Origin of the sequence: Chitinophaga rupis (genome assembly GCF_900109685.1) — a bacterium.
Classification (GTDB): Bacteria; Bacteroidota; Bacteroidia; order Chitinophagales; family Chitinophagaceae; genus Chitinophaga; species Chitinophaga rupis.
The window spans coordinates 654,442-885,127 of sequence record NZ_FOBB01000002.1 but is presented as its reverse complement, the minus strand read 5'-3'; the positions used below and the strand labels follow the sequence as shown (position 1 = coordinate 885,127).

Here is a 230,686-nt window from a genome sequence, read left to right as displayed (position 1 = left end):
ACAAGTATGGTTCATAACCGGCGCCTCCAAAGGCCTGGGACTGAGCTTCGTAAAACAGCTCCTAAAGGCAGGTCATATGGTAGCCGCTACCTCCCGCAATACGCAGGACCTCAGCACCTCCGTTGGTACAAACTCTTCTCAGTTCTTACCCCTGCAGGTGAATCTGGCAGATGAGAACAGCGTGGCGCAGGCGCTGGAACAAACCGTAAAAACCTTTGGCAGGCTGGATGTGGTGGTGAACAACGCCGGCTATGGCATTGGCGGCAGCGTGGAAGAAGTAACGGACGCAGAAGTACGCCAGGCTTTTGATGTAAATGTGTTCGGTACCATTAACGTGATCCGCAAGGCCCTGCCCTATCTGCGCAAACAACGTTCCGGTCATATCATTAATATCTCCTCCATTGCCGGCATTACAGGCGGCACAGGATGGTCTATATATACCGCAGCCAAACACGCCATAGTAGGTTTATCCGAAGTGCTGGCTGCCGATGTGCAGGAGCTGGGCATTAAGGTGACCGTGGTAGCGCCCGGCGCTTTCCGCACCAGCTTCCTCACACCGGAATCACTGGCCATTACGGATAACTACATTGAAGACTACAGCGCTGTTCACGCCACCCACGATAAGTTCCGCAAAATGGACGGGCAGCAGGCCGGCGATCCCGAAAAGGCTGTGGCAGAAATGATCCGCATCACTACCGTTACCAACCCGCCCCTGTACTTCCTCTTAGGCACCGATGCCTATAACCGCGCAGTAAACAAGCTTGAACTATTAGGCAAAGAATACAAGGCCTGGGAGAGTGTCACAAAATCGACGGACTTCTAGGGGAATTACGAATTATTCAATTACGACCCCGCCTAAAGCGGTGCACAGCCTGCCCCGCCCAGCGGGGAATGCCATTGAAAGTAATTATGATATGAGTAATTACGAATTGTGTACTACATAAAAAAAGTCCTGCGCACAAACGCAGGACTTTTCTATGTAGTTTTTTATTTAGCCAATGTACCCCATCCCCACCAATCATCCGCTGCATTTTAATTCGTAATTCGTAATTGATTAATTCGTAATTATAACAACAAAACATCAATCCTATGCGCCTGCACCATCCCCGCATGATCCGACCAGGAGAACACCGTAAAATATCCGTCCTGCGAAGCTACCAGGGCGAGGGAATCCCGCTGGTCATGCACAAACTGCGCAGCAGATAAATGCCGGGTACCACCCAAACTGGATGGATGTATGAGCCGGGGACTGCCATCCATTACCGGCTCCATTAAAAGCACCTGCTCTACCCGGGTGGAGTTATGCGCGCGGGTGATCTTGGCGCCAAAGGTCAGCAGCTGATGCCGGTCGTTGATCACGGTGGCGCCGTCAACGGCGGTAAGGCCGGTCACGTTCTCCACTTCGCGGCGCAAAGCATTCTGCAGAAATATATCACTACTTCCATTCCTGTTGTTGCAGTTGGATGATACCAGGTCGGCCACACCGGAGAATGCCGGCGCTACCGGGTATTGCAAAGGATGGATCAGCGAGCCTTTCCACTCCTCATGCCGGGAGGATACTACCAGCAAAATGCCGCCACGCCCATGCGCGCGCATGGATACGGCAATTTGTATCAGTACATTTACAGGATCGTTCCAAACGGCCGATGAGCTGAGCCCCAGCAGGGAGGTCAGTATGGGCGGGCTATCCGGCAGCAGGCCGCTGTTCTCGTCCACCACTTTTACCTGGTCGCCACGCAGCACAGCTACGTTCATGAACTTGCCCAGGCCAATAATGCGGCGCTGCTTCACTACCAGCAATGCCGGTTCTGATACATCCAGCACAAAACAATAGTCCGGCAGTTTAATAGTAGTACCCCAGATGTACAGTTCCTCCCCCTTATACCAGATGCCCACATGCACGCCGGCCCGTTCTACGCCGGGCGCCAGCTTGCTGAGCGTTTTGGAGTTCAGCGGCAGGGGCTGTGCAAACAGCAGCGGTTTGCCGGCCTGGGAAGGCGGCAAAAAGGCCAGTGATATTTTGGTGGCGTTGCCTTCTTCTTTACGGAGGCTGGCCCAGAAGGCCGTGTCAATCATCTTCTCCACGACCCATGCCTCCGGCACAGACGCCAGGTTCCTTTCCCCGTTCTCCAGGGCCGCAGTCTGATGTTTTAATAAGATCGATGCTATTGTGTCGGCAACCTTACCAGCAGCCTGGTAGGCGGTTTCATACGTCAGTTCCATACTAAAAATATTAAGGCCATGTTTCCCTCTAAGGTTTTTCTCGCTTTTCGACACAAATTTAACCTTTTTTAGGGCACAGAATTGTCAGGAAATGGTATCCCGGAGGTAAGATGCCCCTAAAACTCAAAAGGCCCTCCATGAACGGAAAAGCCTTTGTAAGTATTTATTGATATTGGATGATGCCTGTCTTTCAAATCGGCACAAAAGTAAATAAAGCGTGTAGCCGTGCAATAACATCTAAGTACCATATATTTTGCTTATTTCCGGTTACGTACACGAAAAAGGCCATCATTCCCGCTCTATTGTCCGTTTCCGGACACTTTCCGTTCGCATCTGAACAATGGCCCCTCTCTCCTGCCCCTCCAGCCCGCACTGGTAGCAGCTCCCAGAATATGGCAGCCTAATTGCACATCTTCACCCGGACAATAATTATTTAAACACCCGCCTATGTTTAAAAATTACATCAAGGTAGCCTTCCGCAACCTGCTTAAGCACAAAAGCTTTTCCTTCATTAATATTTTTGGCCTGTCCATGGGCATGGCTGTAACCATGATGATCGGGTTATGGGTATGGGATGAGTTATCCTTTGACCAGTATCATACAAACTACCCGCGCATTGCAGAAGTATGGCAGCATGTTACGGATGGTAAGGAAGGCGGCGCTTTTCCCTCTATGCCTGTTCCCCTGGGAGCAGAGCTGCGTATGGCATACCCCGGTGATCTTAAATACGTGGTAAGGACCGGCGGCGGAAAGTATACTGTTGCTGCCGGCGATAATAAATTCACACAGAGTGGTATTTTTATAGAACCAGACGGCCCGGAAATGTTCAGCTTCCATATGCTGCAGGGCACGCGGGACGGGCTTAAGGATCCCTCTTCTATCTTAATATCCCGGTCGCTGGCTAAGAAATTATTTGGCAATGAAGACCCTATGGGAAAACTGGTAAAGATCACCAACATCTTTTCCTTAAAGGTAGCCGGCGTTTATGAAGATCTGCCTGAGAACACCTTCTGGAGCGGTACAGAGTTCTTTGCGCCCTGGGATAAATACGTGAGCACCTGGGACTGGGTGAGGAAGCTGAAGGATGATTGGGGCAGCAATATTTCAGGCCTCTATGTACAGATAGCAGACCATGCAGATATGGATAAAGTATCCGCAAAGATCGGCGATGTACTAACGCGCAAACATCCGGAAAAGAATTTTAAAGCAACGCTCTTCCTGCATCCCATGCGCAAATGGCATCTTTACTCCAACTTTGTAAATGGTGTAAATGAAGGCGGGCTTATCACCTTTGTATGGCTGTTTGGTATCATAGGTGTGTTTGTATTGCTGCTGGCCTGTATCAACTTTATGAACTTAAGCACCGCACGTTCAGAAAAACGCGCAAAGGAAGTAGGCATCCGCAAGGCCATCGGCTCCCTGCGCTCACAGCTCGTAAGCCAGTTCTATAGCGAATCTGTGCTCATGTCGTTGTTTGCATTTGTACTGGCCATTATTCTTGTAACCACTATGCTGCCCTGGTTTAATACCGTATCAGGTAAACACATTGTTTTCCCCTGGACAAATGCCTGGTGCTGGATAGCAGGTATCAGCTTTTCATTGCTCACCGGTTTTATTGCAGGCAGCTATCCCGCCATTTACCTGTCGTCTTTTCAGCCGGTAAAAGTATTAAAAGGCACTTTCCGTGCAGGCCGTTTTGCATCGCTCCCCCGCAAAGCATTGGTGGTAGTGCAGTTCACGGTATCTGTGCTGCTCATCACCGGCACCGTGATCGTATACCGGCAGATCCAGTATGCCAAGAACCGCCCCGTGGGTTACGAGCGGCAGGGACTCATCTCCATCCACGAAACCACCCCCGAAGTATATGATAATTACGACATTATCCGCCGCACCTTACTGGAAAATAATGTTGCAGTAGAAATGGCGGAATCACAATGCCCCATTACGGATATATGGGCTAACTCCGGTGGGTTCGACTGGGCAGGTAAAGACCCGTCCTTTGAAGCTTATTTTGCGAACATTGCCGTGCGGCATGAGTTTGGTAAAGCCGTTAACTGGAAGCTCAAAGAAGGACGTGATTTTTCCAAAGCACTTGCATCAGATTCAGAAGCATTGATCCTGAATGAAGCTGCAGTAAAATACATGGGTATTAAAGGCGACCCTGTAGGTATGACCATCCGTTGGAATGGCAAGGATCACCAGGTAATAGGCGTTACGGAAGATATGATTATGACCTCACCCTACCGCGCCGTACCGCAAAGTGTTTTCAGCATTTTACATGAAGGAGGTAACATCATCAACATCCGGCTGAACCCGCGCATGAATATGAGCGAGGCGCTGAAAAAGCTGGAAGCGGTTTTTAAACAGTACAATTCCTCCGCACCTTTTGAGTATACATTTGTCGACGAGGAATATGCAAAGAAGTTCGGCGCAGAGGAACGCATTGCAAAACTCTCCACCGTATTTGCCGCACTGGCCATTATTATCAGCTGCCTGGGCCTGTTTGGATTAGCTTCTTTTATTGCAGAACAACGCACCAAGGAGATCGGCATCCGCAAAGTGCTGGGCGCTTCTATCTTCAATCTATGGCGCATGTTATCCAGAGATTTTGCGCTGCTCGTAGTATTATCCTGCTGTATAGCTACCCCCATTGCCTGGTATTTCCTGCATCAATGGTTGCAGCAATATGAATACCGTACAAATATTTCGTGGATAATTTTTTTAGCCGTAGGGGCGGGAGCGTTATTCATTGCACTATCAACCGTTAGTTATCAGGCAATTAAAACAGCATTGGCAAACCCGGTGAAAAGTTTACGGGCAGAATAAACATATTGTGAATAACTATTACGGACATATCCTGTATAAACATTAGATATCTTTTATATATTTGCACCTGCAACCCCTGAAGATATTTACTATTTATCCGCTCTATGCCCGAAGAAAAGTTGGTTGTTAAAAACCTGCGGTTATTCACCTTTAACGTAATAGGCCTGGTAACCATTCCCTGCCTTTTTGCTGGTAATCCAGGCGCCGGACTAGTATACCGGAAAGCCTTTCACTCAAAGGATTCCGTGATCCTCCCGCAGCCGGGAACAGATACCATCAGCATCTCCATTGTGGGGGATATGATGGTAGGTTCCAGCTATCCTTCTCCCCTTTACCTGCCCGCAGCAGGTGAAGGAAATATCCTGCAGCATGCCATTCCCTTATTACAGCAAACAGACCTGCGCATAGGTAATCTTGAAAGCGCAGTATCTGATAGTGCAGCCGTATATAAACAATGCGGCTTAACGCAGTGCTTTGCTTTCCGCACACCGCTTAAATATGCACAGTGGTATAAGGAAGCCGGCTTTGAATATCTTAACTTATCTAACAACCATTCCTATGATTTTGGAGATAAAGGTGTGCAACATACGCTTGCTTTTTTACGTAACAACAACATACGCACCAGTGGTGTTACCCAGCACCCCTTTGATACACTAACGGCACGGAATACACGCTTTGGATTTGTTTCCTTTGCCCCGCACAGCAACTGCCTTAACATGAACAACGACTCGCTGGTACAGGCCTACGTAGCACGTGTAAGGCCGCTGTGTGATGTGCTCATTGTATTCTTTCATGGCGGTGCAGAAGGCACTACGCGTACGCATACCCCAAAACGGCGGGAGATCTTCTACGGTCAGGACCGCGGAAATGTAACGCACTTTGCACGTATGTGCGTGGATGCCGGCGCTGATATGGTAATAGGCTCCGGCCCGCATGTGGTAAGGGGCATGGAAATGTATAAGCAAAAGCTGATAGCCTACAGCCTGGGTAACTTTGCCACCTATCACCTGTTTAACCTGAAACCGCCTTACAATGTAGCGCCCCTGCTGCAGGTAAAGATCACCGGTAAAGGCGAGCTCATAGATCATAAGGTATTTTCTTTTCTACAGCAGGGCGAAGGCGTACCCATGCCGGATAGCTGCATGCAGGCCTTTAAGATGATCCAAAGCTTATCGGCACAGGATTTTGGATTTAAACAGGTGAATGCAGGCATGCACGACAGCACCCTTAACGTATCTGCAGCAGGTTTAACCCGCAGCAGGTATTGCTCAACTTTTCAACCCTAAACTTAACATAGCCGCTTAGGAATTTCTTGCCGCAAACCCTTACGCTCACCGATGGCCAGGTAGGCCCCGATGGCTTTATTACCGTAACATTGGTATATTGGGTAGAGTAACCCGCCTGTATTGTACAACGCATTTTATAGCCGGTCCCTGCAGGGCCGGCTTTCTTTTTATCCCATAAAATATTACATTGGGTAACAAGTACGCCACGTCATGATCAATATTGATTCCAACGGCAAAGCGAAAAACACTTTTGACGCTATAGTGATAGGCTCCGGCATCAGCGGCGGATGGGCCGCTAAAGAGCTGTGCGGCCATGGCCTGCAAACCCTGGTGCTGGAAAGGGGCCGCAATGTAGAACACAATAAAGACTATCCCACCGCTACCAAAGCGCCCTGGGAGTTCACCCACCGCGGGCAAATGACCAAACAGTTCTTACAGGAGAACCCGCTCATCAGCAAGGCAGCAGGCTTTGGAGAAGATACCGCGCACTTTTTCATTAAAGACAAAGACCACCCCTACATACAGGAAAAACCATTCGACTGGATCCGGGGTTACCAGGTAGGCGGCAAATCACTCACCTGGGGGCGTGCCTGTCAACGCTGGAGCCAGTATGAATTTACCGCACCGCAACGTTACGGCTACGGTATCGGCTGGCCCATTGGGTATGATGATGTAGCGCCCTGGTACACGCATGTAGAAGAATTTATTGGCGTGTGCGGCACCCGCGATGGCATTGCCGCCATGCCGGACGGCTCCTTTTTGCCGCCGTTTGAATTTAACTGCGCGGAAGCACAGGTACAAAAAGCCATTCAACAGCATTACCCCGACAGGCATCTTGTACACGCCCGCTGGGCGCATATTACAGAGCCTAAACCCATTCACCTGGAACAGGGCCGCGTAAAATGCCAGGCGCGCAATTTATGTATGCGGGGCTGCCCCTTTGGCGGGTATTTCAGCTCCGTATCCTCTACCCTTCCCTGGGCAAAAAAAACCGGCCGTTTAACCATCCGCCCTTTCTCTGTAGTACATTCCATTATTTATGATGAGCAAAAACAAAAAGCTATAGGCGTACGCGTTATAGACGCCAATACCCATGCTGCTACCGATTATTTTGCACAGGTTATTTTCGTGAATGCATCGGCATTGAACAGTACCCTGATACTGCTCAACTCCACCTCCAGCCGCTTTCCCAACGGCCTGGGAAACGATAATGGCCTGCTGGGCCACTACGTGGCCTTTCATAACTACCGGGCCTCGGTAAATGGCACGCTGGATGGTTTGGATGACCGCTACTATTTTGGCCGCAACCCCACAGAACCCATCATAGCCAACTACCGCAACCTGGAAAAGCAGGACACTGATTATGTTGGCGGCTTTACTACCTTCATGGGCGCCTACCGCCAGCGGCTGGATGATTCCCGTATCACAGAAACCATTGGCGCCGCTTACAAAGAGGCCCTTACAGAACCTGGCGGCTGGCATGTGTATATGTACATGCAGGGCGAAACCATTCCCAAAGCCAGTAACCACGTACGCTTAAGCAAAGATCAGAAAGACCAGTGGGGTATTCCGCTGCTGGTAATGAATGTAGGTTATGATGATAATGATGAAAAGATGATCAAAGACTTCCTGGCCCAAAGTACTGCTATGCTGGAAAAGGCCGGCTGCAAGAACATACAGCAATCTGATAACCATCAGGCTCCTGGCCTGGATATTCATGAAATGGGCGGCTGCCGCATGGGCAGCGATCCTAAAACTTCTTTACTGAATGAATGGAACCAGCTGCACCACTGCAAAAATGTATTTGTAACTGACGGCGCCTGCATGGCCAGCACCGGCAATCAAAGCCCTTCGCTGCTGTATATGGCGCTTACTGCAAGAGCAGTAGATCATGCGGTGGGGCAGTTGAAGAAGTGAGTCCATGGTCGATGGTCCATGGTCCATAGCATTTTGCGTATGAATGTTAGCACGTGGTATATAATATTTCTACTCCACGAAATACCTCCATCATGCACCAGGCAATGGACCATCGACCATCGACTATGGACGCACCGATTTATCGGTGCAGTCCCTTCTTCTTCAGGTACGCCAACAGCTCCTCCGGGTAATTAGTTTGTATACAATTCGCGTACTTAAACGCCTTCATCATCGCATCAAAACCACTGTCCTTTTGCTTTTCTTCCATGTCGTCATACTTGCCCAGGGCATTGATCCACACACGTTCTCCGTGTGCGCGCACGCGGCTCATTAAACTATCGGAATAAAAAGAATCATCAATGTGTATGGCAGCATATTTACCCTGCTGCATGATCTTTTCTGTTTCCTCCGCATTATGTGAGCGGGGCATAATGGGAATATTAGGGTCCAGGTCATGCAGGTAGGGCGCGTATTTGGCGGCATACAGGAAAAATAATACCTGCGAGGCCATTTGGGTAGCCTCTACCAGGGCGCAGGTTTTCTTAGCAGCTTCAGGCGATGCTTCCTTGAAATCAATATCCAGCATGGCCTTGCCTTTTAACAGCTTCAGCGCCTCCTCAAAAGTGGGGATCTTTTCTTCCGTGGGCTGGCCGTTAAACAGCAGGTGGAAGGCCTGCAACTCTTTGTACGTATAATCCCTTACAGCGCCGGGCTGGCCCGTGGTGCGGGTAATGGTGCCGTCGTGCATGATCACCAGCACACTGTCTTTAGTGGAGCGTACATCCAGCTCTACCACATCAACGCCTATACGGATAGCTTCTTTAATGGCGGCAATGGAATTTTCCGGGTACTTGTTATGTGCGGCGCGGTGGGCGGTTACCAGCACGCGTTCCGGGTGATGGTAGAAATCTTCCAGGATGGGTGCTACATTGGATTGCGCTTGTACAAACAGTTGCGTACAAAGCAACGCAACAACAAAACTAAATTGCTTCATCTTTAATATTTAATGGTAGTAATTAATAGCCGTCATTTTGCGGAAAGGGTACGGTTGAAAGATCGCGCTGCGACTGCGGAATGGGCCTCAGTGCATGGATCGGTTTAATGTTGGCTGCGTTCGGATTGTACAGCTTTGCGCGGTCTATCAGCTTACCGGTGCGTACAAGGTCCATCCAGCGGCCTTCTTCCCCACCCAGCTCACGGGCACGTTCATCCAGCACAGCATCCATATTCAGCTGTGCAGCGCTTAGCATAGGCATGGTGGTGCCGGGTTTGGCCGCGCGGCTGCGCACTTTGTTCAGGTATATTACGCCCTGCTCCGGCTTACCGTCCAGCATCAATGCTTCTGCTGCAATGAGGTAAGTATCTGATAAGCGGTACACAAAATAATCGCGGAAACCGTTCAGGTCCTGCGGGGAGGCGCGGGTGGGATCATCATGTTTTTTAATGCCCCAGTGCATGTTATCTGTATTGGGCGCAATGGTAGATGTTACGCCCGGGCTGATCTGCCATACCACGGTATCGCCCAGCTTTTTACCTGCAGGCAGGTTGGCGGGATTGTTATAGAACCAGTAAATGCGGAAGGTAACATCAAAACGGCTGTCGTTCTTATCAAACAGGTTGCGGAAGAACGGTGTGGGCCTGAAACGTGTATACGGACGGCCACCCTGGTTCACATCGCGCAGCAAACCGAATTGATCGTAGGCAGGCGTAAAAAAGGCATTACCCTGGTTGCCATCGCCATTGAACAACGCATTGTTAATGTATTGTACGGAAAAAAGTATTTCTGCATTCTTCTGATTGTTGTAATCAAATACGCTGGCATAAGCAGGCAGCAGCTGGTAAGGCCCTTCATTGATCACCTTTACAGCGGCTGTGGCAGCGCCGGCATAATCTTTCAGCAGCAGGTCTGTTAGGGCCAGCTGGTGCAGGGCAGCGCCTTTGGTGATGCGGCCATACTCCTGCGTGGCCCAGTCAAGATTGTCCACTGCAAACTGTGTATCCTCCTGCATCTTTTTCCAGATATCGGCTTTGGGCGTTCTGCCAAGGTTAGTTACCACGCCTTTGGTTTCATGATCTGTATACACCACATCGCCGAACTGCAGGGTTAACCAGTAATAATAATGCGCGCGTAAAAAGCGTACTTCTGCCTTGTAGCGGTTGCGCAGCGCTTCATCTATGGCAATGGCATCTATCCGGTCCAGGATAGTATTGGCGGCATTAATACCTGCGTAACAATTGGTCCACAGATCATACAGGTAACCGGCAGAGGCATTCAGCGCAGTGGAATAATCGTCCATGAACTTATAGCCACCATCTTTCCCATGCTGAAAAATATCCGTGCCCATGGTGGTAAGGGTAAACCCTTTCTGCGAGCCATATAAGCCGCGCAGCTGGCTGTATACGCCGGTAACGCCGTTGTTAATGCCGGCTGCATCACTGTAAATAGCCTCCGGCACGGGCTTGTACAGGTTTTTCTCTTCCAGGCTGCAGGAGCTGATGCCCAGCCAGCTGCATACGAAGAACAGGAAAGTAAATAATTTATAACGTTGCATAGCTGTTGTTTGATCAGTTAAAAAGCAGCATTTAAACCTACGGCATACATTTTAACAGTAGGGTACATGGCGCGGGTACCATCTGATTCAAACTCAGGGTCCTGGCCTTTGTAATGCGTGAAGGTGAACGGATTTTCCGCGCTCAGGTTTATTTTCAGGCTCCGGATGCCGCTGCGCTGCAGCCATACCTGCGGCAGTGTGTACGACAGTCCTATGTTCTTTACCCTTACAAAGCTGGCGTCTTTCATGGCCAGCGTTTGCCCCAGGTACACGGATTCCTGGTTCTTGTTAGGCTGCGGATTATCATTGGTAGGATTTTCCGGCGTCCAGTAATCCACATCCAGGTTGTTGTAACGGCCTGCCAGGCGGTTATTGTTGTCGTACCATTGTGAATAGATCAGGTAATGCTGGCGGGTGTTGATGATCACACTCAGGTCCAGGCCGCGGTAAGTGAAATGGCTGGTAACGCCACCCAGCCATGCGGGGCGCTGGTTGCCTATTACCACGCGGTCCTGGTCGTTCAGGGTTTTATCATTGTTAACATCGGCTATCTTTATCATACCCGGCTTAAAACCCAGCGCTGCTGCTTCTGTAGCTTCCGAGGTTTGCCAGATGCCGGTCTTCTTATAGTAGTAAAAAATGTTGATAGGCTGTCCTATGATCCAGCTGTTGCCCAGGTCATTCTTACCATCGCCATACAGCTGCACTATTTTATTCTGGTTGGCGCTGAAGCTGAAGTCTGTTCTCCACTGGAAGCCGCTTTTCGTTGATACGTTAATGGTAGAAAGGCTTACCTCCCACCCGTTATTGCGCGTAGCGCCTATATTCTCTACAATATTGGTGTAACCAGTGCTGGAAGGAATGCTACGGGTAAGCAGGATGTTCTTTGTATTGGAAATATAATGTTCTACGGAGCCGGAAATGCGGTCGTTGAACAGTCCGAAATCAATGCCCATATTCAGCTCCCGGGTAGTTTCCCATTGCAGGTTAGGGTTGGCAATGCTATAGGGTACAAAGCCATTGGCGCCTGTTTCCCCAAAAGCATACACGCCTTTAGTGAGCAGGCTGAAGGTGCCATATGGATTTACCGGGTTGTTACCATTGCTGCCGTAGCTTACACGCAGCTTCAGCGCGCTGATGTTGCGCAGGCTTTGCATGAAAGGCTCTGCATCTATACGCCAGGCAGCAGCGGCAGAAGGAAAGTATCCCCATTTATGCCCGGGCGCAAACACGGATGAACCATCTGCACGTGCCGTTAATGTTAGCAGGTAGCGGTTCTTATAATCATAGTTCACACGCGCCATGTACGACAGCAGCAGTGATTTGCTGTAATCGCTGCTAACGCCTGTTACTTCCCCTGCGCTGCCCAGGTTATGATAGCCCTGCGCTTCATAAGGCAGCTTATTGACATTGATACCGGCGCTGTTGGTGATCTGCTGCTGGGAGCTTTGCAATAAGGTAACACTCAGGTTATGATCTTTATTGATGCGGTGTTTATATCTTAGTATATTCTCTACCGTTATGGAGAAGCGGTCCTGGTCAAAGGTGCTGGCCGTAGCATTGCCGCCCTGGTTCGCATCCGTAAGGCTGCCCTTGAAAATGCCTTCCCTGGCTACTTCCAGCTCAGGGCCTACGTTCAGGCGGTAGGTAAGGTCTTTGAGGATGTCCCACTCGCCATACACGCTGGCAAATACGCGTGTTTTATAGCGCTCGTCAATGGTGTTCTTGATCACCATTAAGGGATTCACACGCTGGCCTTCATCGTTATTGGGGCGGAACAACATGTTACCGGCACTGTCGTACGGTACGCCCAGCGGATTGGTACGCAGTATATCATCGAACACGGTATTATCCGCTACATTCTGCTCTGAGCGGGTTACAAAGGTGGATACGCCCATGCGGATGCGGTCATTTACCTGGTGGTCCAGGTTAATGCGGATGGAGCCGCGGGTATAATCTGTTTTATCAATAATGCCCGTTTCCCTGAAATAGTTAAGGGAAACAGCGAACTGCGTTTTCTCCTTACCACCGGTGATAGACAGCTGGTGGTTTTGCCGGGAGCCCTGGTGATATACCAGGTCCTGCCAATCGGTGCTACGGCCCTTGGCCAGTGATTCCAGCGCTATAGCATCAAACAGCTGATCATCCGGCGGAATAGGGCCATTGCCATCTGCAGCAGCGCCCCTGGCAGCTTCCCGGCGCAGCTTGGCAAACTGCTGCCCATCCATCAGGTCCAGCTTACGGGTAATGGAAGTAATGCCGTAGTAAGCATCGTAATTAATAACCGACCTTCCGGCCTGCCCACGCTTGGTGGTAATGAGTATTACGCCGTTAGCGCCGCGTGAGCCGTAAATAGCGGAGGATGCGGCATCTTTCAGTACTTCTATGGAAGCAATGTCGTTGGGATTGATCTCGTTAAAGCTGGCATCCATTACCGGTATGCCATCCAGCACCAGCAGGGGCGCATTGCCACCGTTCATAGAACGCTCCCCGCGTATTAAGATGTTGGCGGAACCGCCGGGCTCATTGCCACTGGTGAACACATCCAGGCCGGCAACCTTGCCTTTAAGCCCCTGTATGGGGTTGGTAATGGGCTGCGCTGCCAGCTCCTTTCCCTGCACAGATACAATGGCGCCGGTCACCTCTCTTTTCTTTTGTGTGCCGTAACCTACTACCACTACCTCTTCCAGCCCTTTAATATCTTCCTGCAATACCACGCTTATTTCACCGCTGCCGGCTGGTATTTCCTGTGTCACATAACCTGATATAGAACATACCAGCACTTCGCTTTCCGCTACCTGCAGGAAAAAAACACCTTCCCCATCAGTAACAGCGCCGCGGTTAGCGCCTTTTACTTGCACGGTTACACCGGGTAAGGGCGCGCCTTTGGCATCCGTGACCCTGCCTTTACGTTTATCAGCAGGATCCGCTGCTACGGCCATTTTTACCGCTGGGGCCTTCACTTCTTTTTCAAGAATAATGACCTTATTATTTTGCACTTTGTAAGTAAGGCGGGTATTACGCAGCAGCTCATTTACCACCCAATCCAATGATCTTTGCCGGGCGTTCAGGCTAACGGCTTTGTAGGGGGCGATGGCCTGCTCGTTATAAATAAACAGCACACCGCTTTGCTGCTGAAGAATAGTAAATGCTTCTTTAAGTGATCGGCGCTGGATGGCCAGATCTATTTTCTCCACCGGGTATTGTCCCCTGGAAACTGCGCCCTGCAACAGCTGGACGCCTAACAGCAGGAACATACTTATTATATTACCTGTTCTCATGACCTGCTTAATTACAGATACAACATTACTGGTACAAATTTTCATACCTTTGCACGGGTTTTAATAATTGATTGAAATCGTTATTGGATCCAGTTCCGGAGGATCAATTAGTGATTGGCGTTACGGATTGATCTTTCCCGGGTTTACTGCCGGTGAGGTATTACCTTACCGGTTTTTTTATGCGGGTAATTATCGTTGAAGCATAGGCGATACAATTTTATTGTTTACTGAATATGATGTTATGATGATCGATGGTGTAATGCAGCTTGTTGGCCAGGCTCAGGGCATCCAGCACATCGCGCAGCGTATCAGCCGCCTCAAAGCCGGCTGTGATGCGGTATGCAGGCAGGGTATTATCGGCAAAGGTTATGTGCACCCCGTACTTTTGTTCCAGCTGCATAGCTATCAGGTCCAGCCTTTCGTTATTGAATAACAGCCGCCCGGTAGTCCATGCGCTGATGTTAGCGGCATCCCGGTGTTCCTTTTTCCAATCCTGCTGCTGCGCGTAAAAGGTAAGCTGCTCATCCGGCAGCAGTATCACCTGCCGGCCTGCCAGCTGTTGTACTGAATCCGCCTGCACAGCCACTTTGCCCTGCTGTACGGTTACCTGCACTATGGCCAGCTTTTCATAGGCGCGTACATTAAAGATGGTGCCCAGCACCTGCGTGCGGATGCTGCCGGAGCGGATCATAAATGGATGGGCAGGATCCTGGGCTACGTTTAAGCAGGCCTCTCCTGTTAGCAGCTCCACCTCTCTTTGCGGGCCGTTAAATCTATCAGGATAGCGCAAACGGCTGCCTGCATTCAGCCATACAACAGAGCTGTCGCTCAGGCGCAGCTGCAGGGGATGATCCTGTGCAACCGCCTCCTGCCAGTGCGTTTGCACCGGCCATAATTTTTGTAATACGTAACCGGCACCTGATAATAAGATAAGGCTGGCGGCTATTTTCAGCAGCGTGATTACCGGCATGGCTACACGCTTTGCGGTGCGTGGCTGCTGGATGCGCTGTAACAGAGCATCTTCATCCGGGTAAGTGGAGGGTGCTGTGTAAACGGTATTAGCCTCCTGCTGCTGGCGGTACCATTCTTCTACCAGCAGCTGTTCCTCCGGCGTACATTGCCCGGCTACATACCTTTTTAATAATTGTTTGATGTGGCTTGCTTTCATTTACATTAACCTGAACGGTGTGTATGTATATGACAGGCCTGCGAAAAGAAAGGGGTAGATGCCTATATTATCAGAATGTTAACACTTATTAAAAGAGCAAGGGGAAGTGGCTCATTTTATGACGCAGGGTGCGGATGGCGTTACTGATCTGCTTTTTAACGGTTTCCTGCGAGAGCTGCAGGCGGGTAGCTATTTCTTTATGCGACAAGGTGGTTTTGCGGCTCAGCTCAAATACTTCGCGCATTTTGGCGGGCAGCAGCGCTATTTCTTTTTCTATGCGGGCGGTCATTTCTTTTTCCGTGATACGGTGCAGTAAAGAATGATCGGCGGTGGAGATGAATTGTTGTAAGCTATCCAGGTGCTGCCGGTATGTACGCTTATGCGCTATTACATTCAGCACGCGGTTACGCACAGCGGTGTACAGGTAGGCGGATAGCGTGCCGGTTAATACAATGCTGCCGGCTTTTGTGTAGATGGTGGTAAATACTTCCTGTACCACATCCTGCGCATCCTGCTCCTGTTCCAGCATACGGCAGGCGTGCAGGTATAAGCCGCCCCAGAAACGTTTGTACAGCTCATCGAAGGCAGGTGCATTTCCCTGCTGAAATAACGCTAAAAGTGTTTCATCATTTATTTCACACAGCTCACCGGGATAAGAAGATTGATACATATTGCCCCCTTTCTGCCAGGAAACAGGGTGCCCTGGTTATGGCCAAAATTAATCTGAGGGCGGGGATATTTCATGTTAAATAATTGTGAGCGGGGGGCTGCGCCCCCGCTCACAATTATTTAACATGGTCCATGGTCGATGGTCCATGGTCCATAGCATAGAACGCGATGTAATACTTCGTGGAAATGCACTTATCCTTACACATCCCGCACTACCTCCACCACGCAGCAGGCTATGGACCATCGACTATGGACCATGGACTACATGCGGCCGCAGGCAGCATGTATCAGGCTGTACACCTTTCTGCTCCCAGGAAATAGTGGTACCGGGCAGTGTGGGCGAAGCAACAGAAACAGATACATAAAGCTGCTCATTTACCGGGAACCAGTCGTTCATATTGGCGCCGCCGGCAGAGCGCTGTCCTATTATGGTAGCGCGCTTTTGCGCTTGCAGGCAAAAGGCCAGGGCTTCTGCTGCAGATGCAGTTCTGTTATTGATCATTATAAATAAAGGCGCAGTATATTTTTCCTGCGTAAGCCAGGAAACGGTTTTTATATGCTCTGTAGTGCCGTTGCGGCTCTTCATTTCCAGCAGCGGCGTATTATTCTTCAGGAAAAAACTTTCTATTACCGGGCCAATATCGCTGCCGCCGCCTCCATTGCCCTGCAGGTCAATAATGAGTGCGCGGGTATGTGCCACAAATTGCATGGCAGCATATAATACCGGTAAGCTTTTGTGGGAGATATTGATCTCTGATAATTTAATATAGCCAATGTTATTATCCAGGATCCGTACTTCGCGGAAACCATAGTTATTCTCACTGGCTGCAGGCCCGTAGTGGAAACCGTCATCCGTTTCCTGTGTAATGGTATCCGGTGGAGCCAGCAGCATTTTTACTGTAGCGGGATCGTTGCGCACATACAGGTGGCCGTCGTGGCTGATGCTGCGCAGCAGCTGCGTGGCCAGGGAATCAAAACCTTTCCAGGTAGTGGTAGTATTAAAGCTGCCATACTGGTGGGCGGCTTGGAATGCAGTGGCTATCTGTGCGCCTTTGTCTTCGTGCACGTAGCTACGGCGGATGATAGCGGCAATTGTATCAACGGCCGTAGCGATCTCTTTTTTGGAAAGCTGCGCATGCGTGCTAAGCGTAGTAGCTAAGAGTGTTATAAATAGTATCCCCCATTTTTTCATACCAGTGTGTTTATGGGGCAAAGATGAGGGAATGATGGCGGAAGAAATAGAATGAAATTTGCCTCTGAAAAGTAAAAAAGTAAAAAGTAAAAAAGTAAAATGCCGCGAATATAAGCCTGTACGGCTCCGCGGCATTTACGTTTTAATTTTTACTTTTTAATTTTTTACTTCGACAGCTCCTCAAACTCTTCTGCAGATAATTCAATCTCTGCTGCTTTCATATTCTCATCTAAGTGGCCGATGGATTTAGTACCGGGGATCAGCAGAATGTTCTCTGCGCGCTGCAGCAGCCAGGCCAGCGCTATCTGTGCTGTGGTGGCATTATGAGCGTCGGCAATCTTATTGATCTTATCGGCCATGCTTTCCGGGCCGGAGGCCAGCGGGAACCAGGGAATAAAAGCCATATTGCGCCGGGTGGTGTAGTCCAGCACCTCTTCCCACTGGCGGTTGCCCAGGTTGTAGAGGTTCTGTACGGATACAATGGGTAATACTTTTTCCGCCCTTTCGATCTGCTCAATATTTACTTCAGATAAGCCTACAAAGCGGATCTTACCGGCTTTTACAGCCTCGGCTACTGGGGCCAGAGTTTCCTCTACCGGTACGTTGGGATCAAAGCGGTGCAGCTGCCACAGGTCGATGGTTTCTACCTTCAGGCGTTTCAGGCTGCCTTCAATGTTCTCGCGGATGAAGCCGGGGCTGCCGTTAGGGATCCACTGGCCCGGCCCAGGCCGGTTAAAGCCGCCTTTGGTAGCGATGATCACGCCTGGTTTATAAGGGTACAAAGCATCTGCAATGAGGCTTTCATTTAACTGCGGACCGTAGGCTTCGGCCGTATCAATGAAATTAACGCCGGCAGCTACTGCGGCCTGCAAAACCTTCTTTGCGTTCTCACGGTCTGCTACCTCTCCGAATACGCCGTCGCCGGTGAGCTGCATGGCGCCGTACCCTACCCTATTGATATTAAGCTGACCGCCTAAAGCGTAGGTCAATGCTGTTTTGCTTGTTATCATGGTTTCTCAATTTAGTACAACAAAGGTGAGGATATTCCGGCAGGTAGAAAATGTTAAAAGCAAAGGTTTCTTTATGAATTTCAAAGATGGGGACGCTAAAAGCGAACCGGCGGCACAGCCAGGTTACCCTGACCGGCCGCCGGTATTGTATTACAGTAGAAGAACAAATAATGGCTTAATGATCCTACAGCGTGGTATTCACCCGCTCTGTCCTTTTGTTGCCAAAAAGGTTTACCGTAGCACCTACTTCATAAGCGCCATCCACATAGGTTTTAATACCGCCTGTTTGGGTAGAGTACAGCACCTGCAGCGTAACGGTTTGCATAATGTTAACCCCTACCCCTGCGGTGACGCTTTTGGTGGTGTGGTACATGCCCATTACATTGGCTACATTGTTCAGGAATGAGATGTTAACCCCGGCATCCAGGATGTTATCATATCCCTTTACACCACGGTAGCAAAGCTTAGGCTCGATGCTGCTTACCGGGCCATCGCCAAAGAACTTATAAGATGCAGCAGTGAAAAAGATACCGCCACCGTTCACGCCTTTGTCATCGCCGGTGAACAGGCTTCTTACATTGGGTAAGGCGCCCTGGATGTTCCAGTGCCCATCCGTGTAGGCCATACCGTATTCGCCTTCAAAATAGTTATCGCGGCGGTTAAAGGCGCCAATGGACGGATCCGTAACATCACCGTTCACATTCTTATAATCCACCCGCTGGAAGTTAAGCGCCAGCGACAGGCCAAAGTGCAGCGTTTGCCCGTTATGCCCTACCGGTAAATGGTAGGCATATGAAAGCGCTACGCGGGTGCGGTTCATGAGCCCTGCCTGATCATTAAAGATGTTGATGCCGCCGCCTACGCGGTAGCCGAACAACGCGTCGGCTGTAAAGAACTTGGTTTCAGGAGCGCCATCAATGCCGGTCCACTGGCGGCGGTAGGCGCCGTTAAAATGGATGCCGGTATCGGCGCCTGCCATGGCCGGATTGGCCAGGTACTGGTTCTGGAAGTACTGGGTGCCGGAGGGTTCCAGCAGGGCCTGGGAATTACCCCAGGACTGGGCCTGTGCCTGCCTGCTGCCTATGAGGGTGAGCAGTGCTGCACCTATGAATAATACCCGCATATGCTTTTTATTTAACCGTGTACACATGGTATCAATATTTTAACGGATCAATGCTGATCCCTGATGATAGTAATATATCCTTTCGCCGTTTTAGCGCCGCCGTTGATCTTCAGCACGTAATAATAAGTGCCTTCTGCCAGCGGGCTGCCGTTGAGGGTAGCGTCCCAGTCGTTGCTATAGTTCACGCGATGGTAGATCATGCGGCCGGTGCGGTCGAAGATGGATACTTCGTTATCCGGATAGCTGTCCAGGTTGCGGATCACCCATTTATCGTTCCTGCCGTCGCCGTTAGGTGTAAGGATGTTGATGGCATCTACCTTAAAGTCCTCAACCACCGTTATGGCTATGTTGGCAGTGCTGCTGCAACCGGCTGCTGTGGTAGCCGTTACCACATAAGTGATGTTGCTTAGCGGCCTGGCTTCCAGTATAAAGTTATTCTGACCACTCAGGATACCATCTGCCGGCGACCAGCTGTAAGTATAACCGTTAACCCTGGTAGCGTTAAGGTGTATCACATCGCCTTTGGAAATGGTGCTGCCTTTATCGCTGCTGATGCTGATGGATGGCAGCTCATTCACCGTAATGGTGAAGCTGCGGCGCAGGGTATCTACCCCACCGTTGTCCGTACCGCCGTTATCCTTAATGGTAACAGTGATAGTGGCTGTGCCGGTGGTTACGGATGCTTTCAGCTTATAGCTTAATATGTTGGATGCATTTACACTCAGCGCATCAAAGAACGGCTGGTCAGATACCGCGGTGATGGTATACGTTTGCCCGGCTTCGGTGGCGGATGCACCTGTGAGCTGAATAGTATGCGTATCAGTACCGGTACAAACCTTCGCATCTGCAATGGCATCCAGCGTAGGCGCTTTGTTAATGAATGCTATGAGCACCTTAACAGTTACCGGCGTTGCTGCGCTGGTATTTAACCCGTCGCTTACCGTTACGGTGAGTGTAAAGGTTTGGCCTGCCTTTGTTTTCAGCAGGGCGGCATCTTTTACGGTAATTGCGCCGGTAGCGGCATTCAGGGCAAAGGCGCCACCGGAACCGTCGGTAACCAGGGTCCAGCTTTGCAGGGTGCCTGCTGTTTCAGCAGCGGTTAGCGTACCTACTACAGTGCCTGCGGTGCTGTTATCATATACATTAAAGGATGCATTGGCAATTACCGGTGCAGTAACATCGTAGGTAATGGTTACGGTGTTGGAAGCCGTGTTACCATTATTACCGGTGTTAACAGCGGCATTAGCCGGTACGCTTACATTCACTGCACCATCTGCTACGGGTGTGATGGTAGCGGTGTAAGTAATATTATCTGTAGTATTCAGGTTGCTTACGGTGGCATTGGTGGCGGTGATACCCGTGGTTGTTAAACCGGTTACAGCCTCGCTAAAGGTGAGCGTAACATTAAAGGCGGTATTCACGCGCGTGGCTACAGTGGTAGCTACTACCACTGTGGGGTGCGCGGTGTTAACGCGTACGCCGGTGGTGCTGCCAACACTGTTCAGGGTAAGTACGGCATTATTGCCGGCCGGGTCGCGAAGGGTGCTGCCATTCAGCGCCAGGGCCGCGCCCAGGGAAATACCGTCCATATCCATCTGGCCATTCAGCACGGTGTAGCGGAACAACAGGGCATTGGTGCCGGTACCGCTTACATAATTAGCCTGTACGGTGGTGGCGCCAATGGTCACCGGTATGGATGGGGTACCGCCTGCTACGTTCACCGCCTCGCTCATATGAACGGTGAAGTCCAGGTTCTGGCCGGTGGTATAGTAAGCGTTGGCCGGTACATCCACGGAGGTTATAACCGGCGCCGTAGCATCATAAGTATAGCTGATGGTATTGGATGCGGTGTTGCCGTTGCTTACAATATTCACTGCTGCATTGGCAGGTACCTGCAGGGTTACCAGGCCATCTGCCACCGGTGTTACCAGCGCGGTGTAGGTGATGTTATCGGTAGTGTTCAGGTTAGTCAGTGTGGCGTTAGTAGCGGTAATATCGCTTAGGGTAAAGCCGGTTACTGCTTCGCTGAATGTGATGGTTAAGGTGAATGGCGCATTGGCCTGCACGGTGCCCGACAGCTGTACGGTTGGTGTAGCGGTGTATACCAGCACTCCGCTGGTATTACCTACCCCATTAAGGGTGTTTGAAGCGGTATTGCCTGCGTCATCTTTCATAGTGCCTATCATGGTGGGGGCAATGGTAATGCCATCCAGGTCCTGCTCACCTGCCTGCACCGTGTAGCTAAAGGTTAAGGCGTTGGTGCCGCTGCCGCTTATATAGGCCGCCTGCACAGCGCTGCTGCCAATGGTAAGGTTCAGGGAAGGTATGCCGCCCGCCCCTATCACATTTACATTTTCATCGTAGTTAACGATGAAGTTCAGCACATCGCTGGCATTATAAGTACCGTTAGGCGGTACAGCTACGGAGGTTATGGCCGGTGCAGTACCGTCGTAAGTGTATGTTATGGTGTTGGAGGCCACGTTACCGTTATTACCAATGTTTACCGCTACATTGGCGGGTACCTGTACGGTTACCGTGCCATCTGCCGCAGGCGTAATTAAGGCGGTATAGGTAATGTTATCACTCGTTGACGTAGCGCCGGCAGCACCGTTGGTTACAACAATATCGCTGCTGGTAAAGCCGGTTACTTTTTCACTGAAAGTAAAGGTGGCGGTGAATGGCTGGTTACCCGGCGATACAGCTGTAGTGCTTACTACTACCGTGGGCGCGGTGGTGTTTACAAATATACCGGCCGTGCTGGGCACACCGTTCAGCGTTAATACAGCATTGTTGGTGGCGGCGTCTTGTATGGTACCTCCGTTTAAGGTAAGGTTGCCCAGGGCAATGCCGTCCATATCATTATCACCGGTTTGCACGGTGTAGGAGAATGTGAGCTGGTTGGTGCCGCTGCCGCTTACATAATCTGCCTGCTGGGTAGTAGCGCCTATTATCACACCTAATTGCGGCGTGCCGGTTACCGTTACGTTCTCACTGAAGGTAGCGGTAAAGCTAAGCACACCAGTTGCATTATAATAACCGTTAGGCGGTACGGATACCGCGGTTATTACAGGTGCAGTACCATCGTAGGTAAAGCTGAGCGTATTGGATGCCGTGTTATTGGTACCGGCTACGTTCAGCGCTTTATTGGCCGGGAAGGTAATGCTTACAGGGCCATCTGCTGTAGGCGTTACCGTTAGTGTGAACACGGTGTTGGCGGTGCCTGACAGGCTGCTTACCGTACCATTGGTAACGGTGAAATCTGCCAATGCCACACCTGCCATAGATTCGCTAAAGGTAGCGGTAATGGTGAAGGGTGCATTTACCAGTGCAGGTGCTGCGGTAGTTAATGTTACGGAAGGTACAGCGGTATGTACCCGTACATTGGTTGTGGAGGGCACGCCGTTTAAGGTAAGCACCGCATCGTTGGTGGCTGCATCCTTGATGGTGCCGCCATTCAGCTGCAGGGTACCCAGGGTAATGCCGTTCATATCCTCTTCCCCGTTCTGCACCGTATAACGGAATACCAGCGCGCCGGTACCGCTACCGCTTATATAATTGGCATAACGGATGGTGCTGCCTATTACCATACTTAGCTGCGGTGTACCGGTTACCGTTACATTTTCACTGAAGTTTATGGTAAAGTTGAGGATACCGCCTGTTTTATAATACCCGTTAGGTGGTACGGCTACGGTTGTAACAACCGGCGCAGTGGCATCGTAGGTAAGGCTGAGCGTATTGGATGCCGTATTGCCATTGCCGGCAATGTTCACTGCGCTGCTTGCAGGTACCTGTAAGGATACGGCGCCATCGGCAGCAGGTGTTACATCCAGTGTATAAGTAATATTATCGGAGGTGGCCAGGTTGCTTACCGTAGCGTTGGTGGCGGTAATATCTGACGCAGTGAAACCGGTTACCGCTTCAGTGAAGGTAACGGTTAATGTAAAGCCTGCATTTACCAGGGCCGGTGCAGTGGTGGATATTGTTACGCCAGGCACTACGCTGTATACAAATACATTAGCGGTGCTGCCTATGCTGTTTAACGTCAGCACAGCATTGTTGGTAGCTGCATCGCGGATAGTACCACCGTTCAATGCGATGGTGCTGCCTACGCTGATGCCATCCAGGTCCTGCTCCCCGGCCTGTACGGTGTAGCGGAATACCAGCGCGCTGGTACCGCTGCCGCTGATGTAGCTGGCGTCAACTGTTGCTGACCCGATGGTGATGGGAACTGTTGGCGTACCCGTTACCGTTACATTCTCACTGAAGTTTACGGTAAAGTCCAGGTTTTGGCCGGTTTGGTAATACCCGTTGGCCGGTACGCCTACGGATGTAACTGCGGGCGCAACCGCATCTACCAGCACGCCGGTAGTGCTGCCTACGCTATTTAAGGTAAGATTGGCATTGTTGGTGGCTGCATCCATTAAAGAACCGCCGTTTGCGCTAAGGGAGGTTACAGCAATGCCATCTGCATCCAGCTCTCCGCTTTGTACGGTGTAGGTGAATGTTAAGGCATTGGTGCCATTACCGCTTACATAGGCAGCCTGCCGGGGCATAGCGCCTATGATCATACTCAGCTGCGGTATACCGGCTACGGTAATATTTTCACTGAAGTTAACGGTAAAGGTGAGCGCATCGCCGGCTTTGTAATACCCATTGGCTGGTACGCTTACGGAAGTTACTGTTGGTGCAGTAGCATCATAGGTACGGGTTAAGGTATTGGAAGCTGTGTTACCATTATGGCCTATGTTCTCCGCTGCATTGCCTGGCACCTGCAGGCTCACCGTACCATCTGCCGCTGGCGCAAGATCTACGGTATAGGTAATGTTGTCTGATGTTTGCAGGTTGCTTGCCGTTGCATTGATACTGGTAAGATCCCCTGCCACCAAACCGGTTACTGCTTCGCTGAACGTAATGGTGGCGGTGAAGCCGGTGTTTAGCGGATCAGGCGCTGCGCTGGTTATGCTTACGGTTGGTATAATATTATTTACGCGTACGTTAGCCAGGCTGGGCACACCATTCAGTGTGAGTACGGCATTATTGCCGGCTACGTCCTGTATGGGGCCGCCGTTCAGCGCCAGTGTGCCCAGCTGAATGCCATCATTATCTGCATCGCTGAGCTGTACGGTATAGCGGAATACCAGGGCATTTGTGCCGCTGCCGCTTACATAAGCTGCCTGGCGGCCGGTGCTGCCAACGGTCAGGTTAATATAGGGTGTACCCGTTACCGTTACATTCTCGCTGAAGTTAACAGTAAAGTCCAGGTTCTGGCCGTTATGGTAATAATCATTGGCCGGTACGGCTACGGATGTAACTGTGGGCGCAACCGCATCTACCAGCACGCCGGTAGTGCTGCCTACGCTATTTAAGGTAAGATTGGCATTGTTGGTGGCTGCATCCTGTAAAGAACCGCCGTTTGCGCTAAGGGAGGTTACGGCAATGCCATCTGCATCCAGCTCTCCGCTTTGTACGGTGTAGGTGAATGTTAAGGCATTGGTGCCGTTACCGCTTACATAGGCAGCCTGCCGCGGGGTAGCGCCTATGATCATACTCAGCTGCGGTATACCGGCTACGGTTATATTTTCACTGAAGTTCACCGTGAAGGTGAGCGCATCGCTGGCTTTGTAATACCCATTGGCTGGTACGCTTACGGAAGTTACTACCGGTGCAATAGCATCGTAAGTAATGCTAAGCGTATTGGATGCCGTGTTAGGGTTATGGCCTATGTTCTGTACTGCGTTAGCCGGTAACTGCATGTTTATAACGCCATTTACCGACGGCTGCAGGTCCATCGTATACGTAATGTTATCCGCTGTCTGTAAGTTGCTCACCGTAGTATTGAGCACATTAAGATCAGCTACACTAAGGCCGGTTACCGCCTCACTAAAGGTAAGGGTAATAGTGAAGCCACTGTTGCGCGGCGAGCTGGCAGTGGTAGATAATACCACAGAAGGTATAGTAGTATTTACACGTACGTTAGCCAGGCTGGGTACACCATTCAATGTAACATTCGCATCATTGGTGGCTGCATCCTGGATGGTACCGCCGTTCAGGGCAAGCGTACCTAAGGTAACGCCATCTGCATCTGCATCGCCGGATTGTACGGTATAGCGGAATACCAGGGCATTGGTGCCGCTGCCGCTTACGTATGCTGCCTGGAGGCCGGTGCTGCCAACGGTCAGGTTAATATAGGGTGTGCCCGTTACCGTTACATTCTCGCTGAAGTTAACGGTAAAGTCCAGGTTCTGACCGGCATGGTAATAATCATTGGCCGGTACGCCTACTGATGTAACGGTGGGCGCTGTTTGGTCTATGGTCCAGGGATAGGAATCAGGTGTTGCGTCTGTATTACCTGCCGGATCAATGGCCCTTACGCTGAAAGTATGAGAACCATCTGCCAGCCCGGTATAGGTGCTTGGGGAGGTAACCGGTGTAAAAGGACCTCCATCCAGGGATGCCTGGAAGGTGCTTCCGGCTTCGCTGGATATAAAGGTAAATGTTGCGTTGGAACTATTGGTGAAGGCTGGTGGTGCGCTGGTAATAGTAGTATTGGGCGCCGTCTGGTCTACCGTCCAGGTATAAGAAGCTGGCGTAACCGCTACGTTACCTGCTGCATCTATTGCTCTTACACTGAAGGTGTGCGAGCCGTCTGCCAGACCGGTGTAAGTACGCGGGCTGGTAGCAGCAGTATAGGGGCCGCCATCCAGCGATGCCTCGAATGTGCCTGCTTCATTGGATGTAAAGGTAAAGGTACCGCTGCTGCTGTTGGTTAATACCGGTGGAGTAGCAGTGATAGTAGTAGTGGGCGCAGTCTTGTCTATAGTATATACCTGGCCTGTTATAAAAGGTGCAGGGCTTACGGTGGGTGAAATGCCGGTGCCGTTAACATCCAGTCTCAATGTACCATCACCGGTGCCGGTATTTACGGTTACCGTATAGGTAGTACCGCTGCCGCTTACGCTGGTTATGCTGGCGCCTGTAAGGCCGGTGGTAGTAAGGGTGAACGCGGAGGTGGTAACGCCGGTAGCGGAACCACTGAAGGTAACCGTAAACTGCACAGAGGCCAGTTTGGTGGGCGTTGCAGTTACACGGTTAACGCTGTTCACCATAATAGTAGGCGGATCCAGGCGCTTGAAAGCACCATCGGCCGGGTCACCAGGCGTGCTGGGATCATCTGTTGCATCATTTACAAAGATGCTGCTGCCTTTTATGACCATGCCCCAGGGGTAAAAACCGGCTGCGCTTACCAGCGTTACCGGCGTGATGGCAGTGCCTGATGCGCCTGCAGTTACAGGGTATGAATATTTTACAACATGCGAAGTAGTAGGGTCTACTGCTTCAACAGTATACAGGTTGTTGGATGCATCTAATGCCAGGGTGCTGATGCCCTTGCCGCTGTTAATAACGCTGGCGCTATATGCGGGATAGGTTAGCTTAATCAGCTGTCCGCCATCATTAGCAGTGCCGGGGGCAGGATCATTGGTTACAAAATCCAGGAAATAAATGTTTCCGAAGCCATCTACTACAATGCTCCAGGGGTAGGAAAAATCATTCTCATAAGGCACCCCGGCATATAGCACGGTACCTGCACCGGTTTCGTTCGTGTACAGGTATTTAACCACCCGGTACTTATCATCACCATTATTAAATGTTCCATCGGGATCTATATATTCCGTGGTAATAATGTCGTTATTCTGGTCAATGGCAAGCGAAGAATAAAACTTACCGCTTTGTATAACCGTTGCCGTGTAGGTAGGCGCGGTAAGCTTAATGATCTCCCAGCCATCAGCGCCCTCCGGGTTGGTCACATACACATCGCCCAGTGAGTTCACCGCCAGGCCCCAGGGGTATTCAATACCGCTGGTAACCAGCTGCAGGGAAGCATTTAATCTGACCGGCGCTCCTGCACCGTTGACATATTTTACCACGGTATATTTAGTGGCATCATTAGGATCCGTTCGCACAGCATAAATGTTGCCGGCAATATCTTTTGCCAGCGCACACTGTGAAACGCCTGAATTTATGGTAGTGGAAGTGTATTGCGCCGTGGCTGCAAAGCCGAACAATAAGCCGGCCAGCAGTAAGTAAAGGGCTTTCATACTTTGTGTAAATGTATGTTTCATATAAGGATGTTAAATACAAAGGAAGGGATTCTGCCAGCCTGTAACACAGGCATCATGTATGGTTTCAAACTCTTTCGCATCAAAGCGCATCCCTTTTCCCCGGTCAATGATTATTTTATGGAGGCTATTTCGTGATGTTGATATTTTAATGATGTTAGTATTAGGTAACGCAAAACCAGAGAGCGGGTAAAAATTCTTTTCGCCGCCGGGGCCCTGTATAATACCGGTACGCAGCTGCTGCTTTACGGTATCCCAGTCTCTTTTTTTTGCGTGGGGTAGTAATTCTTTCCAGATAAGGCCTGCTTCATATCCCATCAGCGCATAAATATTGGCGGGCTGCTGTGCGGTGGTTTCAAACTTCTTTACAAAGGCGCGGTTGGCCTGGCTTTCATCTTCACGCATCCATAGCTGTGCGGTGTACATTTCCATGTCTATGTGTTTGATATCATCCAGGATATCATCGTAGGCCATGGTTTCATGCACCAGCAGGGGTATGCGTTTATGCAATCCGCTGCTGATCCACTGCTGTAAAAAGCGGGTGCCCATGCTGCCGCAGAAAATAGCGTGCACATAGGTAGGCTGCTCTTCTTTCCATTTGTTAAAAATGCCATCCAGATCCAGCTTCAGCGGGTCATTAGGATCAAAGGGCAATACGTTCATCTGCAGCGATGTACCGCCGGCTGCTGCCACACCCTGCTGAAAGGTGTTATCCAGGTGATAGCCTGCTTCGTATACCGGCATGATCATATGCCCGCCCTCGCCAAAGGTACTGTGCGCCCAGTGGCCCAGCGCATACTGCGACTGCCATAGCTGGTGGGATGCATAAAAAATGTCGGGGCTGAGATAGGGAAAATGCGGTACGTACTCGCCCATATCAAAAAAGAAAGCGGGCTTCTTTTCCTGCTCTATAACAGGGATCAGACCGGGAATGGCTTTATAACCTATTAACCCGGAAAGGATATCTACCCGGTTAAAAAAGAGCAGCTTGCGCGCAGCTTCTTCGCTGGCCTTCAAGCTGCCCTGATTTGTATATTCCGGTATGAACTGAATGGTGCGCTGCCGTGCGGGATCCAGCCCCATACCTAATAGCCAGCCTGTTACCAGGTGTGCATGGTAATAGGGATAAATACCTGAATAGGGTGTCAGGAACCCGACGGTTAGCGGAGCGTTCATTTTTTATAGTTAGATAGTAACATTCATAATAGGCGGCATAGGGATGCGGCAGCTATATGGATGTAAGTATTGATAATTGTTTTCAGGCGTTCTTAGTTCCTTGAAGGGAAGATACCTTCCAACGCAACCAGGTAAGTCAGAGCCAGGTAAGGGTTCTGGATGCTGAACGGCTGGCTGCCACCGGCGATGCCAATGGTAACGTTACCGGTTACTGTACCCGGAGCCAGCGTGGTAGTATTATCCTGAACCTTGTAACCTTTGATCTGGGTAGCACCCGGGCCACTACCGATAGTAGGTAACACGGCCGGCACCATGGTAGGACCGGGTGTATTAGTAGTGCCTGCAGCAGTGCTGGCAGAGATAGTGGATGTTCCCCCGCTTATTACTCCTGTGTGATTATGCGCAGGCATATTGGTGATGAGCAGCGTTGTGCTCTCTGTTCCGCCGATTTGCCCCAATTGATAATCAGAAAGGCCCGGCCCCTGACCCCAGCCGATAGGTGCGCGGCCGCGGAGATCCGGTAATGCAAAAGTAGTTTGTCCGTTGCCCCCGTAAGTAGTGCCCATTAAAGAGAATAACGCGGTGTTCTGCGCAATGGAAAGGATCTGTCCCCAGGCCATGGCCCAGCCACGGATTGCAAAATTACCCCCAAAAAGGATGAGCATAGCGAGAAATGGTTCTGACATAGCGATTTTAGATTAGTTAAGTTAAGGGATGTGCTGTTTTAACAGCGGTTATTAAAAATTGTTTAAACTTATACAAGATTTTTTTTGCCGTCGCTGAAACCGGGTACTGCTACCGGCGCTCCTCCGTTTGCTTTGGAAATAGCGGCTAGGGCTCCTATCACACTATTCGTTGCAGCATCGTATACCGACCGGTAGGTTTGCTGCTGCAGCAGCTGCACAAAATCGTTCAGGGCATGAGCGCAGCCATCGGGTACACGGGCTTGTTTATAAACGTTCCTGCTCTCATTCCACTGAGGGTCATCATACTGCTCCAGGTAAGGCCTTACCGGCTCCCACATAAAATTCTCCGGGCTTTGCCCCTGGAGGTGAATAGCCCGCGCAACATCCATCCAGTGGCCGTTGCTGCCCTTTACCCGGAAGCCGGTGCTGAGCGGCTGCGCGGTTCCTGTATGTGATTGTAAATAGACGGTTTGCTGCTGCTCAGTGGTTAAACAGATCAGATCCAGCTGCGCGCGCATCAGGTATATACGTTGCTTAGCGGTTTTAGGATGTAGCTTGCTTACTACACATTCCGTTTGCTGCGGCTGCACCTGTAATGATTGATATTTATTACCCTTGTGTATGCCCAGTATTCCGGCGATGGCGGCCGCAGGAAATACCGGGTAAGGTAATGGGTTAGTAGTATGTGCAGGTGTTAAAGCTTGGTAATGTGCGCCGGCGTGGATGGTTTCCAGCGTGCCGAACAGGCCTGCGTTTACCATGTTGGAAACGGCCATGAGATCAGGGCGGTAGCTGTGCTCATCCAGCGTAAAATACTGGCGGTTAGTACGCTCACTAATGCGGATGATATCTTCATGCTCCTGTACCGTAACGCCCATTACCGGGCCGCAGGCTACATGCTTACCAGCCAGCAGCGCGGCTTTGGCAATGGTATAATGCTGATCCCATGGTGTGGCAATGATAACGGCGTCAAGATCTTTGCGGGATAAAAGCTGCTGATAATCATTACAGACATCCGGCGTGTAGGCGGTACCGTTCAGCAACGGCTTGCAGGCCTGCAGCGCAGCAGTATTACTTTCGCAAATGGCCCGAACATCCAGCTGCCGGTGCTGTAAGGCCCATTGCAGGTATTGGCGGCCCCAGGGCCCCGCGCCAATTACTCCTATACGTAAGCGGGAAGACGTTATTGCCGACAGTGAGGTAGGTAATAGCGTTAAAACAGGTGCAAGGATAGCCGCATTCTTAAGGAAATGCCTTCTTCCGGGTACATGCATAGAGATAAATTCGTACTAAAATCAGAGATTGCTCAATCAACGTGGGCTCGCAGTTACAAGGATAAAACAGATGTAGGTTCTTCGGATAATAGGATAGAGGTTAAAAAGATCGAACAAATGTATTACTACATTTTATATTAAAGAAATTTATTTTGGGTATATTTTAACAATTAACACATTGGTGTTAGAGAAAGTAAAAAGTAAAAAGCTTGCCTTTTGTTCCAGGGGAATGCGAAATGCTTAATGCCTTTTGCTCCGGGTGTTTTATTTTATGCGTAATGAAAGGCTGAATGCTGAGCCTCCTGGTTTTGCACCATGCTTTCTGCTTTCTGCTTTATGCTTTATGCTTTCCGCTTCTCTTGTACTGAACGCTAAACTCTTTTTTTATTTTTACTTTTTAACTTTTTACTTTTTTAGTGTAATTTAGTTATTCATCAAAGAAAAGGAGGTATTCATGCAATCTACAGGATATTCATGGAAACCTGCGGTTAGTATCGCCTAACCGGGTTCTTCCATATAAGAAAACTGTCAGACGCCCGGACGGGTGTCGGAGAGCCACCGGTAAACCGGTGGCTTTTTTGCTTAATGCAGAACGCTTCCCTCTTTTATGAGATCAAATTGAAAACCTGGGATGGTGATTAGGAACTAAATAATATTTTCCTTTTCTTTAAAAAAAATTCTTGAGAACGATCTTTTTAGCCCTTTCCCTTGCCACCCTTTTGTTTACTTGCTCCTTTACTATCCATGCGCAAAGCAAAGACGCTAGTTCGGCGCAATGGATCTCCGAAGAACAATTTATTCCCATAAACGGACTGGAACAATGGATCACTATTAACGGCGTACGCTCCAAGCCTGTGATATTGTTTCTGCATGGCGGGCCAGGCAGTGTTATGAGTCCTTATTCGGATAATCTTTACAAAGAATTGGAAAAGGATTTTATCATTGTTAACTGGGATCAACGGGGAGCTGGAAGAACTTTCGGACAACAGGCCCCGGATGAATTAACCCCGTCCTATTTACAAGCCAATCCACTAACGGTTGAACAAATGGCATCAGATGGCATTCAGGTTTCAGAATACCTGATCAAGCATCTCGGAAAGCGAAAAATTATTCTTTTCGGCACTTCATGGGGTTCAGTGCTGGGTGTTACGATGGCCACAAAACGCCCCGACCTTTATTACGCGTATGTTGGGCATTCACAACTTGTTACTCCTGATGATGACTTGTCGCTTTACAACCGTGTCTATAAGCTGGCAAAGCAAAATAATGACCAGGGATCTTTAAAGATCCTGGACGATCTTGGCATACCCCCCTATGATAAAGCCCGCGCTGTAGGTAAGCTGTTCAGGGTTGTGAAGAAATACGAAAAGGCAAATTCAACCCCTGCGCCTTCCAACTGGTTTGTTGAGGCTCAGAGCTATAATAATCCCAAGGACAGCCTGAACAGGGAACTTGGAGACGACTACTCATTTGTAAATTTTGTTGGTGATAAGCAGCTGGGCGTTAAATCTATGCGGGCAACAATTAATTTTTTACAAAATAGCCTTCAATTTAAAATCCCGGTATATTTCATCCAGGGAGAATATGATCTCTTAACACCCAAAGAAAAAACGACGCTTTACTTCAATAAACTGCAGGCGCCCAAAAAGGAATATTTTTTATTGCCAACAGCCGCACATGGGTTTAACGCCGAGGTGTTAGAAGCGCAGTATAGCGTGTTTAAGAGGATAAGCGGCAAACTTTAGCGGAAAGCACAAAGCAAAAAGCAAAAAGCTTCCTTTTTTATGCTGAAGGCCTTTTGCTTTATACTTTGTGCTTTGTGCTTTATGCTTTGTGCTTTCAGCTAATTCAGCGAACGGCAATATTTCTTCCGGTAATCCTGCGGGGTAAGGCCGGTGATGCGTTTGAATACTTTGCGGAAAGTTTTAAGATCGTTATACCCTACATTGTTCATAAGCGCGCTGATGTTTTCCCCGCTTTTTTCCAGGGCTTTTTTGGCGGATTCTATTTTTACCCGCTGCAGGTATTCCAGCGGGGTGCTTTGGGTGGCATGTTTAAAGCGGCGTATGAAATTGCGTTTGCTCATGTTGCTGCGTTCTGCAATTTCCTCGATGGAGATCTGTAGATGAAAATGCTCTTCAATATAAGACTGCGCCTTGCGGATCTCCTCATCCTCATGCTGGTGCTGTCCCATGAACATAGAGAAGTGTGCCTGGTTCACGCGGTCCATATCAATGGAGAACATTTTGCTGGCTACAATGCCTACCTCCCGTCCGCAGAACTTTTCTACCAGGTACAATACCAGGTTAAGCGAGGAAAAGGCGCCACCGCTGGTGTAAACACCTTCTTCATCCGTTACCACCAGGTCAGGGAGTATATCTATGTTAGGATAGCGGCGCCGCATATCATCTACCGCGGTCCAGTGGGTGGTGCAGCTACGGCCGGCCAGTAGGCCTGCTTCTGCCAGGAAATAGCTGCCCAAGCACAGGCTGGCTACTTCTGCGCCACGGCGGTGCATGGTTATGATCCAGTTCACCAGCGCATGGTTTTTATCCAGCGCCTGCTGGGCATCGCCGTAAAAAGCGGGTGCTATTACCAGGTCGGTATTGCTGACCTCTGATAAGTTTTTATTGCTGATGAACTGCCCTGGGATGTGCATGGAGGGATTATTACCCTTGTCACTTACCAAAGTTACCCTAAAGGCTGGCGGTGCGCCGGCCTGCTGCAGGATGCGGTTAGTACCGGACAGCAGATCCAGCACGCCTGCAATGGAGGATAAGACGGTGTCTTCGTAGATCAACAAAGCTATTTCCTTCATGGTTTTTCTTCTTAGCGTGGGTGTTCACAAATGTAGGTATTTAAACCTTACTGCACGCGGATCTTGATCACGGCCTTTTTTACCGGGGCCGGACCATTTACCTGTATGTTAGGCATGTGCAGGTCTGTAGGAAAAAAGATGGCGAAATGACCTTGCTGCAGCTTTGAGAAAAAGGCCGGTCGGTCCGGTACCAGCAGGTAATCCGCGGCTTCGTCGTACGCTTTGGAGGGCTGTTGCTGCAGCAGGTTATCATGCCCTATGAGCTCTGATCCGCTGATGATGTACTGCACATCAATATGCTGGCGGTGGGCTTCCATTTGCTCACCGGCAGCTGGTACAGTATCGTACTCATTGATGATTACAAAAATATTGTTGCCATCTATTTCATATTTACCTTTTTCCAGCGTGGTAAGATCTGTGCCAGCCAGGTATTCAAATGCCTTTACAAATGCAGGCCCCAGGTTGTAGTACAGGTGCGCATTGGCTAATGTGTCCAGGATCATCGTTGAAAAATTGTTTAGTGAGAAAGATACTAATTCGCGAGAATATAATCTGTTTCTTTACTGATACGTTGCAGCAGCTGTTTAAAATAGGACTGCATAGCTGCCGGCAGTGCGCTGAAGCTTTTATCATATTGCAGGCTCCTTTCCTCATCCAGGGTGCCGGTAACGGCGCGGATAGCGGTTTTGCTGCCATTGTTGTAGAGGAGTATTTTCAGGCGGCGGTACTCCCCTTCTTCTTCCCGGCTACGGCTGCCGTACACTACGTAGGGATCAATATAGCCATCGCCGTTAAGGTCCTGCAGCTGTATATATTTTGACCAGAACCAGATGGATGACTCTTCCGGCTCCAGCAGGTCTTTCATTTTCCAGAGGATTTTAAACCCACCCTGCTCCTGCTGTATACAGGCGGCGGCCAGGTTGGTGACGGTGGTATCCAGGCCATGGGTTTCGCTTTTTTCCATAAGCAGCAGGTAGCCGGTACCGCCCTTGTCGGTATATTGATAGGCGCGGAAAATGGGATAGCTTATTTCCAGCTGCTGCTGCAGAGCGGGTGTAAATAAGCTGTCGGTACTGTGCCGGGATAAAATACGGGCCCGGGTTTGGGCCTGGGTGGTTTGGAACAAGGCTGAAAAGAGTATACCTGTGAAGCTTATTGTAATGGCAAGGGTACGTTTCATGGGCGTACAAGATAATATTTGAGGCAGATGTTTACGGATAAACGTTTGTCGTTCACCTCACCGCCAATTATTCCTAAAAGGCTTAGCGAAAAAGGGCGGCAAGGGTTCAGCCGGATTGCGTACGAATGTGTGTCACACTTTTGAGGTGTGGCACACGGGTAGGCTTTTATGTAGGGGGGAGGAATTGCGCAGCAATGGAGCAGCAATGCCTCCCTCCTAAAAAGGCTGATTTATAGCAGTTGCACAGCAATGGCGCAGCCATCTCCCAGAAGAAAAACCCCGGTTATGCGGCAGCAGCACTGCCTAACGGAGGCGGTAAGCGTAAGAACTGCTTGTCCCAGATCTGGTACACGATCACCAGCCACATAATAATACTGGGAAATGCCTTACCGGCATAAGGTAACATCACGTTATGCCGCATCCAGGGCGTAAGCAGGTCTGAGTGGGCAAAACTGGTGAAAATGAGCACAAATATGAACAGGGCATTGTTCCAGCGGGTGGGCCTTTGCATCACATACCAGATGCACACTGCCGGAAAAGAAATGATGTAGGTAGGCGATTCTGAGCTGGTGCTGAATATTACGGTGAACAGCAGCACGGAACAAAGCAGGTACAGGCAATATTCCTTATTCTCTTTCCATTTCAGGCGCAGGTAATGGGTGCCAAACAGCAGGAAAGCGGGGCATAATACCCACAGGTTGTTCAGCTGTTTTAAATGAAATACCCGTTGTATAAAACCCATGGCAGAAATATTCTGGAATATAACACCCTGGTCGAACTTATAATTCTTCTTATTTTTTTGTACAATAGCCTCTCCCCATTCCCTGTAGGATTGTACAATATAATCAAAGGAGGATATGACTGCCGGTAAGATCCACAATACAGCGCCCCATAAAATCAGGCTGCCTATAAAACGCCAGCGGTGTTTACTGAAAAAGAAAAATGCCAGCCCTACTATGCCGTACAGCTTTACCAGGGCGGCAATCATAATAAAAAAGGCAGCCCAGAAATCCTTCCCCTGCCGGATCAGCACAAAGCTCAGGATAAGACAGGCTATAATGGACGGGTTAAACTGGAAATAGCTGCTGGAGCCCATCAGCTCATGGCTGGCAAAGATCAGCACCAGGTTTTGCTGGATGCGGGTAATGGGCAGCTTGCGGATGGCAATGTACAGGAACAGCGCATTGGCCATCACCCATAACATAGCCCCTACGGAAAAGGGTAAAAGGGCAAAAGGTGCAATAATAATGCTGTACACCGGCCCATACATATTTACATCATAGTAGTACTCAGGATAAGGAATGTACAGGGGCTTTTGCGCCACCAGGTGCAGGTATACATACCGGAAAACACTGAAATTATTGGCATTGTTGGCCAGCAGCTCCTTGGCGGCCACCAGGATAGATAAACCGAACCATAATAACAGGGCCAGCCAGTCTTTTTCGCCTAACCAGGCCAGTGTAAAACGCTTCGCGGTTGGCAGGCCATTACTTTTTTGCATTAGTTCCATACGGATAGTCTGATAGTTGTTGGCACAAAAATAGTGTGCGTATTTTGTATTATTATTTTATTATAAGTTATTTTATTATTTGAACGTCTCTTAATTGCTCTTATGAACACGAATGTGTCGGTTATCCCTGAGTTTCTGGCCGGCGGCGGTGAAATGGGGGCACGTATCCGGGAATATGACTGGGCCGCTACCCCGCTGGGGCCTGTAGATACCTGGCCTCAGAGCCTCAGAACCTGCATACGTATTATGCTTACTTCCAGGCAGCCTATCTGGATAGGTTGGGGAAAAGAGTTAATTAAGTTCTACAATGATCCCTACAAGGCTATTGTGGGCGGTAAACATCCCTGGGCGCTGGGCAGCCCGGCTTCCGTGGTATGGAAGGATATCTGGAAGGATATTGAGCCTATGCTGCGGCAGGTGATGCAGGAGGATGAAGGCACGTATGTGGAATCCCAGCTACTTATTATGGAACGGAATGGGTATGCGGAAGAAACCTATTATACATTTTCCTATACGCCCATACCGGGTGATGATGGCGGCACTGCCGGCATGATCTGCGCCAATGTGGATAATACGGACCGCATTATCAGCGAACGGCAGCTAAAGACCCTTACGCAGCTGGGTAAACGTTTAGCCGGGCTGCAGGCCAGCCGGGATGTGATACAACAGACCATTTATACGCTGGAAGAAAATCCGCAGGACTTTCCCTTTGCACTTTTTTATACGGTATCTGATAACAGGGCTACGCTGGTAAATGCTACGGAGCTGGGCGATGCTGCCCCGCAGGTACCTGCTGAAATTGACCTGGATGGCCCGGGCCTGGGCGCTTTACTGCAAAGGGCCGCCCTGTTACGGCAGCCGCAGATACTGGAAGGGTTGGAAGCTATTATGGGCGCCATGCCCATGGGCAGCTGGACCATCAGGCCTACAAAGGCTGTTATACTGCCCATTGTTTCCGCTACGGTTAAAGAGCCTTATGGTTTCCTGGTAGCGGGCTTTAACCCCTATCGCTTGCCGGATGAAAAATATATGGGCTTCTGCTCCCTGATCATGGATCAGATCATGTCCGGCTTTGCAGATGTGCACCTGCTGGAAGAAGAGCGGAAAAGGACTGCGGCGCTGGCGGAGATAGACCGTGCTAAAACGGCTTTTTTCTCCAACATCAGCCATGAGTTCCGCACGCCTCTTACTTTATTACTGGGCCCTATTGAAGAAGCCCTGCAAAACCCTGCTATTGATACAGACCTTAAAGCGCAGCTGGATATTGCCTACCGCAATGCGCTGCGCATGCAAAAGCTGGTGAATACGCTGCTGGAATTTTCACGTATTGAAGCGGAACGGGTAGATGGAAAGTTTACCCGGGTGGATATTTGCAGACTTACAGTGGACCTGGCCAGCACCTTCCGCTCCGCGGTTGAAAAAGCCGGTATGGCGCTGAACATTGAATGCAGCTATACGGAGGCGGAAGTATATGTGGATGTGGAGATGTGGGAGAAGATAGTACTGAACCTGCTGTCTAACGCCTTTAAATATACGAACCAGGGCCATATAGATGTACGGGTACAGGTGGCGGATGAGCAGGTGCTGCTGTCTGTAACGGATACGGGTATAGGTATTGCGGCAGACCAGCTGAACAAAATATTTGACCGTTTTCACCGGGTTGAGAACATACAGGGCCGCAGCCAGGAAGGCACGGGTATTGGCCTGGCCATGGTAAAAGAGCTGGTAAAGATCCATAAGGGAAATATCAGCGTAAGCAGCCACCCGGGCGCAGGATCTACTTTTACCGTAGTGATACCCACCGGTAAAGCGCACCTGGAAGACGGCCGTATTGAAGAAAACGATCCTGACACAATTATATCCAAACAGGCCGACGCCTTTTTGCAGGAAGCCCTGAAATGGCTGCCGGAAGCGCCGCAGTATGAAGCGGCCACTAATGATGCCAGCGACCCTGCTTTATATAAAGTGCTGCTGGCAGATGATAATGCAGATATGCGGGAATACGTACAGCGGCTGCTGGCCCACCAGTTCCGTGTAATCACTGCCGTTAATGGCGAAGATGCCTTCAGCAAAATGCTGCAATACAAACCGGACCTGTTGTTGTCTGATATTATGATGCCGAAGCTGGATGGCTTTGGATTGCTGCAGCAGGTACGTAACCACCCGGATACCCGGCATATACCGGTGATCTTTTTATCGGCCCGCGCAGGTGAGGAATCCAAAGTAGAAGGGCTGGATGCCGGTGCGGATGATTACCTGGTGAAACCATTTTCGGCCCGTGAATTACTGGCCCGGGTAGAAGCGAATATCAAGATTGCCAAAAGCCGTATTGCCGCTGAAAATAATGTGCGCAACATGATCATGCAATCGCCCATACCCATGGTGCTGCTGCGTGGGGATACCTTTTCCATTGAGATCGTGAATGAAAAGGCCCTGGAGCTCTGGGGCAGAGATCATGAAAATGCCATCAACAAACCGCTGCTGGAAGTGCTGCCGGAATTGGACAAACAGGGTTTCGGACAAATATTACATGAAGTATATACCAGCGGTGTGCCCTATCATGGCAATGAAATACCATTGGAGCTGATGCGTTTCGGCAAACCCGAACAGCTGTACCTTAACTTCATTTATACGCCGCTGCGCGATGCCCATAATGTGGTAACAGGTATTATTGCGGTAGGCGTAGATGTATCTGAACAGGTAATTGCCCGCCGCGCGGTGGAACAAAATGAACAGGAGCTTACAGAGCTGGCCAATGCTATGCCGCAGCTGGTATGGGTAGCCGGACCTAAAGGGGAAACAGTGTACATTAATAACCGGCTATCTCAATTTGCCGGCGAAAGGAATCTGCAATACGGTGACGGATACTGGGGATGGGTAGCGCTTACACACCCGCAGGATCTTGCCCCGACGGAAACCGCCTGGCAAAAAGCAATTGCCACTGGCAGCGTGTTCCAGTTTGAGCACCGCATGCTAATGAAGGATGGCAGCTACCGCTGGCACCTGAGCCGCGGCATTCCGCAGAAAGATGATAACGGACAAACATTGAAATGGTTTGGCACCACTACCGATATTCATACTGCACGGGAATACGCCGCTTTGCTGGAGCAGGAAGTAAAAAACCGCACACACGAGCTGCAGGAGCTGAATATAGCTTTACAACGATCCAATGAAGACCTGCAACAGTTTGCACATGTGGCCAGCCATGACCTGAAAGAGCCTGTGCGCAAGATCAAAACCTTCAGCAACCGGTTGCAGTATGAATATGGAGACCTGCTGCCGGAAAAGGGCAAAACATTCCTGGATAAAGTGCAGCGTGCCACGGAAAGGATCTTTTCCATGATAGAAGGGGTGCTCTCCTACTCTACCCTGAATGCTGCAGAACAGGAAATTGAAAAAGTTGATCTGAATAAAACGCTGGCCGATATTGAGGAAGACCTGGAAGTAAGCATACAGCAAAAACGCGCGCGTATTGTGCGAAGCGAATTGCCTGTAGTTGAGGGCGCTTCTATACTCATTTACCAGCTATTTTATAATTTAATTAACAACTCCCTGAAGTTTGCGCGAACAGATGAATTGCCGGTGATACACATTACCTGCTCCACCCTGCAGGAAGGCGGGCAGGATTATGTAGAGGTGGCGATTACCGATAATGGTATAGGATTTGAACAGGAATATGCAAAGCGTATTTTTGATACCTTTACCAGGCTAAATGCAAAAGATAAATTTGAGGGAACCGGTTTAGGCCTGGCCTTATGTAAAAAGATAGTGGAGCGGCACCATGGCAGTATAACCGCTACCGGTATAAGAGATGAAGGTGCTGTTTTTACGATATTATTACCATTGATACAGATTCAAAGACCGTTTAAAGCAGATAGCAATGGCAGTAACGAGAACCTTTTTACTAATAGATGATGATACGGACGACCGTGAATTATTTGCGGAAGTACTGGCAGCCGTAGACCCGGTTATTACCTGCAAGCAGGCTATAGACGGAGAAGAGGCTTTCCGGAAGCTGCAAAAAGGTACTGAACAACCGGACATTATTTTCCTGGACATTAACCTCCCGGTAATGAATGGCTGGCAGTTCCTGCGGAAAATAAAGACCGCTGACGGTTTAAAAGATATCCCGGTGATCATGTACTCCACCTCCTCTGACCAAAACGATAAAGAAACGGCCAATGTGCTTGGCGCATCCTGCTTTTTAACCAAACCTAATAGCTACAAAGACCTGAAAGGCTTAATGGAAGCGATTGTGGCAGCAGCCCGGCAAAATAACCCCGCCACCGCTATTTGTAAGGCTATTGCGAGCTACAGGAGGAGTCAATAATTAATACTTACTGCGGTAAAACTTGTTTTCTTTTTTTATCGGTAAGCTGTGGCATTAACAATTAATACTTATTGCGATAAAACTTGTTTTCTTCTGTTAACTGTAAAGGGTGGTTAGTGAACCAGGTGATGAATTGCTGCCATTTTTGTGGATTATTTAAACGCCAGTCATCAAACTCCTGCTGGTTACCATTGCCCAATACCCAATAATTATAAGCTTCAAAATGGCCGGCGCTGCGTACCTGCTGCTGATAATCAAATAATACAACGGGCGTTTTTTGCTGGTGGCCCAGCTGCTGATAGCTATCCAGGAATTTAAAACGGATATTGTGCAGTGTGGCCAGGCTCACGATCTTCTCCCCTGCTACGGCCAGCGCTAACGTTGGCTCATATACGCCGGTACCGAAAGGTTTGCGCATTAAAGCCTGCAACAGCGCATCCGGGCCGCTTTTGGGGTTATAAACAACGTTAACCGTATTATTTTTGCTGAAGCTAACGGTAATGCTGGTATCGTCCTTAAACTTAATTTCTGATTTATAAGTGTAGTATAATTGTTTGCTGATCTCCTCCGTACGTTTGCTGCCGCGTTCCAGATTTACGAAGATCTCCCCGTAGATCATGGCCCATACTTCCTCTTCAGAATCAAAGAATAAACGTGCGGCCCAGTAATAGTTTGAGGGGAATGCAGGATCGGCTTTAATACCAGCTTCAAAAAAGGCTAATGCCTTGTTGTATTGTTTGGTATTTAGCTCCATTACGCCTCTTTCCAGGTATAGGTTCCCTGCGGCGGGAAAATGCTCCAGCCCTTTATCATATGTTTCAATGGCCTTACTGCTTTTTCCGGCGTTGTCGTAACTATTGCCTAACATCTGGTACACCCGGGCTGTGGCCATTTTATTCTTAATCATTTTTTTAAGGATGGTAATAGCGCCTTCATAATCCTGCAGCTGGTAATGAGCGAAAGCTATCTCGTAGGGTATTTCCGGATCATTGGGATCCAGCTGCTGTGCGGCTGCCAGCATTGCCAGCGCCTCAGTGGATTTGCCATCATCAATAAGGGCGATGGCGGCTTCACGTTTTTGCCTTGCCAGGGCCGTATCTGTTTGTGCGCTGGCGGCAAGGCCGGACAAGACGAGTATGGAACAGACGAGTAAGCGCATAGATATAGATTTGCAGATGGTGCAAATACGCAGATGTGCGAATATGAAGATAAGCAAATGGGCAGATATTTGGATGTACGGGTGGCCATCACGAAGATCATTCATTTACCATCTGCATATCTGCACATTTACCTGTTATGTTGTGATCAGGTTTTGCAGGGATTGTTTATAATCCTTTCGCATAGCCAGCTGCCCTATATTTAAATGTACAAAGCTTTTTAGTGCTTCATTAGGGCCTTCCTCATGGTGTTGTTTCTTGAATTTTATGTTGCGGGCTATAGCGCCTACGGAGCGTATAATTCCCCAGGGAATACCCCACCAGCCCAGCAGCAGTGTTTTAAGCTGCGCGTTATGCATGGCGCTGTCCAGGCAATCGGGGCAGCCTATCTTTACCCGCTGCTGGTAATGTGTAATAAAAATGAAGCTCATTACTTCCGATACTACTGTTGCGTTTAGCGGTTTATTACTGGTTTGGCAGTGCGGGCATTGGAGCTGGCGGAGCAGGTTATAGTAGAGCGCTACATCATCTCCGGCTGCCCGCGCGGTTTGTTGCTGTAATTCCAGTGCGGTTAATAACCGGGGATCCAGGCCGCGTTTTTGAACTTCTTCTTTTGCAATGGCGAGTGCTGTGGGTGTAAGTCCTTGTGCATCATGGGTAAAAAAGTGGATCAGTTCTTTATCGGACATTTGAGCATACTGCTCCTGTACGAAGTGGGTATCGATTCCTGTACTCATAGGGATAGGTGTATTGTCTCAGACAAATATAATAAAATTTTAATGTTGACATTGGTGGTTTTTTGGGGATGATTGCAGTTTCCGGGTGACTGGTTTTGTGATTGCTTTTGTGCGGTTGCCGCCTAGTTTTTGGGCGATTGCCCGCAGCGATTTATGCGATTGCCCGGGAGAGTTTTGTGCGGTTGTTAGGTGAGGTTTTGTGCGATTGCTTGCAGCTCCAACTACGGACTGCGCCCGCCTGTTTGAATGGCTATGATGCGGAGAAAGACATATCAACGCTGTAATACTATGGAGCTTTATCAAGCCGGTGGCGGCGGGCAAGGTCCTTCGTTTGGACCTGCAAGCGATTACGCACAATGAAGCCCTATACCTCCATGTCATAATCCCCCCTTTAAATGTCGTATTTTAACCCCTTCCGGTTTGCTTGCGCATTGTAAGTTTGCATCATCATCCAAACTAAAACTTACAACTATGATCAACAATCAGGCAGCTTACCAGGAATATACAAGCACATACAGAGAGCTGTTACAGCTCCTGTCGGCCTTTTCACAGGAGCAGCTGAATACCGTGCCGTTTGAAGGCAGCTGGACGGCCGCACAGGTAGGACAACATTTATTACAAGGCACTATTGCTGATGCTGTAGACGGGCCAGGCGTACCTACGCAGCGGGCGCCCGATGAAAAGAAAGCCATCATTGAAGGTATTTTCCTGGACTTTACCACTAAGCTGCAATCACCGGATTTTGTATTGCCGGAGGCAAAAGAGTACGATAAACAAAACCTGCTGCATGCAATGGAAGCCACGGTTAGCCGCACGGAGAAGGCCATCCAAACGCAGGACCTGTCTATGACCTATGCTGAATTTGACTTTCCGCAGGTAGGCCCGCTTACCCGGCTGGAATGGGTTTGCTTTGGCGTAGCGCATGCGAAAAGGCATATACGGCAGCTGAGGAATATTTATGAGCATGTGGCGGAGAGTGTAAAGCATAAAGCGCAAAGCATAAAGCATAAAGCGGAAGGCTGAATGCTGAACGCTGATTGCGTTTTGTACTTTGCGTTTTGCGTTCAGTATTTAGCATTTAGCATGGGGCAAAATGTAGGAAGCGTTCGGCGTTCAGCGTTCAGCATTCAGCGTTCCTTAGTGGACACCAGCTGTGCATTTCCGGACATATGTAGCGCAATATTACATTGAGGATCAATCACTTTTCACTTTGGCACCATCTTGCTGAAGTAGGTGTATGCGACACTTACTCCTTACTGTTATCATTACCGTTATGATGGGCTTTATAACAATGTGCTGTAAAGCCCAGGGTATACTCCCCGATTCAATACGCACCCAGCTGAAAATAAATGTAGCAGGCTTTATGGACCGGTACCATTCGCCCGGTATAGCCGTAGCCGTTATACATGACCAGGACATTATTTATAGCGAAGCCCTGGGTTATGTGGATGTGGAAAATAAAATACCCTCCACCATTGATACAAAGTACCCGATACTATCCGTAAGCAAAACATTTACCGCTACTATGCTTATGCAACTGAAAGCCAAACAGGTGGTACGGCTGGATGATGATGTGCGTAAATACCTGCCGGAATACAAGCATGCTGCTACCCTGCTGCAGCTGGCTACGCACACAAGCGGCCTGCCCCGCAACACCCAGGCCGATCTTGCTTTTATGCAAAGTATAGACCGGTGGATAATGGGGGCATCAAAAGACACTGCTATTATTGCCAGCACCCGACAGGCCATGCTGCAGTCTTTACCCTTTATTACAACAGAATACCCGGCATATGATCTGCTGTCGTATAGCGACCGGCATTATTCTAACCTGGGTTACAGCATGCTGGGTTTTGCATTGGAAAGGGCCGCTAAAACAGCCTATACTACCTATGTGAAACAGCATATTATGCAACCCCTGGGTATGCGCAGCAGCGGCTTTTTGCAGGATGCTGATAACCCAAAAGTGGCTGCCGGCTATCATTATAACGATAGTACGAAATCAGTGACCCGGACACCGGTGTTTGTGCCGAATTCTGCTATGCCGGCAGGCGGCGTTTATTCAACAGCCAGGGACCTGGCGAAGTACATCAGCTTCCAGTTCCGGGATGATGCGGCGGCCAATCAAATATTACCGGCTACGGATAAGGCCATGATGCGGGCCTTTAATATTGGCTGGAAACCCGCCTACCCTTTTGTGATGCATGAAGGCGCAATGCTGGGTTACCGTTGCGAGGTCTTTTTTAGCCCGGCGTTAAAACTGGGCTGGGTAATACTAACCAACGTAAGCGACTTTGAGTTTAACCGGATAAATGCAATATTTAGCCAGCTGCTAACACCGGTTTTCAATAAAAAAGCGGATACAGACCTGCGTAAATATACAGGTACTTACAAGCTGGCAGGTGGTGCTGGTAGTCTTGATATTAGTATAAGGAACGGTCAGCTGTATTCCACTTACCTGGCGGAGCTGGGTAATGTGCCTTTGACGCCTACGGGCGATAACCATTTCCAGGTAAAGGTTCCCGGCACCTCATTCAGCCTGGGGTACGATTTTATTACAAATGCGGTTTCGCAGAAAATGATCCTGAACCTGGATCAGTTCATGTGGGTAAAGGAATAATGATCCCAGGCTGCTTTGGCTATCTCTGAAATAATACGCTGATTAGTGGCTTCATCTTCCTTTGAATCAGATACAAATACGGCCATGGCTATATGTTTTCCATTGGGCAGGGTAATAATACCTATGTCGTTGAATGCGGCGGTAAGGTGCTGATCGTTGGTATCGGAGGTGCCGGATTTGTGAGCTACATCTGTATCAGCAGGTAACAGGCCTTTCAGGCGGTTGCTTTTAACGCCAGTAGCCATGAGCTGCCAGAGTAATGCTTTACTGTTCTCAGAAAGGATATTCCCGGTCTGAAACTTTTGCAGCAGCTGCGTAGCTGCGATGGGGGTAGTCCAGTTATTATACTGCACATCCCAGGCAGCGTGCATTTGTGCTTCATTAGCCACAATATTAATGTCTTTAACCCCCAGGGCGTGTATGTAATTGTTCAGGGCTGCCGGTCCGCCCACTAAGCCAAATAAAATATCACAGCCGTTATTATCGCTCTGGGATACGGTATAGCTTAACAGCTCCTTTATGGTAAGATCAAATTCAGGTGCGGTGTGCTCGTCCCGCAAGGGGCTCCAGGATTTTTTTGCAAGCGATGATTGTTTGATGTGAATGCGTTGGCTGAGGGACAGCTTGCCCTGGTCAGCTTTGTGCAATACCAGCAATGCCAGGTGAAATTTAAATACGCTTTGCATGGGGTAATGGTGAGCGGCATTAATGGAAAGGGTGTCCTTATCTTCTATGGCCAGCATAGAAATGCCGATGTGTGCTTGTTTTCCGGCAATAATGGCTTCCATTTTCTGCCGGAGCGCGGGCAGCTGGGCATGGGTGGTGCAAGAGAAAGCGATAAAAATCAGGAGAATGAATACGCGTAATGGCATGGTAAAGTTTATGAGGTGTTGAAGGTAAAAAAATTAATTCATCCGGCTTTTAAACTTGTGCTTATGTAATTTCCCTCTTTCTGCATCTCTATATCATGAAGATTATAATTGCAGGTTTATTGATCATGTTCATTTCAGGGTGCACCAAATTTCCCAGGACAATAAATATCTATAATTTTCAACATTTTACATTGCTGGATACCATTTACCAGGAGCCGGCAACCTACCGGCAATACGATAAAGACGACGGTGGATACCCCATCTACTATATTGGTAAAATACAGGATACCATAGGTATTGGTGATAGGTATCTGCCCTGGAAGAATAAGCTGCCAAAAGATCGGTTGTGGGATACCAGTGTCAGGTTCTTTTCACCAGAAAAGATGACCATGCATGTAGATACCTCTGTTAAAACCTGTATTGAAGGAACATATGGCAATGACAGGGATTCTATTCTGAACACGCATGCCTACCTGTTGTGCATACATAATGTATCCGACACGGCTCTTTGGCTTGGAAAAGATCTTTCCCTGGCTTATTTATACAGGGAGGTTCAAAACAAAAGAGGGATATGGGTTAAAATAGAGAAAATGCCCAGCGAGATGGATATTTGCGGAACCAGCCAGCGCTATGTTATTCTTAACCCAGATGAGATCATTCTTGCCAAGGTTATACGATATAAGGGAGATATTCCTGCAAAATGCAGGTTAGTCATGAAACGCTTCAACCAAATTGTATATTCCAATGTTTTTGTTGACCAGGTAGAAAGGTCATTATTGGATTAAGTAGCACCTCATCATCATATAACTCAAACTCATTATAAGTAACCCCTGTTAAATCATTATTATCTTATGTCCGGCTATGAACCGGGATTATACTCCACATATTGTACAAGTCTTTACCTCCTATATGCTTATATTACAACCTGGTTATTAATAAACTTATCTGCTCAGCGCGGTTTTACAACATTCTGTTTCTGGAATGTTGTTTGTTTAACAGTACCGCGTAGCGGGTTAAGAAACCAGCGGAAAGGGCTTGTGCATATGATAAATGGCCAATTATTAATAGATAAATACCAGCTATGGGGTCCACTGAACGATCAGAGCAACCGGTTATTACCAAGGGCATTGATAAGTTTTTCCTGAATTTTTATGACATACTCAAGTTCGTACTCCGGTTTTTTAAGGAGATGTTCACGCCTCCCTATGAAGGGCGGGAGTTTGTACGGCAGTGTTATTATATAGGGAATAAATCATTGCTGCTGATCACGCTCACCGGGTTTATAACGGGGCTGGTGTTCACCAAACAATCCAGGCCATCGCTGGCGGAGTTTGGGGCTACCTCCTGGCTGCCATCGCTGATCTCCATTGCGGTAATACGCGCTTTGGCGCCGTTGGTTACTGCCCTGATCTGTGCGGGTAAGGTGGGTTCCAGCATTGGCGCGGAGCTGGCTTCCATGAAAGTAACGGAGCAGATCGATGCCATGGAGGTATCGGCCATCAATCCTTTTAAATACCTGGTGGTAACCCGGGTAATGGCCTGTATGCTCTGTGTGCCGCTGTTAATGGCCTATACGGGCCTGGTGGCCATGACCGGATCCTACTTGGATATTCACCTGAATGAGCAAACCAGCCTGGCCATCTTTGTTCAGAATGCATTTGAGAAAATTTCGTTCCTGGATTTTTTCTCCTCGTTCATTAAAACGCTGTTCTACGGCTTTACCATTGGAATTGTGAGCTGCTACCAGGGCTATCATGCCACGCAGGGTACGCAGGGTGTGGGTAAAGCGGCTAATGTGAGCGTGGTAATATCCATGTTCCTGATATTTATAGAAGAGATCATTATTGTTCAGGTAATAAATATGTTACGCTAGCTATATGAAACCATTTACGCCGGAAATACACTGGGATGAAACGGTGATCTCTATCAGGGACCTGTATAAATCTTTTGGACAGAACCATGTGCTGCGGGGCGTTAACCTGGACCTGCACCGGGGCGAGAACATTGTAGTGCTGGGCCGTTCCGGTACTGGTAAATCAGTTTTGATAAAGATCATTTCTGCGTTGCTCTATCCGGATTCGGGTACGGTGAATGTGCTGGGCCTGGAAGTGGAAACCCTTAAACATGATGAGCTGCGGGATCTGCGCCTGAAAATTGGTTTTTGCTTTCAGAACGGGGCTTTGTATGATAGTATGACGGTGGGCGAAAATCTCGCGTTCCCTCTGAGGCGTAATATGCCGCATATGAGCAAACGGGAAAGGGATGAACGTATTGCCACAGTGCTGGAAGCTGTGGGCCTTTCGCAAACAATAAACCAGATGCCGGCGGAGCTGTCCGGCGGGCAGCGCAAACGCATCGGCATAGGACGTACCCTGATATTGCGGCCGGAGATCATGCTATATGATGAACCCACCGCCGGGCTGGATCCGATCACCTGCACAGATATCAATAACCTGATCAACGAAGTGCAGAAACGGTTCAAGACCAGCTCCATTATTATTACGCACGACCTGGCCTGTGCAAAAGCCACGGGCGATAAAATTGCCGTTATGAAGGAAGGCCGGTTCATTAAAGAGGGCAGTTTTGAAGAAGTATTCAGCGACAATGATGAGCTGATACGTGAATTTTACGATTATAACTTTATACAATAGCTTATGAAAGAAACTAGCAGATCAAGAGCCGTTAAAGTAGGTATATTCAGCTTCCTGGGCCTGCTGATCTTTGCCCTGGCCGTACTGGTACTGGGCGGACAACGGAAATCCTTTATGTCATCTGTAGAAGTAAAAGCAATTTTCCATGATGTGGGCGGTCTTGCCAAAGGCAATAACGTTTGGTATTCCGGCGTAAAAGTAGGTATGATCAAAAAGATCTCCTTCATACAGCATGACCAGATCGAAGTGCTGATGAATATTGACAAGAACTCCCGCCAGTTTATTCATAAGGATGTAAAAGCCAAGGTAAGCACCGATGGTCTGGTGGGTAACAAGATCATTGCGCTAAGCGGCGGCAGCGGCCGTACGCCGGTAATTGAGGATGGGGATGTGATTGGCGTGGCATCCAGCATCAGCACAGATGAAATACTGGATACCCTGCAGGTGAACAATAAGAACCTGGTGCAGATAACCGGCAGCCTGGCCAAACTGGCCCAGCAGCTCTCCGAAGGTCACGGCACCCTGGGTAAGCTGCTGAACGACAGCACCGTGTACGATAACCTGAACACTACCATGGCCAAGCTGGGCACCAGCGCTAACAATGCGCAGCGCCTTACCAGTAACCTGGCCGGCTATACGGCAAAACTGCAAAACCCGGGCACACTGGCTAATGACCTGGTAACGGATACGGTTATATTTCAACGCCTGCGTAATACCGCTACCGGCCTGGATACCATTTCCCGCAGGGCTAATGATGTAGTGTCCAACCTGCAGAGCGCCAGCAACAGCATCAGCACTAAGCTAAACAGCAGTGAATCACCGGCAGGTGTGCTGCTGAACGATGACAGCGCCGCGCACGACCTGCAGCTGACCCTAAAGAACCTGGCCAACAGCACCGGCAAGCTGGATACCAATATGGAAGCTGTACGGCATAACTTTTTACTGCGCGGTTATTTCCGCCGGCAGGAGAAACAGAAGAAGAAAGAGCAGAAAGAGCTGGAGAAAAAGGCAGAACAGGCGAGAAAAGATAGTTTGAAGGCGCTGGGACAGTAATTAATAATGAAGAATTAAGAATTAATATAGGGGATGTATCAGATGTGATACATCCCTTTTTTTATGAAATGTTGTATTGAGATTACACCGTGATCATTCCAATCTTAAACTCTTTACGGGGTTCATTAACGCGGCCTTAATACCCTGGTAGCTGACGGTTAACAGGGTTATGGCAATGGCTCCCAGGCCGGTAACGGCAAAGATCCACCACGACATTGGCGCGCGGTACTGGTAATGCTGCAGCCAGGCGCTCATACCATAATAGGCTACGGGTACCGCTATACAAAAGGCAATCATCACCAGCACTACAAAATCCTTACTTAAAAGGCTCCATAAATTAAATACAGAGGCGCCCATTACCTTGCGCACGCCTATTTCCTTGAAACGCTGCTCTGCCATAAAAGCGGCCATACCAAACAGCCCCAGGCAGCTGATAAAAATGGCCAGGATGGCAAAGCAGGTAGCCAGCTTGCCAATGCGCTCTTCTGCATTGAACTTGCGGGCATACTGCTCATCGGCAAACTTGTAGGTAAAAGGCATTGCGGGTGCATAGGTTTTGCAAACAGCGGCTATTTTATCAACCGCCGTATGTGCGCTTACGTTAGGGCTGATACGGAAATTCACATACCCGAAATCCTCAGGGGTTATATAAAAAATAGTTTGTTTCACGGGTTCGTAGGGCGACTGCATAACCATATCCTTAATTACACCAATAATGTGGTAATCCCTGTTCCTGAACCGCACGATCTCCCCTACCGGATCATTCAGCCCCATGTATTTTACGGCGGCTTCGTTAACGATCAGCGAAGTGGAATCCGTGAGCAGCTGCCTGGAAAAATCACGGCCTGCTGCAAACTGCCAGCCTATGGTTTTGCCATACTCAGAGGTTACGCGGATGTTGGCAAAATTATCTGTCATAGCCGGATCTTTTCCTTTCCATTCCAGGCCCCCACGGTAGTTATTAACGCCGGTAGCGGGGCTGGATGATTCTGATACGGCTGTTATAGCACCGGATCTCAGCAGATCGGCGCGTACGGCTTCAAAATGGTTATGCAGATCGTTGGTTGCAGTTTCTATGGTGATCAACCCCTCACGGCTATAGCCCACCGGGCGGTTCTGTGCAAAACGGATCTGCTTAAATACCATGATAGTACCGATGATCAATATCACCGACACTGCAAACTGCACTACCACCAGCACCTTACGCGGTATGGCAGCCAGGCGGCCGGCCCTGAAAGTACCTTTTAATACTTTTACCGGCTGAAAAGAGGAAAGGTATAAAGCCGGATAGCTGCCGGCCAGCAAACCGGTTAACAGAGCGAATCCAATGCAGCTGCCCCAGAACCAGGGACTGCTCCATAAGATATGCATATCCTTATCCGCTATATTATTAAAGAATGGTAAAACCAGCACTACCAGCAGCAGAGCCAGTACAAAGGCCAGAATAGCCGTTAACATGGATTCACAATAGAACTGATAAATAAGCTGCGCCCTGAAAGAACCAATGGCTTTGCGGATGCCTACTTCTTTTGCCCGTTTTTCGGAGCGCGCGGTTTGCAGGTTCATAAAATTAATACAAGCCAGCAATAGCACTGCAATGCCAATAATGCCGAAAAGCCACACGTATTGTATGGCGCCGCCTACGTTCACCCCATCTTTAAACTCCATATACAGGTGCCATCTGGACATAGGCTGCAGGAAAAGCTCCGGCTTGGCCAGCGCATTGGCCCGCCCTGCCCTTTCTGCTTTGATGTTCCTTATTTTGGCCGATACCTTTGCCAGATCTGCATGATCTGCTACCTGCACATACATTTGCAGGAAATCGTCGTTCCAGTCAGCAGCAGCCCTGTTCACGATCCAGTCTTCCGAAGTGGCGAAATAATCCCAGGGCGCCATAAAAGCTACATCGTGCAGCGTGGTGTTGCGGGGCAGATCTTCATACACACCGCCTACCAAAAAAGTAACCTTATTATCCAGCTTCACTACTTTGCCCATGGGGTCTGCATCACCAAACAAAGCTTTTGCCACGGTTTGGGAAAGCAGCATAGAGGAAGGGCCTTTTAATGCGTTACGCGTGCCTTTAAGCATGCGGAGGGAAAACATTTCAGGGGCATCTGCACTGATATAATTACCGGCATAAGTGATCTTATTATCACCGGCGGATAAAATATGATCCCAGGTGAGGGTTGACATAACGATGTACTTAAAATCGCTGCCATAGCTTTCACGCATGGCGGCATTCAGCGGCATGGGAATTACCCCGCCTGTGCTTACCTTACCATCCAGCGTTTTCTGCTGCATTACCTGCGCAATGCGGTTATAGTTCTGATGGTACTTATTAAAAGAAAGCTCGTTCCACACCCATAAACCGATGAGCATGGCTACTGCCATACCTACTGACAGCCCGCCGATGTTAATAAATGCATGTGTTTTGTTCTTACGCAGGTAACGCAGCGCAATCTTCAGGTAAGTGTTAAGCATAGCGGTGTTATATGAGTAAAGGGAAATGCTGGCTGGAAATCCAAAAAAAATGCCTGAAAGCTAGTTAGCTATGAATCAGGCATTTATATGAAGGCGGAAGAAAAGGATTGTTCATTATCGGACAAGGGCTGTCCGGTAATTATACATGCTTAACGCCGAATGCTTAACGCTAAACGCTTAATGCATTTCCGGGATTATTTCTATAAATTGATATAACATTTAACAACAGCAGGCTATGGATAGTGAAAACAGCATCGTTCCCTCTGCTACCAGCTATTGGCTTACACGCTTTGTTATACTTCGTATGCTTGGGTTGGTTTATGCGGTAGCTTTCCTGGTGGCCATTAACCAGCTTGTTCCTTTAATTGGCACTGACGGATTGCTGCCCCTGAACCATTACCTGGACCGGGTAAGCGCTGCATTTGGATCAAGCAGCGCAGGCTTCCGGCACCTGCCTTCCATTTTCTGGTACTGGCATTCTAATACTGCGCTGTTAACAGTGGCCTGGGCGGGGTTCATACTTTCCTGCATAGTAGCAGCCGGTTACGCAAATGCCATCCTGCTTGCCCTGCTGTGGGCCTTTTATCTTTCCATTGTGCATGTAGGGCAGGAATGGTATGGATATGGCTGGGAGATCCAGCTTGCTGAAACCGGCTTTCTCTCCATTTTTCTTTGCCCGCTGCTTGACCTGCGCCCCTTTCCGCGTACGGCGCCTCCCCTGCCTGTTCTCATTTTATTCCGCTGGCTCATTTGCCGTATTATGCTGGGATCGGGGCTGATCAAGTTCCGGGGCGATGAAATATGGCGCAATGGCACAGCGCTCTACCATCATTTTGAAACACAACCCATTCCGGGTCCCTTAAGCCGCTGGTTTCATTTTCTGCCGCATGCTGCGCTAAAGATGGGCGTATGGCTTAACTGGCTGGCAGAAATTGCCGCGCCCCTGTTTGTATTCGGGCCACGCATAGCCCGGCATATTGCCGGGGTAGTGATCGTTTTATTCCAGGTGAATATTATACTCAGCGGCAACCTTTCTTTCTTAAACTGGCTTACTATTATTCCTGCACTGGCTTGTTTTGATGATGGCTTCTGGTCAAAGATCCTGCCCCGGGTGCTGGTGCGTAAAGCGGAAGCTGCCGCCGCCAGGGCCGTAACATCCAAACCCATGTCCGTTACTACATGGATCGTTACTGCCGTTGTTGCACTGCTCAGTATTCAGCCGGCCCTGAACCTGCTGTCGCCCGGGCAGGTGATGAACAGCTCTTACGATCCGCTTGCGCTGGTAAATACCTATGGGGCCTTTGGATCAGTGGGCCAGGAGCGTTTGAATGTGGTATTTGAAGGTACTACCGACGAGTATCCCGATGATAAAGCCAGCTGGAAGCCCTACATCTACAAAGGCCTGCCGGTAGCACTTAATAAACAGCCGCCACAAATAGCGCCCTACCAGCTGCGCCTGGACTGGCAAATGTGGTTTGCTGCCATGTCATCGCCAAACGAGTATCCGTGGACGTTACACCTGGTATGGAAGCTGCTGCATAACAATCCAGGCGCTGTAAGCTTATTTGCCAGCAATCCCTTTCCTGTTAAGCCGCCCAGGTTTATCCGCGCCGTGTTATACCGCTATAGTTTTGCCAGGCCTGGCAATGCCGGCGGCCTTTGGTGGAACCGCGAGCGTGTGGGTGAATGGATACCGGCGTTGTCTGTAGAAGATCCGCGGCTGATCGCATTTTTAAAGGGACAGGGATGGATGGAATGATAAAGACTTCGCCTTATCAATATCAGCGCTACGGTACAACGCTTCAGGGATCTGCGCCAGGGTGGAATCATGCACCTGCTCCCCTAACCCATAGAACTGCTGGAAGCTCATGATGAGCGGGCGCCATTTATCCGGGTCTACACGGTTGGTAGTGCCCTCCATTAAGATACTATCATGAATGTGTACACGCTGTATGCGTAGCTCAATGGTTACAATACGTCCTTTTTGCAACGGTTCATCATCGCCTACACCATGTACGGCTGCTACTTTGGCTTCTATATGCACGGGGCATTCCAGCACGCGGGGTGGTGCTATGGTTTCGGAAGCGATGGGTGTAAGGCCGGCGGTTTCAAATTTGGCGGGTTCATAACGGTAACCCTTTTTCAGCTTGCCCTCCGGCACAGGATTGCTGCCCGTGGTACGGGCCAGCCGGTTCACCGCAGCTACCTGCTGTACGGAGGGAAGGTTTAACACGCATTCCCCGGTTCGTATAATGTTCTGCGTAGTTTTGGATGGCGCGGCCAAACCCAGTATACAACGCCATCCCAGCCAGAAGGCAGAGGACATAGGCGCCAGGTTGGCGCTGCCGTCTTCATTCTGGGTGCTGATCAAAACTACCGGTGTGCCGAAGTATAAAATAGCGGGATCTGTGCTGAGGTGCATATACATTTGTTTTGTTTACCCTACAAATGTAGTGGTGCACCTCGGTCGGGAAAACCCGGTTCTTGCGGAATGTCTTAGAACGGCGGTACTTCTATTTCCTGCAACAGCGGCTCCAGCGCTGCCAGGGATGCCTGCAGGTCTTTTTCCAGCCGGGCTTTTTTGCTGAGCGTAAATAACAGCCGGCTCAGGGGATCTTTGCGTATGTAGTAAGACAGCGTGAAACGGGTGGTATGCTCATCCATCTTTTCCATAAAGAAATGAAGGGAGCTTTTTTTATTTGCATCGGTTTCAGTGAGCACAATACTTTCATCCGGGTTATAGGCAAAGCTGCTAACGTATACCATACGCTCGCCTTTTTCCAGCTCATAACGGTACCGGTTGCCGATGCCGGGTAGCTTATGGTCTACATCATGTACGGCTTTTATTCCTTTTTGCCAGCGATGACGGAACTCCGGGTGACAGGCGGTGTAGAACAGGTTCTTAATATTAGTATGATAAACCTTGCTGACAGCCACCGTTTTTACCTGCTGCGCCAGCTCCGGGCTGGCCGGGTAGTCTGGCGGGATCTGGTCCTTCAGATAGCTTAGCTGTGTGTAATGGAATGGGATGCTGCCCGTTTCCGTTTGTTTGGCGCTCTGGCTCCATTGCATCCATTCTGCCAAACCCGTGGGTGGTGCGCCGGGCAGCAGGCTGTCGGTTACCAGCCAGTATTCATGCTGTTCAATATCGTTCTTCAATAGCTGGTGGGCAACAATAATATCCTTTCCAATGAGCTTACTGAAGTTCTTAACGTTATAGCTGGTAAATTCCCCGTAATGGGTAATTACTTTCAGGGACAGGCTAACGGCGGATACGCAGGCTTTGCACTGGCATAAACGGCGGTATTCATAAGCAATGAGGTGGCGGTGAAACTCGCAGAACATCCGCTCTACCTGCTTGTAAATAGCTTCCAGCTGTAGCGGTGCGCCGAATTTATAGAACAGGATGGCGTCTCCTTCTATTTCAGAAATTTCCAGTCCTACCTGGTTGGCGTTGATGAGGATCTCCAGGAGGTCCTGGATGATATAACGGCTGTGTTCAATTTCCGTTTCGGTGACAAACCGGGTGAAGCCGCTTATATCCGGAATAAATAGCAGCCCTTTGTTTTCCATTTTTCTTTTAAAGTTAGTATAAATAGTTTTTTTGTGGCGAAAGGGTTTTGGGTGCTTGAAAAGTTTGGGAGGACTTGCGGTGCAAGGCAGGTACTGCACCACATTCCCTATCATTTGTTAACCAAATAATTTTATTAATTTAAACGGCTATAAAAACATCTAAAGGATAAAGCTTCAATTAACTCTAAATGAAAGTCAGTGACGTATCATTCCTAAAACCGCTCCTTCCGGTTATTCTATTTTTTACTTATTTCCCAAATAATCTAAAAGCGCAGCCATTAACACCGAAAGATAATGGATTAAAAGAGATTACACTTAAAGACCCCAAACTGGGTTTAATACGATTTTATGTTGACACAGAAAATATTAAGAAAAGGGCGCCTTTATTCATTGAAGTTAACGGCAGCGGAGGGCTGCCCTTGTGTATTTATATAAAAGGAAAGGGATTTAGCACCCTGTCCAATACTTTTAACGCTTCCGTTATAGCAGCGACAAAAAAGAACTTCCATTATATCATATTGGGAAAGCCAGGGACCCCATTTTGCGACACCATCAATACGAATGATGACATAAAACATTATGACCAGCATTCTTTAATTCAAAACTATAAATATTCTAAAGAATATACGGCGAGACTGAGCCTGGATTGGCGTGTTAAGGCAACGAAGAGGGTTTTAACCTATATGCTGCAACACAACTTCTGGGACGGCACCAGGATCGTAGCGTACGGCTATTCTGAAGGAGGACAGGTAGTGCCTGCGTTAGCAGTTGCTGATAAAAGAGTTACACATGTTGTATCGATTGTTGGAAGTGGGTTAAACCAGTTCTATGATGAGATTATGGCCTGGAGGATTAAGGCGGCAAAAGGTGAAATAACGCAGCAACAAGCCCAGGATAGCATTGAGGCTAACTTAAAAGAGATTAAAGAAATTTACCGGCATCCGGAAAATACAACAATGGAATATGCGGGTCATTCTTATAAAAGATGGGCAAGCTTTGGCAAAAATCCGCCTTTCGAAGAACTACGAAAGCTAAACATACCTATTTTCATGATTGCAGGCACGGCAGACAGCAGCTCACCTGTTTATGGCTTAGATTATGTGGAGCTTGATTTCATCAGGCTTGGCAAAACAAATTTAACTTATTCCCCATGCGTTGGCTGCGATCACTATCTTAACAGCACTGAAAATGGCAAAGTGATAAATCATGGAGATTACTACCTGGCGAAAATCCTGAAGTGGTTAGGACAATAGCATTTTTGTCCTGATAATGTGTGAAATCCCAATTGTAAAAATGGGAAAACCGGCGTATTTTGCCAATAATCAGCCTACACCCATGCCACAGCATAAGCAAACAGCACCGATCATTATCTATAATACGTTATATGATCAGTACGTAGCGCAGGGCTTGCCCCTGGGTAACCTGAACGAGCATACGCAGTTTAATATTCATAGCCTGAAGGGTGTTCTTACCAACCTGCCTTTTCAGTCGGAAGTATATAAACCTAACTTCTTTTCCTTTGTTTTTGTTAAGGATGCCAATGGCCAGTACACCACCGACGATCATGTATTTAAGACGGAGCCTAACATGATCTACTTCACCAATCCCGGTCATTATAAATCACATTACTGGGAACGGCTGGGAGAAGTGTACCTGGTAACGCTGAGCGAAAGCTTCCTGAAAGAGAATGTGCACCCGCGCATTTTTGAGGAGTTTTCTTTCCTGCTGTCAGAAACCGTACAACCGCGGGTTGTAGGCCCGGAGATCTATGCGGAGTTTGAGCAGCTGTATCTACAGGTGGAGCAGGCCTACCTGTCTGATTCGCCCTATAAGAACAGGATCATCGGCAACCTGTTTGTGGTGATCTTATTAAAGGTGAAGGAATATTTCTGGGAAGATTATAACCCTATTTATGAGGGTAACCGCAGCTCACAGATCGTAAAGGATTTTAAACGAATGCTGGAACAGCACTACCGCGACCTGCGTAACGGCAAAACGGAAAAGGTGTTCCGTGTACAGGACTATGCAGATGCCCAGCACCTGCACCCCAACTATTTAAGTAACGTTATTAAAACTAAAACAGGCAAAACCATCAGCACCTGGATCACGGAAAAAACCATTGCAGAAGCCAAATCCCTGCTGCAGCATTCCGCCACGCCTATTAAGGAAATCGCCTACCAGCTGGGCTTTGCGGAGAGCACCCATTTCAGTAACTACTTTAAGAAATATACCGACCTCTCCCCTGTTCTGTACCGAAAACAATTCGGGCAACCGGCATCCTAGAATTATTTTTGCTAATCAGCTAAACTATTATATTACTAACGGATTGAATTTATTAATCATTTAAAAATTCCCGTTATGAAAACCCACGCCCTGTTTGCAGGCATATATGCCTGCCTGTTATGCTGCAGCTGCGGAAAAAATAATGAGAGCGCCGCTGAACGCTCCGTTAACCAAAAGCTATCCGCAGTTTCCGCCACCGCTGTTAATGCCGACATTACGGATTACACCATTTACACCTTTTCCTGCGTAGCCGGGGGCAAGTACATGGAAGTTACCGGCTTCCCTACCTACAATGAAAAGTATGACGATCAGCGTAAAATCACCCAATACGCCAGCTCTGTTTCAGATGGCGTAATTGATGGCTGGCAACGCTGGCATATTATTTACAAAACCACGGTAAATAATACCCGGTATTATCATATCCGCAATGTATTCAGTGGTAAGCTGCTGGATGTGCCGGGCGGCTCAAAAGTATCCGGTACGCAGCTGCAGCAATACTTTGAGTTTCCGCTGCTGAGCGATGAGCAGCTCTGGAGCATTGAGCCTGCGGCTACTACAGGCGCCTTCCGTATTATTAATAAAGGCAGCGGTATGGCTCTTACCAATGCAGGATCATCCACCACCGATGGCACTCCTATTACCCAGGAAACGGCCGGTACCGGCACTAACCAGCAATGGATCTTAACCGCCCGGGAGGCCGATACTTACCGGGACGACCGGGTAGTACGCTTCTTTAACCGGAACAGCAGCTCCATGGGATCAGTAGCTTTTGATGAAGGCACCAGCATTCCATTGAGCAATGGCAAAGTGTTATGGGTAACCCAGGATGCCTGGGATGGCGCATCCCTGCAGCCCAATGGTAAATTCAGCTGCAATTCTTTTTTCAGCTATGGCAATTCTATCCTGATACAACCGTCTGCCGGCAACTGGGATGCCGCTTCCACTCCCAATATGACCCGGGATTCCAGCGCACAGGGGCGTCCTAAACAAATATGCGACATTCAGCCCGGTAATAGCTTTGCATGGCCCGGCCCGGGGGTAGAAATCGGTAACCATGTATACATCCAGTGCGGGGAAGGTTCCGGCTTAAGCCTCAGCGATCAGTCGTTATATGATCTTACAGAAAACACCGGCACCAAATGGCAGGTAAAACGTACCACACCGGCGGGTATGTCGGGGCAAAACGCTATCAACTATTCCTCGGGCATGGTAAAAGCAGCGGATGGCTATGTATATGTTTTTGGCGCACAGGCTACCGGTTTTGGTTATACGAACAATGTACATGTGGCCCGCTTCCCCGTAAGCAACCCGCAATCATGGACGTTCTGGAACGGCGCAGCCTGGGTTAGCAGCCCTGTTACCGGCGACGGCGCACGCATTACCGATGCGCTGGGCACCGCTGCTGTTGCCTATGTAAATGGGAAGTATGTAATGGTAACCATGGACCAGGGCTTTAACTGTGATAACAGCCGTAATATTTATACAGCCACTGCCACCAGCCCCACGGGCCCGTTCAGCGTTCGTAAACAGGTGTACACCATTAAAGAATATTTGTATGGTAATTATGCCCGGTATTATACCCCGGCAATACATCCTGAATCTGTGAACGGACGTAATGAGCTGCTGGTAACCTACTGCCTGAACTTCTCTGCCTGCGGGGTGGAAGATTGTGTAGATGGCTACCTGGACCCCTATTTTTATAGAGTGAAAGGCATAAGGGTGCCTTATGGGAAGATTGGGTTGTAATGCATTAAGCTTTTAGCTTTTGGCCTACCTTAGAATTTTGTACCTAATAGTGTAATATTTGCACTTTTAGGGTGCGTGTATCATAGACCTTTGTATTGTCAACAACGAATAATTGTAAACAATAAAAACAAAGTAATATGAGCACGCTAACCAACAAAATTGCATTAGTAACCGGCGCATCCAGGGGTATTGGCGCTACGGTTGCCCGTCACCTGGCTGCTGCCGGTGCTAAAGTTGTGATCAACTATGCCGGCGGTAAAGAAGCTGCCGACCAGCTGGTAAATGAAATAAAAGAAAAAGGCGGCGATGCTATTGCCGTACAGGCGGATGTAAGTAAATCTGCCGATGTAAAAAACCTGTTTGATACCGCTATCGCCCATTATGGCAAAATAGATATACTGGTGAACAATGCCGGCATCATGATCACCAAACTGCTGAAAGACACTACAGATGAAGATTTCAGCCGCCAGTTCGACATTAATGTCAAAGGCGTTTTTAACACCCTGCGTGAAGCCGCTACCCGCCTGGCCGATAACGGCAGCGTTATTAACTTCTCCTCTACCACCACCCGTGTAATGATGCCTACTTACGGTACCTATGTTGGCACCAAAGCAGCGGTAGAACAGTTCACCCGCATCTTTGCCAAAGAAGTAGGCAGCCGTGGTATTAATGTGAACACCGTATCTCCCGGCCCCACCAACACAGAGCTTTTCACCAAAGGTAAATCCGATGAGCTGATAGGCCGTCTGGCCAGCCTCTCCCCCTTTAACCGCATTGGCGAACCGGAAGATACTGCCCGCGTAGTAGTATTCCTGGCCAGCGATGATGCCAAATGGGTGAATGCGCAGAATATTGGCGCAAATGGAGGAATGGCGTGAACCTAATTACGAATTGGTCAATTACGCCCCCGCCCAAAGCGGCGCACGGCCTGCCCCGCCTAGCGGGGAATGCCATTGAAAGTAAATTATGAATGTGAATAATTACGAATTGGGTTGAGCGAAAAGGATGTTAGTTATGTGATTAGCAAGTATGCATTGAGTACAAATATTAATTAACAATTACCATAAAACTGAACTATATATGAACAGCTTAAAAAATAAAGTAGCCTTAATTACAGGATCTGCAAGGGGATTGGGTAAAGCCATTGCAGAAAGATATGCAGCGCTGGGCGCAGATATTGTGATCAATTATTCGCGCGATAAGGCTTCAGCAGACGAAGTGGTGAGCAATATTACAGCCATGGGCGCTAAAGTAATAGCCGTGCAGGCCGATGTGAGCAAAGTAGCTGAGCTGGAAAAACTGTTTGCGGAAACTAAAAAAGCCTTTGGCAAAATAGATATTGTGGTGGCCAATGCTGGTATTGAAATGGTGGAAGTGCCGGTAACCGATTTTACGGAAGAACAGTTTGACCGCGTATTTTCCATCAACACCAAAGGATCTTACTTTACGCTGCAACAGGCAGCCCGTAACGTGGAAGATAACGGCCGCATTATTTACATTGCATCCAGCACCACCTCCTTCCCCGTGCCCGGTATGGCGGTATACGGCGGCAGTAAAACCACGCCCCGCTACCTGGTGGATATTCTTTCCAAAGAAATAGGACACAGAGGTGTAACCGTTAACTCTATTATTCCTTTTGCGGTAGATCATTCCGGCATCTTCGTAGATCCTGAAAGCTACCCTGCGCTGCGCAAACAGCTGCTGGACAGCTGCCCCATGGGCCGCCTGGCTGAAGTGGAAGATGTGGCTAATGTAGCGGAGTTCTTTGCCAGCGACCTGTCTTCTTTTGTGAATGGGCAGCATTTGTTGGTGAATGGAGGGGCGACTAATTAAGCAGAAAGGGGAAAGCAAAAAGCAGAAAGCTTAATGCAGCGAAGATCGGGGGTGGATTGGCTTTTTGCTTTTACCTTTATGCTTTCAGCTTTATGCCTTGTGCCTTGTGCCTTGTGCTTTATGCTTTTTGCTTTCACCTTTACACAACCTTTATGCTTTCTGCTTTACGCTTTCTGCTCATTCTCACAGTCGTATTCATGGGCTTAAAACAAGGCTGGGCTATGTTAACGGTACAGCCTAATATGTTACAGCTTTTTGGTAAATGGCATTTCAGCAGAACAGGTATTATGATCACCGGGGGCGTTACCCTCATCAGCGCAGTGCTGATATTGTTTCCCAGAACTTTTGTATGGGGTAACTTCCTGATGGCGGCTTCTATTTTAATGATCACCTGTTTTCATTTATGGGATAAGGACCTGAAGGGCGTAGCCATTGAGCTGCCCTTCCTGTTACTGAACCTGGTGATCATTTTCCTGCAACACCCCCTGGGTAAACCACACTGATCATGCAAACATTAATTTATGTGACCTTGCTGGGCCTATTATGGGCTCACCCTCAAAAACAAGATACTATGCAAACGGATAAACTCAGCAACACTACCGTAAAACAAGCCATTAACGCCTTACAGGCTGGGGATAAAAAAGCCTGGTTTGCTGCATTTACAGCAGATGCAGCCCTGTATGATGATGGTAATAAAATAAACTTCCACACTTTCTGGGAAAAAGCGTTGGGCCATGAACGTTTTACCAGCATTGATAAGGTAGAAAATAACGGGCTGGATGTGTACGGCCATTTTCACAGCGATCAATGGGGCGATTTTAAAACGTATATGAAATTCCATCTACAGGCGGATGGAAAAATTAACCGGCTGGATATTGGACAAGCCAGCTATTAAACCCTCAGCGGGTATACAATGGGCTAATGTTAAGATCAATGCAATAGTCCGTGATCCAGCTGCCGGCGGCATCTACATACAGGATATTGGGTTTGTTCTTTTTGTTGATGGTGCCGTTACTGATCCAGTCGTTCATGGTTGGCAGCAGGTAACGGTTGCCTTTAGCGGAAAGGTCCAGGATGGTCTGGTTCTTTTTCAGGGCATTGGTAAGCAATATTACACCGCTTACCACAGCGCCGGTCCTGTCGGGGCGGAAACCATTGCAGATCAGCGCCGCTTCCTGGCTGCTTTGGGTGAGCTGCCAGTCCAGGCGTATGAGGTCATTATCCCTTACCCCCTCCTTCATGCTGTTAAAGAACAACACCTGGTCGGCCATCATTTTTTTGATATCGTTGGTGGCTGCATATTTACGCCGGTAATTAATAAAAGCGCCGGAAGCATTTGCAATGCTGCATGAATCAATAGCGCCCTGGTAGGCATGCTGCTCAAATACTACGATCACTTTACCAGCCAGGTCTTTTAATTTTAAGTCCCCTAGTTTTTTCTGTGAATTACGGTACAGGTGTGAGCCCAATTGCGCTATAATAGTGTCTCCCAGCCGGGCCATAGGCACATCCTGCTCGCAAAAATGACTAAAGTTCAGCATCACGGTTTCCATTTTATTGGTTTCCAGGAAAGCGTGCACACCGCTCAGCACATCGGCCAGCTTTTCCCCGTAACCGGCGCCTACAGCATCCATATCACAGTCGGACTCTGCATGTTTTATATATAACGCTTGTGCATAATTACCTACCCGCAGGTCAAACATACGGATGCCGTTTTGCAGCTGCTCTTTGATGGGTATGCTTTGGGTGAGCGTATTGCAGGTATTAATGGCATCTTTCATTTGCCCGCCGGTGCCGTTTAATACAGACATGCCGGCATCGTGCGCGCCGGGTATTACAATATCCTTTAGTGTATAGGCTTCTTTGGCGGGGTGCAGGAGGTCCTGCATCCAGGAGGCGGGGTTATAGGCGGCAAAATAGCTCAGGTACATGTGCTGATCGTTACCGGTGTAGGCCAGCATAAAATTGTTAACATCTATTTCGCAAATGGCTACCGGGTTGCTGCTGTTGAAGTAAGGAGGCAGCACCTTTTTTTCCGTAGGCGGGTTCCCGTTATCAGCGGTGGCGTAATAAATGCGGGTATCTTTTTTAGCCCCACTCCACAGGTAAAACAGCTGCTGTGCATCGTACACATGGTGTAAGGCGGGGGCAGCGCCTGTAACAGCGCCCGCCAGCGGTGTAGGATCCGTCCACTTATTGTTGTGCAGGTTATAGTCGGCATAATACACCTCATTTCCCTTAGCTGCCTGCCAGCAAAAGCGTAGGTCGGTACCCGTGAGGCTTACAATAAAGGGATAGGCAGCTGCTTTTACGCCCTCAACAGTTTGCAGCTGCGCATCCTGCAGCACACCTTTGTTGCCCGGTTCCAGCAATGCAAATACCAGGGTGCTTTTATCATTTGCATGTGAAGCCAGCACAATTTGCTCATGAATGGCCGTGGTGGTAAAACCATTTGCCAGCGGGCCATTCAGCTTTACAGTATATACCTGCTGCGCTGCCAGGCTGGTATCTGTATCGTTCTTTATATATTTCAGGGACCCGTCCGCAGCTATCCAAAACAGGTACAGGTGCTCATCCAATACCTGCAGCACAGGGGCGCAGCTGGTGGCAGCGTTGCTTACAATAACATCCTGCTGAGTAAAGGCAGTGTCCTGGTGTTTGCCCAGGTAGCTGGCATGAACGGGGGCGTTATTTCCGGGGGCTTTCCAGGTTACAAAATAGCCGCCTTTGAAATGGGTAATATCCGGCGCTTTGTCTGTAACGGCCTGTGGCAGCAGGGCTACAGGCGGTGTAAAGGAAAGGTTCTGCGCATAAAGCGGGCAGGTGAATAACAACAGGCAGTAAAAGAATTTATGCATAATTGGCAGATCAGGTAGATAATAGACCGCAATGGTTTGTATTTTATAACGCGCCAGTTCGGTATTTGTTTAAACCTTTTGCATGGCTGCAATGTTAGTTACCAATATAATTAAACAACCATTGATATGCCAAGAACCCTCCTGCTATTGTACTGTATCACCATTGCTATGTTGCCTGCATCTGCACAGGATGCACATTACTGGTCAAACAACTACGGCCCCGGTGTGCTGCTAACACCCGGCAGCGTTATTGCCAGCAACCGCGATAGTGGTGTGCTGTTCTACAACCCGGCCCTGCTGAGCCTTTCCAACAAGAACCGCATTGCCATCAGCACCATTTCCGCCAATATTTACCAGCTGGATGTAACCAGGATCAAAAACGGCGCCGGTACCGGCAGGGACCTGCACAATAACAGTGTGCGGATTGTGCCGCAAATGTTATCCGGCAGCATTTCGCTGGGCAAAAAGGCCCCGGTAGTAGTTGCCTATGCGCTGGTAAATTCGCCGGGATTCCGCTTCCAGGCATCACAGCGGCGGGACGATAAGATCAATGTGCTGAATGATGCGTACAGCCCCGGCGATGAATACTTCGTAGGCGATTATGTGCTGGAGAACCGGGTAAGTGAAACCTCCGCGCTGCTAAGCACCGGTTTCAGGCTTACACCCCACCTTTCTGCCGGCTTCTCTGTTGAGGGGCAGATACGGCAGCAGCATTATAATGTTATCAACAACACCCGTGCGCTGGCGAATACGGATATTGACAGCTTACCGCTACCACTGGTAAGCGCCAGTGCTTACTACCTGGCTACCTACGTTCACGCGGGGGTACGTTTTAAAGCAGGGCTTGCCTATGATGCAGGCCGCCATCACGTGGGATGGACCATTAGCTCACCCTTGCTGCATGTATGGGGCTCCGGTACTATCGTAACCGACTATACGGTGAATAATATGTACCTGGATGTGCTGAAGGATTTTTATAGCTACCTGGCCAACAGCCGGCAGGAAAGCCTGAAAACAACTTTTAAAATGCCGCTGAGCACTGCCCTGGGTTATGCCTATGATTTCAGGCTGGGGCAGCTATATGTGGCGGCAGAATACTTTCGCCCGGTAAAGGAGTATAATGTAATTACACCCCGGAACGATGCTTTTATACGGCCCGACACCGGCAGTAATTCCAGCTTAACCCGTGAGTTCGTGCGCCTGCATGATGCGCGCAAGGCCATTCTGAATGTAGCCGTTGGCGTTAGCTACAATATACGGCCTTCGGTAACGGGCTATTGCTCTGTAAGAACGGATATGAGCTATGCGGACAAAGGCCAGTTCAAAGACCAAACCGGCTATGAGCCATATACCGCGTACTGGAACCTTGTACACTTAGCTCTGGGCGCCAACTTTAAGCAGAAGAAGTTCAATTTCCGCACCGGCTTCCTTTGCTCCTACGGCTCTACCCATCACTTCCCGCAGGATGTTAACTTTGATCATCCCAATGAAAACAACATACTGCAGGGCGATCCCACGGATGTAAGTGCCCGGCGGTTTTCGGTTGGGTTTATGCTGGCGTATATACATAATTTGTGAGCTGAAAGCGGAAAGCAGAAAGCTTAATGCAGCGGAGGATTGGCGGGAGTTGAGGGCTGAAAGCGAAAAGCATAAAGCATAAGGCGAAAAGCTTAATGCAAAGGGCGGAAGGCTTTATGCTTTCTCCTTTATGCTTTGCGCTTTATGCTTTATCCTTTCTGCTTTAGCGAAGCGCTCCTAATGCGGCTCAGGGATTCGCGGGTAATGCCTAAATAGGAAGCTATCTGGTGCTGAGGGATGCGCTGTTCAAAGTAGGCGTACTGCGCTAAAAAGTCCTGGTAGCGTTCTTCCAGTGGTTTTTGTAAGAACAGCACGCGGCGCTGCAGGGTAACAAAAGCCTTTTGCATGATCATGCGCCAGTAAATATTCATAGCAGGTATTTCATTGAACAGCTGCTGTTGCTGCGCATATTCCAACACAAGTACTTCCGTATCCTCCAAGGCATCAATATTATATAAGGATGGCGTGTGGGTGAGCATACTATAGAGGTCAGCTATCCACCAATCTTCCAAAGCAAACTGCATTACGTTTTCCCTGCCTTCATTATCTACTTCGTACTGGCGCAAACAGCCTTTTATTACAAAGTGATCGGCGTTGCAAATGGCGCCTTCTTCCAGCAGGTATTGTCTTTTCCGTAACTTTTTGTGCCGGAAAAAACCGGGGATCTTTGCTTTTTCCTCCTCCGTTAAAGAAATGTACCTGCAAAAGTTGTCGATGAGTAACTGATGCATTGCTAACCAGGTTTACAACTGCATAGTTACAACATTTTACCAACGCTATTGCACTACACCCAGTTGTTTCATAAGGGTCAGCTCATCGGTTACCCGCCAGTGCTCCACAATCTTTCCATGATGGATCTTTTCAATGTTGATCTGGTTCACTGTGATCTTTTTTCCGGTGGGCGGCTGCCCGAACAGATCGCCCCTTTGCGTGCCGGTCATTATTACCCTTGCCACGGCCATGCTGTCATTTACAATGAGATCCTGTATTTCATAGTGCAGATCGGGAAATGCCTTACGGATGGCCGCCACAATGGGTTTAAGGCCGGCCGGGCCAGGCGGAGGGTTAGGCGTGCTGGGCGTATGGTTGATGTACTGCGGATCCAGCAGCTCATCCAGCACTTCCAGCTTGCCGCTGTTCCATACTTCCGCAAAGTAACGTTGTACGATCTGTTTGTTCTGTGCTGCTGGTGTGGGTGGGCAGCTATAGGAGGCGCACAATACGCCTGTTACCAGGATCAGAATTTGCCGCATAGTTTAACTTTTTCGCTGCAAAGTTCCGTTACCTGGCGGCCTATTCCAATGATGTATGATAATGGTTTTGTGTGATGCAGATCAATAATTACCCCACTAAGGCTCTGTAATAAACGCTAATTGTGCGTTCTGGTAGCGCGGTTTGGCCAGCTGCGCCTTCAGCTTTTTGAAGGTTTCTGAAGGGCCTTTGGTGGCAAACAGGTTCACCAGCCAGGCCGGTAAAGAGCCACCGGGATCGGTTTCCAGCGTATAGTCTATTTGTACGGTCCTGGGTTTTACGGGTGTAAGGATCCACTTTCCGTAGGAACGGTGTACGCGCACGATGTTCTTTTTTTCCGGTACATAATCGGCAACAGTAGGCCCGTTGACGGTAACTACTTTGGTTTGCGGGTCCTGTGTAGCGATCAGGTGTGCTACAAAATCGCGGTTACTCACAGGCCAGGGCAGGCTTACTTCTGAATAATAAAACAGCTCTGCCGGGGTTACCTGTTTTAATAAAGTGCTGGATTTAGTGCTGTATACCCATTCGGCGCCGGTGTTCACGTCTAAGATCACGGTTACCAGCTGGGATAGGGTGGCGGGTACCAAACAGCGCACCCTTACGGCTTTGAGGTGGGAGTTCTCTATGTTTTTGGTATAGATCTCCATATCACCCTCTCTTGCTTTCAGGGTCCATTTTTGCTGCCCATTTACCAGGAGGGATAACAACATTGCCACGCACAGTATCAAGGTTCTTTTGTTCATACGCATAAAGCCAGGTTGATTGTAACTAGTTCCTTTCTGGGTGCAAGTTACGGAGAACTGCGGGGTTTTTGGTCACACGAATGTTATAGAGCGGAAAGGTGAAAGCAGAAAGCAGAAAGCCGGGGCGGACGCTGAACGCGGAATGCTTAATGCTGAACGCTTCATGCAACGAAGGACAGGCAGCAGGAGCTTTCTGCTTTATGCTTTATGCTTGTGCTGTGGGCCTAGCGGGGAGGGATAGTTATGGTAACAGTAGACCGGGAGTACCGGCGGGGCTTTATGCTTTATGCTTTGTGCTTTATGCTCTGCACCGGGGCCTGGCGGGAGGCACTAACCTAAAGGTTAGTGGGTGAGGCTGAACAAGAAAAGAAAAAAATTGGGCCAGCCAAGAATAACCGGCCCTTTTTTCACGCTATTGAACAATGAAAAGCGCAGGGGTCACTGCGCTTAGAGTAAACTCAACGATGGGTGAAGGGTTGGGTAAGCTGTGCGGATGATGTTTAAACCCGGGTTTATGCATCACCGTAATGTTCCCGTGTAACGCCTTTACTTTTTGCTCAAACAGCAGAGTGTTCTCTGTCGGTGGCACTGCCTCATCTGCATCTGCACATAATATGAGTATCGGGTACTTCCCCTTCACAATCTCTTTTACCTTATCTACAGGGCTGCCTTTGAACTGCTGCAGCTGTGCATCGGTGGTAATACCGTAATCTGCTTTCAGCTGCTGTAGCACATCGGCAGCCGGTTTTACTTTCCCTAAACCACCGGGCCAGCTTTTAAGGTCCAGCACAGGGTTATCCACGTACACGCAGGCAACCTTGTCCGGGTTTTCAGCGGCCCAGTTAAATACGTATACGCCTCCCCTGCTCATGCCTTCCATGGCGGCTTTGCGGGCCAAGCCGGCTTTTTGCAGCAGGTCGTAAAAATGGTTCCAGGTTTGAATGGCTACCTGGTTACCCAGCAGCTCTGCTACATCGCAGTACACCACATGATAACCCCGTTCCAGCAATGCAATATCTGTTTGCGGCTCATGGCCCCAGAAACGGGCGCGCCAGATCCAGGGATGGCCTTTGGCCGCCCATTTAGGTTTTACCACTTTGCAGGCATGGTTATCCAGCGTAAAATCCGCACAGGCATAACCGTAAAAAGCGCTGACCGTAGTGGGTATGCTAAGCTGTTTGAAAATATCGAAAGCAGGATCGCGCTGTACCATTAGCTGATCGTATAAGCGTTTGGCCATAATACCGGAACCCGCGGCATTGGGATGAATATTGTCCGGCAGCAGCTCCGGCTTGTCGATCAGCAAGGGGTGCATATCCAGCATTTCCAGGCCCTCCTGCAGGGCTACCTGCTGTATATGCGGGATCACCTGTTTTACGATCACCGCATCCCAGATGCCGGTGGTATCTGTTACAAAAGACACTACCGGGCCTAATAAAATAATGCGCGGGTGGGATGGCAGCTGTGTAAATGACCTGATAAGGGCGTGATAGTCGGCTTCATATTCAGCCATATGCACGCGGTTAATGAGCTTACTATCGTTGCCGCCCAGGTCAATGAACACTATATCCGGGTTGCATTGCAAGGCTTGCCGGTATTCGTTTGTTTTTATGTAGGGATGATCGCCATTGCTTAATAAGGTGGTGCCGCTTACACCATAGTTGCTTACGATGTAATCCTTTCCCAGCAAGGCTTGCAGTTGCGCGGGAAAAGAATTATGCTCCCGGTCAGGCACAGTAGCGCCATAGGTAATGCTGGCGCCTATGCAGGCAATTTTTTTCTGCGCCATGGCGGGTGCAATGGTGCAGAGGGTGAGGAATAATATGATAAGCTTTCTCATGTTCAATAGCTTCTATGTCCCGCTTGCGGGATGTTTAACGGGTAAACGTATACGTTTTTCCTGCCTGCGTGGCAAGATCATATAACAGTGTTGCCTTCAGCGCGGGCGCCGTTAGCTTTGCCTTTTCGTTAATGAGCGGGCGGGGTGTGGTTTCCGGTTGAAAGAACGGATTGCTATTGGCGTCCGTAGCGCCTTTCAGGCCTTCACCCTGCAGCGCATTAGGCACGCGTAAACGGCAGTTACCACCCAGCGCAGAGCGGATAGTGACCTTGCTCAGCTTACCATCCTCCCACTGCATATTCACAATTTCAAAACCGCCCCTTGCACGCAGGCCGCTGATGCTGCCGCTTTTCCAATCGTCCGGCAAAGCGGGCAGCAGGTCAATGGCGCCGTCATGGCTTTGCAGCAACATTTCCGTAATACCGGCTGTGCAGCCAAAGTTGCCATCTATCTGGAAAGGCGGGTGCGCATCAAACAGGTTGGGGTATGTACCGCCGCCACTGTTCTCTTTTCCGTGATTCTTTCCTGTGGGCGTAAGCTGGTTTTTGATCAGCTGCCAGGCATGATTACCATCCAGCAGGCGGGCCCAGAGGTTTACTTTCCAACCCATTGACCAGCCGGTGGAAATATCGCCCCGCTGTATTAAAGAGGTACGGGCCGCGTCAAAAAGCTCCGGTGTGCGGTACGGAGAGATCTGATTGGCCGGGTACAGTCCAAACAGGTGCGATACGTGGCGGTGCTTATCTTCGGGATTATCCAGATCCTGCAGCCACTCCTGCAGCTGGCTGTACTGGCCTATTTGCATAGGTGGCAGCTTGCTGCGGCTGGCCTTCAGCTTAGCTATTAATTCCTGGTCCGTATGCAATATTTCCGCGGCGTGAATGGTATTTGAAAAAAGATCAAATACCAGCTGGTTATCCATGGTAGCGCCTGCGCTGATGGATATTCCGGGATGTGCCTGCGGCGCGTTCTCCGGCGACATAGAAGGCGATACCACCAGCCATTGATGCGTGGGTTCGGGTATTAAAAAATCAAGATAGAACTGTGCAGCGCCTTTCAGTGCCGGATATACGCTTTGCAGGTATTTTTTATCGCCGTTATACAAATACTTTTCCCATAAATGCCGGCTAAGCCATGCACCACCCATGGGCCACATTGCAGAATAAATGCCATCTACCGGGCCGGTAATACGCCACAGATCTGTATTATGGTGGGCTACCCAGCCACCGGCGCCATACATTACACGCGCGGTTTCACGGCCGGTAACAGACAGCTCCTTTACCATTTGCACCAGCGGCATATGCATTTCCGGTAGGTTGGTTTCTTCTGCCGGCCAGTAGTTCATTTCCGTATTAATGTTAATCGTGTACTTGCTGCCCCAGGGCGGATCCATCTTGTTATTCCACAGGCCCTGTAAAGTGGCGGGCTGCCCGCCGGGTTGAGAAGCGGAGATAAGCAGGTAACGGCCAAACTGGAAATACAGGGCCACCAGCTGCGGGTCATTGGCCTGCGCAAAATCCCGCAGGCGTATATCCGTTGGATTTTTAACGGAATCTGTAGTACCCAGGTCAAGGTGCACGCGGTTAAAATATTTTTGATACGCAGCTATATGCGCGCTGCGCAGCTGCTGGTAGTTTTGAGTTAATGCTTTGCTTAAATAATCTGCGGCACGTTTGCCTTCATCGGCGGTAATATCCTGGTAATTCACATAATTAGTGGCCATGGAAATGTACAATGTAACGGTGTTAGCGCCGGTTACGCTGATAGCATCGCCCGATGCGGTTACTTTCCCTCCCTCATTCCTGAACTTTACCAGCGACTGGAATTTTACTTTACCAGGTACGTTTTCTTTATCGCTGCTGATGCCGGAAAGTTTCAGCTCATCATTTCCCGATACGCTTATTGCCGGCTTATGCGCGCTGTGAAAGGATGCCCGGAATGTAATACTGCCGGGCGTTGTAGCGCTGAGACGCACCACTATCACCTGGCCGGGTGTAGAGGCAAATACTTCGCGGCTGAAGGTAGTGCCATTCACCTTATAGGTTGTTTTGGCGATGGCGGTTTCCAGGTTCAGCTCCCGGTAATAATCGGTGTATTGATCATGACCCGCAAAATCCAGCTGCAGCTCGCCTGCGGTCTGGTACTTCATGCCGTTGTTCTTTTTAGACTGTATGCTCTGCGCGGCCATTTTACTGGCTTCTTTGTATTGGCCGTCGAAGATGAGCTTACGGATCTCCGGTAAAGCGGCTAATGCATCCGGATTATCGTTGCGGTTAGGGCTACCGCTCCACAACGTGGCTTCATTCAGCTGTAATGTTTCTGTTGCAGGATTGCCATACACCATAGCAGCTAAACGCCCGTTACCCACTGGCAGCGCAGCTTCCCATACTTTACCGGCAGGCGCGTTATACCAGAGCTTCAGTGTTTTGTCCTGTGCAGCTGCCGGCAGCACCAGCAGCAGCGTTATCATATAAATACCTATACGTTTGATCATAACCATGGTTTACTTTTTCAAAGACGTTGGAATATTTGGGCTGTTAGCTGCCTTACCGCGCACAATATTGCTGGTGGCGCCCGCCAGCTGCAGGTACCAGTCTGAAGGCAATTGCAGCCCATCCTGGTCCAGCGATACAAACTGCGCGTGTGCCGGTTTTTGTGCCGCTACCGGCGCTACTTTAAACATGGCGGTGCCTTCATCCACCTCATCGTACATGGCAATGTATACCATGTGCGCACCGGCCTTGATCACATTATAAGATTGATGCCAGAAAAAGTTGCCGCCATTACGCGGGATCTGGTTAAAAGGCGATCTGCCATTGCGCAGGTTATACCAGGAAAACCCCGGCCATATTACCGGCATATAATCTATGTGCTGCTGATCGCAATACGTTTTATCCGGTATTACGGAAGTGTTGCAGAATTTATCTGCGCCTGCTGCATCTTTAAACCGGCCTACTGCCCAGGGGCTGATCACATCCAGCTTATTGAATACAGAACGCCAGGGTTCGGGCTGCTGCATCCAGGTATTGTTTAATCCACCCATAATGGTGGCTGCATATTTTCCGGAATGGAACCATTGCAGCAGGGAATCCGTAGCCTGTGCCGTAGCAAAGGCGGTATGGTCAAAACCCAGGCCCCAGATGGCTAACAGCGGTTTGCCCTTATGATGTAAGTAAGATTTGCCTTTGGTGATCTGCAGGGAATCTACCAGGTATTGCCAGTCGCGCATGATGATCTCTTTCCAGCGCGGGCCTGCACCGGAAATATCATACATAATGCAGTATACGCGTTCATATTTTTCACTGGCCTGTTTAATGTTACGCACTACCTGGTTAAAATGTTTGCGCCCGTTCTCTCCTCTTATTTCAGTAACAAAACGTTGTGCAAATACGCCGTCCAGGGCATGCTCTTTCATCCATTTAAAATGGAGGCCCACCGTGGCATATTTGTAGGCGGAGAACAGCTTTGCTTGCTGACCATTGGCATATACCATGTTAGTGGCTTCCTGCACATCGGCGGGATACTCGCGCATATCCGGCCAGTAGTCAAAGGTGGCGTGTGCGGAATCCGGCTGGTTATTGCGGAACCAGTGTTTCCAGGCGCCATTGCCGGAACCATCGCCAGGCGTTCCAAACCAGCCCTGGTAGCCGAACATCACTTTTTTATCCAGCGTGGTGGCGTCCGGCACATACCCTTGCGCGCGGCTGCCGGCAGCTGTTAACACCGTGGCGGCTAGTACTGTTATTAATGCATATAATTTCATTCACAATATTTTAGTCTGCGCATACGCTTATTGCGGGCGTGATGCAGGTGACGCTCCAAAGTTATAATTGGGTTTGCTGCCCATCCAGAATTGCAGGGTGCCGCCCTTCGCAATATCAGTATGCAGCAGGTAGCTTTTCGTGTACTCCTTACCGTTGAGCGTGATGCGCTGCACATAAATATTTTCCGGGCTGTTATTCACGGCAATAATGGTAAAGGGTTTGCCGGAAGGTGTTTGTATCACGGCTTTATCTACCGCGGGGCTGCCGATCACATACGCGCCGGAGGCCGGGAACACAGGATAAAAGCCTAGGGAAGAAAACACGTTCCAGGCCGACATTTGCCCGCAGTCCTCATTACCGATAATGCCATCAGGCTTATCGTGATACATTTCCTTCATAATGTAACGCACCTTCTCTGCTGTTTTCCATTGCTGGCCCGCATAGGCATACAGGTAGCTGATATGGTGGCCGGGCTCATTGCCGTGGGCGTACTGTCCTATAAGACCGGTAAGGTCCTGCAGCGTACTGCTTTTCATTTCCAGGGTAAAGAAGCTATCCAGCCTTGCAGCAAAAGATTGTTCCCCACCTAAGAGCTTTATAAGGCCCGGCACATCGCCGGGTACCAGCCAAAGATATTGCCAGGCATTGCCTTCCGTATAATCCGGGTTGGGCGCTTTCATGGCATCAAAAGCAGGGCGGCGGCTACCGTCCAGGAGCACGCTGCGGAAAAATTTTGTGCCGGGATCATAGTACTGGTGATAGTTCTGCGCACGTTTCTGGAAATACGTGTAGTCGTCCTGTTTATGCAGGGCTTTTGCCATCAGGGCAATGCTGGCGTCACTGATCCCATATTCCAGGCCGCGGGCTACGGAGCCGCGGAACTTATCGCCGGGTATGGGTTTAAAGTTCTTCACGTACATGAGGCCCAGGCTATCGCCCATGGCCGTGGCTTTCACAGCATTGTAGGCACGGTTTACCTCAAAGCCCTGAATGCCTTTGAGGTAAGCTTCCGCCACTATCTGCATACTGCTGATGCCTACCATGGTACCGGTTTCATTTGCATTGAGGTGCCAGATGGGCAGCCTGCCCTGCTGATCATAAATAGCCAGCATGGCGTTGATCATATCTGCCGTGCGTTCCGGTTCAATGAGGGTGTACAAAGGATGGGCTGCCCGGTAAGTATCCCACATGGAGAAGATGGAGTAGTTTGAAAAGCCGGCGCCCTTGTGCTCCTGTTTATCAGCGCCGCGGTAATCGCCATTGTGGTCATTGAAAACAGCCGGGTCTATCATGGTATGATAGAGGGCGGTATAAAAAATGCGCTTTTCTTTATCGCCTTTAGCGTCTATCTGAATTTTAGAAAGCTCTTTGTTCCATTGATCGTCTGCGGCCTGCGCTACCTGCTTAAAGTTCCAGCCGGGTATTTCAGCATCTATGTTGGCCAGGGCGTTATCTGCACTTACAGGAGAGATACCTACTTTCATCTGCAGGGTGAAGGGGCCTTCCTCAAAGCTCATCAAACCCTTAATGGCAGGGCCTTCTCCCCTGCTGCCCTGCAACAGCTGATCGTTATTATATACGCTGAACTGTTTAACGGGTATGGAGGTACGGATGGCAAAATATACCCGCTGATCTTTAGCCCAGCCGGTGGAGTAACGGTAACCTTTAAAAGTTTGCGCATCTACCTGCTCTATAAAAGTAGCAGTGGATTTGTCCTGCGTACCTTCTTTGAGGTCAATGATCACGCGGGCACTAGCATCTCCCGGGAAATTATACTGATGAAAACCTACCCGTTCTGTTGCGGTTAGCTCTGCTGATACGTGGTAATCATCCAGCTTTACAAAGTAATAACCGGGTTTTACCTTTTCATTTTCGTGCGAGTATAATGATGCATAACCTGCACGGTGGTTGGCTTCTGTACCTTTATCGGTTTTAATTTCGCCGGTGTACGGCATAATGAGGATATCTCCCAGGTCGCCAATACCGGTACCATTCAGGTGCAGGTGTGAGAAACCGATCAGGATGCTATCACCATAATTGTAACCGGAATCCCAGTCCCAGCCTTTGAAAATATTCGCAGGCCCTACCTGCACGGCGCCAAAAGGCACGCTGGCGCCTACAAACACATGCCCATGCCCGCCGGAGCCGATGTACGGATCAACGTATTGTGTTTGTGCGTTGGCCGTTGCTGATAATAAGAAAGCCGCTATGTATGTGAAATACTTCATTCGTTTATTTGTTTACTTCTCCAGTTCCTCCAAAGTCCAGAACTTGCCACGGCTGGCGGTTTCGGCCCGTACCTGTTTTACCTTTTCTACGGATACTACAGGGGAACTTTCCCGGTTCCTTTCCCTGCGGGTACCGAAGCTGTAACGTACATAGCTGAGCACTGATGCTATCCATTCATCATTGTTGGATGCACCAAAAGGTGCCATTACATCCGTGTACGTTTTGCCATCAATAGGGCCGCTTAAGCCGTTCAGCAAGATCTTCATCAGGGTTACCTCATCCCCGTCTACACGTTTGGAGCCAACAAAGGGCGGCGCTGCCGGTGAGCCATTGCCCACTACAATGCCTTTACCATCCGGGCCATGACAGGTAGAACAAAGCTGTTTGTAAATAGTTGCGCCCTGCAGTATCCTGTTACGGCTGGCCGTGGGCATGCTGCCTAAACGGCGGCCAAAGAGCTTTGTGTTGTTATTCACCTCAATGCTGTGCGCTACGCCCTGCATAAATTCTTTATCCGCGCCTGCATCTACAATGTTTGCTGCCAGCGCTTTGGCGTCGTCTGATTTGCTGGTGGAGAGCGTATTTACCAGCTGCACCTGCACATCTGCAGAAGGATCGTTCTTTAAAGCTGCCAGCTGGCGGATCATGTCTGCATCGTCCTGTTTCACATAACGTTCGCTGATCCATACCGCTGTTTTACGCACTGCTGCAGATGTATCCTTCAGGGCTTTTAATAATGTTTCTTTATCAATGGCATTTAATCCTTCTAATGTCCACAAGGCATGTATGCGGCCAAGGGTAGTATGCGGACCGGCAGCCATTTGCCGGAGCGCAGGTACCAGCGACTGATCTCCGCGCACAATAATTTCTTTCTGCGCATTTTCCCGCCACCAGGCATTGGGATGATCCAGGTACGTTAAGAGCTGTGCACCGCTATCATCCAGCAAATGCGGTTTGGGACCGGGTTTGTAGCCATCGTGTACCACGCGGTAAATACGGCCGCGACCAATATTCTTATCCAGGCCTTTATTTATAATGCGCGGGCGCAGGAAGCTGCCTTCTTTGGTCCAGTTGCTTTCCTGGATAATGCCGTGGTACATATCTACAATATACAAACAGCCATCCGGGCCGGTGGTGGTATTTACGGGGCGGAAGTTCATATCTGTGGAGGTAATGAACTCCTGCTGGTTGTAAGCATTTTCCAATGTTATTTTCCCGTTGTTATCTATCACTTTTGCGCGGCGTATTAAACGGCCTACGGGCTCGCAGATCAGCAGGTCGCCTTTCATGTCGGCTGGTAATGCATTACCACGGAAAACAGATTGCCCGCAGCTGGCGGTGAAATGATTGAGCGTGGTATCCGGCCGCAAACGGCCCATACCGCCCTGCACATCCGGCGTAGCAATAATGGGCCATACGGCCTGGAAAGCATCATTGAACTGATCGCGCGGGTTTAAGATGCCATAGGCAGGATTGATCTGGAAACCCAGCGCCGGTATTTCCGCGCCTGCGCTGGAAAAGAACAAACGGCCATGATCATCATTGCCCACACCCCATTGCCCGCCGGGCGAATTAGCCAGGGAATCCGCCACCAGCTTACCATTGGTATACTTATAGCGTATGGGATCGCAGCTTACATAGATCCAGTTATCCAGGTTCCATAACAGGCCGCTTTTCTGGTGCTCCAGGTTGCGGGTGTCCGGCGTATCATTCTTATACACCTGCACTTTTTCATCTGCTTTGCCATCGCCATTGGTATCTGCATAACTGTAAATGTTATACGTATAGGTTTCGTTCACCAGCAGCTTGTGGCCTACGCATAACAACATGCGGGGCAGCACCATGCTGTCTATAAAGGTGGAACGCTTATCCATTTTACCATCGCCGTTGGTATCTTCCAGCAAGGATACCTGGCAAATGGGTTTGTTTTCATCTGTGCCGTTAATGTCCATCATGTAGGTGCGCATTTCGGCTACATACATGCGGGCATTGCCATCCCATACAATGGCCACAGGCTCCTGCACCATAGGCTCGCTGGCCACCAGCTGCAGGTGATAGCCGGGCTGCAGGTAAATAGACTGCATGGCTTCTTTCACCGTTTTGTAGGAAGGATCGGGATGCGGGTTTACGATCACCTTACCGGTAGCATCACGCTGCAAGGCCGGCTGCGATGATCTGCAATGATATACCAGCAGGCTGCCTAATAATAAGCCTGCTGTTATACGCCATTTGTAATGTGCTTTACTCATGACCATCTGTTATTTGGCGTTATTGAGGGAAAGAATATACTGCACCATTTTTTTAGCATCTGCCGGGGGTAAGGCGGGATGCGGCGCCATGGCAACCTCGCCCCATACGCCTGCGCCCCCGTTCAGCACCTTGGTGCAAAGCAGCGTAACGCTGGCTTCCGTAGCAGGATATTTTTTCGCTACATCCAGGTACGCGGGGCCTACCAGCTTCTGATCTACTTTATGACAGGCCAGGCAATCGGATTTTGAGAGCAGGGCTTTACCGTCTGCAATGTCCTGCGCGCTGGCTAGCGGTTTGGCCGCTGGTTTAGCTGCCGGTTTAGCGCTTGCAGTTTTGGCAGGCGCCTTTTTTACCGGCCCCTGTTTGGGTTTGGTTTGTTCCGTTTGTTCGACGTGGCTGTGGGCAGTGGCCGCTATCAGGAGAAAGCCGGCCAGCAATAAGCATCTGGTCATTGAATATGCAGTTTAATATTTTCTGTTTTGAAAGTCCATGAACTATTTTTTTTAGTTCATGGACTTTTCTACTGTTTATGCCCCCGGTATATTTACCGGCTTAGGCGTATTATAGTTATACCGTTTATTCACATTATCCGCTGTGCGGGCGCCTACACGTACATAGTAGGTGCGGCTGCCACCCAGCGTGCCTTTGGTGGTAATGCTGATGGTTTGTCCCAGCAGGGCATTACCATCTGTTCCGTTGTACTTTACCTGGTTTGAGAAACGGTTATCGTAACTGGCGTTGCTCACAAAATCCGTGGTGGATACATACAGGAACACATCTGTTACATTAAACTGGTAGGCGGGATTGGTAGTGCCGCGTGTAAACTTACACTGCACGGTTATTGTTTTATCCGGATTCACTACCGGCTCCCCTACCCATTCTACTTTCAGGAACGGATCTACGTTAAATTCCAGGCTGGTTACGCCGGAAATATCCACCGTTTTACTGTTATCAATTACCGGCGTGGTGGTGGTTACTAACGGTACAAAAGCGCCATCCATAGGATATACTTTGTACTTGCCTTTGAACAGGCGGCTGTTATTAAATGTACCATCCGGCTTTACGTTAAAGTATTGCGGTATTACACCCTGCCCGTTGTTCCAGCTTTGTTCTTCCAAACGTAAACGGATACCCGCTGATTCTGTTTGAATGGGCTGCCCGGTGCTGTTATCAATTACACGGCCGGTAAGCGTTTCAGCCGGCTCCTCATAGTTATCGTTCTTGGCGCAGGCGCTTAGCAAAGCCAGCCCCATGCAAAAAATTGTTGTGTATATATAAGTGCGTTTCATTGTTTGGCTTTTTATTGGTTTTGTACCAGTTTCGGGTTCTTGGTAATCTCTCCATTGGGTATTTGTTCATAATACCACATGGACTGGAAAGTGAACTGCTGGTTACCTTCATACCTTCTTTTATCAAAAATGTATTTGCCGTTGGCGGCTACATAAATGGGATTCAACACCAGCCATACGCGGTTCTGAATTTCGGCATCTGCTGTGCGCCAGCGTTTAATGTCCCACCAGATCTTGTTCTCAAAGCCAAGCTCCTTGCGCCTTTCATTGCGGATCACGTTTATGCTGGTAAGATCGGCTGCACTGGCCAGCAGCGTAGCGCCTGCACGGTCGCGGATGTCGTTGATGCAGGTGTAAGCATCCTGCCGGTAGTCCACATCATTTTGCCCGGCCGTTATTAATTCATAATCTGCTTCTGCGCGGTTCAGTAACACTTCTGCGTAGCGCATCTCCATCCAGGGCTGGAAAGATTTGTTCACGATCACATCTGCCACCGGCTTACGCTGATCCAGGTACTTGCGCTGAAAGAAACCGGAAATAGTTACAGAGCCGCCGGTAGTGCCGTAAGTGCCGCTTAAGCCACCTGCATTCATCTTTTGCCCGTTAGGCAGGTCCACCATAGGTGATGGCAGGTTGCTGCTATTAACCGCCGGCACTATATTCGGGTTGTTGGCGTAAGGATTGGTAGTGTTCGGGAAAGGGCTTACACTGCCGGGGAACGGATTGATGCCGCCTGCAATATCTCCTTTATAAATACCCCTGCGGATATCGATCACCTGTCCTTTGAAAGTGGCGCCAGGCATTAATACAGTTGCCAGCAAACGCGGTTCTGCATTCTGGAAAAAGCTGTACGGGTTGTCATAGTATGCATACTGGCCTGTGGTAGCATCAATAGTTTTAAGACTGCCGTCTGCATTGCGGGGCAGGCCATCAAACAGCTCCACGTAATCCAGGGTGGGGTTCATGTAAGAGCTGTAACCATCCTTGCCTTTCATTTGATTAGGGATGGCAAACAGGTCAAAGCTGTGCACTGCATTCAGATCGCTGTACTCTTTCATGAAAATGGCTTCCTTATTGGCGCTGCTCACATCAAAAAACAGGTTATAGTAATTCTCCTCCTTATTGGCGGATGCGCGGTAAAGCGCGTAACCACCCGTTTCTACCAGCTTTGCGGCGGCGTAACATTCCTTAAAATAACGTACGGCCTCTGTAGCGGGAATACCCTGCACCTGCGCACCTGTGGCGGGATCGGAGATGTTCTTGTTATTATATTTTGCAATGGAGCCGGCAAACAGCATTACCCTTGACTTGAGCGCTGCGGCTATGAACTTATTGGCACGGCCCCGTTGCTCGCTGGTATTGTTCATGAGCATAATGGCCGTATCCAGGTCTTTGCCAATATAGTCATACACCTGCTGTTCAGAGCTGCGGGGGATCTGCAGCTCCTCCAAACCCTGCTGCGGATAGTACTGCACACCGGGCGTAATGGGTACACCGCCATAACGTTTTACCAGCTCAAAGTAAGTGAAGCTGCGGATAAAGCGGGCCTCGCCCAGCCACTGGTTCACCTGGCTCTGGTTAAAGTTGAACGCATAGGCTGGCATGGTTTCCAGGAAGTAATTGGCATTACGGATCACCACATAAGCATCGCCCCAGTAGCCGGTTTGCGCGGCGCTGGCGCCCCCTACCTCGCGCGACATAGATTCGCCCGTGAGGTTATTGATATTAGGAATGTAGTTGAACTGGTTGTAGCCGTTGTTCATATTATACTTAAAATCCTCGATGGGCAGGCGGTTGTACAGGCCCGCAAAATAAGCGGTAACGCCGCCCGTGCTGGCAAAGGCATCTTTATCCTGCACAATATTATCGGGCAATATGCCCAGCTTGTTGCAGGCGGTGACTATACACAGCAGTATCAGTAACGGATATATGAATTTTTTCATTTTTGGAATGCTTTAGTTAATCATTAAAAATCTACACTCAGCCCAACATTATACGTTTTGTTCAGCGGGTACACATACCCGTACAGATCCGACGGATGTTCCGGATCCACGTAGCGTATGCCCGTTGCCGTGAAAATGTTGTACCCATTCACATACAGCCTGGCTTGTCTTAAACCGGCCTTACGGGTAACGGATTTCGAAAACACATATGTATAGCCCAGTTCCACGCTTTTAAGCCTGGCATAGGCAGCATTCTTTACTGCAAAAGAAGAGTTCCCATCGAAGCCGGTGCCTGTCATGGCAAAATAACCGGGCACATACTGCGTATTGGGATCGTAGGGGTCTGCCGCAGGATCTGCTGTGTGCCAGCGGTCCATGTATTGTTCCAGGGCATTGCCGTTAAAGTTCAGCGGCGTAGCCAGCGCTTCCGGGTAAGCGATCCATTTCATGGCGGCTCCCTGTATCAGCGCGCTCAGATCAAATCCATGGTAGCTAACCCCAATGCTTACCCCAAAATTGATGAGGGGCGGATTGGGTGTGCTGGTACCCCGGTCCGTATTGCCATTATACGTGGATGCAATCGGATGACGATCCAGGTCATCGATATAACCGTCGTTATTCCAGTCTTCATATTTATAATCACCTGGCAGGGTTGCGCGGTTGCCGCCGCCATTGTCTATGTTGTAGTTATAAATGTCATTGAAGGATTCAAAACGCCCGGCGCCGGTATAACCCCACCATACATCGTTATAACGATCATTCACATTATTGCGCCAGTTGTCGTAAGAGTTACCGGCTACTGCGCGTTCATAATGTTTCCATTTGGTGTGGGAGTAAGAAATGTTGCCGCTGATGTTATAATTGATCTGCCCGATGCGGTTGCGGTGCGTAAGCAACAGCTCCACGCCGCTGCTCTGATCACTGTTCAGGTTCTCCTGCGGCAGCGCTGCGCCTAATGAACCGGGCAGGGATAACAGGCGGTTGGCTAACAATCCATTTCTATCTCTTTTAAACCAATCCAGCTGAAAGCCGAATAAGCCTTTCCAGAAATCGGCATCCAAACCGAAGTTGAGCGTTTTGGATTTAAACCAGGTAATATCAGGATTAGGCAGTACGCGGAAACCCAATGCATTGGTGTAATTGCCATCAAACACTGAACCGCCGGGCAGGGTTTGCAGGTTGCCGGATGAAGGATAGTCGTAACCGGTGAGGTACTGGAAACGCAGGCCGCTGGCATCGCCCATCACACCATAAGAGGCACGGAACTTAATATTATCAATGAAGGTGAGCTTTGGATTATCCTTAATAAAGCTTTCTTCTGAGATCCGGTAACCGGCAGATACGGCTGGAAAGAAGCCCCATTGGCCCGTAGGTGCAAAACGGGAGGAGCCATCGTAACGGCCGCTGAGGTCCAGCAGATACTTTGCATTATAATCGTAATGCAGCTTGCCCACATAACTTTTGGTGGCATAATTGGTTAAGCCGCCCAGGTCCTGCGTACCGATCTGGTTAGCTGTGGTGCCGGTGCCCAGCTGGTCCAGCGTACCTAATACCAGGTAACGGCTGGCGCTGAAGTTGTCCGACTTTTGCGTGCGCTCCTCATACAATGCCAGCACATCCACATTATGCGCTTTGGCAAAGGTGTGGCTGTAGTTTAACGAGAACTGCAGCATGGTGTTAGGTGCGGCGGAGTAATACCGGTTTACGTTAGAAGGCGTTTGCAGCGGTTTGGGATTAAACACGGTGCTATCACCCACTTTCACTGCCTGGTACACATTAAAAGAGCGTGCAAAGTTCTTGTTGTCTGACATAGCATAATCATAGCTATACAGCGCTTTGGCATTTAAGCCTTCCAGGAAAGGCACGGCATAGTTGAGTGTAAAGGTGCCCTGGAAGGTATTGGACACAGAACGTTTATACCCGTCAATGGCTGCATTGGTAAGGGCCAGCGCGCTGGTGCCGTTATCGTCCAGGTAGTTTATATAATCAGGATTGTTATCTGCATACAATGAATAAGTGGGCGGATGCCGCCACAGGGCTTTAAAAATGCTCCAGGAATCTTCATAGGGCTGGTTGCGGGTGTCGGAAATACCGCTCAGCTGCAGCTCCGCAGTAAGTGTGCTGGAAATTTTTGCCGTAAGGTTAGAGCGTACGTTGTATTTTTTGTAATTCAGATCACCCGATTTCCAGAAGCCCTGCTGGCTCAGGTAACCCAGGCTTACGAAGTAAGTCATTTTTTCCGAGCCACCGCTGGCCGTGAGGCTGTGTTCTGTTTGCGGGGCGGTGTTGCGTACTACTGCGCCATACCAGTCGGTGCTGGTTTTGGTGCCGTTGGCATAAGCGTCAAAATCGTTCTGGTTGTACACCGGCGTACCACCGTTCACGTTATGCAGGGCTCTTTCATTGAATAAGGTCATCCAGTCCGTAGCGTCCAGCACTTTGGGTAAGCCGGATGGTTTTTGCATGCCTACTGTAACGGTGTAGTTTAACTGCGTGGTGCCGGCCTTCCCTTTTTTGGTGGTGACCAATATTACACCATTGGCGGCCTGCACGCCGTATACAGCGGCGGCGGCATCTTTCAGTACGGAAATGCTTTCAATATCATTCGGGTCCAGGCGGTTCAGGTTACCGCGGGGTACCCCGTCAATGATAATGAGCGGTGAGCCTAAACCGCGAATATCGAAGCTGTTGTTAAAGGACCCCGGCTCTGCGCTGTTCTGTACCACGCGCACACCGGGCAGCTTACCGGTGAGCATGTTCAGCACATTTTCATTGCGGGTGGTCTTGATCTCATCGCCTTTTATGGTGGCAATGGATCCGGTAAGGGTAGCCTGGCGCTGCTGCCCGTAGCCTACCACTACTACTTCGCCCAGGCTGCTGTTATTACGCGCCAGGGAAATGTTCAGCTCCTGTGCGGAGGCCTGTACTTCTTTTGATTCGTACCCTACATAGGAAATAATTAAGGTAGCATTGCCGGGAGCGTTGAGATTAAACCGGCCTTCTGTGTTGGTAACGGTGCCCGTGTTACCATTTTTTACTTTTACGGCTGCGCCAATGAGCGGCCCACCGGTGTCGTCCGTGACCCTGCCCCTGACGGCGATGTTCTGTGCGTAGCCTTGCAGCATCGCACAACACGCCAGTACCATAAATAGAATTTTTTTCATACCGTGGTGTTTAAAATGTGGATTTAAAAATTGGTTGTACCGGGCGACAAATTAAGCGGGCACCGCTTAACAAATGCTTAATTACAGATTAACCGGCCTGCCATTCCCATTAACAAACACCATAATTAGTGCACTAATTGGGGACCGGTTATTGCTTTTTTGTCGCGTCATTTAACCCACACGGTTTATTTTTATTTATGATCGGTCTTATTTCCTTTTATTCCAGAAAATGAAAGTTCCCCGGTCGGTGGAGGTGATAATATCCACCCGTCCATCCTTATCCAGGTCTGCTGCCAGGATATCTGATCCTGCGCCGGAACGGTTGTGCACCAGCTCCGGTACAAACGTAGCGCCGCCGGGTGCTTTGGTATCGCGCACAGTACGGAACCAGTACAGCACCGGCGCACCATAAGGGTCCGGGTCAAAGTAATTGTCCAGGTGCGACCAGTAACGTTTGCCGGCAATAAAATCCGGGATGCCATCGCCATCCACATCTGCGGCCGTAGTGCCGTGGATCTGGGAAAAAGTTACATCGCCTGCATTTTTGCTGCTGTAATCGTCCATGATGAGGTGCTGCGTAAAGGTGATATTGCCTTTACTATCCTGCGTTTGTTCAAACCAGGCCAGGCCAAAACCATGTGCATTGAGGCTGGTGACCACATCGTTCTTCGCATCGCCATTTACATCATATACTGCCATTACTGCGCCGCCTGCACCGGTGCTGCGGTGGCCATAACGCGCCAGGGCTGCCGGATGATAGGGCCATGGCTGGCCATTGTCCGTAGCTGGCTGCTCCCACCAGCCATTGGGATTTACAATGTCCGTACGCCCGTCGCCGTTAATATCGCCGGTACCAATACCATGGCCCATCATATACCCGTTGCCGGAAATAATATGCGGCACCCAGGGTTTGGAGGGATCTGCCGGATCGGGTTTGGCATAACGCAGCGTACCTTCTGCGCCATATACCAGCTCCGGTTCACCATCGCCATCAAGATCCCTGAACACGGTGATCTCTGTTTGCACGGAGGGGATCACCTCAAACTTATCCCAGCGGCGGGAAGCCCCTTTGGGATTGAGGTACACAGTAGCACGGGGCGGACCGGTAAAAATATCCGGCCATCCGTCGGCATTGAAATCGTAAGTATACTGGCAATTAATTTCTGTGAATTCTTTGGAAGGATTGTAGGCTGAGGCGGGAAAGATCTCCCGCAGGCGGGTATAATCCGGGCCAAAGTAAATGTAAGGGCCGGCCACAATATCGGTATACCCATCTTTATTAAAGTCTGCTGCTGCTGCGCCCCAGGAATAATACATATCATTAATGCGCTGTACCTGGAAACGCGGGCCGGTAGCTTCCTGGGGGATGATCTTTTGGGCCAGGTCCTTCCAGCCTATTGCTTTGAACTGCGCTGTGCCGTTGCCTACGTACAGTGCTATGGGGCCATAAAGCCCTGCATCGTCGGCGGCAGCAGCGCCTAATTCACGGCCATCATTCAGGAAACTGCGGATGATGCTGGCATCTATAAATATTTCAATCGTGTTCCAGCCGTTAGGACGCAGGGCGGTTTCCGGGCGTTGTAAGGGCAGCTCCGGCCCGCCAGCACGGCGGTTACGGTTGTTATTATTGTTATTGCTGCTGCCCCGTGGATCAGGCGGCGGCGCCAGGCGCACAATGCTGCCGGCGGAACGTAATGGCTCGCGCAACAGCTCTTTACCCTGCGTGTTAAGCACTATGCTATATATTATGATGCCGCTGTCTTTCAGGGATACCAGCACCCCTTTAGTGCTATCGTTCTTTGTTTCCATACGGAACAGGAAACCGGCTTCTGTACCGGGCGTACATTTGAACTGTGCATGCAGCCCCACGTCCTGGTAGCTGCTATCCAGCACCAGCCAGCCGCTGTTTCCATTAGCCGTACCCGTGAGTGTGCCGTTCTGCGCCTGCCACTTTGCAGCGCCTAATACATGCCAGGGGCCTAATGCCGAACCACTGAATGTGCCATCCGGTACAAAACTTTGCCCGGTTTGCGCATGTGCGCTTAGTGCCATCAGTAACAGGATAATGAGCACCCTCATATATTGTTCTTCACGTGTTCAATTAACCAATCGCCTATTTTTTCATAATCCGCATCCTGGAACTCCGGGCTCCATTGCTCTACGGAGTAAATGCCCTTAAAGCCGTGCTGCTCCGCCAGCTGCACGCATTTATCGAAGTCATAGGAGGTGTGCTGCATATGTTCATTAAACTTCATGACCTTGGCGGAAATGAGATAGGCGTACGGCATTATTTTTTCAAGGGAAGCAAACATGCTTTTCACAGGATAGTTACCAAAATCCGGGAGAGTATAAATATTATCCGGGCCGGCTTCTTTTACAATTCGTATATGCGTGTCCGGGTTCATTTCAATTCCAAAGTGATTTTCAGTGAGCAGCACCAGCTTTTTGCTTTTGGCATAACGGTTAATTTCTTTCATGGAGGCAATGCTTTTTTCCAGGGAGCCGCCTGCCCTGCCGGGATTTACACGCACGCAGGCTGAACCTACATATGCCACTGCATCCAGCCATTCTTTTACATGCACAAGGCTGCGCTGCCGTTCTGCTTCATCAATCGCTGCCAGGTCGTAGCTGCTATCTACCTGCACATTCACCAAACGGCTGCCGGCTGCTTTAATACGATCCTTCAGCATGGACAGGTAAGGCTTTTCCAGCGATTCAAAATGATTGCTCCAGAACTCCAGATTGCGGATATTGAAACGTTCTTTATAATACGCCGGCACAGCTGCCAGGGTGAGCTCGTTCTTTATAGTGGGGATCTCTTTAGGACGGGTTTGTTTAAAACGATAGCGGAACAATACGGTGCCCATACCGACGCGGTCCATTTTATCTTTGCCGCCCGCAAACGCAGGGAGCGCAGATGATACCCATACGGATAGCAACAGGCCGGAGGATTGGATGATGAAGGCTTTTCTGTTCATAGCGTAAGTTTTAATGTACAGATGTTTAATGCCGGTTTATCGCTTCGTTCATTTGCACATTTGCATATCTATTCCGGCAATGCATATACTACATAACTCCGGGGCAATGCACCCGGGGCGTTTGATCTGTCAATTGTTTCATTCGTGAAAGGTGCATTGGCGCTTACTACAATGTACTGACGCCCTTTAACCTGGTACATAGCGGGCAGCCCCTGGGTTTCCCAGGATAGGTTGCCGGTCCATAATACCTGTCCGTTATCTGCATCAAAGGCATACAGCCTGCCACCTTTGGCAGTAGCAAACAGTAAGCCGGTGCTGGTAACGATCATACCTTTACGCTGAGAGCCAATGGGAATACCGGTGCCCTTGCCGCCCAGCTTTGCTATGCGCTCATCCTGCCCTAAAGGCGCCCGCCATTTCACCGTACCGGTGTTCAGGTCATATGCCGTAATGGACGACCACAAAGGGCTCATTAAATTGGAATACTGTAAACCATAATCCGTAGTGTAATGATCTTCGGGCGCCTTCACGCCTTCCGGGTATGTGCGCATCATTTTAGATGAACGCCCTGCAATGCTATCCGGTGCGGCTATTCCACCGGAGGCTACTACCGGACCTGCCGGCATTAGCGGTTCAGGCTTCGGCGGGCGGGCACGCATGGCTTCATTACTTTGAATACCTGCCAGAAAACCATACAAGTCTGTTACACTCTTTTCATCTATATGCTGAAAGCCGGGCATTTGTCCTTTACCAGTGGCTAGGATGGTTTTGAAATTCTCCAGCGGTACGCGGGTACCCAGGTTCAATAATGATGGCCCCAGGCCGCCACCGCGGTTAGCGCCATGGCACGACTGGCAATACTGCGCATATACAGCCTGTGCGCGGTTGTTGCGGGCGGCGGTCATAGGTCCTTCATTGGGCATCAGCTTTTCCAGCTTGAATACTGATGCGTAATCCATGCTGGCTACATACACCAGCCCCTTTCCGGGATTGGCAGCGGAGTTGCCTAAGTTGGCCCCTCCTGTTGCTCCCGGTATAATCATGGTTTCGTATTGGTCAGACGGCGGGGTGAATAAACCCGTGCGTGCTGCGGCGATGCGCTTTTCCCAGTGCTGCTTTTGCTCCGGCGTAAAGTAAGGATTGAGATCATCCTTTCTTACCACATGCCGGGTAAAAGGCGGTATCACTGTGGGCACCGGCTGCGTAGGCCAGGTTTCTTCGCCCGGCATATCGCTGGAAGGCACGGGCCGTTCTTCAACAGGCCATAAGGGTTGCCCGGTCACACGGTCAAACACAAACAGGAAACCCTGCTTGGTGGCCTGCGCCACGGCATCTACCCACTTGCCCTCATGCTTTACCCTAATGAGCTGCGGCGCTGCGGTAAGATCATAATCCCACAGGTCATGATGCACGGTTTGGTAATGCCATAAACGTTTTCCCGTGCGTGCATCCAGCGCCAGCAAACAGTTACCGAACAAATTACTGCCGGCACGGTCGGCGCCGTAGTAATCATATGTAGGCGAGCCTACGGGAAAATATGCGATGCCGCGTTGAGCGTCTACCGATATTTCGCCCCAGGTGTTTACACCGCCTACATATTTGTAAGCATCTTTAGGCCAGGTATCATAGCCGTACTCACCCGGATGCGGAATGGTGTGGAATACCCATTCCAGCTTACCCGTGATGATGTTGTATGCTCTTAGATGTCCTGGTGCCGAGAACAGGTTTTCCCCGGGCGAAGAGCCCAGCAGGATCAGGTTCTCAAACACCGCCCCCGGTGTAGTGCTTTGTACCCGCGAGAAAGTATTGGGATCGCGTCCCAACCCTTCTTTCAGCGATACATACCCATTAGTACCAAAATTGGCTATAGACTTTCCCGTGGCTGCATCAATTTCCTGCAACGTATTGTTGAGGCAAAAGATCAGACGCCGGTCCTTTTTATCTTTACTTTCCCAGTAGTTGATACCGCGCCAGGTAATACCTCCCAGGTTGGCATGGATCCACAGTTCTTTGCCCGTAGCTGCATTCAGCGCTACCAGCGAATTATTTTTTGCCAGCAGGTACATTACGGTATCAATGATCACAGGGCTGAACAGATATTGTACACTGTCCGCCGTGGGATAGCTCCAGGCTACCTGCAGCCGGCTCACATTGGCTTTGGTGAGCTGTTTCAGCTCCATAAACCTGGACTGATCCGCACCGCCGCCGTATTGCTGCCAGCTGGTGTGCCTGCCGCTTTTTACGGTTACATTACAGGCAAACAAAACCAGTACTACCCATACTTTTGAGATACCTCTTTTCCTCTGCTTCAGGCGCATAAAAAAATGACGTGGAATTTTAGCTGTAAGTCCTTCGTGACTTTAATGGTTTGCCAATGAAGGCAGGGGTAAAATTAACTGCGGAGCCTTAATAAAGAACTAATAAAGGATTAACAGCGGGGTTAATGGTGTTAATTACTGTTAACGGCATTAGTGAGCGGTTGTAATGACGGATGAGCGGAGGGTTAGCGAATGAGCGAAGCGAATGGGAAAATTTGTTGCAGGTTATGCAAATTTCTTTTGGGGGGATTGTACTTCGTGGATCACTGGGTGCAAACTGTATGATGATTGGCTTTAAGTAGATCGTTCTCCGCAGATCCGGCTGCGAACTGCACCCGCCTGTTTTGAATGTCTATTGGGCTTTGGAGGTCGTAGGGGCTGAGGGGAATAATGGGGCGCTATCAAGCGAATCACGCCGGGCAAAGGTTCGCAGCTCGGATCCGCGGAAGAACTACCCCAAGAGGAAACAGTGAGGAACCCCAGCGATAGCAATACTGAGATAGATGACAGATAATGAAATGATCGTTAATGACAGGTAATTATGCTGAATGATGGAAAATGTTTTCTCAGGGCCTTCAATCGCTCTGATCTCCGCGGCCCCAGGAGGTCCGGATAAACGGGCCTTTGCCCGGCGTGATACGCTTGACAAAGTTTAACAGCGATACACTGCTGATACGATAATACAATAGCTAAATGGATTTACACAACAGGCGGGTGCAGCCCGTTTACTGGTCCTCCAGGATAGCGGTATTAGTAATGCGGGAAGTTCATTTGACCGTCCTGAAACAAGGCCTTCAATCGCTCCGATCTCCGCGGAATCCGGAGGTCCGGATAAACGGGCCTTTGCCCGGCGTGATACGCTTGACAAAGTTTAACAGCAATCCACTGCTGATACGATAATATAATAGCTAAATAGATTTACACAACAGGCGGGTGCAGCCCGTTTACCGGTCCTCCAGGATAGCGGTATTAGTAATGCGGGAAGTTCATTTGACCGTCCTGAAACAAGGCCCCCAATCGCTCCGATCTCCGCGGCCCCCGGAGGTCCGGGTAAACGGGCCTTTACCCGGCGTGATACGCTTGACAATGCTTAACAGCAATCCATTGCTGATACGATAATATAATAGCTAAATAGATTTACACAACAGGCGGGTGCAGCCCGTTTACTGGACCTCCGGGAAAGCGATACCACCCGGGGGAAAGCAATAAAGCAAAATAGAGACTACCCGGTGTTACATCAAACGAAGAAGGATTAATTATAAGCTTCTCACTCCAAAATCTCCTGGAAGTTCTTCTCAAAATCCTCGCCATACAAACGCTTGTACTCTTTGCCAAAATGTTCAAAGGTATCGCGCGCAAGGGAGTGTTTGCCAAGGTAAGCCAGGGATTTACATTTGATGCTCATGGTGTCTTCGTTAACCGGGTCAAAGTAATAGATGTAGTTCGCTACTTTGATCAGGAAATCAGGGTCTTCGCGCAGGTCTACAGAAGAGGCGAAGTGCATGTAGGTGTCTATGATCTCGTTGGAGATCTCGGATTTGAAAGCGTCCAGCCATTCATGCTCGTCGTTGGTGAGAAAGCTGCCCCGCTGAATGATGTCTGCCAGGCCGCTCATGCGGTGTTTATTGAGCTGGCCTTTGTCGCGCATAATGCCCAGGTAACGGCTGTAATCGATATACACCTTGTCTTCATCAAGATCTATTTTCCAGTAACCCGTGTCTTTGGAAATACGGATAAACCCGATCCTTTCCAGGATGTTTTTTAGCTTGGCAATATTTACGGAGCGGTTGTTACGTGCGCTGGCAGCAGTTTTATCAGACCATAGCAGCTCTTTTAGCTTCTCAGAGCTGATACCCCGCTCCCAGCGGATGCTGTACAAGAGTATTACAAGGAACAGCTCACGGATGAGGGGCGTAAATAATTTCGTGAGCTCCTCGCCGTTGCTATCACGTACCTGGAAATCTCCGAACAGGTGAATGAGCACTTTTTCCTGACCTGGTACTGCAGGCGCTGCGGAAGCAACATCAAACTGCGGCTGCAGCGCTGTTACCGGCAAAACAGGTTCCTGCGGAATAGGTGTGGGTATAACGGGTGCTGTTGTTACAGCAGGCTGTTTACGCCGGAACCTGCGGTAAAGCTGCCAGGCTGCAAACAGCAGGAGTAATACCGCGCCGGCGCCCAGAGCAATTAATCCCGTGTAACTGTTACGTGGCGCAGCTTCCGGCGCCTGCACCGGCAAGGGCGGGCCATATAAAGAATACATGCTGATAGTAGTGCGGCTGGTTTCTTCATCATAGAGCAAAGCCGGTACAATGAAACGTTTGGCAATACTATCGTAAAACACATCTGCATAAGAGCGGATGTCATGGAACTTATAGGGGATCTTATCTCCCACTGCCTGAAATACAGGCTGCGTTAAAGAGCCCTGGATCAATTGCAGCTCTGAATCAAATTTATGCTTGGGAAATATCAGCCCGTAATAGGTATGAGCAGCTTCGTTAATAACCAGCGAGTTGGCAAATACAAATTCTTCCGTATCTATTTTAAGGTCATAGATCTTTTTGAAAGTGCGGGTGCGCACATCAAAATAATTAAGGTCGTACAGGTTCTTAGGGTTCAGCACCTGCCGGCCGGATGGGTTGCCATATCCGCCCATAATGTAAGCCCCATGCGCAGCGGGGCCTAGCGCCGCCAGGTAACGCGGCGTCATTTTGGTTTTGGATGAATCTATCAGCTGCACCGTGCCTGTGGGCATATGATAGCGGTAGATATTGGTCTTGTATAAAAAGAAACCGTAACCGTTAAAAGTGTACAAAGCGCTGTCTCCCGGTGAATAATATTTGTTGAAATGGCAGTAGTTCATACCATCTGTAAACGAAGGCAGCTGTTTATCCCAGGCCAGGGTGGCCGGGTCCAGGACGGCCATATCCTGCAGAGTAACGGGAATGAGATAGATCTTTTTATCTACTGCATTATAATAGGACTGATATTTAATGGAGATCGACTGCGGACCGGTGCTGTACGCATCTGCTCTCATTTTATTTAAGGGGATGGAATAGCGGAATAAAGAATCCCGCCCAATAATATATACTGTTTCCTCTGCCGGGTTAAAAGCCAGGCTGGCAGCACCGTTGATAGTGAACGACTGCAAGGCCTGCCAGTTGGTACGCATTTTTTTTACCCATAACGCATTGTTTACTACACCATTGTTACTGCCCAGGGAATCTGCTGCTACCTCACCATCCGCTTCGTTCAAAGGCCAGTAATGTTTAAGGTGGTCATTTTCCCGGATGCGGACGTTGCGCAGCATCATGGGCGGTACATCAGAGTTCTTAAAATTCTGGTAATCGTTGGCGCCAAAGAATAACTGATAACAGTTCTTATCACTGAGCGCCAGCGGCTGTTCAAAGGTTTGGCCATCGGCCAGCAGGCGCAGCACGCCTTTCTCCTTATTGAACTGCAGGCGGAAGGTATGCCACTGATCCTGTGTGCCTATACCCGGCAGGTCAAACACTATGCGGGAAAAGGTATCGCCTATCACGATCCTGAAATGCCGTACGGGCGGCGATTTATCGTAGTCGTAAATAAGATCGATATTACGGCCGTCATTGGCGATGACGCGCACCAGGTAACCGAAATAATTTTTCTGATTGGGTAAAAAAGATACTTCAAAAGACAGCTCCACATTACCGGTAAAACATAAAGCATGTTCCTGGCCTAGGGCAAGACCCGTGCGCTTATCCTGAACAACCTCATGACTGCGGAAATCAAGTCCATAGGTTTGGCCCAATACCCTGCAGCAGGCAATTAACAAGATAAAAAGGCCGGTTATGAATTTGTGGAATTTAATCTGTGTACACACCTTGTTCAATAAAGCTAAAGTTTACGCACCTAATTTAGCAAGAATTTAGAATATTCCGTTTACCATTCATAAAGGGCTGCAGGGGCCGTTTATAGCTTCCGGAAGCTGCTCTGCTGCAGCCAGGGCGCGAAAAAAGCATTGCGCCACAGGTGTGTAAGGCATGGGCATCATAGTTTTACCGTCTAATCCCGGGTTTTATTTTCGTAACTATAGGTTGCCACTTTATAGGTTTTATTTTCAACAATGGTGTAAAGTTTCTTAATTCTTCCTTCACGGTCGTAGGCATACCGGTAAAACTGGTCATCACTTCCCGGACCGCCGACGTAAACACCCTGTTGCTCAGGTTCAGGTTCTCTTTTGATGGTCCTGCGTTTTAATTTTCCATTATTATAATACTCATAGCTGGTTATCTCTCTGGTTTTATCATCAGTTATTACTTCTTTTTTAACGAGTAAGCTGCCCTGGTAGGTTAAAATATAGGTCCGTTCAAAGGAATGATCTGCCTTTTTCCCTGGCGGACAATGATATGAGATCTCCTGGTAGGTAAGCACAGAATCGCCCTGGTTTGCTACCAGGCGGTAGATCGTTGAATCGTTATTGGCAAACCACTTACATTTCTGAAAGGCTATTCTATCGTTTATGTAATCATATTCATACTTAACAGTGTCAACTCTTTGGGGATTGCTGATACTGTAAGCATAGATAATTTGGGTTATGTCATGCTTATCATTGTATTGGTATAAATCTTTTCCCAGGAGTTCATTCTTCTTATGACTATTCTTTTCAATAGTTCTTCCGAAAGCATCCAGTTTTTCATAAGTCCAATACCCTCTGCCGCCAGTTCCATTGAAATACTTACCGCGAATGCCGGTGGTGTTGGAGTATAAGCTTTTTTCACTAAAAAGCTGCGCTTTTAATATTATAACGCAAAGTAAAAATGTCAGTGTTAAGAGGGTCTTTTTCATGAATCGGCCAGGTTAGGGTTGAGTTAAAGATACAAAGTTGAAATAATATTTGTAACCCGCCTGCTGCCTTAGTGAAAATGTGTTTGTAAGCTCGTAATAGTAAAAGAGCCACAGATCTGACTGCGGCTCTTTCTAATATATTTATACGACCGTTTTTTACTCCTGCCCGGGAAGCTGGGACATATCCATATACACTATCTCCCACTGGTGCCCATCCAGGTCAGCAAAGCTGTGCTGGTACATCCAGCCATGGTCCTGGGGTTCCGCATAGATCACCGCGCCTGCGTCTTTGGCCTTTGCAACCATTGTCTGCACTTCCTCTTTTGAAGAAGCATCCAGCGCTATCAGTACCTCCGTAGTATTTTTTGCATCAGCAATGTTCTTCCTGGTGAAAGTTTTAAAGTACTCTTCCGTGAGCAGCATAGCGAAAATATTGTCGCTAATAACCATGCTGCCGGCTTTCTCGTCAGTAAACTGGGGATTAAAGGTGAAACCCAGGCTGGTGAAAAATGCCATGGACGCTGCCAGGTCTTTTACCGGTAGATTGATGAAGATCTTTGTTGCCATTATTTTGTGTTTTAAGTGATTGATGACACAAAACTGCAGCAATGTTCTTTCCTAAACTTTTACATATGTTGAGAAATGAAAAAATTATTTATTGGCGAAAAAGATCCGGCTCAACTGGGTGGGTGTAATACCGAGGTAAGAAGCGATCTGGTGTTTTTTTAGCCGTTTTATCAGCTGCGGGTATTTGTGTAGCAGCTCCTCATAGCGTTTTTTTGCCGTGTCGTGGCGCAAGGAGATCTCGTAGGGCTCTTTTTCAACGATCCAGTGCTGCTCCATATACCTTATGTAAAAAGCCGCTATATCCGGGTATTGAGCCACCAGCTGTTTAAACGCAGCAAAATCGTATTCCAGCACCGTGGTATCTTCCAGCGCGGTTATGGTAAAAGCCCCTGGCTCAGCTTTTAGCATGGCGCTCATGGAGCCTGCAATGCGCTGTTCGGGAAAGAAATATTTGATGACCATGCTGCCATCGTCCGAAGTATAGTACTGAGAGAAAAGCCCTGTTACTACAAAGGCCAGCCTATTTGGCACCTGCCCTTCGCGTATAAAATTTTCACCGCGTGCATATTTATTCTCTCTGAGCAACGCTGTCCATGCTGCTTCTGCGGCTTCGGTCAGTGCAGCATATGTCCGGATCTTGCGGAAAAATATATCGGTGATCATGATGTACAGTGTTATTATTTACCCCACCCACGATAAAGATACCAATTTTACTTTTTTCAACTGTCCAACACCTTTGATACCGCTTAAAACGTACATTTGTACCTGTTATCCATTAAAGAACAGTAATAGCCCGGAAAGCCCTTGTAATCTAAAGCCTATATAGTGTAGCACTTATTCCATGAGCAAAAAACTTCCCTGGCCCTGTTATTAGTATAATTGCCATATACGTATATGGCTGAACCACGTCATTTAAATTGTACCATATGAAAAGCCCCATCTACTCAACAGATCTGTTGAAGGCGCGCAGCAGCATGTTTGCGTCCCTCCTGTTTTTATTATTGCCATTATGCTTACATGCGCAGCGTCAGCTGGTATGGGAAGAGAACTTTAACACCGGCACTACCTTAGATCCAAAAGTGTGGACCTATGAAACCGGCGATGGCTGCGCCAAAGGCAATTGCGGCTGGGGCAATGCGGAGCTGGAATATTACACCAACCGCCCTGAAAATGTGCGCATTGAAAATGGAAGTCTGATCATTGAAGCCAGGCGCGAAGCTATGGGGGGCAAACCCTTTACCTCCGGCCGTATTAAAACTGCCGGCCGCGTAAGTTTCCGCTACGGCGCACTGGAAGCCCGCATTAAAGTACCCAAAGTAGGCAACGGCCTATGGCCCGCCTTCTGGATGCTGGGCACTACCGGCGGTACCTGGCCGCATAATGGTGAAGTAGATATTTTAGAGATGGGCTTTGCCGGCGCTATTGCGGCGGGCAAGGCTAATAAGACCGTAAGCGCCGCCACACACTGGTGGACGGAAAATCCTGGCGGCTATACCGGCCATGCCACTTATGCCAAAGACACGGTGACAGAAGCCGCGGAGCTTAGCGATGCTTTTCACCTGTACAAGCTGGAATGGGATCCCAACTTCCTGACCATTTTCCTGGACAATCAACCCTATTACAAAATAGGTATTGCAGGCGGTAATGGGCTGGATGCTTTTCAGAACCCATTTTATATTCTGCTGAACCTTGCTGTGGGCGGCAATTACCCCGGTATACTTTCAGAAAGCGGTGTAACGGCGCCGCTGCCCGGCCGCATGGAAATAGATTATCTTAAACTGTACCAGGATGTAACCCAGGGCGAAGAGCTGATCCTGGGCACTAACAACGCGCCGGAAGGCAACTACGGTATTTTTACCGATAACACAGCGGTAAGCGATAAAGTAGTATTTGGCCAGGGTGCCAACCTGTTCCTGTGGAACAACATTACCAGCATCAGCCCTGCGCCGGCTCCCTTTGAAGGCAGCAATGGCTGGGCTTTTCACGCCAATGCTGGTAACTGGTTCGGCTTAGGCGTAGCCAATGATGCAAAGAACATGAGCAACTTTGCAACTGGTAGCTTAAAGTTCCACATGAGAACCACTTCCACCGCGCCGTTCAAAGTAGGTATTGCTACCGATGGTGCAGAAGGCTGGGTGAACTTTACCAGTACCAGTGAACATGGCCTGGTAAGGGATGGCCAATGGCACCAGGTAACTATTCCCGTAAGTGAATTTGGCAGTGCGCTGGATCTGATGCAGGTAACGCAGCTGTTCATGTTCTCCGGCGATGCACCGGCAACAGCTGCTGACTTTTATTTCGATAACATTTATTATACCGGTGGCGTATCTGACAATCCCGCCCCCATAGTGGCTATCACCAACCTGGCTAATGATACCGTGTTCACCACGCCGGCGGCAATTAATATTCAAACCAATGCCAGTGATCCTAACGGCAGCATTACTAAAGTAGATTTCTTTAACGGCACTAAACTGATCGGTACCAAAACCACTGCGCCATTTAATTTTACCTGGAACACTTCCACACAAGGCATTGCACAGGTGATTGCCAAAGCAACCGATAACCAGGGTAAGATCACTACCTCCAAACCTGTAACCGTACTGATAGCAGCACCCGGCAACACCGCGCCGCAGGTAAGCATTACGTCGCCCACTGCTGCCACGCCTTACCGCAAACCGGCCAAAGTAGTGATCAGCGCAAATGTTACGGACGATGGCAGCATTTACAAAGTAGAATACTTTAACGGTACTACGTTATTAGGTACACTCAATAAAGCGCCCTATAACTTTAGCTGGGAAAATGTGGACCAGGGAACTTATACCATTACCGTAAAAGCTACGGACAATGGTAAACGCAGCACCACATCCGCGCCGGTAACCATCACGGTAAAGGATAATAAGATCACGGCAGATAAGTATGGCGTATACAGTGAAGATGCTTCTATCACTGATAAGCTTACCTATGGACTGGATGCTAACCTCTATGTGTGGAACAACCTTACCACCATTGCCAATGCCACGCCGGCAGAAGGTTCTGAAGTAATGGCCTTTACTGCGGCAGCCAATAACTGGTTTGGGTTAGGCGTAGCTAATGATGTGCGCGACCTTACGAACTTCAGTACCGGTTTCCTGAAATTCTCCTTTAAAACTACCTATGCCGGCTCTTTCCGTTTCAGCGTAATTTCCAGCAGCGGGCAAACAGATATTAACTATGCCGCCGCTGAGCAGAAATATGGCCTGGTAAGGGACGGGCAATGGCACGAAGTAAGCATACCGGTAAGCGCTTTAACCGGTACTAACCTGGCAGCCGTTACACAGGCATTTACCTTTTCCGGCGATGCGCCTGCAGCAGCAACCAGCTTTTACATAGACAATGTATATTACACCACGCCCAATGCCGGCAACAACCAGCCTAACCTGGCGCTGAATAAAACCACCACTACCTCCGCTAACGAGAATATTTCCTTTGAAGGTAAGTATGCGGTAGATGGTAATGCAGGCACCCGCTGGTCCAGCGCTTTCAGCGATCCGCAATGGATTGTGGTTGACCTGGGCTCGGACTACAACATTAACCGCGTAAAGCTTACCTGGGAAACTGCGGCCGGTAAAGATTACCTCGTGCAGGTATCCAATGATCCTAATACCTGGAACGGCGCTTTAAAGACCGTTACCAATAACAGTGCGCTTATTAACGACTGGACAGGCTTAAGCGGCCACGGACGCTACCTGCGTATTTATGGTACTGCCAGGACCACGCAATATGGTTACTCCCTGTTTGAGCTGGAAGCCTATGGCAGCCCCTTTGCCGGTGCTGCGCGTACCAGTGGTGCAAGCGTTACCAGCCATCCGGCAGCCACGCACGGCAAATGGACGGCCAGCGTGTATCCGAACCCGGTAGCCGGCGCACAGGCACAGATACTGAGCAGTGAAGCCATTAAACAGATCAAAATAGTGGGCATGAATGGCAGAACATGGAGCACGCAGTTATCGCAGGAAGGGAAATTGAGTGGTACTTATCCTCTTGATGTGAACAGCTTACCAGCTGGTATGTACTTAATACAGCTCATGAACAAACAACATGAAACGCTGCTGCTGAAGTTTGTGAAGCAGTAGTCCATGGTCGATAGTCCATGGTCCATAGCCGGGTGCGCGGGGGTGAGTAGTGCGTGAAATGGAAATAAAAAGGCTGTTCCAAAAGTAATTTTGGGACGGCCTTTTTGTTATTAGTATCCGGGAGGTTTATGGAAATTACCCTGTTCTGCATCTGTGTTATATGATCAGGATCTCCCTTGTTGTTATAGCAATCATCATTTGTGCAGCTCATCCGCCGTTAGCGCTGAAGAAGGTAATGGATATTCCCCTGCCTGCCGGGTATGTTCGTTTGGCGCAACCGGCAAATTCATACGGTGCTTACCTGCGCACCCTGGCTCTGACTCAGGATAAAACTGTTTATCTCTTCAATGGTGCAAAGAAAACAAATCAGGATGCTCAATACGCCGTACTTGATATGGACACCGGCAACAAAGATCTGCAACAGTGCGCTGATGCCGTGATCCGCCTGCGTGCTGAGTTCCTCTACCAGGCGGGAAGGTATAGCGAGATTGTTTTTACTTTAACGAACGGCTTCCGGTGTGATTATGTGCATTATGCCGAAGGATTCCGCCTGAATGTGAACGGCAACCAGTGCCGCTGGCAACGGCAGCAATCCAAAAATTACAGCTATGCTACTTTCAGGCAATATCTTAACCTCGTTTTTTCGTATGCCGGCACCCGCTCATTACATGCACAGCTGAAAACCATCCCTATGTCCGGGATGCAGCCTGGTGCTGTATTTGTGCAGAAGGGTGATCCCTACGGCCACGCCGTTACAGTGATGGACATGGCTTATAATCCTATAACAAAGGATACCATTTTCCTGCTTTCCCAGAGCTACATGCCTGCTCAAAGCATTCACGTGCTGAAGAATCCTGAAGATGGCAAATTATCTCCGTGGTATTCCCTAAAGGCTGCAGATCCCATAGAAACACCCGAATGGACCTTTTACCAGAAGGATCTGAAAACGTTCTAGCGTGTCGCGAAGGAAACAAAGCGGCAAATTGTATTAAGACCAGAGACTACGAGACGCTCTCCTTTTTTAATTTTTTCCCTTTTACTTTTTACTTTTCCTGTACTCCACCGGGCTTACCCCGCTATACTTCCTGAACTGCCGGCTCAAATGGCTTTCGTCTGTAAAGCCCAGCTCACCGGCAATCTGGCTAATGGTAAGCGTGCTGTAAGCCAGACGTTGCTGCACCAGCTTTATCTTATACTGAGTAATATAATGCTGCAGGCTTTCCCCCGCAAACTTCCTGAAATACTCGCCTACATAGTTTGCAGAGAGATTAAAATGTGATGCCAGGTGTTCAATTTTCAGCTTTTCAGGAAGGTTGATGTGCTGGTGAATGTACAGCAGCATGCGGTTGATCAGCGGTTCTGATTCCAATCCCGTGGCAGTGCTGCCTGTATTGTTGGCTACATTGCGGGCCAGGATATTCAGGATCAGCGTTACAAAATGCTGCAGGTTCTCTTCATGATAAGATTGTTTTTGCTCATACTCATCTACCATGCTGCTCATAAGTGTAGCGATCATATCACAGTCGCCCGGATTTTTTACCAGCAGCTCCTGGAAACGGTTATGGTGCGAGAAGATATGTTCCAGCTGTTTAAGCCATTGTGTGATGCGTTCCCGGTCCTGCGCATTTTTGCATTGCTTCAGGAACACCTCTGAGAAGCGGATGGAGCAGAAACGGGTAGGCGTTTCAATGTCAAACCCCCGGCAGTCCAGCGGCGTAAAAAGAAAAATGCTTCCCTTGTGGTAAGGGAATTTATTACGGTTCACCTCACGCATGCCGTTCCCTTCCAGGATCCGCACGATCTCAAAGAAATGGTAGATCAGCGGGCGCTCATTCCAGCATTCCATATCAGATACATACAGCTCAAAAGGCTGGTGTAAAACTTTGTGTTCCATACCTGCCAATTTACAGGAAAAACCTTGTTTTGTCACTGTTCTGCTGTAGCCGCTACCGGTAATTTTGATGCCAGAAAAATTATTGTATCATGAGTTTGAATGAAAAATTGCTGTCGCCATTAGTTACTCCTGCCCTTACATTCCGCAACCGGGTTGTAATGGCGCCCATGAGCAGGCACCGGTCTTTGAAAACCATCCCCAGCCCTTCTGTAGCCACCTATTATGCGCAACGGGCAAGCGCCGGTTTGATCATAGCAGAGAACAGCGCAGTAGCGGCTAACGGTGTCGGCTATGTGGATGCGCCGGGTATCTATAACACGGCCCAGCAAGCCGGCTGGAAACAGGTAGTGGACGAAGTGCACGCCCGCAATGGAAAGATCTTTGTACAGCTGGTGCATACCGGCCGTATAGGCCACCCCTTGAACCATGAAGGGGAAGCGCCGCTGGTAGCCCCTTCTGCAATAAGGGCAGCCGGTGTGATGCGTATAGCCGGCGACCGGCATTTACCCATGCCGGACCCACAGGCGCTCAGCACTGCCGGTGCACAAGCCATGGTGGATGCACATATACAGGCTGCTGAAACTTCTATAGCATTAGGCTTTGATGGTGTGGAAATACATGGCGCGCATGGCTTTTTACCGGAGCAGTTCCTGCATCCGCACACCAACCGCAGAACAGACCGTTATGGCGGCAGTATTGAGAACCGCAGCCGCTTTTTACTGGAGATCGTGGAAGGCGTTACAGCGGCCATTGGCCGGGAACGTACCGGCATCAGGCTCTCTCCTTTTGCAGGTTTGAACGACCTGCCTCCGTATGCTGAAGAAACAGCCACACACCTGTACCTTACAGATGCCTTACGGCAATTGGATCTCCTGTACATCCATCTTTCCGATCAATCCTCCAACGGCCGCCCGCCCATACCGCAGGAGTTCTTATGGGATGTGCGCAAACGCTTTCCTAACCTGCTGATGCTGGCCGGTGGTTATACGGCCGCTTCTGCCGAAGCCACTTTACAATCCGGCCTGGCTGATCTTATTGCGTTTGGCAGGCCTTTTATTGCCAATCCTGACCTGGTGGAACGGTTCCGGTTGAATGCGCCGCTGACACCTGGCGATGTGGATACTTTTTACCAGGGAGGCGATGAAGGATTTATTGATTACCCGCTTATGCAACAGGATACAACGCCCTGTTGCGTGTGATCACAGCCTTGTTCCCCGTGCACTCCCTGTGTAGTCCCTGTGCACTCCCTGTGCAGTCCCTGTACCCTCCCCATTTGGGTAGGTACCTCTCACCTTCCGCCATCACCACAAAAAAGCGGCTGGCGCCCATTTATACAATGGGCGCCAGCCGTCATTAATTAACAATCAGCATATTAACACATCAACACATTAATAAGTGATACCCGGAAAGGTAGCACGTGCCTGGTTAAACTGCGTTTCGTAGGTGGAGGTCCAACCGAAAGCGGTAGTAGCCTGCGCTTTCAGGTTACGGCCTACTGCGCCGCTCCAGAAATGTACAAACTCGCCCATGTTCATAGCACGGGAATAGTCCTGCCCATTCTTCGGAAAATATTGCGCCAGCAAAGTGAAATATTTATTTAACCCTGCAGAGCCGCCCAGCTGGTAAATGGGATAGAACCAGTTCTTGAACCATTGCGTACCGGCGCGGGGAAAGTTATCCGAACCATTGATCACCAGGTTATACCAGCGGGTAGCATCAGCTGTTCTGCCCAAACCTTTATATACATCGTAAATAAAGATCTCTGCCCATTTACTATCGCCCCAGATGCCAAAGGCCGGGGAGTTATGATAACCTTTGGAAGCGCCTTCCACAATGTGCGCTACTTCGTGCGTGGTAATATCCAGGTCGTTGCCGGTACCGGATAACCAGGCGCTGGTACTGTTGGATCCTACATCTATTACGTTGCGGTTATCATGGCTTGCGTCAAAATAAGTGGAGGGATGGCCGCCGCTGTACTTGCCGGTATGGAAAATGGCAAACAAACGCGGGTCTGAGCCAAAGGAGCCGTATAAGCCTTTGGTGTAGCGCCATACATCGCCCATATAAGTATTGGGCCAGGTAACGCTGCTGCTTACATCATTATCAAAATACACGGCAACATCATCATCATAGAATTTACGGTTTAAGAGCTGCACATGCTCAAACCAATGCTCCTGCCAGGTAGCCGGCGGCGCTGCCACTGCGGCTTTGACAGAGGATTTAACAGCAGCGTCCTTAGTGGCTGGCATGGAAATATTATCCTCCTTGCCACAGGAGCTTAGTAAAGAAAATAACAGAACAGAAATACTTAGCATAGTGCTGGTCCTGAACGATTGTAAGTTCATGCGGTTTAGTTTAAATAATGAAAAATAAAAACGGGTGTCTGCGGCTGCCGGGTTACAACAGCCGTGGGTACGGTTCGTGGAAATAAATAGCGCTGCTTAAAGTGGACCTGCTGCTCATCGCTCCCTGATGAGTGAATAGAATAGCAACGCTAATGTGCTCAGCTCAAATTTTTAATTACTGTTATAATGCAGGGTTTTGTGAATAATCGGACCACAGCTGGTCAACGGATTTACCCGTTAGCTGGTTCCAGGTATTGCTGGTGTAAGTTTTGTTACGGCATGCTGTGTTCAGATCATTAACAATAGTGCTACGTACATGCAGCTCCAGCCAGGCCAGGAAGCGGGCGGTTACACGATAGGCATCCGTGTAGTTTTGCGAAGCATTCCAGGCCGGTAATGACCAACCGGCAGGACCGTTATTTACACCAAATTTGTAACGTGCATAATCGGCGATCCCTTCTGTTAGCCAGCCAGGCGTGCCACCGGTGTAATGCTGCACAATGTGCATTACTTCGTGGGTAACTACGTCAATGTCTTCCGGGTGGCTATGGAACCAGGCAGCACTGAAGGTAGTAACATCGCCCGATGTGTAGGCTACGCCGGTGTAGTTCGGGTCTATAACAAACTTCACCTGCTTTGTAGCGCCGGTATAAAAACGATTTAGCAACTTTGGATAAACGGTGAAGAAAGTGTTGATCAACCGTTGATATTCCGCAGTATCAAAGGTACCGTCATTGTTGGTAAAGGTAAGCGTATAACCGTTGCTGGTGTATACCACGGTGCCCACGGGCTGTACAGCCTGTACCTTTACGCCTTTGTTTACAGACAGTTCATTAGTGCCTGGTACGTCGTCGGGTGTAACAAGTGATGTTTTGCTACAGGCAGAAAGTAAAAGCATGCTTACTGCACCGGAGATAATGGAGTTTTTAAGAGGAAATTTCATTTGATTTCGGGTTTTTCATTCGGGAGTTTGATGAGTACAGCGATCTTATGAAATATAAGCCAATCCTTTTTATTTTCATAAAATTTTTTCTGCGAAGCCCAGTGCAATATCGATTTTGCAAATGAATTGATCAATTTAGCTTTCTGTTGTTTTTAGTGATGGAGTGGCCTTCCACCGGAGGTGCAACGACGGACTGCGCCCGCCTGTTTGAATAAATATCTGACGTTGGATAATCGTATCAGCGCGGTTAGATATATTATGCGTTATCAAGCGTGTGACGCCGGGCAAAGGTCCTTTCGTTTGCACCTCCGGCAGCAACTGAGCGAACCGGCAGGTAGTGATGCTGAGAAACCCGGCTGGACAACAGCTTTTAGCGTTTGGCATTGGGCTTTTCGCTTTTAGCTTTTGGCTTTTAGCTTTTAGCCTGTTTGCCTGTTTGAAATTTGTAAGCTTTTGTTTGAATAGTTTAAGCGCTGTAAATCACAAGCGGATTACTTTTGAGCTTCTAAATACATTCATTTATGCAATACAGGAAACTGGGAACCACGCAAGAGCAAGTATCCGCAATCGGGTTAGGATGTATGGGTATGAGCGCCTTTTATGGCGACAGGAATGATACGGAAAGCATTGCTACTTTAAACCGGGCATTAGACCTGGGCATTAATTTCTGGGACACTGCCGATATGTATGGCAACGGAGAAAATGAAAAGCTCATCTCCAATGTACTGGTGCCCAATCGTAACAAAATATTTATTGCCACTAAGTTCGGGTTCCGCTCCCGGGATGGGCAAACCGGGATCAGCGGCAGCCCCAATATATATTTTGACGGATCGCCTGAATGGGTAAGAACTGCAGTAGACAACAGTCTTAAAAGACTGAAAATAGATACCATTGATCTGTATTACACGCACCGTGTAGATCCACAGGTACCTATTGAGGAAACCGCAGGGGCGATGGCTGAGCTGGTGAAAGCCGGCAAGGTACGTTACCTGGGCTTAAGCGAAGCATCTGCCGCTACCATCCGCAGGGCCCATGCCGTGCATCCCATTACAGCGCTGCAATCAGAATACTCCTTAATGACGCGGGATGTGGAAGACAATATTTTACCCACGCTTCGTGAGCTGGGCATTTCCCTGGTACCCTACTCCCCGCTTGGCAGAGGGTTCATTACCAATGCCATGGATATACAATCCCTGCCGGACAGTGATTTCCGCAAACAGCTGCCCCGCTTTACCGGTAATAACCTGGCTAATAATCAGTCCCTGACACAGGAGCTTACCGCTATTGCAAAGGATAAGAACTGTACGCTGGCTCAATTGGCGCTGGCCTGGGTATTGGCGCAGGGCCAGGACATTATTCCCATTCCCGGCACTAAACAACGCAAGTACCTGGAAGATAATGCGGGCGCTGTTAACGTAACACTTTCCGCCGCTGATCTTGCTGCTATTAACGGGCTGCTGGAACGTTACCCGGTATCAGGTGAGCGTTACCTGGAAGGATCCATGAAGCTGATAGATAAATAACAATTGAGGTTAGTTGTTTTGTGCAAGGGCGCCTGCAGTAATTTACATACTCCAGGCTGCCCTTGACTTATTTGTTGATGGTTGTATAATCGGGCTGCAGATCAATGGTCATAAAACCTATCAATCCTTCGTCCCTGAACTGTTGCATAGTATACTCGATCACCTGCTCCGACGGGCCGGCAGGATCCAGCAAACGTAGCTTCGTTATTTTACAGGTGCGGCCATCCGTAATATAATCAGCCCCTACACAAACACGCCCGTGCATTTTGGTGGCCATCACCAGTGGAATATCTTTTTTAAGATGATCAATGATCACTAAGGGGTCATTAAAACGGCCGTAGGAAATGTATACGCGTACATTCACGGTTTCACCTGCTTCATTCTCATAACGCCCGCCCAGGGGCATACGCGCCAGCTCATAGTTTCCGCCGGCGCCGCGGTTCACCAGCTGCCCAAAAAGCTTTAGCACCTGCTTTTCCTGTGTTTCCGGGATGCCCACTGCATTCAGCACCATTTGATTACAGGCAGCCCAGCACCATAAAGGTTGTTTTTGTAATGCATAAAAAGAGCCGGGAGTGGCAATATCCACAGAGTAAGGCTGCATTGTCTGGGCATTGACAAAAGCTGTGTGCAGCAGGTACAGCATTGCATATACCACAATACGTTTCATAGCGGGATCGGGGATTTAATAATTAACTATGTACACTTTTTCCGTAAAATGTATTCGGATAATAGGAGAGGAATTGGATGCTCAGCGTAATAGAAACAGGAGTTAAATGTAAGTCGGTTGATCTTAACTGAAGATTAAGATACATCTTTTTTTGAAATTCAGCAATAATCTTGGGACCAGGCACTGGTACGGGTAGCACCGCTTGCCCTTCCGGCCGGGCCAATGCCCTAAACCTGCCTGTACCAGTTAGGGAGCTGCTTACTTTTTCCGCTTGGCTGCAGGTACGACCTTATTATATGCCAGTGCGCGCCGGATCCAGTAATTAAAGTCTGCGGCTGCCTGCATGCCCTCTGCAGCTATCAGCACAAAACCCTTCAAAGGCCTGCCGGTAAAGGCCATTTCATGGCAGCCTTTCCTTTGCAGCGCCTCCGCATATTCCATTGGATCTATACGGCACATCAGCTCATCTTTCATGATGCCTACGCACATTTTTCCATCTACCATAAAAGTAAGTCCTCCCATCATTTTCTTTTCTTCCAGGGCAGGCTGCCCGGCCAGCGCTTTTCTTATACGTATGGCCAGTTGTTCGTTGTAAGGCATATGCAGGCTGTAATTTAGTGGTGATCGCTTCTGCGGTAAATTTATAAAAAAACCAGACAGGCACATGCTGCTGCAATAACGATGACGGAATTTACCCCTTTAATAGTCGCTATTACCCCTCGGGGATAATATAAAAGAGTTGCATCTTTGCTACATATCATTTAACCTGTATTAGAATATTGATTACTTAAAAACCTCAAACCATGGAAAAACAAGTATTCAAAATTGCTGTGAACGCACCCCGCGAAAAAGTATGGAACATACTCTGGAACGATGCCTCTTACCGCGACTGGACCTCCGTATTCAGCGAAGGCTCCCGCGCAGAAACCGACTGGAAAAAGGGCAGTAAGGTATTGTTCCTGGATCATAAGAACGAGGGGATGGTATCTACCATTGCAGAGAACATTCCCAATGAATATATGTCTATAAAGCACCTGGGTTTTGTGAAAAATGGCGTGGAAGATATGGAAAGCCCGGGCGTAAAGGAATGGGCCGGCTCTCATGAGAACTACACGCTTAAAACTGTGGATGGGCAAACAGAGCTCACCGTTGACATGGATATTACGGAGCAATATAAGGACTACTTTCAGCAAACCTTCCCCAAAGCGCTGGATCGTGTAAAAACGCTGGCAGAAAATAATTAGCACCTATGCGCGGAAATACTGTAGCGCCTAAAGATACAGATGAATATATAGCCAGCGTACCCCAGCACTTCAGGGGTACGCTGGAAAAGCTGCGGGCGCTTATTCAATCCCTAGCACCGGAAGCACAGGAAATGATCAGCTACCAGATCCCCTGCTTTAAGTATTATTACATGCTGGTAGGTATTGGCGCCAACAAGCAATACTGCAGCCTGTATGTAATGAGCCCTCCGCTGGTTGCCGCCATGAAGGCGGAGCTGAAGGGACTAAAGGTATCCGGCGCTACCATTCATTTTGAGCCGGATGCACCCTTACCGGTAGCGCTGATCAAAAAGATCGTGCGGGCACGCATGCAGGAAAATAAGGAAAAGGCAATGGCTAAAAAGAAGTAAGGTTTATTGCTACAATAACAAAAGGAACCTGTTTGCCAAATGGCAAACAGGTTTTTTTATTTGCCTGCCTGGTAAATTATTTTCCCTTTGGCAATTGTACATGCTACGTCTGCAAACCTTTTACTATCCGTTGCAGGATCTGCTTCCAGCAACACAAGGTCAGCATCCATACCTACTGCAACACGGCCCGTTTGTGCGCCCAGCCCGAATTTTTTAGCAGGCGCTGTTGTGAGGGCGGTCAGGATCTGGTCAAAGCTAAAACCTGCCTGTGCAAGAAAGTCAAATTCATCGGTGGTGGAATAATCTGTTACGTAGCCTACATCTGTACCAAACAATATTTCACCGCCTGCTTTTACATAAGAGCCGGCCTGCTGTAAGGCAGTGGCTATCAGGTTGCCATTGTCCAAAGGAAGCCCTATTCTTAGCAGCTCCCATTTAAAGAGCTTTAAAGAAGGAATGAGCGCTGTTTTATGCCGCAGCAAATTGTGGATGGTGGCGGTGTCCCAGGGTCTATGATCATCCGGTGCCACATGCGCCAATATATCTACGCCACTTTCAATAGCTATGTCAACGCCGGCATCAGAAGTAGGGTGTGCAAATACCGGCTTGCCCAGCGCATGTGCGGCGCTTACTGCGGCACGGGCCACATCCAGCGGCATAGATACTACCTCGTGGCCGTTGGGTGAGGCGGCCCATATTTTTATACCGTCGGCGCCTGCCTGGATCTGCTTCTGCACATAGGCAGTAGCTTCTGCTGGTGTACCTATTTCCGGCAGCTTCAGGGGCCTGATATAAACGGGGCTTCCGTTAGGGGGAGTAAAAGGCACGCCCACGCTCATTATGGCCGGCCCGCTCACTTCTCCGGCTGTTATTCTTTTACGCAGCGCTAACAGGTTTGAGAAGTCAAATACAGCCAGGTCAAACACATGGGTAAAACCATAACGGCCAAACATATCGCTTAGCTGTTTGCTTAATTGCGCAGCAGGCAAGCTGTCTGCATGAAGCCATTTAGGTTCAATAAAATGCACATGGCAGTTCCAGAAACCGGCGGTCAGCACTTTTCCCTTACCGTCTATAACAAAGGCATCTGAGGGTATTTTAACGGTCTTTGCACTGCCTACTGCAGTGATCTTACCATCCTGCACCAGCACCACACCTGCGGTAATGGGCTTTGCACCCGGGGAAGGATAGATCTTTGCACCTGTTAATGCCAGTACCTGGTGGTTTGCTCCAGGTTGGGCCATGGCTGGCAAATACAGGGCTATTACGAAAAGAATGGCGGATAATTTTTTCATTGTAATAGTTTTGAAGGGCAATTTAAATGTTTTAACGGCCCTTACAACATTACTGTGAAAAAATGCTAATGATGCCCTTCCGGAAATTTATCCGCTACCAGGTTTAGCTGCACTCCAAGTTCCAGGTATGCCTTTGCACCGGCCAGCACTATTGTAAAACCTTCTGTGCTGTCGCGCACAGCGGCCAGCACTTTTGCAGCATCTCCCTTAAAACCTTCATTCACCACGCTTACAAAAGTGCCCTTCCCGGCCAGCGGTTTAAATATCCAGGTAACCAGGGTAATATCCTCTCCATTACCCCACTCCATAACTATTTCCTTATCAGGTGTAACTGACTTTACAAAAACCGGTACCGTAAGGTTAAACATGCTCCAGGTCCATTCTACTTTTTTACCTGCTACCAGCGGGCCTGAGCTATGCGTGAACCAGAACTTAGTGATCACTTCCGGGTTCACAAACGCATCAAATACTTCTTTCACCGGTTTGCGAATGAGCATTTCTGCTTTTGCAAAAGGTTTGTTTTCATTTGCTGCCATCTGTTAAAGTTTTTATGGTCTGATAATAAACGGGCGTATAACCGCCTCTATAGGTAACCAATTGGTTACGAATATAATAATTCCACAGGAAATCGCCACAAATTCCTTGCCCTGATGCCGGTATATGAACTGTATGCTCTTCACATGATATTTATATAGCTTTGCCCTGCATGTTATTTACAAAAGACGTTTTTATTGTAACAGGGCTGCTGCTCCTGGTCATTATCATTTGCATCCGCACCAGGAAATTAACGGTCACGGCTGCACTCACTGCCGGTGTGGTGGGCTTCCTGGTATTTGCGGGTACAGGATATAACGGGCTGTTGCTGCTGGGAACTTTTTTTACGCTGGGCGTGCTGGCTACAGCGCACCGGAAAGATGTGAAGGCCGGCCTGCACCCGGAAGGGGCCCATCCCCAGGCCAGGAATGCCTGGCAGGTACTGGCCAATGGCGGCACTGCTGCATTAATGGCGGTGATGGCAATTATTCATCCGGCGCATGCTTTCCTGTATCATGTTATGCTGGCGGCCAGCCTGGCAGCAGCCACTTCAGACACATTATCTTCTGAGCTGGGTATGGTCTATGGCCGTAATCATTACAATATATTAACCTTTAAAAAAGACATCCGCGGGCTGGATGGTGTAGTGAGCCTGGAAGGTACGCTGATAGGCGCTGCAGGCGCATTCATCATTGCCGCCGTATATGCGTTAGGGATTGGTTTTAACAGGTATTTCCTTTTTATTGGGCTGGCAGGCATACTGGGTAACCTGGCAGATTCTGTGCTGGGCGCTTCTTTGGAGCGCAGGCATTATATTAATAATGATGTAGTGAACTTTCTTAACACCCTGTTTGCAGCCTTTTGTGCGTGGTTATTTAGTACACTAATGTAGGGATCACTTTGGTACGGTAAGTAAAGATACCTTCCAGTTGTTTGCCCACAAACAGCGCATGGGCCATCGTTCCAAGAATGCCAAAGGGTAAACGGTAGTGCACAATATCCGTCATCTCCACCCCTCCTTCCACTGCTTTAAAATGATGCTGATGGTGCCAGAAAGCATAGGGGCCAAAACGTTGCTCATCTACAAAATAACGCAGGTGATCCACATGCGTGATCTCCGTCATCCAGTATAGTGGTATGCCTAATATGGGGCGGATGGTGTACTCTATAATGAGGCCGGCATACATGCCTTTGCTGTACTCGCCCTCTTTTACCACAAAGCGCATATCCGGCGGGGTAATGGCCTGCAGGTTAGCCGGCGTGCTGAAAAATTCCCAGGCACGTTCCAGCGTGACGGGTAAGAATTGTTTACGTTGAATTAAATATGTTTTTGCCAAAACGTGCAGGTTTACTGCTAAAATAGGCAATATTCATTTGTCTTTCCGGCTCCCCATCACTGTTCATTTCAGTGCCAGGAATGCGCCATCAACAATAAATAGCTTTACGCCCTTTTCGGAAGAAGTGCGGTGAGAGCTCAGCTCATCAGATACCTGGTACGACATACCCTTTGTTAGCCGGTAGGTACTGCCATCTGCCAGCTCCGTGGTCATTTCCCCTTCAATACAGTAAATGATATGGCCTTTTGCGCACCAGTGATCTGCTTTATAGTTTTTGGAATACTCTACAATGCGGATGCGCAGATCGCCGTATTGCAGTGTTTTCCAATATGCTTCGCCGGTATCGCCGGCATGTTTTGTGGCAGGTATGCTTTCCCAGTCAGTGGTTTGGAAAGGAATGTTTGCAGGATGCATGGGTTACGTGATTGTTTATTATAACCCGTAATTTATAGGATTTCATAACAAAAGTGAAATGTATAACTTTACTGCTAAATACCTATACCATGAGATCCCTCCTGCTGCTGGCCTTTGCAGGTATGCTGCCTGTATGCGCATTTTCACAGGATACTACTATTCTTTTCATGAACAAATACTGGAACGAGGTACCGGCAGGGCAGGCTACTCATATGCGGCGTATTATAAGCAAAGGCGAGGACTCTACCGGACAGCTGTATGAGATCCAGGAATATACCATCAGCGGCCGGTTGCTGGGACGCATGCTATCCACTTCCAAAACAAAATTATTGCTCAATGGTTACCGTACCTGGTACAACAACAAACAACAACCATACAAAACGGGCTATTATACTAAAAGTAAACCCAGCGGGCAATGGACTGATTATTACTATAACGGACAAATGAAAATGCAGTACTCCTTTGCGGCAGATGCAGCCGCTGAGCCCTGGCAGCAGGAAGGGTACGCCTATACCATTAACAACAGCTGGGATAGTACAGGATGTGCAGAAGTAATAAATGGAAATGGATGGTTCCTGCGCAGGATCGACAGCGCCGGGGTGGTATTGGAAAGAGGGCTGGTGCGCAATGGGCGGCCCCAGGGCATTTGGCAGGGGTTTGATAAAAGAGGTCAGATCCAATATGAAGAGGAATATGCAGATGGTAAATTCCTGAAAGGCATATGCTGCGGGGAAAACGGGGAAGAAACGGTTTACGATTCCATACAGGTTTCCGCTGCTTACCCCGGCGGGCATAGCGCTATGATAAAATTCATTGGCCAGCATATAAAATACCCTGCGGCAGACAAACGAATGGGAAATGAAGGTACCGTATTAGTACGGTTTGAGGTAGATAAAAAAGGTAACCTCACTGAGATCACCATACACCGGGGCGTATCCAAACGTATTGATGAAGAAGCGCTGCGGGTAATATCACTTATGCCTTTATGGGAACCCGGAAAACTGAGGGGAAAAAATGTACGGATGGCATTTATCCTGCCGATCAGGTTTGCCCTTGAAGGCAATTAACCGTATAACCGGTACCGTGATAGTACGGGGTTTTGATTTCATGATAAGTTGTCATACCTTTCATAGTAAATTTTAATCATATAACGTATCCTATGCGCATCCTGAACATCACACTGTTTTTCAGTGCCTTATTATTATTTTCCTGCAGCAAAAAAGATGATGATAAACCTGCCGGTGGCGGCGACAACACCATAACTGTGGGTAAAAAAGGCGCTGACTTCAGCACCAACACAACCAATGGCACCTGGTATGGCAATATTACCCTGCTAAAAAGCCACTGGTTCTACACCTGGGGCACTACCCTGCCGTTTGACCAGGCGCCCGGCAACTGTGAGTTTGCCACCATGTTCTGGGGCAAAGGCAATGTAACGGCCGATAATATTGCCTATGTTAAACAAAAGAAAGCAGAGGGTAAAATAAAATACATCCTGGGCTTTAATGAACCTGACCTGGGTGACCAATCCAACATGAGCGTGGACGATGCGCTGGCATTATGGCCGCAGCTGGAAAGTGTTGGCTTACCACTGGGCAGCCCGGCAGTGTCATGGCCAACCGCGCAGTGGTTCACTGATTTTATGACCAAAGCTGCTGCACAGAAACGCCGGGTAGATTTTATTTGCGTACACATGTATGTAGGTACAGACGACGTTCACTTTGTAAAAACACTGCAGGACCTGTACGATAAATATCACCTCCCCATCTGGATCACGGAGTTTGCTACCTGCGCCAATGATGCCAAAACTATGCAGGAGAATCCGTATACACCGGCCATGGTACTCGGCTTTATGCAAAGACTGTTACCACAGCTGGAAGCATTGCCCTTTGTACAGCGTTACTCCTGGTTTTCCGGGAACCCTACCAGCAGCCGCTTATGGTCGTCCGCCCTGGTAGATGCGAATGGTAAGCTGACAACGCTGGGCCAGTGGTATGCAGATTATAAGCCGAATGAGAAGATTAAATAATTAAGAATTAAGAATGAATAATTAACAATCGTAGGGCCGGTACGCCGATGAAATGCATTTTCTGCAACCAGCAAAATAAAGAGGGCGATATTTCAATTTGAAGTATCGTCCTCTTTGTATTAATTATTACTTCTAAAGGCTGCTAATGATAAAAGGCTTAACCCGGGATAACCGCATCCATTATTATTAATTATTCATTGTTCATTATTAATTAAAATAAAAATGCAACGGTATAGTATCGCTGCATTTATTTTAATTTTTACTTTTTAACTTTTAATTTTTTCCGCAGCAAATGCCCTTTCCACATCCAAAGCCCGCTTAATATCACTACCGGCAAAAATACCCAGCGTACCGCATTTGCAGCAGGCGGATTGGCTGCTACCGGCCCATAGATATATCCCAGGATGGGGATGCTGAGTATAATGTGTAACCAGCGGATTATCTTACGTTCTGTGGCTGCTTTCATAAAAACTGTTTGTTATACAAAACTAGCCCCCAACCCCATAGCCATTTAGGAAAAGTAGACATGATGGGAAAATGTGCCGATAAGATGTACCTTGCAATATGCTCATTCAAGCCTCCTGTTTGCTCAATTTTACCAGCGAAACGCCGGTACCAACCACCTTTATGTTACGCGCCAAAAGCGGTGTTGCACAATTTATAGTGAAAGAAGAAATGCACACCTCCCCTTACCAGACCATGACGGAATTTACGGATACCTACGGCAACCTGTGCCAGCGTATTGTGCTGCCGATGGGCGACTTCCAGATAAGAAGCACCGTGGTAGCGGATTGTGCCGATCTTATTGATGTAAATTACAGCGCTCCATGGACGCCGGTAGAATTGCTGCCCGACTTTATGTTACATTACCTGCTGCCCAGCCGTTACTGTGAGTCTGATAAGCTGGCTTCGCTGGCCATGGAGATCACAAAAGACCTTGCGCCGGGCTATGCGCAGGTGGAGGCTATACGCCAATGGATCCAAACCAACATCATTTACCAGTACGGTACTACGAACAGCTCTACCTCTGCCTTTGATATTTTAGCTACTAAAACCGGCGTGTGCAGGGACTTCGCACACCTGGGCATCGCCCTTTGCCGGGCATTGGATATCCCGGCGAGAATGGTAACCGGTTACCTGTATGAATTAAAACCCATGGACCTGCATGCCTGGTTTGAAGCCTATCTTGACGGCCGCTGGTATTGTTTTGATGCCACCCAAACCGAACCCAAAGGCAACCGCATCACCATCGCTTACGGGCGTGATGCTGCAGATGTGGCTTTTGCCAGCCATTTTGGACCGGTAACCCTAACCGCTATGGCGGTAACGGTAGAGCAGCCACCGCCCGGTACCATTACCCTTTAGGTATTGGCGCCGGTGCCGGAACAGCTAGCCAGGCGCTGATATTTCCCTGTATAACAATGCTATTTGCGGCTTATGCCCCCCATCACTACCTTTGCCGGAGAGTAAACGCCTTTACGGCAAAGGCTAAACGGGATTTCAATTATGGGAACGATCAGCATACTGGGCTGCGGATGGTTTGGGCTGCACCTGGCTCAATCATTGATCACAGCGGGTTTTACGGTAAAAGGTTCTACTACCTCCAGTGATAAGTTGGCGGTGTTAACGGAAGCCGGTATAGCCCCTTTTCTGCTGGACCTTTCTATGCCAATACTGGACCTTTCCACACCAACAGTTAAAACGGACTTTTTTAATTGCGAGGTACTGGTAATTGCCGTACCGCCCAAAGCGCGCGCCGGCCAGGCTGGTAATTATGTACCTGCCATGCAACGCTTAGTGGAAGCCATTACTGTTTATGGCATTCAACAGGTTATTTTTATCAGCGCTACCAGCGTGTATGGTGATCATAATACGGAAGTAGATGAACATACCATGCCGGCGCCGGATACCTTATCCGGTGAAGTGCTGGTAACTGCAGAAAACTTATTCCGTAATGCGGAAGCTTTTCAAACTACTATTCTTCGCTTTGCCGGCCTGATAGGCCCTGGCCGTGATCCAGGGCGGTTCTTTGCCGGTAAAACAGATGTACCCAATGGGTTAGCGCCCGTGAACCTGCTGCACCAGCTGGATGCTACGGGCATTTGCAGGGCTGTTATTCAGCAGTCGCGTTATGGTTATACTATAAATGCCTGTGCACCGCACCACCCTTCTCGTAGCGATTTTTATACAAAGGCAGCGGAAAGGGCCGGGTTGGTGTTGCCGCATTTCCGTTTGGAAAAGTTGCAGTGGAAAATAGTGAACAGCGTGTATGTGGAGGCGTTATTAGGTTATGCGTTTGAGGTGGATAATTGGGAATACTTCGCCCTGTAATCCACCGGCGATAACCCCGTTACTTTCTTAAACATATTCCGGAAAGCCTTTCTATCTGTATACCCCACTGCATACATCACCTCATTTACATTCTTACGGTTTTGTTCCAGCTCCCGTTTGGCAGATTCCATTTTTACTTTCTGGATATATTCAATGGGCACATGCTGTGTAGCCTTTTTAAACCGGCGTATGAAGCTTCGTCTGCTCATGGCAGACTGGCTGGCCAGGAACTCCACCGTAATACGCTCGTCAATATTCTTTTCAATGTATACCTGCGATCTGCGGATCACATCATCCTCATGTTTTTTATATCCTTCAAAAAAGATGAACGGCGACTGGGAATTGCGCTCAATATCAATCTGCAATATCTTAGCGCAGTACAGTGCTGCTGCCCGCCCGTTATACTTTTCCACCAGGTATAGGATCAGGTTTAAGGACGATTGTGCGCCACCTGCAGTATAAATACCATTTAGCTCTGTAATGATCTTATCTGTACGCAAATGCACATCCGGGAACATGGCGGCAAAGGATCGGCTGGCCCGCCAGTGGGTAGAACATTCTTCATTTTTCAGCAGCCCGGTAGCTGCCAGCAGGAAAGCGCCGGTACACATGCTGGCCAGCTCTGTGCCTTGTGCATACCGCTGCACCATCCAGTTAATAAGGGTTTGATTTTTTTCCAAAGCATACCGGTCCTGTTCATATAAGCCAGGAATGATAATAATATCCGGCTGCAGGGTTTTCAGGTTATGACGGTCAGGTTGTACCACGAACTGCGCATTCAGCAGCGATTGTGAAATGCCGCTGCCAATAAGGGTTAGCTCGTAGAACCGGGATCTGCCTTTTTCTACCAGGAACTCATTGGCCTTTTCAAACACCTCTATAGCTCCAAATAAGGAGCTGGGTTTTACAAGGCCTTCCGGTAATAAGAAACATACCTTTTTCATGCATTAAAGGTCCATTACAACACTGGCACAAACAACCCCTTAAGTTGTCATCTATGCCCCCGTTTAAACAAATGTGCCGCAATAGCTTTGCTGTATAAATCATACAAATGAAAAAGCCAACAGCAAACATACTGGTAACCGGCGCTACGGGTTTAAGCGGCCAGCTGGTGATCAAAGAATTTGAAAAACAGGGTATTCCTGTAAGAGCGCTGATCCGCGACCGCGAAAAAGCCAAAGCAATGGAAAGCTACACACATGTAAGTATTTACGAAGGTGATATGCTACAGCCTGAAACATTACACGCCGCGCTGGAAGGCGTTGAAAAAGTTTTGATGATCTCCTCTGCTGCCAAAAAAATGGTAGATACCCAGCAAAGCTTTACCGATGCCGCTAAAAAAGCAGGCGTAACACATGTAATAAAATATTCCGGCGCCGATTCCGGCATTGGTTTTAACAGCCAGAACTTCATTGCGCAAAAAGAACATGAAAATGCTGAAGACTACCTGGTGCATTCCGGCCTGCAGTGGACATTGCTACGCCCCAGCCAGTTCATGCAAATGTACTTCCCCGGCGCGCCGGCCGGTGTAAATATGGAGCGGGGCGAGCTGGCATTACCCATCAGCCAGGGCAAATTGTCGCCGGTAGATATTGAGGATGTGGCAAAAGTATGCGTACAGCTGCTTACCCAGGACGGCCATGATAACCGCATCTATGAAATGACCGGCCCCGACGCCCTGAACATGGAGGAGGCATGCGAAATACTGACCCGGGTAACCGGCCGGAAAATGAGGCATAACAACCTGTCGTTTGAGGCGTATGAGAACGCGCTGACATCACGGGGTGTGCCGGCAATTTCCATCCGCATACTGATGGAAATTGCCAGGGAACGGAGTAAATGTATTGAATCACACATCAAGCTGGATACGCATAAACGTTTTGGTATACGGCCAACCAATTTTGCAGAATTTGTTTATAAGAACATCTCCGCATTCAAATAATTGTTTTATGCAACACATTTTCCGGGCGGGCATTCATGATCGGGTGCAGGAGGCGCCTGCACGGTGGGCCTTTTCCCAATAGGTAATTACTAGGTTTTGTGCAAAGCGTATAATATCTTTAGTGGATACACAAAATCCCCACTTATGCGCTTTGCCTTCCTTTTGCTTAGCTTATTTGCCTGCTCCCTTACCGCCTTTTCCCAGCAGATTAAAAAGATCGATAACAGCACCATTTCCGCTGCTGCCTTAACCCAAAAGATCCAGTACCTGATGGATACGGCGCATGTACAGGGTTTGGAGGTCAGTGTTTTTAACGGGAACAAGGTGGTGTACAAACGCGCTTTCGGTTACAAACGGATAGACACTAAAGCCCCTTTAACCACGCACTCCAACATATACGGCGCATCACTGAGCAAGGTTGTATTTACCGTGCTGGTGTTAAAGCTGGTAGAAGAGGGCATATTAAACCTGGACAAACCGTTGCAGGATTACCTGCCGCAGCCTGTTTATACGTATGCACCAAAAACCAAATGGCATGATCATTATGCCGATCTGCGATCAGATAGCCTGTACCACAAAATAACGGCCCGTATGTGCCTGGATCATACCAGCGGTTTTCCCAACTGGCGCTGGGATATGCCGGACCAAAAACTGCGGGTAATGTTTGAGCCGGGTACACATTACAGCTACTCCGGCGAAGGCATGGTGTACTTGCAGGTAGTGCTTGAAAAAATGCTGGGCAAACCACTGCAAACGCTGGTACAGGAAAAAATATCTACGCCCCTGGGCATGCAGCACTCCGCCTATCAGTGGCTACCGGCATATGAAGCTGATTATGCCGTAGGGCATAAATCAAACGGCGAGCTGTATGAAAAAGACAAGGATAATGAGCCCCGTTCCCCCAGCACCTTAGAAACCACGCTGGATGATCTTACCCTATTTATAACAGCAGTGCTGCAGCATAAACTGATCAGTGCCGCCAGCACCAAACAAATGTTTACCCCGCAAATACGGCTGCGCTCTGCACACCAGTTTGGCCCAAAGGCCTGGCAGGATACCACCTCCACCGCCAATGATAATATCTCCCTGAGTTATGGACTGGGTTGGGGCTTACTGAAATCGCCTTATGGCTGGGGAGCTTTTAAAGAAGGCCATGGAGACGGCTTTCAGCACTACTGTATTATTTTTCCAGAAAAACAGACCGGCATTCTCATCATGACCAACAGCGATAACGGCGAAAGCATTTTAAAGAGCTGCTGGCCACTGCTATCGGTGACACCTATACGCCCTGGGAATGGCAGTACTATATTCCCTATAATCTGAAAAAGTAATTATAACATTCCCTTGTATTGCAGTAAAGCTTCCCGTGCATACTGATCCGCCTTACGGGTAGTTTCCGGCAGCCGGTACTCCGTAGTCATTTGCAGCACCAGGCTGGTGGCGGCAGCCAATGATATTTTATGGCCGGCTGATACAAACACGGGATTGATACCGGTTTGTGTTCTTAATACATTGCCAATATGTTCACCATTATCTTCTGCCAGTAAGGGCGATAAACTTCCTCTTTCCACAGCAGGCGCCTCAAAGTGGCCGGTGAGGCGGGTTTTACCGCATCCTAAAGTGGGCCGGTCCAGCGTTACTCCTAAATGGCAAGCCAGGCCAAAGCGGCGGGGATGCGCCCAGCCATGACCATCACAAATAATTACATCCGGAAAAGTGCTGAGCTTATACCATGCTTCCAGCAGCACGGGCATTTCCCTGAAAGAGAATAAACCGGGAATGTAGGGGAATTCTACCTGCATACAATGTGTAGCAATGGCAAGCGTTTCCCGGGTATGGTAATCCAGCAGCACAATAGCGCCTGCAATAAGGTCGCTGTCTTTATCATATTCCACATCTACACCCGCCACAATATTAAGCTGTGCGGGCAATACATCTGTTGGGATCACCTGCTGGCGTAAGGTTTCCTGCAGGCGAATGGCATCCTGTTCTGTGAGCATGTTTCAAAAATAATAATACATAACAAACGGTCATAATTTATCAAAACAAATATCTGCGAACAGCGCCGGCATTTGTAAAACGGTATTGTACCTTTGGGTCATAGCATCATCCTTATCAGCGACTGGCAATAGTTTCCTCAATTCCACGATCTCCGTTAACCATTTAAATGATCTCTTATGCCTTTCCACTTACCCCTGTTACGTACCACGTGCGTATTTGCCCTTTTATGCTTACTGGCTGCCTGTAATAAAAATGATCACTGGCCGCCTAAACCTGAAGATTGCGGCTGCGATGCAAAAAACTTTGTAGCCATTACCGATGATGACCACGTGCTATACTCTAATCGTGGTTACCGCTTTGATAAAATCTATAAAGCGGATGGCAGCATTGACAAGTTTTACATGAATGTCTGGGGGCCTGGTTCTCCATATGATTATATAGCCTATTTCAAAACATCCGGCAACTGGGCGTTTCTCATAGACAGTACCAGCCAGGACACGGTACTCCGCGTTGAGCTGAACAACAGGAAACAGCCGGTACGTTCGTTCCTGAAGGATCCCCTGGGCTTTGTGGGTCCCTGGCAATACTATACCTATAATAATAAAGGTCAGCTGGTAAAAGCTGCAAAAGGTGATGTATACGGCGCCTATTCCGTAAAGTATGACCCATATGGGAATGTGCTTGCTTACGTATGGGACCAGGATACAAGCTTTTCTATGACTTTTACCTACGACTATAATACCCCGATCAAAGGTGGCAGCTATTTTGTGAATGATGCCGATATAGCTACCCGTGAGATAATGATCTTGCAGCTGCTAAGATTATTACCCAGCTCCCCGCATCATAAAATGCTTACCGCTAAGGGCCTTTCCTACTACCCACCGTTTGACCGCTCTTTTGTTAACCAGCAAATTGATGGGGAAGGTTATGTTACCTACTACGAAACTTCGCTTTGGTATGGCGATGGGCTGTTGAAATGTACTACCAACTGGCATTGTAACGGAAAACAACCGCCTCAGAAATATTAAATAGCTGTCATGATAAGGATGAAGGTCCGTGGTACAGGATATGCCACGGGCCTTTTATCAATTTGCCCGCTCCGTTTCCGCATCAGCTGCATTATCCGCATGTTTACGCTTACGGGCAAAATCTTCCTTACCAAAGCGGTAGGTAAAGGCAACGCCTATACGCTGCGTATCCGTTTCATTGGTATGGTATACGCTGGCCTGTTTAATGCTGATCACCCGTTCCTTTGGTATCCAGGTATGAAAAATATCTTCTGCTGAAAGGCGGATGCTGCCTTTGTCCTTCAATATCTTTTTTTGCACGGCAGCGGCTACCCGGTAACGCGGGTCCACAGTGCGCTGCCCCTGTATGTCCTTTCCAAAATACAAGCCTGTTAGCTCAGCGCTCCAGCCCTTCTGAAAGCTGAACTGGTTCATAATATTCAGCCGGCCCGTGCTGGTGCCGTTCCGGAGATCTTCAGTGCCTACGGTTCCCTTTAAGGCCATTTTGGCCAGCTGCAGGTTGGCGTTCAGGCTCCACCAGGTGGTGGGTTTCAGCTGGGTGTTAACAGACAATAAGATCATGTAACCGAAGAACACATTTCCCGGGCGGGTAATAAAAATATTGCCGGCAGCTTCTGTGGTCTGGAAAATAATATCGTTAAAGCGGCCATATTGCAGGCCAATGCCCAGGTTTTGCCTGTGCTGGTACTTTAGCGCATACTGGGTTTGGTACTGCGCACGCAGCAAGGGATTGCCGGCAGTATAGGTATAATTATCCTGGTAGAACAGGAAAGGGTTCAGCAGCTGATAATTGGGTCGGTTTATCCGCCGGTTAATGCTGGCAGTTACGGTATTGTTGCCCGCACTGTCTAATTTATAGCTTACAAATACGCTGGGGAAAAGGTTGGTATAGGTTCTTGTAAAGCTGCTGTCCGGTGTATAAGTATTGGCTACCTGGTGGCCCTGCAGGTGCGTATTTTCTATGCGCAGGCCAGCCTGCACGCCTATACGCCGCCAGCTTTTGCGGGCATTGATATAGGCGGCGTTAATATTTTCCCGGTAAATGAAATGGTTGGAGCGGCGGTCGTCCTGTACAGGATAGCTGCCTTCCAGATCCAGGTATTGGGAATTATTATCGTTGGTAACGTAGCTGGATTTTACACCAGCCTCCCACCCTGCCTTGTTCTTTAACGGATGCGTATAATCGGCTTTAAAGGAGTAAATATCAATACCAGGTAACAGATTGTAGCCAAACACAGCCTGATCATTGAGGGTACCATCCGGCAGGAAACTATTATTCTGCAAATGTTGTGTACCGGGTATTTGATAACGGATATAATCCAAGTCAGCAGAGAGCTCCCGGCCTTCATTATTAAATTTATGCTGGTAATTAAGATTAGCAGCTCCATTTTTTCTACGATCCTGCCCCCGCATAAAACCCTGGCTGGTGGAATCTGTTATATGGCCGGGGTTAAGGCTGCTGCTCCTGTAGTTCATCCATTCTTTATGCGGGTTCAGATCTCCATAAAGCACAAATCCCCAGGTGGTGTTTTTATTCACCATATGATCCATGCCAACGCGCAGGGATGTGCTACGGAAACTGTTCTGCCGCCGGTTCTGCAATAATACGGAATTGGTCAGCTGTGTATCGTCTGTATAAAATTGCCGGTTGTTATCATCAGCACTGTAATTACGTTCACGGCTATAGTCAAAGTTGCCAAAGAAATTGAGCTTTCCGCGTTTGTAGTTGATATTCAGGTTAGTGTTTTCCCGGTCATAAACGCCCTGGCTATACGAAGTGAAGAAGTTGCCGTTTACGCCGTTCTGCCGGTTCTTCTTCAGGCGTATGTTTATCACAGCTCCGCCGGAGGCGTCGTATTTGGCGGAGGGGTTGTCTATGAGCTCTATTTTATCCAGCGAGGCTCCGGGTATGGAGCGCAGGTAGCTGGACAGATCCTGTGCCGAAAGGTATGTAGACCGGCCATCGATCAGTACCAGCGCACCCTTACCGTTAAGGCTTATCTGCCCGTTGTTATCCACCAGTACGCCGGGTGTTTTTTCCAGCACTTCCAGCGTATTGCTGGCAGCACTGCTGATCATGGCATCCACATTCACAATGGTTTTATCAATATCCTGCACCAGCAGTGGTTTTTTTGCTGTAACCTCCACAGCTTTTAAATGCACCTTTTTCTGAGCGCTGTCAGTAACCGGCTGTTGCGCATACAGGTTATGTATGCATAGTATGATGGCTGTAATAACAAAAATGGTTTTCATTATCTTTAGATTGACAGGGCAAATATTACAGGGATTTACAAGCCATTTAAATAATTGTGCCGTATGTGGCGGTTAGTATGATGGAAAGGCCATTAAACGGGTTGAACTGTTTAGTGGAGCTTACACCCGGTTTCGTCATTAAAAGCCCGCTGTTGAACATTTATATTAGGGGCTGGCGGCTCAGTTGTTCATATTTGCATACATAAGGTACTATCATGAAACAGGCATTTAACACAGGCAGCGATAGCAGGATGAAATGGGGTATGTACGCCGCGCTTACTATGGTTGCCGCCCTGCTGATCTACTCCTTCTTTAACTCGTATGTAAAGAACTTTACTTCCCCAAACGATGAGGAATGGTCCGTAGCAGCGGTGGTGGGCATCCTGGGCAGCATTTATGCAGGCCGGTACCTTTCCCACTTATGCATACCTAAAGATCAGAATGTACCGGTGTGGATCCTCATCCTGCTGCCGCTGGTAATGATAGCCAGCAGCTTTGTTGCCATATTCTTTGCCGGCAGCCTGCAACGGCATAATGAGGCTGTGTACTGGTTCTTTTTCGGGTTCCCGCTTTTGCTGTGCTGTATTAGTACCGGCATGTACATTAAGCTGGTACGGGTGCGCATTGCACAACAATTACAGGATGCCCGTTCAGCTGCCGCCCAAAGCCAGCGGGAGCTGCAGCTGTTGCAATCGCAGCTGAGCCCGCACTTTTTGTTTAATACGCTCAATAATATGTATGGTATTTCCATTACCCAGCATGAAAAAATTCCCGCACTGTTATTGAAGCTGGCCGACCTGCTGCGGTATTCCGTGTACGATGTAAAGGAGCCGTTTGTGCCCCTGCAGGATGAGCTGGCGTATATTTACAACTACATTGAATTTGAAAAGATACGTGTTGGCGAGCGGCTGGAGCTTACGCTGGACCTGGCAGATGCGGCGCAGATCCATGGAAAGATAGCTCCCATGCTGCTGATCACTTTTATAGAAAATGCCTTTAAACATTCCAAAACCACCGGTAATAAAAAGATCACGGTGGATATACGTTTAAAACAGCAGGGCAATTACATCCTGTTCACCGTTAACAACTCTTATGAAAGCAGGAAGAGTGAGCTGGCTGCCCGCGAAAAGCACAGCGGCCTGGGATTACAGAATGTGCAGCAGCGGCTGGCCTTGTTATACCCTGGCGCGTTTGACCTGCAGATAGCAGACCAGCCACCCTTTTACAGCATAATGCTGCGGTTAAAATTAAAATATGATGCAAAAGATCAATTGCCTGATCATAGACGATGAACCGGTAGCGCGGGAAATACTGCAAACCTATTGCGCGCACTTACCCATGCTGCAGGTAGCAGCAGCTGCCAGCGATGCACTGGAAGCAAAGGCCCTGCTGCTGCAACATACCGTGGACCTTATTTTTGTAGATATTAATATGCCGGTGCTGGATGGCATTGCTTTTATTAAAACACTGAAAAAGCCGCCGCAGGTTATTTTCACCACCGCTTACAAAGAGTATGCGCTGGATGCTTTTGACCTGGCAGCCTGTGACTACCTGTTAAAACCATTTTCCCTGGAACGGTTTATTATGGCGGTGGATAAGGCTTTGGAAAGGATGCGCACACCGGCGCCGGCTGTCTATGAAACAAACGAGCCTGCCTTCTTTTTCATCAGAACCGATCGGAAGATCTATAGCGTATTATATGAGGAGCTGCTGTATGCAGAAGCCTGCGGTAATTATACTAAGGTAGTGACCACGCAGCATACCCTGCTGCCCAATATGCCTTTTTCAAGCTTTGAGGCCCTGCTGCCGGAAGCCTTATTCATCCGCGTGCACCGTTCCTTTATTATCAGCAAGGCAAAGATCACGCTTATTGAAGGCAACCGTGTTCTTATTAATGAGGTGGAGATACCCATTGGCAGCGCCTATAAGGATAATTTCATGAAGCAGCTGGGCTTATAAAAAACTGTCCGGGAAAATAGCAATTTTGGAGCGCAAAATTGATGAATTGAAAGGGCTGCTGTTTACGCAATCGGGAAAATTATTTACCGGAAAGGAAAAAAAAGATACTTTTGACTACCACCCCATCGATTAACCTCAACATTAAAACATACACCCCATGAACCACTTTTATGCCGACATTCACTGTCACCCCTCTCTGAAGCCGTATGGCAAAAGCTTTGACGGATCTCCCGCAGGCCAGAACAATAACAACCGGCGCGATCAAAATAGCATCTGGTTTTATGACAGCGCCAATTTATTTGAACGTGCCTTACAATTAGTAGCCGGTATTGCCAAATTCACGCAGGCCGATTGTACCACCCTGGCTTATGGCAATGTGAGGCTGGTTTGCGCATCCTTATACCCGCTGGAAAGAGGATTCCTGGATAATAAGCTGGGCACCACCGCCCCTGCTGACCTGGTAGATAATTTTATTACCGGTGTTGGTCAGCAGCGTGTGAATTACATACAGTCTATTAATAACTATTTTGAAGATCTCAAAAATGAGTATCAATATTATAAACAGTTGGATGGCGCGCTCATTAACACCGCATCCGGCGATTTCACCTACCGCCTGGTAAGCAATTATAACGAATTGGAAAATTACCTGTCGGCCCCCACCGGCGATAATACCATTGCGGTGGTGATCACCATTGAAGGAATGCACGCCCTGGACCCTGATATAGCCGGTGCCCCCAATGAAACCGTTTTCCTGGATAATGTGAAAGCCCTTAAACAATGGCAGCATGCGCCCTTTTTTGTAACCTTCGCCCACCACTTTTATAATAAGCTTTGCGGACATGCCCGCAGCTTAAAAGGTATTGTAGGTAGTGTTACCAACCAGGAACAAGGGCTGGATACCGGCATTACCGACCTGGGTTATAAAGTGCTGGCCGCATTGCTGGGCAGGGATAATGGCAAGCGTATTTACATAGATATTAAACATATGAGCGCTTTATCGCGCAAACAGTATATGGAGCTGCTGGCCAGGGCCTACCCCCGGGAGCACATACCGCTGATTGCAAGCCATGCTGCCGCTAACGGCCTCCGTTCTATGGATGAACCGGTGGCGGACCTGAAAGATACCGCGTTCAAATTATTACAGGAGGACATTAACCTGTACGACAACGAGATCATTGCCATTGCCAGGTCAGGCGGGTTAATGGGCTTTCAGCTGGATGAAAGAAGAGTAGCCAGCAAAGCCGTTCTGCAAAATATAAAACATTCCCTGTTCCTGAATAAAATAAGGCATTACCGCTCAGAGCTTTTATGGAACCAGGTGCGGCACATCCTGGAGCTGCTGGATAAAAATGAGCTGTTTGCATGGGATTGCATGGCAATTGGAAGCGATTTTGACGGCATTATTAATCCGCTGAACGGCTTTTTAACGGCAGAGTATATGGGTGAATTACAATCTTACCTGGAGCGGCATGCGTTTAATTACATGAAAGAAAACGGCAGGAACCTGAAAAGTTATAACCAGCTGCCGGCTGATGAAATTGTGAACCGGATCTTTTCCTCCAACGTACAGGCGTTTATGCAAAAGTGGTTTGTATAAAATTTGTGCGCATCCCTTATCTTTATTGCTCACAATAAATACGAGCACAATGGCACCATCCGGGGATATACTGGCAATAGATGTAGGCGGATCACATATTAAAGGCACCATCCTTAACAGCAAAGGCGAATGGCAGATGGACTACAAACGCCTGCCCACACCCAAAGACGCCAAACCGGCGGATGTGCTGGAAATTATTGCAGAGCTGGTAAAAGACATGCCGGACTATGATAAAGTATCCGTAGGTTTTCCCGGTTATGTACGTAACGGTATTGTATACACGGCGCCTAACCTGGGCAATCCCAACTGGAAAAATATAGACCTGGGTCAGCAGATCAGCAACCTGTTACAAAAACCGGTGCGGCTGGTAAATGATGCAGACCAGCTGGGCCTGGGCGTAGTAAGCGGCAAAGGGTTTGAGCTGGCCGTAACGCTGGGCACTGGTTTTGGAAGCGCACTGCTGATAGATGGCTACCTGCTGCCCCATCTGGAGCTGGCTCACCATCCGGTTACCAAAGACCATGATTACGATGAATACATCGGCAATAAAGCCCTGGAAAAAGAAGGCAAAGAAAAGTGGAACAAGCGCATCGCCAAAGTGCTGGAGATTCTGAAGGTGGTATTCAACTACGATCGCCTGTACCTAGGCGGCGGCAATGCAGAAGAGCTGGATATTGAGCTGGACAATAACATTCACCTCTTTACCAATAAAGACGGCATTAAAGGCGGCGCTAAGCTGTGGGAGCTGGAAGATAAGTATCACATCAGCACCAATTACCCTACTAAAAAGTAAGGTCACTTATATAACATAGTGATCAAAAATTCAGATACCTCAAAGATCCGGTCCAGGGCTACCACGGCTATACCAGCCACTAGTATGGTAATGATCTCCAGCGTTAGCTGTTTAACAATGGCCTTGTCTTCAATGGTTTTCCAGATAATGGGTAAGTTCACAATGGTGCTGGCCAGGGAAGACAATACAGCCACACTACCTGCCACGGCGGCGGTTATTTTTCCATGGTTAGCCATGGTGGCCGCTGCCGCAGTAGTACTGGCGCTGCTTACCAGGCCGCCAAAGAAACCGGTTGCTAAAATACCATAGCTGCCAAAAACCTTTGTGAGCAAGGTCCCCCCTATCTGCACCACAATAAACAGGAAGCCAAAGCTGATCACCTTTTGTATGGCAATGGGGGATTGAAGATGCAGCGATACCGGCTGCTCCTGGCCGGACAGCTCCTTGCGGATATTATCTTTCCAGATCCAGAGCCCTGCCACCACCGACATAGCAATAATGGGCAATGCCGCTGCAGCCAGCGATCTTTCAGAGAACAACAGAATGAGCAGCAGGTTGCGGGCAAACATAGCCTCTGTGGTAAGCAGGCAAAGGGTTTTGATTTTTTTACTTTGCCCGGTTGCCTGTGCCCGTGCTCCCAGCTCCGCCACTGTGGCACTGCTGTTCACCAGCCCGCCAAAAATGGCGCTCAGGTAAAGCCCCCTGGTGCTGAACATCCTTAGCAGAAAGTAGTTCGCAAAACCGATCCCGGAAATGGCAATGATGCTTAGCCAGGCATCACTGGGATTAAACAGCTGCCAGGGATCAATATAACGGTCAGGAATAAGCGGGTAGATCACAAAACCTATTAATCCCAATAAGATGGCGCTTCTTATTTCAGAAGGCTGCAGGCCGCCGGCAAAGCGGTTCAGCTCTGTTTTCCAGGCCAGCAGCATGGTCATTATAATAGCGCCGGCAACCGGCGTAAAAATATGCCCCAGCCCCACTAAAACCCCCAGGATATAATTAGCGATTAAAGCAGCAGAGGTAGTGATCTCCGTGGTGCGGTCAATGAGCAGGCTGCGTACATTGGTGATCACCACCAGTAGAAATACCCCTATCAGACAGGCAATGGAAAAATCTGATCCTATTACGGTGGCCAGCATGCCCAGTAAGGCTACTATAGAAAAAGTGCGTATCCCTGTTTCTTTATGAGACCACATCCGTTCCATTCCCACCAACATGCCGATGCCGATAGAAACAGCCATTTTAACGGCAATGGGTCCTGTGGCATAGTGTAAAAATTTTTGATCCATTCTGATGCTCCCTGATTTACGTTTGTTTAAAGATAATAAAATGATAATGATGTATGTGGATGAAACCGTTATGGAGCTAGCGGATACTTACTTAAAAAAGTAGAAAATTTAAACAAGCTTAGCAGATGTTATCATTTTTTAGAAATTAACCTCTATTTTAGGCGGGCGCATTGATAAAATGCCCGATCATTAAGTATTCTATATTAAATAAAGAAAAATGTCCATCATTTCCAGAAGTGTGTTGCAGGCTTTAATATTAACGAAGAACGAAGAACCGAATATTCAGCGCGTATTGGACAAACTCACCTGGCTTGAGCGTGTAGTGGTGCTGGATAGTGGCAGTACAGACAAAACCATAGAGATCCTGCAATCATACCCGAACGTGGAAATACAGTATAGGGCTTTTGACAGCTTTGCACAGCAATGTAATTACGGGCTTTCCCTGATCGAATCTGAATGGGTGCTGAGTATGGACGCCGATTATGTGCTGACGGATCAATTCATTGAAGAAACAAAGGCATTTGTATCAGGCGCCGGCAGCGATATAGTAGGTTATGATACCCGGTTTGAGTTCCTGATCTACGGCCGGCAGCTGATCAGTAATAATACCACACCCAGAACAGTATTATTCAAAAGAACCCTGGGCATCTATTTTGATGACGGGCACGCCCACAGGCTCCGCATCAATGGCAGGATAGGCGCTTATAAGAGCCGCATTTTACATGATGATCGTAAACCATTCAGCAGGTGGCTGAGCAACCAGGACGGATACTCTATTAAGGAATGTCATAAGCTATTGGACCCTACTAACCCGGACCGCAATTCTATGCTCAATAAAATACGCAGGACCAAGATCTTTGCGCCCATTTTTGTATTCTTTTACTGCCTGATCATTAAACGGCTAATTTTCAGCGGCTGGCCAGGCTGGTATTACACCTTACAAAGAACTATGGTGGAAATGCTGTTCTCACTGCGGCTGATGGAGGAACAGCATTTTGATGTGAACAGCAAGAAATAGGCGTTTTATTTATTAGTTAATATCATCCAGTTTATCCAGCTCACTTTTCAGCTCTTTCAGTAGCTGGTCTTCTGTTGGCAGGTACAGCTGGTATTTGCTGGCTACAATAGATCTGTTATTTTCCGGGAGCGATATTTTTACCACTGCATCATTCTTATCGGCGCATAATAATACACCAATGGTTGGGTTTTCAAATTCCTGTTTCTCGAAACGATCATAGTAGTTAACATACATTTGTAACTGCCCCAGGTCCTGGTGGGTAAGCTTGTGGGTTTTGATCTCAAACAATACAAAACTTTGGAGCAGGCGGTTATAACATACCAAGTCCACAAAAAACTCATCACCATCCAGGTGTATCCTCCTTTGCCGGGCTACGAAAGAAAAACCATGCCCTAATTCCAGCAGAAAATCGTTAAGATGAGAGATGAGCTCCGCTTCCAGGTCCCGTTCATAATAGGCCGGTTTTTGTTTAAGGCCCAGAAATTCCAGCACCGTAGGGTCTTTGATGATCTCAGTTGCATTGCTAGGTACTTTTTCCCCACGGGCTACAGCCAATACGCTTTCCTTATCATTACTGAGCAATAAGCGTTCGTATAGCTGGCTATTGATCTGCCGTTCGAGCTGGCGGGCTGTCCAGTTACTTTTGACGGCTTCCAGGATATAATACTCCCTTTTAGCCTCATTATCAATGGATAACAGGAGCTTGTAATGTGTCCAGCTAAATTGCGTCCGCAGTGCGGACGCAATTGGAAAGGTCCTGAAAAATTGCCGGTATCTTTCCAATTGACGAACGGAAAAGCCGCTGCCAAACTCAGGCTGTAAAGCTTCAGATAAAGACCTGATCAGAAAGGAACCATAATCAGCGCGCTCTTTCCCGGCTTGTTCCTCTTCAAAGATACGCTTCCCGATATTCCAGTACATAAGCACCCGGGTATTGTCCACTGCACGGATAGCCTGTTCCCGGCTTTGAAGGATCATGTTCTTTATTTCGGCTATCAGTGATCGCTTTACCTTCATAAATTTTGGGGGATTATTTTTAGAATAAAGGCCCCAATTTTAAAGGAATTATCTGTTATAAACAAACGGCAATTTGATAGTTACACTGTCATTGACTGTGTATTAAGTAATGATGGTACGCTCATTACTTATCTTTTTGTTCATACAGCTTTGGCCCTTTAATACCTTTCTTTTCATACATTTCCTTATTCATCAGGAAATGGCTTTCGCTCATCATGTTCAGATAATTCTCCAGCGGTTCCAGACCTACTGCTTTTCGCCTTTCGTTCACCGATGCCGGATCTTCCAGCGGTTTGGGAATAGCCTGGCAGCTATCTAGGTTATAAGTGACCTGTGTACCATATACCTGTTTGCCGCCGGTATTCAGCCGTACACGGTCTGTTAAATAAGCCAGGTCTTTGGAGGATGCTTTTTTATCAGCCACCTGTTGTTCCAGAGCCTTAATTACCTGCTGCTGAAATGCAGGCCATTTATCCAGGTGTTGTACCAATAGCCAGAAATGATGCGCACCTTTCTCCCCTACCATATCACTACCCGGGTAACCGTAACTATCCAGCATTTTTTCCAGCCTTTTATGATGAGAAGTGAACACACTGTCTTTAAAATGCTGCCACCCGGGAGAATCAAGGGTTAGTCCTTCCGGTGGCAAGCCTGCTGCCTGCTGGTCAATAACTACCATCTTTGCCAGGGTATCTGCAAGGGCCGGATTGGTTTGCGCTATTGTAAAACCATTTAACAACATGCAATAGAAAAACAACGGGATTATTTTCATATGTAGCAGAGATAAGAGGTATAAATATAATCTTTTCCAGGTGTTGTTTACACCACTCCCCTTCCCGGTTGTTCCACTCTTTCCGGCTCTCTAACCTTACTGCCAGTTATAAAAGTAATGGGCGAATGGGGAGACTGCTACCGGGAGCGGCTGCAAGAGGTATTTGCGGAGAAATAAATAAGCAGTTTGTTAATGGGGGCTTAGCGTGTAAAAAAACATTCCTCTGAATATCTCCCCTTTCGATTTGATAATCATTAATTTATAAATACCATGTCCATACCCGGATTGTTAAGCGTCTTGATTAGCTAATATTTTTAGTATATCATTGCTAAAAATATTGGTGAAACATGATGACGATAGGAAAAGCGGCAGCGGATCACTCTACTCCACACATTCATACGATCAATAAATAAGATCTTCCGCCATGTCCGCCACTAAAAAAGAGATCATTAGTCAATTGCAAAAAGAGCTGTTGCTTTTGCAGGGGTTTAAACCAACGCTAAATGCAGCTGTTCACGCAGGCCTTGAGCCCGTAGAGGCGGCATTTCCCAACGCGGTTTTTCCTACAGGCGCCGTTCATGAATTTTTAAGCGAGGCTGCAGAACAGGCAGCAGCTACAGGCGGGTTTATTGCCGGACTCTTAGCGCCCCTGATGCAGCAGGGCCGTGTTTGTATATGGATCAGTGCTGCACGCACCCTTTTTCCGCCTGCATTGGCAGCATTTGGCGTAACACCTGATCAGATCATTTTTGTAGATCTGCAACGCGAACGGGATGTGTTATGGGCCATGGAAGAAGCGTTAAAATGTGAAGGGCTGGCAGCTGTGGTTGGCGAAATGAGAGACATTAGCTTCACCGCATCCAGGCGGCTGCAGCTGGCGGTAGAACAAAGCAGGGTAACCGGTTTTATACTACGCCATCAGCCACGCGATCTGAATGCAAATGCCTGTGTGGCCCGGTGGAGGGTTACACCGCTGCACAGCGAACCCGGTAACAATATGCCCGGCATTGGTTTTCCCCGCTGGCGTATAACACTTTTAAAAGTGCGCAACGGCAAACCCGGTGAGTGGCAGCTGGAATGGGCGCAGGGCCGGTTTAACGTGATCACTGAAAATATTGCATTACAACCGCAGGCGGATATACGAAAAACAGGATAACATGCCCAAACGTTTTGTAGCCATATGGTTCCGTCATTTAATAACAGACTGGCTGATCATCCGCAAGCCTGAATTGCTGCACCAGCCTTTCATACTGGCAGCGCCTGATCACGGGCGCATGATGATAACAGCAGCCAGCGCTGCTGCGCAGGCACAGGGCATTTTTGTTGGAATGGTGCTGGCAGATGCCAGGGCCATTGTTCCTGCGCTACAGGTATTTAACGACAAGCCCGGGTTAGCGGAGCAATTATTGAAAGCGCTTTGCAAATGGTGTATACGTTATACCCCTGTTGCCGCTACAGACCTGCCCGATGGTTTGATACTGGATGCCAGCGGCTGCGCGCACTTGTGGGGAGGAGAACAACCTTACCTGCAGGAGATCATTACCCGCTTAAAAGCTTTTGGTTATCATGTTCGTGTAGCCATTGCAGATACCATTGGTACTGCATGGGCCATAGCGCGTTATGGAAGGGTTACCTGCATCATTAAAAGCGGAGAGCAGGCCACTGCCCTGCTCCCCTTACCCCCCGCTGCCCTGCGCCTGGAACCTGACCTGCTGGAACGTTTACAAAAGCTGGGCCTTTACCAGGTCGGCAGTTTTATAAATATGCCGCGTTCCGCATTGCGCAGGCGTTTTGGCCAGGCGCTGCTTGACCGTATGGATCAGGCACTGGGCCGGGAAGAGGAAGTTATTGATCCGCTGTTACCCATCCTCCCCTACCAGGAACGGCTGCCCTGCCTGGAACCGATACTAACGGCAACGGGTATTGAAATTGCACTGCAACGATTGCTGGAAGCGCTTTGCAGCCGCCTGCAGCAAAAAAGCAAGGGACTGCGTACCGCCGTTCTTAAAGCATACCGGGTGGATGGTAAGATAGAACAGGTGGAAATTGGCACTAACCGTGCATCACACAATGCCCGTCATCTTTTCAAACTATTTGAAAATAAGATACCTGCGATTGAACCAGCCTTAGGCATAGAGCTTTTTATACTGGAAGCACCCCATGTGGAAGAAGTTTCTCCCCAGCAGGAAACATTGTGGACCGGCGGTTGCGGCCTGGAAAGCATTACCCTGGCGCAGCTGACAGACCGGCTGGCTGGTAAAACAGGCGCGTATTCCATTCGCCGTTATTTGCCGGTACAGCATTACTGGCCGGAGCGTTCTATTACCCCCACCGCTTCTATGCTGGAAAAACCAGCTACACCCTGGCGCACAGACCATCCCCGCCCTATGCTGCTGTTACGGGAACCGGAGCCGGTAGAGGTAAGCGCGCCCATACCTGACTATCCGCCTATGTTGTTTACATACAAAGGCAAGCTGCATTATATAAAAAAGGCAGACGGTCCTGAACGTATTGAACGCGAATGGTGGCTGGAGGAAGGGCCGCACCGGGATTATTATGCTGTGGAAGACCAGGAAGGCCGCCGTTACTGGCTTTTCAGATCGGGGCATTATGATATGAATAAACCGCATTGCTGGTACATCCATGGCTTTTTTGCGTAAGAAAATGAGATGATGTATGTACACTGAATTACAGGTCACCACCAATTTTAGTTTCCTGCGGGGCGCCTCTCATCCCGAAGAGCTGGTAGAACAGGCATTTGCCTATGGTTATAAAAAGATCGCCATTACAGACCGTAATACGCTTGCGGGCATCGTACGCGCGCATGTAGCTACCAGGGGGAAGGATATACAGCTCATTCCTGCCTGCCGCCTTGACCTGGTGGATGGCCCCAGCCTGCTGGCTTATCCTACCAATAAAGAAGCCTATAGCCGGCTTTGTAACCTGCTGACAGAAGGTAACCTGAGAACGGAGAAAGGCAAATGTGAGTTGTTTAAGGCCGATGTATATAAATATGCCAAAGGCATAAAGTTCATTGTAATACCACCTGATTCATTAAACACAAGCTTCAGCTTTGAACCGGATTTCCAACAGGCACTGAAAGCATACCGGGAAGTTTTGGGCGATGACTTGTACCTGGCCGCATCCCGCTCCTACCAGGGCGATGATGGTAAAAAGCTATACCGGCTTTCGGAGCTCTCTGAACAATTACACATACCCCTGGTGGCCACCAACGATGTGCATTACCATCACACTGCGCGCCGCCAGCTGCAGGATGTGCTAACCTGCATCCGTGAAAAATGTACTATCCATAACGCCGGCTTCCGGCTGCATCCCAATGCAGAACGGTACCTGAAACCTATTGATGAAATGCAGCGGCTGTTCCGGCAATACCCCGATGCCATTTCCCGCACGCAGGAAATTGCAGCCGCCTGCCAGTTCTCACTGGATATGCTGCAATATGTATATCCCGAAGAACTTACTACTAATGGCCGCACGCCGCAGCAGGAGCTTACTGTTCTTGCCTGGGAGGGCGCCAAGCAGCGGTTCGGCGGCAACATTCCTGAAAAAGTAAGCACGGCCATTGATTATGAGCTTAAATTCATTGAAGAAAAAAATTATGCTCCCTACTTTTTAACCGTGCATGATATTGTACGTTATGCAAGGGAACAGGATATATTGTGTCAGGGCCGCGGGTCGGCGGCCAATTCCACGGTTTGTTACTGCCTGGGCATTACTTCTGTTGATCCTTCGGAATTTGATCTGCTGTTTGAACGTTTTATTTCATCAGCACGGAATGAGCCCCCTGATATTGATGTGGACTTTGAGCATGAGCGGCGGGAGGAAGTGATGCAATACATTTACAAAAAGTATGGCCGCGACCGTGCAGCTATTGTGGCAACGGTAACGCAGCAACGCCAAAAAGGCGCTATCCGCGATGTAGGAAAAGCAATGGGCTTATCTGTAGATACCATTAACCGGTTATCCGCCTCCATCTGGGATTTTACGGAGGAATGGTTTGAGGAGCATCGCCTTACAGAACAGGGATTGAATGCCAATGATCCCCTGCTGCGAAAAGTGTTACAGCTTACCGGGCAGCTCATGGGTTTTCCACGGCAGCTGGGGCAGCATACGGGAGGTTTTGTAATTACGCAGGGCAAACTTTCTGACCTGTGCCCCATCCTGAATGCGCGTATGGAAGACCGGACCTGTATTGAATGGAATAAAGACGACATTGATGCCCTGGGATTTCTGAAAATAGATGTGCTGGCATTGGGCATGCTTACCTGCATCCGTAAGGGTTTTGATCTGCTGAAGGACCATTACGGTCAGCCCCATACGCTGGCTACTATTCCACAAAAGCAAAAGCCTGTTTATGAAATGATCTGCCGTGCAGATACTATTGGCGTTTTCCAGATAGAAAGCCGTGCGCAGCAGGCCATGTTACCCCGTCTGAGGCCTGATTGCTTTTATGACCTGGTAATAGAAGTAGCCATAGTGCGCCCCGGGCCTATCCAGGGCGATATGGTGCATCCCTACTTACAACGGCGTAAAGATCCAAACCTGGTCACCTACCCTTCTCCTGCGCTGGAAAAGATATTAAAACGCACTTTAGGTGTGCCCCTGTTCCAGGAACAAGCCATGCAGATCGCCATTGATGCTGCAGGTTTTACACCCACTGAAGCAGATGCGCTACGCCGCAGTATGGCCACTTTTAAGCTGCCGGGCATGGTGAGCCAGTTCAGGGAAAAGCTGGTTAAGGGCATGGTAGCCAATAAATACGATGAAGAATTTGCCCATCGCATATTCAAACAGCTGGAAGGTTTTGGTAGTTATGGATTTCCTGAAAGCCATGCTGTAAGTTTTGCCCTGCTGGTATATGTATCTTCCTGGATCAAATGTTTTTATCCGGATGTTTTTGCCTGCGCCTTGCTCAACAGCATGCCCATGGGGTTTTACCAGCCGGCCCAGATCGTGATCGATGCAAAGAACCACGGCGTGGAGGTGCGGCCGGTAGATGTGAATCATTCCATGTGGGATAATACGATCGAGAAAAGGTCAGATCCGCCCCATGCGCTCCGCCTGGGCTTTCGCCAGGTAAAAGGGGTGCGGGAGGATGATGTGCAGGCGCTTATTGCGGGGCGCACTACGCACTATACTTCTATTCCTGCATTACGTGATGCCGGTGTGCAGCAATCTACCCTGGAAAAGCTGGCAGATGCGGATGCCTTCAGATCATTAGGCCTTGACCGGCGCCGGGCCTTATGGGAAGTAACAGCCCTGCACGACCGGCCTATTGCATTGTTTGCCGGCACACCATCAGAAAGCGCTGCTGAAACGCAGATCACGTTGCCGGAGATGTCTGCACCTGAACATGTAATACAGGATTATGCTGCTATGTCATTATCATTAAAAGCACATCCCGTAAGTTTTGTACGGGAAAAGCTGCAGCTGCTGCATATTGTTACGGCACAGGCACTGAACACCCTTACTGATGGTATGCCGGTAAAAGTAGCCGGCCTTGTGCTGGTGCGGCAAAGACCCGGCACTGCCAGCGGCATTTGTTTTATTACCATTGAGGATGAAACGGGATGCGTTAACCTGGTAGTGTTTCAAAAGCTGTTTGATAAGTACCGGAAGGAGATCCTGCAATCCCGCCTTTTGATGGTGGAAGGTACCTTGCAGCGTGAGGGCGAGGTGATCCACGTGATCGTAAAACATTGTTATAACTTAACGGAGCTGCTGCGGGAGCTGAGCCGCGCATTGCCGGAGGAATCGCTGGGCCATGCGGATGAACGGAGGCCGTTCCCCGCCTCAGCGGAGCAGAACAAGGAGGATGGAGCGAAGGTTTTTTATGGAGGCAGGAATTTTAAGTAGTAAACTTTTTTTCCACACCTCTTGTTTCAAATAAAAATATAACTATTTTTGCACCCTCTTTATAACAAAAAGAGATGATTCCGTAGCTCAGTTGGTAGAGCAATACACTTTTAATGTATGGGTCCTGGGTTCGAGTCCCAGCGGGATCACTTAAGGAGACACTAGATAATAGTTGTCTCCTTTTTTTATGCCAATAAAAATCTGTGACCCAACCTGTTATTGTCTGGTCATTAATAGTTCGATTTTTTAAATGAATAAAATCAATATAAGACAAATTAAGGAGCCTGATTTTTCAGAAGGTTTTAGTATTCGTAACATCGGTACTTTGCTTTCTGAACAAGACATGGTGCAGGAATTGCACAGGCACAACTTTTTTTTGGCTTTGTTTTTGGAAAAAGGAAAGGGCGAACATAGTATTGATTTTACCAATTACCCTGTTGACGACTATTCGGTTTTTTTTATGAGACCAGGGCAAGTGCATCAACTCACCTTAAAACATGGTAGCACAGGGTATTTAATACAGTTTAACCGCGAATTTTATACCCCAAGAGATGAACCGGTTAATTTTGTTTTACGAAAAGTGAGCAATAAAAATTACTGCCCGGTTTCTGTTAAAAAATTTAGAAAATTCAGTTCTCAATTATCGTTCATTTTTGAAGAATATACCCAAAAGCAAGAGCGCTACAAGGAAGCCATCAAAGCAAGTCTTGAAATACTTTTTATCGAATTAGCAAGGCAAAGTAAAAATCCGAAAGAAATAGCAAATGATGGCAATAGATATTCTCAAGAGCAATTGGAAGAATTGCTAGAACTATTACAAAAACATATTGTAACCCATAAACAAGTGACACAATATGCCGAAATGATGCATCTTACCACATTTCAGCTCAACAAAATAACCAAAGAAACTGTGGGCAAAACCTGCTCGCAACTCATCAATGAGCAAATTATATTGGAAGCAAAAAGACACCTATTAGCAACCACCGATCAAGTAAATCAAATCGCTTTCGATTTAGGATTTGAAGACCCGTCTTACTTTATTCGTTTTTTTAAAAAATACACCAACTTTTCGCCCGAAGTATTTCGCAAGAACTTGAAATAAATCCTGCGGGACTAAACTTTTGTCCTATTAGCCAAGCTTTATCATAAGGTAATTTTGCAAAGAATTAAAAATGATAAAACATGAAAATAGTAATTGTAGGTGCATCAGGCACAATGGGGCAGTATTTAGCCAAGGCGTTAGAAAAAGAAAATCACGAAATAATCAGGGCAAGCCGTTCGTCAACCGATGTGCAAGTTGATACAGCATCAACCCAATCAATAGAAGAAATGTTTGCCAAGATTGGCGCTTTTGATGCTTTGATTTCTACCGCTGGACCAACTTTTGTTGGCCCATGGAAAAACCTAACAGACCAAACTTTCAGAATTGGAATGGAAGGAAAAATGATGGGACAAATCAATTTGGTTCTAATTGGCCAGCATTACATCAATCCAAAAGGTTCATTTACACTTATCACAGGTGCATTAACCCATGAACCACAAATTAATTTTGCCAACGCATCTGCTGCAAATGGAGCAGTAGAAGGTTTTGTAAGAGCCGCATCAATTGAGTTACAAAACGGTATCCGTATCAATGCTGTTAGCCCAACAGTAATTGAAAATTCGCCCCAATATTTTCCTTATTTCCCTGGAGAAATTCCTACCACAATGAGACAGATGGAATTTGGCTTTAAGAAAAGTTTGTTTGGAGCAATAACAGGACAAATCATTAAACCGTAAAAAAAATGCAATGAAGATTAAAGCCAAAATTATTCAATCCATTAAAATCTGGGTAGTAATATATCCTTCCATAACACTCTTTTATGCGTTGTTTGCCAGCCATTTGTCAGCAATGCCATTATTCCTGCGAACATTAATCCTAACACTGATTTTAGTGCCCTGGATGGTATTTGTAGGATTGCCGGTGGTACATATAATAACTCGTATATTCACTTCAGATCGCTGATAAAATGGTTCGGGTTTTGTACCAATGGGTTCGCCACAAGGATCTTAAAAACTTACAAAGCCGCATAAATCGCACGATTTACGCGGCTTTCCTGTCCAGTTTACCTATGCTGGCAAACTGGTAATTATATAAATTTTTTCCATAATTATGCAACTTGCGAAATGCTCTGAATATTACCTTTATGGTTATCAAATTGTTATATCATATCAGAAAATAGTACTTTTGCTCAACGTTTGATGAAAAGAAATACATCCATACAGTTAAAGGCATCATTGCTGTTGATCATATTCTCGCTCAATATGGTTGTTGGCTTTGCCTGTTCTGTCGGAATGAACTTAGGCCTTAACATTGCTGATCATCATGAAGAAACGGAAGTAATAGATCATCATCATTCTCATCATCATGATAAATCCCATCATCATGATGTTGCAGGCGGCCATCATCATTCAAAAGATAAAAAAGACAATTGCTGTAATGACCCGGTGACAAAATTCTCCCAGCTTGACAAATCAGTACCTCAGTCTTTAAATACTGCAATTAACCCCATATTCTTTACCTCATTTGTCTACTCATTTTATAACATAAATATTTTAGCTGCTTTTGAAGCAACTACAAATATTAAATACTTTGTCCGAAGTTACCATCCTCCCATATCGGACATTCGCGTGGCTATTCAGAGTTTCCAGATTTGATTTGGTTTAATGTTTTGATTTGCATGGGTTTATTACTCATGCCTGAAATTTTTTTCCCTAAACATTAAATCAATTAAGATGAAACCAAATATTAAGAACCCATACTTCGGTAGTCAAATACTTACCTGTGGTAAAGTAAGTGACACCATTAAATAACTTTCTCTTTATATCGTTCCATGTGAAGATGAGCCTTTAGACCTAGGTTCACCTTCTATAGACCGTTTATTCATCATACCAAAAAGAAACAAACATGAAATATATTATTTTAATAGCGGCAATCACCTTCACATTTCTAATAGCCTGCAATAGTGGCAATAAGCAGCCAAATACCACTAATGACGCTGCTCAACCAACGCCTGCATCCAATAGCGCAGAACAACAAGCTATAAATACCAAACCTTCATCTTCGGTTAACGGGATCATCAACGGCTATCTGGATATGAAAAATGCACTGGCGAATGATGATGGAAACGGTGCCGCAACTGCGGGTAATACCATGGTAGAGGCATTTGAAAAGTTCGACAAATCTGCACTAACAACGAAACAGAAGGCAACTTATGAAGACATTGAAGACGATGCCAGGGAACATGCAGAGCACATTGGAAAAAACGGCAGCAACATCAAACATCAGCGTGAACATTTTGATATGCTAAGCAAGGATATATATCAATTGGCAAAAACAATTGGCGGAGGAGTAACATTGTATTACGACCATTGCCTAATGTACAATAATAATAAGGGGGCAGATTGGATAAGCGAAACAAAAGAAATTGCTAATCCTTATTTAGGTAAGTCAATGCCCACATGTGGATCTGTAAAGGAAGAACTAAAGTAAACAGATATGAGCCGAACAAAGAAATGGCTGCTGGTGTTATTTGCTGTGTTCGTTGCAATTCAATTTATACAGCCTGCCCGCAACAAAAGCGGGCAGCTATCACCAACAGATATATCAAGGATTTATAGCCTGTCAGGTGATGTACAAGTTATTTTGCAAAAATCCTGTTTTGACTGTCATAGCAACAACACCACCTATCCATGGTATTCCAATATCCAACCTGTTGGCTGGTGGTTGGCATCACATATAAGAAAAGGGAAGGCAGCGCTTAATTTCAGTGAATTTGGAAATTATTCCAGGCGCAGGCAACAAAACAAATTACAGTCAATCGAAAACAGCATTAATGACCGTACAATGCCCTTGCCCGCCTATACATTAATCCATAAAAATGCAGCGCTTTCACCCGCTGACAAAAGGATTCTACTTGATTGGGTTAATACAGCAAAAACCAGGCTTTCGACAGATAAATAAGTAAAACGTATTATTTAAAAAACAATAAAACGTATAAAAAATGGAAATGCATCACACAAATAAAACGGGCAATGCAAACACCATGCAATATAAAAAGCTATTATTGATGGTGATACTCTCCTATATAGCCATGTACATACTTATGTATTCAATGGTTGATAGGCTGGCCAATGTTATACCTAATATTAATCAGTTTTACATGGCAGGCCTTATGGCAGCTCCTATGGCAATTATTGAGCTAGCTCTAATGGGTAGTATGTATAAGAATAGGAAACTTAACCTTTTCATTATTTTAATAAGCTGCATAGTATTAATAATGTGCTTCTTATTTATCAGGAATCAAACCGCTGTTTCCGAACGGCAATTTCTAAAATCAATGATCCCGCACCATGCATCGGCCATCCTTATGGTTAAAGAAACAGAAATAAGCGATCCTGAGATAAAGCAACTTGCTAACGATATTATTTCATCCCAACAAAAGGAAATAGAGTTTATGAAAGCCAAATTAAAGGAGATGGATAAGAAGTGATTCAATACAACAAAAAAAGTATACACACCAGCCACAGGAAGCCCTTAATAGGTGTGAGAATAATACATTAAGTTCAAATACTAAAAACGAACGTATGGAACACATACATAGCCAACACGAACAGCATGAGCATCACCAGGAGCATGCGCCTGCTGCTACGAAAACAGACCAACACACTCATCACAAAGCGCAGGATCACACAAGCAGCCATAATGAGCACGCCGGCCACCATACGGCCGACTTTTTAAAACGCTTTTGGCTATGCGTGGCATTAACTATTCCTGTACTGCTACTATCACATATGATCCAGCAATGGATGGGATTTACATTTACTTTTCCAGGCGATAAATATGTACTGCTGGCACTCAGCAGCTTTATTTATGTGTATGGCGGCTGGCCGTTCCTGGTAGGGTTAACAAGAGAGCTAAAATACCGGAACCCTGGTATGATGACATTGGTGGCCGTGGCTATCACTACTGCCTATGTATACAGCGTAGCTGTGGTGTTTGGATTACAGGGTATGGATTTCTTTTGGGAATTAGCCACGCTGATTGATATTATGCTGCTGGGGCACTGGCTTGAAATGAAATCACAAATGGCCGCCTCCCGGGCGCTGGAATCGCTGGTAGCCCTGTTACCCGCTATTGTTCATGTCGAACGTAATGCCGAAGTGAGAGATATTCCTTTAAAGGAATTACAAACGAATGATGTGATCATTGTAAAACCCGGTGAAAAGATCCCGGCAGACGGACAGATATTGGAAGGCAGCTCCAGAGTAAATGAAAGTATGCTCACCGGTGAAAGCCTGCCTGTTAAAAAAGGGAAAGAGGCAAAGGTCATTGGAGGTTCCGTAAACGGCGATGGTGTTTTAAAGATCAGGGTTACCGGTGCCGGTAATGATAGCTATCTCAATAAGGTTGTTACAATGGTACAATCAGCACAGGGCGTCAAATCCAACACTCAGAACCTGGCAGGCAAGGTAGCTATGTGGTTAACCATTGTTTCCATTAGTGTAGGGGTCATTACATTTATAGTGTGGTTAACCGCCGGGCATGAGCTTTCCTTTGCTTTGGAACGGATGGTTACCGTAATGGTAACCTCCTGTCCACATGCTTTGGGTGTTGCTATACCGCTTGTCATTGCCGTATCTACTACTTTATCGGCAATGCAGGGCTTACTAATTCGTAACCGTACAGCTTTTGAAAATGCCAGGAATTTAACCACCATTATTTTCGATAAAACAGGTACCCTTACGAAAGGTTCATATGAAGTACAGCAGATCATTCCATTAAACGATCAATATACTGCAGATGAATTATTACAGTATACGGCCGCTATTCAACAAAATTCTGAGCACCATATTGCCGGGGGTATAATGCGCAGACTGAAAGATAAAAACCTAACCTTATGGCAATCCACCGGCTTTCAATATATGCAGGGTATTGGTGTAAGTGGTACCGTAAACGGAAAGAAAGTGGTGGCAGCCGGGCCTAACTATTTTAAACAGGAAAGGAAAGACATACCCACTATCCCCGCTGAAATAGATCAGTCAACAGATACCGTAAACTTTGTACTGATAGACGACATTCCTGTTGGCATCATTACGCTGGCAGATGGTATAAGAGAAACAGCTGCTGACGCTATTGCTGCATTAAAACAAATGAACATCAAATCCTTTTTGTTAACTGGTGATAATGAGAAAGTAGCTGCATCAGTAGCCCAAAAGCTGCATATGGACGGATACTTAGCCAATGTGCTGCCGCATGAAAAGCAAAACAAGGTCAAAGAGTTTCAGGATAGAGGCGAGATTGTAGCAATGACCGGCGATGGAGTAAATGATGCACCGGCCTTAGCGCAGGCAGATGTTGGTATAGCCGTGGGCTCCGGTACGGATGTTGCCGCCGAAACCGCCGACATCATATTAGTGAACAGCGATCCAAAAGATGTGGTTCAAATGATTTCCTTTGGCAGGGCTACATATCGTAAAATGGTACAGAATTTAATATGGGCCGTTGGGTATAACGTAGTGGCTATTCCATTGGCTGCAGGAATATTATACCCGGCGTTTATGTTAAGCCCTGCAATGGGCGCTATCCTGATGAGTGTAAGCACTATAGTGGTGGCAATTAATGCTAAACTGTTAAAGGTAAAAAGCTAAATGCCCGCAAATAAGTGAACGCGGGGCAAAGTTAATGTTATAAATCCAGCGGCAGGATCTCTATTAAACATTCTTGCGTCGCATTCCGTTCATCCGCATTGCTACTATTGGGCAGATCCAATTCTCAACAACACCACGGCCTCTCAACTGCGGATAAAGCGGTCTCCCGGCAGGTAAGCCGCGCGCCAGGCGCCGGCTATGGCAGCGTTCCGCTGCGCTCCATGCAGCCGCGCCTTATGCCGACACTGGCGCACACCTGTCACGCGGCTTACGGTTGCCAGGTCTTCCGGCCGGGCAGCTCTCCGGTCCGGCTTACAGGCCTGGTATTCATATACAAAAACAGTTAATATATTTGTGTAATTTGTTGTAAGTTGTATGTAACTTTAAATCCGGCTGCTCATCTGAACAATCTAAGACAATATGCAAGAGACAAACGAAAAATTTGAGAGCGTACAAAACGACAAGTTGAGTATAAAGATTGTTTCAAACAATAATCCTTATCCTTCTGCTGATATCGAGCAAAAGATCCTACAACCCCGAAAGCTCTCTTCTTATTTTATAGTGTTGGTTGACAGCGGATCTATTACATACAATTTGGATTTACAAGACATCACGCTTACTGATGGACATTTGCTTTTTGCAATGCCTAACCAGGTTTTTATCCCTCCACCTAAAACAGCTAACCTTAAATACTTCAAAGTATTATTTGATGAAAACACATTAGCATTGCTGCCACAACAATTTCCTTTTTTAGTTAATCCTTTAAACTCACAGACTATAATTTTTGCCAATGCTACAAGGGAGAGAGTGAGAAAAGTTTTTGAAATTTTAAATCAAATACTTCACATAGACGAACATCCGACCGACACAGAAATAGTATTATCTTACCTGAGCTCACTATTAACAGAATTGAATAGTGCTTATTTCAAAAACACAGCACCAATAAATATTCTAAATACCAATCTATCAAAGTTTATTGAATTCAAATTAGTGGTGGAAACCCATCTTACGGAGCAACCTTCTGTAAATGCAATAGCCGAAAAATTGGCATTAACCCCAAACAGCTTATACCGGATTGTAAAAGAATATTCGGGAGTTTCGCCAAAAGACTTTTTTACTAACCGCTTAATGATTGAAGCACAGCGAAAATTACAGTACTCTCCCCTTTCTGTAAAAGAATTAGCTTACGAATTGGGCTTTAATGACCCTGATTACTTTTCAAGATTTTTCAAAAAATGTACAGGAAAAAGCGTAAGTGAGTTTTTAAAAGCCCGGCAAGATTAGTCAAGGTAATAAATTGATTTGTCCATCTCCTCTGTTTTTCAGCTATCTACTTTTGCTTCATTAATTTAAACAAAAAAAAAATGAAATCAGCATTAGTAACAGGAGCTAACAAAAGCATTGGCTTTGAAGTTGCACGGCAACTTGCTCAAAAAGGGATTTATGTTTACCTCGGCAGCCGCAATTTAGAAAACGGCATAGCAGCCATGAATAAATTATTGGCAGAAGGACTAAGCAATGTAGAGGCTATTCAGCTTGACATTACAGATGATGGATCTGTAAAAAATGCCCGTACAGAGATCGGCAGGAAAACAAAAACGTTAGACATACTTATCAATAACGCTGGCATTTATGGTGGCTATCCACAAGCTGCACTTGATTCAACCATAGAGCAGTTCAAAACAGCATACGATGCAAATGTTTACGGGGTCGTAAGAGTTACACAGGCATTTATTGATCTATTGAAAAAATCTTCTCAACCCCGTATTGTAAATGTAAGTTCAAGTCAAGGTTCAATTACTTTGCACAGCGATCCTTCATACAAATATTACGACTACAAAGGAGCTGTTTATCTTTCTTCAAAATCAGCAATGAATATGTATACAGTTGTTTTGGCATACGAGCTAAGGGATAGCAACTTCAAAATAAACGCTGTTTGCCCGGGATATACAAAGACGGATTTCAATGGTCATCGTGGGCCAGGAAGTGTGGAAGTTGCCGGAAAGCGAATTGTAAAATATGCTTTGATTGACAAAGATGGACCAACCGGAAAATTCTTTAGTGAAGAAAATAATCCTGAAACGGGAGAAGTGCCCTGGTAATAAAGACTGAACCGTCTAACATTGATTGATAAGCATAGATGCCGATTGCGAATTATTTAGCCGGCAGGCACCCAAATGCCAATGTAATCCATAATTTTGAATATGGAGATAAGCATTATTTAAATGCCCATACCAGTGTATTATGATCAACAAAGAACAATTACAGGATTTATACAAGCAGGGGGTAATTACCTTTACTGATGCACAGCTGAGCAATGCACAGCTGCCAGCCGCAACAAAAACCTGGCTGGAAGAAAACGGATTGCCTGCAGCATCGAAAGAAATTGCGCTGGGCATCCATCTCCCAGGTAGCTTGCAGGAATTTCGGGCTAACGGAAAGATCTATTGGCAAATAGGATACGAATGGGAGCACGTCAGCATTATTGTCTTAGAAGAACGTTCCGGAGCTGTTTTTAGCATCCATACTGAAAAAGGAACGCCGCCGGTATTTATCAACACTGACCTTCCGGCCTTTTTAACTTTTTTACAGTATTATAAGCAATACCAGGAGCGTAAATCAGCTGTAGATCTACCTGTTGCCACCTATTCCCGTGATGAAATGCTAAAACGGTTGCAGGAAATGAAGAATAGAACAGCAGCTCCACCAGCCCCCAGGAAGGAAAAATTTGATCAGAAAAGGGAGTTTAAAGCCATGAAGCAGTTCTTTAAACAAAACGACGCCGCCGCTATTCAGGATGAAAATAATTGGTGGAGCATAATACTGGAACAGGTAGAGGATGACCTGCTTTAAAGTAGACGCGTGTACATTTGGCTAATGGTTAAAACTATTGTAATTAGTTTATTGCGTTCATGGTATGGTAGTTAATAGCCTAAAGCGTGAAAATTTTTACACAATAGCCGCATAAACAATCATTAACACAACCAACCATGAACTTTTATGATCGCATCAGCGAATACACCAGGGAGTTCCTGCGGCACGTTGTGTCCCGTATCAACAACAATATGTTCATGCAACCCAACGAACAAGCCGGAATGATCCGATGTTCCGCCCGGCTTAAGCGGATCTTTTGCACCATCGATCGTCACTGTAGGCGCCTTTATCTTAGGCTTTTGGGCCAAAAGGTCTTCAAGCGGTTGTAGGGTAGGTTCGCCTGGCTCTAAGCCATGCATGAACCGGTAACAATGTATAACAACATCCACGAAGTCCGGATTTTCGAAAGCGGCAGCCGTACGGGCGTATAATGCTTCGTCAAACTGCCAGCCAGGCGACCATTCGTTCCATAGCATCCTGCCAATTTCATAGCGATGTTCTGTCAGACATTCACGCCCGCGTTCGGACTGGAAAAGATGCTGATACCAACAGACGCGTTCAAGTGATGGTGCAAAAGTATGTTTTTGCTGCTCTATATCTATCACGTCGTAACTCGCATAGGATACCAGGCCTGCAACTTTTTCCGGCCACAGTGCCGCTGCTACGCAGGAAGCATTGCCTCCCCAGTCAAAACCGCCTAATATTGGCCCCACCAGGCCCAGGGCGTCGGAAAGCTGAATGATATCCGCGCCACGGGCGGCCTGCTGTCCGTTACGCATGGTGTGCGGGGAAATGAATTGAGTCGGGCCAAATCCCCGGGTGTATGGAACTATGACTCTTGAACCTGCCTGTGCAAGGATCAATGCGACTTCATCAAAAGCGTGCGCATCGTAAGGAAATCCATGCGACAATATCACGGGCCATCCATTGCCCGGACCGTATTCAAGATATGCAATTCGTAGTGCGCCGGTCTCAATAAACTTCACCGGCTGCTCATCCATCAACTTTGACTTAACTGCTGACATAATAAAGCTTTTTAAGTAAGCATTTTCCCTACAAAATACCTGCTAATTTTTGCAGGCCCGGCATAAAAAGGTTCGGGTTTTGTACCATAAGGTTCACAATAATTACTTTAAGCAGTAGCAGCCGGAGTTACCAAAAAAGAGAAAACAATGCTGCCACTAAAAGAAAAGGCCAGGCCCGTTTAGGCCTGGTCTTTTTCTATGCCGTCCTGTTTACTCAGCCACCCTATTCACTCTTTAGTACCTCCACAGGATTACTCCTCGCCGCCTTCATCGTCTGCGACCCGATCATAATAATTGCGATCAGTAATACCGCCAGCAAGCCGGCAAACAGCTCGGTGACCTGCACAGGTGTGTGATATGGAAAATTGGTGAGCACAACGTTTTCGAAGAAAAGGTAAGTTACAGGTAGTGCAATGAATGCCGATATCGACAGCAACACAATAAAATTACGGCCCAGTAAGTATACAAGGTTGCCGAAGCTGGCGCCCATCACTTTCCGGATGCTGATCTCTTTTAGTCTTGTCTCGGTCGTAAATACCACCATTCCGAATAATCCCATTGACGCGATAGAAATGGCAAGTAGTGAAAGGAAGCCGATGATCTTGATCATGGTAGAAAATTCGCTGTATGCATCTTCTATTGCTTTGTCATAGAATTCAGCGTTAAATGGATGAACAGGATCAATCTTCTTCCATGCAGATTCAATCCTGGCTAGGGTTGCCGGCATATCATCACTTTGTATCTTAGCATTGATGATTGCCCCGTCTTCCTGTGTCCAGAACGTGAATGCTACCGGCCCTATGAGGTTATCGATCTTGCCATAGTGAAAGTCCTGCATTACTCCAACAATAGTCAATTTGCGTCCATTCAATATGATCTGCTCTCCGATTGCTTTCCGGGGGTTGCCGGAACCTATGTTGAATCGCTTCAGCACCTGCTCGTTAACAATCACCTCGCTGACTGCTTCGGCTGTAGCAGGCCGTGAAATAAAATTTCCGCCGGCAACAAGTTTATAGCCATGCAGCGGTAAATAGTTTTCGTCCACGTGGTTGGTCATAACCAGGGCAGAGTCATGCGAATCTTTGTATTTCATATTGCCGCCCCAGTAATTCCCAACGCCCGTAACAATGAACGACCGGGATAGTGCAGTTACCTGCGGCATTTCTCTCAGCTCATTAAGCAGCACATCGGGTTTATTACCCTCCATATAAATGTTCAGAATGTTCTCTGTATCGAATCCCAGGTCGAATGAAAGGATATTTTTATACTGCACATAGCCAACAGCAGTTGTTGTTATAAAGATCAGCGTGGCCGTGTATTGAATTACCACCAAAGCACGCCTGAGTGTTACATGTCTGAATGCTTTCACCGACGACACATTCCTGAGCGCATTGATGGCGCTGACCTTCGAAAAGAATATTGCGGGCATGAAGCCGGCAATAACACCTACGGTGACCGAAAAACCGATGAAGGATACAACCATAGCCGGAGTGAGCTCCAGCTTCACGGTGCGTTGCATCTCCGGAGCCAGGTTTATCAGCTGCGGCCGCAATACGAGGAACAGGAAGAATGAAAGAAGAAGGGCTATCATGGAGATCATGATCGCCTCCACCAGGAACTGTTGCCGTACCTGGCTCTTCCCGGCACCGATAGCTTTGCGAAGGCCTATTTCCTTTAAGCGGCGCATGGCACGCGCGATCGAAAGATTGGTATAGTTGAAACAGGCAGACAATATCACAATGAATGCAAGGCCACCGAGTATCCAAAGCACAACCGGAGACATGTGTGGGCCCAGGGAACCAGGGCCACCCTCGGATTGACGGAGATTCTCTCCCACCACGATGTTATATAAAGGAAGAAGCCCCAGTTGGATCTTAGTATCTTTTTCGGCCAGATTTTCCTCCTTTGCAATTGCGTTGAGCTGCGACCGGATGGAAGCCATGTCGGCATTTTCCGACGGCAGCAGGTACACGAAGTTCGACCACATGTTGGTCCATTCTTCGAAGTTCTTATCGTTCCTGTTAAGCTGTTCGGCCGTTGACAGCGATACCAGGGCTTCGAAGCTGATGTGCGAAAAGAAGGGAACATCCTTCATTACACCAGTCACCTGGTAATTAAGCGTATCGAACCTGATCATCCGGCCAAGCGCATCCTGGCTGCCGAAGAGTTTTCTGGCAGCAGTCTCTGTAAGAACGATCGAGTAAGGATCTTTTAATGCCGTAGCGGGATTGCCCTCCAGCATCGGGAATGTAAAGATCCTGAACAGGGATGGTTCCGCCCAGAAGCCTTTGATAGGAAGAATATTATCGCCAACCTGCGCATCCTGGGAAAAGTTACTGCGCATAATAGCCACTTCTTCAATGCCCTTTATTTTCTCCCGGATAAGCTTTCCTGTTTTTATGGATGTTGTCGCATACTTACCGCCCTGCTCACCCTTGAACGTTGCTATGTTGGTGATGCGATAGATCCGCTTACCGTTCCTATTGAACCGGTCGTACGAGCGCATATCGAGCACAAAAGCAATGAGCAGTAACCCAACGGACATACTGATCGCAAGGCCAATGATGTTGATGGAGGAGAATAGCTTGTTGCGCATTAAGTTGCGCGAGGACGTTTTGATGTAGCTTCCAATCATGATCCTGTTGATAAAAAAGTTAACAAGTATGGGTTTTCGTACTGTATAGCTTCTCAAGAACTTGAAGGCGTCAATAACGTAGATCAGCTTCGCGCGACGTGGCCCGATAGTCTGTACATTCCGCTCGAAGTATTCATTGAGGTCCCCGATAAGATCCTCTACCAGTCCGGGCTTACAATACCACTCTATAAACCGCTGTGCCCAGGAAGGAGGATGGTGCTGCCGCTGCTCTTTCATGCTACAAATTTTTCCAGATAAGCGACGGTATCATATTCCACAGCTGATCGCGCATCGACTTGGCGCGGATCAATGCTTCCTTTCCCTGCATAGTGAGCTCATAAAATCTTTTACGTTTGCCACCACGGGTCTTCGTTGCTTCCCCCAGCTGACTTTTTACAAGCCCCTTCTCTTCAAGACGGTTGAGCACCGCATGCACCACACCAAGTTTCACCGAACGCTCTGTGTGACGCGAAAGTTCGTCGCATATCGCTACACTGTATGCTTCATCCATCAACGCAGCAATGGTAAGCAGCACCAGCTCTTCGAATTCTCCAAGATTTGAACCCTTCATCTCAGTTATTAATTACGTAAATGTATGTAAAATGATTTATTATACATACAAAAAGTGATTAAATAAATGGATAAATCATTTCGTTCCTACTTCCCAGTTATCCGTACGGAACGGTGCAAGAGGGAGCCCTTCGCGGCTGAAAGTGTTGCCCATTGCTGCATCCCTGAAGCCGTAACGCACGGCTACAGGAGCTTTCACCATTTTGCTCCATACCGTCACCGTATGCCGGTGTATCGCCACTTCAGCCGGATAGAATATTTTATCATCACCGGCAATCATCCACTCTGTGGCGGTTGTTCCTTTTATTACCAATCCTTTATCCGCATGATCGAAAGTTATGATGGCCTTGTTTCCCTGGATCCGCATGCTACTAAAAACCGGACTTTGAAAGGGGATTCCCTGCCGGTGATAAGTATCTGCCAGCGCAAAATTGGCTAAACGAAGCCCTACATCATGTTTGTTGGCGGGGTGAACATTGTTGGTATCGGCCACCAGGTCGGTAATTACCACCATTCCGGTTTTATGATGCGTTGCGCTTTGCAGCTGCGCTTCCTGCAACAGGGCGCCGGTGTTTTTTACCTGGTACCTGAAAGGGGCGATCTGCACAAAGTAAAAAGGAAAGTCCTTTTTCCAGGCCGCCCGCCAACTGTCTATCATGGCCGTGAACAACTGTTTATAGGTGCCGGCTGCGCCGGTATTGTTCTCTCCCTGGTACCAGATGGCGCCGGCAATAGTATAAGGGGTTACCGGCGCTATCATAGCATTAAATGCATAACCGGGCTGATTGGGGCACATCCCACTGGGGACTATTTTGGTTGCTGCCTGTTTTAATACAGGATCGTTGTTTACAATGCCGTCCGGAGTCCATACTTCGGCCGCGGTGCCGCCCCAGCTGGCGGCGATTAGACCAACGGGAACATTGAGCTCCCTACTTAAACGTTTGCCGAAAAAATACCCCACGGCGCTGAATGCCTGCAGCGTAATACTGTCGCAGGCAGCCCACTGTCCGCTACAATCATCCTGCGGGTATGGGGCGGTTGTTTTTGGGATATGAAAGAAACGGATGTTGTTGAGGTGAGCGGAAGGCAGCTCTTTTTTCACATCCTGCAGGCCCTTTTCTGCGCTCATTTCCATATTACTTTGTCCGGAACAGATCCAGACTTCACCAATCATTACATTATTCAATACAATGGTGTTTTTCCCTTTTATAATGATGGTATGCGGACCACCGGCGGCAGGCGTTGCCACCTTCAGCTCCCAGCGCGCATCGCGGGAGCCGGTGGCCTTGTATGTTTGCCGGCTCCAGGAGGGCGTTACGGTCACTTCTTCATAAGGGTCTGCCCATCCCCAGATCCTTACACTGTCGTGCTGCTGCAATACCATGTTGCTGCTGATGATCCGGGGCAAACGGATATTACCGTAGCCGGAAAGCGCCATGCACAGCAGCGCTGTGATAACTATTCCACGCATATTCCTCTATTCATTTAAAAGCCGGAAGAATGTAACTGTAAACGTCGTATTTCATTTCGCTCCATGTACTTTGATGAGGGAACGGATGGTCAGGATATAATTCCTGCGCATTGGGTACAAAGGTGATCCTTACCCTGATGGCATCACGGCCTTTTGTAAGCGCGGCGGGAATCAGGAACTCATCGTCCCGGAAACGGCGGTTGGATGTTTCCACCTTGTATTGCCGCGGCGATAGTTCGCCGGGCGGCCTGGATATCACGTAGGTATTGGCGCCTGCCAGGTACCAGGTGCCAGCCTTTTGCCAGTCGTTTGATCCTGCTGCCGCAACAAATACTTCTGCTGTCTGGTTAGGATAAGCATAATCCAGCGTTCTGCGTAACAGTGCGCCCATATTGTCTTTGCGGAGGTGCAGGGTGAATTCCGAGGTCCCGGTGGTGGTGCGGCCGTCTTCCACATGCGCGGGATAGATCTCCTTTCCTATCAGCTCCTTATAGCCCGGCCTGTTTTGCAGATCATAGCCCCAGGCATGAGCAGGATAGGTATCAGGCCCCCATTCATATCTTGAACGGATGGTGTCCACGGCAGAGGCTTGCGGTGAGTGATAGTTGTGCTGCTGTTCATCAGCAGGCTGGCCAATATCCAGGGAATCGGTTTTAACCAGTGACGGAGCGGGCAGGCCATACCAGTAGCACACCGTTTCATAATGCTCCTGCGCCACATTTTCGTTATGCTCAAAGCGTATTACGGCGCGTTTGCCAAATGGCATCAGATCGGCCAGCAGAAAGCGGTAGGCGGATTGAATAAGGTCTTTGTCATTAACGGCCTTATTCTTTTCCGTAGCCCCACAAGGGTGCCCGGCCAGCGGAAGCGTCATGTTCTCACCTCCCCAGTAGTCGCCTCCCCCCGCCCACTCTTCAGTGCCTGTTCCATATGCCTGCGGTGTATGGCTGTCATCAAAAAAGAAACGCGGGTCACCTTCCAGCGTGCTCAGGTTGGCGTTGTGAGAGAAGATAAAAGACGTGCCCAGGAAACTGCCAGACCACTCCTGGTGGCCTTCTGCACCTTGCGTATCCAGCCAGGTCATGTCCTGCCCCAGCTCAGGTTTCGGAAAGTCGCAGTAAGTGGCATGAAAATAAGCGCTCCTGTTCGCAGGCATCTTTGAGCGTTCATAACGGAGCTCATAGCTGATCTCTGTAGCATCCGGCTGTATACCGCTAAGCTCGAATCTGGCCATTTTAAAGAAAGGCATGGGATAATAACAGGCCAGCTGCAGCTTATTGTTCGTATAGTCGTAACAGATATTTACGGGCAGGCCTTTTACGAGATATCTTTTCTGCTCACGGTTGTAAAAAGTGCCTGCGCCAAAGAACAGGCACAAAGGAGCGTCGATGGAAGGCTGCGCTGCATTGTCCCAGGTTACGCGCAGCCGCACACGTTCCAGCGCTGCTGCCTTTTCCAGCGGCAGGGTAAGCTTTAAAGCTCTCAGGGAAGAAGATGCGGATGTGATGCTGGCCAGCAATACGGTCGGTTTGTTCAGCTTCACCCGGCCCTGTACTTTTTTAATGTTTTGCGGCGCAATATCAGTACCTGCGCGGTTCAGCAGGTCTGTTACATCACGGTCAGGCGTTTGGTCAATATTCCAGCTGCGCAATGGTTTGGAAAGCGCATCCTTATCAGCATACAGATGATAGATGTAATAACCGGTGCCATAAAATGTTCTGGAATAGGCGATCTGCAGCGAATCGCGGAAGGCCATTGGAACCCAGATCAGGTTAGCGCCTTTGGTGGTGCCCCAGGTCCAGGCTAGAGGCTCGGGGAAAGAAACGGCGGGAATAAACGCGGTGCTTTTGAATTTTTTCACAGCATCCACCGGGTTGGCAGTAGCGGTTTCAGATACAATATTATCCTTACCGTCCACCACAAAATGCCAGGGGCTGCCGTGCCAGTGATTGGCCCGGAAAAAATACAGCATGCCGGCGCCTTTTACATCCAGCGTTACATTTTCATCTTCTTTATTCATAAAAAGAAAATTCGAGGCGTCATAGCCACCGCCGGTGCGGGCATAAGTACTGCGCATATACGCGTGTACGCCAATGCGCTGCTGCGGCAGGCTTTCCCATGAACGGAAAGCGTCGTAGCCGGTGGGGACTTTGTACTGCTGTGCATACGCATACAGCGGTACAAAGAACAGCAGCAGTAATAAATTCCGGAGTGCGGTCATATAATTGCCGGTTTTGAGCGTTTATATCAGTTAGCTTTTTTCCATTTTAAGGGGGCGAGATAAAGCCCCTTTTTGTCCCATCCCGTATTTGAAATGAACCAGCCTTCTTTTTTATCGTAGATCACTTCAGCCGCATGCACGGGTAAGGTGCATACCAGGTTCTCTACCGGGAAATTTTCAGGGTCTTTGGACCAGTACACGGCCGTGAGGTTATACTCCGTCATGGCCTTGCAGATGAAAAGGTAGAACAGCCCCTTATGCCGTACTACAAAAGGGCTCTCCGCATCTCCTCCCCAATAGATCTCGTACGGCTGTATATGGACTATGTGCGGGCCGCTCCAGTGCAGCAGGTCAGGGCCGGTACGCACAGCTACGGCAGAACGGAGGTCCGTTTCCGTTAGTACCCTGGTATAATAGTAATAATATTTGTTTTTGTATTTCATGACGTAAGAATCCCGGGCATGACCAGGATCACTGAAAAGCGGATTCCTGTCGTGCCGTGTCCAGTTAAAAAGGTCTTTGCTGGTGGCCAGGCGCAGCTGCCCCCATGATGCATACTCCGGCGCATTATGCTGCATATTGCCGGTGTTGTAGAACAGGTAATACGTTCCCTTTTCCCGTAGGGCATACGGCGCCCACAATACGCGCTCCACGCCCGGTTCCGCCGTCATGGCATAACCATGATCCTCCCATTTGGCCTGTTTAATGGAGGAGGCGGATATATGAAAAAGCCGCCTCTCATCCCAGGGTTTTACGGGCAGGTGATGAATGATGCCATAGGCATGCCAGGTTCCATCCCTTCCTTTGATAAATGTATGGTCATTGGTGTACCACGCGCTGTCGCCCTCCTTACGCGTATCATTAGGATCGAAGATGTGCACAAAGGGACCGCTTATTTCCGGAATAAGATAACCCGTGCTTTGACCATAAGCGCAGTGAAAGGCGGAAAGCATGGCTGCCAGAAAAAAAATGAGCTTGATTTTCATACGATAGATTTGTGCGAAGACCCTGGTTTATTTTTCCCCCACTGTCTCTTTCCCGTACCGTTTCACGCGTAATGCGGCTTGTTCCTTATGTCCGGCAAAACCTTCCAGCTCACAGAGGCGCATGGCGTATTCGCCGATCATAACACTTGCTTCCGGCGTACAGCGCTGATAGGTGCAGTTCTTCAGGAATTTCCCTACCCATAAGCCTCCCGTATACCTGGCGGCTTTCATGGTAGGCAGCGTATGATTTGTGCCGATCACTTTATCGCCGTATGCTACATTCGTTTCTGCACCCAGGAACAGCGCACCGTAATTGGTCATGTTGTCGAGGAAGAACTGCGGGTCTTTCGTCAGTACTTCCACATGCTCATAGGCCAGCGCATCAGCCTCGCGCAGCGCTTCTTCCAGGCTGTCCACAATGATCACTGATCCGCAATCGCGCCAGGCCACCCGTGCAATATCCGCTGTAGGCAGGTGCTGAAGCTGCCTTTCGATTTCTGCCAGCGTTTCATGGGCCAGCGTAGCGGAAGTGGTGATAAGTGCTGCAGGTGAGGTGGGTCCGTGTTCTGCCTGTCCCAGCAGGTCGCAGGCCACCATTTCGGCATCCGCGGTTTCATCGGCGATCACCAGTATTTCCGTAGGGCCGGCAAAGAGGTCTATACCTACACGGCCGAACAGCTGTCTTTTTGCTTCTGCTACATAGGCATTGCCCGGCCCCACGATCATATCCACCGGTGAAATGGAAGAGGTGCCGATGGCCATAGCGCACAATGCCTGCACGCCACCCAGGATATAAATTTCATCTGCTCCTGCAAAATGCATAGCGCAAACGGTGGCTTCCGGAATGTTGCCGTTGATCGGCGGCGTACAGGCAATAACCCTTTTTACGCCGGCCACCCGGGCGGTGATAATGCTCATGTGTGCAGCTGCTACCATAGGATACCGTCCGCCTGGAATGTAACAACCCACGCTGTTCACCGGGATATTCTTATGTCCGAGAAATACGCCGGGCAGCGTTTCTATTTCAATATCCGAAATAGAGGCCCGCTGCTGCTCCGCAAAAAAACGGATCTGCTGCTGTGCAAAACGGATATCGTCTTTCACCTGTTGAGGTATGCCGTCCACGATCGTTTTGATCTGACTGTCCGTTAACCGGAATGAGGCGGGCTGCCAGTTATCAAATGATGCTGCATATTTCCGCACGGCAAAGTCGCCGTTCTCTTCCACGTCGCTGATGATCTTTCCAACGGTTTTTCTGATATCCGCATCTGCATTCTTAATATCGGATTCACTTTTCCCTTTTTTCAAATACCTGCTCATTGGTTTAAATTTTTCGCCCGTAGGCTCGGTTAACTTGTATGATCAATTTCCCCATAACGTGGGGGCGTTCCCTTTGCTTTTCCGCCATTCATTCCTCCAGCGGTGTATATCCGCCGGCCCTATGAGGGGGTGCGGCTTGCGGGCCGCAGCATCAGGGATGGCGGGGATCCTTGATGCGGTGGACTGGTACCAGTATGCCACACTGGCCAGATCCAGCGTCATTACGTTCATGCTGCCATGTTCGATGGTGAACCGGAAGGAAGTGTCAAAATAAATTGGATCCTGTATATGGAACCGGTAGATATGCGTTCTGCCCAGGAAACCTTTTTCACCGTTTACTTTCGGGTAACCAAAATAGGGTGCGGAATACGGTTTGTCGGGCGCTCCCCAGGAGGTGTTAAAATAATCTTCCGTACCTGTGCCATGCAGTGCGGGGCGCTCCTGCCCGTCAATGAATATCATATCGTCGCCCTCACCATACCAGTACGGTGTAGGTGAATGCACGTAATAGTTAACGCCCACGAAATGCCCCTTCCCTTTTATGTCGGCTATCAGGTAATTGTTCCTGCCGGTTTTGTTGGGTTTACCGGGACCGAACATCCAGTGTTCATTTTCCACACTGTCTTCTGCGCCCGTTAACGCTTTATTGTACCAGGCATGGAACCTGCCAGTCTGTGGTGGCAGCTGGTCCATTTCCACGTAGTCAATATAAAAATACAGGGTGCTGATCTCACTGCCCGACTGGTTCTCGATCTCTATCCTGGCGCCATTTGCGAAAGGCATGGCGAAGTAACTGACCAGGCCCATTCCATTCATGGGTGTGGCGGCCAGCGGCGCAGCGGTAAAGAGATAGGAATCGTTCCAGCCCTGGCCGAAGAAGGGGCCGATGGGCGATTGTACGGAGGGATAATCGTTCCCATCCCAATACATGCTGATGATAACATCGTTGCGGCTTAATTTATCCGGTTCCGGCCCCATAGTGAACCATATATGCTGGATAATGCCGGCGCCTTTTACATCAAAGATGGTGCGCTTTTCCCCGCTCGCAATATGCTGCAGGTTGTCGTGGTTGTCACCGGACCTGTCATAGCTGCTAACGCGTTTCGACCGGACGTTTTCCCTGATGCGGGTAAGGTCTGTCATTTCCTGCGCGCGTAACTGCGTTGCGAAGAAGAAGTATATGATGATGTACGATATTGTTTTCATCCGTTGTTATCTGTTTTTGACTGGCCCGATGAAGCCTTAATTGCCCCACAGCTGCGGGTCATTGCCTTTGCTTTTTCTCCATTCATTTCTCCACCGGTGAAAATCGCCGATGTTAATGAGCGGCTTTGGTGCCCTGGCTTCCTTGCCTGGTATGGGCGGCACGGCGGTAGCTTCGCTCTGATACCAGTAGGCTACGCTGGCCAGGTCCAGCGTCAGTACATTGTTGTGGCCATGCTCTATCGTGAATTTAAACGACTTGTTGAAGTAGAGCGGGTCGGTGATGTGAAAGCGGTACAGATGTGTTCTGCCCAGCCAGCCCATGTCGTTATTCACGCGTGGGTAGCCGAAGTAGGCGTGCTGAAAAATGTTCTTCGGACAGAAAGCGGTGTTAAAATAATCTTCCGTGCCTGTGCCGTGGAGCGTTGGAGAAGGCGAACCGTCAATGTAGATCATGTCGTCGCCCTCACCATACCATACCGGGGTAGGACAATTCACATAATAGTTCACGCCTACAAAATGGCCCTTGCCTTTTATATCGGCAAATACGTAGTTATCCTTGCCGGTAGTGTTGTTTCCTATTTTACCGAGAATGCCCCATTCATTTTCACCGCCATCCCCCGCGGAACCGGCAAGCTGTTTATTGTACCAGCTGTGAAAGCGCCCGGAGTTAGCGGGCAGCTTGTCCATGGCTACATAATCCACGTAATAATAAAAATTGTCGATGGGCCGGCCGGCCTGGTTCTCTATTTCTATTTTTGCGCCGTTGGCAAAAGGCATGCTGAAATAGCATACCAGCCCTTTCCCCCTGTCTGGCCCGGCAATCAGCGGCAGCGAGTTGAATTCATAAGCTTCCCCCCATCCCTGACCGAAGAAAGGGCCGATGGGCGATACTACGGAAGGTTCCGCCTTACCGTCCCAATACATTCTGATAATAATATCGTTCCGGTTCAGCGCACCCGGCTCGGGCGCCATGGTGATCCAGATATGATTAATGATGCCTGCGCCTTTCACGTCGAAGATGATCTTCTTTTCATCCTTTTCTATGCGGAGAAAATCATCGTTGCCACCGGTCCTGTCGTAACTGCTCACCCGTTTGGAGGTCATGCCCTGTTGCATCTGCGACAGCGCAGCCAAGTCGCTGGCGGGTGTTTGCGCCTGCGCGTATAACGCGAACAGGCATATGAAAATGGTTATTATTCTTCCTTGCATGTATTTTTTATTTACGCATCATTGATTCAATAACGGCGTTAGCCGGTTTCCCGATCGCGGAATTTTTAGTCAGATCCCAGAAATTTTCCCGCTGCTGGATCTGTGTCTGTGTAGTAACGATCCAGCTTTGGATCCATCCGGTGAGTGTGCACCATGCGCCCCAGCCTGCGTCGGAGTTGGATGCCCAGTAGTCCCAGCGCCCGTAGTCAAAAGCCCTGAACCAGGCGCCATCCACATCTTTGTGCTTTTCACTCTGCACCTGTATCCTTGTCAGAAAATCGGAGAGCTTATTGGCAGCATCGCGGTACTTTTTATCGCCGGTTGCCGCTGCAGCCTCATTGAGGCTGAACACCGCGAAATTGCAGGTATACAGCATGCAGGCTACTTTTTCACCGTTACGGAATATCAGTGATCCTTCATCTGAACCATAGTCTTCATTTTTTTTCAGCTCCCTGAACATGCCTTTGCCTTTGCCCAATTCCTCCATGATGGCGCCACTCTCATCCTGGTATTTCAATATTTCATTGACCATTTTATCCAGCCATTCGCGGTGCTCCGGGGTATCTTCCACTCTCACCAGCCAGGCCAGTGGCAGTATCATGCGGGCACGCTGGGTTTGCATGCTGCTGCCCCAAAGCCATTTATCGGGATAACCTTCCATCGTGATCCGGATGGCTTTTTTTGTCTGGGATAAAAGCGGTTCGTATTTCGTTTTATCGTACAGCCACAGGTAACAGGCCCACATCCAGGATTCAAAATGCGGGGAAATGTGAATGAGTTCGCGCTGCTGGTAGAACGGCAAACCGTTTTTGATAATATTCCCTTCCTCCAGCCGCTCTCCGCGGAAACCCAGCTTACCGGTGGTCCTGAAGTTACCCATGATGGCTTCTGCCAGCTCTTTATCCCAATTATTTTTATTGAGGTACGATGCTGCACCGATAGCGCCGAGGATGGCCCGGGAATTATCGTCACCGTAGAATGTACTGGCAGCAGTAGTTGCCCAGCCGATCAGGCCATAAGCAGGGCTGGCAGGATCGTTCTTAGCGCCTGCACGCATATTGGAGGTATGGAACATAAAATCGATCAGGCGGGCTGATTTGTCCTTATACGTTTGATTGTTGAACAGCCGTCCTGCCGCCGCCAGCGCCATACTGGCTTCGCCCTGTACATCGGCACGCATCCAGTAGCGGTATTGCTGACTGCCGTCGTAATAAATGGTGGAGGTGTGCCCTTCAATAATGCCCAGGCTACCGTCGCCATCAGGTTTACCGGCAGGTACCGGCGGGCCTACCGGTGTAGTGCCGTTCCTGCCATCGTGTTCGAGCCAATACTCCTTCCAGGCAGGATGTATAAAAAAGCGGCCGTTATCAAACCACGCCACGCCTTTGCGGATGCTGTTAAGGCGTGCGCCGGCAGGCAGGGATGCTGTTCTGCTATACATCGGGCGCACATCTTCTTCCCACTTATTCAGTGTGATATTCTTTATGCCGGTGATCCTGGAAAGTATGTAGGCCCACACCGTTTTCATGGAGGCCTGGGGGCCGTAACGCCCTGTCTGGAAATTACTCAGGCCCGTCATACAAACCAGTGCATTGTCCTGTTCAAACAACAAGGGATATGTTTTGGTATCAGCCAGCCCGTACTCCGCTTTATCAAATCCCACCACTTTTGCCAGTACTATCAGCGGGTTGCCGGCGGTAACGGGCAGAATGTGGCAGTTGTGAATACCCAGTAAACTCATAGGCGTCAGCTCACCACCGAAAACATCCGCGGTAATAACGCCGCGTTCAAACTTTGTTTCAAGGGGCTTTGCGGGAATATCGAGACCTGGAAATGATGCAGGATATTCTATGTAAAGCCGCAGCGATTTTTTGTTTGCTTCATTCAACAGCTGCTGCGTAATGCGGTTCACCGGGTCTGTCTGCGGATAGTTACTGCCCAGTATTAAAACTCCTGCTCCCTGTGGCGCGGCTTTCACCGCGGCTTCCGGCGTGCTGTACTTGCGGATGGTAAACCCCTCGCGCTGCAGCAGCCGGTACAGATCATTCCGCACATTGCCGTAGAAATAAACTTCTCTCCCCTTTTCTGCATGGGCCGTAAGCCCTGTACAGAGCAGGATGTATATCCAGAGAAAAATTGTTGCCTTTATTGTTTTCATCCGTTAATGCTTATTTTTTATGGTCGGATAGCTTGCCCCGCTTTAGCGGGGGAACTTCGCATTTACATACCCCAGTGTGAGATAATGTACATGCTCAGTTTTATATCAGTTAGTTATTGGAATGTATGTAGCGGATAATGCTGTCAGCAGCCGTTGTGCTTCTGCAATAATGAGTGCTTCCGCTTCTTTCCCCAGGTAAGACCATTTACCCGGGCCGGTTTCATAACCGCCTTCTTCAAATGCCTTTTCAGTAGGTACATAGCCGATGGTGTTCTCTGCATATGCTGCTATAATGGTGTGCTCAAAAGGCGAATCCTGTTCAATAGCAAAAGCGGTTGCTGTAAAGGGCTCACCGGGAATGAATACCAGGGCGAGTGAGCCGATGGCAATGGCATTGAACCTTGCAAGGGCCTCTGCGGCCTGCGTTACGCCTGCTTCCGGTCTCACAGGCAGCTGCATTTCACTATGTATATAACGGAATGCACCCGCACATAACACACCCCGCTCCCGCCCTGCCAGTGCGGCCAGCGCCCTGCCATGCTGTTGTGCATACACCGGCCCGCCGGATACGGTGGGAGGATTAATATCGCCTGCTGCCCCATTCAGGAAAAGCGGCATGCCGTGCTTACAGGATGCTTCCAGCGCTAAACACATTTCACCGGGAAACTCCGCGGAAATATGCGGCATGCACATTTCATGCACAGGGTGGCAAACGGCGTGTACCAGCGTTGCAATGACATTACCTCCCTCAGCTTCAAATGTTACCGTATGCACACGGCGGTCAACAGGCTCCCTGCTAAGTAGCTCCGGTGTTATAGGCTGCATGGCATCAGACATCATGATCCCTTCCGGTGTTGGAATACGGCGTTGCAGGGAATAACCATCCAGCGTAGCAACAGCTACCAATGCATGGCAGGGCTGCGCTGCCGCAGCTGCCTGCTGAATGGCCTGTTTGATCTGCTGCTGCACACCTGCCAGCCATTGTTTATAAACCGGCGTGCGGTACAGGCCTGATAAAGCAACCGATTCCGGACCGTTATGTGTATGCGTGCACGTGATAATGATCCTGTCCGGCGGAATGATATCAGACAGCCCTTTTTTGAACTGCTGCCATCCACCCACCGCTGTATCGTTCAGCGCCAGCAGATCCAGCGACACTACTGCCACCAGATCTTTCAGCGTGCCTAACACCAGTACACGGGCTTTCAGCGGCAGCCTTACTGATTCAAAAGGTGCATACAGCCCCTGTACGGAGGAAGTGAGCAAACCCACCTCCAGCGGCGGTGTAATGTCTGTTACCGAAGTACCGGCCAGTAATTGCAATGGTTCCATATGATTGCTAAGCGCCTTGTTTTTTTACCCAGTTAAGCGACTGCTGCCAGAAGGCATCATAGCTGTCCCACAGTTCAAAATTTAAACCCCAGTGCGGTGCAGGGTCAGACATATAAGTAAGAATGCGGCCTTTCCCGTATTCTCCTGCCACTACCAGCGGATCACCGGTTTCTTTCACACGTACCAGCACTTCCCCTTGGGGTTTGGCGGTCACCTCGTTATAACCAAAGATCGGTGGAAAGGTATCCCAGCTCAACCCTTTAACGGCCGGATGATCGGGCACCAGCAGCTCTGCTGTGAAGCCGGCAGAAGATTCAACCAGATCTTCTGTAGCAAGGCACTGCACCGGCAATGCATTGGAGAAGGAGCTTCTTCCCCAGCCGCCTTTACCGAATGCGCCGCTGAATGACAGCCAGCCGCCAAGCATCAGCAGGCCGCCGCCGTCTGCGATCCAGTTTTTAATAGTAGTAAGACGGTCCGGGAAAGTAACCACTGTATCTTTCCGCTGCGCGCGGTCAAAAAAGCTGGGGAACAGGTGAAAACATTTTGCTTCCACATCGCTGATAATAAGACCGGTGGAAGTGTTCAGTATTTCTTCAAGCCTGCCGGGCTGCATGCGGTACAATTCCCAGTTAGCCATGCTGGTTACATCCACCACCGGATCAATGGCTTTTACCAGTCTTTTTCCATAGAAGTGCAGATCTGCATCTTTAGTTTCCGTTCCGAAAGGTGTTTCAATAAATAGCGGGCCCACGCTGAATACCCAGTCGCCCAGGTAAAGAATGTGTTCCCGTTTTACATCCGTCGTTTGTTTCATGTTTATCTGATTTTATAATTAGTTCATGTTGTTCATGACCGGTTCTTCCTCTTTCACAGCTGTAGGCACAGCATTGTCCGCAGCCCGCAGTGCCAGCACCGCCAGGTATTTTTCCGCCAGTTTCCAGAAAATAAGAAAGGTGATGACCGCTGCTGCAACAGTCAGTATTCCTTCTATATACCGCGCAAACCATGCGTGGGTAAGCCCCAGCATCAACAGCGATACAGATACAGTTCCCAGGATGGCGATGAAGATGCCGCGGAACACCAGTTTGAACGAACCGGCGGGACCTTGTTTGTCCAGTGTTTTGTAAGGCGTCCAGCAGCCCAGTGGATGCGCCCTGACATAGAATTCACGCAACAGCTCATCCGGATCGGGTTTGGTAAGCAGCGCTACCGCAACCCACAATACGGTCGTGAGACCCATTACCAAAAGCGTTTGCCAGTACCAGGGTATCACTAAACTGTTTGCCCAGGGAACATTCAATAAAGCCAGCAGTCTGGGGCCTAATACCACCAGGCAAAAAATACCTGCGCCGCCAAAGGAAGCTGTTACACGTGCAGGACCATTGAAACGCCACCACCACCATTGTGCCCAGTTGGCGGGCAGCTCTGCGGCGCTGAGAGAGAGCATAAAAATGGCCACATCTGTTATAATGAGCACATTGAACACAACGGCAACAGACAGCGCAAGAATGATGATCATGCCCAGTTTTCCCATCAGCATGTAATGGCTTTCTTTTGCTTTGGGTACAAACCAGCGGCGATAGATGTCGCTCACAAGCACCTGGCTGCCGAAATTGAGATTATCGCCTACGGTAGACATGGTGGCGGCCAGCATGGCAGCTACCATCAATCCCATAGCGCCCGCAGGCAGTAATGTTTTCATTAACCTCCCATACACCAGCTCCCGGTCAGCACCAGCCTCCCGCAGTTCAGGCCACATCACCGCCGCACTGATGCTGGGTAATGTAACAAGCAATAGCAGCAGGAACATGCTGATAGCTGTAACCACATACATGGTTAGCGCTTCTGCCGGTGTGCGCGTGGAAAGAATGCGCTGCCCTTCCATGGCCCCGCCCATGGGAGCCGCATCTCCGCCATAGCCGATGCTTTGTCCCAGTAGCCAGCCTAATGCAGCTGCAAGCGGAAACACCGCATGATCTTTAGGTGGTATAGAGCCCAGGATCTCCGCACCCGAGGGACCGAACTTAGTGTGAATGGCGGTTACCATTGCCTCAGCGCCGCCGAAGTGCCGGAGCGTAAGCCAGGCTAACATTAATGTGCCGATGAGAAAAATGATCATCTGTATAAAATTCGAGATCACTACACCCTTGTATCCTGAAGAGAATACAAAAAGAAGTGAAACCGGTACTACGAGATATAATGTTTCCAGTTTGGAGAGGTTAAAAGCCGGTCCCATGATCTTACAGGCGGCCAGCAGCGTAATGCCCGTCCAAGCCGGCATGGCCACCATGGAAGTACGGATGGCGATCCACAGCCGCATGGCGGCAGCAGCGCCTTTCGGGAATCGCAGATCATAAAATTCAAGGGTGGTGAACAGGTTGAGCCGGCGCCAGAAAACAGCAAACAGCACGCCTCCGAGAAAAAGCGCCAGGCCAAACCTGCTGAGGTACCACCAGCAAATGAAGCCGCCGGTGGCCACTGCCAGGCCGCCGTAACCAGTAGCTGCATCGGGGCTTACCAACGCTGCTGTATAGGAAATACCGTTTAGCCAGCCGGGTATTTTACGGCCTCCCAGGAAAAAATTATCCATGCTCTTGTTGGCGAAACGGCGGTGCCAGAACCCTGTGCCGAGCATGAGCAAAATATAGATCCCTACTATCCAGATGTCTATTTGGTGCCAGTTCATATTTGATTCCGGTTTATCAGAGAATGCCTTTTAATCGTTGTGTGAGTGGCGCCAGCGGCGGCAGGTTGTTCTCCGGCTTGTCCAGGTAGAAATAGGCGGTAGCGGAATAATTATCTACGCGGTAAAAATTCACCCATTCATCTGCCGGAAACCTGTCGTCCATCAGATCAGGATACGCAGGCTCTTCCAACAGTTTTATGAGCCCGTTCTGCGTCATCACGGAAACAGGTTTTACTTTACCACCTGCTTTTACAATCGCCCTGATCTTGTCTCTTCCGCCGCCGCCCATTTGCTGTATGGTCACCTTACAATCCGTCCGGAAGTAAATGGGATCAGGAATGTGATAGCGGTAAAATGCATACTGCCCTTTTTGTTTATCAACAATAGGCGCACCCTGGTACAAATGTGCAAAAGGACCAAGGTTCCATGCGGAGCCTATGTAATCTTCAGTACCAGTGCCAACAAGCGTGGGATATTGTTTGTCGCCATCCAGGTACATTTTTATTTCTCCTTCGCCAAACCAGGTATCCCCGTAGATCTTATCCGGGATAACACTCAGGTTGGTACCTAAAAAACGTCCCCTGCCTTTTACCTGGGGCAGTATTTCAAAGTCATCGCCCGGCTTGCCGTCCGTACTGCTGGTCCAGCATGCGTGGAAATACGCGATCTCCTGCGGATGCTTTTTCACTTTCGTCAGGTTCACATCAAAGAACAGCAGCTGATTCTGTTTGGATTCATTCACAAAAACGATCTTCGCATGTTTTTTAAAAGGCATAGGGATAAAGCAGTTAAATGATTTGCCTTCAGGATCGGAGAACAGCGCACTTTGAAAAGCCGTTCTGCGCCCCAGACCTATGCCGAAGAAATCTCCCAGGGGCACCGACACCGCAGGTTTGGCGGCGCCGTCCCAGTACATTTCAATATAAATGGAACGGAGCGAAGCCGGGCTTCTTTCTATAACGGTCATCCATATACGGTTAATCACTCCTGCCCCGTTGTAATCCATCATTACTTTCCGTTCGCCTGCCTTTATCCATTCTGCTGCGTGCCCTTTTGCGCCTTTGTTTTCCATGCCGCCCTTTCCTTTTGTACCTGAAGCATTCTCCAAGCTAATCCATTGCGTTTCAGCCCCCGCAGGCAGCTCATAGAGTTGTTGGGCATACGTGGCTTCGAAAAAAAAGCAGCATAGCAGCAACATGCACCCGCTGTTGAATAATTTTGCCATTTGTATTTGTTGTTTGATGATAGCTTACCAGCCCGGGTTCTGCACCAGGTTCCTGTTCTTTTCAAGCTCACGCTGCTGAATGGGCCACAGATAATGTTTCTTTTCAAACACTCTTTTCTCCACCACTTTTCTTACATAAAAAGCGTCGCTGGATATGTTGTAGCCGTCAGTAAGCACATCCAGGCCATAAATATTTGCGTTATCTATCTTCTCTGCGATCTTCCAGCGATGCTCATCAAAATAACGGTGTGTTTCAAAGGCCAGCTCTATCCGCCGTTCATGATGGATCCTTTCCCGCATGTCTGACTGCGAAAGGCCCGGAGGCAGGCCCGGCAAGCCTGCACGGTCGCGGATCAGGTTCACGTATTTATACACATCCGGCAAGGGTCCCTGCGCTTCATTCAATGCTTCTGCGTAGTTGAGGTACTGCTCACCCAGGCGAAAAAATATCCAGGTTCTGATGGGCCCTGCTTTGGGCTGCATAACGTATGAGGGGTTCGTTAGTTTTTTCATAAGATACCCTGTTTCGCTGAAATTTGCACCAGCGTCGAACGGCCGGCCGTCAAGTCCTCCTTTCCAGAATTCCAGCGGCGTGCTCCTGTTCTGCGGAGGGCCGGTTTTAAACTTTGCGCCCGTGAAGTTGATGCTGGCATAAAAACGGGGCTCACGGTCTACATACATTCCGCGGGTACCGGCATAATATTGATCGGTGGCAGTAGCAGCCTGCGTGCGCTCGTTATAGCCGGAAAGCGGGTTGATAATAGGCGTCATGTCTGCATTATATCCCAGGATGGGGCGCATGCCATTCGCCATTTCATAGTCATCCACAATATTCTGTGTAGCATCCTGCAAAGGCCAGCCGGCGCCGGGCATTCCTCTGGGTTCGCTATAGGCGTCTATGTTCAGATAATCAGGATCATTGCTGGTAAAAAATACTTCCTCATTAAAATTAATGTAGAATACCTCCTGGTAATTTTTAACAGGATCAGCGCCTGAGCGGTGCAATTTATGTCCGGCAGATTCCGCCAGGTCTATACAGGCTTTTGCTGCCGCTGCTGCTGCATCCCATCGCGCTGCCTGAAAATCCGGGAACAGGCGCATGCCTTCTTTATCTTTAAATGAGGCATAATCCGGATTGCCGTTCCACAGCGGACTGGCCATATATAGCAGCGCCCTTGCCTTTAGCGCCATACAGGCCACTTTGGAGGGTTTACCGTAATCAGTAGTGGCTGTTATCCTCAGCGGCAACAGCGCGGCGGCTTTGTCGCATTCACTAACAATAAACTCCACACACTTTTCAATGGGCTGGCGTTTAAAAGCTGTGAGGTCTTCATCAAGCAGCAGCGTTCTGTCTATGATCGGTACGGGTCCGTAAGCCCTGATCAGGAAAAAATGATGAAGCGCGCGCAGGAACATGGCCTCTCCTTTCCAGTTGGTGATCTTGTCTTCCCCCGCCAATTCGGATGGCACCAGCTTGCCGATGTTTTCCAGGAATATATTCGCTTTGCGGATCGCAATGTAGCTTTGCGACCAGATATCCTGCACATACGAATCAGCGTTCCAGTTACCGTTGTTCATGGCGTTGGCGAAGTTGGGCTCATAGCTGATCTCCAGCTCATCTGAGGCGGCATTGAACGGATTATTCACCGCGCATCCCCCACAGGGGTTATCCACCATTGCCAGCTCTTTCGGAAGGTGTGAATAGATATTGGCAAGGTATTGTTCGGCGAAAATAGCGTTGGTAAATACCTGCTCCTGTGTCAGGTCTTCATCCGGTGTTTTCTCCAGGTAATCCTTTTTACAGGAGGACGTTGTAAAAAGCAGTACTGCGGCCAGCAGGAGAATGATATATGATTGCATAATACCCGATTTAAGTTGACTAAAAATTGGCTTCCAGCCCGAAATTGTAGTTCCGCGGAATAGGATAACCGCCTGTGCCGAAATCCGATTCAGGGTCGATCACCTTGATCTTATCCCAGGTAGCGAGATTGGTTCCCTGCACAAATACGCGGATGCTTTTCAGTGCTGCTTTTTTGGTGAGGTTCACGGGGATGGTGTATCCAATCTCCGCGTTCTTGATCCGCAGGTAATCGCCGCTTCTTTGCCACAGGGTGGAACCAGTGTAGTTGTTGGTACTGCCTGCCCTTACCGCCGGAAATTCCGCATGTTCGTTATTACCGCCTACAATAAAACGTTTATCATACACCTGCTGCATTACGTTGTAATAACCAGCCTGACCGGAAAAGGCCCAGGCGGTCCAGCCCTGCGTGAAAAAGAAATCGCGGTGGGCTGCTCCCGTAAAGAAGATAGTGGCATCAAACCCTTTCCAGGCCCCCGTGGCCCCAAAACCATACATGATCTGCGGCTCGGAGCCGTAGCTGCCAATGATCACACGGTCGGCTGAAGTGATCTGTCCATCTTTATTAACATCCTCGTATTTAATATCGCCGGGGCGGATCACAGACTGTAATGCCGTTTGTGAAGGGCTGTTATCTATATCCCGCTGGTCCTGGAAAAAACCCAGTGCACGGTAGCCCAGGTTAGCGCCAATGGAGCTTCCCCTGAAGTCCTGGTAAGGATACAATGATGGCGGAGCATCGTTTTCAATGATCGTATTTTTCGCAAAGGTGAAATTGCCGGTGAAGGAATAATAAAACCCGCCTTTAGTGGTGTTCCTGAGCTGTAAGGTGGCTTCAAATCCTTTGTTCTCAGTGATGCCTACATTGGCAAAGGGCACCGTGCCGCCGGGGTAACCGGCATAAATAGGGATGGTTTTCCGTTCCAGCAATTGCCCTTCGCGGCGCTCGTGGAAAACGCTGGTGGACAGTGTAATCCTGCTGTCGAACATTTCGAGATCAAATCCAAGATCTGTTTTATAAGCTGTTTCCCAGGTTACGTTCATATTCCCGATGCGGGCCTCACTTTTACCGCCGGGGTTACGGTTCTGGTCCAGGCCAAACACATAACCCGTGGCTGATTTGTTGTAAGTGCTCTGATACAGAAAACGCGCGCCCCCGATACGGTCGTTGCCCACTATGCCGTAGTTGCCTCTCAGCTTAAGCAGGTTCACTACGTTCTTGTTCCAGAACTTTTCGTTGGATACTATCCAGCCTGCGCCAATGGCCGGGAAAAGGCCATACCGCTTGCCCTTGGGAAAGTTCTCAGAACCATTATAGCCCGCGCTCAGCTGCAGCAGGTACCGGTAGTTATAATGGTAGGTGAGGCGGCTGATAAGTCCCTGCCGCCGTTCGGGCAGATTATCAATAGAATTTGTGGCATTGACGTTCGTAAATTCCCGTCTCTCCGCCGTGAGCATACCAGTCACATAATGATTGCCAAAAGCGCGTTCATAATCGATGCCTGCCTGTGCATACATTGTTCTATATGTTTCATTCAGGTTCCGGAAACCCAAAGGTGATTCGGTAGACCATTGCTTATATGTTTCAGCGCCCGTTACCGGGTCTTTTGCATAAGAATAGGTGGCCGGCGTCTTTTGACGGATGTTCTGGGTAATGTCCACCACATCAAAGGCCACCAGGCCGCGGGCAGACAAGCCCCGTGTTACATAGGACAAGTCCCATTTGGCGGAGAGGTTGCTTACCAGCGTATTGTAGAATTGTTTGGTATAGCCTGTTTGCGTGACCAGCGCGTATGGATTTAATTGCAGATCGCCGAAAGCGCCAGGCTGGCTGCCATCGGGATTTTTGACGGGATAGGTATTCGGCGCTGTGAGCTTCAGTCCCGTGAGGATCCTTCCGGCATCCGTACCTGGGAAATTTGTATTGGAAATAATCCCTGAAAGGCCCAGTGCCAGTGAAAATCTTTTACTCAGCTTAACATCTATGTTCGACCTGAAATTGTAACGTTTCAGGGCGGCGTTGGTCTTATAGGTGTTGGCAGGGTCTTCGTTATAAATGCCTTCCTGTATGGTATAGCCCAGGTTCAGATAATACTGCACGGTTTCCGTGCCACCGGATACGCCCAGGTTATTCATCATTTGCCGGGTCCTTTTTTTCAAGACCACATCGTACCAGTTCACATTGGGGTACATGTAGGGATCCGAACCGTCTTTATACTTCTGGATCTCAGCCGGCGAAAATTTTGGCGGTTCACCAACATTGGTAAGGGCTTCATTATGCAGTAACGCATATTCATACCCGTCAATATTATCTTCAATGCGCATGGGCACCACAATGGCTGCCTCTGACCTGAAGGTGACGTTCGGTTTGCCCACGGCGCCCCTCCTGGTGGTGATCATGATCACGCCATTGGCGCCCCTGTTGCCGTACACCGCGGTGGAGGCAGCATCTTTTAATACGGAAAAGCTTTCAATTTCCTGGATGTTCATGGTGGTCCAGTAATCCTGTAATTCGCGCTCCACACCATCTACAATAATGAGTGGCTTATTGGTACCGCTTTGCGATACCAGGCCGCGGATAAATACCTTCGCGGCATCATACCCCGGCTCCCCGGAGGTTTGCCGTGTAATGATCCCCGCCAGCTTTCCCCCGATGGCATTGGTAAGAGAAGGTGTGGAGTACTTCTGGATCTCCCTGGGAGACACAGAAGAAATGGCGCCTACCATGGTGATCTTTTTTTGCGTACCGTAACCTACTACCTGCACTTCATTCAGCTTCCGGCTTTCTTCGTCGGGTACAAGCTTTACGGTAATGGTCCTTTGATTGCCGGCTTTGATAGTGGTGTTGTAATAGCCCGTAAAACTGAATATCAGCGAGTCCTGCTCGTGCTCCACTTCGATCATGAACTTGCCGTTCATATCAGTGGTTGTGCCTTTTGAGGTGCCTTTAATGCGCACGGATGCACCAGGCAAAGCCCCATTGTTTTCATCGGTGACCGTACCGGATAGTACAAAAGAGCGTACCTGTGCAATGCCCGGTTGTCCCGCATTCGTGGCCATTGCTTTGAGAGCAGCCGGCGCCATACTGCAGATAAGTAGTAATGCTGCATAAGGAGTGATAAACCTGGCAGAAGAAAAGTATCTGCCAGCGATTTTTCCGAACAAAAGATCAGTGAACCTGAATCCCATGGAGAATTGCATAAATAATAGGTTTAAAGGGTTCGGCGTTTGTTCAATTTTTGCGTAACGTGAAACTTGAAAGCCCGTGGGCTGGCTATAGGTCTTATCCTTCCTGCAGGAACATACATTGCTTCATAGCATCCTATGACTATGAAGATTCTGGCTGATAAGGCGCTGTACTGTGAGCGGATCACCGGCACAACGCCGCATATGGTCAATCGCTGAATATTCTAACTAAATGACTACGTATTCAAAAAATGAATGGGCAAAAAAAATCTACTTCCTGGATTTAACGGTGTTCCGCACCACCAGGTGTCCTTTCATCATCACGATCTGTGGCTGGGCATTTGTATCGCCGATCTCACTCACCAGCAGCTCAACGGTCTTGTCTACCATTTCTTCCAGCGGCTGCTCCCAGGTTGTAAGGGAATAGGAAGGCCATTCCGCCATGCGGATATTATCAAAACCTACTACAGACACATCTTCGGGGATTCGGAGGCCAATGGTTCTGATAGCGTCCATTACACCCAGGGCAATAATATCGTTGCCGCAAAAGATACAATCAATGTTTTTATTCCGGGTCATCAGCTCCTGGGCCGCTTTAAACCCGCTTTCGAAAGTATAGTTACCCGGTTCTATCATGAGATTGGTGATACCCCTCTCCTGCAGCACTTCTTTAAAGCCCTTTAACCGGTCAATAGTGGTGGAGGTATCAGAAGGGCCGGAAACAAAAGCGAACGACTGGTGGCCCAGCTCCACCAGGTAGGTGGCGATCTGTTTTGCAGCCAGGTAGTTGTCGCAGAATACAGCGCTGCTTTCCAGCTGTTCGGTATACCGGTTGAACAGTACGACCACAATGCCGTGGCGTTTGAATTTCTCGGAAGCGGAGGAGGATAATAAGGCATCCGTGATGATCACCCCTTCTATATTATATTCCAGCAGCTGCGTGACCTCGCTTTCCTGTATTTCTTCGTTTTCTGAATTGATAAAGATAAGATGGTATCCCAGGGCTGAAAAACGGTTATGAAAGATCTCCAGCACTGCGGAGTAAAAGGGATTGCGGATGTTGCGCATCACGATGCCGATCATCATGGTTTTGCGCGTGATAAGGCTTCTGGCGTGCGCATTGGGCTTGTAGCCCAGCTTTTCTGCCGCAGCGAGTATCTTTTTCCGCTTTTTCTCTGACACATTTGTATTACCTGCAAAAACCCTGGAAACAGTAGACTGCGAAACGCCTGCTACTTCTGCTACATCCTGTGAAGTGTAATTCTTTTTTTCCAAAGGTTGCTTTTTAACTGGATCAGATAGAAAATGAATGCGTATTCATTTTACACAAATATAATGGCCTTTTTGAAAAAACCTATATAAATTTTAAAAAAAAGGCCGGATTGTACTTTTAAGCCATGCATTGCCCCTGGTTGGATCGTTCAAAACTCATGTATATGCTAACGGTTTGCAAAACTCCGGCTCCGCGTGTAAAGGGCATTCGATGTTACAGGTGCCGCCGATGAGGGCGGCTCTTTTGCGGATGTTCCGCAATCCCAGGCCTTTTAAGTATGTTATTTGTCCGGCTTTCAACCATCTGGTGTATAATATTGGAAAAAGAAAAAATTGTGCTAAATTGGACTACTTGTGAATGTTTAGCAGATCATTAAGGCCCCCTCAAGCATCAATCATTTTTCACCCTCAAACCATTTTTCTATGGAATCCCAAGTCAAATCTTTATCCATTTCCCTCTCAGAGGCTGTTCAGTATGCCAAATTGGTTAACCTGGCAGACATGATTTACAAACAGGCAGTAAAGGAGAATGATACGTCAACACAGCTTAATCCTTCACTAAAGGCGTATCAGAATATCTGTGACAATACGGACTACCAGGTGCTGGTAGACAAGGACTTTATGACAAACTACACTGTACTGTACAATGTTCAGATGAATGACATTATTGTCCCCGGAAACCTCGACCTCGTTTATTACGGGTTTATAGCACAGCATAACAGCACCCGGGACTATGTGATCGCCATCCGCGGTACAGAAAACGACCTTGAAGCCATTGCAGACGCCTTTTTTGTTCCCACTCCCTTTAAGGAGTTTAACAATAAAGGATTGGTTCCATCCGGCTTTTATGACCTTTATGAATCAGGTCTGATCGTGTCACCGCCAGATGCCACTACGCAGATTGTGCCCCTCCTGTTAAAGATCGTTGCAGCCGATCCCGCACTTATGATGCCGGATGCCGGAAATGTGCGGACAGTGGTTGCCGGTCATAGCCTGGGAGCCACGCTGGCAACCTATTATGCCGCCGCTGCCTCCACCGGCCTGGGTAAAGGCCTGGATCTTAGCGTGTATACTTACGCGTCTCCGATGACCGGCGATGCTACTTTTGCCGATCTGTACAACAACAGCGTAGCTGACAACTGCCGCATATATAATGTGCCGGATGTTGTTCCAAAAGTTCCGCAGTACTTCGAAAACCAGGTTAACATCTACACCCAGGTAGCCGGGGGTTATAAGATCGATTCAACCCAGTACCCGCTGGTAAACCCAGGCGCAGGGTGCGCACACCAGCTGCCGGTTTACCAGTATGTACTTGATAGACTTAATGGCAACGATAACCCGGACATCCTGAACTTCGGAGATGGCAGCTGTAAAGCACAAAGCTAAAAACAGACTGCTGACGGAATAACCGGGGCCGTTATCCGTTACGGTTTTGCCACTACCTTAAGTGACTTGTTTAAAAATTCAGCGGATCGCCAGTAATGGCGGTCCGCTTTTGTATTCTCGCACTCCTGTGATGATAAACAAAGGTTTAAGTTATAATGATCTGTTTTCTTAATTTGGCCAATAATGACACCAACACGAAGGGGCTGCCCTGCGATCCTTTGGATTTGAAAAACTTTATTTAAACGCTGATGAAAATTAGAAACCTTGTTGAGCTTTTTGCTATTCTTCCTGAAGACGAAAAAATAATTGTAGATGTTTTGCGGCAGATAATAATTGATGTTCTTCCCGGATATTGCAAAGAGAAAATATCATACAATGTTCCATTTTTTTATGGCAACAAAGGCATATGTATTATCTGGCCTTCAACTGTTCCGAGGGGAGGTATCAAAAAGGGAGTTCTTTTAGGTTTTTGGTATGGGCATCAATTAAATGACCGCGATCGCTTCCTGTCTCATGGAACTAACAAGCAAATTTTTTACAAAATCTACGAGACGCCGGAGGAGATTGATGATAAGCCAATAAAAAAGCTTTTAAAAGAAGCGATCAAATTAGATAGCACTTTCAAAAAATAAAACCTGCACGAATTAAATGCCTTTTTCGTTTATATATGCCGCTGTAGCAGCTTGGCGAAAAATTGTATATCAAACAAGATCCCGAACCACAGCTGAATATAAGATCTTCTTTGTTAGTCTTTAACCCATCACCCCGGTTTTAAGAATTGATTGCCTGATCTGTTTTTTTGCATTATTTTCCCTGTAAATACCTCCCAATGCGCCTGTTCCTCCTTTTATTGTTTGTTCATGGTCCTTTATCAGCAGCGGTGTTACACACGGGTTATGGGCAGCGTTACGCGGATATTGCGGCGGCGGCGGCCAAGGCAACTCCCGGTGATACGATCCTGCTCTACAACGGCTCCTACCCCGGTAATCAATCCCTGCAAAGCCTGAAAGGCACTCCCGGTAAATGGATCTACATCATTGCAAAAAAGCGCGGTGCAGTTGTGTATGAAGGCGGAAACTTTGCATGGCACGGTAGCGATGTTGCTTATCTCCACATTGAAGGGATTGTATTTACAGGGCAAAAAAGCAATGGCCTCAATTTCGATGATGGCAGCTCCTACTCCACTCCTGCGCACCATATTGTGCTGCAGCATTGCATCTTTCGTGATCTGGCCGCTGATGGCAACAATGATCTGTTGAAGCTGTCCGGCGTGGATGATCTCATCGTTCAGCAATGTACCTTCCTGAATGGAGCCAGAGGCGGCAGTGGCATCGATATGGTAGGTTGCCACAGAAGCATTATCCGGCAATGCCATTTTGAAAATTTGGGTGCAAATGCCATACAAATGAAGGGCGGTAGCAGCAATATTCTTATTGAAGCATGCAGGTTTCAAAATGCCGGCAGCAGGGCCATTAATCTTGGCGGCAGTACCGGTACAGCGTTCTTCAGGCCTGCGGATGCCAATTATGAAGCAACAGATCTAAAAGTGCAAAGTTGTGTGTTCACAGGATCCGAAGTGCCGGTAGCATTTGTAGGTTGCACACGATCCTCCGTGGTAAATAACACCATCTACAAACCCGCACGCTGGGTCATTCGCATATTACAGGAAAATAGAGACACGATGCGTTTTGTAAAATGCAGTGATAATACTTTTTGTAATAATCTTATTTATGTTGATGAGCAAATGCGGGCTGCATGCAGCATCGGCCCTGGCACTGTACCTGGAAGCTTTATATTTTCCAGCAACCTGTGGTTCCATACCGGAGATCCTGCGTGGAAGCCGCAGCTGCCTGTGGTGGAGTATAATAATATAACGGGTAAAGATCCGTTGTTGCGGGTGGATTATTCCATCCCGGATGAGAGTCCTGCGGCAGGTGCAGGTTCTCAGTTAAGGTATCCCGAAAAGGATTATAATGGTAACAGGTTTCTCGCACAGCGGGCCATTGGGGCTTTTGAGGTGATGCACTAACTATATTGCGTCGTTAACCTTCCAAATGGTAATAGTTCCGGCCACTGAACCGGGCCGGAACTATCACTTCCATTCTAATACCCCTGATTCTGTTCCAATACAGCACCGGTATTTTGTGTTATTTCAGTAGCAGGTATCGGCCACAGATTATGGTATGTTTCAATCGTCAGGCCAGACTTAGGATTGTATTTTTTATCACGGTCATATAACAGTCCTAACCGGGTAAGGGTTACTGCCCGGAACTCTTCCATGTACAATTCCCGCAAACGTTCATCCAGGATGTAATCGATATTCATTTCTGCAGCACTGGCTGCAGTAGTTTGTGCCCTGCTTCTCAGCACATTGATATCATCTGCTGCTTTCTGTTTTTCTCCTTTCCCGATATAAGCTTCTGCTCTTAACAGATAGGTTTCTGCCAAACGGGCCATGTATTTCTGCATAAACAAACGGGAAGCGCCGTTTAACAAAAATCCGCCAAACGGATTGGTCACATTGGTGAGGATCGCCGGACCGGCAGCTGATACAAAATCACCCGCTGATGGAGATGTTTTCCTGATCACCGGATAAAAATTGCGGATGGTATCCCTGAAGTCTGACGGTTGTACTTTGTCCTTATAACCATCTTTTACATACCATTTACCGTAATCGGGAGAATTAGCAGGTACACCGGAGATCCGGATATCCCTGACGATATTATAGGAAGAATTGCGGATATCACCCGGTGTCCAGATCTCATAAAAGAAGTGATTGGTAGGACGTATCCAGCCGATACCGTTGGAAGAAATGCTGTCCACGAACTTGGCGTTGAACAGGATTGCCATTTTAGTTTTAGTAGTGGACTCCACAATTCTAACACCCGTCAAACTGGGAACTACCGCCCAGGCGGTCTGATCTCCCACGGATGCGGAGTTGTTCAGCGTGGTTTGTATCACCAGCAGCCCCTCATGGTTGCCGGTGCTGTAGTTCTGGTTATTGTATTCAAACAGGTCCCGGTAAACATCACCCGGTAAACTGGCCCTTCTGCCAAACCGGCTGGTCATCAGCGATAAGCCTGGAAAGCTGATCACTTCTGATGCACTTGTAATGGCGCCATCATAATCCTTTAAAGAGATGAGCACTTCCGTGAGCACATGTTTGGCGATCTGTTTATTCACTGTACCATCAGGCACCTGGTTAATATCAGACAACAGGCCGATAGCCTGCTGCAGGTCTTTTTTACATTGCTGGTATACCTCCGCCCGGCTGGAGCGTACATAGTCATACCGCGGGCCTGAAAGTTCATTCAATTCAACAGGCACCCCGCCGTACAGGTTGGCCAATACGTTATACGAATAAGCCCTGAAGAACAATGCCTGGCCCAGGAAACTGTTCTTATCAGCATCGCTCAGCTGAGTGGCGTTATTTAGCCGGTTGATGATCAGGTTAGCATTCGTGATGATCTTGTAATAGGCTGTCCAGATACCCGTCGGAATAAGATAGCTTGGTACCATGGTCGCCTTATAGGCATTTAACTTCGCGGCAGGATCATAATCGGTAGCGTTATACGCAAAGTCAGTAGCATAATACAGACCGAAATAAGTATCCAGGTTAATATTGCCCATGTAGATGTTCCTGACACCGTTGTACAGGTTATTGACAGCCTGCTGATACTGTATCGATGTTTGCAGCGTATTGTCCGGTGTATAGATAGACAGCGGATCTTCGTCCAGGAAGCTCTTACTGCAGGAAGATAACACTGCGCTGATTCCAAGCAGGTATATGATGATTCTTTTTTTCATGACTTAAAGTTTAGGGGTGAAAGCATTAAAAGGTCACATTTACGCCGAGTGAATAGTTTTTCATCACGGGGTAACCGTTCTGGTCCAGGCCCAGGCCACCCGGTACCCTCAAGCCCAATGAGGACCGCTGAGTGGCCGGAGGATTGGATTCCGGATCCCATCCATCCCATTTGCTAATGGTCAGGAGGTTTTGTGCATTCACGTAGATGCTTGCCGCCTTTATTATTTTTAACCGGCTCAGCACCCCTTCCGGCAGCATATAGGTAAGGGTAATGTCCTGTAAACGGATAAAGCTCCGGGATTGATAAGGACCAAAATTTTCACCCAGTGTGGCTACATAGGCAGCGATGCTCCTGTAACGGGCGTTGGGATTATTGGGCGTCCAGTAGTCGTACACAAAGCCGTTATTATTCCGGATATTGTCCGGATTCAACAGCATAATACCCGGTGCTCCCAGGTAACTGTTCTTACCACCCTGAATGGTATTGATGAAGAATTTTAACTGGAATGCTTTGTATTGAAAGCTGTTGGAAATACCCAGGCTATAGGAAGGGTCCAGCTTGCCCAGGATCTGTTTATCGGCCGGCGTGATCTGGCCGTCCTTATTCCTGTCTTCAATTTTATATTGACCGGCTTTGAAGCCCTGTGCAGCAAGGCTGGCGGGCACCTCTTCTCCCAGCTGGTACATACCGGTGATCTTGTAGTCGTAAACCACGCCGTAAGGCTGACCGATAAAGTAGCTTAAGATGGGATCTGCGCCATTGATCAGATCATTTTTAGTACCGTCTATATCCAGTACTTTGTTCCGGTTCCGGAAGAAATTAGCCGTTACTTCCCACCTGAAGTTTTTGTTGCTAACCGGTACGCCGGTGATGTTCAGCTCCTGTCCCCTGTTCTGGATCTTTCCGATGTTGATCAGGAAGCTGTTGAAGCCAGTGATGGTAGGAGTAGCCCTGGAGTTCAGCAGGTTTACGGAATTGGAGAAATACAGGTCCAGTGAGCCAAAGAGGCGGTTGTTAAAAAATGCGAAGTCCACGCCGGTGTTAAAGGAGCGGGTAGTTTCCCAGCGCAGGCCGGAATTGGGCAGCTGGTTTAAGTAAGAGCCCAGCTGTGCACCGCCGGAGCTGCCGTACAAATAACCGTTAGCTAATCCAACACTCATCTGGGCAAGCGTTTGGTACCGGCCCACCGTTCTGTTCCCGGTAGCGCCGTAAGACAGTCTTAATTTCAGGTCGTCGATGAAGCCAACCGGCTGAAGAAATTGTTCTTCTTTTAAACGCCATGCAAAAGCAATAGATGGGAATGTGGCCCATTTGTTTTGAGCGGAGAAGCCGGAAAAGCCATCCCTTCTGACAGTACCGGTTAAGATATATTTTTTGTCGAACGAATAAGACAGCCTGGCCATCTGGTAAAGCGCCGTTTCCTTCCAGGGCAGAATAGCCAGGTCGTTTGATGTTGTAAGCCGTGCGGGATCTCCCACATCCAGCCTGTTGTAGGATAATCCACCATTGGTGATCCCTCCCGCGGAGGTGCTGGTGCCATCGTGTGTGTTTTTCTCTGCGCCATACAACAAGGTCAGGTCCACCCCATGTTTTCCGAAGTCCCGCTTATAGGTGAGGATGTGATCCAGTGTCAGGAAATAATCCGTCATATAAGTTTTATAGGCGGTAGCTTCAACGGTAGGGGCATTGTAATTAAACCGGTTGGTATAGATGTAATTGTTTCCGAAGTTGACACGATAGTTCAGTCCTTTCACATACGGAATGTCCACGCTGACGAAAAAATTTCCTATGATGTTCATATTCCGGTCAACATCCCTTGATCTTTTAAGTATTTCCAATGCAGTGGGCGTAGTTGTTTGCGCATAAAACTCCAGCATCTGACCGGTTTTCGGATCAAAGGGCAGGTTGTATGGCTTCAGCTGCATGATGTCGGAAAAAGTGGGCGAAACGCCACTGTAATCATTGATGGAGAGCCCCGTTTGAGCGCCTACTGTCAGCCAATCGGCGGGTTTAGCTTCTACATTGAGCCGTATGCTGTTCCTCCTGTAATTATCATTCATAATAAGATTCAGCTGGTCAAAATAGCCGTAGCCCAGGTAAAACCGGATCTTCTTTGACCGTCCGCTAAGGCTAATGTTATGGTTCTGGATCCTGGGGCGGGAATTGGTCATTAATTTCCACCAGTTGGCTTCATAGCCGCTCTTGTAATTGTCGCCCTCGATGCCCGGCATTTTGGTGGTAGGATCCCAGTTGGGGTTCATCTTCGTCATGTCGTTAGGATCCCTGCTTTCAGACAGGTACCAGTCGCCCAGCTTCTCTATGTATTGGGCGCCGGAGGCCGGTCTCATGCTCTTTTTGGTCATTTCCTGTATAGAATAAGATCCGCTGTAATCGACGGTAAGCTTCTCGATACCGCTTGCTCCGCTTTTGGTAGTGATCAGCACTACCCCATTTGATGCCTGCGAACCATATACAGCGGCAGCGCTGGCATCTTTCAAAAGGTCTATGCTGGCAATGTCCGAGGGGTTGATAGAAGTGAGTGCTCCTCTATAGATAAGTCCATCTACCACAATGAGCGGAGAGGTGGTGCCGGAGATCGAGTTCCTGCCGCGCACCATCAACGTAGGGTCACTGCCCGCTCTGGTAACCTGGCCTACGGTGAGGCCCGGAACCGTACCTCTCAATGAAGACATGACGTTTGCATTAGGAGATTGTTTTTGTATCAGCAGGTCCGCTTTGGCAACTGCTCCGGTAACATCCTGCCTTTTCCTGGTGCCATATCCGATGACTACCACGCTACTCAGCTCACTTACCGAAGAGAATAATGTAAATGACAGCGCTGCATTCTGGCCCGGTACAATTTTATATCCTGTAAATGATTTTGCATCATAGCCGATCATGTGCACATTAAAGGCGTAGCTCCCTGCCGGTAAATTTTTAAACGCGAATTTTCCGGTGCTATCAGAGATGGCGATATTCACGCGTTTACCGTTTGCCGAAGCTTCAACAGTGGCGCCGGGAAGCGACGCGCCTCCCTGATCTGTTACTATCCCGTTCACACTGCCCGTATTATTTTGCCCGTAGGATCGAACAACTACAGCACAGAGGGTTAGTATGACCGCAATGCTTGTTTTCACTATTCCTTTCATAAAACAATTTTTTGGGTGTTAGTTGCCAGAGGATAAATTGACGTGAAGCGGTAGCAATAACTACCTGCATTTTCTGCTGTAGGGCAGCTTTCTGAAGTTTTTTTCATAATGTGGTTTTAACGTGAATTGATATTGGTTCCTATTTATGCATACGTTTGCATTAACTACTCAAAAAAAAAGTCACTTAGTTCAGTTCAATCGTTTATAGATTATCTTCTGTCATGCCCCCTATGTGACAGGCATGCCTTTCAATCGCGGGCGTGGTTGTTTGTAAATGCATTTTTCTGGTTGATAATATTAAGCCAGTAATATAGGTATCGTCTGAATCCTGAACGTGTAACTTGTATCACCGGCCTATGTTTTTTATAGGTCAGTAGCAGGAAGTTATAGAATAAATAATATTGCCGGAGGCAAATTTCTCTCACAGATAAAATAATATCAGCAATTGCTTAATTTATATTTAAATCCTTTGTGGAAACAGGATGGCTGATAATAGCGGATCATCTTTAAAGGCTAGTTATTAAAAAGATTCTGGGTTAGGAGGATTGAAAATTTAAGTCTGAGATGAAAGTATTATAGCCGCAAACACGTATTTTGCATTAGGCGAACTGACGTGCAATCCTGAAGCCAGGTATTACTATTAAGCTTTTGCAATAAACAGAAGCTTCCCTGCTCCGGAACTTTCCCAAACGCAAAGCCCGAAGCCGTTGTGCGTCATTAAGCCCAACCGGTTAAAAAACATTTTGTGAACAAAACATAATATGACAAGACTTGACCCAATAATTGCAGTTAAAGACGTAGAAGCCAGCTCAAATTGGTATCAAAAAATATTCGGATTTAAGAATCTCCACGGAGGTGAACATTTTTCCGTTCTAGCATCAGACGACGACGAAATAGTTCTTTGCCTTCACAAATGGGGAGAACATAATCATCCGACTATGACCCATTCAAACATAACGGCCGGCAATGGACTTTTGCTTTATTTCAGAACAGAAAACATGAAAACAATTCTCGAAAATGTAGTCAATGCAGGTTGTGTAATTGAAGAAGATGTTCATTTAAATCAAAACTCCTTACGGCAAGAGTTCTCCTTTCGTGACCCAGACGGATATTTCCTGACCGTAACGGAATTTCATAAGTATGAAGGTTGACCGGAAAAATGAAAGCGTGAAATAAAATATTCCAATTTTCATGCACCCTATACCAGTCTGCAAAGTACCACCAGGTCTTCTGTAAGGTAGTAGCTTGAACATAGGCGGTGATAACCATCTGCTATAATAAGGCCAGCCTCATTCCGTACCAGCAGGATAGGCGATAGCTGCTTTTCTTTCTTGAATTTTCTCAGATTTTCCTGCACATGGATGTTCTCTTTCGGCAGTAAAGGCAATTTACTTGCCCTGAGAATATCCTTTGATTTCTTACTGATGGTCTTCGCACTTTTTAGTTTGGTAACGATCTTCCTGGCTTCATCAGGCTCAAACAGCAATTCCAGGTAATCTTGAGCTGCGGGATAATCATGTTCTTCAGGATCATCCAGCCATATGCTTTTTTTCATAATCTATCTATTTACAAAATTTAAAACTGGTATGAAATGATCCTGGGATTGTTTGCCAGGCCGGCCACCAGCTGGTTGTGATCCCTGATATTACCTTTAACCTGCCAGGTCCGGGAAAAACTATCAGGACTCTTTTGCTCGCCTAACAACAGGTACCTGAGCTGATATTGCCGGAACAGGGTGGCGCAGTGTTCGGCATCCTCAATCGATACCGTAACTATTTTATACTGGCGCATTTTGTAACGGCTATCAATATAATTCTGAATAGGCAATAGCAATCTTAAAGTGATCAATACCACCACTGTTCCAAACAGTGCCAGGTAGATATGGCCTGCTCCGGCGCTCATGCCTAAAGAAGCCATCGCCCAGATGGTGGTAGCTGTGGTAATGCCTCCTATTTTATTATCGTCCTTAAAAATAACGCCTGCTCCAAGGAAGCCGATACCCGTAATAATGTTGGCAGCCAGCCGGTCAGGGTTATTGATCCCGATCTTGATAGACAACATGGTAAATACACAGGACCCGAACGAGACAAGGATAAAGGTCCGGAGTCCGGCTGATTTGTTGCTATACTCCCTTTCAGCACCTACTGCAAGGCCCATTACGATGGCTATAACCATCATGATCAATTCGGAGGATATAACTTGCAGGTCGAACTTACTTGTAAGCGTACTTATCATATACGATGAATTTAAGCTGTTTTAGCCTATTGCCCAATTAATATTGCTAGCGATAGGGATCCTGTTCCAGGAGGAAATTCCGAACGCGGAGAACGGCGCGGAGCTTATCAAGGCGGCCAGGCAAAAATGCTATGATGTTGAAGTACAGTTCGGGGATATGTATCAATGTGGTGGCAATTTCATTTACGTTTTTTTGATCTGATATTACCAAAGTATAAAATATTCGTGCCCTCTGAGCGTGCAGCAGCAATGTCCGGTATCCCGTCTTCATTGAAATCACCCACTGCAAAACCATACACAGTGCCCTTTGAATCACCAAAAGAAATTGATTTAAAGTTGTGGCCTGTTCCGTTATTAAAAAATACGGTTGACGGTGCTTTTATATGACCTACGATGATATCAGCTTTTTGGTCGTTGTTCAGATCTGCTACTGCCAGCGCATAAGGAACTATCTTTTGATCAGCTAAAGAAATACCGGCGGAAAAGGTTTGATTTTTTTGCCCAAAATAGAGATCTACTCCTTTGTATTCGTCTATCGTTACAATGTCAGGAATACTATCTCCATTGAAATCTGCTATTGCTGCCACACGAATGGTTGCGTTAGGTGGGCCGAATGGAATACGGCGGGTCTCCGAAAAAGTATGATCTGCACTGCCGGTATATACGTAACTCTGGCCGCCGTCACGATGCGGTACAACCAGGTCAATAAAACCATCTTTATTCATGTCCGCAGGGGCTATTGTTGTGGTGGGATATGGAGCAAACGGGATGCAGTTAGCATTGAACTGTCCTTTTCCGTTGTTTAGGCAGATATAATTTGATGTTCTCCCCGAATCGCCCCTGTTCGCCAAAATAAGATCCGGCGATCCATCCCCATTAATATCAGCGATGGACAAATTCCGTGTAGCCCATTCAGGAAGCCCGAATTCAGACCCTATTGTAAAATTACCTTTCCCGTCATTAAAATAAATCAGTTTCCGGTCCGGGGCATCATTGCTAACAGCAATATCAAGGGAGCCATCTCCGTTAAAATCAGCCAAACCACCGGTATATGAGCGGTCTGAGATCTTTCCGAGGTTATAAGCCTTTCGTATTCCACCCAATCCATTACCCAGAAGCACCCTGTCAACAATAGGCCAATGCCTTCCTTTCACCAACAGGATGTCAAGATGACCATCGCCATCCAGATCGCCGGCACTTATATTTGCAGTTGTATCAGCTTTTGTTTCCAGCAATAAAGCATGACCAAAGCTGGGGAAATCATTTTCCTGCTTGTGATCAGCCGCATGAATGTTCTGCTGGGCAAGAACGCGCTGAGTCATCGTGCTTACAAGCAAAACAATAAAAAAGTAAATTTTCATGGCGCTTTTTAATATTACTTCGGAGTTATACAAGATACTATTTCATCCCGATTATAGGGCACCATGTGATCATAAAAAAATTCCGCGGTCAAATTCCGGTGTCAGCGTCCCCGAAATAGTTGTCCCCCCCTTTACAACCCTTACTCCAACTAAACCGCTTCGCGCCCCCGAAATACCAGCGATACCAAAATAGATAATAGCAATATCCCCACTACCACACCCAGTGATACAGGCGATGGAATATGAAACCATGGCGAAATGATCATCTTTATACCTATAAAAGTCAAAATGATTGATAAGCCGTAAGGCAGCTTATCGAACATGTGAACGAAATTTGACAGCAGGAAATAAAGGGAACGCAAACCCAGTATGGCGAAAATATTTGAGGTATAGAGGATAAAGGGATCTTTTGAGATAGCGAAGATCGCAGGAATAGAATCCACCGCAAATAATACGTCCGTGAATTCAATAACGCCCAGTACAACTAACAGCGGCGTAGCTACTTTTATTCCGTTTTGTACAGTGAAAAATTTTCCTTTGTCGTAGTTGCCGCTTACTTTATAAAGCCTGTGTACCAGCCTGGATCCCGCTGAGCGGCTGAAATCCGCCTCTTCGTCCTCATCTCCTTTACCCCACGATTTGATGCCTGCATATACGAGGAACAGGCCGAAAGCCGTTAGTACAAGATTAATATTCCATGCCAGCGGTTTTGCGCCCAGCAAATCTAGGAGAGGATTCAAATAGGTTACGTTAATAAGCCCTACACCTGCAAATATAAATATGGCACGGAATACCAGCGCGCCCAGGATACCCCAGAATAATACGCGGTGATGCAGCTCGCGCGGCACTTTAAAATAAGAAAACACCAGGATGAATACGAAGAGATTATCCACGGAAAGCGCTTTCTCTATCCAGTACGCTGCCTGGAACTGTGTGAATTTTTCCACCGCCAGCGCGGTGCCACCGTTGTCCTGATTAAATACCCAGCCTATAACGCCGGAAAAAATCATAGCCAGGCTAATCCATACCGCAGACCAGACGATGGCTTCCCGAGTAGATACCATATGGCTTTTCTTATGAAAGATGCCGAGATCAAGCAAAAGCATAATAAAAATTGTTGCGCCGAAAACCCATATCAGGCCCGGGTGCAGGTGTAAAATATTTTGTTCCATTTTTCGTGATTACTGATTAGTGATCGTGATATATAACAGTCTGCCGCCTTCTTTATCCGATAACAGGATCTTGCTTCCGCTGGTCAGCTCAACCATGGCATTGCGGGGAATTTCCTGCTGGGTAACCAGGTCTTTCATCCCGTCCAATGACTGGTTTACCAGTACCCATTTGTGTTGATGGTAAGCAAAGTATCCAACCGGCTTTTTATCTTCCGCACCCAGGCTTTCATTCCTGATGATCTTCCTGGAAACATGCCATTTGAAGAGATGCTGGTTGTGGTAAACCATCAGGCGGTGTCCTTCCGGTTTCCATAAGTCATCTTTGAATTTGTAATACAGGTCTGCAACCGGCAGGGGGCCTTTGTGCGGGGTGCCACAGAACGGGCAGGCAGGTTTCGCCGTATTGTCGAATACATACCACTTCTCCTCGCAGGATGGATTGCTGCAGGGCTGGATCAGGTCTACTGTCTTAATTAACGCCGTTTCCCATTCATTGGCAATAGGCCGCAGCATAGGGTTATGAAGGCCGTCAATAAAGGCCCGCCTGAACAGTTCTGATAAATAGGGACCGGTAATGGTATAGGGAATTTTTTCGGGGTTGCCCCAGATAACATCCCATTTGCGCAGCTGGTCAGTTTTTACCCTGTTGGTTTTATCGCTGGAATGTTCAATAAATAATGCCTTCTCGCCCATGGCCATCAGCTCATCTTTTTCCGCATCCAGGTCCCATATTTTGCCGCCCCGCAATGGATGCCGTCTTAACAGGTACATGTAAATAAGTACGGCCAGTGCATGCAGGTCTGTGCGCTGGTTGGGCAGGATACGGCCGGTATCTGAAAGTTTCAGGTGCTTAGTGCGGAGCACTTCCGGTGCAATAAAATCAGCAGTGCCAATTACCTCCGGAGGAAATAAGCCAGGTACTACCAGGCCATCCAGGTCTATGATGTTGGCCGACCTGGTAACAGGGTCCACTAACACGTTATTATAAGAAAGATCGGAATGCGCCAGGCCCATCTGGTGCATTTTCTTAACGCCCCTGCAAATGCTGATAGCGATCTGGAAGTAGCTAAGCCAGTCTCCCAGCTCAGTGCTGTCAAGGAACAGCGGATATTGCTTATTTCTGAATGACGGTGCTGTAAACCACTTCCCTACTTTCTCACCTCCTTTTATATTATCATTGGCGCCGTAACCTTTACGGAAGAAAAACCTGGAGTCATAAATGGGAACTATCACACCGGTTTTCCCGTCACGTTCCACAGCATCATAAGGCCAACGGTAAATATCCTGCAGGAAATAATCAGCAGCATTGCCTTTTTTGATATTGTCCAGGTACAGTGTGACGATCCGCCTGATCCGGTCTTTCTGATTATAGTCCAGTGGAGTCCTGAAAAATGCAACAACATACTTTTTGTCCGGCGAAAAGTATACATCTTTTACGCCTCCCTGTTTGGGGCTGCCGTTGTCTATGTATTTATAACTCCTGGAGGGGTCAATAATGGAGGGTACCGTTACTGTTTTCATAACTTCAATAAATTATAGCAAGCGTTCTGTCATCATGATTACCTTTGCTCCAGAAGTTAAGCCACGATAACAACTGGTCTTCAATACCGTTATTCTGAAGGAAGTCAACTCTTGCATTGTCCTCATTTTGGCCGTCCAGGTCTGCAAAAAAGGCATCCCACGCGGTTTTGTCTTCCAGCTTATTTTCCGTAACAAATTTGGGATCGTACACACCGTCAGTCATTAATACGAGCCTGGAGAAATCCTCAAACCTGTTAATGGCAAAACGGCTGGCAATATCGTTGGTGAAGATCTCAGGCATCGTTACAAACCGGGTGCCTCCGCCAAATTCGCCAATATCCATCTGGTTAAGGAGTTTTACTTCAGCCGGATTGCCGGTGATAACATTTACCGGGCAATCGCCCACGCCGAATGTCAGCACGGTATAACCGTCATCAAATTTTCTGATCAGTGCAAAGATCAATGTGGTATTGAGGTCTTTCAGCTGTATTGCCTCCTGCTGCGCAAAGGTGGTCAACTTTGCATGCAGGTTACGCACTGATTTGTACAGAATATTAATGATGGAGGATTTATGCTTTAATGCCGGGTCTTCTGCGGCTGGGGCTGTTCCCGGGGCATTGCTGCCGGCGGCAGTGAAGTAATCCGTGCAATGATCAGACAGTTCCGTTAGCAGTGCTTCATCATGAAAGCTTTCTGCAATAAAGGTGGTGGCAATCTTTGACCCCTGCCGGGAGAACTTTGCAGACCCGGCACCGTCGGCTACAGCAATGATTTCCCAACCCAGCGGTAGTTTGCATACATAAAAATGATCGTCCCTGAATGCGCCTTCATGCGCATGCGACCTGCCGCGTTGTGACGCCACAGCAATGCGTTTGTCAAGAAATGACCCGGCATATTTGTCGCTGTCTGCTTTTGCATAGAGCTCATTTTTATTGCTGGGCTTATTCAGCCAAAGGTCCTTGGGATCGGCATTAACGATAAAGGGAATGATCTTTATGTCTTCCACCTGGTCCTCCCCCTGGCCGCAGGTAAAGGTTACCTGCAGGTCCACCGAAAGGGCTGATGCTGGCGTCCCAGATATTTTTGCAGAAGCAGCATCAAATGAAAGTCCGGCTTTATCGAGATTCCGGATCTCTTTGATACAGATATTGGAAAAGCGGAAAAGATCAAACCGGTATTCATAATGTTTCCTGGAAACGGCATTCGGCAGCACGATCTGCGCATCTTTAAACTCCTCCGTTTCTTTATACATATGAAAGATGCTTATCGCCTTGTTCTTAGCAGCAGCGATGGATTTAGTCAGCTCATTAATTTTCGCATTGTGTAAAAGCCGGGCAACTATGCTGTCCTGGAATTTGCCGGCTGCAATGTTGAACTCCGCCAGCAGTTGTTTTAAGAATAGTTCTACCATTATCCTTTTATTTTATACCACAATAATTAATTCACCGGGTGGAGGCGGAAGGACCATGTTTTCGCCGGTACCCTGCGATTTACTGCCCATTTCAATAGAGGAGCTGACCCACTTGAAGAAGGTGGTTAGTGTGTTCACATCCGTAGTGTCTAGTCTGACAACTTCATTGGTGAGCTCTTTCAGGAAACTGGTTTCCGCTTTGGGGCCGGCTGCGCAGCCAACGATCATCCCGAAGTCCAGCGCTTTTATTTTTGTTATGGCCGTGCGGTACAGCGGCAGGTCTGAGGGTTTGCCATCTGTAAATACAAATAGCAGTGGCTTCCAGTCTCCCTTTCTTTCCGTTGAGCCCTTTACCAGGTCAGCTTTTACAAGATCGCAAAGCATATCCAGCGCCTGCCCGGTATGCGTAGGCCCGCTTTCAGGACATTTAATTTCCACCGGCTGAAAGCTGGCCAGGTCCGTAAGGGGAACAATGTTCTTAACCTCTTTATCAAAGGTGATAACACTTACATGCAATGAATCCATAGCCTGGGGATCAGATCTCAGCATGCTGATCAGACCATTAAATCCGTTATTCAGCGCCTGTATAGGCTCTCCGTGCATGGAGCCGGAGGTATCCAGCAGAAAATACGCTAATAATCTTCTGGTCATGGCTATGCAATTATTACTAATTCCGATGGAGGAGGCGGCAGCTGTGCCAGGCCGGTCACTTCTTTCCCGGATTCTTCCACTTTAGTGGAGGTGGTAGATACGGAGGCTGTTACCCATTGAAAAAACCTGGAGATGCTTTCTGAATCGGCATTATCCAGCCGCACTACGGAGTTGGTGATCTGTTTCAGCACAGTGTCGTCTGCATCCTGTCCGGCAGCACAACCTACGATCAGCCCTTTATTTGCAGCTTTGAGCTTATTGTGGCCGCGCTGCCAGTCATCGGTAGGCACGCCATCGGTCATAATAAATATCAGCGGTTTCCAGTCGCCTTTCTGTTCCGGTGTTGTCCTGGCTACCTCATTTTGGAGTTTGTCTGCAAGCAGCTCTAATGCCGCACCCATAGCGGTTACCCCGGAGGCTTTAAGGTCCACCATCCGGAAAGAGGCCAGGTCTGTCAGCGGAATTACCTGCGTGGCAGCGCTGTCAAATGTAATAATGCTTACAAAGGCTGTTTCAATGGCCTGTGGATTCTGGCGCAGCGAGTGGATCATCATCTGAACACCGTTCTTTACCGCTTCAATCGGTTCTCCACTCATGGAGCCAGAGGTGTCTAACAGCAGATATACCGGTAATCTTCTCATTTTAAAGGAATTTTTTTGTACATTTTTAATGGGGCCAATGGTTGACCTTCGGCAGGTTCCTCCAATTGATCCTGGTAGCTATTAATTGAATTTGTTCAGGTAATCCTGCAGGCCGCCTTTCATACCTATGCCTACGGCTTCAAATTTCCATTCCCCGCTCTTTTTGTATATCCTGCCGAATTCTACTGCGGTTTCTATGGAGAAATCTTCTTCCAGCTCATACTTCAGCAGCTCTTCGTTAGTGTCCGTGTTAAAAATGCGGATGAATGAATTACGTACCTGTCCGAAGTTCTGGTTACGGGCGGCAGCATCGTGTATTGTGATGACGATACATATTTCGCCGGCGCCCGGATCAATTTTAGAGAGGTCCACGACGATCTGTTCATCGTCGCCTTCTGCATCGCCCACCAGGTTATCGCCGGTATGTATTACAGATTCATTGGGAGATTGCAGGTTGTTGTAGAAAACAAAATGCCGGTCAGACAGCAGCTTTCTGTTCTCTCCTAAAATAAAAGCGGATGCATCGAGATCGAATGCGCTGCCGGTATCGGAGTTGTTGGCGTCCCAGCCAAGCCCCACCGTAAATTTCGGAGCCTGCAGGCTTTGTCTTTGTCCTTTGATCAGGTTAATTGACATGATTTTTCAGTTTTTAGTTTTAAAATGTTCTCCTGGTAATTTTTTATCTGGTGATAATTATTGCTGATAGCGAGGTGCAATAATTCGCTACGTTTTTTCCTGCTGATATTGGTAATTACTTCTGTAAATGCCGGGTTGTCCAGCAGCAGTATATACTTCACCAGGCGCGTATTGAAGCAGAAGCTTGCACTGTTCATAATGCGGATAATATCTCGTGCCGCTTTTACATCGAAGTAGTTATAAAAATTCTCTATGCTGGGATGAACGGAGGTATTTACCAGCTCCGCAAAATAGAGGAAGATGAATTGCCCGTTCACCTGATACCGGTTCAGGATCCTGCTGACCGTATGTTCATGGCTGCCGGTGATCTTTATATCATCCAGGAAAATGCAGAGTTTACCGGAGATAAGGTTCCGGTCAAGATAATACGTATCATTAGAGATTAGCCGTACACGTTGTTCGTAGTCCATATTCCCGTAATCTTCCACATAGGTCTGGTGCCGGTATATTTTGCTTTCATTACATGCGGACCGCTGATGCCTGAACAGGAAATCGTTGAGCTGCTTTTTGAAAAAGACACAGAGAAAATTGGAGGCAGTGGGAATAGCGTAGTAGGGACTTGGAAGCAGCACCACCTCTTCGTGCGCAAGGATAAGATCAGCATGTTCTGCGATAAAGCCATCAAATAATTCCCTGGCAAATTTTTCCGCATAACATGTTTGTCCGAATTTAAAGCGGCTGTACTCCAGCGCTGAGAATGGGGGATCGTATCCGTTGTCAATTTTGTGAAGACTATATCTCAGGTTCATAGTTTGTTATATTAACATGGCCTTGAATCCATAATTGATGGCGCCCTGGTAATCTGCCGCCGGATTATCGCCGATATGCAGGATGTCTGTTTTATTCAGCGGACGGATGGCGGTTGCATGCCGGAATACCAGATCAAAGGCGCCGGCGGCGGGTTTGGAAAATCCTGTTTCATCGGAGTACAGCTGGAATGAAATGAGTGCTGACAATTCGTAGTGATCGAGCAGCTTCCTTAGTATTACACCATTAATGAAAGCAGTATTGCTTAGGATGCTGATGGTTTTTCCCGCTGCTTTTATAGCCTGGAAACAGCTGCGGATGCTGCTGTTAATGAGTACAGGTTTGTAATGCATGAACAGCTGGTCTGCCGCTGCCTGGAAATTGACTATCTCCTGACGGGAAAGCTCATTCACATTTACTTTTAATTCATGCAGCACCTGACAGTATATCCGTTCGGCATGGATGTGCTGCCCGGTAATTTCACTGATCTTGTTAGCCAGTATGTCGTGATGCCGTATTACCCGGGCTACTTCTTCAAGCGGCTTGCCGATCGCAAAGAACGATTTGAACAATGCATTTCTCTTAGCTTTAAATGCCGGGTTAGAACGGATGAGCGTTAACCATAAATCGAACGAAAAATGACAACAGGAGGCAGGGATCTTCATGGATTACTTGGAGCCTGCTCCCCATTTTAATCCCCATTTATATGTTTTGTCGCATTCGCCATGGCCGCTATGAAAGGTGACCAGCTTTTTTACGTTGATGGTATTGCCGGAAAACTGGATCTCTGCAATGGCGCAGAAATTATGAAAGCTGGCCTGTTTTCCCATTTGTACTTCAATGTCGGCTACACCCGGTACGTTAACCGTTACAACCGCGTTAGTTTGCTGCCAATTGGCTACGCCGTTATAAATAAAGCAATAGATGATGATGCGTTTCAGATCATGCATCCCCTGGGGATTCACAATAATATTTTCTCCTGATCCGGCAGCTGCGCCTCTATCGTCGCCGGTGTGCCATATCCACGGAGCGGCGGTGTACCTCCCCTGCCGGGTATGTTTGTCTTTGGGGCCACCCTGGCCTTTGGCGAATTGCAGACCATCAATTACATTTTTTTCTCCGCTGTTCAGTTCATAGAAGCAGCCCAGGTCCAGGTCAACGTCAGCGCTCCCGCCTAAGATGCTACCGAACAGGCCCTTTTTGATTACTTTAGACCAGTTCAGGTTGATATTGATTTCCTGCGTGAGACTGTCCATTTTTTTGGAGAGATCGATAACATGCGAGTCACCTGTTTTTTCCAGGGTGATTTTTTGAATGTTGACTGCCATAGTTATTATTGAGTTTTATGTTGGTTGCTTTTTATCACCGTATTGCCTGTAACTGGTTACGATAACATTACGGTTTCAAAAATAGCGTTGCTGTTTGAGGCTATTTTCCGGGAACCCGTAAACGGTTGCTGGTGCAGCATTAATTTTTCAGTAGCCTGGTATTGGGTATTGAGGAGTAATAAAAAAGCCGCATAATCAAATGATTATGCGGCTTGAAGGCCTACTTCACCGTCATTCGCGCCGAAACTGCCGGGGATGGTTAGCTTCGATGAACCGGAAGCGTTCGGGCTATTCGGTTGTCCCATCACCCATGGCAGGCAACCCAAAAAAGATATCGGGAAACAGACAGTTTACAAATTCAAACGTTATGAATACCTCTGCCTGCAAAGCTTCCCCTCACCTGGCCTTCTCCATTTGCTTAATGGCGATCCATCCTTCCGGCGTGATGCCCATAATCTCAGTGGCAACGCCCAGCGTTTGGTAGGTATCAAAGAAAGCCATTCGTGCAATGGGGTGATCCACTTCACTCATCACCGCATAACCCTGTTCACGCAGATCGCCGGTGACCCGGTCAAAATCGCTAACCGGCATACGGAATGCAAGATGCTGTGTACCGCCTGCAGGATATTTTTCGAGGTAGTCATGGAACATGCTTTGGCCGGAAAGAGGTTGAATAAGTTCAATGAAGGTACCACCGTTATAAGTCTGAGTGGTTAGCCAGTCACCGGCTACTGCTTTGCCATAATAGGTCATATCCAGGTCCTGTGCGCGGATATGTTCCGGTTCGGGAAAGCCGGCGATCCCCAGGGCGTTCGAAAGGAACTTTACGGCGGCGTGAATATCCGGAACCACCCAGCCGATCTGTGCGAGTTCGAGCCCGGCGATCGTGTTGTTAATACTGCTCATATTTGTTTGCTGTTAGGTTAGTAGCCGGGTGCCTCAACAGCACCCTCAGGACAATAGCGATCCTACATATAAAACACATTGAACCGGTGACCATCAGGATCCGCAAATACGAAACCATAATAACCCTTTCCAAACTCTTCCGGCCTGGAAACGATTGTTCCCCCGGCTTGCTGCACCTCTTTTTCCCAATTATTAACCGTTTCCTTACTGTCTGCAGAAAGGGTAAAAATAATTTCATTCCCGGCTTTTGTATCAATAATCGGCCCCTTCATGCCGGGTTCAAGTGCATCCTTCAGAAAGAAATGGATGATAAAGTTCTCCTCGCCAAAGAAGAAGCTGGTCAGCTGCTCCGAATCCCCGTTATGTTTAAATCCGATCTGTTTATAGAATTTAGTGGTTCGTTCTAAATTCTGCACGCTGAAATTGGCCCATATTTTTTTTGTGTTCATAAACTAAAGGTTTTATGTTTAATAGCTTTTCTTTTTGACAAGTTGAATTGCTTGTTATCTCCCTGATTTCATTCACGATCCCATGAACGGGCCAGGCAATTTTTAAAGATCCGGATCCTTTTAAAATGCCCGTTAGCGTTCCGGGATCAGATTCAAAGATAGTCCACAGGCTCGTCAAAGAGGGTGGCTATTTGCGTAATTTTCCGGGGCTGTTTCCGTCATTATCATAATTCAGACAATGCAGGCATGATAGCGCGGATTTAGTATTATCTTTAAAGAGCAGTAATACCTCGTGAAGTTATGACAGCGTTTCAATTCCGTCCCGTCACACCGCATCCGTTATTAAGCCCATACATTGCGAAAATATATGTGTTTGAAAGCAGTGGCCGCCTTCCGGATCAGGATAAAAAACTGATCGTACCAAACGCGAATCTCAAACTAACGCTTACCTGCCGTAATGGGATTGCGGCCCGTGTGGCAGACAGGAGCTTCATTCAAAGTGAAAATAAGCTAAGCTTAACAGGTCTGATCGATGTTCCTGTCATACTTGACCCGCAGGAAGATAAACAGACCGGCACCATCGTCATTGAATTTAACCCGCTTGGAGCTTATCGCTTTTTTCATTTATCGTATGCTGAGGTTAAAAATCAAATTGTGGAGATGGCAGACCTGGTGGGTAACCCTGCAGAAGCGCTTCAGCAGCAGCTTGCCGAAGCAGGCACTATGGATCACAAACTGCAGCTCCTCCAAAAGATGCTGATCAAACGGCTGGAACAAGCGGTTCCCGACCCGATATACGATTACTGCATTGATCGTATAGCTGACTCCAAAGGTATGGTTAGCGTGGCACAGCTGGAAAAGGAAACCGGCTACAGCGCACGATGGCTTCACAGAAAATTTTCAGAACATCTGGGCACAGGAGCTAAGAACCTTGCCGAAATAGTCCGGTTCAAACAATTTTACCAGGTTTATTCAACCAGCGGCAAACTGGAAAGCTTAAAAGGATCTATTTACCATTATTACTACGACCAATCCCATTTCCTCCGGGCATTTAAACGGTTCACCGGCTTCAGCCCAACCGACCTTCAAAACAGCCTGAACGAGCTGGCTACCAAACATTATACGAGCTAGTTCCGATTCGTACAATACTTCGGGCTGCCCCCAACCTATTTTTGCCTGAAAAGCAAATAAAATGGGAAACAATGATTTTAACTGCAGCCTGTCTGCAAACATCAGCGCAGCTGAAGCAATCAAAAAGATCAGTAATGTACCGGCATGGTGGGGAGTGGCCTTTTCCGGAAGCGCGGAAAAACCCAATGATACATTTACTATAAAAATGGGCGGAGAGTCTTTCTTCAACTTTACCGTAACGGAACTGATCCCTGGTAAAAGAATTGTTTGGTTAATTACAGATTGCAATATGCCCTGGTATGCTGATAAAAAAGAGTGGGCTAACACCCGCCTGATTTTTGATCTCAATGAACATAACGGCATCACAACGCTGCAGTTCACACACGAAGGCCTTACGCCGGAGGTTGAATGCTACAAGGATTGTGCGCCTGGCTGGACCCATTGGATCAACACCAGCCTGCTTTCCTATTTTACTACGGGAGAAGGCGTTTTCAGAGCGCCTACTAAGTGAGCTTTATGTTGTTGCCACAAAGGTGTACAGCAAGAAATAATTTTGTGTTGCGTATAAAAAACGATGAGGGGTAACCGTTATATACAATATATATATTTTTAGCTGAAATAACCAAACCCGTATCCTATGAAGAAAAACCATCGTACCTGTAGCACTGTACTTATTGCTGTCACATTGATGGGGTCATGGCTGACCTCCTGTAAAAGAGATCTACTCCCACAAAAAAAAGAGATTTCTGCTATGATCAGCACCGGCGCCTATACGGTGCTGACCACAGAACGGCCCACACTCCCTCCTGTTGCTGACGGACCGGTGGAGCTGGGTATGCAGTTCAAAGCATCTTCATCCGGCACTATTACCAAATTCAGGTATTATAAAGTAGCCGGGGAAACAGGCACACATACCGGGCGCTTATGGTCTGCCAATGGCAGGCTTCTGAAAACAGCTGTTTTCTCTGCGGAAACAGATACCGGCTGGCAAACAGTTACGCTGGATACCCCCTATCCTATCAGCGCAGATACCGTGTATATTATTGCGGTAAATGCCCTAAGCCATTATGCAGCCACCACGCAGGGCCTGGCCACTGTTATCACCAACGGCCCGCTGAGCAGCATTGCCGGTAATAACGGCCGGTATAACTACACCACCGGCGGTTTCCCGGCCAGCACGTACGACAACACCAATTACTTCCGGGATATTGAATTTGTACCCGGGCAGGATGATCCGGCGCCCCCTACTGCACCGGCCAATCTCAGCGCCTCCAATATTACCGCTAACAGCGCCACGTTAAGCTGGTCTGCCGCTACAGATAATATAGGCGTTACCGCTTATGAAATATACCGTAACGGTACGCTTATTGACACCACACAGGGCACCACTATAGCCGTCTCTCATTTAAACACAGCAGGGCTTTACAGCTTTTACGTAAAAGCCAGGGACGCATTTGGCAACCGCTCTGCTGCCAGTAACCTGGCAGATTTTACAACCCTGAACACCAGCGGCATCACACATGGCTCCCAGCTTACCACGGCTATAGTAGGGCCACGGGGTATTAGCATCAGCACCTTTATCACCGTACCTGGCGGCACCTTCAGCGGCACAGCGCTAAGCGGCTGGGGCAGCGCAGCGCGTACAGTTGGCGCCGGCGGAGAAACTATTGATGGTTACTGGTTCCCGGCCGGCACAGTAGTGCTGCAGGGCGCCAATATCAGTTCACGCATTACCGTTACCAGCGGATGGCTGGTGCTGCGGGGCTGTAAAGGAGCTGTTCTTGTTAATCATCCTGCCGGTAACGGCGGCGGTGCAGCGGCCCTGTTCTGCCAGCTGAGCGAATTTGATACAGGCGGACTTAAAGACAGGCGGCAACCCGCAGCATCTATTGTGTACCGTTGTTATTTCCCGCATAGTGGCCTGGAGAACGTGTATGCAAATAATATCACTGTAACGGAATCCTGGATCACTCCCGATCCGGATACGGTTGGCACAGAACATATTGACGGGATCCAGACCTGGGGCGGACAGCGTTACCTGAACTTTTCCCGCAACCACCTGGAGTTTAACCCGCCGCACACAGCGCCCTATGGTCTTTCCGGTCTGATAGGCATGTATTCGGATGGTGCACAGGACGGTTTCGACGGCTATGATCACGTAATGGTGAACGACAATTATTTTATACTGAATGCCTATGGTATAGCCCTGCATGCACCACTGGCCGTGCCGGTCACCAATATGACCGTTACCGGTAACCGCTGGGTATGGAGCGACGCCGCAGAGGATGCGGACTATACCAATGCGGTATATCATAATCCCAGCCAGTCTATCCCGGACTATAATAAAAACAGTGGCAATGGAAACCACTGGAAAAACAACCAATGGGCAGATGGCCCTCATGCCAGTGAGTTCCTTTGGCCTGACAATGCTACCTCTGCAACGGAGTTCTAACGGGAAGCAGTATACGTAAAGGAATAAGATCGTAAAAGGCTAACCTGCGCTGGTTGCAGGTTAGCCTTTTTTATTATCATGTAAAGAAACAGCAAAATAGTTTAGCTGCCGGATCATCAATTTTGTATATTATGATCGCAGAGATAAAACTTAAAAGGATATGCAGCGGAATCAGCACCTTTCGTTCGGATATATTGTAAGTACTACCAGCCTTGCATTTGTAGTATCCCAGCTGGATGTATCTATTGTAAATATTGCCCTGCCCGCAATGGCAAAAGCTTTTGGGGCCGGCATCAGTGCGCTGCAATGGGTAGCGGATGCCTATACCGTTGCATTCGCCGCGCTTATGTTGTCGGCAGGCGGTATGAGTGACCGCCTGGGTTCCAAACGAATTTTCCAGCTTGGATTACTGCTTTTCGGCATCGCATCCACCGGCTGCGGATTTGCATGGAGCATTGGCAGTCTTATCGCTTTCCGTGCATTACAGGGCATAGCCGCTGCTACTATGATACCCAGCTCGCTTTCTATTCTCAACCAGGCATTCGCACATAAACCCGATGAACGTGCACGCGCCGTAGCATTATGGACCATGGCCGGTGGTATTTCCATTGCTGCAGGGCCTATACTCGGCGGGCTTTTCCTGCACATCAGCAGTTGGCGCATGATCTTTTTCGTGAACATTCCCATTTGCCTGGCAGGTGTGCTGCTGGCTGCCAAAATAGAGGATGGTGAATTACATCCACACAGGGGAATGGATCTTACCGGCCAGCTGGTATGGATGCTGGCCCTTACTGCTTTTATTGGGGGCATCATTGAATGGCATGCACCAGGCGTGCCGCGCTTGCTGGTCATTGGCGCGCTGGTGTTTAGTGTATTATCGCTGCTGCTGTTCCTGTATATTGAAAAACGTGCACAATCGCCGATACTGCCTTTGGATCTCTTTCATACACCGGTATTTAATGTGCTGTTGCTGTTGGGAGTTATTGTAAACAATGCCTATTATGGTACCGTGTTCGTACTGAGCCTTTACTTGCAAAACGTGCTGCATTACACCTCCATACATGCCGGCCTGGCTTTTCTGCCGCTTACAGCTGGTTTTATTGTTTCCAACTTTATCAGCGGCAGGTTGACGGCAGCTTACGGCATCCGCCTGCCACTACTGGGCGGTACGCTGCTGGCGGCAGCCGGTTATGCAGGCTTACAGGTGGCTGGTTCTTCCACACCTTACCTGCAATTGTTTATCCCCTTTCTGATTATCCCTATGGGCATGGGCATTGCAGTACCGGCCATGACTACTGGCATTCTTTCCAGCGTGGAAAAAAGCAGGAGCGGAACAGCGTCTGCTATTCTCAACACCATACGGCAGGCGGCTGGTGCGCTTGGCGTAGCTGTTTTTGGCGCCATGGCCAGCGGCGGGCCGCGGAACATTGCCTGGGCTGCCCGCACCAGCGGACTGATTTCCTGCTGCAGCCTCCTGCTGGCAGCAACACTGATCTACCGGTACGTTCGGAAAAACTAAGACGGCATTTCACTTTACATATCCGATCTTGCAATCATTGTACCGGCAAACCATATAAAATAAATAGCACGTTTGTGTTTTGCTAAACGGGGAAATGAATTCTATCTTCGGCGCAGTCGAACTATAACTGTTAATCATTACTGTCAACATTTAACCTTAAACAAATCCCTTTACCATGAAAAAAGCACTCTTGATGTGCTGTTGCGCCGTTGTCGCTGCACTTACCCTTTCTTCCTGTGCAACTATTTTTGGAGGTTCCCGGCACACCTTCGTAGTAAATTCCAGTCCCGACGATGCCCAGGTAGTGATCACTGACAAAAAAGGCAAGGAGGTCTTTAACGGCCACACACCAACGGAGGTACGGCTGAAATCCGGCGCCGGTTACTTCTCCCCGGCGGAGTATACTGTAAAGTTCTCTAAACCCGGGCACCAGGACCAGATGGCACTTATTCATTTCAGACTGAATGGCTGGTATTTTGGTAACATTGTGATCGGTGGCGCCATAGGTATGCTGATAGTAGATCCTTTAACCGGCGGTATGTGGAAAGTTAGTCCCGGAGAGAAACAGATCTACAAAACATTAAAGCCGCAGGGCGTAGCTACACTGGATATTATCGACATTAAAAATGTTGATGAAAAAACGAAAGAACAGCTGGTGAAGATCAACTAAATCATTGAATTTAATAGTCCCCAGTGGGCTCACAAAGCCTCTCTAAGCATATAGAGAGGCTTTTGTTTTTAGGATCTCATTTTGCTGCCTGATCAAGCATCAGCGATTTAGCCATTTTCTGGGAAGTTTCATCCAGTAAATGAGCTGTTCCCCAATCAAAGATCTGATCAATCAGCTCCCTGAGTGATAACCCGGTGTCTGTTAAACTATAAAAGATTTCCTGGGGATGCTTGCTTACCCTTACATCACGGTTAATAAGCCCCTGCTTTTCTAAATCCCGCAGTTGTTCTGTCAGTACTTTTTTACTGATCTTCGGCATTTTCTTTTGCAGCGATCCAAACCGGTTAATACCGTGCTGGATCAGGTATAGGATAATAGGCTTCCATCTGCCGCTGATCAGTTCAATGGTTTTTCCAACAGGACAGGAATAAGTATCGTACTCATTTGTTTCCATCATGAAAGGTTATAAGTTGATAGTTACTGTTTGGTAACTTATTGACCGTGTTATGCCGGCAATATAATTTTGCTTCCACAAACATAGAATTATTATGCCGGATCTATTAAACCAGGAGCAAAGAAAAGTAACACTATTCAGCGTTATACTAATGGGCTTAACCTCCGTTCACCACCTGTATGGTGCAATCGCCTATCATACCTCCTGGCGTTTGCATGTACTGTTGTTCAGCATCCCTGTACTTGTTGTTACGCTATTGCTACACCGCGCTGCCAGCAGGCCCTGGGCATTCCGGTTATACTGGATCATCACCTTATTGGCCGCCATCATCCTGATCGGGATCTTTGAAGGATTATATAACCATGTCCTGAAAAATGTGCTTTTCTTTAGCGGTTTCCCAAAAAGCAGCATGGAAAAGCTGTATCCGCAAGGGGCTTATGAAATGCCCGACAGCTTTTTCTTTGAGATAAGCGGAATAATGCAGGGAATTATTGCAATACCATTGATCATTTACTTTGTCAGGTTAACACAGGCTAAAGTAATCAAGCCGAAAATATAAGCCATGAAAACACATCTCATGCTGCGGATCCTGCTGGCATTCCATTTAACCGGACTGACAATTATGGCAGGTACAACTATAATAGACTTTTTCACCTTTAAAACGTTCTGCCGGCTAATAGATCATAGCGACAACAAAGCTTTGAACCTGCTTCCATTAATGTCCGGTTACGGAAGCTTTGTCAGGGCTGGTGCGGCAATATTAATCCTCACGGGAGCTGGTATGTTCCTGATGATGAAGGGCATTTGGTGGGACCAGTTATGGTTCAGGATAAAAATAGCCCTGGTGCTTTTATTAGTATTAAATGGAATGCTCGTGGGTAATAAACAGGGCACCAGGTTAAGAAGTATGACCTGTGAGGGTTTACCGGACTTTATTCAACGCAGCGTGCACATAAGGGCCAACCTGGATAGATTTTATATCACCCAGCTGCTGCTCTTTTTCCTGATCATCTTAGTAAGTGCGATCAAATTTGAAAAATGAAAGCGCTCACCTGATCCATTCAGAAGGCATCATGGAAAGAATAGATAAATTTATGCTTTTTATAATATCTTTATTATCAGACCAGCCCCATCCCATAGGAATATGCATGAGGTCATTTTGGAATAAACAAAACTTCCGAATTGGAAAATAACCTGCAATTTGAAATGAGAAATTCTATTATTTTAGCTTTACTACTGGCATCAACAGGCTGCGCCCATGTACAAAAGGAACAGCCGGTTACGCAAACTGCTCCTGTTAATACAGATAAAAACATCGTGGCAAATGATGTTCCTGTTAATACAAATAAAAGTATCGTAGAAAATATGGATTCAGATTATTCACCCACCTTTGCGAAAGCCCATCCGAATGCACAACGATTAATGAAGGATGAGTTTTTCTTTAGTGTAATAGAAGAAACAGCTCCTTTTGGCAGTGATGATGGGGCGGATGCTTATGCAGGATTTAAGGACTGGCGCCCAATGCATCGTTCAGAAAGCCCGGTCAGATTTCTACAATATCAATTTGAAAGGTGGGAATATCCTCTGTTTGATTTCCATGAAACATCCTTTGAAAAGCTGAAGCCTTATTTAGAGGAGAGCTTTACGGGAATGCGTCTTATGAGAGGCATTGATGCAGCCATCGTTGCAACTGCTTTTGGACAGCTATACCTTGAAGGTACAATAGGAAGTGATATTAAAGAGCTGGCAAAACTCTCTGTCAAAAGAGAACTTTTATCGGAGGTCCTGAAAACATGGGAAGAGCATGCAGATGTTCGTCAGATGAAATTAGAGAAGCTATTGAACGTTCTTAATGAGGTTAAATAAATAGCATGGGAAGAGCAGCTATTGCGCCCCCTGTAGCCACAAGATTGTTATATACATTTGGAAACCGCTACAACATTCATAACCAACAAACAACAAACAAATGAGCAACATTCAATACATCAACCCCGACGGGCTTTCAAAAAACCCTGCATTTTCACAGGTTGTCACAACACACGGAAAAGGAAAGACCATTTATATTGGTGGACAAGATGCTGTAAATGCGCAGGGAGAAATAGTTGGCAAGGGCGACATTGGCGAACAAACAGAGCAGGTAATGAAGAATTTACAAACAGCACTTTCAGCTTGTGGAGCAACTTTTGACAATCTTATAAAATTATCCATACATATTGTTCAGGGACAAGACCTCTATCGTGGGTTCCAGGTTTCCCAGAAGTTTTTGGGCCATTTGGCAAACCCGCCTGCCATTACTGGCTTTTTTGTTGCAGCCCTGGCAAATCCTAACTATTTAATCGAAATAGATGCCATAGCATTTATCCCGGAAGAATAAAAAACTAACTACCCAATTATGAAACGTACCAACTGGTTTGACCGCAAATTCTCTCCCATTGAGGACAATGGCATCCTTCCCTGCATTATTGAAAGGCTGGAAGGCACTCCTGCCAGGCTGGCTGAAAAAATGAAACAGGTCAACCAAACCATCCTCTCTGTTTCAAAAGACCATAAATGGAGCATTAAGCGGGAGATCGGCCACCTGCTTGATCTTGAACCGCTTTGGCTGGAAAGGGCAAAAGAAATTATTGCCGGGGAGCCTGATCTTAAAAAGGCGGATCTTACGAATCGCAAAACACAGGAAGCAGATCATGATGAAAAAGACCTTACTGCATTGATCACAGACTTCGGCACGCAGCGGCAGTATTTAGTGCAGCTCTTAAGAGGGTTACAGGATGCGGACCTGGATAAGTCAGCCAAACACCCCAGGCTGGGCACACCCATGAGGATCATTGACCTGGCCTACTTTGTGGCAGAACATGACGATCATCACCTGGCCCAGATCACCTTTTTACAAAACAGTATTCTATAAGCCAGCAACGCTTGCCAGGTATTTCAATGCCCGCATGCCCGGCATAAAAAAATAAGCGCCGCCACGCACAAATACAAACTGCGGTATATTATTTATTTTCTTTCTTACCGGGCAGCCCTGTATGGTAAATGCACTGTTCCTGAAAGCAGTCTCTCTGAAAGGAAATCCAATAATAGGGTCTATATCATCGTTCAAACCATCAAACTTATTATTGTTACACCAGGCATTCTGAATAAACTCAAACTGCCGGTTGATCTGTGCGTTAAAGCAAATAAAATACAATCCTCTTTTATCATTATTCCCTGAGGCACGCATGGTTGCCGGGTCGAAGTCCGGTGATAAAGGTGCGCCAAATGCCCGGCCTCTTCTGAGTATCTTATGCTTCTTCACCATCTTCACAGATAATGCTGGATCATCATCTATCCCATCCCGGGGATTTGACTTGCGGATATGCGCACCAATAGGGCAATGGTAGCCATCCTTATCCTTTTCCGCAAAAGAGAAATTCTTAAGGTCCCCTGCGGCGGCCGGCGCCAGTGGCTCACCATTCAGGCGCCTGCCCATTATTTTAGCCGCTATTAATTCCGGGCCCATGCCTTGTAAATGCGGATCATTTTCGGATAAGCCATAGATAAACTCCCAGAAAACTTTTACATCCTGCTCCAACTGCCGGAACACCATATAGCTGCCGTTTTTACCTATATCAAAAACGTCCTCCACCCCGGTTTTAACCCTGGGGCTTAAAGGAAATTTTGCATATTCGTTCGGATACCCTAATATAAATTCACCGGGCATAATTACATTCTGCTCCTCCTCCTTTGTATAGCGTGCATTACTGCCACCAACACCGGCAATCAATGGGTTCATGATCCCATCTTCAAAGCCAAAATGTTCTTTGCTGCCAATATTCATTGTATTTAAGCGGGTCACTTCGGTGATGTTATAACGTTTCAATATCTCTGCCGTATCCTGGTACTTGTTCTCCAACGCGGCGCTGTCTTTTGCAAAGATCATCAGCACAGCATCCACCGGATTATGATCACCTCCCCAATGCCATTTCTCCGGTGCATTGGTATCAAAATCTCCCAGGATGCGGCTCCGGGTCTTCGTGTTTAATCCCTCTGTAAATTCCGGGGCAAAGCCGGTGATCAATCGTTCCTGCGGTATCAGCCGGGCGATCCCTGTATTGGTGAATGCTATATGAAAAGCAAGATCCGGCCGTTTATGGCTGGCGGATGTAATACCCGGCAATATATCTGCCAGGAATGCGCGGACCTGTGCCTGCTCAGTAAACTGCAGCATTACATAACAGGCTTCCGGCAGAAAAGTATACGACCTGATAAGCAGGCCCTGTATATCGCCAAATTCTATTTTTGGGGTTTGCATAACTATAAAAGGTTTAACCATTGTTTTGTTTGCATGTCATTCATTTCCTCGTTCAATCCAAGTGCAATGCGATGATTCCTCCATATATTCTTAACCGTTAGCTCTTCAAAAGCGCTGTACCAGACCTGTGTGTGGATCTGGTATTTCCTGGTCCAGTTCTTAAAACGCTCTTCATCAGCCGCTCCCTTAAAAACCAGCCAGCCAGTGCGGGGAAAATTGATGGTATTGCTCCATACGCCGGTGAGGCCAACGGCTGCCCGATCAACAAAATCACTCAGGTAATTTTCCCAGCTGCCATCGAAATTGCTGAAGAACAACAAGGTCCGCTCCTTTTCCAGGACAGACCAGCCTGCGAAATGAATAGTAGAAATGCCACCTAATGCACCTTTATTAAAGCTGTATTTTGCCAACAGGTTAATCAACCAAAGCACGGTTCTTAATACGCCCAGCCTGAACCTGCCCGGGCTTATCGCAACAAGATGCGATAATTGATTCTGCGCATAAAAATCCTCATCTTTTGTAAGAGAAGGCACTGCGGCTACTTCCTGTTCCGTATCCGGCAATTCAGGCGCTGTTTTTTCAAGACGTCTTAAGTAAAATATGATAACGGCAATCAGCACAACCAATACAGCCAGAAGATAAAGATGTATGATGCCTGCAAGCGCCAGCAACCCTATTAACAAAAGCCCTATCAGTAAACCAGCGTACACAGGCTTTATATAAGGCAGCGGTACCGCCTTAATATGGTTGTAGTCAGGCACCTGTTGATGGATGTACTGCACTATTTCCTGTTTTATAAATTTGGGATCGTCTGTTGCGGCGAATGTTCTTTCCCTCAGAAATTGCTGTATGTGGGTATAGATCTCCGCCTCCTTACCAATAATATCAGTAGACAATCCCCGGTATCCGGAATAGTATGCATCCACCCGTTGTATATGTCCTTTTATAAAAGTGGTGATAGCGGAAGCAGGAGGAATAGCAGGATCGTAATCCTTACAACAGGAGAAAATCTTTTGAAAGGGAGAGATGTTTTCCCCGGCAGTCATTGCCTGTAAATAGGTATCCAGCAGTCCATCATAGGTGCAGGAATACACCAGCCTGAAAAGCTGTCCCGGAGGCTGGGCGGCCAGTGGGTCGGGAAAAATAACAAACCGGGCAAAGTGGATGCCTTTAATTTTCCTGAAGGGATTGTCTGCTTTAGTAATAATGGCGGTATGGAGCAGGTGCAATTCATTGCAAAGGATGCTGAGCTTATTTGCATCAATATCGGCAATGACAATCAGGCCGTTTTGATCGGTGAATGTTTTCATTTATTTGGGGTTATCCTAAAGATACTTATTTTTTCACATTCCTGCTTAGCTCATAAACAAGCACCGTTACAGGCCCAAGCTGATCGGAGATCCCTACAGCGGATTCTTTATTGGCATTATATTCTCCCAGGTAACTGTTGGCCAGTACGTACAATTTATTTTCCAGGATTGCTGCAGTAGTAGGGTCATGGAACAGCTCATTTCCTTTGTCAATGATCTTTTCGCCAGTAATTCCATCTCCGTTACTATTCAGCGAATATTGCACAATAGCATTACCCTTATTGGTTGCAGCGCCGTTGTACACGCCAATAATGTTGTTGTTCCAAAATACCAGGCCATCCAGGTTGTATGCCTTTGTGGAATCTGTATATCCTTTTAATGGGCTCAGCTTTTTTGATGGCAGATCCAGCTGCATTAAGCCATGACTATAGGTAGCTACGTACACTTTACCATTTGCATTGTAAGTGATCCCATTAGGCCAGGCTATAAGAGAATCCTTCACAAACAGGCTTAATTTTTCCCTTACCGGATCCACTTCATAAAGGGAGGAATCATAGGTATCGGTTATGTATAGCTTGCCGTCCGGATGAAGGATCAGGTCATTGAACAAATGGCGCGCAGTATCTTTAAGGATATACTTTTGCTTTACCACTCCTTTTTTCAAATCAAAAGCATGCACGCAGGACAGGTACCAATGATCCTGTTTTTTATTTGACACCACCCATAACCATTGTGCTTTGGCATCTATCTTCATTCCAAGCCCTTCGAGAAATCCATCCTGGCCGCTTTTGATGAGATCCTTGTGCGATCCATCCTTATTAATTGTAATAATTTTTTGCAAAGCAATGCTGCTTACATAGATGGTTCCATTAACCGGGTTTATAGTGATGCCTTCCGGTATCACATCTTTCTCAGTATGAGTAGTGATGATCTCCGGCCCGGATTGTGCTGCCAGATCCAGCACCGCCAGCAGGGTAATAAGACTGAACAGGAATTTTTTCATATTGTGGGAACTTCACGGAAATGCCGTTATCCCTAATTACGAATTTATCGCCATCTTTCCAAATCTGCGGCTACAGGGAAGCGATGGTAATATGCACAAGGAAAAACAAGCCCATAAAAAGCAAAACATGCTTTTTATGGGCTTGTTTACAGATCTTCAACGTCATGAATTTTATTGCGCCTTGATAAATTTATGGACGCTCATGATATGGCTGCCGTTTAATACCTGTATCACATATAAGCCAGGGGAAAGTTTTGAAACATCCAACAGAATGCGCTGGCTGCCCTTGGCAACAGCATGTCTTGAGCTGGACATCATAACGCCTGAGGCGGAAATGATCTTCAGGACAACGGTACCAGACGCCTTTGCCGGAACCACAACATTAAGCGTATGATTAACCGGATTGGGATAGATGCCGGGTTGCAATACAGTTTCCGTATTATTAACCGGGCTGTTTTTTGTAATGGCCTGGCGGGCTGAATTGTTTTGGTCCGTGGTACTGCAGGTCTCATCTATATAAGCGCGGAAGGCAGCACCAGGGGCAGCGCTGAAGCCATTAGCCAGTACTACTTCTACCCCTGCCCGCAAGGTAAGCGAGCCGCCTGATTGTACGGCTACGCTGCTTTGGGCAGTTAAATAGTTAAGTACATCATAAAGAGCGGTAACGCCGGAACCAACCGTAAGGCTGCTGAGGGTTAAAGTATTAGGAACAATAACACCCTGCAGCAGGGCGCTGTTGGCAATAGCCGTCCGCATTCTTGTGCCCTGGCCGGCAGTAAATAATTGCATACAGTTGGGCGGCACATAAGCCATTATTAAGTTGGTGGCCGGGTTATAAGGCGCACCATTGGCATCTGTGCTCCCTATACCGCAGTTAGCGCCATTCCATGAGCAGTCCGCATTAGTGCTGAACGTTTGGGGATCAGGCCTGGTATCGCAAACAAAATCCCCGCAGGATGTACAGTTGCTGCCATTTACCAGCTCGCGGCAGCCGCTTTCGCACATGCCGTGAAAAGTATGGTACAGGCCTATACAATGGCCCAGTTCATGTGAAAGTACATGAGAGCTAACCATGTTAATGCCTGAAAAAACACCTCCGAGCGCAAGGGATGTAGCTACTATATTGGCGGCTATCCCACCCTGCATATTGCCATCAGTGCCCAGTAAATAAAGATCAATAGCATTGCTGTGAGCATTAGGCGAAAAATTATCAAACTTACCGTCTCCATTATTATCAATGCTAAAGTTGCTCATATTGTAATAGGTATCATTCCAAATCTCATCAATGCCCAGCAGAGATATGCAGATACCGTGGGGAAGAAAGTCTGCTGCTACTATATTCAACCCCTGTATCACTGTTGCCTGTGTTTGTCCTCCGGTGCCATTGCTTCTGCGGATGATGTGCGCAAACACCCGCAATACATAGTTATCGGAAGGTGTGGCAAACTGCTGCGGCGGGATCTTTTCAAGGAAGTTAGGCACCTGTTCCGGTGTAGAACAAATAGTCTGTCCACGCACGGCTATGCTCAGCCCCAGTAAAAGAGCGTAGTAAAGGAATATTTTTTTCATAAGCGTAGGGGTTAATGTTGTTGTGATTGTTTGAGCGTTTCTATCTTTTTATTCAGCTCAATAATGTAAAGGGTGAGCTCTTCGATCTTTTTGAGCAGGGAGGCATCCATTGAAGACAGGTCGTACCCTTGCGCTTTTATATCTGCTGCAGAAGGAATGCCGGGCAGATGCTGATGCTGGCTTATAAACTCCTCCTGCGCTTTCAGTGAAGGCAGCTCATAATCCGGATTGAAAACATAGTCGGGCCATGGATTGGTATTGGTGATCCGGATCTCCCGTGCGCCAATTTTTCCTTCGACAGCCAGTTTAAATGTGCCGGGTGCGGTGGTTCCAATGCCCACATTTCCACCTGAAGAAATATACAGGTCTGTGGTAAACCCGGTAGGCGACAGAATGTTACCACTTACCCGGCCTATTTCAAACCAGGCATCCGGGTTTCTCCATATGCCGCCGTACTTTCCGGAATATTTCATGAAACCAATACGCTGAAGGCCCTGAGCGTCTACAATAAAGCCAAGGCCTTCCCCATCGATCGAAACATTGCCATACCTGGCAATTCCTCCTGAAGTGGTGCTGCTTCCGGACCACTGTTGTGCGGAAGCCAGGTTAACAGATAAAAAAAAGCAAATGAGTGATGAAAAGAATACTTCTTTCATAAAAGGTTTTTTGAGGGGTGATAAAATAAATTCAAAAGATAAGTAACAAGAATATGCCGGGTTTTCTTATATAATAAGGGATAACTTTTTCATCGGGAAATAGGGTTATAGATCCATTGTACAGAATAATAGGTTGACGTGATCTAAGGTAATAAAAAAACATTCAAAACAATTACGCATTTTAGCTTATTCAAAACATGCGTGCTGCTAAAAGTAATACACTCCCAATTTCATGTATAAATATCCTGCGTAAAATGTATCTTGTCTTTCCAGAGCAACATTATATGAAGATTTTTAAAAATAGGGCACTTATATCCCTGATCTTTTCCTTTAGTACATTTCAGCTTGCAGCACAGCAAAAGACTTACAATATAACAGCCTATGGCGCCAAAGCCGATGGCAAAACCAATAACACCACTGCCATACAAAGCGCAATAGACAAAGCCAGCGCAAATGGCGGCGGGCGGGTATTGATCCCCGCCGGTAAGTTTGTTACGGGAGTAATTGAAATTAAAACCGGCGTTGAGCTGCACCTTGCCGCCAATGCCGTACTGCTGGCCACCACAAAACGGATTGATTATGGCCCGGAAAAAGCCTCTCCCCTGATCGTTGCCGACGGACAGCAAAATATCGGGATCACAGGTCCGGGTACTATTGATGGACAGGCCGAACTGCTGATAAAGGATATTTACGTGATGCTGCGGAACGGCAGCCTTAAAGACCAGGAATGGCAGCAATACAATGAATGGGGACAAATGAGGCCGGAAGAGAACAACCGGCCCAAGCTGATCCAGTTCAGGAACTGCAAAGATATCAGCATAAAAAAAGTAACCATAAAAAATGGCCTGTGCTGGATCCAGGATTACCAGAGCTGTACAAATATGATTATTGACAGCATCAATGTACAAAGCAATACCTTTCTGAATAATGATGGCATTGACCTGGTTGACTGCAAAAACGTAAAACTGACCAATAGTAACTTCAATGTAGCGGATGATGGCATCTGCCTGAAATCACATGATCCCAAAGGGCTTTGCGAAAACATCTACATCGCTAATTGCAGGGTGCGTTCCAGCGCAAGCGCATTCAAAATGGGTACCGCTTCATTCGGGGGCTTTAAGAATATCACTGTACGGGATATTTACGTGTACAATACTTTCAGGTCTGCCATTGCCCTTGAAACGGTGGACGGTGGGATATTGGAGGACATAGACATCCAGCGTGTTACTGCAAAAAATACCGGCAACGCCATCTTCATCCGCTTGGGCAAACGCCGGAAGGATATACCCCCGGGCCATATCAAAGGCGTTTATATTGGCAATGTTAAAGTACAGGTACCTGCAGGCAAACCGGATGCCGGCTACCAGATGGAAGGTCCCCGTGAGCTGTTTGAGCATAACATTTTCCCCGCATCCATCACCGGTATCCCGGGGTATTCTGTGTCAGACATTACACTGGAGAACATTGAAATAACGTATAATGGCAGTGCCAAAGAATATATTGCTTTTTCCAATATTGACTCCCTGGAAAATATACCGGAGAAGACCGGGGATTACCCGGAGTTTTCCATGTTCGGAGAACTGCCTGCATGGGGCTTTTATATAAGACATGCCGATAACGTTAAAATGAAGAATGTAAAGCTGATCGCCACCGGCGATGAATACCGTGCCGCCTGTGTATTTGACGATATGGATGGATTGGAGCTGGACGGTGTGAAAATTTCAAAAGCAGCCGCTCTTCCTGTGCTGTTGCTAAACAAGGTAAAGCGCTCATCATTCCGAAATATGCAGCTGCCGGATAAAAGCAAGGAAGCAATACTGGTTAAATAGCGCTACATTTAAATCTAAATAAACTGCGTTATGGAAGATCAAACGACTGCATTAGCGCCCATCTTGTACCTCAAAGACCTGGCAGCTGCTATTGATTTCTATAAAAATGTATTTGACGCCATAGAAAAATGGCGTGTGAGTAATCCCGATGGCAGCGTACATGTTGCAGAAATGATCATTGGCGCTGCGTTACTCCGCATGCATGAAGAAGTAAGCAATGATAATAATTTCAGTCCGGAAACCGTGGGGGGGACTACTGTTGTAATGGGACTATTGGTTCCTGACCCGGATGCAGTGGCGGCAAAAGCTACCGCTGCGGGTGCTACCGTATTGAGCCCGGTAAAGGATTATGAATATGGTTACCGGCAGGGTACAATAAAAGACCCTTTTGGGCATCACTGGATGATTGAAAAGAAAACGGCGGAGCCGCCACTAGGGTCAGAATAGGATAACGCCAGCCTCTGAGAGTTCTTTCAAAACCTCCCCAGAAAATCGCCTTTCCTCCGCTGTGCAATTTCCAGCCGGGCGCCATTAGCCATGATCACATAGCCGTTTTTTCCTTTAATGTAACTTTTTATAAAACGAAGGTTGATAATAGACGTATTGTGGATGCGGCAAAAATTATTGGCGCAGAGCAGGTCTTCGTAAAACCCCAGGTGGCGGGAGGAAATAAGCTTTACATTATTAGCAAGATGAAAGGCTGTATAGGCGCCTTCTGCATTGCACCAGATGATCTCTTTGAGATCTATAAATTCACAACCGTTCAGCGTGGCAATACAGAGCTTCCGGTCCTGCCCACCCTGCAGCGCCAGGTTGTACAAAAGCGTATCCATATGCTGCTGTTTATTTTTCTCAATGATCCTTTTCCGCGCCCGGTCAACCGCTTCTTTAAATTCAGGAATGCCAATGGGCTTCAATAAATAATCTATAGCAGCAAACCGGAACGCCTCCACCGCATAATTATCATAGGCGGTTATACAGATCAGCTCAAAATTCCTGGAAGATAATTTCCGCAACACATCAAAACCGCTTCCGTCTGCAATCTGTATGTCCAGGATAACCAGCTGAGGCGCCTGGCTTTCGATCAGCTGCACGCTTTTTTCAACACTATCAGCTGTTCCGCTTAACGCCAGGTCAGCAGCAAACTGCCGGATCAGGTCGCAGATCACATGCATGCTTTTTTCTTCATCCTCAATAACAATGGTCTGTATAGTCATAATCAGTTATTTGACATAGGGAAACATAAACGTACAACGGTGCCCTGTTCAGCGCCGCCCTGCTCTTTCTTATCAATTACTTCCAACAGTATCTTTTCTTTCTGAATAGCATTCATGATATTGATCCTGCTTTCAGTAATGCCCGTACCTAATGACCGGTAACCCGGGAAGCTGGCCTGCTTCCTTTGCGCGGCTACGTGAATGCCTATACCATTATCGTCAATCGTGCATACCAGGTAATTGCCCAGGCGTCTGAAATCAATACGCACCATGCCGGGTTTATCCAGCAATGCGGAAATACCATGTTTAATGGCATTCTCCACATGCGGCTGTATGATCATGGAAGGAATATAAAGATCTGTTTGGGGCAGGTCCTCCTCCACCTGGATGCTATAATCCATGCGCTCGCCCAGGCGCAGTTTTTCCAGCTCCAGGTACAGCTCCAGCACTTTTAATTCTTCAGCCAGGGTAATATCGGAAGCAGTGCTGTACTGCAATATTTTCCTTATGAGCATGGAAAACTTATGGAGGTATAAGTTGGCGTTAACAATATCGGACCGGAGTATATAATGCTGTATAGAGCTTAAACAGTTAAAAATGAAATGCGGGTTCATTTGCGCCCTTAAAGCCATCATTTCCAGGTCTGCCATTTTTTTCCTGAGCAGGTATGCTGCATCCCTTTGCCGGTGCTGCCGCCTGAAAGCAGCATACACGCCCCAGCCGGCCAGCAGCGCCACCAGGAAATAGGCCACAAGCATAAACCAGGCGGTTTTCCAGAAAGGCGGTGGCACTGCAATAACAAGTTTTTTTGTCTGCCGGCTTTTAACGCCCCAGCGGTCTATGGCCCTTATCTCAAAGGTATGGATGCCAAAAGGCAGGGTAGAAAATTCCAGCAGGCTGTTGGCCGTGCTGGTCCAGTTGCTGTCCAGGTCCTTTAAACGGTATTGATAGCGGATATATTTACCGCTGCGGAAAGAAATGCCCGACAGCCCGATCAGCAGCTTGTTCTTCTTATAATCTATGAGCACCGTATCGCTCCCCGTTATTTCCTTATTTCCGCTTACTATTGTGCTGATATTGATCAGCGGGTTTTGCATGGAGTGCGGGGTATAGTCCTCCGGAAAAAAACATATACCCCTGGCCGTAGCCGCCCAGATGTATTTTCCGCTAATAGCGGTCTGGTTTACATCAGCAGCAATAAGGCCATCCATTTCTGTGATGCCGGCAACCGTATAAATAAGCAGATCATGATCCCAGCGGTAAGCTATCCTGGAAATTCCTTTGTCGGTAGAGATCCAGGCAGTATGGCCATCCAGCAGCACATGCTTGCACATGCTGCTCAGCAGCCCCTGTTGCCTGCCAATGCAGGTGATACGCCCATTTTTTAATATTACCACGCCCTGCTGCGTAGATACCCATATCGTGGAATCCGGCGCTACATCAATATGGTTAATGATGCCGCTTAATGCCGGGTAGCCTGTTCCCAGGTATTTGACGGCACCATCCGCAAAGGTGTACATCCCGTTGAAGGTGCCCCAGTAATAGCGGCCTCCTATTCCATCCACGCAGGTAACCCTTTGCCTGAAGATAGTTTTAACACGTTTGCTGCGGGGATCCATCATATACAATCCCAGGCCGCTTGCCAGCACAATGGAGCTGTCGCCCATAAGGAACATCCCTTTTATACTGCTGCAGTGGCCAATATTCCTATAGCTGTTATCAGCAGCAAATGAATAAAACCCATAATCGCTTGCTACCAGCATTTGATGGGCGGTGTAAGGCCGTATATCCAATACCCGGTTATTCTCGTTGTTCTTTCCCCACTGAGGGAGCAGCTTGCCCTGCAAAGTGTGATTATCTATTGAAAAAATATTACCGTCCGTAAAGCCGGCTGCCATGTGCTGCGGGTCCATGGTGCGGATACATCTTACATCCTGTGCTACCAGCTTTCCCTGGCTGGATATATAATGCGAACCGGGATCGGGCAGGTAAAATACGCCCTGGTTTAATGTAGTTACCCAATAGCCTGCTTCCCGGTCTTTCAGAATAGAGGAGCAGCAGGCTTTTGAAAAAAAGAGCCGGATATTACGGGCCGGGCTCAGGAAATTACTTACCCGCACCAGCCCTTTATTCCGTGTACAGATCCATAGGGTGCTGTCATTTTCATGGTAAAGGGCATTCAGGTCATTGTATTTCAGGTGTAGCTCTTTCAGTGAAGGTATAAGGGTTAACCGTGCAGTATCTGCCATGTAAATACCATCCGCATAAAACAGCACTGCTTCCCGGTTGGCAGCTAAAGTTACCAATGGCCTTTTATAAAAAGGAAGATATATGCCGTGATGATAGGGAAAGGTATACCGGGCAATCTTATACTTACTTTTTACAGTCAGCGCATAGGTACGGCTGTCTGCAAGTGAAAAATGAAAATTGATCTGCTTTTCAGAAGAGGCTTTCAGAACAGGCCAGGAATAGATCTCGTTCTTAGCAGGTTTTACCTGCTCTTTAAAACGCCATTCCCCCGGCCGGTTTACAGCCCCGTAGTATCCCTGGTAATCTTTTATGTCCCGGGTATAGTTAGTGAACAGTAATATGGAATCCGTGATAAAATCTTCACTGATAGCATACACGCCCTTACAGCCATCTAATTGCCGGAAAGTGCCTTTGTAAAAAACAGATGGGATCCCTGACAAAGATATAAACCACATGTTATTATGCCGGTCCAGGTATAACCTTAGGATCTCGTTGTCGGGCAAGCCGTCTTCTTTGGAAAAATTCCTGAATGTTTTGCCATCAAAGCGGCTCACGCCCTGGTTAGTAGCAAACCATATAAAGCCATTGCTATCCTGCAGGGCATGATATACCGTGGATCCCGCCAGACCGTCCTTAACGGTATATTGGGTGTAGGAAGGGTCCTGGGCGCGGGCCTGCCACCATGAGATTAACAATATCAATGTAAATAGCCTGCACATTGAAGAAGCTACCTGTTAATGGTTATTTAAAAGAATAAAGGCACCTGAATATAAAACGTACTGCTTGCGGTATTTTGACAGATACTAAATTTTATCAATTCATAGGCAACTATAATATCTTGTCCTATGAATAAATATACTAAGAAAAACGGGAACCCGGTAGCGGATATTGCTCCGGGCTAAAGCAAAAAACAGCCGTTTGGCTGCAGCTATTGCCGGAACAATGCAGCTGCTAAATGGCCTTTCCCCCATCAGCAAAGTATCTATAACTTCCTGTTATTAAATCTTACTATGGGCCCTGCTTTAGAAAATACAGTCTATAACTGGCTAAGATTGTTACATATTCCCGTGTCAGAAAAATACCTGAAGGAAAAGATTGCCACCCACCCTGAATACCCTTCCCTGTTAAGCATTACAGATACGTTAACCGGTCTGGGAATAGAGAACGGTGCCTTGGTGATCGGTAAAGATAAGATCGGAGAAGTACAGGAGCCGGTGCTTGCTTTCGTATCTGCCAATAACGGTGAATTTGTGCTGATCCGGAATTTACAGCAGCATGCAAAAGCGCATCCGGATTTTTTGCAATCATGGGATGGGATAATAGTAGTGGCGGAAAACGCAGCACCACCCAACGATAAAGAAAATGCACAGCAGTTAAAAAAAGAGAAAGCAGATCAGCGCCTGAAAACTGCGTTTGCGGCAGGCTTTGTACTTATTTCTTTATTACCGTTCCTGCATCCTTTTCTATATTCCTGGTCCCTTTTTTCACTCAGCACTTTAAGTGGTATTGGCATTGCTATCCTGATCGTTCAAAAAGAGCTGGGTTACAGTAACAGCGTTACGGAGCAGCTGTGCAGCGCAGGCAGCAAAACAGACTGTGACGCCGTTATGCACTCCGGGGCCTCCCGCCTTTTTAACCGTCTGAGCTGGGCCGATACCGGGATTATTTATTTCACGGCGCTATGGTTCCTGCAAACATTTTTCACCACCGGCATGGTAAAAGCCGTTCCCTTTATTACGCTTGCGCCTATTCCCTTCACACTGTTCTCCATCTATTACCAATGGCAACAGGTAAAAAAATGGTGCACGCTTTGTTTGCTAACCGTTGCTGTGCTGTGGATACAGGCTTTACTACTGACACCGGTGCTTGTACAAACAAGGTGGCAGCTGCCTTCAGCGAATGTGCTTTTAACTGTTATGTTCGTATTTCTTTTCCTGTCTGCCGCATGGCTGCTTTTCATAAAACCGGTCTTAGTGAAGCTGAATGAAACACAGGATAAAAGCCTGCCCCTTATGCGCTTTAAAAGAGACCCGGAAGTGTTCTTAGCGGTATTGGAAAAGGGAATACAGGTAGATACAACTGCATTTGATCATGACCTTCAATTGGGAGATCCTTTTGCCCCCCTGCAAGTAATGGTGGCCTGTAATCCCTATTGCGCACCCTGTGCAAAGGCGCATCAGCAGCTAAATGAGATCCTTTCAGCATATGGAGATGTTGTTGGTATTACAATACGGTTTCTGGCTGATGCAGATGAGCCCTCAGATGCAAGGACCGTTGCAGCCCGGTACATTTTACAGTACTGGCTGGAAAAAGCAGAACGCTTAAATGCCCCTGAAAAAAGCATGCTTGCCCGGACATTACTGGATGACTGGTTTGCACATATGGACTACGAAACCTTTGCAAAAAAATATCCGGCATCGCCATCGCCGCAGGCGGATGTGCTATTAGCGCAGCATGCCGCCTGGTGCGGAATTAATGCCATTGTGGCTACCCCTGCTATATTCCTGCAGGGTTATGCGCTGCCGAAACATTATAATCTTACAGACCTGAAAAAATTGATACCTCCCCTATCAGAAAATATTACACAGGCAGCAACTATACTGCAAACCGTGTAGTATCCCGGCTGGCCAGCCAAAAGGTAATTCCGCTTTGTACCTGTATAAAACCAAAGCATTTAACCCTTTCTAAATTTTAAACATGAAACGACTTGAAAATTTAGGCGCTAAAACGCTCACCAGGGAGCAACAGAAAAAAATTGCCGGTGGAGCCACGGTAACCTGCGCATGCGGGAATGGCACGGCATATATATGCCGTGGCAGTTTAGCGGGATGCCTTGGAGGCGCAGTCGGAGCATGCGGAGGCTCCGGCGCGCTTTGTTATGCTGCCGAACCATAAGCAGGGCAATAACCTCAGCTAAAAGGTGATTGGGCTTTGTACCTGTATAAAACCAAAGCATTTAATCTTTTCTAAATTCAAAAAAATGAAACGATTTGAAAATTTGGGCGCTAAAATGCTCACGAAGGAGCAGCAGAAAAAGGTTGCAGGTGGAACCGGATTAACCTGCTTATGTGGCAATGGTACCATATATATCTGCCACGGTGATTTAGGGAACTGTGCCAGAGGTGCCATAGGAGGATGCGGAGGCACAGGAGCAAAATGTTTACCGGCAGAACAGTAACCCCCATTCCACTATAGTGATGTTCTCACATCACTATAGTGGTTGCACAATAAGTTTAAACAAATACATATGTCGTTCCCCTTCATAAGGCAATATGATCTGATGGATTGTGGCCCCACCTGCCTGATGATGATCTGCAAATACTACAAGCGTACCTTCACCCTCCAGTCATTAAGAGAAAAAACAGGCATCGGGAAAGAAGGCGTTAATTTATTAGGCATCAGCGAAGCGGCAGAAAGTATCGGGTTCAGAACACAGGCCGTAAAACTTTCCAGCACCCTGCTGCTCAATGAAGCGTTACGCCCTGCCATCCTTTACTGGGACCAAAACCATTTCGTAGTGTTAATCCCCTCCCCGGTATCCCTGAAAAACAGGCTGCTGCCCTGGCTCCGTGCCAGGCAGGCAACACAGATCTCAATTGCAGATCCTGCAAAAGGCCTGATCACCTATACCCCCGAAGAATTTAAAACCCATTGGCTAACTGAAAAACAGGGGAACAATGACGAAGGCATTGCCTTATTATTAGAGCCTACCCCTCAATTTTATGAACACCAGGATGGCCACTTCACTGCAGGAGCAGAAATGGAGGAACGGTCAGGGTTTAAAAACATTTTCAGCTACCTGTTCCCCTACAAAAAGCTGGTGCTGCAGCTGCTGCTGGGTTTGGGGATAGCCAGTATGCTGCAGCTGATCTTACCTTTTCTCACGCAAAGTGTGGTGGATGTTGGTGTAAATACGTCCAACATGCATTTTATTTACCTGGTATTGCTGGCGCAGCTAACCCTGGTTATTGGCAGGCTCTCCGTGGATTTTGTACGTAGCTGGATCTTGCTGTACATCAGCAGCCGGATCAATATTTCCATTCTCACTGATTTTCTCATTAAGCTCATGAAGCTTCCGATCCCTTTTTTTGACAGTAAAAAAACAGGGGATATTATGCAAAGAATGGAGGACTATCAAAGAATAGAATCCTTCCTCACCGGTTCCTCCATCAATGTATTGTTCTCATTGCTTAACCTGGTCATTTTTTCCATAGTGCTGGCGGTGTACAATGCACATATTTTTTCCGTGTTTATTATTGCGGTAGTGCTATATTCTTCCTGGGTGCTCCTTTTTTTAAAGAGAAGGAAAATACTGGATTATAAACGCTTTGATATTGCATCCAAAGAGCAAAGCCTTACTATCCAGCTGGTGCAGGGCATGCAGGAAATTAAATTGAACGGCGTTGAAAAGCCCATGCGCTGGGGCTGGGAGCGTTTGCAAGCCCGGTTGTTCCGGCTGAATATGAAAGGGCTTGCCTTAAACCAGTGGCAGCAATCCGGCGCTTTCCTGATCAATGAGGGGAAAAATATCCTGATCACGTTTTTATCTGCCATGGCAGTAATAAACGGGCAAATGACATTAGGGGCCATGCTGGCAGTACAATACATTATTGGCCAGCTAAACAGCCCTATTGAGCAAATGATAGGCTTTGTGCAAAGCTGGCAGAATGCAAAGATCAGCGTTGACCGTTTAAACGAGATCCATACCCTGGAAGAAGAGGAGCCTGCGCATAAACAGCTGCTGAAAGAATTACCCCTTGCATTTAAAAAACAGCTCGTAGGTGGAAAAGATGTGTTCACCATTCCTCCTTACAACCTGGAAGAAAATGGGGAAAACCTGCTGTCCACCGACTTCCCGGATGACCTGCCTTTAATATTCCCGGTTACCCCAATGGAAACAAGCCTGGAAAAAGGTATTGTTTTTCAGAATGTTTCCTTTACTTACCCGGGCGCAGGTAATGATCCTGTTCTAAAAAATATTGATCTTACTATTCCGGAAGGCAAAACCACTGCTATTGTAGGCGTTAGCGGAAGCGGCAAAACTACTTTGCTGAAATTATTGCTGAAATTCTATACCCCTCAGCAAGGAGAGATCCGGTTAAATAATACCTCCCTTTCAATGATCAGCCATAAAACATGGCGCAGCCATTGCAGCACCGTTATGCAGGAAAGCTTTATTTTCTCTGATACCATTGCCAGCAACATTGCGGTAGGCGCAGGCCAGCCGGATATGGACCGGCTGCGTTATGCCGCTACCATTGCCAACATCCAGGGATTTATAGAAAGCCTTCCCCTGGGCTTTAATACCAGGATCGGGTCAGAAGGTATTGGTATAAGCATGGGCCAAAAACAGCGTATACTGATTGCAAGGGCCGTATACCGCAATCCTGATTTTATTTTCCTGGATGAAGCCACCAATAGCCTCGACGCCAATAATGAAAGCATGATCATCCGCAACCTGGCCGCTTTTTTACAGGGCAAAACAGTGGTGGTGGTAGCGCATCGTTTAAGCACCGTAACACATGCCGACCATATTGTAGTGCTGAAGAACGGGATGATAACGGAAAAGGGTACACACCGGGAGCTGGTGGCGCTGAAAGGAGAATATTTTACCCTGGTAAAAAATCAGCTGGAATTAGGAGCCTGACAAATACGATCTATCATGCACACTACTGCCTTACAAAATCAATCGCCCGAAGTAGTAAGTCCTGAAGTACAGGAATTGATCAGCTACCGCCCGCACTGGATCATACGAAAAGGGAACACTGCCTTCTTCCTGGTTATGTTTGTATTACTGGCGCTCACCTGGCTGGTGAAATACCCGGACGTTGCAAAAGGCACGGTGAAATTAGTAGCCACCAATGCCCCCAGCCTGCTGGTAGCCAGAACAGAAGGAAAATTGCAAAAGCTGCTGGTAACAAACGAACAGCCGGTTACACAAGGGCAGCCGCTTGCCTTTCTGCAAAGCACCGCCTCCTATGAGCAGGTGCTTTCCCTGCAATCCTGGATCAAACAGGTGGAACCTTTTATTATTAAAGACAACCTGGAAATACTCCTGATAAAACCTGTCCCCCTGTTCAATGAGCTGGGTGAATTACAAACATCTTACCAGGACTTCCAGACCACCTTGCAGGAAACCATGCACATTCTTTCCCATGGATATTATAAACAAAAGAAACGCGCCCTGCAGGAAGATGTGTCTTACCTCACCGCTATACAGGCCAATGCCCGGCAGCAGCAGGCGCTGTTACAACAGGACTATACGCTACAGCAGAATGAGTACAAAGTGAATGAGCTGCTGGCAAAAGACAGGGTTATTGCGCCCCTTGAATTAAACCAGCAGAAAAGTAAAGTGATCGGCAAGGAACAAAGCCTGGAACAAATGTCGGCGCAGCTGATCAACAATGAAATATCGGTACATAATAAAAATAAAGAGCTGCTTGACCTGCAGAAATACATCACGGATCAGCAGCAAAAATTCCGCGCTGCATTATTGGGCATGAAAAGCAAGATCCAGGACTGGCTGCGGCAATATGCCATTACCGCTACAGAAGATGGGAAAGTATTATTTGTTTCCTTTTTGCAGGAAAACGAATTGATCACAAACGGGCAGGAGCTATTCTATATACAACCTGCCACCAGCCAGTATTACGGGCAGCTGACCGTTTCCCAGAACGGCCTGGGAAAAATAAAGGCCGGGCAAAAAGTGCTGATCAGGGTAGCCAGCTATCCCAGTAATGAATTTGGCTATTTAAGGGGGATCGTCAATTATATCCCTGCTATCCCTGGTGTAAAGGACAGCTTCCTTATTAAAGTTGATCTGCCCCAGGGGTTAAGAACCAGTTATAATAAAACCATTCTTTTCCGCAATAACCTGCTGGCGCAGGGAGAGGTCATTACAGATGACCGGCGCCTGCTGAACAGGTTTGCAGGGCAATTGAGCGATATTTTACGCCGCTGATTTATGGTCAGATCTTCTCTGTCTGTGGTATGCCATCGCCCCTGACGCTTCCGGCTAAAAAAAATGCCAGGCATCTTCGGCATAAGCGAAGCTGCCTGACATTAAAAAGTATAAACGAAAGATTACAATGCGCCAATGAACTCCATGCAATACCCGGCGGAACCACAGGCGCCACTGATATGAAAATACGTACCTGAAATAGAGGTTTGCGTTTTCATACCCGTAGCCAGATAATTATTGGGAGAGCTCTGGGTAAAACCATAAGTGCCCAGCGATGTGCCGCTCAGCGTAGAGAACGTGATGCTGGTTGGCGTAGTTCCACTACCGTTTACCGTATAGGCGATAGTACCTGCCGGCTGGCCCGCTCCGGGCGTGCCATCAGTAGTACCGGTGATCGGGAAGGTGTACACGCGCGCATGCTTCATGATCACAGGTGCGCCGGAACGTACCGGAGCAAAGCTGGATAAAGAAAACAAAAGGCCTGACATGAGTAAAACAGGGAACAACTTTCTCATAGATAATAGATCTTTAGGGTGAGGGTTAAAAATATCCTGACGAATATAACTTTTTTTAACATTGCTATCACTGCTAAAGACTTGCTAATGTTAAATAGATCCTTTCTGCGTAAGCAATAGGATCTTACCCCCTCCCCTTGTTCTGTTTATTCTTTACCCGCTGCAGCCCCGTATAATTTTCCAACAATACTTTGTATCCCATCAGCAGGATTATTCTGGAAAGTGATCACCCCCGTCTTATTTGCAGGATTGAAGAACAGGAAAGTTTGAATACCGGGATCCAGCCCGGAATGTCCCCATAGCTTCACCTTACCATACGGCGTTTCAAATTCAGAGGTACGCCAGGTTAAACCCTGCGCAGTGTAATCCTTAAGCTGCGGGCTAAACATTTTTTCAATAGTAGCCTGCTTCAGAATCCGTTTGCCGTTTAGCTCACCGCCATTCAGGAGCGCAGCCAGGTAATAGGATAATTCCCGCACGCTGGTTCTCACAAGCCCGTCAGAGTAATTGGGAAAGCTATATAAACACACCGGGATAAAGGTGCCCACCTTAAACTCAGTCTCATTGGGGAACAGCCGGGCATAGGTCATATATTCTTTTCTGTTCTCTTCCGTGATGTAGGCATAGGGCCTGATATAATTGCCTGTATCCACCTCGCTTAACATCCAACCAGTATTTTTCATGCCCAGGGGCTGAAAAATATGCTCCCTGCAATATAAGTTAAAGGGCTGTTTAGCCATTTTTTCAACGATCAGCCCAAGTAATCCGAAAGCAACATTTGAATACGTGCGTTTATTGCCCGGCGCCCAGTCGCCAAAGCTATTGCCGTCATTATAGAACATTCCGCCGGGTGTCAGGGCACCACGGATCCAGTCGTTCAGTGACAGGCCAGGATCCCCGCAGGCATAGCTTTCTGAATAGGCTTTGCCGTCAACGATAGAGGAGGTATGTGTTAAGATCTGGAAAACGGTGATCGGTTTATCCGGGTACTTTGGATTGCGGATCTTAAAATCCAGGTAGGTGTTTACATCGGCATCCAGGTCAATGAGCCCTTTTTCCCAAAGCTGCATAGCCGCCGTTGTTGTAAATGTTTTGGATACGGAGCCAATGTTCATGATCCCGTCTATGCTCATGGCTTTGTTATGGGCAATATCAGCCTGGCCGTAACCTTTGGACCAGCTTAATTTCCCGTTCTTTACAATGCCGGCCGCAAAGCCCGGGACGTTCATATCGTCCATAAATTTTTTGACGGCTAGGTCCACCGAATCATAGGCCGACTGCGCCTTTGCCTGTGTAACATAACATGCCAGCAACAACAGGTGAATTAAGATCCTTCTCATGCGTAATAAATATTTTTTATGGCGTATAGGAATGGCCGTTAGCCCGGGTCAAACGCTATGCCAGGGATGTAAGTTGCTTTATTTCAAAGCATTATTATATTTTTCCCATAGCGGGATCGTTCGATTATGAACAGGGGGTGTACGTATAAGCGCAGTTTTGTAGGCTGCCGGAACAAATATTTTATTAAACAGGCAACTTATCTTGTATCTTCACCGTACCATATACTTATCTAATCAAAACTGTCGAAGCACCTATGAACATCAAAAACCTACACACACTGGCCTGTGTGCTTTTAATTTCATTTACAAGCGCCTGTAAGAAAGACGGAAACATGTCCTCAACAGAAAAACTGGCATTAAACGATCATGACACTGCCTTTGTACATCCGGGTTTGCTGCACAAGCAAACAGATTTCGACCGTATGAAGGCCAAAGTAAATGCTGGCGCTCAGCCCTGGCTCTCCGGCTGGAACAAGCTAACCGTTAATGCACATGCATCGCTTAACTGGCAGCCTACACCCTCCGAAGTTGTTTACAGGGGCAGCGATGGAGTGCATGCTGAAAATTACGGCCAGTTGTATAATGACGTTGCAGCTGCCTATGCTACTGCTTTAAGGTGGAAGGTCTCCGGCGACAAAGCTTATGCCGATAAGTCCATCGCCATTATGAACGCATGGTCAGCCAAGCTAACAGCCTTAGGTGGAAATAATGATGTGAACCTGGCAGCCGGCTTATACGGATACCAGTTTGCCAATGCAGCAGAGATCATGCGCAGCTACCAGGGATGGCAGGCAGCAGATTTCAAACGCTTTCAGCAAATGATGTTAAACATTTTTTACCCGCTCAATCACAGCTTTCTTAGCAGAAGGGAAAAATGCATGAGCCACTTCTATGCTAACTGGGACTTGTGTGTAATGAACTCCATATTAGCCATAGGTGTGCTTTGCGATAACCGGGACCTTTATAATGAGGCGGTTGCCTATTTCAAACACGGGGCCGGCAACGGTTGTATTATGAACGCAGTATGGTATATCCATCCCGGTGGACTTGGCCAATGGCAGGAAAGCGGCCGCGATCAGGGTCATAACACACTGGGCATCGGCTTAATGGGCGCTTTCTGTGAAATGGCCTGGAACCAGGGCAATGACCTGTATGGTTATGATGATAACCGTTTTCTGAAAGGGGCTGAATATGTAGCCAAATACAATCTTGGCGATTCTGTGCCTTATGTTGCTTACACCAATTGTTTAGGTGTTAATCAGACAATTATTAGTGAAGCATCCCGGGGTTCGGTACGCCCTATCTGGGAGCTGGTGTATAATCATTATGTAAAACGTAAAGGTTTGGCAGCCCCCTACAGTAAGCTGTTTGCGGAAAAAATAAGGCCGGAAGGCGGTGGCGGAAATTATGGTGGCACCAGCGGTGGGTTTGATCAGCTGGGTTATGGAACGCTGACCTGTACACTGGATCCGGTACAATAATAGTAGCCATGCTGTATCCGCTGCATTACAGTCCAATGCTGTGATGTGGCGGATATAAACATCCATCCGCAAATGATGTTGAATGTTTCTGACAGGAATAATCCTATATTCAAAATATCTTTGTAAATTAGGTTACAGAATAGCCAACGATACCCGTGTGAACCCGGTAAACCGCCGAAATTATTCCAGATCTTAGTTATGTTTATTTGCAGGCCCCAGCGCCCTGAGATTGCATTATAACCTTGTAAACCCACGTTCCATGTTAAGAAAAACAGTACTGGAGACGATCTGTCTCTTATTCATCTTATTATTCGTGTATACAGCCGTTAGCAAGCTCCTTGATTATGAAAATTTCCGGGCCGTCATAGGGCAATCGCCGCTCCTTACGCGGTTTGCGCCTGTGCTGGCAATAGTAGTTCCCCTTGCTGAAATCATTATCGCCATGTTACTGGTTATTCCACGTTACCGGCGCCAGGGACTCTACGCATCTTTTGCCATGATGGTGCTTTTCACCACCTACATTATTGTGCTGGTAACCTTATCGGAAAGGATCCCCTGTTCATGCGGAGGCGTTATTTCCCGCATGACCTGGAAGCAGCACCTGTACTTTAATATCGGTTTTGTATTGCTGGCGCTGCTTGGTATGTGGCTGCACACGAAACAGCCTACAGATCCTCCCCGCCAAAACAAACTTGTTCACGCTTAACCCATAACCAATGATGCAGCAACCCTTCCGGTTTGCCATACTCTGTGTAGCGGCTTGCCTTGCCCTTGTGCTTATCCTGTATGCCTTTGCAGATAAGCCTAACGATCAGAAGAATGGTTTTAACCGTAAGCTGCAGCCGCAGATAGCTGTGCTGGAAAACTCGCTGGAACTAAAATATCCGGCCTACTATATTGCAGGGTATGCCGGTGAGCATATTTACCTGGGCAACTATTCCGCCTCGCTGCATCTGCTGGCAGTAGATCAGCAGTTAAAGGATACGCAGCAGCTCACACTTAAAATTTCCCCGGCAGAACGTTATGCATGGAAACTGGCGCGGATCATGGTAGATTCTCCTGCCGTGTATATGGCAGAAGGCAACACCCCTACCCTTTACCGGGGCAAGCTGGATGACCTGCATATGAGCCGTTTCCTGCCGCAAAGCTGCTTTTTTAATCTGCTGCAAAACGTGTCCGCTACTTCTTTTATATCGCGCAGCATTCATATAGATCCTTCAGGCAACCGGCAAAACATACTTGCAAAAATAAGCACAGATCCGCCTTATGTAACCTTAGGTCAGCACATCATTACAAAGCAGGTGGATGGTATTTTTTGCACAGATGGAACGCTGGACTATGATAAGCAAACCGGAAAGCTGGTATACCTCTACCACTACCGGAATGAATTTGTAACGCTGGATACCAACCTGCAGGTGATCTATACTGCGCATACCCTGGATACCAATACCACGGCTAAGATCCAGGTAGCTAATATGTCTACCGGCGATAGTAAGTTCTCAGCGCCGCCTGCCTATGTGAATAGCAGGGCCAGAATTGCAGGCAACAGGATCTATGTGCTTTCTACCCTGCTGGCTGACAATGAAGACAGGCAGGCCAGGCAGCAACAGGAGATCATCGACGTGTATGCCTTGGATAAAGGAACCTATCTCCACACAGTATACATTCCATTTAAAGGAAAGGAGCGCATGTCAGATTTTATTGTAAAAGACCGCAAGCTGTTTGCGCTGTATGATCAAACATTGAATGCATATTCCATTAAAGCAGATTAACATCATTCTATTGCAATAGAACAGGCAAAGCCGAAAACCTGTAGAAAATAGTAGGCACGTATCTGAGTTTCAAAATTTCACTGTCATGAACTTTAAAAAAATTGGACTGTCAGTAACTGCATTTGCACTTGCCATTGCCGGCGCTTTTGCCACAGCCGGCAGATCCGGGGGAGATGGATATACGAACCAGCAACAGGTTCCCAGCCAGGGCGCTCCCTGTGTATACAGGCAAAACTGTGCAGGCGGTTTCAACACCTGCAGGGTTACTATATCAGGATCTACAGTCCAGCTTTTACAGCTGGAGTCCAACGGCACCTGCAGCAGCACCGTACTCTCACAACCCTGATCACTAAAATGTATGAGAAGCCTTGCAACGGTAAGGCTTCTCCCTCTTTCCCTCCTCTGCGAAAGCACCTCCATACGCACTTATAGCAAACACTTCCAGCGCTAGCCCATTTCATTGCTTACACCCTAATCCATTGTAAGCGAGCATTTTTATTCATTTTAAATATTGTAGATTTATTTCTTTACCATATATTTATACTACGTGTAGTTATATTACGTGTTCAGAGAATGCAGACCGGTACCTTGTAAATCCCCCATACTCAAATAACCTTTTCCATACACCCTAATGTTAAAACCAAATCACCACGCAATGAAAAAAAAATCCAGTGTCACAGGCGCTTTATTTGCCCTGTTTGTCATGGGCATACTTGCCTACAACTGCGCCAGTAACAGCAAACCCAAAGAACCAGCAACAAGCACCGGCCCGGATCCTATTGTGCTGGACAGCGCTTTTTTGAATCACCGTGATTCTGTACCATCCAAACAGCAGTATGCTGATCCGCTATTTGAGCTCAGCCATGATTATCCGGCATCCGTTACTCCTGTTGTTAATCCTCCCTGGCAACAGGCATTAAAGGGAAAACCTATTTCCGAATGGAATGTATTTGCTTACATGGATTCATTGAAAAGTTATGTTGCCCCGCGCTTATTACCATTTTTCACCAACAACAGCACATGGACATCCGCTAAATATGGCTGGTTTAATGAGCCCTGGCTGGGCACACAAAGAGAGGCCATCCTGGGCACTTACCTGGGCAATGGCAACCCGGCCAATATGTTTAAGACATTAAAGGAAGATGAATCAGGATATGTGCTGGTACTGTATGATTCCACAGCAGCATATACGGTAGGGCAGATCTGGGGTAAAACAGGCCAGAGCGTGAACCTGCTGAATGATGCTACACAATTCACAGAAGGCAGCGTTATTGTAAAGCTGGCCTTTTCAAACATTAATTATCCGCAATGGCCGGTAATGGAAAATGCACAAACCTTCAGCGTTTATGATACCATTCCAACATCGGCGGATCCTGCAACAGGCTACCAGATGCGAAAGGTGAGCTTTTTCCAGATGGATGTAATTGTGAAGGATAGCAAAGCAGCTCCTAAAACAGGCTGGGTATATTCCACTTTCGTATATGATAAAGACCATAAAGGATCAACCTGGGAAAAAATGGTTCCGCTGGGAGCCATGTGGGGCAATGATCCCGGGGTAAACAGCCCGCTGGCGCCGCCCTATCCTAAATTGAGTGAAACAGTTATTAACCCCCTGGCGCCGGCGTACAGTAAAGAAACACTGGGCTGGGGTGGCCGGTTAAGCGGCCCGAATGATGGCGCTGTTGCCCAGGAAGCGTATGATGTCAGCACCGGTAAAAAGTATACCAACCTGCCTTTATCATCCTGCATGAGCTGCCATAGTCCTGCACAGGATACCTTTAAATCATTCCTGCTGCCTGGTCCCTTCCCTCCCGGTAATAAGCTGCTGGTTTATACTCCGGGCAGCGATAAATGGAATTTATGGTTCAGGGATGATTATGGCAATGTTCCTTTTGATTCAGGCCAGGTGGCAATGGATTATGATATGGTAATGGCCTTTAAATCAGTGCTTGCATTTGAAGCTGCAAAACCTTCCGAGCAGAACAAACTACTCAGGAGCAATGCCGAAACAGTACAGAAATTCAGGCGGCATAATACCCGCAGCCGGTTCTGGCATTAAAGAAAAGCTGCGCAACAATCAGCTATTAAAGAAGCTGGCCTTTCCGGGTCAGCTTCTTTGTTTAAAATACTGCTCAATGTTGCATCAACAATTCAAATGTAGAGGCATCAGGGCCACCGGACCCCAGTAACTGTTTCGCTGAACTGCCATAACGCAGCTGCTTTATCCGGATCAACGGCAAAGGAACGAACCCCGTGACCGGTGGACTGAGAATCGTCGGGCAAAAGCTCCGCAAGGTCGCAATCCTCGCAATAAACGCCCCCCATGCCATTCAGCTGATCGCTCAGCGCACACCATATAGCGGTGGCGGCGCCCTCCTGAAGGGTTTTAAAGCGTGTGATCTGCTGCTCAAAGGCTTGCACCTCTTCCCCGCTCATATAACGGAAGATGTCTGTGCGGATGGCTCCCGGGTGCACGGCAAATGCCCTTACACCATGCTCCTGCCCTCTGCGGTCCAGCTCTACTGCAAAAAGTGAGTTAGCGGTTTTAGACTGCCCATAGGCCTTCATCTTGTCATAACCCTGTTTTTCAAAGTTCAGGTCATCCAGCTGCACGCCCATGCGCCGGTGGCCTACGGATGATATCGCTATTACCCGCGCCCCACCCGCATTTTTTAAGGCCGGCCATAAGCGCCCGCTTAGCTGAAAGTGGCCAAGGTGGTTTACGCCAAACTGGATCTCATACCCCCGTTTGTCTTTCAGGAATTGTGGCGGCCGGAAGATCCCTGCATTATTAAAGAGTAAATACAGGCTGTTATATTCCGACAGGAAGCGTGCTGCAAAAGCATCCACAGAAGCAGGATCAGCCAGGTCAAGGGGAATAAAGACTGCCTGCTTAAGCTCAGCAGGCCGGTGTTCCCACTTGCCCGCATCCCTGGCACCTACTATCACCTGCGCACCTGCAGCGGCCAGGGTTTTCACGGTTTCATAACCAATACCGGAATTTCCGCCGGTCACCAAAGCAACCTTTCCTGTCAGGTCATGTCCGGCAGCTATTTCCGCGGCAGTGCTTGCTGCGTTCCATCCGGAATGGATGGGCTGTTGTACTGTTCTCATATCAATAATAAAATTAGCAGTATAAAATTAGGCAGCGCTTTTTTCAAAAGTTATGCGGATCAATCAATGATTATGCTTAAGATAACCGGCAGCTGGTTGCCCGGTTTTGGAAACTTTCGTTGTATAATAAAACCATCCCCAATATTATTCCGTATATGTTTAATAATACACCTATAACATATACCTGATTAAGAAAACCAGACAG

At 48.0% G+C, this 230,686-nt stretch carries 181 protein-coding genes, 1 tRNA gene and 1 pseudogene (1 of these 183 cut by a window edge); 79 read left to right on the top strand and 104 right to left on the bottom strand.

Annotation, left to right across the window (positions count from 1 at the left end):
* Positions 1-823, top strand: partial view of an SDR family NAD(P)-dependent oxidoreductase gene (locus tag BMZ54_RS10640; RefSeq protein ID WP_089910383.1) — the 3' portion only. Its footprint begins 11 nt before the window's first position; the window shows 823 of its 834 coding nt (coding positions 12-834); the start codon falls outside the window, past its left edge; it ends in the stop codon at positions 821-823.
* A 242-nt stretch (positions 824-1,065) separates the two neighbouring features.
* Here the strand turns inward: BMZ54_RS10640 and BMZ54_RS10635 are convergent, their stop codons facing one another.
* The gene (locus tag BMZ54_RS10635; RefSeq protein WP_202909204.1) at positions 1,066-2,223 is read right to left on the bottom strand and encodes a putative sensor domain DACNV-containing protein; all 1,158 of its coding nucleotides are present in this window, start codon (positions 2,221-2,223) and stop codon (positions 1,066-1,068) included.
* Between the two features lie 447 nt (positions 2,224-2,670).
* Here BMZ54_RS10635 and BMZ54_RS10630 point away from each other — a divergent pair, with 447 nt between their 5' ends.
* The 3 genes from BMZ54_RS10630 to BMZ54_RS10620 all read left to right on the top strand — a co-directional run bounded on the left by BMZ54_RS10630 (position 2,671) and on the right by BMZ54_RS10620 (position 8,252).
* On the top strand, positions 2,671-5,049 hold the full coding sequence (locus BMZ54_RS10630) for an ABC transporter permease (RefSeq protein WP_089910380.1): 2,379 nt from the start codon (positions 2,671-2,673) through the stop codon (positions 5,047-5,049).
* A 104-nt stretch (positions 5,050-5,153) separates the two neighbouring features.
* Positions 5,154-6,335, top strand: a complete 1,182-nt coding sequence (locus BMZ54_RS10625; RefSeq protein ID WP_089910377.1) for a CapA family protein — start codon at positions 5,154-5,156, stop codon at positions 6,333-6,335.
* Positions 6,336-6,545: 210 nt separating this feature from the next.
* Positions 6,546-8,252, top strand: coding sequence for a GMC oxidoreductase (locus BMZ54_RS10620; protein ID WP_089910374.1), 1,707 nt, complete (start codon positions 6,546-6,548; stop codon positions 8,250-8,252).
* 139 nt (positions 8,253-8,391) lie between these two features.
* Here BMZ54_RS10620 and BMZ54_RS10615 read toward each other — a convergent pair whose 3' ends face one another.
* From BMZ54_RS10615 to BMZ54_RS10560, 12 genes are all read right to left on the bottom strand, one after another.
* Entirely contained in the window at positions 8,392-9,246 is an 855-nt protein-coding gene (locus BMZ54_RS10615; RefSeq protein WP_089910372.1) for a glycerophosphodiester phosphodiesterase family protein, read from the bottom strand.
* Between the two features lie 22 nt (positions 9,247-9,268).
* A complete protein-coding gene (locus BMZ54_RS10610) occupies positions 9,269-10,804 on the bottom strand; it encodes a RagB/SusD family nutrient uptake outer membrane protein (RefSeq protein ID WP_089910369.1) in 1,536 nt (511 codons plus the stop codon).
* A 17-nt stretch (positions 10,805-10,821) separates the two neighbouring features.
* On the bottom strand, positions 10,822-14,085 hold the full coding sequence (locus BMZ54_RS10605; protein WP_162277510.1) for a TonB-dependent receptor: 3,264 nt from the start codon (positions 14,083-14,085) through the stop codon (positions 10,822-10,824).
* 217 nt (positions 14,086-14,302) lie between these two features.
* Positions 14,303-15,253, bottom strand: a complete 951-nt coding sequence (locus BMZ54_RS10600) for a FecR family protein (protein ID WP_089910364.1) — start codon at positions 15,251-15,253, stop codon at positions 14,303-14,305.
* Between the two features lie 88 nt (positions 15,254-15,341).
* Positions 15,342-15,923 (bottom strand): RNA polymerase sigma factor, encoded by a 582-nt coding sequence (locus BMZ54_RS10595; RefSeq protein ID WP_089910361.1) that lies wholly within the window; start codon positions 15,921-15,923, stop codon positions 15,342-15,344.
* Between the two features lie 246 nt (positions 15,924-16,169).
* Entirely contained in the window at positions 16,170-17,114 is a 945-nt protein-coding gene (locus BMZ54_RS10590; RefSeq protein ID WP_162277509.1) for a S41 family peptidase, read from the bottom strand.
* A 164-nt stretch (positions 17,115-17,278) separates the two neighbouring features.
* A complete protein-coding gene (locus BMZ54_RS10585; protein WP_089910356.1) occupies positions 17,279-18,124 on the bottom strand; it encodes an aldo/keto reductase in 846 nt (281 codons plus the stop codon).
* A gap of 184 nt (positions 18,125-18,308) precedes the next feature.
* Positions 18,309-19,274, bottom strand: coding sequence for a PorP/SprF family type IX secretion system membrane protein (locus tag BMZ54_RS10580; RefSeq protein ID WP_089910353.1), 966 nt, complete (start codon positions 19,272-19,274; stop codon positions 18,309-18,311).
* A 20-nt stretch (positions 19,275-19,294) separates the two neighbouring features.
* Positions 19,295-27,367, bottom strand: a complete 8,073-nt coding sequence (locus BMZ54_RS10575) for an Ig-like domain-containing protein (protein ID WP_089910350.1) — start codon at positions 27,365-27,367, stop codon at positions 19,295-19,297.
* 9 nt (positions 27,368-27,376) lie between these two features.
* On the bottom strand, positions 27,377-28,540 hold the full coding sequence (locus tag BMZ54_RS10570) for an ABC transporter substrate-binding protein (RefSeq protein ID WP_089910347.1): 1,164 nt from the start codon (positions 28,538-28,540) through the stop codon (positions 27,377-27,379).
* A 92-nt stretch (positions 28,541-28,632) separates the two neighbouring features.
* Positions 28,633-29,226: a phage tail protein gene (locus BMZ54_RS10565; RefSeq protein ID WP_089910345.1), complete on the bottom strand. Its 594-nt coding sequence runs from the start codon at positions 29,224-29,226 to the stop codon at positions 28,633-28,635.
* 68 nt (positions 29,227-29,294) lie between these two features.
* Positions 29,295-30,500, bottom strand: coding sequence for a Gfo/Idh/MocA family protein (locus tag BMZ54_RS10560; protein ID WP_089910342.1), 1,206 nt, complete (start codon positions 30,498-30,500; stop codon positions 29,295-29,297).
* 680 nt (positions 30,501-31,180) lie between these two features.
* Here BMZ54_RS10560 and BMZ54_RS10555 point away from each other — a divergent pair.
* Complete coding sequence (locus BMZ54_RS10555; protein WP_089910339.1) at positions 31,181-32,245, top strand: alpha/beta hydrolase; 1,065 nt, start codon at positions 31,181-31,183, stop codon at positions 32,243-32,245.
* Between the two features lie 98 nt (positions 32,246-32,343).
* Here the strand turns inward: BMZ54_RS10555 and BMZ54_RS10550 are convergent, their stop codons facing one another.
* From BMZ54_RS10550 to BMZ54_RS10535, 4 genes are all read right to left on the bottom strand, one after another.
* Positions 32,344-33,318, bottom strand: a complete 975-nt coding sequence (locus BMZ54_RS10550; RefSeq protein WP_089910335.1) for a GlxA family transcriptional regulator — start codon at positions 33,316-33,318, stop codon at positions 32,344-32,346.
* 47 nt (positions 33,319-33,365) lie between these two features.
* Positions 33,366-33,821 (bottom strand): NanQ anomerase/TabA/YiaL family protein, encoded by a 456-nt coding sequence (locus tag BMZ54_RS10545; protein ID WP_089910332.1) that lies wholly within the window; start codon positions 33,819-33,821, stop codon positions 33,366-33,368.
* Between the two features lie 29 nt (positions 33,822-33,850).
* Positions 33,851-34,498, bottom strand: a complete 648-nt coding sequence (locus BMZ54_RS10540; RefSeq protein WP_089910328.1) for a M949_RS01915 family surface polysaccharide biosynthesis protein — start codon at positions 34,496-34,498, stop codon at positions 33,851-33,853.
* 283 nt (positions 34,499-34,781) lie between these two features.
* A complete protein-coding gene (locus BMZ54_RS10535) occupies positions 34,782-36,008 on the bottom strand; it encodes a glycosyltransferase family 87 protein (protein WP_089910325.1) in 1,227 nt (408 codons plus the stop codon).
* Positions 36,009-36,110: 102 nt separating this feature from the next.
* On the opposite strand from BMZ54_RS10535, the gene BMZ54_RS10530 reads away from it, so the two are divergent.
* Positions 36,111-39,923, top strand: a complete 3,813-nt coding sequence (locus tag BMZ54_RS10530; RefSeq protein WP_089910321.1) for an ATP-binding protein — start codon at positions 36,111-36,113, stop codon at positions 39,921-39,923.
* Positions 39,889-40,338, top strand: coding sequence for a response regulator (locus BMZ54_RS10525; protein WP_089910318.1), 450 nt, complete (start codon positions 39,889-39,891; stop codon positions 40,336-40,338). Before BMZ54_RS10530 ends, BMZ54_RS10525 begins: the two co-directional genes overlap by 35 nt.
* Positions 40,339-40,399: 61 nt before the next feature.
* On the opposite strand, the gene BMZ54_RS10520 is transcribed toward BMZ54_RS10525, so the two are convergent.
* Positions 40,400-41,497, bottom strand: coding sequence for a tetratricopeptide repeat protein (locus BMZ54_RS10520; RefSeq protein WP_162277508.1), 1,098 nt, complete (start codon positions 41,495-41,497; stop codon positions 40,400-40,402).
* Between the two features lie 135 nt (positions 41,498-41,632).
* Positions 41,633-42,232, bottom strand: a complete 600-nt coding sequence (locus BMZ54_RS10515; RefSeq protein WP_143080964.1) for a hypothetical protein — start codon at positions 42,230-42,232, stop codon at positions 41,633-41,635.
* Between the two features lie 471 nt (positions 42,233-42,703).
* Between BMZ54_RS10515 and BMZ54_RS10510 the strand changes: the two genes are divergently transcribed.
* Entirely contained in the window at positions 42,704-43,255 is a 552-nt protein-coding gene (locus BMZ54_RS10510; protein ID WP_089910309.1) for a DinB family protein, read from the top strand.
* Positions 43,256-43,469: 214 nt separating this feature from the next.
* Positions 43,470-44,849: a serine hydrolase domain-containing protein gene (locus tag BMZ54_RS10505; RefSeq protein WP_089910306.1), complete on the top strand. Its 1,380-nt coding sequence runs from the start codon at positions 43,470-43,472 to the stop codon at positions 44,847-44,849.
* Here BMZ54_RS10505 and bla read toward each other — a convergent pair.
* A complete protein-coding gene (gene bla, locus BMZ54_RS10500) occupies positions 44,825-45,721 on the bottom strand; it encodes a class A beta-lactamase, subclass A2 (RefSeq protein WP_089910303.1) in 897 nt (298 codons plus the stop codon). The genes BMZ54_RS10505 and bla overlap by 25 nt on opposite strands.
* A 95-nt stretch (positions 45,722-45,816) precedes the next feature.
* Between bla and BMZ54_RS10495 the strand changes: the two genes are divergently transcribed.
* From BMZ54_RS10495 to BMZ54_RS10480, 4 genes are all read left to right on the top strand, one after another.
* Positions 45,817-46,506, top strand: coding sequence for a hypothetical protein (locus BMZ54_RS10495; protein WP_089910294.1), 690 nt, complete (start codon positions 45,817-45,819; stop codon positions 46,504-46,506).
* 296 nt (positions 46,507-46,802) lie between these two features.
* Positions 46,803-47,594, top strand: coding sequence for an MlaE family ABC transporter permease (locus BMZ54_RS10490; protein WP_089910291.1), 792 nt, complete (start codon positions 46,803-46,805; stop codon positions 47,592-47,594).
* A gap of 4 nt (positions 47,595-47,598) precedes the next feature.
* On the top strand, positions 47,599-48,372 hold the full coding sequence (locus tag BMZ54_RS10485) for an ABC transporter ATP-binding protein (protein ID WP_089910288.1): 774 nt from the start codon (positions 47,599-47,601) through the stop codon (positions 48,370-48,372).
* A 3-nt stretch (positions 48,373-48,375) separates the two neighbouring features.
* Positions 48,376-49,425, top strand: coding sequence for an MlaD family protein (locus BMZ54_RS10480; RefSeq protein WP_089910285.1), 1,050 nt, complete (start codon positions 48,376-48,378; stop codon positions 49,423-49,425).
* A gap of 93 nt (positions 49,426-49,518) precedes the next feature.
* Here BMZ54_RS10480 and BMZ54_RS10475 read toward each other — a convergent pair whose 3' ends face one another.
* Positions 49,519-51,906, bottom strand: coding sequence for an ABC transporter permease (locus BMZ54_RS10475; RefSeq protein ID WP_089910282.1), 2,388 nt, complete (start codon positions 51,904-51,906; stop codon positions 49,519-49,521).
* 235 nt (positions 51,907-52,141) lie between these two features.
* Here BMZ54_RS10475 and BMZ54_RS10470 point away from each other — a divergent pair, with 235 nt between their 5' ends.
* Positions 52,142-53,665: a lipase maturation factor family protein gene (locus BMZ54_RS10470; RefSeq protein WP_089910279.1), complete on the top strand. Its 1,524-nt coding sequence runs from the start codon at positions 52,142-52,144 to the stop codon at positions 53,663-53,665.
* Here the strand turns inward: BMZ54_RS10470 and BMZ54_RS10465 are convergent.
* Both BMZ54_RS10465 and BMZ54_RS10460 read right to left on the bottom strand, forming a co-directional pair.
* Positions 53,639-54,328 (bottom strand): flavin reductase family protein, encoded by a 690-nt coding sequence (locus BMZ54_RS10465; RefSeq protein WP_089911908.1) that lies wholly within the window; start codon positions 54,326-54,328, stop codon positions 53,639-53,641. The genes BMZ54_RS10470 and BMZ54_RS10465 overlap by 27 nt on opposite strands.
* A gap of 74 nt (positions 54,329-54,402) precedes the next feature.
* Complete coding sequence (locus BMZ54_RS10460) at positions 54,403-55,479, bottom strand: DUF2652 domain-containing protein (RefSeq protein ID WP_089911905.1); 1,077 nt, start codon at positions 55,477-55,479, stop codon at positions 54,403-54,405.
* 188 nt (positions 55,480-55,667) lie between these two features.
* Between BMZ54_RS10460 and BMZ54_RS10455 the strand changes: the two genes are divergently transcribed.
* The 7 genes from BMZ54_RS10455 (at position 55,668) to BMZ54_RS10425 (ending at position 62,236) form a co-directional block, all read left to right on the top strand.
* The gene (locus BMZ54_RS10455; RefSeq protein WP_089910276.1) at positions 55,668-56,732 is read left to right on the top strand and encodes an acyl-CoA thioester hydrolase/BAAT C-terminal domain-containing protein; all 1,065 of its coding nucleotides are present in this window, start codon (positions 55,668-55,670) and stop codon (positions 56,730-56,732) included.
* A gap of 40 nt (positions 56,733-56,772) precedes the next feature.
* The gene (locus BMZ54_RS10450; RefSeq protein ID WP_238386546.1) at positions 56,773-57,762 is read left to right on the top strand and encodes a helix-turn-helix domain-containing protein; all 990 of its coding nucleotides are present in this window, start codon (positions 56,773-56,775) and stop codon (positions 57,760-57,762) included.
* 75 nt (positions 57,763-57,837) lie between these two features.
* Positions 57,838-59,508, top strand: coding sequence for an RICIN domain-containing protein (locus tag BMZ54_RS10445; protein ID WP_089910273.1), 1,671 nt, complete (start codon positions 57,838-57,840; stop codon positions 59,506-59,508).
* 137 nt (positions 59,509-59,645) lie between these two features.
* The gene (locus BMZ54_RS10440; protein WP_089910270.1) at positions 59,646-60,386 is read left to right on the top strand and encodes an SDR family oxidoreductase; all 741 of its coding nucleotides are present in this window, start codon (positions 59,646-59,648) and stop codon (positions 60,384-60,386) included.
* A gap of 202 nt (positions 60,387-60,588) precedes the next feature.
* The gene (locus tag BMZ54_RS10435) at positions 60,589-61,341 is read left to right on the top strand and encodes an SDR family oxidoreductase (protein WP_089910267.1); all 753 of its coding nucleotides are present in this window, start codon (positions 60,589-60,591) and stop codon (positions 61,339-61,341) included.
* Positions 61,342-61,493: 152 nt separating this feature from the next.
* Positions 61,494-61,844 (top strand): DoxX family protein, encoded by a 351-nt coding sequence (locus BMZ54_RS10430; protein WP_089910264.1) that lies wholly within the window; start codon positions 61,494-61,496, stop codon positions 61,842-61,844.
* Positions 61,845-61,912: 68 nt separating this feature from the next.
* Positions 61,913-62,236: a hypothetical protein gene (locus BMZ54_RS10425; RefSeq protein WP_089911899.1), complete on the top strand. Its 324-nt coding sequence runs from the start codon at positions 61,913-61,915 to the stop codon at positions 62,234-62,236.
* Positions 62,237-62,240: 4 nt separating this feature from the next.
* Here BMZ54_RS10425 and BMZ54_RS10420 read toward each other — a convergent pair whose 3' ends face one another.
* Positions 62,241-64,199 carry a phosphatidylinositol-specific phospholipase C domain-containing protein gene (locus BMZ54_RS10420; RefSeq protein ID WP_089910262.1) on the bottom strand — a complete coding sequence of 653 codons (1,959 nt, stop codon included), beginning with the start codon at positions 64,197-64,199 and terminating at the stop codon, positions 62,241-62,243.
* Between the two features lie 126 nt (positions 64,200-64,325).
* Here BMZ54_RS10420 and BMZ54_RS10415 point away from each other — a divergent pair, with 126 nt between their 5' ends.
* Entirely contained in the window at positions 64,326-65,777 is a 1,452-nt protein-coding gene (locus BMZ54_RS10415; protein WP_143080963.1) for a hypothetical protein, read from the top strand.
* Between the two features lie 149 nt (positions 65,778-65,926).
* On the opposite strand, the gene BMZ54_RS10410 is transcribed toward BMZ54_RS10415, so the two are convergent.
* From BMZ54_RS10410 to BMZ54_RS10320, 19 genes are all read right to left on the bottom strand, one after another.
* On the bottom strand, positions 65,927-66,508 hold the full coding sequence (locus tag BMZ54_RS10410; protein ID WP_089910256.1) for a Crp/Fnr family transcriptional regulator: 582 nt from the start codon (positions 66,506-66,508) through the stop codon (positions 65,927-65,929).
* A 45-nt stretch (positions 66,509-66,553) separates the two neighbouring features.
* On the bottom strand, positions 66,554-67,030 hold the full coding sequence (locus BMZ54_RS10405) for an ester cyclase (protein ID WP_089910253.1): 477 nt from the start codon (positions 67,028-67,030) through the stop codon (positions 66,554-66,556).
* Between the two features lie 96 nt (positions 67,031-67,126).
* Entirely contained in the window at positions 67,127-67,774 is a 648-nt protein-coding gene (locus BMZ54_RS10400; RefSeq protein ID WP_089911896.1) for an START domain-containing protein, read from the bottom strand.
* 412 nt (positions 67,775-68,186) lie between these two features.
* Positions 68,187-69,614 (bottom strand): GDSL-type esterase/lipase family protein, encoded by a 1,428-nt coding sequence (locus BMZ54_RS10395; protein WP_202909203.1) that lies wholly within the window; start codon positions 69,612-69,614, stop codon positions 68,187-68,189.
* A 34-nt stretch (positions 69,615-69,648) separates the two neighbouring features.
* Positions 69,649-72,108: a glycoside hydrolase family 95 protein gene (locus BMZ54_RS10390; protein ID WP_089911889.1), complete on the bottom strand. Its 2,460-nt coding sequence runs from the start codon at positions 72,106-72,108 to the stop codon at positions 69,649-69,651.
* A 9-nt stretch (positions 72,109-72,117) separates the two neighbouring features.
* A complete protein-coding gene (locus tag BMZ54_RS10385; RefSeq protein ID WP_089910250.1) occupies positions 72,118-73,377 on the bottom strand; it encodes a glycoside hydrolase family 99 protein in 1,260 nt (419 codons plus the stop codon).
* 27 nt (positions 73,378-73,404) lie between these two features.
* Positions 73,405-75,606 (bottom strand): GH92 family glycosyl hydrolase, encoded by a 2,202-nt coding sequence (locus BMZ54_RS10380; RefSeq protein WP_143080962.1) that lies wholly within the window; start codon positions 75,604-75,606, stop codon positions 73,405-73,407.
* 12 nt (positions 75,607-75,618) lie between these two features.
* Entirely contained in the window at positions 75,619-77,856 is a 2,238-nt protein-coding gene (locus tag BMZ54_RS10375; RefSeq protein ID WP_202909202.1) for a DUF7133 domain-containing protein, read from the bottom strand.
* Between the two features lie 9 nt (positions 77,857-77,865).
* Positions 77,866-78,309, bottom strand: coding sequence for a c-type cytochrome (locus BMZ54_RS10370; protein ID WP_089910244.1), 444 nt, complete (start codon positions 78,307-78,309; stop codon positions 77,866-77,868).
* A 75-nt stretch (positions 78,310-78,384) separates the two neighbouring features.
* Positions 78,385-79,146, bottom strand: coding sequence for a DUF3823 domain-containing protein (locus BMZ54_RS10365; RefSeq protein WP_089910240.1), 762 nt, complete (start codon positions 79,144-79,146; stop codon positions 78,385-78,387).
* 11 nt (positions 79,147-79,157) lie between these two features.
* Complete coding sequence (locus tag BMZ54_RS10360) at positions 79,158-81,089, bottom strand: RagB/SusD family nutrient uptake outer membrane protein (RefSeq protein ID WP_089910237.1); 1,932 nt, start codon at positions 81,087-81,089, stop codon at positions 79,158-79,160.
* A gap of 23 nt (positions 81,090-81,112) precedes the next feature.
* On the bottom strand, positions 81,113-84,253 hold the full coding sequence (locus BMZ54_RS10355) for a SusC/RagA family TonB-linked outer membrane protein (protein WP_089910234.1): 3,141 nt from the start codon (positions 84,251-84,253) through the stop codon (positions 81,113-81,115).
* 207 nt (positions 84,254-84,460) lie between these two features.
* Positions 84,461-86,332, bottom strand: a complete 1,872-nt coding sequence (locus BMZ54_RS10350; protein ID WP_089910231.1) for an FG-GAP-like repeat-containing protein — start codon at positions 86,330-86,332, stop codon at positions 84,461-84,463.
* Complete coding sequence (locus BMZ54_RS10345) at positions 86,329-87,231, bottom strand: sugar phosphate isomerase/epimerase family protein (RefSeq protein WP_089910229.1); 903 nt, start codon at positions 87,229-87,231, stop codon at positions 86,329-86,331. The genes BMZ54_RS10350 and BMZ54_RS10345 overlap by 4 nt, the downstream gene beginning before the upstream one ends.
* 68 nt (positions 87,232-87,299) lie before the next feature.
* A complete protein-coding gene (locus BMZ54_RS10340; RefSeq protein ID WP_089910226.1) occupies positions 87,300-89,549 on the bottom strand; it encodes an outer membrane protein assembly factor BamB family protein in 2,250 nt (749 codons plus the stop codon).
* A gap of 1,267 nt (positions 89,550-90,816) precedes the next feature.
* Positions 90,817-93,363 (bottom strand): galactose oxidase, encoded by a 2,547-nt coding sequence (locus tag BMZ54_RS10335; RefSeq protein WP_143080961.1) that lies wholly within the window; start codon positions 93,361-93,363, stop codon positions 90,817-90,819.
* A 230-nt stretch (positions 93,364-93,593) separates the two neighbouring features.
* Positions 93,594-94,376, bottom strand: coding sequence for a hypothetical protein (locus BMZ54_RS10330; RefSeq protein ID WP_089910220.1), 783 nt, complete (start codon positions 94,374-94,376; stop codon positions 93,594-93,596).
* A gap of 156 nt (positions 94,377-94,532) precedes the next feature.
* A complete protein-coding gene (locus BMZ54_RS10325) occupies positions 94,533-94,943 on the bottom strand; it encodes a VOC family protein (protein ID WP_089910217.1) in 411 nt (136 codons plus the stop codon).
* Positions 94,944-95,027: 84 nt separating this feature from the next.
* Complete coding sequence (locus tag BMZ54_RS10320; protein ID WP_089910213.1) at positions 95,028-95,606, bottom strand: Crp/Fnr family transcriptional regulator; 579 nt, start codon at positions 95,604-95,606, stop codon at positions 95,028-95,030.
* Between the two features lie 263 nt (positions 95,607-95,869).
* Between BMZ54_RS10320 and BMZ54_RS10315 the strand changes: the two genes are divergently transcribed.
* Both BMZ54_RS10315 and BMZ54_RS10310 read left to right on the top strand, forming a co-directional pair.
* Positions 95,870-99,055, top strand: coding sequence for an Ig-like domain-containing protein (locus BMZ54_RS10315; RefSeq protein ID WP_089910210.1), 3,186 nt, complete (start codon positions 95,870-95,872; stop codon positions 99,053-99,055).
* A gap of 160 nt (positions 99,056-99,215) precedes the next feature.
* A complete protein-coding gene (locus BMZ54_RS10310) occupies positions 99,216-100,010 on the top strand; it encodes a DUF4846 domain-containing protein (protein WP_089910207.1) in 795 nt (264 codons plus the stop codon).
* Positions 100,011-100,091: 81 nt separating this feature from the next.
* On the opposite strand, the gene BMZ54_RS33555 is transcribed toward BMZ54_RS10310, so the two are convergent.
* Positions 100,092-100,397 (bottom strand): helix-turn-helix domain-containing protein, encoded by a 306-nt coding sequence (locus BMZ54_RS33555; RefSeq protein WP_394332708.1) that lies wholly within the window; start codon positions 100,395-100,397, stop codon positions 100,092-100,094.
* A 641-nt stretch (positions 100,398-101,038) separates the two neighbouring features.
* On the opposite strand from BMZ54_RS33555, the gene BMZ54_RS10300 reads away from it, so the two are divergent.
* Positions 101,039-102,148: an alkene reductase gene (locus BMZ54_RS10300; RefSeq protein WP_089910200.1), complete on the top strand. Its 1,110-nt coding sequence runs from the start codon at positions 101,039-101,041 to the stop codon at positions 102,146-102,148.
* Positions 102,149-102,337: 189 nt separating this feature from the next.
* Here the strand turns inward: BMZ54_RS10300 and BMZ54_RS10295 are convergent, their stop codons facing one another.
* Both BMZ54_RS10295 and BMZ54_RS10290 read right to left on the bottom strand, forming a co-directional pair.
* Positions 102,338-103,294, bottom strand: a complete 957-nt coding sequence (locus BMZ54_RS10295; RefSeq protein WP_238386545.1) for a hypothetical protein — start codon at positions 103,292-103,294, stop codon at positions 102,338-102,340.
* A 181-nt stretch (positions 103,295-103,475) separates the two neighbouring features.
* The gene (locus BMZ54_RS10290; RefSeq protein ID WP_238386544.1) at positions 103,476-104,237 is read right to left on the bottom strand and encodes a basic secretory protein-like protein; all 762 of its coding nucleotides are present in this window, start codon (positions 104,235-104,237) and stop codon (positions 103,476-103,478) included.
* A 521-nt stretch (positions 104,238-104,758) separates the two neighbouring features.
* Between BMZ54_RS10290 and BMZ54_RS10285 the strand changes: the two genes are divergently transcribed.
* Positions 104,759-105,760, top strand: a complete 1,002-nt coding sequence (locus BMZ54_RS10285) for an aldo/keto reductase (RefSeq protein ID WP_089910198.1) — start codon at positions 104,759-104,761, stop codon at positions 105,758-105,760.
* Between the two features lie 67 nt (positions 105,761-105,827).
* Here BMZ54_RS10285 and BMZ54_RS10280 read toward each other — a convergent pair whose 3' ends face one another.
* Both BMZ54_RS10280 and BMZ54_RS10275 read right to left on the bottom strand, forming a co-directional pair.
* Positions 105,828-106,430: a papain-like cysteine protease family protein gene (locus BMZ54_RS10280; RefSeq protein ID WP_089910195.1), complete on the bottom strand. Its 603-nt coding sequence runs from the start codon at positions 106,428-106,430 to the stop codon at positions 105,828-105,830.
* Positions 106,431-106,688: 258 nt separating this feature from the next.
* Entirely contained in the window at positions 106,689-107,030 is a 342-nt protein-coding gene (locus BMZ54_RS10275; protein WP_089911880.1) for a TfoX/Sxy family protein, read from the bottom strand.
* Between the two features lie 203 nt (positions 107,031-107,233).
* Between BMZ54_RS10275 and BMZ54_RS10270 the strand changes: the two genes are divergently transcribed.
* Positions 107,234-107,674 carry an SRPBCC family protein gene (locus BMZ54_RS10270; protein ID WP_089910192.1) on the top strand — a complete coding sequence of 147 codons (441 nt, stop codon included), beginning with the start codon at positions 107,234-107,236 and terminating at the stop codon, positions 107,672-107,674.
* Positions 107,675-107,679: 5 nt separating this feature from the next.
* Positions 107,680-108,063, top strand: a complete 384-nt coding sequence (locus BMZ54_RS10265) for an iron chaperone (RefSeq protein WP_089910189.1) — start codon at positions 107,680-107,682, stop codon at positions 108,061-108,063.
* 56 nt (positions 108,064-108,119) lie between these two features.
* Here the strand turns inward: BMZ54_RS10265 and BMZ54_RS10260 are convergent, their stop codons facing one another.
* Both BMZ54_RS10260 and BMZ54_RS10255 read right to left on the bottom strand, forming a co-directional pair.
* The gene (locus BMZ54_RS10260) at positions 108,120-109,358 is read right to left on the bottom strand and encodes an amidohydrolase family protein (RefSeq protein WP_089910186.1); all 1,239 of its coding nucleotides are present in this window, start codon (positions 109,356-109,358) and stop codon (positions 108,120-108,122) included.
* 65 nt (positions 109,359-109,423) lie between these two features.
* On the bottom strand, positions 109,424-109,894 hold the full coding sequence (locus BMZ54_RS10255) for an SRPBCC family protein (protein ID WP_089910183.1): 471 nt from the start codon (positions 109,892-109,894) through the stop codon (positions 109,424-109,426).
* A 170-nt stretch (positions 109,895-110,064) separates the two neighbouring features.
* On the opposite strand from BMZ54_RS10255, the gene BMZ54_RS10250 reads away from it, so the two are divergent.
* A complete protein-coding gene (locus BMZ54_RS10250) occupies positions 110,065-110,784 on the top strand; it encodes a DUF92 domain-containing protein (protein ID WP_089910181.1) in 720 nt (239 codons plus the stop codon).
* Here the strand turns inward: BMZ54_RS10250 and BMZ54_RS10245 are convergent.
* Positions 110,768-111,229: an SRPBCC family protein gene (locus BMZ54_RS10245; protein ID WP_089911877.1), complete on the bottom strand. Its 462-nt coding sequence runs from the start codon at positions 111,227-111,229 to the stop codon at positions 110,768-110,770. The two genes, BMZ54_RS10250 and BMZ54_RS10245, sit on opposite strands and share 17 nt — an antisense overlap.
* A gap of 63 nt (positions 111,230-111,292) precedes the next feature.
* Complete coding sequence (locus tag BMZ54_RS10240) at positions 111,293-111,643, bottom strand: DHCW motif cupin fold protein (RefSeq protein ID WP_089910178.1); 351 nt, start codon at positions 111,641-111,643, stop codon at positions 111,293-111,295.
* A gap of 89 nt (positions 111,644-111,732) precedes the next feature.
* Between BMZ54_RS10240 and BMZ54_RS10235 the strand changes: the two genes are divergently transcribed.
* Positions 111,733-112,710 carry an energy transducer TonB gene (locus BMZ54_RS10235; RefSeq protein WP_089910175.1) on the top strand — a complete coding sequence of 326 codons (978 nt, stop codon included), beginning with the start codon at positions 111,733-111,735 and terminating at the stop codon, positions 112,708-112,710.
* A 92-nt stretch (positions 112,711-112,802) separates the two neighbouring features.
* Positions 112,803-113,672, top strand: coding sequence for a glycosyl hydrolase (locus BMZ54_RS10230; RefSeq protein WP_089910172.1), 870 nt, complete (start codon positions 112,803-112,805; stop codon positions 113,670-113,672).
* A gap of 259 nt (positions 113,673-113,931) precedes the next feature.
* On the opposite strand, the gene BMZ54_RS10225 is transcribed toward BMZ54_RS10230, so the two are convergent.
* Positions 113,932-114,138 (bottom strand): hypothetical protein, encoded by a 207-nt coding sequence (locus BMZ54_RS10225; RefSeq protein WP_089910169.1) that lies wholly within the window; start codon positions 114,136-114,138, stop codon positions 113,932-113,934.
* A gap of 98 nt (positions 114,139-114,236) precedes the next feature.
* On the opposite strand from BMZ54_RS10225, the gene BMZ54_RS10220 reads away from it, so the two are divergent.
* Together BMZ54_RS10220 and BMZ54_RS10215 are read left to right on the top strand one after the other, a co-directional pair.
* Complete coding sequence (locus BMZ54_RS10220; RefSeq protein WP_089910165.1) at positions 114,237-115,037, top strand: transglutaminase-like domain-containing protein; 801 nt, start codon at positions 114,237-114,239, stop codon at positions 115,035-115,037.
* Positions 115,038-115,178: 141 nt separating this feature from the next.
* On the top strand, positions 115,179-116,003 hold the full coding sequence (locus tag BMZ54_RS10215) for an SDR family oxidoreductase (protein WP_089910163.1): 825 nt from the start codon (positions 115,179-115,181) through the stop codon (positions 116,001-116,003).
* Here BMZ54_RS10215 and BMZ54_RS10210 read toward each other — a convergent pair.
* Positions 115,961-116,947, bottom strand: a complete 987-nt coding sequence (locus BMZ54_RS10210; RefSeq protein ID WP_089910160.1) for a GlxA family transcriptional regulator — start codon at positions 116,945-116,947, stop codon at positions 115,961-115,963. The two genes, BMZ54_RS10215 and BMZ54_RS10210, sit on opposite strands and share 43 nt — an antisense overlap.
* A gap of 107 nt (positions 116,948-117,054) precedes the next feature.
* On the opposite strand from BMZ54_RS10210, the gene BMZ54_RS10205 reads away from it, so the two are divergent.
* On the top strand, positions 117,055-117,945 hold the full coding sequence (locus BMZ54_RS10205) for an NmrA family NAD(P)-binding protein (RefSeq protein WP_089910157.1): 891 nt from the start codon (positions 117,055-117,057) through the stop codon (positions 117,943-117,945).
* A 144-nt stretch (positions 117,946-118,089) separates the two neighbouring features.
* A complete protein-coding gene (locus BMZ54_RS10200) occupies positions 118,090-119,268 on the top strand; it encodes a serine hydrolase domain-containing protein (RefSeq protein WP_202909201.1) in 1,179 nt (392 codons plus the stop codon).
* Positions 119,269-119,276: 8 nt separating this feature from the next.
* Here the strand turns inward: BMZ54_RS10200 and nfi are convergent, their stop codons facing one another.
* A complete protein-coding gene (nfi, locus tag BMZ54_RS10195) occupies positions 119,277-119,945 on the bottom strand; it encodes a deoxyribonuclease V (RefSeq protein ID WP_089910154.1) in 669 nt (222 codons plus the stop codon).
* Positions 119,946-120,122: 177 nt separating this feature from the next.
* On the opposite strand from nfi, the gene BMZ54_RS10190 reads away from it, so the two are divergent.
* A complete protein-coding gene (locus tag BMZ54_RS10190; protein ID WP_089910149.1) occupies positions 120,123-120,974 on the top strand; it encodes a hypothetical protein in 852 nt (283 codons plus the stop codon).
* Between the two features lie 57 nt (positions 120,975-121,031).
* Here BMZ54_RS10190 and BMZ54_RS10185 read toward each other — a convergent pair whose 3' ends face one another.
* Complete coding sequence (locus BMZ54_RS10185) at positions 121,032-123,227, bottom strand: outer membrane beta-barrel protein (protein ID WP_089910146.1); 2,196 nt, start codon at positions 123,225-123,227, stop codon at positions 121,032-121,034.
* 215 nt (positions 123,228-123,442) lie between these two features.
* Between BMZ54_RS10185 and BMZ54_RS10180 the strand changes: the two genes are divergently transcribed.
* From BMZ54_RS10180 to BMZ54_RS10170, 3 genes and pseudogenes are all read left to right on the top strand, one after another.
* Complete coding sequence (locus tag BMZ54_RS10180; protein ID WP_089910144.1) at positions 123,443-124,519, top strand: sensor histidine kinase; 1,077 nt, start codon at positions 123,443-123,445, stop codon at positions 124,517-124,519.
* Positions 124,485-125,186, top strand: coding sequence for a LytR/AlgR family response regulator transcription factor (locus BMZ54_RS10175; protein ID WP_089910141.1), 702 nt, complete (start codon positions 124,485-124,487; stop codon positions 125,184-125,186). Before BMZ54_RS10180 ends, BMZ54_RS10175 begins: the two co-directional genes overlap by 35 nt.
* A 157-nt stretch (positions 125,187-125,343) precedes the next feature.
* Positions 125,344-126,654 (top strand): annotated as a pseudogene (locus BMZ54_RS10170) (membrane dipeptidase); the annotation flags it as partial.
* 44 nt (positions 126,655-126,698) lie between these two features.
* On the opposite strand, the gene BMZ54_RS33550 reads toward BMZ54_RS10170, so the two are convergent.
* Complete coding sequence (locus BMZ54_RS33550; RefSeq protein ID WP_394332707.1) at positions 126,699-126,764, bottom strand: hypothetical protein; 66 nt, start codon at positions 126,762-126,764, stop codon at positions 126,699-126,701.
* A gap of 68 nt (positions 126,765-126,832) precedes the next feature.
* Between BMZ54_RS33550 and BMZ54_RS10165 the strand changes: the two genes are divergently transcribed.
* The gene (locus BMZ54_RS10165) at positions 126,833-127,576 is read left to right on the top strand and encodes an ROK family protein (RefSeq protein ID WP_089910136.1); all 744 of its coding nucleotides are present in this window, start codon (positions 126,833-126,835) and stop codon (positions 127,574-127,576) included.
* A gap of 2 nt (positions 127,577-127,578) precedes the next feature.
* Here BMZ54_RS10165 and BMZ54_RS10160 read toward each other — a convergent pair whose 3' ends face one another.
* A complete protein-coding gene (locus BMZ54_RS10160) occupies positions 127,579-128,871 on the bottom strand; it encodes an MgtC/SapB family protein (protein ID WP_089910133.1) in 1,293 nt (430 codons plus the stop codon).
* Positions 128,872-129,088: 217 nt separating this feature from the next.
* On the opposite strand from BMZ54_RS10160, the gene BMZ54_RS10155 reads away from it, so the two are divergent.
* On the top strand, positions 129,089-129,889 hold the full coding sequence (locus BMZ54_RS10155; RefSeq protein ID WP_089910131.1) for a glycosyltransferase family 2 protein: 801 nt from the start codon (positions 129,089-129,091) through the stop codon (positions 129,887-129,889).
* Between the two features lie 12 nt (positions 129,890-129,901).
* Here the strand turns inward: BMZ54_RS10155 and BMZ54_RS10150 are convergent, their stop codons facing one another.
* Both BMZ54_RS10150 and BMZ54_RS10145 read right to left on the bottom strand, forming a co-directional pair.
* Complete coding sequence (locus BMZ54_RS10150; protein WP_089910128.1) at positions 129,902-130,906, bottom strand: PDDEXK nuclease domain-containing protein; 1,005 nt, start codon at positions 130,904-130,906, stop codon at positions 129,902-129,904.
* 124 nt (positions 130,907-131,030) lie between these two features.
* Complete coding sequence (locus BMZ54_RS10145) at positions 131,031-131,678, bottom strand: DUF6624 domain-containing protein (RefSeq protein WP_143080960.1); 648 nt, start codon at positions 131,676-131,678, stop codon at positions 131,031-131,033.
* 424 nt (positions 131,679-132,102) lie between these two features.
* On the opposite strand from BMZ54_RS10145, the gene BMZ54_RS10140 reads away from it, so the two are divergent.
* The 14 genes from BMZ54_RS10140 (at position 132,103) to BMZ54_RS10075 (ending at position 147,098) form a co-directional block, all read left to right on the top strand.
* Positions 132,103-132,834, top strand: coding sequence for an ImuA family protein (locus BMZ54_RS10140; RefSeq protein ID WP_089910122.1), 732 nt, complete (start codon positions 132,103-132,105; stop codon positions 132,832-132,834).
* A 1-nt stretch (position 132,835) separates the two neighbouring features.
* Positions 132,836-134,338, top strand: coding sequence for a Y-family DNA polymerase (locus BMZ54_RS10135; RefSeq protein ID WP_089910119.1), 1,503 nt, complete (start codon positions 132,836-132,838; stop codon positions 134,336-134,338).
* A gap of 16 nt (positions 134,339-134,354) precedes the next feature.
* Positions 134,355-137,555, top strand: a complete 3,201-nt coding sequence (locus BMZ54_RS10130; protein ID WP_089910116.1) for an error-prone DNA polymerase — start codon at positions 134,355-134,357, stop codon at positions 137,553-137,555.
* A gap of 76 nt (positions 137,556-137,631) precedes the next feature.
* A tRNA-Lys gene (locus tag BMZ54_RS10125) sits at positions 137,632-137,704 on the top strand.
* Positions 137,705-137,805: 101 nt separating this feature from the next.
* Positions 137,806-138,657, top strand: coding sequence for an AraC family transcriptional regulator (locus tag BMZ54_RS10120; protein ID WP_089910113.1), 852 nt, complete (start codon positions 137,806-137,808; stop codon positions 138,655-138,657).
* Between the two features lie 80 nt (positions 138,658-138,737).
* Complete coding sequence (locus BMZ54_RS10115) at positions 138,738-139,334, top strand: short chain dehydrogenase (RefSeq protein WP_089910110.1); 597 nt, start codon at positions 138,738-138,740, stop codon at positions 139,332-139,334.
* 462 nt (positions 139,335-139,796) lie between these two features.
* Complete coding sequence (locus BMZ54_RS32735; protein ID WP_143080959.1) at positions 139,797-140,252, top strand: HYC_CC_PP family protein; 456 nt, start codon at positions 139,797-139,799, stop codon at positions 140,250-140,252.
* 250 nt (positions 140,253-140,502) lie between these two features.
* Positions 140,503-141,087: a DUF3347 domain-containing protein gene (locus BMZ54_RS10105; protein ID WP_089910104.1), complete on the top strand. Its 585-nt coding sequence runs from the start codon at positions 140,503-140,505 to the stop codon at positions 141,085-141,087.
* Positions 141,088-141,093: 6 nt separating this feature from the next.
* The gene (locus BMZ54_RS10100) at positions 141,094-141,558 is read left to right on the top strand and encodes a heme-binding domain-containing protein (RefSeq protein ID WP_089910101.1); all 465 of its coding nucleotides are present in this window, start codon (positions 141,094-141,096) and stop codon (positions 141,556-141,558) included.
* Between the two features lie 40 nt (positions 141,559-141,598).
* The gene (locus BMZ54_RS10095; RefSeq protein WP_089910096.1) at positions 141,599-142,087 is read left to right on the top strand and encodes a DUF305 domain-containing protein; all 489 of its coding nucleotides are present in this window, start codon (positions 141,599-141,601) and stop codon (positions 142,085-142,087) included.
* Positions 142,088-142,181: 94 nt separating this feature from the next.
* Positions 142,182-144,245 carry a copper-translocating P-type ATPase gene (locus BMZ54_RS10090; protein WP_089910091.1) on the top strand — a complete coding sequence of 688 codons (2,064 nt, stop codon included), beginning with the start codon at positions 142,182-142,184 and terminating at the stop codon, positions 144,243-144,245.
* Positions 144,246-144,665: 420 nt separating this feature from the next.
* Complete coding sequence (locus BMZ54_RS10085; protein WP_089910088.1) at positions 144,666-145,529, top strand: AraC family transcriptional regulator; 864 nt, start codon at positions 144,666-144,668, stop codon at positions 145,527-145,529.
* Between the two features lie 80 nt (positions 145,530-145,609).
* A complete protein-coding gene (locus BMZ54_RS10080; protein WP_089910085.1) occupies positions 145,610-146,347 on the top strand; it encodes an SDR family oxidoreductase in 738 nt (245 codons plus the stop codon).
* Positions 146,348-146,489: 142 nt separating this feature from the next.
* Positions 146,490-147,098 carry an SUKH-4 family immunity protein gene (locus BMZ54_RS10075; RefSeq protein ID WP_089910083.1) on the top strand — a complete coding sequence of 203 codons (609 nt, stop codon included), beginning with the start codon at positions 146,490-146,492 and terminating at the stop codon, positions 147,096-147,098.
* Positions 147,099-147,220: 122 nt separating this feature from the next.
* Here the strand turns inward: BMZ54_RS10075 and BMZ54_RS10070 are convergent, their stop codons facing one another.
* The 17 genes from BMZ54_RS10070 to BMZ54_RS09990 all read right to left on the bottom strand — a co-directional run bounded on the left by BMZ54_RS10070 (position 147,221) and on the right by BMZ54_RS09990 (position 173,485).
* Positions 147,221-148,144, bottom strand: a complete 924-nt coding sequence (locus BMZ54_RS10070; protein WP_202909200.1) for an alpha/beta fold hydrolase — start codon at positions 148,142-148,144, stop codon at positions 147,221-147,223.
* Between the two features lie 223 nt (positions 148,145-148,367).
* Positions 148,368-151,016, bottom strand: a complete 2,649-nt coding sequence (locus BMZ54_RS10065) for an ABC transporter permease (protein ID WP_238386543.1) — start codon at positions 151,014-151,016, stop codon at positions 148,368-148,370.
* A gap of 1 nt (position 151,017) precedes the next feature.
* Positions 151,018-151,350 carry a PadR family transcriptional regulator gene (locus BMZ54_RS10060; protein ID WP_089910079.1) on the bottom strand — a complete coding sequence of 111 codons (333 nt, stop codon included), beginning with the start codon at positions 151,348-151,350 and terminating at the stop codon, positions 151,018-151,020.
* A gap of 75 nt (positions 151,351-151,425) precedes the next feature.
* A complete protein-coding gene (locus BMZ54_RS10055) occupies positions 151,426-152,820 on the bottom strand; it encodes a sialate O-acetylesterase (protein WP_089910076.1) in 1,395 nt (464 codons plus the stop codon).
* Positions 152,821-152,830: 10 nt separating this feature from the next.
* Positions 152,831-155,041, bottom strand: coding sequence for a DUF2961 domain-containing protein (locus BMZ54_RS10050; protein ID WP_089910073.1), 2,211 nt, complete (start codon positions 155,039-155,041; stop codon positions 152,831-152,833).
* Positions 155,042-155,067: 26 nt separating this feature from the next.
* Positions 155,068-156,027 carry a glycoside hydrolase family protein gene (locus tag BMZ54_RS10045; protein ID WP_089910070.1) on the bottom strand — a complete coding sequence of 320 codons (960 nt, stop codon included), beginning with the start codon at positions 156,025-156,027 and terminating at the stop codon, positions 155,068-155,070.
* Positions 156,028-156,054: 27 nt separating this feature from the next.
* A complete protein-coding gene (gene hisD, locus BMZ54_RS10040) occupies positions 156,055-157,347 on the bottom strand; it encodes a histidinol dehydrogenase (RefSeq protein ID WP_089910067.1) in 1,293 nt (430 codons plus the stop codon).
* A 42-nt stretch (positions 157,348-157,389) separates the two neighbouring features.
* Complete coding sequence (locus BMZ54_RS10035) at positions 157,390-158,553, bottom strand: glycoside hydrolase family 172 protein (protein WP_089910064.1); 1,164 nt, start codon at positions 158,551-158,553, stop codon at positions 157,390-157,392.
* Between the two features lie 36 nt (positions 158,554-158,589).
* On the bottom strand, positions 158,590-159,762 hold the full coding sequence (locus tag BMZ54_RS10030; protein WP_089910061.1) for a glycoside hydrolase family 172 protein: 1,173 nt from the start codon (positions 159,760-159,762) through the stop codon (positions 158,590-158,592).
* 7 nt (positions 159,763-159,769) lie between these two features.
* Complete coding sequence (locus BMZ54_RS10025; protein WP_238386542.1) at positions 159,770-161,920, bottom strand: hypothetical protein; 2,151 nt, start codon at positions 161,918-161,920, stop codon at positions 159,770-159,772.
* A 105-nt stretch (positions 161,921-162,025) separates the two neighbouring features.
* The gene (locus BMZ54_RS10020) at positions 162,026-163,252 is read right to left on the bottom strand and encodes a hypothetical protein (RefSeq protein ID WP_089910058.1); all 1,227 of its coding nucleotides are present in this window, start codon (positions 163,250-163,252) and stop codon (positions 162,026-162,028) included.
* 7 nt (positions 163,253-163,259) lie between these two features.
* Complete coding sequence (locus BMZ54_RS10015; RefSeq protein WP_089910055.1) at positions 163,260-164,069, bottom strand: glutamine amidotransferase; 810 nt, start codon at positions 164,067-164,069, stop codon at positions 163,260-163,262.
* 18 nt (positions 164,070-164,087) lie between these two features.
* A complete protein-coding gene (locus BMZ54_RS10010; RefSeq protein ID WP_089910053.1) occupies positions 164,088-165,941 on the bottom strand; it encodes a sodium:solute symporter family transporter in 1,854 nt (617 codons plus the stop codon).
* Between the two features lie 16 nt (positions 165,942-165,957).
* On the bottom strand, positions 165,958-167,166 hold the full coding sequence (locus BMZ54_RS10005; protein ID WP_089910050.1) for a glycoside hydrolase family 172 protein: 1,209 nt from the start codon (positions 167,164-167,166) through the stop codon (positions 165,958-165,960).
* 24 nt (positions 167,167-167,190) lie between these two features.
* Positions 167,191-169,026, bottom strand: coding sequence for a RagB/SusD family nutrient uptake outer membrane protein (locus tag BMZ54_RS10000; RefSeq protein ID WP_089910047.1), 1,836 nt, complete (start codon positions 169,024-169,026; stop codon positions 167,191-167,193).
* A 19-nt stretch (positions 169,027-169,045) separates the two neighbouring features.
* Positions 169,046-172,225, bottom strand: a complete 3,180-nt coding sequence (locus BMZ54_RS09995; RefSeq protein WP_089910044.1) for a SusC/RagA family TonB-linked outer membrane protein — start codon at positions 172,223-172,225, stop codon at positions 169,046-169,048.
* 255 nt (positions 172,226-172,480) lie between these two features.
* A complete protein-coding gene (locus BMZ54_RS09990; protein ID WP_089910041.1) occupies positions 172,481-173,485 on the bottom strand; it encodes a LacI family DNA-binding transcriptional regulator in 1,005 nt (334 codons plus the stop codon).
* 420 nt (positions 173,486-173,905) lie between these two features.
* Between BMZ54_RS09990 and BMZ54_RS09985 the strand changes: the two genes are divergently transcribed.
* From BMZ54_RS09985 to BMZ54_RS09975, 3 genes are all read left to right on the top strand, one after another.
* Positions 173,906-174,868 carry a lipase family protein gene (locus BMZ54_RS09985; RefSeq protein ID WP_089910038.1) on the top strand — a complete coding sequence of 321 codons (963 nt, stop codon included), beginning with the start codon at positions 173,906-173,908 and terminating at the stop codon, positions 174,866-174,868.
* 248 nt (positions 174,869-175,116) lie between these two features.
* Positions 175,117-175,500: a DUF1801 domain-containing protein gene (locus BMZ54_RS09980; protein WP_089910034.1), complete on the top strand. Its 384-nt coding sequence runs from the start codon at positions 175,117-175,119 to the stop codon at positions 175,498-175,500.
* 197 nt (positions 175,501-175,697) lie between these two features.
* On the top strand, positions 175,698-176,897 hold the full coding sequence (locus tag BMZ54_RS09975) for a right-handed parallel beta-helix repeat-containing protein (protein ID WP_089910030.1): 1,200 nt from the start codon (positions 175,698-175,700) through the stop codon (positions 176,895-176,897).
* A 74-nt stretch (positions 176,898-176,971) separates the two neighbouring features.
* Here the strand turns inward: BMZ54_RS09975 and BMZ54_RS09970 are convergent, their stop codons facing one another.
* Both BMZ54_RS09970 and BMZ54_RS09965 read right to left on the bottom strand, forming a co-directional pair.
* A complete protein-coding gene (locus BMZ54_RS09970) occupies positions 176,972-178,675 on the bottom strand; it encodes a RagB/SusD family nutrient uptake outer membrane protein (RefSeq protein ID WP_089910026.1) in 1,704 nt (567 codons plus the stop codon).
* Positions 178,676-178,700: 25 nt separating this feature from the next.
* Positions 178,701-181,826 carry a SusC/RagA family TonB-linked outer membrane protein gene (locus tag BMZ54_RS09965; protein WP_089910023.1) on the bottom strand — a complete coding sequence of 1,042 codons (3,126 nt, stop codon included), beginning with the start codon at positions 181,824-181,826 and terminating at the stop codon, positions 178,701-178,703.
* A gap of 761 nt (positions 181,827-182,587) precedes the next feature.
* On the opposite strand from BMZ54_RS09965, the gene BMZ54_RS09960 reads away from it, so the two are divergent.
* The gene (locus BMZ54_RS09960) at positions 182,588-182,977 is read left to right on the top strand and encodes a VOC family protein (RefSeq protein WP_089910020.1); all 390 of its coding nucleotides are present in this window, start codon (positions 182,588-182,590) and stop codon (positions 182,975-182,977) included.
* Positions 182,978-183,024: 47 nt separating this feature from the next.
* On the opposite strand, the gene BMZ54_RS09955 is transcribed toward BMZ54_RS09960, so the two are convergent.
* The 14 genes from BMZ54_RS09955 to BMZ54_RS09890 all read right to left on the bottom strand — a co-directional run bounded on the left by BMZ54_RS09955 (position 183,025) and on the right by BMZ54_RS09890 (position 194,944).
* Positions 183,025-183,381, bottom strand: coding sequence for a hypothetical protein (locus tag BMZ54_RS09955; RefSeq protein ID WP_089910017.1), 357 nt, complete (start codon positions 183,379-183,381; stop codon positions 183,025-183,027).
* A gap of 20 nt (positions 183,382-183,401) precedes the next feature.
* The gene (locus tag BMZ54_RS09950; RefSeq protein ID WP_202909199.1) at positions 183,402-184,061 is read right to left on the bottom strand and encodes an MgtC/SapB family protein; all 660 of its coding nucleotides are present in this window, start codon (positions 184,059-184,061) and stop codon (positions 183,402-183,404) included.
* Between the two features lie 179 nt (positions 184,062-184,240).
* Positions 184,241-185,422, bottom strand: coding sequence for an FG-GAP repeat domain-containing protein (locus tag BMZ54_RS09945; RefSeq protein WP_143080958.1), 1,182 nt, complete (start codon positions 185,420-185,422; stop codon positions 184,241-184,243).
* Positions 185,423-185,571: 149 nt separating this feature from the next.
* Positions 185,572-186,594: a TerC/Alx family metal homeostasis membrane protein gene (locus BMZ54_RS09940; RefSeq protein WP_089910012.1), complete on the bottom strand. Its 1,023-nt coding sequence runs from the start codon at positions 186,592-186,594 to the stop codon at positions 185,572-185,574.
* Between the two features lie 9 nt (positions 186,595-186,603).
* A complete protein-coding gene (locus BMZ54_RS09935; protein ID WP_089910009.1) occupies positions 186,604-188,115 on the bottom strand; it encodes a helix-hairpin-helix domain-containing protein in 1,512 nt (503 codons plus the stop codon).
* Between the two features lie 4 nt (positions 188,116-188,119).
* The gene (locus BMZ54_RS09930) at positions 188,120-189,526 is read right to left on the bottom strand and encodes a PP2C family serine/threonine-protein phosphatase (RefSeq protein ID WP_089910006.1); all 1,407 of its coding nucleotides are present in this window, start codon (positions 189,524-189,526) and stop codon (positions 188,120-188,122) included.
* Between the two features lie 12 nt (positions 189,527-189,538).
* On the bottom strand, positions 189,539-190,177 hold the full coding sequence (locus tag BMZ54_RS09925; RefSeq protein WP_089910003.1) for a vWA domain-containing protein: 639 nt from the start codon (positions 190,175-190,177) through the stop codon (positions 189,539-189,541).
* Between the two features lie 2 nt (positions 190,178-190,179).
* A complete protein-coding gene (locus BMZ54_RS09920) occupies positions 190,180-190,818 on the bottom strand; it encodes a vWA domain-containing protein (protein WP_089910000.1) in 639 nt (212 codons plus the stop codon).
* A gap of 81 nt (positions 190,819-190,899) precedes the next feature.
* Entirely contained in the window at positions 190,900-191,454 is a 555-nt protein-coding gene (locus BMZ54_RS09915; RefSeq protein WP_089909998.1) for a TerD family protein, read from the bottom strand.
* Positions 191,439-192,263 (bottom strand): phosphoribosyltransferase family protein, encoded by an 825-nt coding sequence (locus BMZ54_RS09910; RefSeq protein WP_089909995.1) that lies wholly within the window; start codon positions 192,261-192,263, stop codon positions 191,439-191,441. Before BMZ54_RS09910 ends, BMZ54_RS09915 begins: the two co-directional genes overlap by 16 nt.
* Before the next feature lie 6 nt (positions 192,264-192,269).
* Positions 192,270-192,926, bottom strand: coding sequence for an HAD family hydrolase (locus BMZ54_RS09905; RefSeq protein WP_089909992.1), 657 nt, complete (start codon positions 192,924-192,926; stop codon positions 192,270-192,272).
* A 3-nt stretch (positions 192,927-192,929) separates the two neighbouring features.
* Positions 192,930-193,589, bottom strand: coding sequence for a stress protein (locus tag BMZ54_RS09900; protein WP_089909989.1), 660 nt, complete (start codon positions 193,587-193,589; stop codon positions 192,930-192,932).
* 396 nt (positions 193,590-193,985) lie between these two features.
* Complete coding sequence (locus tag BMZ54_RS09895) at positions 193,986-194,441, bottom strand: VOC family protein (RefSeq protein ID WP_238386541.1); 456 nt, start codon at positions 194,439-194,441, stop codon at positions 193,986-193,988.
* A 116-nt stretch (positions 194,442-194,557) separates the two neighbouring features.
* A complete protein-coding gene (locus BMZ54_RS09890) occupies positions 194,558-194,944 on the bottom strand; it encodes a VOC family protein (protein WP_089909983.1) in 387 nt (128 codons plus the stop codon).
* A 300-nt stretch (positions 194,945-195,244) separates the two neighbouring features.
* Here BMZ54_RS09890 and BMZ54_RS09885 point away from each other — a divergent pair, with 300 nt between their 5' ends.
* The 5 genes from BMZ54_RS09885 to BMZ54_RS09865 all read left to right on the top strand — a co-directional run bounded on the left by BMZ54_RS09885 (position 195,245) and on the right by BMZ54_RS09865 (position 200,716).
* Positions 195,245-196,075: a helix-turn-helix domain-containing protein gene (locus BMZ54_RS09885; RefSeq protein ID WP_089909980.1), complete on the top strand. Its 831-nt coding sequence runs from the start codon at positions 195,245-195,247 to the stop codon at positions 196,073-196,075.
* Between the two features lie 61 nt (positions 196,076-196,136).
* Positions 196,137-196,586 (top strand): SRPBCC family protein, encoded by a 450-nt coding sequence (locus BMZ54_RS09880; protein ID WP_089909978.1) that lies wholly within the window; start codon positions 196,137-196,139, stop codon positions 196,584-196,586.
* 126 nt (positions 196,587-196,712) lie between these two features.
* The gene (locus tag BMZ54_RS09875; RefSeq protein WP_089909975.1) at positions 196,713-198,527 is read left to right on the top strand and encodes a DUF4082 domain-containing protein; all 1,815 of its coding nucleotides are present in this window, start codon (positions 196,713-196,715) and stop codon (positions 198,525-198,527) included.
* 160 nt (positions 198,528-198,687) lie between these two features.
* Positions 198,688-200,046: an MFS transporter gene (locus BMZ54_RS09870; RefSeq protein ID WP_089909972.1), complete on the top strand. Its 1,359-nt coding sequence runs from the start codon at positions 198,688-198,690 to the stop codon at positions 200,044-200,046.
* Positions 200,047-200,221: 175 nt separating this feature from the next.
* Positions 200,222-200,716, top strand: a complete 495-nt coding sequence (locus tag BMZ54_RS09865) for a hypothetical protein (RefSeq protein ID WP_143080957.1) — start codon at positions 200,222-200,224, stop codon at positions 200,714-200,716.
* A gap of 76 nt (positions 200,717-200,792) precedes the next feature.
* On the opposite strand, the gene BMZ54_RS09860 is transcribed toward BMZ54_RS09865, so the two are convergent.
* Positions 200,793-201,173 (bottom strand): winged helix-turn-helix transcriptional regulator, encoded by a 381-nt coding sequence (locus BMZ54_RS09860; protein ID WP_202909198.1) that lies wholly within the window; start codon positions 201,171-201,173, stop codon positions 200,793-200,795.
* 91 nt (positions 201,174-201,264) lie between these two features.
* Here BMZ54_RS09860 and BMZ54_RS09855 point away from each other — a divergent pair, with 91 nt between their 5' ends.
* The 5 genes from BMZ54_RS09855 to BMZ54_RS09835 all read left to right on the top strand — a co-directional run bounded on the left by BMZ54_RS09855 (position 201,265) and on the right by BMZ54_RS09835 (position 204,078).
* Complete coding sequence (locus tag BMZ54_RS09855; RefSeq protein ID WP_143080956.1) at positions 201,265-201,729, top strand: hypothetical protein; 465 nt, start codon at positions 201,265-201,267, stop codon at positions 201,727-201,729.
* 3 nt (positions 201,730-201,732) lie between these two features.
* A complete protein-coding gene (locus BMZ54_RS09850; protein ID WP_143080955.1) occupies positions 201,733-202,212 on the top strand; it encodes a hypothetical protein in 480 nt (159 codons plus the stop codon).
* Positions 202,213-202,352: 140 nt separating this feature from the next.
* The gene (locus tag BMZ54_RS09845; protein ID WP_143080954.1) at positions 202,353-203,036 is read left to right on the top strand and encodes a hypothetical protein; all 684 of its coding nucleotides are present in this window, start codon (positions 202,353-202,355) and stop codon (positions 203,034-203,036) included.
* Positions 203,037-203,136: 100 nt separating this feature from the next.
* Positions 203,137-203,544 (top strand): RidA family protein, encoded by a 408-nt coding sequence (locus BMZ54_RS09840; RefSeq protein WP_089909952.1) that lies wholly within the window; start codon positions 203,137-203,139, stop codon positions 203,542-203,544.
* An 18-nt stretch (positions 203,545-203,562) separates the two neighbouring features.
* On the top strand, positions 203,563-204,078 hold the full coding sequence (locus BMZ54_RS09835; protein ID WP_089909946.1) for a DinB family protein: 516 nt from the start codon (positions 203,563-203,565) through the stop codon (positions 204,076-204,078).
* Here the strand turns inward: BMZ54_RS09835 and BMZ54_RS09830 are convergent.
* The 5 genes from BMZ54_RS09830 to BMZ54_RS09810 form a co-directional block, all read right to left on the bottom strand.
* A complete protein-coding gene (locus BMZ54_RS09830) occupies positions 204,073-205,464 on the bottom strand; it encodes a Dyp-type peroxidase (protein WP_089909943.1) in 1,392 nt (463 codons plus the stop codon). The genes BMZ54_RS09835 and BMZ54_RS09830 overlap by 6 nt on opposite strands.
* Positions 205,465-205,466: 2 nt before the next feature.
* Entirely contained in the window at positions 205,467-206,774 is a 1,308-nt protein-coding gene (locus BMZ54_RS09825; RefSeq protein ID WP_089909940.1) for a hypothetical protein, read from the bottom strand.
* A gap of 25 nt (positions 206,775-206,799) precedes the next feature.
* Positions 206,800-207,777: an SMP-30/gluconolactonase/LRE family protein gene (locus BMZ54_RS09820; RefSeq protein WP_089909937.1), complete on the bottom strand. Its 978-nt coding sequence runs from the start codon at positions 207,775-207,777 to the stop codon at positions 206,800-206,802.
* Positions 207,778-207,948: 171 nt separating this feature from the next.
* A complete protein-coding gene (locus tag BMZ54_RS09815) occupies positions 207,949-209,346 on the bottom strand; it encodes a T9SS type A sorting domain-containing protein (protein ID WP_089909934.1) in 1,398 nt (465 codons plus the stop codon).
* A gap of 11 nt (positions 209,347-209,357) precedes the next feature.
* Positions 209,358-210,002, bottom strand: coding sequence for a hypothetical protein (locus tag BMZ54_RS09810; protein WP_089909931.1), 645 nt, complete (start codon positions 210,000-210,002; stop codon positions 209,358-209,360).
* 284 nt (positions 210,003-210,286) lie between these two features.
* Here BMZ54_RS09810 and BMZ54_RS09805 point away from each other — a divergent pair, with 284 nt between their 5' ends.
* Positions 210,287-211,831 carry a glycoside hydrolase family 28 protein gene (locus BMZ54_RS09805; RefSeq protein ID WP_089909929.1) on the top strand — a complete coding sequence of 515 codons (1,545 nt, stop codon included), beginning with the start codon at positions 210,287-210,289 and terminating at the stop codon, positions 211,829-211,831.
* A 30-nt stretch (positions 211,832-211,861) separates the two neighbouring features.
* Positions 211,862-212,278, top strand: coding sequence for a VOC family protein (locus tag BMZ54_RS09800; RefSeq protein ID WP_089909926.1), 417 nt, complete (start codon positions 211,862-211,864; stop codon positions 212,276-212,278).
* A gap of 26 nt (positions 212,279-212,304) precedes the next feature.
* Here BMZ54_RS09800 and BMZ54_RS09795 read toward each other — a convergent pair whose 3' ends face one another.
* Both BMZ54_RS09795 and BMZ54_RS09790 read right to left on the bottom strand, forming a co-directional pair.
* Positions 212,305-213,048, bottom strand: coding sequence for a LytR/AlgR family response regulator transcription factor (locus tag BMZ54_RS09795; protein ID WP_089909924.1), 744 nt, complete (start codon positions 213,046-213,048; stop codon positions 212,305-212,307).
* Between the two features lie 2 nt (positions 213,049-213,050).
* A complete protein-coding gene (locus BMZ54_RS09790) occupies positions 213,051-215,993 on the bottom strand; it encodes a sensor histidine kinase (RefSeq protein WP_238386540.1) in 2,943 nt (980 codons plus the stop codon).
* 315 nt (positions 215,994-216,308) lie between these two features.
* On the opposite strand from BMZ54_RS09790, the gene BMZ54_RS09785 reads away from it, so the two are divergent.
* The 3 genes from BMZ54_RS09785 to BMZ54_RS09770 all read left to right on the top strand — a co-directional run bounded on the left by BMZ54_RS09785 (position 216,309) and on the right by BMZ54_RS09770 (position 222,259).
* Positions 216,309-217,913, top strand: coding sequence for a vitamin K epoxide reductase family protein (locus BMZ54_RS09785; protein WP_089909918.1), 1,605 nt, complete (start codon positions 216,309-216,311; stop codon positions 217,911-217,913).
* 632 nt (positions 217,914-218,545) lie between these two features.
* The gene (locus BMZ54_RS09775) at positions 218,546-220,945 is read left to right on the top strand and encodes a peptidase domain-containing ABC transporter (protein ID WP_089909912.1); all 2,400 of its coding nucleotides are present in this window, start codon (positions 218,546-218,548) and stop codon (positions 220,943-220,945) included.
* Positions 220,946-220,960: 15 nt separating this feature from the next.
* Complete coding sequence (locus BMZ54_RS09770; RefSeq protein ID WP_089909909.1) at positions 220,961-222,259, top strand: HlyD family secretion protein; 1,299 nt, start codon at positions 220,961-220,963, stop codon at positions 222,257-222,259.
* A 122-nt stretch (positions 222,260-222,381) separates the two neighbouring features.
* Here the strand turns inward: BMZ54_RS09770 and BMZ54_RS09765 are convergent, their stop codons facing one another.
* Positions 222,382-222,774, bottom strand: coding sequence for a hypothetical protein (locus BMZ54_RS09765; RefSeq protein ID WP_143080952.1), 393 nt, complete (start codon positions 222,772-222,774; stop codon positions 222,382-222,384).
* Between the two features lie 146 nt (positions 222,775-222,920).
* Positions 222,921-224,114, bottom strand: coding sequence for a serine hydrolase domain-containing protein (locus BMZ54_RS09760; protein ID WP_089909903.1), 1,194 nt, complete (start codon positions 224,112-224,114; stop codon positions 222,921-222,923).
* Between the two features lie 332 nt (positions 224,115-224,446).
* Between BMZ54_RS09760 and BMZ54_RS09755 the strand changes: the two genes are divergently transcribed.
* The 5 genes from BMZ54_RS09755 (at position 224,447) to BMZ54_RS09735 (ending at position 229,426) form a co-directional block, all read left to right on the top strand.
* Positions 224,447-225,595: an alginate lyase family protein gene (locus BMZ54_RS09755; RefSeq protein WP_202909197.1), complete on the top strand. Its 1,149-nt coding sequence runs from the start codon at positions 224,447-224,449 to the stop codon at positions 225,593-225,595.
* Between the two features lie 259 nt (positions 225,596-225,854).
* A complete protein-coding gene (locus BMZ54_RS09750) occupies positions 225,855-226,301 on the top strand; it encodes a MauE/DoxX family redox-associated membrane protein (RefSeq protein ID WP_089909898.1) in 447 nt (148 codons plus the stop codon).
* A 10-nt stretch (positions 226,302-226,311) separates the two neighbouring features.
* Entirely contained in the window at positions 226,312-227,367 is a 1,056-nt protein-coding gene (locus BMZ54_RS09745; protein ID WP_089909895.1) for a hypothetical protein, read from the top strand.
* Between the two features lie 85 nt (positions 227,368-227,452).
* The gene (locus BMZ54_RS09740) at positions 227,453-227,713 is read left to right on the top strand and encodes a DUF6520 family protein (RefSeq protein WP_089909892.1); all 261 of its coding nucleotides are present in this window, start codon (positions 227,453-227,455) and stop codon (positions 227,711-227,713) included.
* Between the two features lie 309 nt (positions 227,714-228,022).
* A complete protein-coding gene (locus BMZ54_RS09735; protein ID WP_089909888.1) occupies positions 228,023-229,426 on the top strand; it encodes a hypothetical protein in 1,404 nt (467 codons plus the stop codon).
* Between the two features lie 107 nt (positions 229,427-229,533).
* Here BMZ54_RS09735 and BMZ54_RS09730 read toward each other — a convergent pair whose 3' ends face one another.
* Positions 229,534-230,481 (bottom strand): SDR family NAD(P)-dependent oxidoreductase, encoded by a 948-nt coding sequence (locus BMZ54_RS09730; RefSeq protein WP_089909885.1) that lies wholly within the window; start codon positions 230,479-230,481, stop codon positions 229,534-229,536.
* Positions 230,482-230,686: the final 205 nt, after the last annotated feature.

Excerpts from the sequence above, each read along its gene's own strand:
- BMZ54_RS10635 (WP_202909204.1), bottom strand. The coding sequence starts at position 2,223 with ATGGAACTGACGTATGAAACCGCCTACCAGGCTGCTGGTAAGGTTGCC.
- BMZ54_RS10630 (WP_089910380.1), top strand. The coding sequence starts at position 2,671 with ATGTTTAAAAATTACATCAAGGTAGCCTTCCGCAACCTGCTTAAGCAC.
- BMZ54_RS10625 (WP_089910377.1), top strand. The coding sequence starts at position 5,154 with ATGCCCGAAGAAAAGTTGGTTGTTAAAAACCTGCGGTTATTCACCTTT.
- BMZ54_RS10620 (WP_089910374.1), top strand. The coding sequence starts at position 6,546 with ATGATCAATATTGATTCCAACGGCAAAGCGAAAAACACTTTTGACGCT.
- BMZ54_RS10615 (WP_089910372.1), bottom strand. The coding sequence starts at position 9,246 with ATGAAGCAATTTAGTTTTGTTGTTGCGTTGCTTTGTACGCAACTGTTT.
- BMZ54_RS10610 (WP_089910369.1), bottom strand. The coding sequence starts at position 10,804 with ATGCAACGTTATAAATTATTTACTTTCCTGTTCTTCGTATGCAGCTGG.
- BMZ54_RS10605 (WP_162277510.1), bottom strand. The coding sequence starts at position 14,085 with ATGAGAACAGGTAATATAATAAGTATGTTCCTGCTGTTAGGCGTCCAG.
- BMZ54_RS10600 (WP_089910364.1), bottom strand. The coding sequence starts at position 15,253 with ATGAAAGCAAGCCACATCAAACAATTATTAAAAAGGTATGTAGCCGGG.
- BMZ54_RS10595 (WP_089910361.1), bottom strand. The coding sequence starts at position 15,923 with ATGTATCAATCTTCTTATCCCGGTGAGCTGTGTGAAATAAATGATGAA.
- BMZ54_RS10590 (WP_162277509.1), bottom strand. The coding sequence starts at position 17,114 with ATGAAAAAATGGGGGATACTATTTATAACACTCTTAGCTACTACGCTT.
- BMZ54_RS10585 (WP_089910356.1), bottom strand. The coding sequence starts at position 18,124 with ATGATAACAAGCAAAACAGCATTGACCTACGCTTTAGGCGGTCAGCTT.
- BMZ54_RS10580 (WP_089910353.1), bottom strand. The coding sequence starts at position 19,274 with ATGTGTACACGGTTAAATAAAAAGCATATGCGGGTATTATTCATAGGT.
- BMZ54_RS10575 (WP_089910350.1), bottom strand. The coding sequence starts at position 27,367 with ATGAAACATACATTTACACAAAGTATGAAAGCCCTTTACTTACTGCTG.
- BMZ54_RS10570 (WP_089910347.1), bottom strand. The coding sequence starts at position 28,540 with ATGAACGCTCCGCTAACCGTCGGGTTCCTGACACCCTATTCAGGTATT.
- BMZ54_RS10565 (WP_089910345.1), bottom strand. The coding sequence starts at position 29,226 with ATGTCAGAACCATTTCTCGCTATGCTCATCCTTTTTGGGGGTAATTTT.
- BMZ54_RS10560 (WP_089910342.1), bottom strand. The coding sequence starts at position 30,500 with ATGCATGTACCCGGAAGAAGGCATTTCCTTAAGAATGCGGCTATCCTT.
- BMZ54_RS10550 (WP_089910335.1), bottom strand. The coding sequence starts at position 33,318 with ATGAAGGAAATAGCTTTGTTGATCTACGAAGACACCGTCTTATCCTCC.
- BMZ54_RS10545 (WP_089910332.1), bottom strand. The coding sequence starts at position 33,821 with ATGATCCTGGACACATTAGCCAATGCGCACCTGTACTACAACCTGGGG.
- BMZ54_RS10540 (WP_089910328.1), bottom strand. The coding sequence starts at position 34,498 with ATGAAACGTACCCTTGCCATTACAATAAGCTTCACAGGTATACTCTTT.
- BMZ54_RS10535 (WP_089910325.1), bottom strand. The coding sequence starts at position 36,008 with ATGGAACTAATGCAAAAAAGTAATGGCCTGCCAACCGCGAAGCGTTTT.
- BMZ54_RS10530 (WP_089910321.1), top strand. The coding sequence starts at position 36,111 with ATGAACACGAATGTGTCGGTTATCCCTGAGTTTCTGGCCGGCGGCGGT.
- BMZ54_RS10525 (WP_089910318.1), top strand. The coding sequence starts at position 39,889 with ATGGCAGTAACGAGAACCTTTTTACTAATAGATGATGATACGGACGAC.
- BMZ54_RS10520 (WP_162277508.1), bottom strand. The coding sequence starts at position 41,497 with ATGCGCTTACTCGTCTGTTCCATACTCGTCTTGTCCGGCCTTGCCGCC.
- BMZ54_RS10515 (WP_143080964.1), bottom strand. The coding sequence starts at position 42,232 with ATGAGTACAGGAATCGATACCCACTTCGTACAGGAGCAGTATGCTCAA.
- BMZ54_RS10510 (WP_089910309.1), top strand. The coding sequence starts at position 42,704 with ATGATCAACAATCAGGCAGCTTACCAGGAATATACAAGCACATACAGA.
- BMZ54_RS10505 (WP_089910306.1), top strand. The coding sequence starts at position 43,470 with ATGCGACACTTACTCCTTACTGTTATCATTACCGTTATGATGGGCTTT.
- bla (WP_089910303.1), bottom strand. The coding sequence starts at position 45,721 with ATGCCATTACGCGTATTCATTCTCCTGATTTTTATCGCTTTCTCTTGC.
- BMZ54_RS10495 (WP_089910294.1), top strand. The coding sequence starts at position 45,817 with ATGAAGATTATAATTGCAGGTTTATTGATCATGTTCATTTCAGGGTGC.
- BMZ54_RS10490 (WP_089910291.1), top strand. The coding sequence starts at position 46,803 with ATGGGGTCCACTGAACGATCAGAGCAACCGGTTATTACCAAGGGCATT.
- BMZ54_RS10485 (WP_089910288.1), top strand. The coding sequence starts at position 47,599 with ATGAAACCATTTACGCCGGAAATACACTGGGATGAAACGGTGATCTCT.
- BMZ54_RS10480 (WP_089910285.1), top strand. The coding sequence starts at position 48,376 with ATGAAAGAAACTAGCAGATCAAGAGCCGTTAAAGTAGGTATATTCAGC.
- BMZ54_RS10475 (WP_089910282.1), bottom strand. The coding sequence starts at position 51,906 with ATGCTTAACACTTACCTGAAGATTGCGCTGCGTTACCTGCGTAAGAAC.
- BMZ54_RS10470 (WP_089910279.1), top strand. The coding sequence starts at position 52,142 with ATGGATAGTGAAAACAGCATCGTTCCCTCTGCTACCAGCTATTGGCTT.
- BMZ54_RS10465 (WP_089911908.1), bottom strand. The coding sequence starts at position 54,328 with ATGCACCTCAGCACAGATCCCGCTATTTTATACTTCGGCACACCGGTA.
- BMZ54_RS10460 (WP_089911905.1), bottom strand. The coding sequence starts at position 55,479 with ATGGAAAACAAAGGGCTGCTATTTATTCCGGATATAAGCGGCTTCACC.
- BMZ54_RS10455 (WP_089910276.1), top strand. The coding sequence starts at position 55,668 with ATGAAAGTCAGTGACGTATCATTCCTAAAACCGCTCCTTCCGGTTATT.
- BMZ54_RS10450 (WP_238386546.1), top strand. The coding sequence starts at position 56,773 with ATGGGAAAACCGGCGTATTTTGCCAATAATCAGCCTACACCCATGCCA.
- BMZ54_RS10445 (WP_089910273.1), top strand. The coding sequence starts at position 57,838 with ATGAAAACCCACGCCCTGTTTGCAGGCATATATGCCTGCCTGTTATGC.
- BMZ54_RS10440 (WP_089910270.1), top strand. The coding sequence starts at position 59,646 with ATGAGCACGCTAACCAACAAAATTGCATTAGTAACCGGCGCATCCAGG.
- BMZ54_RS10435 (WP_089910267.1), top strand. The coding sequence starts at position 60,589 with ATGAACAGCTTAAAAAATAAAGTAGCCTTAATTACAGGATCTGCAAGG.
- BMZ54_RS10430 (WP_089910264.1), top strand. The coding sequence starts at position 61,494 with ATGCTTTCTGCTTTACGCTTTCTGCTCATTCTCACAGTCGTATTCATG.
- BMZ54_RS10425 (WP_089911899.1), top strand. The coding sequence starts at position 61,913 with ATGCAAACGGATAAACTCAGCAACACTACCGTAAAACAAGCCATTAAC.
- BMZ54_RS10420 (WP_089910262.1), bottom strand. The coding sequence starts at position 64,199 with ATGCATAAATTCTTTTACTGCCTGTTGTTATTCACCTGCCCGCTTTAT.
- BMZ54_RS10415 (WP_143080963.1), top strand. The coding sequence starts at position 64,326 with ATGCCAAGAACCCTCCTGCTATTGTACTGTATCACCATTGCTATGTTG.
- BMZ54_RS10410 (WP_089910256.1), bottom strand. The coding sequence starts at position 66,508 with ATGCATCAGTTACTCATCGACAACTTTTGCAGGTACATTTCTTTAACG.
- BMZ54_RS10405 (WP_089910253.1), bottom strand. The coding sequence starts at position 67,030 with ATGCGGCAAATTCTGATCCTGGTAACAGGCGTATTGTGCGCCTCCTAT.
- BMZ54_RS10400 (WP_089911896.1), bottom strand. The coding sequence starts at position 67,774 with ATGAACAAAAGAACCTTGATACTGTGCGTGGCAATGTTGTTATCCCTC.
- BMZ54_RS10395 (WP_202909203.1), bottom strand. The coding sequence starts at position 69,614 with ATGAGAAAGCTTATCATATTATTCCTCACCCTCTGCACCATTGCACCC.
- BMZ54_RS10390 (WP_089911889.1), bottom strand. The coding sequence starts at position 72,108 with ATGATCAAACGTATAGGTATTTATATGATAACGCTGCTGCTGGTGCTG.
- BMZ54_RS10385 (WP_089910250.1), bottom strand. The coding sequence starts at position 73,377 with ATGAAATTATATGCATTAATAACAGTACTAGCCGCCACGGTGTTAACA.
- BMZ54_RS10380 (WP_143080962.1), bottom strand. The coding sequence starts at position 75,606 with ATGAAGTATTTCACATACATAGCGGCTTTCTTATTATCAGCAACGGCC.
- BMZ54_RS10375 (WP_202909202.1), bottom strand. The coding sequence starts at position 77,856 with ATGAGTAAAGCACATTACAAATGGCGTATAACAGCAGGCTTATTATTA.
- BMZ54_RS10370 (WP_089910244.1), bottom strand. The coding sequence starts at position 78,309 with ATGACCAGATGCTTATTGCTGGCCGGCTTTCTCCTGATAGCGGCCACT.
- BMZ54_RS10365 (WP_089910240.1), bottom strand. The coding sequence starts at position 79,146 with ATGAAACGCACTTATATATACACAACAATTTTTTGCATGGGGCTGGCT.
- BMZ54_RS10360 (WP_089910237.1), bottom strand. The coding sequence starts at position 81,089 with ATGAAAAAATTCATATATCCGTTACTGATACTGCTGTGTATAGTCACC.
- BMZ54_RS10355 (WP_089910234.1), bottom strand. The coding sequence starts at position 84,253 with ATGAAAAAAATTCTATTTATGGTACTGGCGTGTTGTGCGATGCTGCAA.
- BMZ54_RS10350 (WP_089910231.1), bottom strand. The coding sequence starts at position 86,332 with ATGAGGGTGCTCATTATCCTGTTACTGATGGCACTAAGCGCACATGCG.
- BMZ54_RS10345 (WP_089910229.1), bottom strand. The coding sequence starts at position 87,231 with ATGAACAGAAAAGCCTTCATCATCCAATCCTCCGGCCTGTTGCTATCC.
- BMZ54_RS10340 (WP_089910226.1), bottom strand. The coding sequence starts at position 89,549 with ATGCGCCTGAAGCAGAGGAAAAGAGGTATCTCAAAAGTATGGGTAGTA.
- BMZ54_RS10330 (WP_089910220.1), bottom strand. The coding sequence starts at position 94,376 with ATGAAAAAGACCCTCTTAACACTGACATTTTTACTTTGCGTTATAATA.
- BMZ54_RS10325 (WP_089910217.1), bottom strand. The coding sequence starts at position 94,943 with ATGGCAACAAAGATCTTCATCAATCTACCGGTAAAAGACCTGGCAGCG.
- BMZ54_RS10320 (WP_089910213.1), bottom strand. The coding sequence starts at position 95,606 with ATGATCACCGATATATTTTTCCGCAAGATCCGGACATATGCTGCACTG.
- BMZ54_RS10315 (WP_089910210.1), top strand. The coding sequence starts at position 95,870 with ATGAAAAGCCCCATCTACTCAACAGATCTGTTGAAGGCGCGCAGCAGC.
- BMZ54_RS10310 (WP_089910207.1), top strand. The coding sequence starts at position 99,216 with ATGATCAGGATCTCCCTTGTTGTTATAGCAATCATCATTTGTGCAGCT.
- BMZ54_RS33555 (WP_394332708.1), bottom strand. The coding sequence starts at position 100,397 with ATGCTGCTGTACATTCACCAGCACATCAACCTTCCTGAAAAGCTGAAA.
- BMZ54_RS10300 (WP_089910200.1), top strand. The coding sequence starts at position 101,039 with ATGAGTTTGAATGAAAAATTGCTGTCGCCATTAGTTACTCCTGCCCTT.
- BMZ54_RS10295 (WP_238386545.1), bottom strand. The coding sequence starts at position 103,294 with ATGAACTTACAATCGTTCAGGACCAGCACTATGCTAAGTATTTCTGTT.
- BMZ54_RS10290 (WP_238386544.1), bottom strand. The coding sequence starts at position 104,237 with ATGAAATTTCCTCTTAAAAACTCCATTATCTCCGGTGCAGTAAGCATG.
- BMZ54_RS10285 (WP_089910198.1), top strand. The coding sequence starts at position 104,759 with ATGCAATACAGGAAACTGGGAACCACGCAAGAGCAAGTATCCGCAATC.
- BMZ54_RS10280 (WP_089910195.1), bottom strand. The coding sequence starts at position 106,430 with ATGAAACGTATTGTGGTATATGCAATGCTGTACCTGCTGCACACAGCT.
- BMZ54_RS10275 (WP_089911880.1), bottom strand. The coding sequence starts at position 107,030 with ATGCCTTACAACGAACAACTGGCCATACGTATAAGAAAAGCGCTGGCC.
- BMZ54_RS10270 (WP_089910192.1), top strand. The coding sequence starts at position 107,234 with ATGGAAAAACAAGTATTCAAAATTGCTGTGAACGCACCCCGCGAAAAA.
- BMZ54_RS10265 (WP_089910189.1), top strand. The coding sequence starts at position 107,680 with ATGCGCGGAAATACTGTAGCGCCTAAAGATACAGATGAATATATAGCC.
- BMZ54_RS10260 (WP_089910186.1), bottom strand. The coding sequence starts at position 109,358 with ATGAAAAAATTATCCGCCATTCTTTTCGTAATAGCCCTGTATTTGCCA.
- BMZ54_RS10255 (WP_089910183.1), bottom strand. The coding sequence starts at position 109,894 with ATGGCAGCAAATGAAAACAAACCTTTTGCAAAAGCAGAAATGCTCATT.
- BMZ54_RS10250 (WP_089910181.1), top strand. The coding sequence starts at position 110,065 with ATGTTATTTACAAAAGACGTTTTTATTGTAACAGGGCTGCTGCTCCTG.
- BMZ54_RS10240 (WP_089910178.1), bottom strand. The coding sequence starts at position 111,643 with ATGCATCCTGCAAACATTCCTTTCCAAACCACTGACTGGGAAAGCATA.
- BMZ54_RS10235 (WP_089910175.1), top strand. The coding sequence starts at position 111,733 with ATGAGATCCCTCCTGCTGCTGGCCTTTGCAGGTATGCTGCCTGTATGC.
- BMZ54_RS10230 (WP_089910172.1), top strand. The coding sequence starts at position 112,803 with ATGCGCATCCTGAACATCACACTGTTTTTCAGTGCCTTATTATTATTT.
- BMZ54_RS10225 (WP_089910169.1), bottom strand. The coding sequence starts at position 114,138 with ATGAAAGCAGCCACAGAACGTAAGATAATCCGCTGGTTACACATTATA.
- BMZ54_RS10220 (WP_089910165.1), top strand. The coding sequence starts at position 114,237 with ATGCTCATTCAAGCCTCCTGTTTGCTCAATTTTACCAGCGAAACGCCG.
- BMZ54_RS10215 (WP_089910163.1), top strand. The coding sequence starts at position 115,179 with ATGGGAACGATCAGCATACTGGGCTGCGGATGGTTTGGGCTGCACCTG.
- BMZ54_RS10210 (WP_089910160.1), bottom strand. The coding sequence starts at position 116,947 with ATGAAAAAGGTATGTTTCTTATTACCGGAAGGCCTTGTAAAACCCAGC.
- BMZ54_RS10205 (WP_089910157.1), top strand. The coding sequence starts at position 117,055 with ATGAAAAAGCCAACAGCAAACATACTGGTAACCGGCGCTACGGGTTTA.
- BMZ54_RS10200 (WP_202909201.1), top strand. The coding sequence starts at position 118,090 with ATGCGCTTTGCCTTCCTTTTGCTTAGCTTATTTGCCTGCTCCCTTACC.
- nfi (WP_089910154.1), bottom strand. The coding sequence starts at position 119,945 with ATGCTCACAGAACAGGATGCCATTCGCCTGCAGGAAACCTTACGCCAG.
- BMZ54_RS10190 (WP_089910149.1), top strand. The coding sequence starts at position 120,123 with ATGCCTTTCCACTTACCCCTGTTACGTACCACGTGCGTATTTGCCCTT.
- BMZ54_RS10185 (WP_089910146.1), bottom strand. The coding sequence starts at position 123,227 with ATGAAAACCATTTTTGTTATTACAGCCATCATACTATGCATACATAAC.
- BMZ54_RS10180 (WP_089910144.1), top strand. The coding sequence starts at position 123,443 with ATGAAACAGGCATTTAACACAGGCAGCGATAGCAGGATGAAATGGGGT.
- BMZ54_RS10175 (WP_089910141.1), top strand. The coding sequence starts at position 124,485 with ATGCAAAAGATCAATTGCCTGATCATAGACGATGAACCGGTAGCGCGG.
- BMZ54_RS10165 (WP_089910136.1), top strand. The coding sequence starts at position 126,833 with ATGGCACCATCCGGGGATATACTGGCAATAGATGTAGGCGGATCACAT.
- BMZ54_RS10160 (WP_089910133.1), bottom strand. The coding sequence starts at position 128,871 with ATGGATCAAAAATTTTTACACTATGCCACAGGACCCATTGCCGTTAAA.
- BMZ54_RS10155 (WP_089910131.1), top strand. The coding sequence starts at position 129,089 with ATGTCCATCATTTCCAGAAGTGTGTTGCAGGCTTTAATATTAACGAAG.
- BMZ54_RS10150 (WP_089910128.1), bottom strand. The coding sequence starts at position 130,906 with ATGAAGGTAAAGCGATCACTGATAGCCGAAATAAAGAACATGATCCTT.
- BMZ54_RS10145 (WP_143080960.1), bottom strand. The coding sequence starts at position 131,678 with ATGAAAATAATCCCGTTGTTTTTCTATTGCATGTTGTTAAATGGTTTT.
- BMZ54_RS10140 (WP_089910122.1), top strand. The coding sequence starts at position 132,103 with ATGTCCGCCACTAAAAAAGAGATCATTAGTCAATTGCAAAAAGAGCTG.
- BMZ54_RS10135 (WP_089910119.1), top strand. The coding sequence starts at position 132,836 with ATGCCCAAACGTTTTGTAGCCATATGGTTCCGTCATTTAATAACAGAC.
- BMZ54_RS10130 (WP_089910116.1), top strand. The coding sequence starts at position 134,355 with ATGTACACTGAATTACAGGTCACCACCAATTTTAGTTTCCTGCGGGGC.
- BMZ54_RS10120 (WP_089910113.1), top strand. The coding sequence starts at position 137,806 with ATGAATAAAATCAATATAAGACAAATTAAGGAGCCTGATTTTTCAGAA.
- BMZ54_RS10115 (WP_089910110.1), top strand. The coding sequence starts at position 138,738 with ATGAAAATAGTAATTGTAGGTGCATCAGGCACAATGGGGCAGTATTTA.
- BMZ54_RS32735 (WP_143080959.1), top strand. The coding sequence starts at position 139,797 with ATGAAAAGAAATACATCCATACAGTTAAAGGCATCATTGCTGTTGATC.
- BMZ54_RS10105 (WP_089910104.1), top strand. The coding sequence starts at position 140,503 with ATGAAATATATTATTTTAATAGCGGCAATCACCTTCACATTTCTAATA.
- BMZ54_RS10100 (WP_089910101.1), top strand. The coding sequence starts at position 141,094 with ATGAGCCGAACAAAGAAATGGCTGCTGGTGTTATTTGCTGTGTTCGTT.
- BMZ54_RS10095 (WP_089910096.1), top strand. The coding sequence starts at position 141,599 with ATGGAAATGCATCACACAAATAAAACGGGCAATGCAAACACCATGCAA.
- BMZ54_RS10090 (WP_089910091.1), top strand. The coding sequence starts at position 142,182 with ATGGAACACATACATAGCCAACACGAACAGCATGAGCATCACCAGGAG.
- BMZ54_RS10085 (WP_089910088.1), top strand. The coding sequence starts at position 144,666 with ATGCAAGAGACAAACGAAAAATTTGAGAGCGTACAAAACGACAAGTTG.
- BMZ54_RS10080 (WP_089910085.1), top strand. The coding sequence starts at position 145,610 with ATGAAATCAGCATTAGTAACAGGAGCTAACAAAAGCATTGGCTTTGAA.
- BMZ54_RS10075 (WP_089910083.1), top strand. The coding sequence starts at position 146,490 with ATGATCAACAAAGAACAATTACAGGATTTATACAAGCAGGGGGTAATT.
- BMZ54_RS10070 (WP_202909200.1), bottom strand. The coding sequence starts at position 148,144 with ATGTCAGCAGTTAAGTCAAAGTTGATGGATGAGCAGCCGGTGAAGTTT.
- BMZ54_RS10065 (WP_238386543.1), bottom strand. The coding sequence starts at position 151,016 with ATGAAAGAGCAGCGGCAGCACCATCCTCCTTCCTGGGCACAGCGGTTT.
- BMZ54_RS10060 (WP_089910079.1), bottom strand. The coding sequence starts at position 151,350 with ATGAAGGGTTCAAATCTTGGAGAATTCGAAGAGCTGGTGCTGCTTACC.
- BMZ54_RS10055 (WP_089910076.1), bottom strand. The coding sequence starts at position 152,820 with ATGCGTGGAATAGTTATCACAGCGCTGCTGTGCATGGCGCTTTCCGGC.
- BMZ54_RS10050 (WP_089910073.1), bottom strand. The coding sequence starts at position 155,041 with ATGACCGCACTCCGGAATTTATTACTGCTGCTGTTCTTTGTACCGCTG.
- BMZ54_RS10045 (WP_089910070.1), bottom strand. The coding sequence starts at position 156,027 with ATGAAAATCAAGCTCATTTTTTTTCTGGCAGCCATGCTTTCCGCCTTT.
- hisD (WP_089910067.1), bottom strand. The coding sequence starts at position 157,347 with ATGAGCAGGTATTTGAAAAAAGGGAAAAGTGAATCCGATATTAAGAAT.
- BMZ54_RS10035 (WP_089910064.1), bottom strand. The coding sequence starts at position 158,553 with ATGAAAACAATATCGTACATCATCATATACTTCTTCTTCGCAACGCAG.
- BMZ54_RS10030 (WP_089910061.1), bottom strand. The coding sequence starts at position 159,762 with ATGCAAGGAAGAATAATAACCATTTTCATATGCCTGTTCGCGTTATAC.
- BMZ54_RS10025 (WP_238386542.1), bottom strand. The coding sequence starts at position 161,920 with ATGAAAACAATAAAGGCAACAATTTTTCTCTGGATATACATCCTGCTC.
- BMZ54_RS10020 (WP_089910058.1), bottom strand. The coding sequence starts at position 163,252 with ATGGAACCATTGCAATTACTGGCCGGTACTTCGGTAACAGACATTACA.
- BMZ54_RS10015 (WP_089910055.1), bottom strand. The coding sequence starts at position 164,069 with ATGAAACAAACGACGGATGTAAAACGGGAACACATTCTTTACCTGGGC.
- BMZ54_RS10010 (WP_089910053.1), bottom strand. The coding sequence starts at position 165,941 with ATGAACTGGCACCAAATAGACATCTGGATAGTAGGGATCTATATTTTG.
- BMZ54_RS10005 (WP_089910050.1), bottom strand. The coding sequence starts at position 167,166 with ATGGCAAAATTATTCAACAGCGGGTGCATGTTGCTGCTATGCTGCTTT.
- BMZ54_RS10000 (WP_089910047.1), bottom strand. The coding sequence starts at position 169,026 with ATGCAATCATATATCATTCTCCTGCTGGCCGCAGTACTGCTTTTTACA.
- BMZ54_RS09995 (WP_089910044.1), bottom strand. The coding sequence starts at position 172,225 with ATGCAATTCTCCATGGGATTCAGGTTCACTGATCTTTTGTTCGGAAAA.
- BMZ54_RS09985 (WP_089910038.1), top strand. The coding sequence starts at position 173,906 with ATGGAATCCCAAGTCAAATCTTTATCCATTTCCCTCTCAGAGGCTGTT.
- BMZ54_RS09980 (WP_089910034.1), top strand. The coding sequence starts at position 175,117 with ATGAAAATTAGAAACCTTGTTGAGCTTTTTGCTATTCTTCCTGAAGAC.
- BMZ54_RS09975 (WP_089910030.1), top strand. The coding sequence starts at position 175,698 with ATGCGCCTGTTCCTCCTTTTATTGTTTGTTCATGGTCCTTTATCAGCA.
- BMZ54_RS09970 (WP_089910026.1), bottom strand. The coding sequence starts at position 178,675 with ATGAAAAAAAGAATCATCATATACCTGCTTGGAATCAGCGCAGTGTTA.
- BMZ54_RS09965 (WP_089910023.1), bottom strand. The coding sequence starts at position 181,826 with ATGAAAGGAATAGTGAAAACAAGCATTGCGGTCATACTAACCCTCTGT.
- BMZ54_RS09960 (WP_089910020.1), top strand. The coding sequence starts at position 182,588 with ATGACAAGACTTGACCCAATAATTGCAGTTAAAGACGTAGAAGCCAGC.
- BMZ54_RS09955 (WP_089910017.1), bottom strand. The coding sequence starts at position 183,381 with ATGAAAAAAAGCATATGGCTGGATGATCCTGAAGAACATGATTATCCC.
- BMZ54_RS09950 (WP_202909199.1), bottom strand. The coding sequence starts at position 184,061 with ATGATAAGTACGCTTACAAGTAAGTTCGACCTGCAAGTTATATCCTCC.
- BMZ54_RS09945 (WP_143080958.1), bottom strand. The coding sequence starts at position 185,422 with ATGAAAATTTACTTTTTTATTGTTTTGCTTGTAAGCACGATGACTCAG.
- BMZ54_RS09940 (WP_089910012.1), bottom strand. The coding sequence starts at position 186,594 with ATGGAACAAAATATTTTACACCTGCACCCGGGCCTGATATGGGTTTTC.
- BMZ54_RS09935 (WP_089910009.1), bottom strand. The coding sequence starts at position 188,115 with ATGAAAACAGTAACGGTACCCTCCATTATTGACCCCTCCAGGAGTTAT.
- BMZ54_RS09930 (WP_089910006.1), bottom strand. The coding sequence starts at position 189,526 with ATGGTAGAACTATTCTTAAAACAACTGCTGGCGGAGTTCAACATTGCA.
- BMZ54_RS09925 (WP_089910003.1), bottom strand. The coding sequence starts at position 190,177 with ATGACCAGAAGATTATTAGCGTATTTTCTGCTGGATACCTCCGGCTCC.
- BMZ54_RS09920 (WP_089910000.1), bottom strand. The coding sequence starts at position 190,818 with ATGAGAAGATTACCGGTATATCTGCTGTTAGACACCTCTGGCTCCATG.
- BMZ54_RS09915 (WP_089909998.1), bottom strand. The coding sequence starts at position 191,454 with ATGTCAATTAACCTGATCAAAGGACAAAGACAAAGCCTGCAGGCTCCG.
- BMZ54_RS09910 (WP_089909995.1), bottom strand. The coding sequence starts at position 192,263 with ATGAACCTGAGATATAGTCTTCACAAAATTGACAACGGATACGATCCC.
- BMZ54_RS09905 (WP_089909992.1), bottom strand. The coding sequence starts at position 192,926 with ATGAAGATCCCTGCCTCCTGTTGTCATTTTTCGTTCGATTTATGGTTA.
- BMZ54_RS09900 (WP_089909989.1), bottom strand. The coding sequence starts at position 193,589 with ATGGCAGTCAACATTCAAAAAATCACCCTGGAAAAAACAGGTGACTCG.
- BMZ54_RS09890 (WP_089909983.1), bottom strand. The coding sequence starts at position 194,944 with ATGAACACAAAAAAAATATGGGCCAATTTCAGCGTGCAGAATTTAGAA.
- BMZ54_RS09885 (WP_089909980.1), top strand. The coding sequence starts at position 195,245 with ATGACAGCGTTTCAATTCCGTCCCGTCACACCGCATCCGTTATTAAGC.
- BMZ54_RS09880 (WP_089909978.1), top strand. The coding sequence starts at position 196,137 with ATGGGAAACAATGATTTTAACTGCAGCCTGTCTGCAAACATCAGCGCA.
- BMZ54_RS09875 (WP_089909975.1), top strand. The coding sequence starts at position 196,713 with ATGAAGAAAAACCATCGTACCTGTAGCACTGTACTTATTGCTGTCACA.
- BMZ54_RS09870 (WP_089909972.1), top strand. The coding sequence starts at position 198,688 with ATGCAGCGGAATCAGCACCTTTCGTTCGGATATATTGTAAGTACTACC.
- BMZ54_RS09865 (WP_143080957.1), top strand. The coding sequence starts at position 200,222 with ATGAAAAAAGCACTCTTGATGTGCTGTTGCGCCGTTGTCGCTGCACTT.
- BMZ54_RS09860 (WP_202909198.1), bottom strand. The coding sequence starts at position 201,173 with ATGATGGAAACAAATGAGTACGATACTTATTCCTGTCCTGTTGGAAAA.
- BMZ54_RS09855 (WP_143080956.1), top strand. The coding sequence starts at position 201,265 with ATGCCGGATCTATTAAACCAGGAGCAAAGAAAAGTAACACTATTCAGC.
- BMZ54_RS09850 (WP_143080955.1), top strand. The coding sequence starts at position 201,733 with ATGAAAACACATCTCATGCTGCGGATCCTGCTGGCATTCCATTTAACC.
- BMZ54_RS09840 (WP_089909952.1), top strand. The coding sequence starts at position 203,137 with ATGAGCAACATTCAATACATCAACCCCGACGGGCTTTCAAAAAACCCT.
- BMZ54_RS09835 (WP_089909946.1), top strand. The coding sequence starts at position 203,563 with ATGAAACGTACCAACTGGTTTGACCGCAAATTCTCTCCCATTGAGGAC.
- BMZ54_RS09830 (WP_089909943.1), bottom strand. The coding sequence starts at position 205,464 with ATGCAAACCCCAAAAATAGAATTTGGCGATATACAGGGCCTGCTTATC.
- BMZ54_RS09825 (WP_089909940.1), bottom strand. The coding sequence starts at position 206,774 with ATGAAAACATTCACCGATCAAAACGGCCTGATTGTCATTGCCGATATT.
- BMZ54_RS09820 (WP_089909937.1), bottom strand. The coding sequence starts at position 207,777 with ATGAAAAAATTCCTGTTCAGTCTTATTACCCTGCTGGCGGTGCTGGAT.
- BMZ54_RS09815 (WP_089909934.1), bottom strand. The coding sequence starts at position 209,346 with ATGAAAAAAATATTCCTTTACTACGCTCTTTTACTGGGGCTGAGCATA.
- BMZ54_RS09810 (WP_089909931.1), bottom strand. The coding sequence starts at position 210,002 with ATGAAAGAAGTATTCTTTTCATCACTCATTTGCTTTTTTTTATCTGTT.
- BMZ54_RS09805 (WP_089909929.1), top strand. The coding sequence starts at position 210,287 with ATGAAGATTTTTAAAAATAGGGCACTTATATCCCTGATCTTTTCCTTT.
- BMZ54_RS09800 (WP_089909926.1), top strand. The coding sequence starts at position 211,862 with ATGGAAGATCAAACGACTGCATTAGCGCCCATCTTGTACCTCAAAGAC.
- BMZ54_RS09795 (WP_089909924.1), bottom strand. The coding sequence starts at position 213,048 with ATGACTATACAGACCATTGTTATTGAGGATGAAGAAAAAAGCATGCAT.
- BMZ54_RS09785 (WP_089909918.1), top strand. The coding sequence starts at position 216,309 with ATGGGCCCTGCTTTAGAAAATACAGTCTATAACTGGCTAAGATTGTTA.
- BMZ54_RS09775 (WP_089909912.1), top strand. The coding sequence starts at position 218,546 with ATGTCGTTCCCCTTCATAAGGCAATATGATCTGATGGATTGTGGCCCC.
- BMZ54_RS09770 (WP_089909909.1), top strand. The coding sequence starts at position 220,961 with ATGCACACTACTGCCTTACAAAATCAATCGCCCGAAGTAGTAAGTCCT.
- BMZ54_RS09765 (WP_143080952.1), bottom strand. The coding sequence starts at position 222,774 with ATGAGAAAGTTGTTCCCTGTTTTACTCATGTCAGGCCTTTTGTTTTCT.
- BMZ54_RS09760 (WP_089909903.1), bottom strand. The coding sequence starts at position 224,114 with ATGAGAAGGATCTTAATTCACCTGTTGTTGCTGGCATGTTATGTTACA.
- BMZ54_RS09755 (WP_202909197.1), top strand. The coding sequence starts at position 224,447 with ATGTCCTCAACAGAAAAACTGGCATTAAACGATCATGACACTGCCTTT.
- BMZ54_RS09750 (WP_089909898.1), top strand. The coding sequence starts at position 225,855 with ATGTTAAGAAAAACAGTACTGGAGACGATCTGTCTCTTATTCATCTTA.
- BMZ54_RS09745 (WP_089909895.1), top strand. The coding sequence starts at position 226,312 with ATGATGCAGCAACCCTTCCGGTTTGCCATACTCTGTGTAGCGGCTTGC.
- BMZ54_RS09740 (WP_089909892.1), top strand. The coding sequence starts at position 227,453 with ATGAACTTTAAAAAAATTGGACTGTCAGTAACTGCATTTGCACTTGCC.
- BMZ54_RS09735 (WP_089909888.1), top strand. The coding sequence starts at position 228,023 with ATGAAAAAAAAATCCAGTGTCACAGGCGCTTTATTTGCCCTGTTTGTC.
- BMZ54_RS09730 (WP_089909885.1), bottom strand. The coding sequence starts at position 230,481 with ATGAGAACAGTACAACAGCCCATCCATTCCGGATGGAACGCAGCAAGC.